The following is a 223,170-nucleotide window of genomic DNA, read 5'->3' on the forward strand; positions in this document are numbered from 1 at the left end:
ATTATTTAATTCCAACATTTTGGAAAGCTTGAATCTTTTCGGAGAACACAGCCAGAGTCGGCGGTTTTGACTGTTGGAATCAGGACAACGTGCTGTTGCTTCCGTACGGGATGCTTATCATCCCGACATCCGCGCCCCGGCCAACCCGCGAACCGACCAACGGATCAACGAACCACCCACTCACTCACTTATTCACCCCCTAGCCAGCCGAATGAACCGAAAAGTACGGATTCCCGTGAGGCGAAATCCATCTTTCTTCTCCGAGGGGAGGACTTGCAACATCGCAGGGAGCCCGATATTTGAAGGCCCGGCGAAGCGCATGGAAGAGAAAGATCCCTTGAGCCCCGAGGCAGTCCGGCTTCTGGCCGCATTGGCCGCGCAGCCGGAAACGGCCTTCCCGGATCGCGTCATGCCCGGCGAGGTGGCGACGCGGCTCGGCTTTGCGCCGGGAAAGGCCTGGCGGCTCTTCCGGGCTCTCTTCGACAAGGGCTATTATCAATACGACATTTCGGCTTACAGCGGCCGGCTGACCGAGGCCGGACGCGCGGCCGCAAAGGACTTGCGCAAGTGAAATTGTACCAGCATTGCTTAAGCGCCGTCCCGCTGGCCGTGGCCGGTTACGCCGCCGCCGGGGGAAGTGTGGCGGCCGGTTTCATGGCCGGTTTCTCCAGCGTTCTCATGGACCTCGACCACGTGGCGGACTACGTGATCCACAATCGTGGCTGGGGCGGGGTGGAGGATTTTTTCAAAAGCTGCGAGGAAGGGCGGCTGACGAAGCTCTATCTCGTGATGCACGGCTTCGAGTGGCTGATTCTCTTGTGGCTTCTCATCGGCACGGGCGCGGCCGCGCCCTGGGGTGTGGGGCTGGCCATCGGCATGTCGGGCCATATGCTGCTCGACTGGCTCGGCAACCGCCACATCGTCAAACCTTCGTTTTACTGGCTCTGGTTCCGGGCCCAGCACAACTTTGATGGCAACGCGCTTTATCGTGTTCCGCCGGGCATGGCCGTCGAGGTCGTTCGCGAAAATCGCGTCTGATGTCGCACCCGTAAAGAGACGTCGGCATTTGTAATGGCCCCGGCTTTTGCCAGGCGGGGGCCATTACAACAAAAAGGGAATCACGGCGCGAACGCGACGCCGGTAGGCCTTGTAAGGCTCTCCGAACTCCTCGATGAGCCACCGTTCCTCCAGCGCCAATTTGCGCCACAGCGCAAGGATGGCGAGCGCCACCGCCGCCACGCCGCGCCACTGGCCAAGCGTCAGGGCGGAACCCGCGAACGCCGTCAGCAGGCCGGTATAGATGGGGTGGCGGACTAGCGCATACGGTCCCGTGCGCACCAACTCGTGACCGGATTGGATCGACACCACACCGCTCCAATTGGCCCCCAGGCAATGCCGTGCCCAGGCGGCGAAAAGCAGGCCCAGCGCGGTCAATCCGATTCCGATCCAGAAAAGCCCTTCTCCAGCCGGCGCGAACCGCGCTCCGAAGCCGGGAAGCATGTCCGACGGCAGCGCCATGAGCGCTCCGGCAAGGATAAGCGTCATCACCTGCGCGCGGTACGAGCCGGCGCTGTCCCTGCGGATCGTGGGCTTGGCGCGTTTTGCCGTCGCCCGCCAATAGAGCAACCAGAGAAGCCATAGTCCGGGAGGTAAAAAGGAGTGAATCATGGTTACGGGTACCTCAATCTGTGTGACAAAATCGTGACAGCGTGGCGGGTGCCGCGGTGGTGCGCCCCCGAAGCGAGGCGTACGAAGCGCTTTTAACGTCTGGCCTGACGCCCGGTGGGGCATTGGGATTTGACCGGGGCGTGCAGGGCGAGGCGCAACTCGGGGTCCAGGGGCGTCTCCACGGCTTCGGTCAGGAAGAAGGCCGGGGAATCGTCGAGCACCTCGAGTTCCTTGGTCCGCACCACGTGGAAAAGTTCCCCCCAACTTGTTGCATAGAGCACATCCGCCGTCACGGAGCGGCGTTCCTCGCGCGGGGTAAGCAGGTTGACCGCGATCAGGGCGGCGGTGATGCGTTCCGGGGCCAGCCCCCAGGACAAGGGCGGGCCGAAGGTCTCCCTGGCCGGAAACGCGCTGTGGATGGCCGCGAGCAGCCCGGTGACATCGGGCAGGGTGAGCGGCGCCGGCAGGGTCGACGCGCCAAGGGGCATGCCCGGCCGATAGAGTTCGTTGGCCACGATCCAGGCGCAAAGGCGCGGCAGGGAGGCGTCCTGGCGCACGGTTTCCCGCGTCCGCGCCCCGCGATCGCCGCCGCTTCGCGGCTCGCCGCGCACCACGAAGCCTTTTTCCCTGGGCGCGATCTCCTCGTAGCCGAATTCCAGGGAATCAAACAGGTCATGCCCCGGCCGCACGAACGGCAGCCGCATGATCTTGCCGACCTTGCGGCCGAAACTGGCGGCGATGCGGCGCGACAGCATGGTCTGGTCGCGTTCGGTCAGCCCGCCGCCGCTGGCCAGTTCCCGGCTGCGTTCCTTGAGCCGTTCATAGGCGCGCAGAAAGTATTGGGTAATGGCGTCGCCCAGGGCCGTTGCCGCGGCGAAGCTCGCCTGTCCGATCTTGGTTTCCCGTTTGGGCGGCGGCGGACACCCCCCGCCGGGCGTCGGGGCATAGGGAAAATAATGGTCGAGCAGGGTATCGCCGTCCCGGCCGATGTATTCCTCGCAGGGATCGAATCCGGTTTTTTGCATGAAGGCCTGGCGCAACAACTCCACCGCGCCGGCCTGTCCGGCACGCTCGTAATGCCGGCTGACTTCGCGGAAGAGCAGGGCGTACGGGTCGCAGTGCCAAAGCCCGCCAAGACTGGCGAAAATCGACTGCTTGAGGGTGTCGCACAGCAGTTCCGGCGTGCCCGGGGCGGCGGCGTATTTTTCCAGTAGCCCGAATTTCATGATGGATTTGAACGGGCTCGTTAAGGATTTGACGATCATCCACAACGAGGCCCCGAAGTATTCGTCTCCGGCGATGGATTGCACGCAGCCGAAATCGAGGCTGTCGGCCGCGATTTCCGGTTCGGAGCGGACAAGGCCGGCCAACGCCTTGGCGTAGGCTTCCGGGGCGATGCGCGGGGCCATGCACCACCATGCCGGTTTCCGGCCGGCGACGACCAGCGCCGTACGGTAGAACTCCTCCTTGAGCAGGCAGCCCTGGGCCGAGCCGTAGCCCTCGTCCTCGGAGTAGCCGAAGACATTGTTGCGCACATCGGCGACGGTCATGCAGAAAAAGTGGATTTCAAGCCCACGGTCGGCCATGGCCTGGCGGCTGATGGTTTCGAGCTTTTCCTGGAAGGCCGCGTAATCCGGGCGGGAAGCCGCTTTTTCGTTCAGGCATATCCAGACGTCGAGATCCGACTCCGCGCCCTGGGCCACGGTGCCCATGCTGCCGATGGTGTAGACCGACTCCACGCCGATGGGGGCCAGGGGACGGCTTGCGCAGTCCGCTATGGTCCGACCGCCGTAGCGCGCGGCATGGCGCACGGCGGGAAGGTCGGGATAATACCCGGCGATGCGCGCCGCCGGGGCTTGCCGCGTGCCCGAGGCGTCGCGCACGAAGGGCGCTTCGATAAGCACGGGCATCATGTCCAGAAAAGCCGCGCCTTCCTCGCCAAGACGTCTTCTGGCCCAGGACAGGCGGCGCTTGTTGTTGGCCAGGAGCGCCCGTCGCCGCCGGGCCAGGTCGCGGGAGAAAAAGGCCGCGTCGCAACAGGCGGCCACAAGGCGCAGCCCCGGCCCCGAGGCAAGCTCCGCGGGCAGGGGGATGTCCAGTTCGGTTTCGGCCAGGGCCTCGGCCTCGTCCTTGGCCATGGCCCCCAGGATATCGGATTCGTCCGTGGCGCCGGAAAAGCGTGATCCGGCGAAATAACAGCCCTTGGTGCGCACGCCGCGCAAATTGGCCCGGGGAAAGGAGGCCATTTCGAACAGGCAGTCGGAAAAAAGCGCGCCCCGGGCCGAGAATTCGTGCAACGCCGCCCGCACGAGGCTGACGCCCCGAAACCGGCAGCGGGAGAGCTTCAGGTTGATGGCGGCGGCTCCATACAGATCGCATTCCCAGGCTTCGACCGCATCGAAGGCCAGGTTGCGGCCTGTAATCGAGGCAAAGGAGCACAGCCGCAGTTCGCAAGCGTCGAAGCGAACGTTTTCGAGAACGCTTTTGCTGAACCGGCAGTCGGCGAAGCGGCAGCCGCGAAACGCCACCTCGGAAAACGAGCTTTCCTCGAAGCCGACGTCCGTGAACTGGCAATTGGTGAAGGTCGTTTTGGCGAACGCGGCATGCCCCAGGCTGGTCGCCCGGAACGTGGCCTTGGAAAGGGCGGCTCCGGTCACCTGCACGCCGTCGAGACGCGCCCAGGACGCCTGGAAGTTGTTGATTTCGCCGCCGGCCGCGAGCGTCCGGAGAAGCCCCTCGGTCTTGCCGTTGAGGGCGTCCGCGTCAGGGCCGCCCACCATGGTTTTGACGCGCCGCCAAAGTCCCTTTTGTTCCTGCTGTCGGTCCGTGGCAGCTCCGGGCATCGTGGGACGGGAGGGAAAAGGACGCGCCGCGGCCCTGGCCCTGGCGGCCATGTCGTCGGTGAGAATCTGCCCCAGGGCGGGGGGGGCGATGCCCGATTTGAGCGCGGCCCGGGCGGCGGTTTCCATGGTCCGGGGCATGGCCGCGGCCAAAATGGCATAGACCGAGGTCAGCGTCCTCTGGCGCGTTGCCGCCGGAAGCGCCCGCAGCAACTGGCCAAAGGCGGTCAGAGGCAGGTTGGTCAGAAATGCGCCCAGTTCGAGCAGCCGCTCCGGCGCATCGGCGATGCACGCGGCGGCGGCGGTTGCGGCCTGGGCGGGATCGCACCGGGCCAAGGCGGCCAGGGCGGCGGCCGCAAGCGAAGGTTCCGGCGCTGCGAACAGGGCTCGAAGGGGTTTTGCCGCCACGGCCGGGTTGACGCCGGGCGTTTCGGCCAGGGCGAGACACACCGTTTCGGCGGACACCTCGTCCATGTCGCCGAGGCGCAGGGCCAGCTTTTCGATCAGCGTGGGTTCGCGCAGGCGGCCGATCACCCGGGCCATATACCGGGTCTGTTCGGCGGAAAGGTCCATCTCCAACAGTCGGTGCAGCCACATGCCGAGCCGTCCCCGCACCAGGGCATTGCGCACGGGCAGGGCCGGATATTCGTGGCGGTTGGCCAGAAGGTCGAGCAGGATGAGCAGCTCGTCGGGCACGCGCTCGACCACGTCGGCGATGATTTCGAGGCAGAACTGGTTCGTTTTGGGACGCGAAGGCCGGGGACGGCGGTAGAAGGCATTGGCGAAAAGGAGCTTTTCCTCGACGCCGAGCGAGCCGAGGATGGAGATGGCCTGGTCTTCGGGCAGTTTTTCCAGGTAAATGACGGCCAGGACCTCGCCTTCGACGCCCAGGCGGAAAAGGAGCCCGAAGGCCTGCCTGGCGAAATGATCATCGCCGGCGGCGAGCAGCGCGGCCAGGAGAAAAGCCAATTCGGATGCTTCGCCGGCCGTGGCCGGGTCGTTGACGGCGCCCCGGTCGATGAAGGCCAGGGCCTGCCGGGCCAGGGGAACCAGGGGGGACAGGTCGGAACCCGGCGGCTGGGACAGGCCGGTGCGCAGGGTCCGCATGATGGTTTGGGCCGGGGAGCCCGGCCGGGTCACGATGTGCCCCGGTGGATGGCGGCGAAGGCCCTATGTGCGGGGTGCGGCGTCCACATAGTAGGAAACCTGTCTGCCGGGATTGAGATAGTGGAGCACGTCCGGGGCCAGTTCCACCGGTTTGAGGGCCTTGATCACGGTCAGTTCCGTCTCGATGACAAGGTCGATGATGAGCGCCTCGCGTTTGGGAATGTCGGGATGGTAGACCTTGATGGAAGGACGCATGGAATCGCGCATGTTGGCGGAGACGACCATGCCCTGCATGCCGTTGGACAGCTCCACCAACGTGCCGGGCGGGTAGACGCCGAGCTTGCGGATAAAAAAGGTGACGGCCTTGGGGTCGTAAAAAGCGCGATGCTTGTAAAGCGCCTTCATGGCCTCATGGGGCGTTACGCCTTCCTCGCCATCCTTGCCGTTGCAGAAGCGGTCGTAGGCATCGGCCACACTGGCTATGCGCGCGCCGAGGCTGATGGCCGAACCCGCGAGGCGGGCGGGGAAGCCCGAGCCGTCGATGTGCTCATGGTGTTGCAGGACCAGGGATTGGGCGGCGGTGGGAAAGCCGGGCACGGCGGCCAGCATTTTCGCCCCGATCTTGGGGTGCTCCATGTAGTATTCTTTGAGCACCTTGTTCATGGTCAGCATACTGCCCTTGCTGAAGCGCTGAATGGGCACCCGGCCCTTGCCCACGTCGTGGAACAGCGCGCCAAGGCCGACCTCCTCGATATCGGTCTTGCCGACGCCCAGTTCCTTGGCCAGCATCATGGACAGCACGGCCACGTTTAAGGCGTGGTAGTGCTTGGCCTCTTCCCGCATCTTGGCGGTCATGACGTTGATGAGGACATCGAGATCGGACAGGAAGACGTCGGCCATGGGGCCGACCACTTCGCCGGCGGCTTCCAGCACCTCGGCGCTGGGGGAGGAAACGCGCTTTATGGCCTCGACAACCTTGTCCATGGCCTTTGCGTAGCGTCGCTCGCAATTGGCGAAGCGTTCGAGCCGCTCCTTGTTGCGCTCGATGGTTTCGCGCTTGAGGCTCGAGAGTTCGGCCGAAACCGGGGTGCGGGCGGCGGTCCAGGGCCCTTTCTGGGGTTTGCCGGACATGCCGTCGACCTCTTCCAGCGAAATGGGCAGGCGGTCGGATTTGTCCGGCACGCAAAAAACATGGGCCAGGCCGAGGGAGAGCACCTTGGCCACGTCGGCCTCGCTTTTGAGCTTGAACCCTTTGGCCGGGAACGGGTGGGTGAGCCCCGGCTCGTCGATGCGGATGAAAAGTCCGGGGCAGAGCTGTTCCACCAGGATGGGGTATTCGTCGATGTGCATGGGACATTTTTCCTGAGTGCGCGGCTCCGGTCACGGCCTGGACGCCATCGTGCCGTCCGACAGCCGAACGCAAGGCATTTCAAGGTATATGCGCCTGGGAAAAAACCTGTCAACTCGCCGGGCGCGGCTTGCCGAAAATACCGGCCACGGCTATGGTAGTCAGGCGCAGCCCTCTTGCCTATGGAAAATTCCGCCCCGCCCCCACGCAAACCCGTCAAGGGCGTTTTTTCCACCGACGCCCAGGAATTTCAGGGAAAAAGACGGATTGGCCACCTGAGCCAGCGAATCTTCGTCTACGCCGTGGAGCAGGACGACGGCCGCGTCCTCATCCAGCGCTTGAGCCGCAATTTCATGCCCGCCGGCGCCAGGCGCTTTATCACCAGGGAGAGCCTCCTGGCCGACTACCTGCCCGAGCCGTCCATCTACATCAACAAACTTGTGCCGGTCATGCGCCGTCTGGAGGAGACCGTGGCCACAGCGGATCGGCATCGGCAGCGGCAGGAACTTTTCACCGCGGAGTTCGAATACAAAAATGTGCTGCGGGTGGACGAGGAACACGTCAAGGCCACGTTCGGGCTGGGGCTTACCTATCTTGAGCGCCAGGAGAAGCAAAACGCGGACATAGTCTTTCAAAAAATCATGCGCATCGAGGCGGCGTTCACCCCGGAGCATAAGCATTTGTTCAACGATTTCGGCATTCAGATGCGCAAGCTCGGCATGTACGACGAGGCCATGCGCTATTACATCCGCGCCTACCATCTGTGCCGCACAGATGAACACCTGCTCTACAACATGGCCAGGACCCTCTATGAGAAGGGACGGCTCAAAAGTTCCCGGATGATGTTGACGCATGCCTTGCGTCTCAATCCGGAATTTCCCGAGGGCAAGGCGTTTATGGCCTACCTCGATTCCAGGCGGCGCGGCGAGATGCCGCCGGAGCCGCCGCTCGAATGATCCGCCGGTTTCGGGCCTGTTGTGCCTGTCGATGATGCTTTCTTTTCCGAATGCCTTCGGTTGTCTTGCTGGTTGTGCTTGTGCGCGTCCTCTCCGCTTCGTGATCGTCCATTGCGCCGGAATATCCCGGTTTCCCTTTCATAATTGACAAAAATGGCATAAACGGAAATACTATTGCGCCTACGTCATGCATCCGGCACGAAGCCGGCGTAGATTTCCCAACCAAGCAGTTACAGGGAGGGACGGCCATGGGGCGGTTCAAGGTCGGGGTCAGGCTTTTTGTTTCCGTGATCGTCACCTCGCTTATCACCGTGGGCATCGCGGTTCTTGGCTATCAGGGGCTGCGCCAGACCGGGGCCGGCGTCTCGGATGTGGCCGGTGAGGCCCTGCCCTGCGTGGAGGGGCTCGGTTTCGTCAAGGAGGGGATTCTCGCCGCCCAGTCGGCCGAGCGCACCATCCTCATTCCCGAACTGGGCAACTCCAAGGAATTCGACCGGCAGCGCGAGAACCTGCAAAAGGGCCTGGACCTGGCCGACCAGGGCAGGGCCATGGTGGAGGGGCTCCTTCGCGGCGACGAGGAGGCGGCCCAGTGGAAGGTCTTCAACGCCGCCCTGGCCGACTGGCGCGCCTCCAGCGCCAAGGTGGTGGACCTCGTCTCCCGCAACAAGCGCAGCAACGCCTTGACCATGTCCATCGGCACCTCCATGATTTCCTTGCGCAAGGCCATGGCCGCGCTCAATTTTCTGCTGGAACGCAGCCGGACCGGGGCCGACGCCATGGCTTTGTCCGTGCAAAAGGAAGCCGGCCGGCGCGGCATGGTTCTGATCGTGGCCGGCGCGGCTTGTCTGCTTCTTTCCATCGCCCTGGGCACCCTTGTCACCCTTTCCATCGTGCGGCCGCTGCGCAAGGGCGTGGCCTTCGCCCGGGCGGTGGCCGACGGGAATCTGGATGCGCGCCTGACCGTCACGGGGCGCGACGAGATCGGCGAGCTGGCCGACGCCTTGCGCCGGATGCTGGCTTCGCTGCGGGAGAGCCTGGAAGCGGCCAGAAAGCGGGGTGAGGAAGCCGCCGCCGAGGCCCAAAAAGCCTGCGACGCCACGGCGGAGGCCGACGCCCACCGTTTGGCCGCCGAAAAGGCGCGCGAGGAGGGCATGCTCGACGCCTCCAGATGTCTGGCCGATGTGGTGGCCGTCCTCACCGACGCGGCGGCCGAACTGGCCGAACGCACGGCGCAGGCCACGCAAGGCGCGGACGAGCAGGCCGGGCGGCTTTCGGAAACCGTCGCCTCCATGGGCCAGATGAGCGCCACCGTGCTCGATGTGGCCCAAAACGCCGCCACCGCTTCGGAGACCGCGTCCGAGGCCCGGGAGCGGGCCATGGCCGGTTCCGAAGTGGTGCGCAAGGCCGTCGACGGCATTACCGCCGCCAGGGACAAGGCGCTTTCCCTGGCCAAGGACATGGCCGAACTGGGCAACCGGGCCGAGGGCATCGGCAATATTCTCGGCGTCATTTCCGATATTGCCGACCAGACCAACCTGCTGGCCTTAAACGCCGCCATCGAGGCGGCCCGGGCCGGCGAGGCCGGGCGCGGCTTCGCCGTGGTCGCCGACGAGGTGCGAAAGCTGGCCGAAAAGACCATGACCGCCACGGCCGAGGTGGGGCAGGCCATCCGCGACGTCCAGGCCGGCACCCGCAAAAGCGCTGACGGCGTGGGCGAGGCCGTGACCGTCATCGAATCGGCCACAGCCCTGGCCGGCGAATCGGGGCAGGCCCTTGACGCCATCGTCTCCCTCGTGGAAACCGCCGCCGACCAGGTTCGTTCCATTGCCGCCGCTTCCCAGGAACAATCCGCCGCCACCGACGCCATCGAGAACTCCATCGCCGACGTCAACCGGGTGTCCGGGGAAACGGCCGAGGCCATGGAACGCGCGGCCCTGACCGTGACGGGCCTTGGCGAGCAGACCAGGATATTGCAGGGGCTCATCGACGAGCTGCGCGGTTCCGGCCAGGCGGCTTTGCCGGCCTGAGACGGCCGACCCTCTTGACCCCCCGGGTGAAAACCCCTAGAATGCCACGTTTACGTTCCAAACGTCACGCAAGCGCGACACAACAGTCGCCGCCGGAATGGTTTCGGCGGCGGACAGACGCAACGGGGGAAGGAAAATGGGGCTTCGTACTGATTTCATCTGGATGGATGGCACGCTTACGCCCTGGGATCAGGCCAACGTGCATGTCCTCACCCACGCCCTGCATTACGGCTACGCCGTGTTCGAGGGTATTCGGGCTTACGAGTGCGTCGACGGTTCCTCGGCTGTATTCCGCCTCAAGGAACACACGGCCCGGCTGTTCGGGTCCGCCAAGATCCTGGGACTGACCATTCCTTTCACCCAAGAACAGGTAGCCGCCGCCTGCGTGGAAACCCTCAAGGCCAACAAGATGGCCGCCGGTTACATCCGGCCGCTGGTGTTCGTCGGTTTCGGCTCCATGGGCGTCAATCCCGCCGACAACCCCATCCGGCTGTCCATTGCCGTGTGGCCGTGGGGGGCCTACCTCGGCGCGGAAGCCTTGGAAAAGGGCATCAGCATCCGCACCTCGAGCTACACCCGCTACCACGTCAACTCCATGATGACCAAGGCCAAGGCCGCCGGCAACTACGTCAACTCGGTGCTGGCCAAGATGGAAGCCCTGGCCGACGGGTTCGACGAGGCCATGATGCTCGACGCCGCCGGCTATGTGGCCGAGGGCTCGGGCGAGAATATCTTCATCGTCAAGGACGGCGTCATCAAAACGCCGCCCCTGACCACGGTCCTGGCCGGCATCACCCGCGACAGCGTCCTTACCGTGGCTCGCGAACTCGGCTACGAGGTGGTGGAGCAGTTCTTCACCCGCGACGAGGTCTACGTGGCCGACGAAGTCTTCTTCACCGGAACGGCCGCCGAACTGACCCCTATCCGGGCCGTCGACCGCCGCGTCATCGGCGAAGGCCATGCCGGTCCGGTGGCCAAGGCGCTCCAGACGGCCTTCTTCAAGGTCGTCAAGGGCGAAAATCCGGCCCATGCCGACTGGCTGTACAAGTACGGTCTGTAGTACTACACCCGGGCGGTCCCCAAAAGCGGGGCCGCCCGGATACCCTTCATGAGCACCACCAGTCTTACCGCCAAATACAGGCCCCAGCGTTTCGCCGACGTCGCCGGCCAGGACGCCATCAAGCGCATCCTGTCCCGGGCCGCGGCCGAGGACAAGATCGCGCCGGCCTACCTTTTCAGCGGCACGCGCGGCGTGGGCAAGACGACGCTCGCCCGCGTGCTGGCCAAGGCGCTCAACTGCGAGAGCGCGCCCACGGCCGAACCCTGCAACGTCTGTTCCCAGTGCCGTCAGATCACGGCCGGCGTTTCCCCGGACGTCATCGAGATCGACGCCGCCACCCACGGCAAGGTGGAGGACGCCCGCAAGCTCAAGGAAGACGTGGGCTACGCGCCGCTCCAGAGCCGCTACAAGGTCTTCATCATCGATGAAGCCCACATGCTGTCCACGGCGGCCTTTAACGCGCTTTTAAAGACCTTGGAGGAGCCGCCCGCCCGGGTCACCTTCATCCTGGCCACCACAGAGGCCCACAAATTTCCGGCCACCATCATCAGCCGTTGCCAGCATTTCCTGTTCAAGCGCCTGGCCCAGCCCGAGCTCGAGGTCCATCTGGCCGGCGTGCTCGACCGCGAGGCCATCCATTACGAATCCACGGCCGTAAGCCTCATCGCCCGGCGCGGCGCGGGCAGCGTACGCGATTCCATGTCGCTTCTGGGGCAGGTGCTGGCCCTTGGCGGGGCGGAACTGACCGAAGCCGATGCCCGAGGGGTGCTGGGGCTGGCCGGTCAGGACATTTTTTTCGGGCTGATCGAAGCCATCCACGCCCAGGACGGCCCGGCCGTGGTGGAGTTGTTGCGCCAAGTGCTGGAGAAGGGCCTGGACATCGGTTTTTTTCTGCGGGAGTTGGCTGGCATGTGGCGCAATCTGTTTTTATTGCGCCAGGCCGGGCAAAAAGGACTGTCCGTGGTCGATCTGCCGGCCGAGGACAGCGGGCTTTGGCTCGATTGGGCCGGCAAATTCGACGCGGCCCACATCCACGCCTGTTGGCAGATGACGCTGGAAGGCCAGCGCCGGGTGCTGACCAGCCTGGAGCCGGCCCTGTCCCTGGAACTGCTGCTGCTCAACATGGCCTATCTGCCGAACCTGCTCCCCCTGCAAAATCTTGCCTCCTGTTCCGTCCCGCCGGAGCGTTCGGCCGGGTCCGCTCCGGGCGGCGCGCCCGCAAGCGGGACTTCCCCCCGGTCTCCGGCCGGGCCGGGGACGCCCTACGGAGCGCAGTCGCATGGGGGCCATCCCCAGGGCTCGTCCCGCCCCGCGCCGCGTCGTTTCGCGCCGTCGCCGTCCACGCCCGCTCCAGGCGCTTCGACCGGAACCGCAGCGCCGCCACCCCACGGGCAGGGAGGTTATGCCGCGAGGCAATCGCCGTCCGCCGCCGGCCATGCCGCCGTGGCCGAACATCCGGCTCCCCCCCAGAGTGCGACCGCTGCCCCGTCCGGGCCCCGAAACTGGGACGGATTCAAGCGTTTTGCCATGAAAAGCGGTGAAATCTCCGGGCTCAAGCAGGCGCGCGGCGAATTTGTCCCGGACCCCGAACCCGGCCAGGTGCGCATCCTCTGCACCAACGCCTTTCATCGCAGCCAGCTCAGCCATCCGGACAAACTGCGCCAGCTCGATGCCCTGGCCGCCCAATATTTCGGCCCCGGCGTCGCCGTGCGCGTGGATACGGCCGAGCCAGACACGGGCCGTATGTCCGGCGAAACGCTCAGCGCCTATATCGACAGCCGGCCCGAAGTGCGTCAGGCTGTTTCCGATTTCGACGCCGAGATCATCGAACGCAAGCCCCGCTGACAGCGGGACACAAGGAAGGTTCACCATGAAGGGAATGAACGAGCTGGTGCGCCAAGCCCAGGTAATGCAAAAGAAAATGGCGAAACTTCAAGAAGAGCTTCAAGAACGCACCATCGAGGGATCGGCCGGCGGCGGCATGGTCACGGCGGTGGTGTCCGGGGCCAATGAGCTCAAGTCCATCGCCATCGACAAGACCGTCGTGGACCCGAATGACGTGGAGATGCTCCAGGACCTGGTGCTCGCCGCCGTCAACGACGGCCTCAAGAAGGCCAAGGCCATGATGGAAGAGGAAATGGGCCAGCTTACCGGCGGCATCAAGATGCCGGGACTTTTCTAGAGGCGCCTCCGGCGGCCAGGGGGAAACTTTTTTCAAAAAGTTTCCCCCTGGCCCCCCTTCAAAAACTTTCAATAGGGGTTGGAAGCGGATTCGGTAAGGGATGAAAGGCTTCTGGCATTTTTTCGGAAATGGTGGAAGATTTTTCTCTCATAAAGACAAAGTGTTGCTGTTGTATGAAGGATATTTCGCCATTGGCGCATATCCCGAACCGAAGCCGGGAATTGCCTTTTGGTATGGGGCGAACGACCAGCCAGCCGCATGAACGAATCCGGACGAACCCCGATGAAATCCAACGAAAACGCGGCGTCGACCTTAACGGAAAACACTGTGCCCCCGACGGTCAACCCGGGACGCTGCCTCACCGAGAGCATCGGATAGAACGCAACAATGGCAGTACAGACGACATTGCCCGCGCCGCTGGTGGAGTTGGTCGAACAGCTCGCCCGCCTGCCTGGGCTCGGCCCCAAGTCGGCACTCAAGGTGGCCATGACCCTGCTCGAATGGCCGCGCGGCCGGGCCGAAACCCTAGGTGAGGGGATTTTGCGCCTGCGGGAGCGGCTTTGCCTGTGCTCACGCTGTTTCGGCCTGTCCGAGACGCCGGTGTGCCCGGTGTGCGCCGATCCTTCCCGCGATTCCCGCCAGCTGTGCATCGTGGCCCAGTGGGATTCCATCATGCTGCTCGAGGAAACGGCCCAGTTCGGCGGGTATTACCTCGTGCTCGGCGGCCTGCTCGACCCCCTCGACGGCGTGACGCCCGGCAACCTGCGTCTGGACGCCTTGCGCGCGCGTCTGCGGGAGGGCGACATCGCCGAGTGCATTCTGGCCCTGGGAGCGACGCTTGCCGCCGAATCCACGGCCTCGCACATAAAAAACCTTCTGGCCCGGGAATTCCCGAACGTGCGTCTGACGCGTCTGGCCCAGGGCATTCCGCTGGGGACCGAGGTCAAATACGTGGATAAGGAAACCCTGTCCCAATCCTTGCGCTACCGTCAGGATCTGTGAGGCAAGCATCCGCCATGGCCGATGCGGCGCCAGCCAACGAATTTTCGGCGGAAGTGCAGTCCGTCACCTTTTTCAGCGAGGAGACGAACTACCTTATCGCCCGGGTCAAATCCAAGGATGAGCCGGGGCCGTTTTCCATTGTCGGCAACATCGGGCCGGTGACCCCCGGCGAGATGCTGCGCGTCACCGGCACCTGGGTCACCCATCCCAAATACGGACGCCAGTTCCAGGTGAGCGTCGCCGCGCGTGAGATGCCCGCCACCATTAACGGCATCCGGCGCTACCTCGCCTCGGGCATGATCAAGGGCGTCGGCGGGGTGCTCGCCACGCGCATGGTCGACGCCTTCGGCGAAAAGGTGCTTGATATCCTCGACACGGAGCCCGAAAAGCTTCTGGCCGTGGAGGGTGTGGGCAAAAGGAAGCTCAAGGAGATCGTGGCGTCCTGGCAGGCGCAGCACGAAGTGCGATCACTCATGCTTTTTCTCCAGACCCACGAGATCGCGACCACCCACGCCGGCAAGATTTTCAAGCTCTACGGCAACGAAGCCGAGGCGCGCATCCGGGCCAACCCTTACGAACTGGCCTACGAGATTCGCGGCATCGCCTTCAAGACCGCCGACAACATGGCCCTGCGCCTGGGCTTTGCCCCGGACAGCCCCGAGCGCATCCAAGCCGCGTTGGTCTACGTTCTTTTTTCCATGGGCGACCAGGGGCATCTGTTCGTCCCGCGCGACCTGCTTTTCGAAAAAACCGCGGCCATGGTCGGCGACGTGTCCCCGGAGCGCCTGGAAGAGGCGCTTGCCTCCCTGGAGGCGCTCAAGCGTATAAAAATCGAGCCCATGCCGGACCGCAACATCGAGGCCGCCGTTTATCTGCGCCATTATTACGCCCTGGAAGTGGAAATCGCCCGGCGTCTCCACGAGCTGGCCACCCATCCCGGTGCGGACTTGCGGGGCAAGGTGGAAAAGATCCTGCCGGCCCTGGAATCCGAAGCGCGGCTCCAGCTTTCCCCGGAGCAACGGCAGGCGACCGTGGACGCCTGCGCTGAAAAGGTCTTCGTCATCACCGGCGGCCCGGGCACGGGCAAGACCACCATCACCCGCATGGTGGTGGCCGCCCTTGACAAGTTGTCTTTAAAAGTCAAACTTGCCGCGCCGACGGGCCGAGCGGCCAAGCGGCTTTCCGAGGCTACCGGCGTGCCGGCCGCGACCCTGCACCGGCTGTTGCAGTCGGCCCCGGACGGCACGTTCGCCTTGTGCGAGGACAACAAGCTCAAAACCGACGTGCTGCTGGTGGACGAGGCCAGCATGCTCGACGCCAGGCTTTGCGCCCATATGCTGCGCGCCTTGCCGTTTACGGCCCGGCTGATCCTGGTCGGCGACGCGGACCAGCTGCCTTCGGTCGGAGCCGGCAACGTGCTCGAGGACATCCTGGCCAGCCAGGCCGTGGGCAGCGCCCGGCTGACCCATATTTTCCGGCAGGCCCAGGAGAGCATGATCGTGGTCAACGCCCACCGGATAAACCAGGGCCAGTTTCCGCAGACCGCGCCCAAGCCGGCCCCGGAGGCGGATTTCTTCTGGGTGGAGATGGACGAGCCGGCCATGGTGCGGGACATGATCGCGACGCTTGTCTGCGAACGCATCCCCTGCGTCTACGGGCTCGACCCCATGCGCGACGTCCAGGTGCTTTCGCCCATGCACAAGGGCGAAGCCGGGACGCAGTCGCTCAACGAGGCCCTGCGCGGCCGGCTCAACCCCAAGGGGCCGGAATTGGTGCGCGGCACGACGCATTACCGTCTGCACGACCGGGTGCTGCAAACCAAGAACGACTACGAAAAGGACGTTTTCAACGGCGATATGGGACACATCGTGGAAGTCGACGCGTCCGAGGGCGAACTGCTGGTGTCCTTTGACGGCCGCAGCGTCGCCTATGACCGCACGGAACTTGACGAGCTGGCCCCGGCCTATGCCATCAGCATCCACAAGTCCCAGGGCAGCGAATATCCGGCCGTGGTCGTGCCGATCCTGACCCAGCACTACGTCATGTTGCGCCGCAACCTCATCTATACCGCCCTGACGCGGGCCAGGCGTCTGGCCGTCATCATCGGCAGCCGGCGCGCGCTCAACCTGGGGCTCAAAAACGCCGGCGGCGACGCCCGGTTCACCCATCTCAACTATCGGCTTCGGGAGCTTTTCAATGCAGCGTGATAGCAGCACGGCCGGCCGCGCGCCGGGCATGGCAGGGAGCGGTCCGCGATGCTCGTGAAAAAGGCCGCCAGCCTGGTCCTCCGGGTCATCCTTGTCGGCGGATGCCTCGTCTACGCCTTCTGGGGCATCGACTTCGCCCAGCTGTGGGCGACGCTCGTCCGTTACGACGACATGGCCCTTCTCTGGACCACGGCATTTTCTTTCGTCGGCTACGGGGTCATGGCCTTGCGTCTCAACTTCCTCTCCGGGTTCAAAGCCGGCAACTGGCTGTGCTTCAAGGCCTTTCTCATGTCCATGGCCGTCAACAACATCGTGCCGGCCAAGTTGGGCGAGCTCGCCAAGGCTTTTTACCTGCGCCGTGAATGCCATTTTTCCCTGTCGCGCAGCATCACCATGGTCTTTTGGGAACGGTTTTTCGACCTTAACGCCATTTTGGCCATGGGCCTGGTCGTGGCGTTTCATTTCAAACTCAGGATGGCCTTCGTGCCCCTGGCGGTGGGGGTCGGCGGCATTTGGGCCGCTTTGTGGGTGGTGCGGACCTTTCCCGATTTCGTGGGCCGCATCATCGACAAGATGCCGTCCAACCGGCTGGCCGAGTTTCTGGCCGAGCTGAAGCTGCAGGTCCTGCACGGCGTCACCCCGGGCTTCATGATGGTGCTTGGCCTGTATACGGCCGTCTGCTGGGCCTTTTACGCCAGCACCACCTTTCTGGTCCTTTTATGGGTGGCCAAGATGCAGCTGTCCTGGGGCCATGCGGCGGCGGTGTTCGTTATTTCCTCGCTCGGCATGGCCATGCCGTCCTCGCCCGGGGCGCTCGGGGTGTTCGAGGCGGCGGTGGTCTTTTCCCTGGGGCTTTTCGGCATGGACCGCTCGCAAGCCCTGGCGGCCGGGCTGGTGCTGCACATGGTGCAGTACATCCCCATCACCGTCACCGGGTTGATGGTCCTGGCCAAGAGCGGCCTGTCCCTGCGCAAGATCCGGGAAAGCGAGGAAGCCCTGGGCGAAGTGGAGGAGGCCTAGCCTATGCGGCCACCGTGCGTATTGACCATCGCCGGCTCGGACAGCGGCGGCGGGGCCGGCATCCAGGCCGACCTCAAGGCCATCATGATGCAGGGGGCCTACGGCCTTTCGGTCATAACCGCCTTGACCGCCCAGAATACGCGCGGGGTTACGGCCATCGAAGCGCCCACCCCCTGTTTCGTTGCCGAGCAGTTGCGCGTGGTCATGGCCGATTTTCCCCTCCGGGCGGCCAAGACGGGCATGCTTTTTTCCGAACCGATCATCGAGGCCGTGGCCCAGGGACTTTCCGGCAAGGACTTTCCGCTGGTGGTCGACCCCGTATGCGTGGCCCAGTCCGGGGCCAGGCTCCTTATGTCCGAGGCCGTCGCCGCGCTTACGGCGCGCATGCTGCCCCTGGCCGACCTGCTTACGCCCAATCGCCACGAGGCGGCGCTTCTGGCAGATATGGACATCGACACCCCGGCGGACGCCCGTGAGGCGGCCGAGCGGTTGCTTGCGAAGGGCGTCAAGGCGGTGCTTGTCAAAGGCGGCCATTTTTCCCCGGCCGGCAAGGACGGGGGGGCGGCGCTGGTGACGGACCTGCTCGTGACCGCCCAGGGCACGGTCCGGGAATATGTCCGGCCCCATGTCGCGACGCGCAATACCCACGGCACGGGCTGCACCCTGTCCGCGGCCATCGCCGCCCAGCTCGCTTTGGGCAAATCCTTGCCCGAGGCCGTGGAAACCGCCCGCGACTATCTCCAACTCACCCTGGAAACGGCCTGGGACCTTGGCGGCGGCGACGGCCCGGTCAATCATCTGGCGCCGTACCAGCGGCTTCTCGACGACTGAGCGCTGTCGTTTTCCGACTGATTTGACCGACGGCAAGCGGCCCCGTGTCCGCTGCTCACGCCGTTTCGTGCATCGAACCGTCCCTTCGGATCAATCCCAAAAGCCGGCCCGGGTAAACCGCAAGGTCTTGTTGCGGCAGCGCGGGCAAAGGTAGCCTCCCTCCAGGAGGCGCGCCACCATGCCGTCCGGCAGACGCCATGCGAGAAGCGCCGGGCCGTGGGACGGGGCGAGATGCGGAGAAGGCGGCCCGTGCGTGGGCCATGCATCATGCCGGAGGCGAATCGCCGGCTTTTCGAAAGGGATGGCCCGGCGTTAGCCCTTGGGCTTGCCGCCGTGCCGGGGCTTCATGGGACCCATCTCGATTTTGAGGCCGTCCGCGCCCAAATTGAGCGACACTCCCTTGCTGGTGGAGCGTAACTTCAAGATGACGCCATTGGTATTTTCCAGCCACTGCACGCCCTTGCCCTCAATGGCCGTGAAGCCGGCGCGCGCTTGGAAAAAGGCTCCGGGAAAGTCTTCCAGCCGCTTGAGGCGGTAGACTTCCCCGACGGCGGTGACCTTCGACACGCCCAGGCCGCCGACGCCCAACCCGCCGACCTTGAAGGGATACGTACGTCCCTTGAAGGTCACTTCGCCCCGGCCGCCCGTGGCGCTCAGGATGAATCCGCCTTGGCCGATCTGCATGGAGACATAGGCGCTGGGCCGACCGAGATCCTCGGCCAGCACGAGGGTGGGAGCCGCGGCACAGGCCAGAAGAAGAAACACGGTCGCCGCGATCAGGCTGTGTCGGAAAAAGGAAAAAAGAGGAAAGCGCATCATACGAAAACCCTTGCTGTTGTCGGGTTGTAACCTGGAGAATCGTATGTGCCGCTATACCTCTTTTCGCGGGAACTAATCAAGGAATTCGGGCAAAGACGGTGAGCCCATCAGGCGGGCGGCCCAACGGGGGGGCCGGTCCCGCGCCGGAAAGGAGCGTTTCCCTATCCGGCGCGTTGGAGCCGCTACAAGGAGGCCGCCAGCGGTCGGACGATATCGGCCTGGGTCGCGTCCTGTTCCCCGACTTCTTGATTCTGGGGCAAAAGCGCGGCCGCTTCGGCCTGGGCATACTGCGCCGTGAGCTCCTCGAACAGTTCGGCCACAGGCATGATGCGATCCACCCGCCAGGCGTTTTGGCCGGCGAAGGCAAAGCCTTGTGTAAGCCGTCCGCGTTGGGCATTGGCCAGGGCCAACGTAATGCAGTAGGGCGCTTTCCCGTGCTCGCAGGAATGGATGCAATGGTACGGACAGGAGGAGGGCGTTTTGTCGCCATTGGCGACGCGCTCCAGGAAGCCGTTGCGGATGGCCCGGCCGGGCATGCCCACCGGACTTTTGATGATGACCAGATCTTGTTCGGTGGCCGCGATGTAAGTTTGCTTGAAGCGTTCGTCGGCGTCGCACTCGTCGGTAGCCACAAAGCGGGTCCCCATCTGTACGCCGGCCGCGCCGAGGGTGATGAAGCGGCGGATGTCGGCCCCGGTGTAAACGCCGCCGGCGGCGATGACCGGGATGGGCAATCCGTTCGGCGCGGTGTAGGGGCCAAGGCCGGCAACGACCTCGGTGACGAGTTTTTCCAGGGCAAAAGCCGGGTCGTCGATCTGCTCGGCCTTGAACCCCAGGTGTCCGCCGGCCATGGGGCCTTCCACCACGAAGGCGTCCGGAGTGCGGCCGAAGCGCGACAGCCATTTTTTGCACAGGATGACGGCGGCCCGGGCCGAGGAAATGATGGGCACGAGCTTGGTCTTGGAGCCTTCGGTCAGGTAGGAGGGCAGATCGAGAGGCAGGCCGGCGCCGGAGAAAATGACGTCGACATTTTCCCTGAGGGCCGTTTTGACCAAGTCGGCGAAGTTGGCCATGGCCACCATGATGTTGACGCCGAGGGCTCCGGCGGTCTTGGCGCGAACGGCCCGGATTTCCCTGGCAAGAGTCCGGTTGTTGGCTTCGATATAATTGGAGGAAAAATCCGGTTCTTTCACGCCGATGCCCGCTGCGGAAATGACGCCGAGGCCGCCGGAGGCGGCCACAGCGGATGCCAGGCCGGAAAGTGAAATGCCGACTCCCATGCCGCCCTGGACGAGGGCCACGGGGAGAAACAGGTCACCGATTGTCAAGGAAGGGAACGACAAGCAAACTCCAGACGGTTAAAAGACGGGCGCAATGTTGCGGCGGTCAGGCGATCCAGCATAGAGATAGGTGCTCGATGAGCGTATCAGGGCGCGGCGAGAGAGGCAACAGGATTCATCGGCCGAAAAGCGCTTTGGGTCCGGGAAGCGGTGCCAACTTCGCTGCGAGGCATGAGAATGTTGTTTGCCTCATTTTGCAACTGTTTTGCCGCACAGGGCGCGGTCAACGGGAAATAGTGTCGCAACCGGCCATGGCGCGCACCTCGGCCGGTGTTTTTCCGGCCTCGCGCAGGGCGCGCAGCGTCAGGGACTTGTCGCGTTTGGCATAGCGGCGGCCCGTCGCATCGCGCAAAAGCGGATGGTGGCGGTAGCGGGGTGTCGGCAGATCCAAAAGAGCCTGCAACAGACGATGGATATCCGTGGCCGCGAACAAGTCCTGGCCTCTGGTGACCAGTGTGACGCCCTGCAAGGCGTCGTCGACCGTGACACTGAGATGGTAGCTTGTCAAAACGTCCTTGCGGGCCAGCACGACATCGCCAAAACGGGCGGGGGCGGCCCGTATTTCCCCCCGCGCTGCATCGTGCCAGGTCAGTTCGCCCGCCTGGGCGCAGGCCCGGGCCATGTCCAGCCGCCAGACGCAGGGGTGCGTTCGGACCCGCGCCGCGCGCTCGGATTCGGACAGGTTGCGGCAGGTGCCCGGATAAATGGGGCCGACGTCGTCGTTTTCCTGGGGCGCGGCGAGTTCCCCGATCTCGCGACGCGTGCAAAAGCAGGGATAAATGAGGCCCCTTGCGCGCAAATGGCCAAGCGCCGCCGCGTATTCCGCCATATGCGCGGACTGGACTCGCACGGGCTCCTCCCAGGTCAGGCCCAGCCAGTGCAAATCTTCCAGCATCTTCTGGGTGTAGGCCGGCTTGCAGCGTACAGGGTCGATGTCCTCGATGCGCAACAAGAAGCGCCCGCCGGCTTCCCGCGCCGCGCAAAAGGCGGTGAGCGCCGAAAAGGCGTGCCCCAGGTGCAAAAAACCGGTGGGGCTCGGCGCGAAGCGGGTGACGGTCATGTTATATGCGCCCGGCGAGACGCGGGACCACGAAGGAACACATCTCGGGAACGGGGCAAGGACGTCGGAATACACCGAGAGTATCCGAACAGTTTGCTTGAAAGAATTGGGGAATCTTCACTTCGATGAGGTGGGGCAAAATTCACTCAATAACGGCGTCGGGCCAGATTTTGCCCCGTTTTTGCCCCAAACGTGTCTCGGCTGTCAATGAAACACAGAGAGCTCATTGGAAGAAATGAGCCAAAAAGACAAGCCCCGAAGGGGTGATGGAATCAGCGGGGCTTGGTTGGAAGCTGATTGGCGGAGAGGGTGGGATTCGAACCCACGTGCCGGTTATTAGCCGACAACCCGATTTCGAGTCGGGCCCGTTACGACCACTTCGGTACCTCTCCGCTCGTCAAAGAAAGACGCGCAACGAATTTGGAAAAATACACCTCTTGGGTGGTCTTGGCAAGCATTTATTCGTTGTCCGTGTCAGCCGGCCGGCTGCGCCGCTCCCGGAAAAAGTCCCGCAACAGCCCGCCGCAGGTTGCTTCAAGCACCCCGGACAGCACATCGAAACGGTGGTTGAAAAAGGGCAGGTCCGGACCGGGCAGCATCGAGGCGATGGCCCCGGTGCGGGGGTCGGACGCCCCGTAGACGAGCAGCCCCACCCGGGCGTGGATCATGGCCCCCAGGCACATGACGCACGGTTCCAGGGTCACGGCCATAATCGAACCCGGCAGACGGTAATTGCCGACGTGGGCCGCGGCCTGGCGCAGGGCCAGAATCTCGGCGTGGGCCGTGGGGTCGTGGCGCGTAATGGGCGCATTGCCGGCCGCGCCGAGCAGTTCGCCCGCCGCCGAGAGCACCACCGCGCCGACAGGCGCTTCGCCCTGGGCGGCCGCTCCCCGGGCTTTTTCCAGGGCCAGCGCCATCACCGCCTCGAAGCTGGCCCAGCCCGGCGGGGAAGGGGGAAAGGGCGTGCCCTCCTCATTTTGTCCGGCGATAAATCGTTTGGCTGGTTGTAGGGCCATACGTGATTCGATTCTTATTTTACTGGTTGACCGGCTGGGGACAGGGCGGCCGCGTGCGGCGCATATTTTGAAGAATACGCCTTCGCGTCCGACCTGCCCCAGCCGGTCCCGGGGACACGTCCCTGGCCGGAAACTCTTGTCCCCCGATAGTGCCAAAGGATCGAGCGTAACATATCCCAATCCGTGTGAAAAATAAGATCCTACCGTACCAATGCGTTCCCTGCTCGCCATTGCCCCGGTGCAGCCTCAAACCCCCTTGAAAAGTTTATGAAGGGGGTTCAGGGGGAAACTTTTTGAAAAAAGTTTCCCCCTGGCCGCCTGAGGCATCTTTATTGAATTCTTCCCTTCCTACGCATGGGCGCGCAGGTGGGCCACGGCGTTTTCGAACAGCACGGTGCCGAGCATGGGGTGTTCGCCCCGGGTGTAGCCCGGATGGTTGGTGGGGTGGTTGAAGGCCTCGGGATGGGGCATGAGTCCCAGAATCCGCCCGGACGGGTCGGTCAGGCCGGCGATGGCGTGGGGCGAACCGTTGGGGTTGGCCGGGTATTCCATGGTGGCCGCGCCCGAGGCCGGGTCGGCGTAGGTCAGGGCCACGGCCCCGGTGCGCACGAGGTCGTCGAGAACGGCCTGGGACATGGGCACGAGCTTGCCTTCGCCGTGGCGCACGGGCAGGTCCAGGCGCACGACGCCCCGGGTGAACACGCAGGGGCTGGCCGGGTTGGCGGCGAGAGTGACCCAGCGGTCTTCGAACCGGGCCGAGTCGTTGTTGGCTAGACTCACCTGCCGGGCGAAATAGTCGCCGCCGAGCGCCGGCAGCAGGCCGAGCTTGACCAGCAGCTGGAAGCCGTTGCAGATGCCGAGGATGAGTCCGCCGGCTTCAAAAAAAGTTTTGAGCTGGGTGAGCAGGGTTTCGCCGTCCGTGGTTTGCGCGTGTTTCCAGCGCACTGCGGCGGCTTGCGCCGCGCCCAGGTCGTCGCCGTCGAGAAATCCGCCTGGGAAAATCAGGAAATTATACGCGTCGATCCGCGTCCGGCCGGCGATGATGTCGGAGAAAAAAACGATGTCCGTGACGTCGGAACCGGCCATGCTCGCGGCATGAGCCGATTCCACTTCACAGTTGGTGCCGTAACCGGTGATCACGAGGGTGCGCACCTGCGCCATAAGGGAATCCTCCCGGAGGTTCCTTGAAAAATTGCGCCCGAAGGCTTACTTTGCGCGGCTGAACATAAGGGGCCGCCCCGACCGCGTCAACCGGGCCCGTTACGTGGGGCCGGATCGTTTCGGCGCGGGCCGCCGGGTACGCCGGCGCGCCCCGAACAGCACACACATCAAGGACGGCATCAGCAATGAAGACCAAATTTATTTTCGTTACGGGGGGGGTGCTGTCCTCCCTGGGCAAGGGGCTGGCCGCCGCCTCCATCGGCGCGCTGCTCCAGGCCCGGGGGCTTAAGGTCACCATCCAAAAGCTCGATCCCTACATCAACGTCGATCCCGGCACCATGAACCCCTTTCAGCACGGCGAGGTGTACGTCACCGACGACGGGGCCGAAACCGACCTCGACCTCGGGCATTATGAGCGTTTTCTCGGCGTGCCCATGAGCCAGGGCAACAACTACACCTCCGGCCGGGTCTATTTCAGCGTCATCCAGAAGGAGCGCCGGGGCGACTACCTGGGCGGCACGGTGCAGGTGATCCCGCACGTGACCGACGAGATCAAGCGGGCCATCCTCGGCGTCGCCGGTGATGAGGACGTGGCCATCATCGAGATCGGCGGCACGGTTGGCGACATCGAGGGCCAGCCGTTTCTGGAGGCCATCCGCCAGTTGCGCATGGACCTCGGCCGGGAAAACGTCCTCTACATCCACCTGACCCTGGTGCCGTATCTGCGCGTGGCCGGCGAGGTGAAGACCAAGCCCACCCAGCACAGCGTCAAGGAGCTGCGCTCCATCGGCATCCAGCCCGACATCATCATCTGCCGCAGCGAGGTGGACCTGACGCGGGACCTCAAGGAAAAGATCGCGCTTTTTTGCGACGTGGACGCCGACGCGGTGTTCACGGCCGTGGACGTCAAGGACATCTACGAGGTGCCGCTCAAGCTCTATGCCGAGGGCGTGGACCAGAAAATCGCCATTTTGTTGCGCCTGCCGGCGAAAAATGCCGATCTGACCGCCTGGCGGGCCATGGTCGACCGGCTGGACAACCCCTCCGGCTCGGTCTCCATCGCCATCGTCGGCAAGTATGTGGACCTCAAGGAGGCCTACAAGAGCCTGCACGAGGCGCTGGTGCACGCGGGCGGCATCGCCGGCGTGTCGATCCGTTTCGTGTACGTCAATTCCGAGGAAGTCACCCGCGAGAACGCGGCCGGGCACTTCGCCGGCATCGACGGCATCCTGGTCCCGGGCGGGTTTGGTTCGCGCGGGGTCGAGGGCAAGATCGCGGCCATCGAATACGCCCGCACCCAGGGCATCCCCTTTTTCGGCATCTGCCTCGGCATGCAGTGCGCGGTCATCGAATACGCCCGCCACGTGCTTGGGCTTTCCGGGGCCAATTCCGAGGAATTCGACCTGACCACCAGCGATCCGGTCATCTACCTCATGCGGGAATGGTTTGATTTCCGCACGAAGAAGATCGAGCGCCGCGACCCTTCCTGCAACAAGGGCGGCACCATGCGCCTGGGCGCTTATCCCTGCGTGGTCAAGCCCGACACCAAGGCCGCCGCGGCCTACGGCGCCGGGGAGATTTCCGAGCGTCACCGCCATCGCTACGAGTTCAACAAGGCCTACGCCGCCGCCTTCGAAGAGGGCGAAATGGTGTTAAGCGGCCTGTCCCCGGACGGGGAACTCGTGGAGATGGTGGAATTGCCCGAGCATCCCTGGTTTCTCGGCTGCCAGTTCCATCCGGAATTTAAAAGCAGCCCCATGAAACCCCATCCGCTCTTCCGGGAGTTCGTCCTGGCGGCCAAGCGCCAACAAGGGGCGTAGGAAGCCGCGCCTCGGCGGCCAGGGGGGCAACTTTTTTCAAAAAGTTGCCCCCCTGGCCGCCTCATCAAAAACTTTCAAAAGGGAATGCGGGGCCAGCGCCGTATCCCGGGTGAAGACGATCGGAAGGGTCGCCTTGTTGTTCTTGCGCGTGGAAGCCTTACCTCTTTGGTGAGGGCGCGCAGCCGGGGCGAGAGCACTTTCGGGCGCGCGGTTGCGCCGGGAAAAAGCAAAGGAGGCGCGCCGTGACGCATGACGCCACGCTTGCCGCGGCCAGGGCCAAGGATATCGCCTTGCTCGTGCTGGATGTGGACGGGGTTTTGACCGACGGCGGCCTGTACGTCGACGGCCGGGGGGAGATCGCCAAGCGGTTTCATGCCCAGGACGGGCTCGGCGTCAAGGCGGCCCAGATCGCCGGCGTCGCCGTGGCGGTCATAAGCGGCCTGGACAGCCCGGCCGTGGCCGCCCGCATCAAGGAACTCGGCATCGCCGAATACCATCCCGGCCATTACCGCAAGGTGCCGATCCTGCGCGCCATCTGGGAACGCACCGGCATAACCCCGCAGCGGACGGCCTATCTCGGCGACGACTGGGTGGACGCCGGCCCCATGGGGATTGTCGGTCTGCCCATGGCCGTGGCCGACGCCCAGCCGGAAATTTTGGACCTGGCCCTTTGGGTGACGAGCCGGGGCGGCGGGCAGGGCGCCGTGCGCGAGGCCATCCGTTTTATCCTGAATGCTTCCGGACACCTCGCGGCCGCGTACGACTGGTTCCTGCGGGAACGGTAAGACGGGCGGATTGCCACGACCCTTCGATTGTGGCATGCTTTTTGTTGGGCGGGGGCCGAACACGCGGCGGCCCCGTCCGACACGAAAACCTTAAAAAGCGCGTACGGCGGTAGACATGGCCCTGGAACTGCGACAGCAGCTCAAATTGTCCCAGCAGCTGGTGATGACCCCCCAACTGCAACAAGCCATCAAGCTCCTGCAGCTGTCCCGGTTGGAGCTCCTGGAGAGCGTGCAGCAGGAACTTCTGGAAAACCCCCTTCTCGAGGAATCCATAGAGGAAGATCGGCAGCCCGAATCCACAATGGCCGAGGACAACCTCGGCCCGAGCGGCGACACCAGCGACGCGGCCATGGAAAAGGAGCTGCTCAAAAACGCCGAGTGGGACGACTACCTCGGTGATTTCGCCAGCACCGGCCGACAGGCCCAGGCGCACGAGTCGGAGATCCCGGAAGAGGGCATGGCCTTCGACGCGAGGCTTGCCTCCAAGCCCTCTCTTGAAGGGCACCTCGGCTGGCAGATGCGTCTGTCCAATTTCACGCCCAAGCAGCTCGAGATCGGCGAGGCCATCGTCGGCAGCCTCAACTCCTCGGGCTATCTGCGCGCTTCCCTCGACGAGCTGGCCCAGATGACGTCCACCAGCGTCGAGGCGGTGGAGGAAGTGCTGCACCGCCTCCAGCGTTTCGACCCTGTGGGCGTGGCCGCCCGCACCCCCAGCGAGTGCCTGCTGACCCAGATCGAGGTCTACGGCTACGACGATCCCATTTTGATCGAGCTTGTGCGCGACCACCTCGAGGACCTGGAGAAAAAGCGCTACAAGCCGCTGGCCAAGAAATTTCGTATCGCCATGGAAAAGCTCAAGGAATACCTGGAGCTGATCCAGACGCTCAATCCCATGCCCGGGGCCAGCTACGGCTCGGGCGATCCCATCTATGTGAGCCCCGACGCCTTCGTCTACAAGTACGGCGACGACTTCGTCATCCTGCTCAACGAAGAGGGCATGCCCCGGCTTAACGTCAATATGACCTACATGGACGGGCTTAACCCGAAGGCGGACAAGGACAAGGATTACCTGCAAGACAAGATGCGCTCGGCCATGTGGCTCATGAAAAGCCTCTACCAGCGCCAGCGCACGCTCTACAAGGTCCTGGAGAGCATCCTCAAGTTCCAGCGGGAGTTTTTTGAGCACGGCGTGACGCGACTGCGGCCGCTGATTTTAAAGGACGTGGCTGACGACATCAGCATGCACGAATCCACGGTCAGCCGCATCACGTCCAACAAATACGTGGCCACGCCCCACGGCATCTTCGAGCTGAAGTTCTTTTTCAACAGTTCCCTGGAACTCGACGACGGCAGCACGGTGGGTTCGGAGTCGGTCAAGGCCATGATCAAGCGGATCATCGCCGGCGAGAACGCCAAGAAACCCATCAGCGACGAGGCCATCGCCGATATGCTCAAGGAAGAGCTGCAAATCAACATCGCCCGCCGTACCGTGGCCAAATACCGCACGGCCATGGGCATCGAATCTTCGTCCAAACGCAAGGAAGTTTTCTGATGCTTCGGGCCGCACATGCGGCCCAACACCATGCCACCCGGAGGGATATATGAACATTACTTTTAATTTCAAGAATTTCGAGCCTTCGGATCATTTGCGCGACTACGCCCGCAAACGTTTCGAGAAGCTCGCCAAGTATACCGTCGCCACCGACGCCTCGGAGTTGCAGGTCAACCTTGCCGTGGAAAAGACCCGCCAGCTGGCCGACGTCATCTTCCTGGCCGACAATATGCACATCTCGGCCCACGAGGCTTCCGAGGACATGTACTCCACCATCGACATGATCCTTGACAAAGTCGAGGCGCAGGCCAAGAAGTTCCGCGAGAAGCAAAAGGACCGCCGCCGCCAGAAAGCCGAGGTCGTCCACACCCAGGTCATCAGCATAAGCGAGGATGCCGACGGCGCGCGTACGCCCACCATCGTCCAGACCGACGATTACGAGCCCAAGCCCATGGCCGTGGAAGAGGCGGCCATGCAGCTCGAAAGCCTCAAGTACGAGTTCATGGTGTTCATCAACTCCGAAACCGACCGGCCCAATGTCATCTACCGTTTGCGCAACGGCGACTTCGGCCTCATTGATCCTGGAACGGGAGCGTAAATGCGTCTTGAGGATTATCTCCAGCCCGATTTCGTGATCGGGGAGCTTGTGTCCGAGTCCAAACCCGACGTGCTGGCCGAACTGATCGCCCCGATGAAGGCCAGATGGCCCGATTTCGACGATGTCCGGGCGCGCCAGGTGCTGCTTGACCGGGAAAACCTCGGCACCACGGGGATCGGCGACGGCGTCGCCATTCCCCACGGCAAGATGGAGAACCTCGAGCAGATCGTCATCGTCGTCGGCCGCAGCTTAAAGGGCGTCAACTTCGATGCGCTGGATTTCAAGCCCTGCCGCATCTTCTTTCTCGTCCTCGCCCCGGAGCACGTGGCGGGCCTGCACCTGCGCATCCTGGCCCACATCTCCCGGCTGCTGTCCGACGAATCCTTCCGGCACGCCTTCATGAGCGCCGAAAACGACGCCGCCTTGTGGCAGGTGCTCACGGCCGCGGCCTGATACAACACGAAACGTCACCTCTCCGTGCGCCGACCGACACGCCGGCGCACGGGGAGTCTGTCATGTCGGGCCCGGGAGGGCGCGCGCCATGGAAGACTCGCCTGCGGCACTGACCATCGTCATTTTGACCGGACTTTCGGGTTCCGGGAAATCCACCGCGCTACGGGTCTTCGAGGACCTGGGCTTTTTTTGCGTGGACGGACTGCCCGTCAGCCTCGTGCCCAAGCTCATCGGCCTGTTCGAGGAGAAGGGCGGCCAGCGCTACAAGGGGCTCGCCCTCGGCATGGACGTGCGCCAGGCCGACATGGACACCGACTGGGGGGCGACGCTGGCCCAGGTCAAGGGCGCTTCGTCATCCCTGCAAATCATCTTCCTCGAAGCCGACACCCAGGAAATCATCCGCCGCTACGCCACCACGCGCCGGCCCCATCCCCTGGAAAGCGAATCGCGGGGCCTGGAGCAGGCCGTGGTCGAGGAGCGCACGCGCATGACGCCGCTTCGGGACGCGGCCGACATGGTGATCGACACCACCGATTTCTCCATCCACGACCTGCGCCGCAAGCTCCAGGAGAAATGGGCCTCCATCCGGGTGTCCACCGGCACCCTCAAGGTCCACGTCATGAGCTTCGGCTTCAAGTACGGACCGCCGTCCGAGGCGGACATGATCTTCGACCTGCGCTTTCTGCCCAACCCTTATTTCGAGAAGGCGTTGCGGGAAAAGACCGGCAAGGACGCGCCCGTGCGCGATTACGTCCTGGCCGCCGACCCGGGCCGGGAGTTTCTGACCAGGCTGACCGATTTCCTGCTCTATCTCCTGCCGCTTTACGCCAGGGAGGGGCGCTACCGCCTGACCATCGCCTTCGGCTGCACCGGGGGGCGGCACCGATCCGTCGCCGTGGCCGAGGCCGTCTTTGACACCTTGTCCAAGGCTGGTTACAATCTTTCCCTTGAGCATCGGCATATCGAACGCGGTTGATCCGGCGCGCGGCGGCATGGCCGCCCGCATTGCCGGCGAATCGTGAGGGTCGATGCGGCAGGCCGCGTTTGCGGCTTTCGTGGCGGCCGGACGGGGGAATGCTCCCGGTTTTGTTGGTGGGGCACTGCGGCAGCAGGACGCGTCGCGGCACAGGGCGGGAATTCCCGGCCAGCCGGCAGGCGCCAGGTTAGGGCCGATAACGGCCCCGGATGCGCGGACATGAATGGGGAAACCCGCTCGGAAACGCCGGTCGGCGTGGTGATCGTCACCCACACCGATTACGGCACATGGCTTTTGAAGGCGGCGGAATGCATCCTGGGCGCCCAGGATCACTGCCGTTGCGTGAGCGTGGACATGGCCACCGAAGTGGACCATATCCTGACGTCGCTCAAGGCCGCCATCAAGGAAACCGATCAGGGCGGCGGCGTGCTTATCCTGACGGACATGTTCGGCGGCACGCCGACCAACCTCAGCCTGTCGCTTTTGGGGTCGGGCCGGCTGGAGGTGCTTACGGGCGTCAATTTGCCCATGCTGATAAAAATTCTCGGCGCGCGGACCAAGCCCCTCGAGGCGCTTGCCGCCGAAGCCAAGCAGGCCGGCTGCCAGGGCATCGTCGTGGCGGGCGAGGTCTTGCGCAAGCGGGTGGCCGAGGGTTAGAAAACATGTCGTTCGTACGGGTTGACAACAGGCTCGTGCACGGCCAGATCATCGAAACCTGGCTGCCTTTCACGCATGCCCGCACGATCCTGGTGGTCAACGACGACCTCTCCACGGATTTTTTGCGCCAGGAGATCATGTCCCTGGCCATACCGGCGGGTGTGCGCATTGAATTTCTGCCGGTCGGCGACTTGTTGGGTTTTTTGTCCAGAAACCCCCTCGACGCCGAGGACGCCTTGATCTTGTTCGCCAGTTGCCGCGACGCCAGAACCGCCTATGAGTGCGGCTTCGGCTTCGGCAATCTCAATCTCGGCAATCTGCATTACGCGCCGGGGAAAAAGCAGGTCTGCCCCCATGTGGCCCTGTCCAAGGATGACGAGTCCTGCCTGGATTTCTTCCGGGACAAGGGGGTGCGGCTCGACTACCGTTGCGTGCCGAGCGATCCGCAGCAGTTGCGTTCCGTGTAGCGGCGCGGTCCTTGCGGGGGCGTCCCCGTATCGGAAAACGGGCGGAGAGTCGTCACGGTATTGCCCGCGAAGTGGCGCAGCATGCGTCGCGGGCGCATAAAGGGCGCGCCCTGGAAACGGGCGCGCTGCCGGCGAAGGCAGGCGGCCGACGGCCGCGACGGCCGCTTTACGGGCCATTCGACATGAACCCGCCCACGGAAATCGCCCAGGCGAGACGACGCGCATGACCCATCAGGCCGATATTTTGCTCCACGTGATAAGCGTCGCTTTTTTTTTGTCTTTTTTTCGTCCTTCCGCTTCTTTTTAAACGTCGCGCTGCTTGAGAGGCCGCTCGTCATCGGTTTTTTCTGGGCCGCCTGTTACGGTGATCTGGACACGACCCTGAAGCTGTGCCTGTTTTACGAGCTTTTCTGGCTCGACGGCATCCCCGCCGGCACCCACATCCCTCCCAACGCCGCCGCGGCGACCCTGGCCGGCCTGTCGCTGATGCACGTCTATCAGCTGTCGACGCCGGCCGAGGCGCTTTTTATCGCCGCGACCACGGCCATCCTGGGGCGGCTTTTCGCCACCCTGGAGGGCGCCCAGCGCATGATGGAGAACATCGTGCTGTCGCGGTACACGGCGGCCCGGGAGCGGTCCAAATCCCATTTCGCGCCCGGCCGGCTGGTGCGTCGGGCCTTGCTCGACATGGCCGCCTTAAACGGCCTGGCCTTCAGTGTGATCCTGGCCGGGCTGATCGCGCTGTACGCCGCGCTGCTGCCCAAGGTCTGGCCGTATCTGGCTTCTTCCGGGGCGACCTGGAGCCAGCTTTGGATACTGGGAAGCCTTGGCGGCGTGCTGTCCCTGCGCTACCGCCCGGCGTACATGCTGCTGGCCGCCGGCATGATCGTGGCTGTGGCCTGGTGCCTGCTGACCTGATGGTCCGGACGTGAAACGCCTCCGTGCCGCAATATTGTGCGAAAGGGAACTTTCGTGATTTTGACGGATAAAGCCATATATCCCGGATGGTAATGGCTCAGCTGCAGTGGGCCGGGGCCGAAAAAAGGCCGGCGGCCCGGGGAATTTGACTTGGCAACTTGCGTATTTTGGGATATTCTTCACAAGTTCTAAGTTGCGGCAGCCAACCCGTCAGGGTTATTGGGAAAACACACCAGGAGGACACTACTATGGCTTTGTATGTCGTTGGTCACAAAAACCCGGACACCGATTCCATCGCCGCCGCCATTTCCGTGGCGGACCTGATGAACAAGGCCAAGGGCCTGGACGCCAAGCCGGCCGCGCAGGGGCCGCTTAACCCCGAAAGCGCTTTCGTGCTCGAAAAGTTCGGTGTGGCCGCTCCGGAGATCGTCACCGACGCCGCCGACAAGCAGATCATCCTGGTCGACCACTCCGATCTGGCCCAGAGCCTGGACAACCTGGACAAGGGCGAGATCATCGGCATCTACGACCACCACAAGCTCGGCGACGTGACCACCCCCAATCCCCTGGAGATCCTGGTCAAGCCCGTGGGCTGCTCTTGCACCGTCGTCAAGATGATGTACGACTGCGCCAAGGTCGAGATCACCAAGCCGATGGCCGGCATCATGATGTGCGCCATCCTGTCCGACACCGTCATGTTCAAGTCCCCGACCTGCACCCCCGAGGACAAGGCCGCCGTCGAGGCCCTGGCCAAGATCGCCGGCGTGTCCGACTACATGTCGCTCGGCGTCGAGATGTTCAAGGTCAAGTCGGCCGTTGGCGGCACCCCGGCCCGCGATCTGGTCTTCCGCGACTACAAGGACTTCGACATGGGCGGTAAGAAGATCGGCATCGGCCAGCTGGAAGTGGTCGACCTGTCCATCCTCGAGCCGGTCAAGGCCGACCTGTTGGCCGAGTGCAAGAAGGTCAAGGCCGAAGGCCGTCACAGCGTGTTCCTGCTCCTGACCGACATCATGAAGGAAGGTTCCGAGATGCTGATCGTCTCCGACGATCCCAGCTACGTGAACAAGGCCTTCGGCGTCGACGTCAAGGGCGATTCCGTGTGGCTCGACGGCGTGCTGTCCCGCAAAAAGCAGGTCGTGCCGCCGCTGCAGAAGGCTTTCGCCTAGTTCCGACTCCGTTTGCCCAAAGGGGAGCGGCTTCCGGGCTGCTCCCTTTTTTTGTTGCGCAAGCCCGGTCAAGCGGGCATAGGGCCGGGGTGGGGGAGGGGAGATTGCCGCCTCCGCGGGTGCTTCGGAGAGGGGGCGCCCGCTCGCGGGGTTTCCGCTCCCCCCGTTTTGACTTGCCCGGCAGGGGCTGTCGGACGGCTCGTTGCGGCCTGGAGGAATTCCTCCAAATGGGCTAGTTCCTTATTGACAAGCCCGGGGGGCACGGATAGTTTACCGCTTCTTCGGGCAATTAGCTCAGCTGGATAGAGCGTTGGCCTCCGGAGCCAAAGGCCGGGCGTTCGAATCGCCCATTGCCCACCAAATGATTACAAGGGGTTACGGTGTTCATCGTAGCCCCTTTTTCGTTCCACGGATAAACGACGGATAAATTCCTTCCTCGAAACCTTCCCCGGGGTTATCCCCCTCATCATGGCCGGGAAGTACATCAAAACGCGATACACAGGCGTCTTCTACCGGGAGAGCCCCACCCGAAAGTGCTCCTACGGAGCGGATCGGTGCTATGTCGTGTGGTACCGGGACAGCGAGGGAAAGGTCCGCTGGCACACCGTCGGTTGGCATTCCGACGGCGTCCGGCCCACCGACGGTGTTGATGCCCGCGCTCGGTTGCTCACGGGCAAGGCAGACGACTCCGTAAGGGCAAACCACGAGGAGGCTCCGGCGGCGTGCATGACCGTCGGTAACATGGTCGCGCGCTATCTCAGCTGGGCCGAAGGGGAAGGCAAGCGCGTGGACCCGGAACGCGCCCGCTATGGCCTGCATCTCGCCTCGAAGTTCGAGGCTGTCCCAATTGATGCCGTCACACTGCAAATGCTCTGGGACGTCAAGGCGGCCCTGCGACGCAAGATGGCGGCGCAAACTGTGCGCCATTGTTTCGGGCTGCTGCGTCGAGCCGTCAACCATGCCATCGAGCTGGAGCTGTGGAAGGGGGAGAATCCTTTCGCCGTGAAACGGCATGGTCCGTTCAAGCTCCCGCGAGCGGACAACCAGGCTACGCGTTACCTGACCAGGCGTGAGGCACGCGACCTGCTCGTCGCGCTTGCCCGGCGATCTCAGCAAGTGCACGACATGGCCTTGCTTTCGCTCAAGACGGGGCTGCGAGCCACGGAAATCTTCGGCATAACCGGCCAGGACCTGGACTGCGCCGGTCGCATCATCCATATCCGGGCCAAGGGCGGCGAACCCCAGTCCGTGCCGGCGCCGGCGGACATCATGCGGATCCTGGCTGGTTATCGGCGGCAACCCCATGAGTACCTGTTCCAGGACGAAAACGGCGGGCAGATCATGTGGGGCATCAGCAGCACATTTGACCGCGTAGTCCGAGAGCTGGGCCTTAACGACGGGGTCACGGACAAACGCCGGCGCGTCCGGTTCCACACCCTGCGTCACACCTTCGCCAGCTGGCTGGCCCAGTCCGGGCAGGTCACGCTGCATGAACTCATGGAGATGATGCGGCACAAACGCATCGAAATGACGTTGCGCTATGCCCACCTCATCCCGGGCGGCGGCCGGTCGAAACTGCAGATCATCGATGACGCGCTGCTCGATCCAGACCATGGCGACTAGCCCCTGCCCGTTGTCGCGACGATGTGCGCGCGCAAGAAATCCTCGAAATCCTCGCGCAGGTAGATCACGCGCTTGCCCGGCTTGAGGTAGGGTGGGCCCTTGCCCGACGCTCGCCAATCCTCCAGAGTCCGGGCCGGGATGCCGTACTCGGCCTCGATATCGTCAGCGTTGAGGGACCGTTTCTGCGGGCGGATGGTGATAGGCTCATCCTGGCCACGCGGGTCCAGGACCTCAATACGGACCTCGATTCCGGAGGCCAATTCGGTGGCCACTGCGGCCAGCAGGTCATGTACGGCCTGCGTACGCCGCCCGGGACGCAGCTCGTACACCATGCGGCGGCCGCCGGCGTCGAGCAACACGCCATTTTGCACGGATTCGATGGTGATCATGCCTGCGCCCCCATCGCCTCGAGACATTGCAAGGCGTGTTGCGCCACCTCCAGGCTGCCGACCAGGCGCAGGCACTCGCGCATCATGGCCTCGGTGGATCCCATCGCGGGACCAGAGGTGACAACCACGCTGGGCAGGCCGGCATCGAGCGCAGCCCGGAGCGAGATCGCATAGTGGTCCGCATCCAGGCAGGCCTGGGCCAGATCAAGGCGCAGCTTAGCGGCCTTGTAGGCAACGGTATTGGTGCTCATGCGGCCTCCTTGGCCTGGGCCCGGTACGGCCCGGGCGTGATCGGAAATTTTGTCGGCGCGCCCCCCGTCCATCAGTCCGCCTCCACCAGCTTGAGCAGGGCCATGATGGCGGCCACGGCTTCGTAGCCTTCGCGTCGGATACGGATGCGCTCGTCCGGCTTGATGGTGTTATCGGCCAGGGCATCGGCGCAGGCCGCGATCAGCTCCCCGAACTCCTTGACCGCCACAAGGCACTGCTGCTGCACCGGGTCGTCGCCGTCCTCGATGCTGGGCAGGCGCACGAACACGCCGCCCATCTCCCTGGCCAGGAAGTGCAGGGGCTCGTCCGAGTCCGTGATGTCCATCACCGGCAACAGCCGGTCCACGCCGCACTTGTGCCCGGGCTGGCCGGACAGCTCGGACATCATGGTCGGGTAATGCCAGCCCAGCATGTTGGCGATGGTTTGCGCGCCGATGCCTGACGGCGCGCGTTTGACGAGCGCGTGCAGGATCGGGGTGAGGGACGGGTACTCGTGGCGTGGCATGCTGATTCTCCTGTCGGTTTTGCGTGGCTTGGGCCGCAAAAACGGGCTAGCCAGGGATGCTGGCCGCCCTACAGGGCCGGGTGGTCGGTTCTGGGTTTGGGGCCGCGTTTTTGGGGCACGGCCGGCTCAGGCAACAGGTCGCCCGGTATCCCCTGGGCGATGAGCCATTCGATATGTTCGCGCTTGGGCCTGCGGCCGGACAAAACATCCCCCATCGCGCCCGGGGACAGGCCGCGTTTTCTCGCCAGTTCCCGGGATTCAATGCCATTTTCGAGCAGGAAGATCCGCAGGCGTACTTGACGGGCCTTGTTATTGTTGCGTACTTTTTCGCTTAATCCGTTCATCGGAAAACCTCTCAACTTGGTGCCCGCAATTTCCGAGGCATCCCCTTGGGTGGCTGCAGGAGAAGCACAGTGAAAAATCTTGGGGTCCATTATGCTTCAAGCATTGGAGTTGCTCCTGGGGAAGACCCGAACTGGACACAGTTCGGCGTAATTGCAGAAGACACTCGGATCGGCTTCTTTCTGCCGACTCTTGAAATCCACGGCGTGTTCATGGCGATCCTCGGCTCTGCCGTTGAAGCAGCAAAGCAACTCCCTTTGGACGAGGTTGTTGAATCGCAAGCGCTATCTATCGAGCGCCAGATGCAGCAACCTGTTGAAATTGTTGGCATCCGTCGTGCAGCTGATGGCGATCTACTTCTATTGAACACCGGCGTCGGCACGCTGGCGTTTCAACTCACGGACTCCGCGAAGGAAGAACTCACGCAACTCTGCAGGGAGATTGGATAAATTGTGTTGGACACCGAACGGGAAAACCCGCAGGCGTGACCAGAACCGTGCCATCTGGCCCGGTTTCTGGGACAGGTTCGGGGAAGAATCCGTTGCCCTCCACGCTGAGGCAACAACGCCATGATGTTCATCTACCGAACCCGATTCGGAACCTTCAGCATCCGGCCCGATGCCGGCCGCTGGGTGCTTTGCATGAACGACGAAGCGCTTGGCTCGTACCATTCGCCGGAGTCGGCGGCGGACGATGTCTTCATGTGTGCAACGACATTCGACGCTTGGGATAGCCAGGGCACGGTGCATGAGCCGGAGTCGCTGGCGGAATGGGAGCGTCGCTAGGGTATCGGCGATGATGCCGTGCAACGCCTGATTTTCGGCTGTGACGGCGCGGAAGAAGGCTTGCTTGGCGCGCTGCCGGTCCCTGGAGAAGACGCCGATGCCGGCAACGTCGAGTTTCATGAGGTTTTCAATGCCGAGGATCTGTTCAGCCAACAGACGGGTGGTGGTCATGGTTGCTCCTCTCCTGCGGGTTGACGCCATCCAGTCGTGGAATAGGGGCGCGTAGTGGTTCGCTTGTTTTTTGGCTTAGAAATTTTACGAGACTCAGTCAACAAAAATCATGGATAGTGTTGACCAAAATTTCCGACAGTCATTGGCTGGGCGATTGAAACAAATTGCTCATCACTTTGGTTTGCAGGAACAAGAGCTCGCCCAACGTCTTGGAATTTCAAAACAAGCTATGTCGAACTATACTCAGGGGAGAAACGAACCCAAGCCCAGCATGCTTGCAAGCTTGGTCCATATTTTTACTATAAATCCCAAATGGATATTAACAGGTGAAGGGGAAATGCTTGGGGTAGGGGAGACAAGACATGGACTCCCTCTGGCGGAAGTTGACGATAACCTCACTCCAGCCCAGCGAGAGATGCTCACGTACAAGCGGACCATGCAGGAGTTGGGCGCGGCACCCGAACGGATCATCGATGGCATCGAAGCCATCGCCATGGGCAAAACCCGCGCCCCAAAAAGTACCTACAAGACCGCCGAGTCTCCGGCCGATCCTGGATATAATAACGTCCATGAGTCCAGGACTGACTTCGGGAAAGACATCTAAAGAGCCGATGCACTGAGACAGGACGACGATGGTGTTGGTTTGAGCCAACAAAGTAATGTGCAACGGACTTTTTAAAGCAACTCGAGCTGCATGGGATATGTATGATAGATAAAATTAAGATTGTCGGCTTTAAATCTTTGTCCGATGTGTCTATTGATCTTGGAAAGGTCAATGTCTTCATCGGTGCCAATGGGAGCGGGAAAAGTAATATACTTGAGGCAATTGGTGTTATGTCAGCCGCTGCCTCAGGCAAAGTCGATGACGAATCGCTCATGCGGCGTGGTGTAAGGCCTGGACTCCCGAGGCTTTATAAATCTTCTTTTAAGAATATTAGAACGCCTCCGCATATATTTTTTTTAGCAAGATCAAAAATGGTATCATATTCTATTGCTCTTAATAACCCATTAACGGATCCTCAATTGGCCTGGAGCTACAAAACAGAGAATTTTTCTCAAAATTCTGAATCTATTATTTCACGCGGTATTAGGGACTCTAAGAAATACAACAAGTACCAAGGTCTCGCTGCATTAAAAATGGTAGAGATGGAAAGTTCAAATTATGATTTTTCCCTGTTAGAAAGTCTTAATGATTATGCCATATATTGTCCAAACACCCCCACATTACGTGGAACAAATCCTGATTTACAACAAAGAGCACCTGTTGGATTGTCAGGCGGTCGACTGGCAGAGGCCTTGAGAGAGCTGCAATCGTATGCAATGAAAAATGATGAGGTTCAAGACTACTTAGACGAAATGCTTTATACTATGGATTGGTTTAGTAACGTTGACACAATGTCGTCTGCTAGCAGTTTACTATCTCCATCAGTTCCTAGGTCGAAATATATTATCAGGTTTACAGATAGATTTATGGATGCAAATAGAAATACATTGACAGCTTATGATGCAAGTGAAGGAGCTTTATATGTTATTTTTTTGGCAGTTCTTGCACTTTCGCAAAATGCTCCATCAATATTTGCCATTGACAATCTAGATCAAGCCTTAAATCCACGTCTAATTAGGGCTGTTGTAAAAACTTTTTGTCAATTAACAATTGATTACTGGGAAGATCAACAGATTCTTTTTACGTCGCATAACCCATTGGTGTTAGATGGCCTTCCTCTGGAGTCAGACGATATCCGTCTATTTGCTGTAAATAGGAATAACTTTGGTCACACACAAGTAAAACGTATAAAGATAACAGATGAGATGTTGAAATTGTGCAATGAAAACAGCTGGCCGTTATCGCGTCTTTGGACAATGGGTCACATTGGAGGTGTGCCCAATGTCTGATAAAGCCATTGGAGTTATTGCTGAAGGAATAACAGATTTCTATATAATAGAAGCTGCATTAAATGCAATTCTAACGGAAAGTTTTACAGTTAACCTCATTCAGCCAGAAGAACCAATGGGGTGTACTGGTGGAGGCTGGCCCGGCGTATATCGATGGTGCCGTCAGGTTTCTGCTGCCGGGGGAGAAACCCTTGCCAGCTCTCCCTTACTTTCAGAGTACGATATCATCATAATCCATCTCGATGCGGATGTCTCAACATCTCAATATAGCGATGGGAATATTACCGACAATCCAAATAACGATTTACCTTGTCAAATAAACTGGCCGCCAATTTGTGATACAATCGACAGACTGGTCGCAGTAGTCGAGGGTTGGTTGTCGCCCCTGGTAATTGATCCGCATAGTGTTTTATGTATTCCAAGCTTTTGCACGGAGAGTTGGGTTGCTGTTGGAGTTTTTGGGAAAAATGACAGAAGTATCCTTAACGATATAGAATTTTATGATAAAATTTATCAATATCTACATGGGATGCCTTCACGCCAACGCCTCGTTGGTACAAAGGATGGAAAGTTTAAAAAGAATACTCAAAAATACAAAGTTAATAGGTCTACTATTACCGAGAATTGGGATTTTATCAAAGAGCATTGTCTTCAGGCGCGAGACTTTAGTAACTCTGTTGAGCTGTCTCTTCTTTGAAATATGTGTGACTGTTTTGCAATCACCAACTTGTTTGGACTGCTTAAATATGAAGGTGTGAATTTTTTCTAAGATATACATCTGAAGAATGTAGGGAAAGGCTTTCAACGTCATCGAATTCAATAGCTGTGATGGTGAGAGGATATGGCTATTACAAAAGTAGTAAAAATTCCTCTAGTGATCGATGAATCTGATGAGATCCTTCGAAAGATCAAGTATCGTGCGTTCGACAAAGTAATGAATGAAGCACGGTATCTTGGGAATCTCGCTATTCGCTATGCCATTGCCTATGGATTGGAAAATATTCCAAATCAAATTGATGCGGAGACTGGAAAGCAGATCGCACTTGATACGACAATTTATCGCCATTTAGCCGAAAAACGAAAATACCTGCCAGCTGGCAACATGGCCACCCTGGAGCGGAACTTCGCAGTCAAAACATATCGGAATACCAACAAGGATGCCTGGGCAGGACGCAAAAGCCTCCCCACGTATCGCTCGCTCTTTGTTCCCTTCCGGCATACCGGCACCAAGATTGCCGTCGTCGAGCGAAACGGTACCAAGCAATTTTGCATCGACCCCCAGGGTTTTGGGGCAAGCTGGCTGAGCGACGAGTTGATTGCCGAGGTGCATGACGGCCCCATCGCGATCGAAAAACAACGTCGCAAGCTGACCCTTGTGTCCTGTTTCTCCTGGCGTGATCAGGGTGCGGTGGAAATCGTGCAGCGTATCGTCAACGGCGAGTACAAACTGTCCGACGGCCAGATCCAAATGGGCAAGAAGGGGCTGGTGGCGCTGCTCCCCTACAGCTTCGATGCCATCCAGCCGGAACTGGATCCCGCGCGCGTTTGCGGTATCGACCTCGGCGCGGTGATCCCGGCGGTATGCGCGGTTAATTTCGGACCGCAGCGCGCCTATCTGGGCGAGGGGAAAGATGTCTGGGCCGCCCGGTCGCGGTTTCGCGCCGAGCGACGTCGCTTGCAATCCCGCGCCGGTCTTTACTCCAAGACGAAAAACTGGCGGCGTTCCGAAAAAGAAGACAACTGGATTCAAACCTACTATCACGCGCTCACACGTAAGGTTATCAAGTTTTGTGTGCAGCATGGCTGCGGCACAATCCACATGGAAGACTTGTCCAGTTTGCGCCAAAGAGATGTCGAAAGCGAATTTCGACGATTGTTGTGGGTGCCGAGCAAGTTTTTCGAGCTTCTTTCTTATAAGGCCAAGGAAATGGGGATAGGGATCGTGAAGATCAATCCTCGAAATACAAGCAAGCGATGCAGTGAATGTGGTCATATCTCCAAAGGCAATAGAAAGTCGCAAGAGAAGTTCGTTTGCGAAAAATGCGGCGAGGGAAAGCGGCCGGTGAATGCCGACTATAATGCCGCTCGTAATATTGCCCTCGCGACTGGGGATGTGCTACTGCACGGATATATCGAGTCTGAACCTGACGCCCTGGGCGAAATGGATCAGCTCTGGGAGGGTGCGCAGGAGGCATAACGCCGTTGACTGCGATCCTGCGGTGGATTTCACCACCGGGGGGCGATAAGCGGAGCCATTGGCATGGCAGACGTCCTGATCGCCCGACTCCTGCCCACGACGCGAGTGGCGACGTTCTTTGACAGGCGCGAACCCCAAGTGGACGCGTTTTTCCCGGGAGGTTCGCGCGGCGGCCAACCTGCTGCCGTTACGGGAGAAGCTCATCTTATACGGCACAATTCGTATGAGGTGATGGCCACAGGAGCCTGGTTCGCGGAAAAGCCTCGACGAAGCGGCTCCGGGGGCCAGGAATCAAGGGGGCAGTCGCAACTCGCGCGTGTGCGGGGGATGAAGGCACAAAGAGTTTAGAGAAGAACAGGCTAGACTTTGTCGCAACTCGCGCGTGTGCGGGGGATGAAGGACCACATAGTCGTCCAGGACCCCCTCCGCAACGGGTCGCAACTCGCGCGTGTGCGGGGGATGAAGGAGCGAAACCCCGCAGGGCCTTATAACTTTCCCCGTCGCAACTCGCGCGTGTGCGGGGGATGAAGGATAGGTTTGAAACAAAAAGAGCCCGTGATAATTCGTCGCAACTCGCGCGTGTGCGGGGGATGAAGGCACCAGATAGAGCCACTGGATGGCGCTCCACTGATGTCGCAACTCGCGCGTGTGCGGGGGATGAAGGACGAATACGCGTTAGGCTTGCGCACAGTCAGGGGTCGCAACTCGCGCGTGTGCGGGGGATGAAGGTACTTATGGGGTTATTATGAACAGGACTTTGCAGTCGCAACTCGCGCGTGTGCGGGGGATGAAGGCATGCCATGGGGATACCTCCTATGCGCTCAAGCTGTCGCAACTCGCGCGTGTGTGGGGGATGAAGGCCGTTCCTGGCCATTTTTCGCCCCTCCTTACTCTGTCGCAACTCGCGCGTGTGCGGGGGATGAAGGCACCTTCTCGCACTTATCGCACTCGGCCTGGACCGTCGCAACTCGCGCGTGTGCGGGGGATGAAGGTCCTCCATCTGGACTTTGTAGAGCGTGGCGTTGTGTCGCAACTCGCGCATGTGTGGGGGATGAAGGTTCCACAGGTCTTCTATGGTGGCGGTCCCGTTGCCGTCGCAACTCGCCCGTGTGCGGGGGATGAAGGGTCGAGGAGATTGGTAAGCTGGAGACCCGCCTCCGTCGCAACTCGCGCGTGCGCGGGGGAGGGCGATCTCGAAGCCCTTAGCATGGACAGAGTGATGATCAGGGCAGATGAGGGTGGGCGTTAATCGAACTCAACGGATGTTTATATTTCTGGACAACGCAGGTCCCTTTTCCCTATGACGGGGCCATGCGCCCGCAACTCCCGCCCATCCCCCTCGAGGCCCGGACCTCGCAGCCTCTGCCGTTCTACCTGACGCCGGTGTCCGCCGGTTTTCCCAGCCCGGCCGAGGATTATCTCGACCAGGCCCTGGACCTCAACGACCTGTGCATCGCCCATCCGGCGGCCACGTTCTATGTCCGCGCCAGCGGGGAATCCATGCGCGGCGCCGGCATCCAATCCGGCGACATCCTGGTGGTGGATCGGGCCGAGGAAGCCCGGCCAGGGCGCATCGTCATCGCGGCCGTGGACGGGGAACTGACGGTCAAGCGCCTGAAGCACATGGACGGGCGTTTGTTCCTGGCCCCGGAAAACGACGCCTACAAGCCCATCGAGATCCGGCCGGAGTCCTCCTTCGAGATCTGGGGCGTGGTCACCTTCGTCATCCACCGGACCTGACGCCACCATGCCGCCCCGCCAGATCCTGGCCCTGGTGGACTGCAACTCCTTTTACGCCTCGTGCGAAAAGGTGTTTGTGCCGTCCCTGGCCAACCGCCCCGTGGTCGTGCTGTCCAACAACGACGGCTGCGTCATCGCCCGGTCGGCCGAGGCCAAGGCCGCCGGCATCCCCATGGGCAAACCAGCCTTCGAGTGCCGGGAGCTGTTCCGCCGGCACAACGCGGCCGTGTTCTCCTCGAACTACACGCTCTACGGCGACATGTCGGCCCGGGTCATGAAAACCCTAGCCCGGTTCAGCCCGAACCTGGAGATCTATTCCATCGACGAGGCGTTCCTGGAGCTGACCGGCATGCCCTACGACGTCGTGGCCTACAGCCGGCATATCCGGGAGACGGTGGGGCGCTGGACCGGCATCCCGGTCTCCATCGGGCTCGGGCCGACCAAGACTCTGGCCAAGGTGGCCAACAAGCTGGCCAAGAAGGACGCCTCCCTCGAGGGCGTGCTGGATTTCGAGGCCTGCGCGGATCCGGATGCCGTACTGGAGAGGGTGCCGGTGGAGGATGTCTGGGGCATCGGCCGGCGCTACGCCGCCATGCTCGAGCGTCTCGGCGTGCGCAATGCCCGGCAGTTTCGGGACCTGCCCCGGGACCTGGTCAAAAAACGGATGACCATCGGCGGGCTGCACACCCAGCTCGAGCTGCGGGGGATTCCGTGCCTCGACCTGGAGACCATCGCGCCGGTCAAGAAGTCGGTGGCCGCCTCACGGTCGTTCAGCAAACCGGTCCTGGCCATCGAGGACATGCGCGAGGCCGTGGCCACCTACGTCACCCGGGCGGCCGAACGCATGCGCGCCGCGCGCCTGCTGGCAAACGGTGTCACGGTATGGGTGCAGACCAATACCTTTATCGAAGGCGAGCCCCAATATGCGAATTCCGCCTATGCCGCCTTGCCCGTGGCCACGGCGCACACCGCCGCGATCATCCGGGCCGCGATCCGGGTGCTGGAACGCATTTTCCGCAAAGGCTACCGCTACAAGAAGGCCGGCATCATGCTGTCCGGCCTGGAGCGCCTGAAAAGCCGGCAGCTTTCGTTGCTGGAACCCGCGCCGGAAGCCGGGGGCAGGGGAGAGCGGCTCATGCGCGTGCTCGATGCGATCAACGACCGCTTCGGCCGGGACACGCTCACGTTCGCCGCCTGCGGCATCGAGCAGGACTGGCGTATGAAGCAGGCCCTGCGCTCGCCGCATTACACGACGAACTGGCGGGATATTCTGGAGGTGAAGGCGATTTGAGTTTTCAAAACCCCGCCACCCGGTTTTTCCCCTCGTCCTCCTCGATCGACCGCCGGCAATGACCGGCGCCGAAGACGCCATCCAGGCAGATTTCCAACGCGCGGCCCAGCCGGCTGCCGGCGGCGGAGGCCTTGCCCACCCGACTGGACACGGTCTCGTCCGGATCGCCGCCGGTCAGGGCGGACAGAAACTGATCCAGGCCCAGGAGCACATTCCAAAGGTATCGCTTCATAGGGTGCTCCTACATCTTGGCCACGCCGGCTTCGATTTCCTGGAGCCGCTCGTCCGTGGGGATATAGTTCTTGGCGCGCAGGATGGCGAGGGAGTTGACGGTCAGGGAATCTTGCATGTCCGCATAGCCGACCGCCCGGATGAAGGCCCACATGCGCTTGACGTCGGCGTCCGTGGCTTCGGCGGCCAGGAGCGCGTCAAACTCCTCCTGGGTGAAAAGGCGCATGAATTCGGCCTGGGAAAATCGGGTTTGCGGCGGCTGTGCCGGATTGTCGATTTCCTCGCGCCATGCCGTGACGGCTTCCAGAGTCGACGGGTTGGGGAACACATGGCGGATACCGCTGGCGTCCTCATAGACCACGGCCGGGTAGCCAGAAAATGCCGGCATCAACGCTACGGCCGTGGCGTGGTCGGTGACGACCTCGCCCGGAGCAGGGTCGGCTGCCTGCCAGAGGGCCAGCAGATCACGGCTGGGCGCGATTAAATCCGAGTGTAAAAGTGTCAATCCTTGTGCCATACATCCTCCCTATGCCCAGCCCATTTCGGCGAGTGTTTTGGCGGTCACAGCGCCGGCACCACCGTGACCGCAATAGGCTCCAGCGGCACCGCCCGTTGCTGCCATGTTGAGAGTGCCAGTTAACGCACCACCATATCCCAGGAAAACGCGACCAGCCCCATGGCCGGCGGCGACCACCCCATCCGTCGTTGCGTTGGCCGACAACAGATGTCCGGCAATAGCCGTCACGCTATTGCGCACCAGGACAATCAGAATGCCCCCAGGCCTGGACGATGCTATAGTGCTGTATGGGTCGCCGTCCCTATCGCCCGTAGATGTTGAGAATGGATAGCTAGAGCCCGTGTAATTTGTATAGACACCTTGCAACCCACGGATGCCGCCGCTCCACGGAAGAGCAGCACTGCCTGTTGTGCCAACCGTGGCGGAGTTGCCGTCTCCTTGCGCGTTGGTTGCCGGCTGTAAGATATTTCCACCTCCACCGCCTCCACCAGGGGCATTCACCCCTGCGTAGCCGGTAGGCCCATTCACGCCAATGGCACTCCCATAACCGTGGCATCCACCATAAACACGGGCGGTAGTGCTGCCGCATCCGGCTGCCGAGACGATGACCGGACCGGATGCTGGCCAATCCTTATAGTTCGCAGTGACATCCCCCGTTCCTGGCAACGGGCAGGCAAAAAGGGACGGATCAAAGATGGCGTAGCAGTTTTCCCGGAGCCAGGCCGCAAAGTCGTCGTATTGCGTACGATGGCCGGATAGCGTGATGGCGCGCGGGATAGCTATGTCTTGGACCGCCCATTTCGGCGATCCAGCCGCCCCTTTGCCAGCCATGTTGGGACGGGCTCCGGCCCCAAGGATCAAATCGTCACACAGCACACACCAGCCACGGTCCCGCTTTTGTTTCGTGAATGGCCCGTTAATTTCCAGCCTGCGATAGCGGGAAATGGTGATGGGGCCGTCCTCTGTGTTGGGGATCGTCAGCCCCGCAGCGGGCACAACCAAGTCGCCCTGACTGGGATAAAAATCGAAAATACGACGGCCAAAAGGTATGGTTTTAGTCCATTCTATTCCGCTTCTGGGCCTGTAATCAGCAAAGCTACGAGCCATGGCGCATCCTCTAGAAGTCCCCAGCCCAGGCGATGACTGTCAGAGTCTTATCGGCCGTGATTGCTGCGGCTGCTGCAACAGTTAAAGCTAGGCCGGCTTCCAGGGTCAGTGGATTGCCGTCATTGAGATAATCGAGCATCTCCACATAGGCCACGCCGGCCCCGCCCGCGCCGGCGGGAATGGGTACCGTCCCCAGGTACTGGTGCACGTCGCCCCTGGTCAGATGCACGTGCAGGTCGGCGGCGGCGGTGTCGTCGGTGGCTACGTGTAGGGAGTCCACCCGGGTGCCATTGGCCCCGGCGGTAAGGAGCGGCTTTTTCGAGGTGCCGTCGGCGCTCGTCAGCGTTACGCCCGGGGTTTTCGGCGTCCCCGCGAAAATGGGTTTGGTGTTCCCGGTGGTAGTTTCAGGCATAGCGGTCTCCTAAAATCCGTTGCAGTTTTGGGAGAGGTACAGATCGGCCCCGGCCGGCGTGTCTGCCTGCTGCGGCGCGTTGTCCGGGCTCTGCCCCAGCCAGACCTCGGATAGGTCTTCCTCCACGGCGATCCCTGTCACCGTGACCACCACGTGGCCGGCATCCGCGTCGTAGGTTGCCCCGGCGACGTAGCCGACGCCGGGAGTCGCCTGCGCAAGTTTGACCGCGCGACCGGGCTTGCAGTTGTCCAGTTGGGCGGCCGGGCCCGCAACGGCGAGCGTGGTTGCCGACAAGCGCGTCACGGCGGCATACGATCCGTCCGGCATTACAGGCCGTAGCCAGGCCCCGGCCTGATTGGCCGCGCCCTGGGCCATGCCCGCGTAGTCCGCACAGCCTTGGCCGATGGCGACGATGTCGGCATTGTAGGGATCGAACAGTTTCCGGTGCCCGCCCTTGCCGAAACCGCCGGGCACGGCTGTCGAATTGGCCGCTGCCCGGTAGAAGTTCTTGAGTCGCTCGATCGCGTCCGTGAACGCGCCCATGGCATCCTCCTAGCCAGTGATTTGCTCGACCTGGAAATTCATGGCCGTGTCCTCGACCCCGGAAAATTCCAACGGCGAGCTGTCGATGTTGCGCAAGATCCCGTAGAGGGACCATTGCTGGCCCAGCAGCTCCTCGTCCGTGTCCAGGCAGACCAGGATATCCCTGTCCAGGCCGCGATCCAGGGCCAGACGCAGGGCCCTGTTAGTGCCCTCGACCTGATCCATGCGCTCGATGCGGAACTGGGCCACGCGGCGCGACTTCCTGCGCCGGGAATAGATCGAGCCGGCCAGGGACCTGACCACCACGGTATCCGTCTCGGCGGCCAGGGTCGGCGTGCGCGTCATTTTCCCGGCCGGCACCCAGCCCGGCCCCATGAACACGCGGCCGATATCCAGATACCCGGCCGGGTTGGTGCGGTTGTCGAATTCCCACTGCCAGTAGCGCAGGAACTGCTGCTCGAGGATACGGACATACGTGCGCACGTCTTCGCCCAGGTCCTCACTGGAGATCCGGCCGGACCACCAGTTCTCGTCCTCCCATTCCAGGTCCGAGGGGGAGAAAAGGGGAGGGTAGAGGTCCAGCCAGCCGGAATCGTAGGCGAGATCGGAAAAATCGGCGTCGTTGTAGCCCGTAAGCCGCACCCTGCCATCGAGGTCGGCGTTGTGGCCGATGACGGCCACGGCCTGGATGGTGCGCTCGACGCCGAAATCCACACGGAAACGGGTGGAGGCCATGTCCAGGTCGCCCGACCGGGAAACCTTGGACAGGCGCATGTCCTGGAGGTTCTCCAGGCCGATGGCCCAATTGCCGCCCGACAGCAGGACCTCCGGGGCATCGAGGCGATTGGGCCAGGCGAGCAGTCTAGCCATACAGTTCCAACTCCGTGACCTCGTTTTGCCGGTCGACGTTCAGGCCGATCACCACAAAGAGCTTTCCGGCCGCCAACCCGAACCGGTCCATCACCAGCTCCACCACGTCCCCGAAATCGAGATCCTCCACCTCGTCCGGGAAAAACGGCACCCGCAGACGGGTCCGCCACACGCCGTGCAGGGCCTGCAAGCGATCGGCTTCGGCCTGGCAGGCGGCCGCAGATCGCAACAGCGAATCCCGCTCCAGCTCCGGGGCCAGGGGATGCACCGTGCGCACGCTCGCATCCTCGGCCGTGACCGTGCGCCATTCCTCGGCCAACCAGGCCCGGGCCTCGTCCGAGACCCCGCCGGCCAGGGAGGAAGCCGATTGCTTGCTCCAATTTTTTTGCCCGTTGAGCTTGGTGCGCCAGTAGGGCACGCCGCCGGCGTCGTCATGGGCGGGCAGCCACTCGATGGAATCCGAGTCCAGGATCTCCACCTCGGACAGACGGCGCTTGGGCGGTCCCACCGGCGCGGCCAGGATGCCAAAACGGATTACATTGTGGCGGTTGGGAACCCACCATGCGCCGATGGAGGTGAGGAGCGTGTCCAGCGCCGCATCGATGTCCAGGGAGTCGCCGGCCCCCACGAACAGGCACACCTCTGCCGCATTGGCGGCGGTCAGGGCGGCCAGATCGGCGGCCGAGAAATCGGCCTCGGTCCAGCCGGCCCGGGTGCGCAGGATACGCTCCACGATGCCGGCGGCATCGGCGACATACACGCCGTCCAAAACGTCGCCGTCGACATCGGCCGTGACGTCGCCGGCCGGCGAGGTCCACAGCCGGATGAGTCCCAGGGCCAGACAGGTGGCGTATTGGCCGGCCGTAAAGGTGGCCGCCTGGAGATCGGCCAGCGTGGCGTAATCCCGGGTGGCGGTCAGGGGCATCCCTTTGTCGCGCACCGCCCGCACGGCCCGGAGCCGGCCGTCATGGGCCTGGAAAATGAGCAGCGACGTGTTGACGCAGGTCAGCGTGATGTTGTCGCACGGTCCAAAGGCCAGGGGCTTTTCCTTGCCCTGCAGGTCGTCGGCCGTGCCCTCGACCCCCTCGGGCCCGGAATTGGTGCCGGCGTACAGGGTGGTCTGGATCGGCGTTTCCAGCTCGGCCTTGCGGGACCGGATATTGACCACCACCGTGTCCCAGCCCAGTTCCAGGCTTTCCACCACCCCGGACATGATGGTGACGGCCGTGTCGAACCGATCCTCGCCGCGCCGCAGCTCGAAGCGCCGGCCGTCCACGGCGTAGCCGGCCAGGACGTCCAGGCCGCCCTCCGGGGATACCATCTCGATCTCCCCGAACCCGCCGTCGGATACGCCGCCCGTCACGCCGTCGGCGAACACCGTGGCGTCATAGGAGCAGGGCACGGACAGGCGGCCGTCGAAATAGGTGTTGGCCGGCGAATCATCGGGCTTGGAGGTCATGCCGGCGTCGGCGAAATACAGGGCCGTCTCGGCCCGGGCCGCCAGGTCGTAGGCGGCGAGCTGCAGGAAATAGCTCACGACGCCAGCCTCCTGGCCAGACGGCTGGTCTGCCGCGCCAGGGCGCCGATGGCCTTGCCCTGTTTGGCGATGACGCCGGTCAACTCGGCGTGCGCGACCTCCTGCTGCCGGCGCTGGGCATCGAGGCGCATTTCGATGCCCGCCGTATCCACCGACGCCGGGGGCATGGAGCCACGGAAGGCCTGGATGGTGTCCATGGCGTTGTACACATGGGCGTCGGCGCCGAAACGCACCAGCTCCGGACCGCGCTCACCGACCATGGCCAGTTCGCCGGCCAGGGGATCGCCGCCGCCTGCGTATCGTTTGATCGACAGGGTGCCGTCGTCGATTTGGCCGGTTGCTTCCGTGGCTGTGGTCCCGAAGAGCGAGGTCCAATCAATGGCGGCATCGGTGGCCGTTTGGGCGCTCGAGGAGCCACCGGACATTGTGGCCAGCAAGGCAGCCGCGGCCGACGCCTGGGCCGCATTGGCCGCGGCGATGGCATCGGCGTAGGAACTCGAGAAGCTCGAATCGTTTATGGCCCCGACAATGGCGTTGACGCCATCGCCCCAGGCCGAGGCCAGGGTGCCCAGATTGGTGTTGACCAGGGTCAGCTGGTCGACCTGGAGGGTGAGGACGGAAATCTCCTGGTTTAGGGCATCGAGCTGGGCCTGGGCCTGATCCACCTGGGCCTGGGAATAGGCCTCGAGGCTGGAAAGGGTGCTGTCGGCGTGGTCGAACTGGTCGTAATACGCCTCGCTGTGGCCGTAATAGTCTTCGGCGGCGTTGAGGTATTCCTTGGTGACGTCGTCCAGATCGGCCTGGGCCTTGGTGTCCCCGGTCCTGGCCTTGGCCGCCGTGGAATCGAACGCGGCCTTTTTGGCCTCGAGCAATTCCTTGGGGGACAGGTCGGTCAGATGCTCGTCCCATTTGATGTCCCGGCGCAGGGCCTGGATGTCGGCCAGGAAACCGTCCCACAGATCGATGGTGTCCTGCAGGGCGTCGGCCTGATCGTTGAGGGCGTCGATCTGGTCATTGAGCCCGTCCACGACCGTCTTGTTGACGTCCTCCCAGGCCGTGCCGGCGCTTTTGAGCGACGAATCCCAGGCCTCGACCCATTGCGCGGCGTCGTCCCAGGCTTTGACCTGGTCGGCGGACAGCGCCGAGTTTTCCATGGCCGCCCGGTACGAGGACCAGAAATTTTCCAGGCTGACGCCGGAATCGTCCAGGGCGGCCAGGGCCTCGCCAGCGCCCTCGGCATAGTATTTCATGAGGCGCGTGGCCTGCTCGGTGGAGCTGTAGGCATTGCTAAAGTAACGGTTGAAGGCGTCGGTGACGGCATCGGTGGAGCCGAATGCGAGGACCAGATCCGAGGCGTAGGCGGCCTGGGCCAGCTGGCGCAGCTGCTCGCTGGTGGCCTGGACACCGTCGCTGGCGGCCCCGGCCTGGTCCTCGAGATCCTGGAGCGAGGCGATGGTTTCGTCATCGAGCACGCCGGACAACGAGTCGAAATCCATGCCGGCCAGGGTGGCCGTGTCACCGGCGGACTGCATCTTGTCCACGAGTCCCGAGATATAATCCTCGCCGGCCAGCCCCTCGAGGGACAGGCCCGCCATGTCCGTGATGCTCTTGACCGAGGCCAGGGCGGTGCCCAGCCGGGTCACGGTGTCGATGGCGTATTCGCCGTCCTGGGCCAGGGCATTGACCGCATCGGCCAGCCCCTGTTGCTGCAACCCGTACAACGTCATGGCGTTGGTGACGTTGTAGTTGAAATCGTCGAGCTGCTCCTCGGTCACGTCCCAGTCCGGGAAGCTGAAGCCGGAGAGGTCGGCATTGATGCCAAGGGAATCGAAGGAGCTGACGAGGCTGTCCGTGTACGCGCCGAAGGCGTCCTCGAGGGCGGCGGTGGTCGAGGCGTCCAGCGGCCCGGTGTTGCGGATCTCGTGGGAGGTGGACGTGCCGCCGAGCATCGAGGAGTCCGTGACCCGGTAGTAGTCCTCGCCCGAGGAGGAGAGGGAGGTGCCGCTGACTCCCAGGCTGTAGCCGCTGCCGGTCTTTTCCTCGGTGTGGGAGGAGGAGAACAGGGAAATGCCCAGGCCGACCAGTCCGACCACGGCGCCGAGACCGGATGCCAGGGAACCGAGCGACCCGATAAGGCCGGATGATCCCGCACCGATGGCGGTGGACACGCCTTCCGTAGCCCCTTCCAGCCCGATGATGCTGGTGTTCAAGGCGGGAACGCTATCACCGACCAAAGACGTCAAGGCGGTTTCCGTGGCCCAGGGAGCCGTCTCGCCAGCCACGGTGATTCCGGCGGACAGGGACTCCGAGGCCAGGGAGGCGGACGACGAACCGAACGAAAACAGATCCGACAACCCGCTGACGTCCTTGGTCCCGCTGACGAGATCCTTGAGCCAGCTCGACCCCGAGCTTTTCGAGCCGGTGATGGAGCTGGTGGCGTCGCTGCCCACGATCTCGGTGAGCACCGGGATGACGATGTAATTTTCCAGGGCGTACTGGGCGAGGCGCTTGAGGGTGTTCTTGAACATATCCTCGAGGTTGCCCATGGTGTCGGACCACTGGTCCGCATAACGGTCCGTGGCAAACAGGAAATCCGTGGTCGCGCCGGCCAGGGCGTCGGACAGCTCGGCTTCGACGTCCTTGATGCCGCTAGCGATATCCTTGGAAAACTCGACCCAGGCCGCCTGCCTGCGCGTCAGGTCGTCCTCCCAGAGGCCGAACTCGTCGGCCAGAACGTCCTTGAGGGTATCGAGGAAGGACTCCTCGAAACCGATACGGGCCTCGATCTCCTTTTTGCGCAGCTCGCTGCGCTTTTTGGATGCGTAGACCCGATAGGCGTACTCGGAGGAGGCGTTCTCTTTGACAGCGGCCAGATGGTTTTCCAGTGCCTGGGCCTCATCCGCCCAATACTGATCCGCAAGTTGACCGCCCTCCTGGAGGCGGTCGCGCTGGGACTTGAGCACGTAGGCCTGATAGGCATCCCACCGCGCCTCGGCCTTGGCGATGGCGTCGGCGTCCTCTTCATCCGTGCCGATCCTGGCCTCGCGCAGGTCCGTGACGTATTTCTTGTAGCCCTCGAGCCAGTCCGAGGCCTCCAATTGCGCCGGATCGGACAGGTACGTGCCCATGTCCCGGGCATACTGGGATGATTTTTCGAGCCCCTTCTCGAAATCCTTGAGCACGGCCGTCATGTGGGCCACGGGCCAGGCTTTTTCCGCCAGCTCCCAGGCCTTGGCGAAACCCTCGGTATCGCCCTTGGCCCCGATGAGCGATTTGCGGATGTCGGCGAAAATTTTCTCGAAGGTCTTGTCGACCTTGAGCGTCTCGCCCTCGAGGCCTCCGGACAGGCTGTCCGTCAGGCCGGCGATGGTAGACTGCACCTGCTCGAAATAGGCGTCCGATCGCTCGGTATAGCGGGCGGCGGCATTGGCCGCGGCGTCCGAAGACTTTTTGGTGCCGTCCAGGGAAACCTTGATGCCGTCCACGGCCTTTTGGGCCTTTTGGGCTTTGGGGACAAAATCGGAAGGGATGGTCGCGGGCAAGGAACCCGCCGCGCTGGTGTCATGGGAGGCGTACAGCTTGTGCGATGCCTGCGCCCTGGCCAACCCCTCGGCCACGGAGCGATCGTTGGCCGCATCGCCGGCAGTGGCCATGCCGTACAGCGCGCCGACGCCCGTGACCCAGGGGTTGCCCTTGGAAAGCAGCGCCCCCGTGCCGCCGCCCACGATCGCGCCCTGGAGCGGAGCAGGGAGCTTGTTCCAGACAGCAATGATGTCATTGAGGCCATTGACCGTGGCGGTCAGGCCGGGGACGACGCTGTGCAACAGATTTTCGCCCAGCGTGACGGCTCCGGTGGCAAGAGAAGTCAATGCGGCCCGGCCATCCGGCCGCGTGATCTCATCCTGGAAATCCTTCATCGCCTGGGTCATCATCGGAGCAAGGACTTCTCCGAAATCGATCGCCACCTCTTTCCATGTGGCGCCAAAGGTATCCCAGGCACCCTGGGAGGTGGACTGAAAACGCTGGAACGCGGCCTCTGTTTCCCCGGTCCCTTTTTCAACTTCCGTCAGGATGTCCGTGTATCGTTGCCAATCCTGGGCACCGAGACCGGCAATGCCGGTCAACGCCTCGGCGCTCTCGAAGAGCTTGCCCAGGGAAAAATGAGACTTGTCAGCTGTGGCCTGGAGCGTTTGCAGCGCCCCGGCAAACCCCTTTTCCTTGACCATGGCCACGCCGGACTCGTAGCCGAGCGCCTTGAGAACCTTCTGCATGTTCTCGGTCGGCTTGTAGAGCCCGATCATGATGGCGCGCCACTTGGTGGCCGCCTCGGCCGTGGAGCCCGAGGTCTGGGTGATGAGTGACAGCCCGGCCGCCATCTCCTGGGAAGAGACGCCGACCAGGTGGGTGGACTCGGCCACGTCGCCAATGACAGGCACCAGCTCGGAAAACGACGTCTGGCCCATTTTCTCGATTTTAAACAGCAGGTCCGAGGCCTCGGCCGCCGTGCGGATCTCGCCATCGAAACCCGCCATGGTCTTGGTCAGGCCCTTGATGGTATCATCCTGGGCCACGTGGGCGGCTTTTGAACCCTTGGCCGCCGTGGTGAGCAGATCCATGGCGCCCGTAGTGTCGGTCACCCCGGCGGAAATGGTCTGATAGTAGCCTTTGACCAGGGACGTCGGATCGCCCAGCTCCCGCGGCATGGCTTTGATGGCTGCGTCGATGTCGGACAAGCTCTGGTCCGTGACCTTGGCCATGTCCGTCAGGGCGCTTTCGTAGTCCCGGAAATCAGCAAATGAGCTGGAAACAACTCCCACCGCAGCCCGGAAGGACAGGTAGGCCGCAGCGGCAAGCGCGGCCTGCTTGGCCAGCGCCGCCATGGAGGAAGTTGATTTATCCGTTTCGCGGGTGGCCACGCCCATCTGCGCAGCCAGCTCCCTGTACTCCCGTGTGGTGAGGCCGGCATAGCGGCGCAGGTTTTCCAGGGCGCGGGAAGCGGCATCAGCGGCCATCCCATCACGCATGCGTTTTTCAAGGGCGGCCATTTCCTGGTCGGTCGCCCCGACAGCCTGTCCAAGGCTTTTAAAGGCACCGCCGGCTCGCTTCATGCGACGATCGACGTTGTCGGAAAATGCTTCGGACAGGCTGTCGGACCGCTTCAGGGTGGTCTCGAAGCTCCTGCCGTCGGCGGTGATATCCACCGCCAGGGTGCCGGCCTTGATCCTCACGCCCTCACCGCCTTGCCCTGTCCTTCTCCGCCTCGCGTTTCCGCTCGGCGTCTTCCCGCTGCGCCCGGAAGATCTCGCCATACAGGAGCTGCACCCGCTCCCAGGTTTCGGCCTGGTCCGGGATGCCCTCCATATCCATAAAGCCTTTCACGGCCATGAAATTCAGGCCGATCTTGTCCCCCATGGGCCCCACGATGAGCTGGTCGGCGCAACGCAGGTACACGGCAAAAGCAGTGGCGTTGTCCGGGAGCAGTTCGGGGCGGCATGTGGCGCATGGGGGTCCGTTTTTCTTGTGTTCGCGTTCGGCCGGGGTGTCCCAGCGTGAGATTTTAAAGGCCTGCCTGCACACGTCGCAGGGCTTGTGGTCAACGCAGGCCATCCACCAGCCTAGCTCCGCAAGTTTTTTCTTGCTTCTTCCCGCTCGGCCACCACGGTCTCGGCCAGCTCGTCACGGAATTGTCCGATAAGCGGGGAGAACGTCTCGTCATCCCGGGCCATGCGGATCTTGTTCTCGTCCGTGCAGGGCATGGGCGTTACACCGTCGGCCTCGAAGAAGTTTTCCCAGTTGGTCACGGCCGCGCACAGATAGGCATAGCGCTTGTGGCCCCTGGCCGGATTGACCTTGATCTCGCGCTGCATCGCGCCGTCGGCATCGGGGCGCAGCATGGTCTCATACAGTTCGATCTGGTCCTCGATGTCGCGCTTCTCGCCCGGCTTGAGGTATTTGATCTCGATGCGCGCCTTGTCCGGATCGTCCGGGATATCTCGCCACACCTTTATTTCGCCGGTCAGTCTCGCCATGGGAGGTCCCCCTTGTCCCCGTGTTGTTTGGGCGGCGTGCGGGCCGGGGGAACCCGCCGGGGCGTGCGCGCCCCTTGCCGCCCAAAAGATCGATGCGCGCGGCTACATCACCCCGGCGTGCAGGGTGACTGCCTCGCCGGCCACGGCATCGGCCACCGTGCCCTTGGAGCTGTCCAGGGTGAGTTCGCCGGCGGCCACGGCCGAGATGAGGAAGTGCTTGAGGTTGTTGGTCCCTGCGCCTTCGACGATCAGCGTCTGGTCGGCCTTGAAACCGGCGGCGGCGGTGATGCCCGCGCCGGTGATCTTGTTGCCCTCGGCCACGCAGGCGATGTCCGTGGCGGTGAGGTGCGTCTGGAAAGAGCAATAGAGCCCCCCCGGGACGATCTCCACGTCGACCGGGAACACGCCGTTCTTGTCCGCGTCGCCGGGCTCGTTCTTGGAAACCTGCCATACGGCCGACGGATCGTTGGCCAGGTCGACCATGACGAAGTCGTCGTAGTTGAGATACAAGCGGGCATCCTGGACGCACTCATTGGCCTTGATGTATTCCCGGAGCCGCTCCTGGCCGTCCGGATCCACCAGCACCATGTTGCCGCTGGCCGTGATGCGCGAGATCTTGCCGGTGGTGGTGAACTCGATGTCGAAACTCCGGCGGAACTCGGAAACGCTGGTCACGTCCCGGGACAGGCCCGGGGGCTTCATCTTGTTGAGCCCCTTGACCACGGCCTGGCGTGCGGTCCCGTAACCGAGCACCAGGGCCGCATCCACGGAAAGCATGTAATTCGGGCGCAGTTCGGACATAGTCGCTCCTTACATGTCGGTTTCAACGAGGCCGGTCAGCTGGATGCCAGCGCCCCAAACCCCGTCCTCGTCCGGCAGGGTGGGCACGTCCTCACCCCGCGAAAATTCGAAATCCTTGAGCCCGTCGCCGGAGATGACCCGGCCCTCGAACAGATCCGAAGCCAGGGACGCCAGTTCCTCGGCCTCCAGGGAGCTGTCCGCGAAAACCATGATCTGCAGCGGCACCGCGTCGATGCGTTCGGTGAGCGTGTCCCTGGGAAATGCCGGCAGGATGGTCAGCACGGCATAGGGGCGTGGCCAGGATTTCGAGGCCCGCACATAGGCCAGCCGCCCGGACACGCCCGTGAAAAAGGCGTGGTCCGCGTGGGCCGCAAACCAGGCGTCCAAGGCACGGCGCAGCTTGGGCCGCACGGATCCGCGCGTGGTCAGGCGGCTCATGCGTCACCCTTGGGCATGCGGTCGGCCACACGCTGCAGATCGAACTTTTCCGCCGACGGCCGCAGGTACGGCTTGGCCGGTTGAAATTGGGTGCCGAACTCGGGGTAGGGGGCATAGGGTTCGCCGGCCTCGACGTAGCCGGTGATGACCGCGCCGTCGCGCTCGGTGCCAACGTCCAGGGACGCCTTGAGTTTGCCGGTCCTGACCGGCACCCGCCGCTGGGCCTCGGGCAGCACTGCTTCTTCCAGCTCTTCGTCCATGGCTCCCTGGACGTCGGACATCACCCGCTCGAACTGATCCGAGAACATGCCCATCACTGGTCCTCCTGCCGCGCTTCGGCCTCGAACACGGTCCAGCCGCGCGCGTGATCGGTGTAGGAGCTGGTCACGTGGAGCGTCTCGTTGGGCGTGGCGATCAGGCAGCCCGGGACCAGATCCGGACAGGCCGGCAGGAAGCCGTTGCGGTAGCCCACGCCGATCTCCCGGCCGGACAGCAGCCGCTCGTGGCCGGACAAGCCGTGTACCGCTGCCTTGCCCGTCCAGATCGTGGTGGGGACGGTCTTGTAGCCCAGGGCCCCGTCGGACACCTCGAGGTCCTTTTTGACCTCCACGTCCACCACGAACACGCCGCGAAACAGCCCGAGCACCAGCATGTCGCCCTCGGGCCAGCTGTCCGACACGGTCCAGGTCCGGCCGTCCTGCTCGAGGGTGTGGCCGAAGACCTGCACGACGGGCAGGTCAGTCGGCCGCACCCAGGCCATGCCGAGTCGCGCCTGACCGTCGTTGTAGGATGTGCGCAGGGAGGCGTTGATGCCGTCCCAGGGCGCGCAGTCCTCGACGATGGCCTGGATGGATGCGCCGGCGTTGCTAGCCGTGTAGGTGGCGTCCGCACCGAAAACGGTGAGGAACACCCCGGGCGCATCGGTCAGCACTGGACGGCCTCCACGGCTTCCTGGCAGGCCACGCACCGACAGGCCGTGGGCAGGATGCGCAGCCGCGCGCCCGGGATGGGCTCGCCGCAGTCGCGGCAGACGATCACCCCGTTTTCCCGGATCTGATCGCCGGCGGCCGCATTGCCTCCGGCCAGGGAAAGGGCAGCAGCGCGGTGCACGGTCTCGGCGTCCTGGGCATGGTCGGCGTAATCCATGAAAGGCTCCTTCAATCCTGTCTGGCTGCGTTAAAGTTTTTGGTCCGAGGCTTTAACCGGCCCGTACAACAGCGGCCGGATCCAGCGGGCAAGGGACGTGGCCCAGCGTTTGGCCCGGGCTTCGGAAACGCCCAGGTCGCACAGGCGACAGTAGAGGTGCCCATCGTTAAAGCAGTGCTGGAGGAAATTGCGCATCACTGTTTCCCGCCGGCGGTTTGGCGCTCGTAGCAATCAAGCGCCGCATCCTGCTGCTCGATCATCCAACACAGCCGGTCGCTACGCGTGAGCAGCCGCTCCAGGTTTTCCGGCGAACAGACATGCTGGCCGGGATCCAGCTCCGGCAGCTCGGGCATGGCCGGTCGGGGGCAGCGGGTGAACTGATGCTGCACCACCACCGGAGCCGGTGTGGCGGCGCAGCCGCTACTCAGCAGGACAGCTATTGAGATGCACAGCAGCTTTGCGGCTCGTCGCATCGTCCACCACCTTTCCCGCCCTGGCGGGCACGGGCTTGGCGTTGCGGATAATGACCGTCCGGTCGGCGGTCCGGGCCTGATCGCTGGCATTGGCCTGCTGGCAGTCCTCGACCTGCCGGGTCAGACCGTCACGGGCGGCCAGCAGCGTCTGTTCGGACGCCTGGAGCTGGGCGATGCTGGCATTGGCCTCGCCCAGCTCCTTGGACATGAAGGCCAGCCTGGTTTGCAGCCGGGCCACCCCCACCGACTGCCAGGCCAGGGCGACCAGGAGCACGGCCACGATCAGGCCGCCGGTCTTGAGCAACACGCCGTTAATCATGGCAAAGGCCTCCCCCGAAGCCGGCCGCGACGTAGCGCGGCGAAAGCAGGCGCAGGATGCGGCGCGGATAGCCCCGGTTCTCGCGCCAGTTGCCCGCGCTGCGGCCGGCGTTGACGGTCTCGATGTTGTCCCACCAGCGGTCCTGGGCGAGTCCCTGTCCGGAGGCCAGACGCGCATCGCGCCGCACCCAGCCGAGGCCGCCGTTGTAGGCCGAAAGGGTCATGGCCATGCGGTCGCAAGGCGTGGCCGCATGGACGCGGTCCCAGAGGTAGCGGTCGTAGGTCACCAGCGCCCGCAGGGCCCAGGACGGATTGAAGGGCTCGTTGGCCGCCAGTTCGGGATAGAGCTTGGCGATCCAGGAAGCCGTGGCCGGCATGAACTGGGCCATGCCTTGCGCGCCCACCGGGCTTTTGACCTCCGGACGCCAGCCGGATTCCTGGTGCACCTGCCCGGCAAAGGTGGCCGTCGGCGCATCCAGGCCCCAGACGGACCGGGCGTTGCGGATCAGCTCGGCGCGGTAGCGCAGGGCGTTTTGTGGAATGCCGCGCACGCTGGCCGGCTTCGTGGGGATGGTGGGCAAGGTGGCCGGCGCGGCCGAACGAGGATGCACAGCCGCCGGGGCGACCGTGGGCGCTTCGGCCTTGTCGCAACCGGACACGAGCCAGGCGGCAAAGACGGCCAGACAGGCGGCCACGCAAAACGCGCCAGCTCCCCGCAACGCCGTCATTACAGCCCCAGCCCCATGGCCAGCATGCAGCCCAGCATCACCAGGGCCCGGCGCAGCATGGCGGCGGCGTAGATCTGCTCGCAGCCGGCGACCACGGGATTGTTGGCCCGTTCGGCGGCCGGCTTGTTCTCGGCGCGCCAGTCGGCCGCGACGAGGAAGGAATCCGGCCGGGCGTAAGGGAAGCACCAGCGGTCGATCCAGTAGCCGAGGTAGCCGGCGATGGCGACCAGGGACAGCTTATAGGCGGCCACGGGCAACTGGGCCGGGGAGAGCACGGCCACGCCCGCCACCAGCAAACAGGCCAGCACCAGACAGGCCAGCATGCGCGGCGAGAGGCGCGAGAGCAGGGGGGCCTTGGCCGTGGCGGTTGCGGTCAGCTCATCAGGGGCGGCATCAGCGCCGACCTTGATCTTGTCCTCGATGATTTCGAGCAGCATCGCCTTGATGCTGGACAAGTCTTCCGGCTGTTGCGCCGGCGTGGCAGTGACGGTTTCTTTGGGATCGGGCATGTTACACGCTCCCGTTTTTGGGGTTGAGTATCTTCGCTTTCGCGGCGTCGGGGATATCCGGACAGTCCGCCACCAACGTCTGGATCACGCGGGCCAGCAGATCGGCCAGGTCCGCAATGCGATCCAGCGGCGTCGCCACCCGGGGCGGGGCAGGCGTGGGAAGGGGTTTTCGGGCGTCCACGGAATCAACGATTTCCTTGAAATCCATGTCATTTCCCTCCCGGGGTTTCGTTGAGGATGTCCGCCTTGACGTCCGGCGACATGTCCTTGTCGTGGACGATCAGCCCACGGACCATCCTAAACAGGGTATTGGTGCGCTCCTTGAGGTCCTGCCGCAGCTCGGCATGGCCGGCCTGGACAGCCTGGAGCGTGGAGCAGACATGGGTCCGCCGCTCCTCGCACTGGCCATGGCTGACGTAATTGCGCTTGGTGAGCGCGTGGACGATGAGCGCGACCATGACGGACATGAACCCCGTGATGCCGGCTGTCTCGAGCGGCGTGAACGTCACTGCGCAAGCTCCTTTCAATTAGGCGTTCGGGATGACGCCGCTCATCAGATAGCCGGCGCCGGTGAACTGGATGCGCTCGTCGGTATGCTGGCGGGCCCGGACGATGTCGCTGCGGGTCTGTTCCTCGCGGTAGACCTCGACCGTCACCGTTTCCGGCGAATCCTCCTCCCAGATGAAGGTGCGGCCCAAAGCGGGCTCGCGCAGATCCTGGCCGCCCGAGGACACCACGCCCAGCATGGCCATGGTCGGGGACCAGATGGGTTCGATCACCTTGGTCTTGGCCTTGGCGGCGGTGTTGTTGACCGCGCCGGCCGGGATGATATGCACGCCGAAATATGCCTCGAGCTGCGGGATGGTCAGGTCGCCACGGATGGCATTGGGGTCGGAGTATTTGACGCGCTCGATGACGCTGGCGCACATGGACACGTGGCGCAGTACGGACTTGTCCAGGATGAGCGCGTTGGGTTCCAACCCGGTGGCCAGCCGCATGGCCTCGAAGCCCTTGATCACATCGGCCCGAGGATCGGCATCGGCGTAGCTGTTCCAGGCTTGGGCCACCGCATGGGCTTCGAACGTGGCCGTGCTGAACACTTTGGAAGCGACGCGTCGTTCGCGGGTGCGCAGGATCATAGCCGTGGCCCGATAAGAGGCGAGGGTCTCGGCGTCGAAGAAATTGCGGAACTGCTTGGCCTCGACGTCGTCTACCGGCTCTTCCCAGCCGTTTTCCGAGCACAGATAGGTGAGGAATTCCCACTGCCAATCGCCGCGCGCATACGCGGAACGTGGGGCTCGGGAGGTGTCCGCTACCTCGAGAAGCGCTTCGGCCAGGATCACCGGATACTGCGCCGTGATGAGCGGCGTGTAGAAGGGCGGCAGCACCAGGTCGGCGATGAAACCCTGGGACGCCGCGCCCAGACTGAATTCGAAAGCCAGTGCCCCCAGATCGGGGCGGGAAATGACGTTGGTGAAAGACATCGCAATCCTCCTTGCGGGCAGCCGGCGTTACGCGGTGTAGGTGTTGCCGTAGCCGTAGGGGATGACCTCGATGACGCCCCCGTCGGCCACGGCGGTCAGGGACCGGCCGATGATGGTGCGCGCGCCGGCGCCCGCATCCGCCTTGACCGTGCCGTCGGCATCGGCCTGGACGTCGCCGCCCACGGCCACCGCGCCGGTGGCCAGGACCTCGATGGTGCCGTCGGTGTTGAGCAGACGCACGCTCACGGGCTGGTCCACCTCCAGGGCGGGATACTCGAGCACCCCGATGGGGCTGCCGTCGGCGGCGTTGGCGGCCAGCTTGCCGTCGGTCAGGCCCACCAGCAGATAGGCGTCGATGGCCCCGCCGGCCTGAAAGGTGCGGCGGGACTGGTTGACGTAGCTCATTTATTTCCCCTCCTTGCTGCGCTTGGACAGCCAGGCGGCGTGGGCTTCGGGATGTTCCTTGATCACCTTGGTCACGGCCTTGCCCCGCGACAGGCCGCCCTTGATTTCGGCCTCGACCAGGGCGTCGAAGTCGGGCGTGGTCGCGCGCGGATCGGCGGCGTTGTCGAGCGGCTTCTGGGTCGCTTCCTTGAGCAGGCCGAGGGCTTCCCGCTGCGCTTCGGATTCCTGTCCCTGTTGTCCGGCGGCGGCCGGGGCCAGGAACGCGCCCATGGCCTTGGCCTGTTCGGCGGAGACGCCCGACGCCACCACGGCCGCGACTTTCGCGCCCAGTTCCTCGCCCACCAGCACGTCCACGATGCCGAGCACCCGGGACTGTTCACTGGCAACGGCGGACTGCCGGTCCGTCTCGGCCTTGGCGGACAGTTCGGTTTCCACCTCGGCGCGATGCGCGGCCGCCGTGTCCGCGTGCTCGGCCTTGAAGGTCTTCAGATCCATGTGCACCTCCTGCACGATGCGGTTGATGAAATCGGCGCGGCTTTCGAGGCGGTCGACCAGCCCCAGCTCCAGGGCCTGCCGGCCGAGAAAGATTTTGCCGTCGGCCATGGCCATGGCCTGCTCGCGTGAAACGCGCCGTCCGGCGGCCACGGCGTCAAGAAAGAGGCCGTACACCTCGTCGAGTTGCTGCTGGAGATAGGCCCGGGCCTCGTCGGAAAGCGGTTCGTCCGGATTGCCCATGGCCTTGAAATGGCCGGCAGTCAGATAGGTGATGTCCACGCCCATCTGCTCGTCCCAGCCGGACCAGTCGGTATGCGTCAGGACCACGCCGATCGAGCCGATTTGCGCCGAGGCCTGGGTTCCGATCTCCTTGGCCTGGGAGCCGATCCAGTAGGCGGCCGAAGCCATGAGGTCCGAGGCGTAGACATACAGCGGCTTCTGGGCGGCCACGATCCGGGCGATCCCGGCCAGCTCCTCGGTGCCGTCCACGGTGCCGCCCGGGGAATCCACGTCCAGGAGGATTGCCTTGACCGACGGGTCAGCCGCGGCCTGGAGCAGCCCGGCCCCTATTTCCCGGGTGGAACCGATGCCCCACCAATAGCTGCCGTCCTTCGAAAGCGGCCCGGACATGTCCACCACGGCCAGGACGCCCTGCCGTTCGTAAAAGCGTTTCTCCCTGTCCTGGCCGGAAGCTGCCATGGCCGCCACGGCGGCGGTGTCGGGCAGGCCCCGGGCCTTCATGTCCCGGAACAGCCCGGCCAGACGCTGGGGCTCCATGGCCCACAGCCGTTGTGACTGGATGCTCACGCCGCGTCCTCCTGGGGCTGCTGCTCGTCGTTTTGCTTGGGGGAGACGTCCTCGGACGGCGAGGTGTTGGCATTCGAGCCCAACGAATTGAAAAACATGGCCAGGATTTCCGGGGGCAAAAGCCTCTTTAACGTCTCCCAGTCCCTGGCGATCTTGCGCCCCATGGTTTCGACGTCGGTGCCCCGTGAGCTGAGAATGTCGGAATGGCAGTCGGTGAAGTTCTTCAGGCCGATCTCTTCGCCCTTGCGCTCCTTGACGATGTCAATCTGCCCGCGCGGCGGACGGGTCCAGTAACTGGAGCACCAAGCGTAACGTCCCTGGTAGAAATCCGGCTTGCCAGAGGGGATTGCCAACATGCCGCGCCAGTACGCCTCCTCGAGCACCATCTCGTAGAGGCACTGGAGATAGCCCCGAACGAACCGGTCCTGCTCCAGGACGTGCAGTTTGCCGGCCTCGAGCAGCTCGGCCCGAGCCGAGGAGTAGTTGGACTGGGAAAAATCCTTGGTGACGATGCCCAGAGATTGCCCCGTGGAGGCCGTCACAAGCTTGGACATGCGCGAGTAGAAAGGGTCGAAGGAGTCGCTCGGGCGAGGATTGGCCAGCAGATGGGGCTTGTCGCCCGGGCGGCCGGTGACAATCGTTCCCGCCTGGACAGCCTTGGGATATCCATTCGCGTCGCCGGCTTTCTTGCTCCCGTCGAGGCCAATGGGCGAAAGCTCCATCGGGCCGAGGTTGGCCGACTCCATGAAAACCGTGAGGTTGGCTGCGATGACCGCGCCCACCAGCTCCGAATCTGCGTAGGCGCTCAGGTCCGCTATCATTTTCATGGCCGGGGCCAGGAGGGAATCGCCGCGCAGGGACTCCGGACCGCCCCAGTTCCGGCGATGGAAACAGCCCCAGCGGTGCGCGACCATGCGCGGCACACGACGGAAATAGGCGCTCGACAGTCCGGCCACGGGCCGGTTGTCCGGCGGCTCGGCCAACCAGTAGGCCACGGGGCGGCCGTAGTCGCCGATTTCGATGCCCCTTCGGATGTGCGGGTCGGCCTGCTTGTCCGAGGGCGTGCGCAACCTGGACGGGTGCACCGTCTGCAGGGCCAGGCCGAAATGCCGGTTTGGGTCGGTGAGCCAGACAGGGATCTGCACGAACTCTCCCAGGCCGAGCTGGGCCTGCATGAGCTGGTGCTGGATGTCGTTGAAATGGTTGTCGCCGGCGGCGTCCGCTTCGCGGCACCAAGTCTTCCAGGCTTTCTCAGCGCTTTCGGCGAATCGGTACGCCGCATCGTCATCGATCCCCAACGCGGCGACATCCGGCGTGGACTGCGGTTGCAAGCCGCTGCCGACGATGTTCAGAGCCAGGGAATTGATGCACGAGGCGGCCAGGCCGTCGCTGGCGACCAGGGCCTCGGCGCGGTCGCGGATGCGGTCGGCGTCGCGCTCGACGGTGTAGCTGTTGAGGCGGAGTGGCTGGAAGTTGGCCAGCGTACCCTCACGGCTGGCGGCGGTACGGCGTACGCCCTGGATCATGCCGCCCAGAGCCTCCATGCCGGCTCTCGCCCGGACCCGGCGCAATCCGCGCTCGGGCGAGATGTACCCGATGACGCGGTCGATCCAGTTGCCGGCGCTCATGAGTACCGTCCCGGGATCAGCTGGTGGAACTGGGGCGAGCCCTGGCCGGCGGCCTGGTCCTCGACGGTCGGCAGGCTATCGAGCCAGTCCAGGTGCGCCTGGATGGCTGGAAGGTCCGCCCGGCGCAAGCGCCGCGTAGCAATGGTGAACTCCTGGCCGTCGGCCACGGCCAGGAGCGCCTCCTTCCATTTGGCGATGTGCTGGGCTTTTTCCGCTCGGGTGAAGATGGCCATGCCAACGGGCTAGCACAGCCGAAGGGGTCAATCGGTGGACGTCAGAGACAATAAGGACAATATGGACGGTTTTTTCAGGTCAAAAATGGGGTGGGTAGAAGAGAGGAAAATCCAATCATATCGAGTAGGTTTTTAGGATGAAGGACCATGCAAAATCAGGTAGCGATTTTGCATGGTCGAAAAAAAGTTTCGGTCCTCGTAAAAAAAAGGCCGGGATGTATGGTTATCGCAATCTCTTTTTCATTGCTTCTACAAACCGTGACACTCCTTCCTGTCGTTTTATTCTTCCTCTTTTGTATAGAAATGTAGCGGCATCATTAGCGTTTTGAGAAAGATTTTGAAAAGAATCACCATCAATTATTTCACTGCCAACAATTAAAAACATATCCGGCAGTTCAAACACATTATCATCCATCGCATCATCTCCCGGTCATCCGCCTGATATACCGCTCCAAGCTCTTTTCCGTAACCCGGATCCCCTTGGCATCTCCCAGGCGCACCACCTTGAATTCCCCGCGCTTGATCAGTTTGTAGGCGAAACTCCTCGAGCAGTCGAGGGTGGCCATCACCCGGGCGACGGTCAGCAGCGGCCCCTCGGCAGTGCGATCATACGGCAAATTCGTTGTGCTCATGGTCCCCTCGTTTAGCGGTTGGCCAGGATGGCGCTGGCCCGGCTGGCGGCTGCGGCCAGGATGGAGCCCCGGTCATCCGCGTCCGGACGCGGCGTTTCGCGGGGCTTGGTCGTTTCCTCGTGCTCTTGTTCCAACAGGTAGGACAGGCTTGGTGTCCAGGAATCGTCCGCGCAGGCATGGGCGATCATAGTGGCGTCCAGCAGGTGGTTGGTATCGCTCAACTGCTCCCAGACGTAGTTGCCGGCCCTGTCCTTGACCAGGCGCTCGGCGGCCAGATGCCGGGCGTAATCCTCCCCGGTTTGGCCATGGAGCAGCATGGGCTGCTTGGCGTCCTGGCGCAGACGCTTATAGAGCAGCCGCTTCAGGCTGTTGACGTCGAGAAGGTAGAGCTGCAGCCCGCCAGGGATGGGCCGGCCGGAGTGGGGCAGCTTGTCGATGGTCGTCCAGCTGACGTTGACGTGGTAGTCCCGGCTGCGTCCCTTGATCGGAAACAGCCGACCGTCACCGCGCGCCCGGCACCAGGAATAGACCTCCTCGGTGCGGGTCAGGATCTCGTGCTTGGTCTTGTTGCCGCCCGAGTCGATGCCGGCGCGCCAGATCCCGAGCGTCGAACCGTCACGGCCGAGGACAGGATAGCGCGTCCCGTGCACGAGCCCCATGACGTCCTCCCAGGTGCGCAGCTGGCCATAGTCCACGAGCCAGCTCTGCATTTCCCGGCCCCAGGCCAGGACGGAAAACCAAAAGCTGTCCATCTGGACATCGATGCCGCAGGTCAGCGCCACGGCTTCGACCGGCACGGTCTTGGCCGGCAGCCACATGGCCCGGCGCGACAGCACCGTTTCTTCCTTGGTGTCCAGCGCAATTGCCTTGAACGGCTTGGCGCAACGGCCATTGGCGTAGTCGCGCTTGACCCGGTCGTCATCGGAGTTTTCAGCGGTCAGCTTGTCCGCGGCAAACTCGGAAAGGGACACGAACGGCGACACCAGTGCCGGCAGATGGAAGCCCACGGCACGCGGCCGAAGCACGGGCTCGTCGGCGATCCATTCACCGCGCGCCACGGCCTGGTTCCGGGCGTGGTCGGTCCAGAGGTATCCGCAGTGCGGGCATTTGTAGCGGCCGAGCTTGCGCCGTTTGATCTCCCGGGGATCCTTGCAGTGCTCCAGGACAACCACGTGGTCCTCGTGCATGATCTGGACGGTGCCGCAGGCCGAGCAGGGCACCTGCCAACGGCGCAGCTCGTCGCAATCGATGGTGACGAAAATCCAGATGGCGCTGGTCTCATCGCCCATGGGTTTGGAGATTTTCAGTATTTTTCGCTTGTGGCCGTAGGAGATGGTGCGTTCCTCGAATTCCGTGATCGGCGCGCCCTGGCCCGCCAGCTGGCGGTAGAGGTCGATTTCGTCCAAGAACTCGTGCATGACCGTCACGGACGCGCGCTGGGCCGGCGACTGGGACGAGGCCAGATAGACCGGTGAGCCGTCGGTCAGCTCGAAAGCACCCTTGGCGTAACGGTAAAAGAGCCGGCGCAGGGTGGCGGAACCCCTGATGCGCGGCAGGAGCTTTTTCTCCACGGCCCGGGTCAGCGTGTCCTCGTCCGGCATGGCCACCAGCTTCGGGCCCGGGAAAAACTCCATGCTGTAAAACAGACTGGCGAACAGCAGCTCGGACTTGCTGATCTGCGGCGAGGCGCAGACGCCGACCTCTTCGACGCCTGGCTGGTACAGCGTGTCGATGATGCCGGGCATGTAGGGCGTGACGTCCATGCGCAGGCGGGAACCCGCGAACGGCCCGTCCTGCACCACGATGTTCTGGGCCGCCCAGACGGACGGCTGCGGCCGCACCCGCTTGCGGAAGATGCGGCGCTCGGCATCGGTGAAACGGAAGCAAACGAACTCGGGGACGGTCACAAGCCAAGCTCCTCCGCGATTTCCTTGCAACGCTGGGCGTACTCTTGCGGATCCAGATTCATTGTTCGCAATTCCGCCTTCCTGTGCTCATATTCTCGCCATTTAGGGCGTTCTTTATGATCCATGCCGTTATCTACCTCGCAATTCGGGGTATGCTGGGTAGGACAAATGTCCTACCCATAAAACGGCGCATTATCGTTCAAGACCCAATACAAGTCTGGCCCACGGCGGACGGCTACGGACACTATTTACACGTTACCTTCCTACCCCCATCAGGTTGGGCCGCGTCTCAGGCGCGGCATAGTCCACCCGGAAAAAGCCGAGCTTCCCTTTGCAAGGCATGAAGGGCAGGGGGGCGGCATCGGCGACGCGCCAGTGCCACTGGCCGGACTCCGCCCAGGGCGAGGCGCTGTGTCCCTGGTCGCAGCCGACCAAGCGGACCAGGCCCACGATACCGCCGGATTGCCGGCCCTCGTCCGGGAATCGCAGCCCTCCCGGCAGGCCGAAGCGGGCGTGGATCTCCTCGAGGATGTCCCGGGCCGTGGACAGGTTGAAGGCCGGACGGGCACTGGCCTGGATCAGGATCCGCCGGCCGACGTAGGCCGAGGGCAGCGGCCACGTGCGGTTTTCCACGCCCTTGAAGCCGTTGACCAGCAGCCAGGCCCAGGGCTGTTGCACGGCGATGGCGATGCGCGGGATGTCCATGATCAGCCCTCCCGCCGAAGGCGCACGCCCTTGTAGTGAAACGCGCCGAAGGCCTGGATTTTCGTAATCCAGGGCAGTTCCTGCAGCCGCAGGCTGAATACCCGGATATTCAGCAAGGCCTTTTCGTCGTCGATGCCCTGCTCTACGCAAAAGGCGAGGAACGCAGTGTAAAGGTCGGACGCCGTCTCATGGCCTTCTAGGTCGCGGTCACAGCGCTCCCGTAAAAAGCGGGCGACGATGTCGGGCTCGTTGGCGTAGGCGACCTCGCTCCCGGCGGCGCACTCGGGGCACAGCACCACGCCCTCGACGTCCACCACGGCCTCATCCTTCCACACGAGCGCGCCGCAGCCGCCGCAGTATTCGATCTCGCCGGCATCGCGCAGCCGGTCCAGGCGTTCGACCTCGGCCAGGAGCATGGTGATGGCGACGATGTATCCCCGACGCACCGGGCGAAGGGGGACCTTGTCGGCGTATTCGTTGACCGCCGGCCACGGTACGGCCGCTGATCCCGGGAACCCAGGCGGCGGCGTCACGGACAGCTCGTCGCTGTGGCGTGTGATCGCCGCCAGGATCTGGGCCGCGGCAGCCTGGGCCAGCTCGCCACGCTGGGCCGCATCGTCGTGTTCGGGAATGAAGCCTATGGCGATCTGCTTGGCGCGTTCGTCCAGGACTTCGGCCAACAGTGGCATTGTCGCTTTGGGGATAGGCATGCTCAACCTCCTTATGCAGGCTTGTATTCCCGGCACCACGAGAACTTGCGCACCGGGCCGTCGTCCTTGGCGCACAGGTAATGGCCGCTGTCGTTGAGGATTTTGAAGAACGTGCACCCATGGCAGCAGACCGGCGTGTCCTTGGAATAGTGGCGCTCCTTGCGCCGGAGGGCTTGTTCCTTCATGACTGCGTCCGCCGAAATTGCAGTTCCACCCAGACGCAAAAACCACGTGCCCTTCCAGGTTTTTCCCTCAAGACCTGCACAAATTCTGTAATCGTGCTGGAAAGAATCACTTCCTCGATGGCAGAAACGAGGTCGTTGCCGTTGCGCGACGTCGCCTGGAAATCGAAATTCGCATTTCTGCCCTTTGGATACCCGTTCGGGCGAACTACAATACTGCTCATGACCGATCCTCCAGAATCGACAACTCGGCAAAGCGCTCCAGGAACATCCGGTGCGCGTCGCGGGGCAGCAGGCCGAACTGGCCGGGATGACGCAGACCGATCTCGCGCAGGTCGTAGGGCTCGACGCCGACCATCCAGGGACGCGGCGCCGGGGCCATGAGGTATTCCGATTCGGTGGCCAGCAGGCGCTGGTCGGCGACGTGGATCTCCTCGGGGATCTCCCTGGGGAGATTCAAGCGGTGGGCGACGACCTCCCAGATCCTGGACTCGACATCCCGGAAATCCGGAAGCAGCGACTTGAGCGGCCGCGTGATATCGTTGGTGTAGGTCTCGGCCGCGTCGTGGAGCAGGGCCAGATACCGCATGGGCTTCGGCACGACGCGGGACACGTAGACGCAATGCTCGGCCACCGAGTAAAACCGTTTGCAGTGACCGTTGAAACGGCACTGGTTCGACAGCGCGTGCGCGATATCCTTGATGTTGACCATGTTCGACAATGGGTCCAACAGATCGAAGGCGAGTCCGCTAAACGTCTGGTTCCAGGGATTACCGCTCATGCCATGCTCCTCCGTTTTACAGGTTCAGGCCTGGCAAGAGGCCGCGTCGTCGGGCGCATCCGGCCCGAGCACGAACTCCCTGTCCGCCGACCAGGCATCCATCCAGTCCGCCGTGGCCTCCTCCCAGAGCAGCAGGAACTCCGGCAGCTTTGCCTCATCCCCGCCAACCGCCTCGATGATGCGCGCGCCGAGGAGCGGCCCGAAGTTTTCGATCTGGCGCTTGAAGAACTGGGCCCTGGCCGCCAGATCCCGCTCGACCTGCGCCCGCTCGACCAGCTTGCCCTCGAGCATCTCGCGTCGTTTCTGGGTTAGCTTGGCCTGCTCGCACTTGTAGTCCGCGTCGGCCGTCAGCCGCCGGCGGGCCTCTTCCGAGAGCTTGCTATCCTCTTCCTTGGCCACGGTGGGGAGGGCGGAGGCGTAGGCCAGCAGCACCGCCTCCTCGAACTGTCCGGCGGCATTGGTCGGCACGAGCCCGGCCTTGCAGTCGGCGTAGAACTTGGTTTTCTGGATCGAAAAACCACGACCCTGCAGATAGGCCAGGGCGGCCGGGCGCTTGGCGAAGAGGCGTCCCTCGCCGCTGACCGCCGTGGCCTTTTCCACCTCGTCGCGCACCTTCTTGAAGGCCTCGATGTTTTCCTTGGTCGGCGTATCGTTCATGCGTCTCTTGGCCCCTTCCTTGGCCCGCAGCAGGGCGGGCAGATCGGTGGCGGCGCTGCGCTCGAGGTAGGGCGTCAGGTCCTCGCTCATGCCGCGCCCTCCCCGACCGGAAAGGGCCGCCCATCCGGACGGGTGGCCACGTGGCCGGTGTGGTCCTGCCAGCGCCGCACGATCACGTCGCAAAAGCGCGGATCCAGTTCGAGGGTGCGGCAGGACCGCCCCAGGCCCTCACAGGCCATGAACGTGGAGCCGGAGCCGCCGAACGGATCGATGACCAGGTCGCCCGGACGGGAGGAGTTGCGGATGAAGCGCTCGAGGAGCGCCACGGGTTTCATGGTGGGGTGCGCGTCGCTGCGGGGCGGCTTGTCCACACTGATGATGGAGCCCGGAGCGATTTCCACGGACAGATCCTGTCCGGACACGAGATAGACGTTATCGCCGGCCGGGATCTGCACGCGGCCGTCATCCAGGAGCACCGCGCCCGGCAGCGCCTCGAGGAGTGTGGTCTGGCGGCGGCCGCCGAACCAGGCGTGACGGCCGGTCGGCTTCCAGCCATAGAGGATGGGTTCGTGCTGCCAGTGATAGTCCGAGCGGCCGAGCACGTGGACGTTTTTGCGCCAGATCAGGCACCCGGCCAGCTTGAAGCCGGCGGCCAAAAAGGACTCACGAAAAGTGAGTCCCTCGGTTTCGGAATGGGCCACGTACACGGCCGCGCCGTCGGCCAGCACCTCGAAAAGCGCGGCAAAGGCTCGGCCCAGGAATTCACGAAAGGCGGTTTCGCCCATGTTGTCGTTGAGGATCTTTCCGGCCTTGCCCTCGACGGCCACGTTGTAGGGCGGATCGGTAACGGCCAGCTCCGGGCGCTCTTCGCCGAGCAGTGCGGCCAAATCGGTCGAACTGGTGGCGTCGCCGCAAAGTAGCCGATGCCGGCCAAGCAGCCAGACGTCGCCTGGCCGTGTCAGCGGCGTCTCGGGCACTGGCGGCACGTCGTCGGGATCCGTGCGGCCGGAAAGCGGCAGCAGGCCGAGCAGTTCATCCAGTTCGGCCACGTCGAAACCGGTGAGCGCGAGATCCACATCCAGCTCCCGCAGCTCACCCAGCTCCACGGCCACCATATCCTCATCCCAGGCCGCCCAGGTGGCCGAGCGGTTGACGAGCAGCCGGAAGGCGCGCACCTGCGCCTCAGTGAGCCCGTCTGCCGGGATCACGGGCACCGTGGCCAGCCCCAGGCGCGCGGCCGCATCCAGGCGCAGGCGGCCGTCGACCACCTCGCCGTCACAGCGCGCCAGCACCGGAACCCGAAACCCGTATTCCCGAATCGCCGCCATCATCCGTTCCACCACATCCTTGCCGTATTTGCGCAGGCCCCGCTCGTAGGGCCGCAGCCGCGCCAGCGGCCATTGTTCGAGTTTGAGCGTTTCCATCCGATCGTCCCCGTGCTACTGCCTCCGGGCCATGCATGGCTGGAGGGCTGGGGTTTCCTGGTCGGATGCTCCTGTCATCCGGCCGCCGGTCGGAGCTGCAACTCCGGCAGGCAGCCCTCCATTTACTTAATTGCGCTCTTCGCCCTAAAAGCTTCGTCTGATTTTTCGCGCCACAACTCTTTTGGGAAAGATGCAGCATAAAGGAATGCCACTACTTCCATGACATGGAAGCCGCCACGACAACCTTTTTCTAAGTCCATCATGGCTTCCTGCGGGCCATACAAGTGGCAATAGACTTCATAAACCTTTTTAATTACGCCTTCAGGCAGAGACCAAGACTTTCTTTCAAGATCACGCGTCTGCACTGGATAGAAATCCATTCTTATCTCCTTTTTTACGCCGCTTCAGGACAGCGCCAGAAGTCCAGTCGGGCCCAGCCGGCAAACGACAGATTTGCCGTCTCGGGATCCGCGCGCCGCACAATGGCCGCGACCTGCCCGTTGCCATCGGAGCGGCCGAACACGCCGCGCATACCCTCGACCGAACGCATGCCCCGGTAATCCGCGAACCACAGCACCGCCTCGAGGCACGCCCCGAAAAACATCCCCGCGATGCGATCGCACTCCGCCGCCGGAACCTCCCGCGACACGCGCAACGCCAGCAGCCGCTCGGCATTGCTGTCCCGGCCGGGCACGAGCACAGGCTCCACACAGTATCGCGCCATGGCCTCGAGCAGCTCGCGGAGCGGCACCAGCTCGAACGCGGTCACGTGGTCTGGATCGAGCCAACGGACGGTTGGAGCGTCCTCCCGGGCCTGGGGCACATCCGGAACGGACGCACGCGCATCTTCTGTCGCCGCCGGCGCATTCTCGACCGCGCCGCCCCGCGCCGCCTCTTCTTCTCCCGCCCCCACGCAACGCGGCTGTCCAGGCGGCAAAAGTCCTGGACGCAACACCGCCGGCAGCCCGGCAAGGATCCAGGCGCGCAGATTCGCACCCTTCTCGAAGGCCTCGCCGGGATCCTTGCCCACTGGGACGGGCCAGCGTTTGGCGCGCGGGAAGCTGGCCATCCACCGGGCGCACCCCTTGGCCCCGGCCCCGTCCTTGCCCTCGGCGTCCAGGGCCACCAGGATGGCCAGGGCGTCGTGCAGGGTTTCGAGCACCCCGGCTTCGATCTTCCTGACACTGGCCGTCATCACCGACACAGCCCCGGCCAGATCGCCGGCCACGTGGTGCAGCATGAGCGCGTCCAGCTCGGACTCGACCACCACAAAGGCGCGCGCGTCGCGGCCAAGGATCATGGCGTCCATGTTCGATCCGGGAATGACGTAGTATTTCGTCTCCGCGCGGAACTCGCGGCGATCGGCCTCGGGCCGGCGGATGCGCAACCGTGCGACGGGGCTGTCCGGGGCAGTGCCGGCGAAATGCGGGATGACCAAGCCGCGGGGGATCCAGAAGGTCTTTTTCAGCGTCGGCTTGCCGCTCTTGTCCGGCTTTCCCTCGACCGGCGGCAGGCCCCATCTGGCGCGGGGGCGGATGAGGCAGGACCGTCCCTTCTCACCCGGGTTCCAGCCCAGGCGGTAACGCTGGACAGCCTCGAGGGGCAGACCGCGCGCGGCGAGCCAGGCAAGCTCTTTAGGACTGGCGAGGAGCTGCTGGTGGGCCCAGGCGGCAAAGTCGGTCGCCTTTTGGGTCCACAGTTCGGCCGGAGGCACGGATGGCGCGGCCTCGAACGTGCCCTGACCGGCGGACGGCTTCGGCGGACGCGGCAGGGAGGATGCCGTGGCCCGGGCCGCCTCGATACCAAGATGGCGACAGGCCTCAACGTAGGACATGCCTTCATAGTCCCGCAGGAACTGGATGGCATCGCCGTAAGCCCCGCACTGACGGCACCAGTAGCCGCCGCGCCCCTCGTGGTCAGCCGGCTTGATCATGCAGCGGTCTTCGCCGCCGCAGGCCGGGCAGGGCGCTGCCCACTCGCCGCCCGTTTTCTTCTTCGGCGCAAGCCCGTGTGCCTCGAACAAACCAAGCAGATCAGCGGCCATGGCGGCAATGTCCTGTCTGCATGGCAAGGTCCTGGCAATATCCTGGCCGTAACCACCTATCTTTCTTTTCTTTTTTAAGAAATAGGATGATAGGATAGGACATGATGGTATGCTCCGAGCCGAGGTTTGAACGTTTAGCCGGCATTACATGCCGGGGTCCTGATGTCCTGGCGCACCCCTCCGTCCAGGAAACGCGCCCCTTTCCGCCACCAGGACAATCCAGCCGGAAGGTCCTGGAGAACGTCCTATGTCCTGGCCTTACTTCGGGCCTTTTCCCCAGAGACTTTTTCCGTAACTACCTTCTTTATCTGCCCTTTTGTCTGGATATGCGTCCTCGGCGACGGGATTGAGCTGCACGCCGTAGTAGTAGACGGTGCCGCCCTTGCGATCCTTGTGGATCTTCCGCCCGAGCTGCTTGCCAAATGCGTTCATGCTGGGGACGTATTTCCCCCGGTTCTTGAAGTACCAGCGGGTGTAGAGGTCGTAGATCGCGGTAGCCGAAACACGGTCCGTGGGATCCGTGGTGAGGAGGCACTCGTCCACGAAATCCTGCACGTGGTCCTCCTCCCGCTGGTATTCCTCGGTGGCCGCCAGCACCGATGCCGGTGGCGCGATGCCGTCGCGCTGCCAAAGAAGACAACCCCGTACCAGCCAGGCCAGGATCCCGGGCAGCTCCTTTTCGAGCCGTTCGGGTATGGTGCGATCGCGTTGCCGCTCATGCTCCCGCGTGGGCTTGTCCACGTAGCGGTAGGGGAAATTGACCAGGCGAAGCCGATCCCAAAAGGCGTATTCGTGGGCCCCGGCGTGCGGCTTGTGGTTGGTGAGAAGGAAAAGCGTGTGCGTCGGGTAGAAGCTGGAAGGATCACGGTCCCACATGTAGCGGCCGGTCAGGCGATCATCGCCCGACAACCACTTGACCCGGGCGATGGAAAACCGACGGTTCTCGTCGGACTCGGTGGCGTAGGCGATGCGCAGGCCGTTGAGCGACATGATGGTGGGCGTGGGCTTGTCCGCGTCCCGGGCCTGCCCCTGATCGAGGAGCAGCTCGGCCGGGATCGGCGCCATGTAATCGCCCAAGACCTTTCCCAAGGTCTCGACCATCACCGTTTTTCCGTTGCGGCCGTCCCCGGCCAGCACCACAAAAAGTGGCTCGCACGACAAGCCGGTGATGGCGTAGCCGAACACACGCTGCAGGAAGGCGGCTACCTCTGGGTCGTCGCCGACGATCTCCTGGACGAAACTGGGCCAAAGCGGAACCGGCGCATCAATGCCCTGCCACTCGACGCCGCAGGTCCTGCGCACACGATCCCCAGGTCGCGCTTTGCGGAACTCCCCGGTGTGCAGATCCACCACGCCGTTGGCCACGCCGAGCAGGTATGGATCCGCGTCGAACTCCTCCATGCGCACCAGCAGCGGATCGTCATTGGACAAAGCGAACCGGAGCGCGGCCGAGACACCGGAACCCTCTCGAAGATCATCGACGTTTTTGCGCAGCCGCTTGGAGAGGCGCTGCAGGCGTTTTTCCGCCTCGTCGTCCCGGGCCTGTTTGACCTCCGAAATCTTGAGTTCCGTTTCGAGGCGCGTCTGTTCGTATTGGGCGACGACGGCCTCGACCAAGGCCTCGGCCCGGTAGACAGTGACCTGTTTCCAGTAAGCGCCCGTCCACTCGAACCACTGGCTTTTGAGTTCCGGCGCGCAAAGGAGGGTCCCCTTGTGCACGGCGGCGTAGAGGATGCCGTCCCCCTTTTGCCCGGCGTAGAGGCAGCGTTTGACGAACTCGTAGTCAATGACCGGCGCGGCGTCCGCGGCCTCAGTCCCTTCCTCTTTCACGCGCTCGGCCACCTGGGCGGCGGCGGCCTCGATTTCTTCCGGCGTCGGATCTTTTCGATCAGGCATGGTCAGGCAGTCCCCACAGGTCTAGCCCCCGGCAAGCCGAGCTGCCGGCGACGGTTTTTTCCGTTTTTCCGCCAGATTTTTTCCGCAAAATTCCGCGACACCCCGCACCCCAACGTGCGCGATGCTAAAAGGCCCCAGGAAGGACCCGCGACCAGGGCCAGGCCGCCAGGACCTCGCTGGACAGTTTTAGAGAGATGAGAGAGGGAGAGGGGGGCGGAAAGAGCCGCCTCGCTGGCGCTCGGCGGGATCGGTAGCGCCTTCAGGCCGTGCCGCGCGGACGAACGTCCTGGAAGCGGCACACACCTGACGGCGGCACGGTCTGAAGGCGCGTCACCATATGCATTCCAGGCGGTGAATGCCTCAAGCGGATAAATCGGGGGATAAATAGCTGTGGGCCGAAACCGTGCTCTACCCAGGCAGCCAACGAGGAAGTGCGGTTGGAAAATGTGGACATTGGGGGCATCCGTGGCTATCACGGGGACCGACCCCGGGCCTCCGGAGCCAAAGGCCGGGCGTTCGAATCGCCCATTGCCCACCATAGATTACAAAGGGTTACGGTTACTGCCGTAGCCCTTTTTGCGTTTCGACAAGTAACGGCGTTGTGGCTGATGATCAGTATTGCCTGTGTGCGGTTGTTCGGCTATTTTTTTATAAAAGTATACTAACGCGCGTATGACCGCGCGGTAGGGCGCCACTGCCAATGCCTTCGATCTTCGTTTCCCACGGCGCGCCAAGGTGGTGCCTGCAAACGCAGTCGACGCGGGATTTTCCGAGGAAACTTGGCGAGGTCCCTGACACCGGGAACCACCCACCCCGGCATGGGGAGACTCCTGAACGACGGCTACACCTTTGGTTTGTTGTCCATGACGGATTGAGCCTGGGAATAAACCCGGGACAGCCAATGCACGGCGCAAGAAACCTACGGAGCGCCCATGGCCGTGACGACCATCGACGATCCCCTGTTCGACCAGGAATGTTATCTGCTCAATACCGGCCAGAACGGCGCGACGCCCGGCATCGACCTCAATGTCGCGCTGGTCTGGCCGGACTACACGGGCCAAGGCGTCACCGTCGGCGTCTTCGATACGGGGGTGGAATACGACCATCCCGATATCAGCGCCAATCTCGACGTCTCCTTGAGCTTTTCCGCCATGGAGAACGGGGCGGATGGGCAGCCCGTCCTGACCGAGGACAACCACGGCATGGCCGTGGCCGGCGAGATTGCCGCCGTGGCCGGCAACGGCATCGGCGGCGTCGGCGTGGCCTATGACGCCGCTTTGGCCTCGATCTACCTCGACTTGTCGGAGCAGGTGGAGGATGGCCAGCTCAAGGCCGCCTTTGCCGATGCGCTGCAACGTACCGTCGGCGTCTGCGATGTGATGAGCAACAGCTGGGGATTTAGCGGCGTCTTCGACAATTTCAACGCCCCCGAGGGGCAGGGCATGGGAGAGGCGTTGTCCCGGGCCGTATCCGAGGGGCGAGGCGGGCTTGGGGCCATCGTCGTCTTCGCCGCCGGCAACGAAAGGGAAGAGGGCTTCGACGCCAACGCCGACAATCTCACCAACTCTCCGTACGTCATTTCCGTGGCGGCTGTGGACAACACCGGCAAGGTGAGCAGCTACAGCACCCCGAGCGCCTCCAATCTGGTGGCCGCGCCGTCCAATTCCCATTACTACACCTGGGAAACCGTCGTCATCCCCGCCGAGGACGAGGACGGCGAGGACGAGGTGATCCAGGAGCTTGTGTCGCATTCCTACGGCGACATCGTGACCACCGACCGGGTGGGGACGCTTGGCTACAATACTGCGGCCTCGCCGGAAGGGGATTACGCCTACGATTTCAGCGGCACCTCGGCCGCCGCGCCCCTGGTCTCCGGCGTCGTGGCCCTCATGCTCGAGGCCGACCCCGTCCTTGGCTACCGCGACGTCCAGGACATCCTGGCCCTGACCGCGCGCAACACGGACGCCGCCGGCGATTGGACCGTAAACGGCGCGACGACCTGGAACGGCGGCGGCATGCATGCCAGCCGCGACGTGGGCTATGGCCTGGTGGACGCCACCGCCGCCGTACGTCTGGCCGAGACCTGGGACACGCAAAGCACGACCGAAAACCTTCTCGTGACGACCGGCGAGGCCGGGGTCGGCGTCACGCTCCCTGACGACGGCACCGGTTCCGTTTCCTCCGGCATCGCCATGGCGGCCGGGGTTGCCGTGGAGCGGGCCGAAATCGTGCTCGACCTGTCCACCGAGGACGTCTCCGGCCTGACCTTCGTCCTGACCTCGCCGGCGGGCACCCAAAGCGTCCTCTTCGACGCGCCGGGCATGGCCGGGGCGTATCCGGCCAATTTCGCCATGACCTCCACCGCCTTTCTGGGCGAATCCTCCCAGGGCGACTGGATGCTGACGGTCAACGACACCAAGGCCGACGGCGCGACCGTGGACCTGGACGGCTGGACGCTCAACCTCTACGGCGCGGCCGCGACCGACGACACGCGCTACGTCTATACCAACGAGTACGGAACCTACGCCGCGCAGGACCCCTCGCGCACGCTGCTTGTCGACCTGACCGGCACGGACACCATAAACGCCTCGCCCGTGACGGCCGGGTCCGCCGTCACCCTGGCGCCGGGGACCGTCAGCCTCATCGACGGGGCGGCCGTTGTCCTGGCGCCGCTGACCACCATCGAGAATCTCGCCACCGGCGACGGCAACGACCTGCTCGTGGACAATGACGCCGACAACAGCCTGTATGGCGGCCGGGGCGACGACGTGCTCATGACCGGCCGGGGCGACGACAGTCTCGACGGCGGCCCGGGCTTCGATGTGGTCGGCTTCCCCAACATTTATGCGGATTATACGATTGGAACGGACACGGGTGTGCTCACGGTGTCGAGCCAGGCCGGGGTCAAGACCATCGCCAACGTCGAGGCCTTGTCCTTTGCCGACCGGGTCGTGCCCGCGACGGATGCGCTGACCAGGACGGACTTGGGCAATACGAACGGCTTGCTGGCAGTCGTGGGGTGAGAAAAGGCACGGGCCATACAATCAAAAAGTTGCCAAAAGGGAGAGCGCGAGAGGGATACCCTATGAAAAGGGTTTCCCTCTCGCATTGCTTTTAGCCTTAGCCGGCTTTCGCTGCCGAGGCGACCGGCTCCGACGCCATGGGCATGGGCCCGAGCGCCGTGCAGACCTGGTTGCGGCCGAGCTTCTTGGCCTGGTACAGGGCCTTGTCCGCCTTTTCCAGCAGTTCCTTGCGCTTGGCCAGCGAACCGGGGACCATCGTGGCCACGCCGATGGAGATGGTGATGGAAAATTCCTGGCCATCGTGGTTGAAACGGGCGTCGCCGATCACGCCGCGCAGCCGCTCGGCCAGCACGCGCGAAGGCTCCTCGGCGGTCTGGGGCAGGATGACCGTGAACTCCTCGCCGCCGTAGCGGGCGGTGAAATCCGTGCTGCGAAGCGTATCCGAAAGGAGGCGTCCCACCTCGCGCAGCACATGGTCGCCGACAAGATGCCCGAACCGGTCGTTGATGCTCTTGAAATGGTCGATGTCGAGCATGAGCAGGCTCATGGGGTGGTGGTACCGCTGGTGGCGCCGCAACTCCTCGACAAGACGCTCGTCAAACGCCCGACGGTTGTGGATGCGGGTGAGCCCGTCGTGATCGGCCCGGATCTTGACCTGGTTGAACAGCGCGGCGTTGCGCAGGGCCAGGGCCAGATGGTTGATGGAGGCGTAAAGCGCCTGCACCTGGTCCTTGCCGAGCGCCTTGCCCTGATCGCGATAGAGGATCAGCGCGCCGAAGGTGTCCCCCCCGACCCGAAGCGGCAAGCGGATGGTTTCCTCGGGAGCTTGCGGGATGGCCAGCGGCTCCCGAGTCACGCCGCCTTCCAGAAAGGTTGTCCGATAGCTCTGCATGGACTTGCCGGAAAGCTTGGTCCCGTGGCGCAGCAGCTCCTCGGTCCAGTACCGTTCGGTGGTATGGTCCATGTCCGGTTCCAGGAACAGTTCCGCTTCCATGGCCCCGGAGCTTCCCGGTTGCCAGATGACGCCCAAAAGCCCGCGCAAGGGTAACAGCAGTTCCAGGTCCTCCCGGGCGTTGTCCAGGATGACGGTGGGGTCGAGGGACTCCGAGGCGCGGGTGAGGATGCGGTTCAAAAAGAGCACGAGGTCGGTCTTGCGGGCGAGCAGTTCCCGTTCCAGCATGATCTCGCGGGTCATGCGGAAAATATCGTCGTAAAGGCTTTTGACTTCCTTGGCCCGGAAGATGACGTCGCGGATCTTCTTGTCGGTCAGGGGCTCGGAGATGGCGGAGAGGAAACCGTCCTCCAGCACTTCGTCGAAATCGGCCACGGACTGGTCGGCGGCAAGCACGAGCACCCGCTGGGGCACTTCCCAGTCCTCCAGGCGTCGGCGGGCGTCGGCGGGCAGGGCGTCCCAGGCCTCCTTGACCACGAAGATGACCAGGGGGGCGGACCGGCCCATGTCGCGTTCCGCCGGGTGGCGGCCGACAGGCCAGTTGCGCAGGGTGTAACCACTGCCGAGGGCGGCAGAAACTGCCGACTCGAGGGCATCCGTGAGGCCAATGCCCCACACTTGTTCCGGGCGCATGCCGCGCGTCATAACCGGCCTCCTTTGGTCCTGGGACCGCCTTGGGGGCGGGCTCCCGATTCGCTAATTGCAAGATAGAGGCCAACGGTCTTTGGGCCGCATCGATTGACAAGACGGCCTGGGTGTGGCTCCGTCCCCCCTATGTCCGCGCCGCGCCTTTTCGCAACCCTCGATCCTTTCGTGGAATCCGGCGCCGTCATGGGCCGAAAAGTGGCCAATGCCGGCTTTCTGGACGCCTTGTTGCGGGCCGATCCCTTCGACGGATACCATTTCTTCATGCCTTCGCCCCGGGAGCGCGACATGCAGGAACGGCTGCTCGCGGCGCGCTACCCGGAAGCGTTCGGACGCGGCGAGTTCAATATTTTGACACGTCGCGACCTGCCGGCCAGCTTGGCCGCGACCTCTTACGCCGTTTTCCACCTCTCGGACTGCATCACTTCCCAGCCGCGTCTGGCCGCCCTGCGCAACGCCACAGCCCGAAATATCTTTCCTATCACCGGAACCACCCATTCCTTAAGTTACGCCGCCTACGGCCGGGAGTTCCTGGCCCACCTGTGGCCGGGAACCACCCGCCGCGACGCGGTTGTGGCCACCTCCACGGCCGGGCAGGACGTGGTGACGCGCATTTTCGAGAGCCTGCGCCGGGGCTACGGCCTTTCCCCGGACACGCATCCCGGGCCGGAGGTGGCGCGCATTCCGCTCGGTGTGGACCTCGACGAGTGGCGGCCCGCCGCGGGCTTCGATCCCGCCGAGGTTAGGGCGTGTCACGGGATCGCCGCCGGGGCGACGGTCATGCTTGTTTTCGGCCGGCTCTCCCACAGCTCCAAGATGGATCTGCTGCCGCTTTTCCGGGCCGTGCAGCGCCTTGCGGGCCAGGGGATCGACCCCGCGTCGCTGTGCCTGGTGGCGGCGGGCTGGACCGACGACGACGCCGGGCCGTTTTTGCAGGTGCTCGTGAATCTGGCCGCCAACATCAACCTGCCTTTCGTTCTGATCAAGCGGCCGAGCGAGCAGGAAAAGCACGCGCTTTTCGCCCTGGCCGATATTTTCGTCTCCCTGGCCGACAATCCCCAGGAGACCTTCGGCCTGACGCTGCTCGAGGCCATGGCCGCCGGGCTTCCCGTGGTCGCCTCGGACTACGACGGCTACCGCGACATCGTGCTTTCCGGCCGCACCGGGTTCCTTGTCCCGACCATGGGCCTGCCGGATACGCGGCAGCGCGACGTCCTGGCTCCGCTTTGCTACGACAATCATACCCATCTCTCCCTGGCCCAGGGACTGGCCGTGGACGTGCCGACGCTGGCGGACGCGCTGGCGAGGCTTGCGGCCGATGCCGGCCTGCGCCGGGAAATGGGCGAGGCCGGGCGTGGCCGGGTTCGTCGGGAATTTACCTGGGATACGGTGATCGAGCGCCATCTCGCCTTGTGGGAAGGTCTGGCCCATGCCCCCGCGCCCGACCGCGAGACGCTTCGGGACCTGCGCCATCCGCAGACTCTGGCTTACGGCGAGGTGTTCGCCGGCTATCCCAGCGAGATCCTTTCCGACGCCGTGCGGCTCACCTGGAGCCGGGCCGGCCGGGCCGTCTACCGGGGACAGGATTTCCCGGTCATCTATGCGGGCATGGCCGGGGACATCTCGCTTGCCGCCCTTCGCACGCTGCTTTTTCTGTCTCGCTCCGGCTGCCCGGGGCTGACCCTTGCCGCCCGGCTGGCCGCGGCCGAACCGGAGCTCGACGCGGCCGCCGCCCGCTACCATGTCGTCTGGGCGTTTAAGCAGGATCTTTTGGAACGGCAGGAGACGGCATGAGTCGCAAGTCCTTTTCGCCCGCGACCGAAGCGCCCACGGCGGACGGGGCGGGGGAGTCCTTCGCCCGGGCCAAGCGCAGCCTGGGGCAGAATTTTTTGAGCGACCCCAACACGGCGGCCAAGATCGTTTCCGCCTGCGGCATTGCCGCCGGAGACACCGTCATCGAGATCGGTCCCGGCCGGGGGGCGCTGACCGGGCTTATCGCCGCCGCCGGCCCAAGCTCTTTTCTGGCCCTGGAAAAGGATCGGGAGCTGGCGGCGCATCTGTCCCGGACCCATCCTTCCCTCGCCGTGGCCCTGACCGACGCCTTGCGACAGGACTGGAGCCGGCTCGACCGCCTTTCCGGGAACGTGCGGATCATCGGCAACCTGCCCTACAACATCGCCTCGCCGCTTCTGTGGGACCTGTGCGCCGGGGCGACACGGTTTACGCGGGCCGCGTTCATGGTGCAGCACGAGGTGGCGCTTCGGCTTTGCGCCGGGCCGGGCGGCCGGGAGTATGGGGCGCTTTCCGCCTGGATTGCCAGCCATGTCCGGGTCGCCTACTGCTTCAAGGTGCCGCCCACGGTGTTCCGGCCCCGCCCCAAGGTGGATTCGGCCGTGGTGGCCATGACGCCGCTGCCGCTTTCGGACCGGCCGGCCGAGCCCCTGGCGCTGGCCAAATTGCTTAAAACTCTTTTCTCCAAGCGTCGCAAGCAGTTGGGAGGAATCCTGAAAGCTTGGCGCGGCCCGGAACTGGACGATTGGCTGGCCGGGCAGGGCATTCGTCTGACGGACAGACCGGAAACCCTGGCCCCGAAGCAGCTCGCCGGACTGGCTGAAATGCTGAAAATGCGCCTGACCTCTTGACTTTGGGACGTAAATCGATTTTCTTTTGCCCACTCGCCCCGCATGCGGGCGGGTTTTTCGGCTATGCGCGACAGAGCCGGGCCGGCCTTCCTCGTCACGGGGAGGCGAGCGAGATGGTGGCCGGTTTTCCACATGCTGTCGCCGCATGGCCAGGGCGATTACGGGAGCTTAACGCCGCCTGCTGGCAGATGGCGTATCAACCGAGGAGGAGAGGACTAATGACCAAGGCTGACCTGGTAGGAAAAATTGCCGAGAAGACCGGCCTGACCAAGGCCAACGCCGAGCGCGCGCTCAACGCCTTTATCGAGGCTATTGAAGCCACGCTGGTCGGCGAGGGAAAGATCACCCTGACCGGATTCGGCACCTTCATGGTGGACGAACGCAAGGCCCGCACCGGACGCAACCCCCGCACCGGCGCCGAAATCAACATTCCGGCGTCGAAGGTTGTCAAATTCCGGCCCGGGAAACTGCTCAAGGACGCCATTCAATAAAACCCTCCCTGGAGAATTTTCATGCTGCACGGCGAAACTGTCCACAGCCCCCTGCCGCAGGACCTGCCCTGGTGGCAACCCGATCACTTCGTGTTTTTTAGCGTGTTGTATCTGGTGCTTTTCATTATTGCCTCCGGCATGGGCTATTGTGTGATCAAGGCCATTATTGACACCCAAAAGGCCAGCGCCCACGGGCAGCAGCACTGATCCAACGCCACGACGCCAGGCTTTCATTTATCCGCCCGGCTTCGGCCGGGCGGATTTTTTTGCTCCGGGATCAAAGCCCTTGACGCAGGGGCGTTCCCGGGATAGTTATCCGTTTTTGCCGTATAGGGATTTCCCAAAGAGGGGGTGAGGTCCGTGCCCGGAGTGTATCTTGACGAGTCCGACAACTTCGATGTGGCGCTTCGCCGCTTCAAGAAGCAGGTCGAAAAATCCGGGATTCTCTCGGAGCTGAAAAAGCGCCAGCACTTTGAGAAACCCAGCGTCATGCGCAAGAAGAAAAAGGCCGCCGCGCGTAAGCGCCTTCTTAAGAAAATGCGCAAAATCAACATGATGTAATGAATCTGACAGCCCGAATCGAATCCGACTATCTGGCCGCCATGCGGGCCAGGAACGAGATCGTCGTCGGCGTGCTGCGTATGCTCAAGGCCGCCGCCAAGTTGCGGCAGGTGGAGCTTATGCGGCCGCTTACCGATGACGAGCTGCTCGATGTCCTGGCCAAGCAGGCCAAACAGCGTCGCGAGTCCATCGAACAGTTCGCCAAGGCGGGCCGGGCTGACCTGGTCGAAAAAGAGGAGCGGGAGTTGGAGGTGCTTGTCGCCTACTTGCCCGCTCCTTTGACCGACGCCGAACTTGGCGACGCCGTTGCCGCCGCTGTGGCCGAACTGGATGCCCACGGCATGAAGGACATGGGCCGGGTGGTGCAGGCGGTGCTCGCCGCTCACAAGGGGCGGGTCGACGGCAAACGGGTCAGCGGGGCCGTCAAGGCGCGCCTGACTTTCTGACAGCGCTTCCCTTTTTTTCTTATGGAATCCAGAACCCTCTCGTTGCTGGAGTTTCCTAAGGTTTTGGAACGGCTGGCCGCGCTGGCCGTTTCCGAACCGGCGGCGGCTGCCTGCCGGGAAATTTCCCCCATTGCCGATCCCAAGGTCCTGGCCGACGAGCAACGAAAGCTCGCCGAAGCGGTCGAGTTGCGCCGCGACGCCGCCTTCACCTTCACCCCTTTTCCCGACATCGAGGCGATTTTCCCCGTCCTCGACAGCGAGCGCCGCACCCTGGATCTCGACGCCCTGGTCGCCCTGGGCCATGTGTTGGGGCAGGTGGCCGCCCTGCGCGAAGCGCTCGGCAAGGGCGAACCCGGAACCTCGCTTTTGCGCGACGTCGTGGCCGGCGCGCCCTGGCCGCAAAAGACCCAGGCCGCCCTGGCCCGCTGCCTTGCCCAGGACGGAAGCCTGCGCGACGAAGCCTCGCCCGAGCTTTTTTCCGTGCGTCAGGAAATCCGCGCCATCCATCAGACCATCATGACACGGGTGAAGGAATTCGTGGGCGAAAAGGAGATGGGCCCTTTTTTACAGGACGACTACGTCACTATCTCCTCGGACCGCTACGTCCTGCCGCTCAAGGCCAACTTCAAGGGCCGCGTCCAGGGCATCATCCATGACTATTCCCAGACCGGCGAGACCGTCTACATCGAGCCCTTTTTCCTGGTCGAGACCAACAACCGTCTTCAGGAACTGAAAAACGAGGAGCGCGAGGCCGAAGCCCGCGTCATGGCCTTTTTGACCGGCCTGGCCCGGGACGAGCGACGCGAGGTGGCCGCCGCCTACCGGCTGCTCGTTTCCTGCGACGTGCTGTGGGCCAAGGCCGCCCTGGCCGACCGCCTCGGCGGCGCGCTGCCCGAGGTGGGACAGGGACTGCCCGTGCATCTGCTTGCCGCGCGCCATCCGCTGCTGGTCCTGGCCGCCGGGGGCTCGGCCGAGCCGCGCGTCATGCCCCAGGACCTGGTCTTGGCCGAGGAGCAGCGGGGGCTTATCGTCACCGGGGCCAACGCCGGCGGCAAGACGGTTTGCCTCAAGACATTGGGGCTGCTTGCGATCATGGCCTTGTCCGCGCTGCCCGTTTCGGCCGGGGAGGGCAGCCGGCTGCCGTATTTCCGCAAGGTGTTCGTCTTTCTCGGCGACGAGCAAAGCCTCGAGGATCATCTTTCCACCTTCACGGCCCAGATCCGCCACCTTTCCCGCGTCTGGCCGGACATCGACGCGGACACCCTGGTGCTGCTCGACGAATTCGGCGCGGGCACGGACCCCTCGCAAGGCGCGGCCCTGGCCCAGTCCGTGGTCGACGGGCTGCTCGACAAGGGCGCCTATCTGGCCGCGGCCACGCACTTTCCGGCGCTCAAGGCCTACGGCCTGTCCCGGCCCGGCGTGCGCGCCGCCTGCATGCTGTTCGATCCGGCCACCAAGAAGCCCGTCTACCGCCTGGCCTACGATCAGGTCGGCGCGTCCATCGCCCTGGACGTGGCCCGGGAACACGGCTTGCCCGAGGAGCTTCTGGAGCGGGCCGGCCGGTATCTGCTCCTGGATGGCGGTGACGCCGGGCAGGTGTTCGACCGGCTCAACGACTTGGCCCTGCGCCGCGAGCGGGAACTCGAGGCCATCGCGGCCAAGCGCCGCGAGGAAGAAGGGCGGGTGGCGAAGCTCAAGGAGAACTTGAGGAAAGCCCAGGATACCCTGGTCGAGGAGATTCGCGACCTCTCCCGCGAGATCGCCCGACGCCACGAAGCCGGTCGCCTCGGCCGCAAGGAAGCCCAGAAAGCCCTTGCCGATGCGAGAAAAAGACTTATTGAACAAGGCAGTGCCATAACCGGCTTGCAGGAGCGCGAAGAAGCCCCGGCCAAGGCGCTCGATCTGGACGCCCTTGCGCCCGGGGATTCCGTGCGCATTATCAGTTGGGGCAAAACCGCCGTGGTCCGGGAAAAGGATATGCGTCGCCAGGCGGCCAAGGTCGAGGTGGGCGGCGTGAGCCTGTGGGTGCCGGCGGCGGATATGGCCCCGGCAAATGCCCCGGCCGCCAAAGCGGGAGGCGTGACGGTCGCCAGGGCTCCGCGCGAAACCGCCCCGGCTTCCGGGCTGGGACTCGTGCTCGACCTGCGCGGCATGCGCGCCGACGCGGCCGAAATCGAATTGGCCGCTTTCCTCGACGCGGCGCTTTTGCGCGGGCACGGCGAGTTGGAGATCATCCACGGCAAGGGAACCGGTGCCCTGCGGCGCGAAGTGCACAGGTTATTGAAAGAACATCCCCAGGTCGCCTCGTTCGCCCTGGCCCCCGAGGACCGCGGCGGCGACGGCATGACCATGGTGACATTGAAATAGGCGGGCAGAGAGCCTCCGGCGGCCAGGGGGAAACTTTTTGAAAAAAGTTTCCCCCTGGACCCCTTTCAAAAACTTTTTCCCAGGGAGCATGTCTCTCCTGAGGTATGAAAGGGGAACAAATTTTTATTTTTACACTGCTGGAAGCGTGTTGGCGGCTTGTTTGGGACATGGCGTCGCAACCGAAGGTCGAAATGACCAACCTTTCGTCCCCCCTTGTACTCCCGGTCAAGGTTTCTTCGGGAAGGGGGCGCGGGGAAAGCCCTTTTTTTTCAAAAAAGGGCTTTCCCCCACACGCGTCTCGCCCGTGAAACATGACGCAAGCGTGGTAACGGCGGTCAAGGCCAGGGCCAATATTGCCGAGGTGGTCGGGCGCTATGTGACGTTGCGTCCGGTGGGCAACCGGCTGGTCGGGGCGTGTCCGTTTCATCAGGAGACCAAGGGCTCGTTCAACGTGCACCCGGACAAGGGTTTTTTCCATTGTTTCGGCTGCCAGGCCTCGGGTGACGTCATTGATTTTTACTGCCGCATAAACGGCCTGGAGTTCCGCGAGGGACTGGAGCGGCTGGCGGCGGAAGTGGGCGTGGATATCGGCCGGGTCAAAAGCGACCCGCGCGCCGCCAAGCGCAAGCAGGAACGCGACGCCTGCCTGGCCATGCACGAGCTGGCCGACCGCTACTTCCGGCATGTGTTGGAACGGCCCGAGGGCGCGACCGCCCGGGAATACCTGGCCAGGCGGCAGGTGAGCCCGGAGATGATCGAGCGCTTCGCCTTGGGCGTAAGCCCGGCCGGCTGGCAGGGACTTTGCGACGTGCTGCGCCGACGCGGCTTTTCCGAGGATGCGGGCGTATTGGCCGGGCTTTTGAGCACGGGCAAGAACGGCCGCGTCTGGGACAGGTTTCGCGACCGGCTCATGTTTCCCATCCGCGATGGCGGCGGGCGGGTGATCGCCTTCGGCGGGCGCATCATGGGCGACGGCGAGCCCAAGTATTTAAACAGCGCCGAAACGCCGATCTACACCAAGGGGCAGCACCTTTACGGATTGTTCGAAGCCCGGCCGCATATGACCAAGTCACGGCGGGCGCTTTTGACCGAAGGCTACCTGGACGTGATCACGCTGCACCAGTTCGGCTACGGCGAGGCCTGCGGGGTGCTCGGCACGGCGCTGACCACGGAGCAGACCAAGCGGCTGTCCGGGTTCGCCAAGCAGGTGGATCTCGTTTTTGACGGCGATCCGCCGGGACGCAAGGCGGCGCTTCGGGCGGCGCAGATGTTTTTGACCCTGGGCGGAGCCTGCCGGGTGGTCCCGCTGCCCGACGGCGAGGATGTGGACAGCCTGCTCCACGCCAGAGGGCGCGACGGGTTCGAGGAGTGTCTGGCCCGGGCCGAGGACGGGCTGACGTTTTGTTTGCGCGTGGTGCGCGAGACCTATTCGCCCAAGGACATGGCGGCCTGGGCGGTGGAATTTCTGGCGAGCCTTGGCGACGAGGCGCTGCGGGCGGTTTTCATCCCCCGGGTGTCGGCGGGGCTGGGGCTGGCTGAAATCGAATTGCGCCGGTTTCTGGGCGAGGCCGTTTCCCGGCCGGGGCGCCAGCCGGCTTTAGTGGCGGTCAAGCGGCGGCGGGCCTTGGAGATGTCCCCGCGCGACGCCCAGTTGTTGTCGTTTGCCGTGCGCCGTCCCGATTACCTGGAAACGCTTTCCGGGGCGGGAATGGCCGAGGGACTGTCCACGGAGGCGGCCCGGGATTTTTTCGCCAGACTGCTCGGGGGCGGCTCCGACGAGCTGGCCACGCGGCTCGATGCGGCCCAGACGGCCTTTTGGACCAAGGCCCAGTTGGAGCCGGCCGTAGGCGATGAAGAGGCCGCGGCGATTTACGAGGATATTTGCGTTTTTCTCCACAAGTGCAGTGAGCGCGACCAGCGGCGCGTGCTTATGGACGCGTTGCGCCGGGCGCAGGAACAGGGAGCGCACGCCGAAGCCTTGCGGCTTTTGGGGGAACTACAGGCCCTTTCCGGGAGGGGAGATGAGTAATCTCAAGGAAATCCAGCAGATCAAAAGCCTTATCGTCAAAGGCAAGCAGAAAGGCTTTCTCACCTTTGACGAGGTCAACAAGGCCCTGCCGTCCGAGGTGATAAGCCCCGAGCAGCTCGAAGAGGTCATCGCCATCTTCGACCAGCTCGACATCAACCTCGTGGACACCGACAAGGACGGCCGTAAGGTCGAGGCGTCCAGCGCCGAGCCGGATGATGCCCCGGACGCCGATCTGGAACTGACCGAAAGCGAGGACACCCTCGATTATTCCTCGCGCAGCACCGACCCCGTGCGCATGTACCTGCGCGAGATGGGGGCCGTGCCGCTGCTCGACCGCGAGGGCGAGGTGGTCATCGCCAAGAAGATCGAAAACGGCGAAATGGACGTGCTCTACGCCCTGGTCGAAGTGCCGGTGGCCGTGGAAGAGCTTATCCAGGTGGGCGAGGACCTGAAAATCGGCCGCATCAAGCTGAAAGACGTGGTCAAGACCATCGAGGAGGACGATCCGTCCGAGGACGAGATGAACCAGCGCCAGCGGGTCATCTTCCTGCTCGACGAGGTCAAGGTCTCCTTCCGCAAGAAGCGCAAGATCTACAGCAAGCTCGACCAGTGCGCCTGTCTGGATCGCCGCGTGGCCGGCATCCAGAAGGAGATCATGGTCTTCAAGGAAGAGATCGTGGTGCGGCTTCGCGACATCAAGCTCGAAAAGACGCTGATCGACCGCATCATTGAGATTGTCGAGGACTATGTGCGCCAGATGCACAACTGCCAGCGCGACCTGTCGGCCTACATCCTGTCCGTCGGCAAGTCCCAGTCGGAAATCCAGGAGCTCTTCGCCCAGCTCGACGCCCGGGAGGTCAACCCGATGGTCGCGGCCGAGTCGCTGGGGCTCACGGTGGAGGAGCTTTTCTCCTTTAAGGAAATGCTTACGGCCAAGATGGAGATTCTCGACCGCTTGCAGGAAAAGTGCTGCCACCACGTCCACGACCTGGAAGAGGTGTTGTGGCGCATCAAGCGGGGCAACACCGCCGCCCAGCGGGCCAAGCAGGAGCTCATCCGGGCCAACCTGCGCCTGGTCGTCTCCATCGCCAAGAAGTACACCAACCGCGGCCTGCAATTCCTCGACCTGATCCAGGAAGGCAACATCGGCCTCATGAAGGCCGTGGACAAGTTCGAGTACCAGCGCGGCTACAAGTTCTCGACCTACGCCACCTGGTGGATCCGGCAGGCCATCACCCGCGCCATCGCGGATCAGGCCCGCACCATCCGCATCCCGGTGCACATGATCGAGACCATCAACAAGCTCATCCGCACCTCGCGCTACCTTGTCCAGGAGCTCGGCCGCGATCCGACCCCGGAAGAGATCGCCGAGCGCATGGACTATCCGTTGGAGAAGGTCAAAAAGGTGCTCAAGATCGCCAAGGAGCCGATTTCCCTGGAGACGCCCATCGGCGACGAAGAGGATTCGAGCCTGGGCGATTTCATCGAGGACAAAAAGGCCCTGGCCCCGGCCGAGGAAGTGGTCAACACCAAGCTCGGCGAGCAGATCGGCAAGGTGCTTTCCGACCTGACCCCGCGCGAGGAGCAGGTGCTCAGAAAGCGCTTCGGGCTCGGTGAGAAGTCCGACCACACCCTCGAGGAAGTGGGCAAGCTTTTCAACGTCACCCGCGAGCGTATCCGGCAAATCGAGGCCAAGGCCCTGCGCAAACTGCGCCATCCGGTGCGCAGCCAGCATCTTCGGTCGTACTACGAAGGCTAAGGCCGCATCTTTTACGCCACAAGCGGGCAGGTTCTTCGGAACCTGCCCTTTTTTTGCGCGATAGGCGGGGGAGACGCCGGCCTTTGAGGCGGTGCGAGGGAAATATTGACACGAACGGGGCGCTGGAGAAAAGTGACCGGACATTTTCGAGAAGAAAGAAGGGGCAGTACATGAAAACTATCGGCCTTATCGGCGGAACGAGCTGGCTGTCCACAGTCGACTATTACCGCTTTATCAACGAGGAGACGGCGCGCCGCCTGGGCGGACTGCACTCGGCCAGGCTCGTTTTGGCCAGTATCGATTTCGCCGAGCTGGCGGCGGCGATGCAGGCCGGCGACTGGGACGCCGCCGGAGACATTCTGGGCCGGGCGGCGGAGAGCCTGCACCGCGCCGGCGTTGACGGCATCATGCTGTGCTCGAACCTTATCCACAAGGTCCACGATGTCGTCGCCGCCCGCGTTCCCGAGCCGTTTCTGCATATCGGCGACGCCCTGGCCGCCGCGATCACGGCCGGAGGCTATTCCGTCGTGGCGCTTCTCGGCACGCGGCCGATCATGGAGGAGGGCTTCTACCGCGAACGCATCGAGGCGAAGTCCGGGGCGCGCATCATCGTGCCCGAGGAGAAGGATCGCGCCTATATCAACACTGCCGTTTTCGAGCGGATGTGCCGCAATCAATTCACCGACGAGGATCGGGCCGAGCACAACCGGATCATCGGGGAGCTTGGCCGGCGCGGGGCCCAATGCGTCATCCTCGGCTGCACCGAGCTTCCCGTGCTGTTGTCGACTTCGTCCCTGCCGCTTTTGAGCAGCAGCCTCGTGCATAGCCTTTATGCCGTGGATTGGTCCCTGGGCACGAAGGGAGAGTAGTACCCGAGTACGCCTGCTCGGGGCCAATGGCCTGGTCACGCAAAAACGGCCGAGGGTCGCCCCCCGGCCGTTTGCCTGTCCAATATTTCGGCGGATGCCTATGCGTCGGCGGTATCCGCGAATCCTTCGATCTCTTTGTGCTTCTTCCAGGAAATTTCCAGGGAGAACTTCTCCTTGTCCTTTTTCTGGGAAGCCTTCATCTCCACGTTGACCAGCACCGACGGTGCAAGCGTCAGGCTTTCGTCCCCGGCGGCCAGGGTCACCTTGCCGCACTGCATGTCCGCGACCAGCTTCTCCAGGTTGGCGATGACCTCGGTCAGCTGCATCACCCCTTCGATCTTGAGCTTGTTTTTCTCTTTTTCCATGACGCGCTCCTTGGCTTGCGGCTCTAGCCGATGATTTCGAATTCGACGCCCTTGCCCTGTTTCAGAAGAATCGAACCGTTGCGTTTGATGACGAACAGCAGAAGCGGGCGCAGGGCTTCCATATCCAGGGATACATCCGGGAGATAGCGCCCGAAAAACAGGCCGTTGTCGTAGATGCGCAGGCTGTGGCGGTTTTGCCCGATGGTGCGCAGCCGCACGGACAGGGCCGGTACCGGGCCGCGTTTGTCGCCCGGCTTGCGTCCGGGCTCGGCCGGCCGCTCCAGGGGACTGACGAGCAGTTGGAGAACGTGGCTGAAATAGAAGAGTTTCTCCACCGGCAAGGCGGAGGTGTCCGGGTCCACCTCCACATCGGTTACGAGGCCTCCGGCCGGGGCCAAGCCCTCGACCACCCCGCGCAAAAAGACTTCGGCCGGAGGCGGCCCGTCGGTCGGGAGCGGTGGGCATGCCGGTTCGGCCATCAGAGCGGCTTGGGAGGTCGACTCGGCCATTGGCATGCTTTGCGGGATCGGCTGGATCGCCTCGGCCGGCGGGACGGCCGAGGCGGCTGTTTTCACCGCGAGAGTGTCCGCCATATCCAGCGAAGCTTCGTTCATCGTCGGCTCGACCGGAGCAACGGTTTCCGTCGCTCGCGGTTCCGGTATTTCCCCGGCTGTGGCGGGATCGATCTTCGGTGCGATCACCGGGCTGCTTTGGGGAACGGGCTGGATTTCCGTATCGGCTCGCGAACCGGCGGCGACCACGGTTTCCGGCGGTGCATCGGGCGTGAGCACGCTTTCGGAGATGGGACGCGGTTCGACGGGGCTTTTTTCCGGCGCGGATTGCGCTACGGGCGTCGGCTGTTGCTTTGCCGGGGCGGTCTTTTTCGCCGTAGTGCCGACCTTGGCCGGCTTGGGCTTGGCGGTCTTTTGGGGCGCGGCCTTTTTCGCCGTGCTTTTCGTCGTGGCTTTGGTCGTTTTCTTGGCTTCGGGCTGGGTTACGCCGCTTAAAGGATCGCGGCCGAGTCGGGAGCGGGCGGTCATTTTGCACCTCGTTTCGCCGTGTTGGCCGGTTCGCCCGCGCGCCGGGCGAGTTCCCGGCAAACGGCGGCGAAATCCTGGGCACCGGCGCTGGTTGGCGCGTAGCGGAAGATATCCTGGCCATGGCTTGGCGCCTCGGCCAGGGACACGTTTTCACGAATGGGCGTTTCGAAGGGGAGGTCCGGAAAATGCCCGGCCACGGCGCGCCTGACCTCGCGGTGCAGGCGTTTTCGCGCCGAGAAGCGGTTGAGCACGATGCCGAGCACCGAGGGGCCGGCATGTTCGTTTCCCGTCAGTTCGGACAGCGTGCCCATAAGCCAGGCCAGGCTTTGCATGGACAGATAGTCGGGCGTCATGGGCACGATCACCCGCGTGGCCGCGCCGAGCACCTGCCGTGTCAACGGCCCGAGATGCGGCGGACAATCGAAAAGCACGACGTCGCAGTCGGACAGATCCGCCAAGGCCGCGGCCAGGAGGGTCTCCGGCGCTTCGCGCCTGGAGAGTTCGGTCTCCACCGTGGCCAGCCGGGCGGCGGCCGGCAGGACGCGCAGGCCGTCGGCCTCGATCAGGTGCCGGGAGACCGGGACGTCGCCCCCGAGCACGGCGGCAAGCCCTTCTTCCCCGGGATCGCGCAGGCCCAACGATGCTGTCAGGTGCGCCTGGGGATCGGCGTCCACCACCACGACACGCCAGCCCGCGCGACAAAGCCCGGCCGCCAGATTCACGGCGCAGGTCGTCTTGCCCACGCCGCCTTTGTGGTTGCAGCAGGCGATGCGCAACACGCCGGGTTCTTGGACGTCCATCCGCCAACTATGCCTTTGTTGTGTTACGATTTGAAGACAGCGGTTGTGGAATGCGCCACGTTTTCCAGACGATCCTCTGTCGCCGGATCGTCATTCTTCCGTAAAGAAGGCGGTTCAAGCCGCCGGCTATGGAGCCGTGTCGCCGGTTGTTGCAGTACATATGCCGCCCAGGCCGGCCGACAAAAGGAGAATCATGCCCATACTGCGCGTCTTGCGATGGCGGGGAAGGCCGCGACAGGTCGTCATGCAGATCACGAACCGGTGCAACGCGCGTTGCGCCCAATGCGGCATGCGCGTGACGGCCGGCGGCGAACGCGGCGACATGGACCTGGATACGGCCAAACGCATCATCGACCGTTGCGCCGCCTTGGGCGTGGCCGCTCTGTCCTTTACCGGCGGCGAGCCCTTTCTGACCGGATCGACGCTTTTTACGCTCCTCGACTACGCCGGCCGGGCCGGCATCACCTACCTGCGAACCGGCACCAACGGTTATCAGTTCGCAACTCCCCAGGCACCCGACTTCACCGACCGGGTCACGCGTCTGGCTGAAAACTTGGCCAGGACCCCGGTGCGCAATTTCTGGATCAGCCTCGATTCCGCCGATTCCGCCACCCATGAGGCCAACCGGGGGCACCCCGGCATGGTGGAAGGGGTTTCCAAAGCGCTTCCCATCTTCCATGCCCACGGTCTTTTTCCCACGGCCAACGTGGCGCTCAACCGCTTCATGGGCGGCCCGCGGCCCCTTCGCGGCGAAGGCGAGGCGCTTTACCGCGCCGCCTGCGCGCAGATCGGCCATTTTTTCGAAAAAGCGGCCGCCCTTGGCTTCACCATGGCCAATTGCTGCTACCCCATGAGCGATACGGATCGGGAAAAGGGCGCCACGGCCGTGTACGCGGCCACGGCCTCCGATGCGCGGGTGACGTTTTCCAACACCGAAAAGTACGAGCTTTTCCGGGCGCTGCGCGACACCGTGCCGCGCCACCGAAGCGACTTGCGGATTTTCACGCCGCTATGCGCGGTCCACGCCCTGGTCCGGCAATACGGCCAACCATCCAAGCCGCCCCGTCCCTGTCTCGGCGGGGTGAGCTTTTTCTATGTGGACCGGCATGGCGACTGCTTCCCCTGCGGCTACCGGGCTGGGGAAAACATGGGACCGTTCTGGAAGCTCTCCGAAGAAAATCTCGGCGGCGAGCCGCATTGCCGGGCCTGCGACTGGGAATGCTTCCGCGACCCGAGCGAACTGCTCGGACCGCTCGGCGATCTGACATCCATCCCCTCGGGCTGGACGCGCCTCCTCAATGCCGACCGCCGCCAACTCCTGCTCTGGCTTAAGGACCTGCGCTACTTCGCCGCTTGCGGTCAATTTGATGGGAGAAGAGAGTGGAAGAGGGGGGAGTGAGAATGCGAGAGGGGAAACCCTTTAAAGGGTTATCCCCTCTCGCGCTCTCCCCTTCCCCAAGTTTTCAATAGGCGCAAGCGCGACCATTACTATCCGAATTCTATTGAAAGTCTTGGGAAAGGGGGCCTGGGGGAAAACCTTTCTTCAGAAAGGTTTTCCCCCAGAGAGGTCCGGGAGAGGCTCCGCCCTTCCTTAAAACTCCACCACAACCTTCAGCGCGCCCGGGCGGGCGGCGGCGGCCATGGCCTGGGGAAATTCCGTGAAGGGATAGGCTGCTTCGATCAGCGGCGAGACGTCCACCAGCCTGTCGCGCAGAAAGGCCGTGGCCAGTTTGAAATTGCCGCACCGCGAGCCGACGAGGGTGATTTCGTCCACCACCACCCGGGCCATGTTGACCGGGGTCGGGGCGAAGGTGGTGGTCTTGAGCACGATGGTCCCTTCCGGGCGCGTCAGGTCCAGGGCATGGGCGAGGCCTTCGGGCCGGCCCGTGGCCTCGATGACCACATCGAAGCGGCCGAATTCCTCGAGTAAAGCGGCGGCGAGGCCGTCATGGCTGTCGTGGCGGCGTGTGGCCACACCCTGGGCGGCGGCGATGGCCAGCTTGCGGGCGTGCCGGCCGGCCAGGACGATGTCCGGGCACTGGTGGCGCAGGGCGCAGGCGGACAGGATGCCGAGCTTGCCGTCGCCAAGCGCCAGCACGGACATGTCGGCGGTGAGATGGAGTTGTTGCCCGGGTTCCAGGGCGGCGGCCAGGGGCTCGATGAAAACCGCTTCGCTGTCCGGTATGTTGTCCGGGATTTCGTGGAGCAGCGAAACCGGCATGGTGACGTAACGGGCAAAGGCGCCGTCCTTGCCGGCGATGCCGAGGGTCGTGCGGTTGGGACAGTGGCGCGGCCCGGCGGTCAGGCAGGTCGGGCAATGGCCGCAGCCCAGGTTGATTTCCGCCGTCACCCGCTTCCCGACCAGTTCCGGATGGTCCGGGGCCTCGGCCACGACGGCCGCGAATTCGTGGCCCGGGATGCCGGAAAAGCCCATGTAGCCCTTGAGCAGCTCCAGATCGGTGTTGCAGATGCCGGCCATGCGGACCTCGAGCAGCGCTTCGCCGGAACGCGGCCGGGGATCGGGCCGCTCCACCATGGATACGCTTCCGTTTTCAAAGACGACAGCCTGCATGGGCGGCTCCTTTTTGTCTGGCGCAATCGGGGAAAACAACCTAACCCTTTCATACGGTTTGCTCAATTGGCCTTGCGCCGAGGCGCGGGGCCGGTAACGGACGTTTTTCGAGGCGACGTAGGCGTGATGCGACAAGATATGGTATGCGAGGCGGTTTTCGATCCGGCGACGGACGGCGGGCGGGGCACGCGGCTGGATGTGTTTTGGACCGCCCGGCTGGCGGGGGAGGATGTCACCCGGGCGCGGGTCCGGGCGGCCATCGAGGAGGGGCGGGCGACCGTGGACGGCGCGGTCTGCCGTAAACCCGGGACCAAGCTTCGCGGCGGCGAGGCGCTGGGCCTGCGCTTGCCGGCGCTTTCCAGCGAGACGGAGGCCGAGGCCGGGGCGCTGAAACTCCTCCATGCGGACACGGACGTGATCGTGCTCGACAAGCCGGCCGGGCTCACCGTGCATCCGGCCCCCGGACTGCCCGAGGGCACCCTGGTCAATCGGCTCTTGTACCGTTTCCCGCAGCTTCGCGACATGGCCGGCGAGCGTCCGGGCATCGTCCACCGCCTGGACAAGGATACGAGCGGGCTTTTGCTCGTGGCCCTGACCGAATCCGCCAGGCAGGCCCTCGCCGCCGATTTCGCGGCGCGCAGGGTGCGAAAGACCTATCTGGCCCTGGTCCATGGGCGGCCGGAGCGGGACGGCGGGGATATCCGCTTGCCCATCGGCCGCGATCCCAAACATCGGGCCAAAATGGCCGTTGTGGCCAAGGGCGGGCGCGAAGCCAGAAGCCGGTGGCGGCTGGTCTGGAGCGCGCCGGACGCAGCGGCGAGCCTGCTTGAAGTGGACATCTTCACCGGCCGCACCCATCAGATCCGGGTGCATCTGGCGGCCATCGGCCATCCCATTGTTGGTGACGCGGTTTACGGCGCGTCGCGGCAGAACGACTGGAAGCGCCGGCCCGGCGTTTTGTCCGGGCTGGCCACGCGCCAGATGCTCCATGCCTGGAAGCTGTCCTTCACCCATCCGGGCACCGGGGAGACATGCGCTTACCGCTGCCCGCCGCCTCCGGATTTCTGGCGGCTGGTGCTGCTTCTCGGCCGGCGCTGCCAGCGGGTGGGCCTGGTCGGCATGCCGGGTTGCGGCAAGTCGGCCTTGCTCAGGGTCTTCGAGGCTGCCGGCTATCCGGTTTTTTCCGCCGACGCGGCCGTGGGGCGGCTCTACGCTCCCGAGGGGGGCGGAGCGCATATGCTGGCCGGGCGTTTCGGCGAGGCGGCGCTGGCCCCGGACGGTTCCGTCGATAAACGCTGGTTGCTTGGGCGCATGCTCGAAAGCGAACCGTTTCGGCGCGAGGTCATGGAGCTGGTGCATCCGCTGGTCCGGGCCGAGCTGGATGCGTTTCTGGAGGCAAATGCCACTGTCCGGGCGGCCTTTGCCGAGGTGCCGCTGCTGTTCGAATCGGGCTGGCCATGGCGGGAGGTGGCGGACCTTGTTGTCGGGGTTCGTTGTTCCTTGGGGACGCGCCGGGAGCGTCTGACCGGGGGACGCGGCTGGGATGGGGATCTCGCCGACCGCATGGACGGCTGGCAGTGGCCTGAGGAGGCCAAGCTCGCCAAATGCCGGTTCGTGGTGGACAATGACGGGGACCGGGACGCCCTGGCGCGTCAGGGGCGTGAGGTCCTGGCCGGACTGGCCGCGCTTCGTCGCGGGGACGCCTGGGATCGCCTGCGGTGGCTGCGGGAACGGGGATATGCCCCGGGGCCCGGGAGCGTTCCCTGGGACGCGGCATGATCCCGCTTCGCGACAATGTGCCGAGTTCCCGACGGCCGCTCGTGACCTGGACGATCATCGCCCTGTGCGCGCTGCTTTTTCTTTTCGAGCAGCTGTTGCCGAACCGCACGCTTTTCGAATTCCTGCATATCTACGGCGTGGTCCCGGCCCGCTACACCGACCCGGCCTATGCCGCCATTATGGGCTACCCCAAGGGCGGCTACGAATCCATGGTCACCTACATGTTTTTGCACGGCGGCTGGCTGCACTTTCTGCTCAACATGTGGGTGCTGTGGATTTTCGCCGACAATGTGGAAGAGGCGCTGGGACCGTTGCGGTTCGCCCTGTTCTACCTGGCCTGCGGCCTGATCGCCGTATGGACCCATATCCTTTTCAACTGGAACGCCACCATGCCGGTGATCGGGGCCTCGGGGGCCATCGCCGGGGTGATGGGGGCCTATTTTCGCTTGTTTCCCCGGGCCAGGGTGGTGACGCTCATCCCGATATTCATCTTTCCCTGGATCATCGAACTGCCGGCCGTGGTTTTTCTGGGCATCTGGTTTGTCATCCAGCTTCTTTCCGGGCTCAGCGGCGCGGTCGGCGGCAGCGGGGCGGACAGCGTGGCGTTTTGGGCCCACGCCGGCGGTTTCGTCGCCGGACTTGGGCTGGTGCGCTGGATTTTGCCGCGCGGCTGCGCCTTCTGCTTCGATCCCCGCAACAGGCGGTACGACCGGGAAGGGTAGGGACGCTCCCCGGCCTTCTTCTTACAACGTCTGCGCCACCCAGACGACACGGCCCACGATGCGGGCATGCCCCGCGATGTCCCCGGTCACGACATCCTCGACGGCCAGGCTGTCGTCTTTCCCCGCGATCTTCCGGTCCGCCCCTTGCCCGTAGGGCAGCATGCGCACCACCAACCCTTTGCCCTGAATGTCCATGGCAAAGGGTACGGTTTCTTCCCTGGTTGGCAGGGCGGCATCCGTCCCGTCCACGGCATCCCGGCGGGTGTCCACCACGAGGTAGGCACCTTTGCGGATGCGGGGTTCCAGGGCCGGGCTGTCCATGCGAATGACGAACCGGCTCGGTCCGACGATGCGCGGCGCCAGGGCGATGCGTTCGATCTCGCGCAACAGCCAGCGTCCGGTGCGGGGATGTGTGGAACTCATGGCGAAAACAGGCGTCATGGCCACCGGGCAATCGGGAGGGGCATCCCGGCCCTTCCCGTCGAAAACCCAATCCGGATCGAGGTCGTATTCGCGGCAATAGCGCATGACCCAAGCGTAAAAGGCGGCGGCGTCCATTTCGGTCGTCAGGGCGCATGTAATCAGGTCCAGGCGGTCGACGGCGTCTTTCGCACCTCTGGTGCGAAGGGCGGTCTTCAATCGGGCGAGAATGGAATCACGTGCTTCTTGTCCCATGTAACCCCTCGAGTTTTTCACAAGATAAGCACGAATGATTTATATGTAAATATATTTACTCATATTAATTCATAAATAATCCTTTTAATAAAAATGTAAACCTTTTCTAATTGAAAACAAAAATGCCGTCTCCGTTCGGGAGGCGGTCAAGCAGGGGCCTGCAAAAGAGGAAAGGGCGGTCAGATTTCCTGGATCACCCAAACGGCCTTGCCGATGGGGGTGATTCCCGGGGTCTCCAGGGGAAGATGCTGCGCGGGGTGGGAAGGGTTATCGGGGAGCAGGGAGAGGCGCTTGGCTTCAAGGTCGCGCACGACGCGCTTGATGACGAGCCCTTCGCCGGGAAAGTCGAGGGCATAGATTTCGCCGGTGCGTAGGCGGACGTCGTCGCAATCGATGCCGACATAGGCCCCGTGGCGGATGACCGGCTCCATGCCGGCATTGTCCATTTTGACCACCAGCAGGTGCGGTCGCGACAGCGATTCGATAAGCGGGATGCTCTCCAGGCTTTCCCGTATCCAGGAGCCGCTTTCGGAATTGGTGCGGGCCATGGCGTACACAGTCGCGCGCATGGGCGCGGCCGCATATTCGTTGGCGGTTTCGCGCACCCCGGCCACGCCGTCGGCCAAGTTGAAGCCAGCCCGCCTGGACGCGGGTTCCTGGCCATACAGGATCCAGTCGGGTTCCAGCCCGCAGGCCCGGTACAACGTGATGAGCCAACCGTCGGGAATGGTGTTTTTCTTTTTGGCGTCGGAAATGCTGGATTGCTTGATGCCGAGCAGGTTTGCGATCTCAGTCTGGGTCCGGGTTTTTGTGGCCGCCTGGATCCTGGCATAAGCGTCTTCGAAGGTGTCGGGCTTCACGCAGCCTCCTGCATGGCGGTGTTATGCATGGCAGGTTTCATATGGGGATTATGGCAACACTTGATTTTCTATTGTAATAGTCATGATTGATACGCGATTTTCCTGAAAGCGTCAACGCGCCGGCATTTCTGCATCGCCAACACTCCGACAAAGAAAAGAAAAGGCGGTTTGGTGAAGGAGCAACATCCCAGCGGACGAGCCGGGAACAGGCGAAGCCTTGTGCTGTTCCCGGCGCTGCCGTGGGACGTGGCGGCGTCTTGGGTGTGAAACTACAGTTCCTGGAAAACCCACGTGACGCGGCCGACAACGCGATCGGCCGCACCGTCGGCGGGAATGGTCTGATCGGCATAGGTCTGGTTTTCGGAGCGCAAGATGAGCCGGCTGTTTTCGGCGTCATGCACGACACGTTTGATGATCAGGCCTTCCATGGGCATATCGAGGGCGTACAAGCCGCCGGAGCGAATGGTTCTGCGGTCCTTGTCGATGCCGACATAGGCCCCGCGGTGGATGACCGGTTCCATGTCGCTCTCGTCCATGCGCACGATGACGAGGGACGGCTTGTGGAACTGTTCCGGAACGGCCAGTGTTTCGGCGATGGTGACGGTTTCGTCTTGCTGTTCCGGTTCCGGCGCGGACATGGGAGCCACAGGCATCTGGTAATACTTGGGCTTGCGGCCATAGCCGTCGCCGGATTCCCGGACATGCAGGGCGCCGCCACGCTTCTCGCCGAGAAACTGCGGCTGTTCGCCGTCGATAATCCAGTTGGGATTGAGGTTGTATATCTGGTACAGTTTGATCAGCCAGCTGTCCGGAATGGATTGGCGGCGCTTGGCATCGGAAATGCTGGACTGCCGAATATCGAGCAGCTTGGCGATTTCCACTTGCGTGCGCATGCCGGTCGCTTGCTTGATCCGGTCGAATGCCTCATCAAAGCGATTGATGGTTTCCTGAGGGATCCCTTCGTTCATAATGCCTCCGAGCACATCGTTTATTGCCTGATATTCGCGGGAAGATGGCGCTTACGCGCGCTTTTCTTGTGGCGAATATTGCATTTACGTCAGTTGTTCCGCATTGCCTCTGCCACACATCCGTTATCCGGCGGCATCGACCGGCAACGGCTGCCCAAAAAACAATTCATCTTTATTGGGGGTAATTTTTTCGTCATTTTGAGGTGGCATAGGAGTCGATACATGTCAGGATAGACACAAGTACAATATTATGGATGCTGATAAAGTATAAGTCAAGAATACATGCGGCACAGGGAAAACCAACCGGCTTTGAGGCGAATTAGACTGATGCGAATCCGGGGCAGTGTTGGCTTGTTAGCGGCAGGTCGTGGCATACACAACGCTCCGGCGGTCCTTTTCCTTGTAGGATGCGCCTGAAAACGGGGACTCTCCTTTGCCTTGGCAACTGTGGTGCCGTGTATATCTTTCCATCGCGCTTTCGGGCTTGACGGCACGTCTGCCCCAGGGGGGAAGACGTGTAAAAGGCGGCTGGCCCGATTGCGCTTCGCGCGGGGCCGGCTTGAGGCGGAGAAGTTCATGTTTGTCGGGTGCGCAGGGATGCCGGCCGGTTTTTGCCTCGTGCCCTTGCCTTCCAGAGGTCTTTGGAGAGAATCCTCATTTTTCCGAAGGGAACCGCTTCACCTGGCAACGAAATTTTCCTTTAAAAAATAGCGTATTATCCGATGACCATGCCATGGGTCATCATCGTATCGACAAGGGGGCGGACTATCGGGCCCGCGAATGCCTACGATGCTTCAATCGGGCTGTCAATAATTTTCTACTAATTGGATAGATAATAACAATCGATACTTGTGTAAAAAATGTATAAAAAGTCACCGTTGAGTCACGGAAATTCCATAAAAAGATTGTCCCAGGCTGATGCCGCCGTCGTTGGCCGGCACCTTCTCATGGCTAAGCGGTACAAGGCCCCGGGCATGCAGGGCTGAAGGCAGGAGTGTCGCGATCGTCCGATTTTGCAGCACGCCGCCGGAAAGGGCGACCTTGTCGATGCCCGTGCGGGACGCCGCTTCCCCGGCCAGGGCGGCCAGGCCAGCGACCAGCCCCAGATGGAACCGGCGGGCGATACGGCCCACTGGTTCTCCCCGGGCCGCGTCGCCCGCCGCCTGTCGAAAAAGTTCCAACGTCTCCAGTCGCGCCGGGGTGCCGGAAGTTACAGGGCAGTCGTATCGACGTGTTTCCGTCATATCCTGGACACGCTCCAGCAGGATGGCCGCCTGGCCTTCGTACTCGATGGCCCGGCACACGCCGATGGCCGCCGCCACCGCGTCGAAGAGCCGGCCGCAGCTTGTGGTCACCGGACAATTGAGTCCCTTTTCCAGCATGGTCCCGACAAGCCGCGTGGCGCTTTCCCGGCCCGTGATCCAGGGCCACGGCAGGCCGTCGCCCGGCGCCTTGTGGCCCAAAAGAAAATGGCAGGCCTGGGCGATGCGCCAGGGTTCGCGTACGGCCGCGTCCCCGCCGGGCAGGCGCATGGGCGCGAAATGTCCCAGCCGTTCGTGGGTTCCCGCGCCCGGATCGACGAGCAGGCATTCCCCGCCCCAAAGCGTGCCGTCCTCGCCAAGGCCCGTGCCGTCCAGGGCCAGCCCCAAGACCGGCTCCATGAGGCCATGTTCGGCTAGGACGGCGTATATGTGGGCGACATGGTGCTGCAGGCGCAGCACCGGCACGGCGTTTTGTTCCAGGGCGAAGCGGGTGGAGGGGTAATCCGGGTGCAGATCGGCCACCAGCGCCTCGGGCCGCACCTTGAGCACCCCTTGCAGATGGTCCAGGATCTCCTCGTAGAACCCGAAGGCTTCCAGGGATTCCAGGTCGCCGATGTGCTGGCTGACAAAGGCCTGGTTGCCCTTGGTCAGGCACAGCGTGGCCTTGAGCATGGGCCCCAGCCCGGCGACCGGCGGCCCGGACACGGGCAGAATGACGGGACTGGGCACGTAGCCCCTGGCCCGGCGCAAAAACATGTGTCGCGGCGTATGCCCGCCGTCCGGGGCGACATCGGCTTCCAGGGGCCGGACCACGGAATCGTCGGTGCGGATCAGGATGTCCCGGTTATGCAGGAGAAAGATGTCGGCGATGGCGGCAAGTCGGGACAGCGCCTCGCGGTTGCCCAGGCTTATGGGCTCGCCGCCGGCATTGCCCGAAGTCGCAACCAGCGCCGCCGGCCGCTCCGGCCCGATGGCCGCGGCATAGTCGCCAAGCAGGATGTGGTGCAGGGGCGTGTAGGGGAGCATGATGCCGATTTCGGCCGTATCCGGCGCGATGGCCGGGGACAGGCCGCTCTCCGGGCGCACGGGCACGAGGGTGATGGGCCGTGCCGTGCCGGTGAGCAGCTTTTCGGCGCGCGGCCCCACCGCGCCGATACACTTGGCCGCGTCGAGGTGCGGCACCATGATCGCCAGGGCCTTGGACGGCCGGTGCTTGCGTCGGCGCAGTTCCCGCACGGTCGCGTCGTTGGTCGCGTCGCACAGCAGATGGAAGCCGCCGAGCCCCTTGACCGCCGCGATGGCTCCGTCCGCCAGGGCCCGGGCAAGACGCTTGATGGCCGCATCGCCCTCGGCCAGGCGCGACCCCGAGGCGTCCGTCAGCCAGACCTCGGGCCCGCACACCGGGCAGGCATTGGGCTGGGCATGGAACCGGCGGTCGGCCGGATCGGCGTATTCGGCGGCGCAGTCCGGGCACAACGGGAAACAGGCCATGGAGGTGGTTTCCCGGTCGTAGGGCACGCTGCGGGTGATGGTGTAGCGTGGCCCGCAGTTGGTGCAGTTGGTGAAGGGATAGCGGAAACGCCTATTGGCCGGATCGGTCATGTCGGCCAGGCAGTCGGGGCAGGTGGCCACATCCGGGCTGATAAGCACCTCATGGCCGCTGCCGGGAGCGCTTTTGTCGATGCGAAACGTTGTCTCGCCGCTTGGTTCGGCCGGGGCTTGGTCGTGATGGAGAATGCGGGCCAGGGGCGGAATTTCCGCCAGCAGGCGGCGGCCGAACGCGGCGACCGCCTCCGGGAGCCCCTCGACCTCGATGACCACGCCCTCGGGCGTGTTCTGGACGAATCCCCCGAGCTCAAGCTCCCGGGCCAGCCTGTAGACGAATGGGCGGAATCCCACTCCCTGGACCTGGCCGGCCACAAGGTGGCGGCAGCGTTCGCGTATTGGCATGGGGGGAAGGTAGCCGTCTTTGACCGCGTGTCAACGGGACTTGGGGGGACGGCCAAAAGTGAGCATGAGGCTGCGCAGCCGGCCCGTAATAAAACGTTTGGGCTCGAAGCAAAGCGGCGCGAGCCTGGCGGGGAGCTCGAATCCGGCGATATCGAAGGCCTCCGGCCGCTCCATGGGGAAGACGAGGTCCTCTGCCTTGGCTCCCGGAATGCCCAGGTCCCAGGCTTGTCCCCAGAGCGGAACGTCCCGGGGCGCAAGCCCAAACCGGGTGTAGATCGCCGTATCCAGGGCCACGGGATTGGCCGCCGCCGCCAGCATCCCCAAGGGAAACGCCTCGCCGTAGGCCGGGCCGTGTTTGTGCATGGCCGTGATGCCGTCCAACAGCGAGGTCGTTGGCGGCAAGGCGGCCAGAACGTCCAGGATCATCCGGGAGAATCGGCCCCGGTCCTTGCCCAGGCGCTGGTGGGCCATCGATTTTCGAAACCCGCAGACGCAGCCGAAGAAATTCTTGACCGCCAGCGTCATCCCCATCTGATCGTGGCATTTGAACCGGGCAACGCTGACAATGTGGTCCGCTTCCAGGGCCAGTCGGGAAATGCCGATGCGCCCCCCATGCGCCAACCGCACTTGGCGCGGCCCGTTCAGGCTGGTCACTGTCACCGGCAGGCCGGCGAGCGCCTCGGTCAGCCCCGACAGCCTGGCCATGATGCGCCCGGTGCCAAACGCCGGGGAATCGGCCACGGTCACGACCGCCCCCCGCGCCAGCAGATGCCGGCAGACCGCCCGCACCACGCGCGGCTCGGAACAGGACAAGGCCATATTGCGGGGCGCCACGAGGTTGGGCTTGACCAGCACCGTGTCGCCGCGCCCGACCGGGCATCCGGCGGACGTCAGCAGTTCGGCCACGACAGCGTCCAGTTCCGGCGCGTCGTAGCCGGCGAAACGGCGTAGGAAAACGGCATGCGGCATTGCGGGGAGTCCCTCCATGTATTGGCGGCGGCGGGGGCCCGCCCCCGCACCCCGGCCAGGGCGCTGCCTTGGACCCGCCGGGAGGCCACGGGCCCCCCGGACCCCCCTTCCGGTGTGCTTTGGCCGGGCGGGAGCTTGGCTGGCTTGCGGTCAGGCGGAGAGTGGAAGATGGCGGCGGAATTTTTCGGGACGGTGCATGTCGCTTCGCGACAAGCTCGTCCCAGGCAAATTCCGCCGCCACCACGCCGTCGCCCCTTCGGGGCGAAAGGGGATCAAGTTGAAAAATATTTTTCTAACTTGCCCCTTTTAAAAGTTTTTGGGGAGGGTGGGGGCATCGGGGGGGAGGGAACCCCTTTTTTCAAAAAGGGGTTCCCTCCCCCCCGATGCCTCTTCCCCTCTTCCCTCCTACCCAACCTTGCGCATGACTTCGCGCATGAAGTCGGGCAGGTCGCCGGGTTCGCGGGAGGTGACGAGGGAGCCGTCGACCACCACGGATTTGTCTTCATAGAGCGCTCCGGCTTCCTTGAGTTCGTCGGCGACGGTCTTGTAGCAGGTGGCATGGCGGCCGCGCAACAGGCGGGCGGTGACCAGGATTTGCGGGCCGTGGCAGATGGCGGCGATGGGGATGCCGGAGGAGGCAAAGTCGGTGGCGATGTCGATGACCTTGGGGATCTTTCGCAAGGTTGCCGGGGCCTTGCCGCCGGGCAGCACGAGCAGGCTGTAGCCGCACGAACCGGCTGATTCCATGGCGGCGACACCGAGGTTGGCCTTGACCTTGTAGCCGTGCTTGCCGGTGATCTCCCCGGCCTCGGGCGCGGCCAGATCGACGTGGAAGCCGGCTTCCTGGAGACGGTAGAGCGGGTAAAGCAGTTCGGTGTCTTCGAAATTGTCGGCCGATATGATGAGGGCTTTTTTGGCGTTCATGGCGTCGCTCCCGTTGTTTCGGGGTTGGCGGAACTGTCAACTCCAACCTCCAGTATATGCGACAGGCGAAGCGGCTTGGCAACAGGGGGGGACGGGCCATGAAAAAACGCCCCGGCCGGAGGGAACGCCGGAGCCGGGGCGTTGCGTACACGGGATGGCTACATGCAGAGGTCGTCCGGACACAGGGGGAAGATGCGTATGTTCGGGTAGACACCCTTGAAGCCGCCTTCCACGTAGGGCTGGATGAGGTTGTAGGTGATGTTCTTGGTTTTTTGGGCGTGGCCGAGGTTGTCCTTGCCGTCGTAGTAGGCGCCGTTATCGTGGAGGATGTGGTGGATGCGGTGCTGGAAGGCGCGGATGAAGCGTTCGCCGTTGCCAGAAAACGTCATGGCCCCGATGGTGACCTCGCCGTCAACTTTGGCGAAATCCTCGATGGACACGGCCTGGGTGGCGAGGTCGGCCTGTTTGGTCACGTAGCCCCACACGACGTATCCGGCCGGAATGGTGACGGGTTCGACCAGGTCGATGATGGTATGGGGCACGATGACCGCGCCTTCGCCCACGGTGAGCGGGGCTTCGGGCGTGCCGCGCAGGAAGGAATTGAAGCCGACGAAGACGTTGGTGCCGAGCCGGCTGCCGATGATCTTGGCTCCGTGGGCCGTGACGTCGTAGCCCTCGAGGTACGAATCGATCACGTAGCTGTTTTCCTGGGCATTGGCCCCCTTGCCCAGATGGGCGTTCTCCAGGTAGGCGCGCTGGGCCACCAGGACATTCTCGCCGATGCTGGTTTCGCCCTTGACCACGGCATAACGGGAGACGAAGGAGCCGGGGGCGTAGGATTCGGGGCGCGAGGCGTAGAGGAAGCCGAAGACCCGCTCGAAATCGCGCTTGTGGCTGTCCACGAAGTCCATGAACAGGCCCTTGGCGCGTTCGTTCGGGGCGACGGAGATGTATTTGGAGACGATTTCCGGGGCGTAATCATAAATGAATTCGTCGCCGGATTTGTTGCGGATCCAGATATGCCCGGGGTCGATCACCGAGGGCTGCAGGTCGGCGACCTGGACGTAGGCGTAGGCGCCGATGCAGCTGTTTTGCACGGTGCACAGGTCGATGGTGCAAAAAGGCCCCAGGAAGGAGCCCATGACCGGGGAACCGTGGATATTGGCGTAGGACAGGGCCACGGTGTTTTTGATGAGGAATTCCTCGGGGAATTCCGGGTCGTGGCTGAAGCTGTGGATAAGGGTCTTGTTGAGGAAGCTGTCGACGATCCTTATGACCTCGTCGCTGTGCAGTCGGACGTTGGTGCCGTCCACGTTGAATCCCTTGGCCAGGGATTTGAGCTCGTCGCCCCGGACGTCGCATTTGTACATCACGGAGTGCTGCACGTCGCATTTGCCGAAGAAGTAGGAGCCGGCCAGGGAGGAACACTGGAAGTTGAAGAACAGGGGGTGTTCGGTAGAGACGGCGTAAAACGCGTAGAACTGCGCGTACTTCTCCTGGGGAACCGCGCCGCTGACATACGGGCCGACGTCGATGGAACTGCGCCGCAGGTTGATGTTGGTACGGTTGATGACGTTATTGAGAATTCGCTGCAGCTGCTTCATCCCCTGGTCTCCGCCGGATCGGCCGCGTCGGAGCCGTTGTCGGCAAAACGCGGGTTGCTGGCCGCCCGGGACAACGCTTTTTGCACCACCTCGTAGAGGTGGTGGATGTCGCAGGGCTTGCTTAAGTATTCCACGGCCCCCAGGCGCATGCCTTCCAGCGCGTATTCCACGGTGGGGTAGCCGGTGACGATGATCGATTCCAGCTCGGGGCGCAGGGCCTTGAGTGCCGAGAGCGTTTCGATGCCGTTTAAGCCCGGCATGTTGACGTCGAGCACGGCCACGGCCACGGCCGGGTCGCCTCGTACGATGTCGATGGCTTCCTCGCCGGAGGCGGCGGTCAGCACCGAGAGCCCCTGCTTGGTCAGCCAGCTCGAAAGCGCGAATCGGAGGTTTTCCTCGTCATCGACCAGCAAAACGGTTTTCATGGTCATGGCCTTTCCCTTTTACCGGGTGTCGGCGCGGGCCAGCGCCTCCATCACCCGCGCGTACAGTTCTTCCGTGTCACAGGGCTTGGACAGAAATTCGTAAGCTCCCAGGCGCATGCCTTCCAGGGCGCTTTCGACCGAAGGATAGCCGGTGAGGATGATCGCCTCCACTTCGGGGCGCAGGGACTTGAGGGCTTTGAGGGTTTCCAGACCGTCGAGGCCCGGCATGTTGATGTCGAGCACGGTCAGGGCGATGTCCTTGTCGTCTCTCAGGATGGACAGGCCTTCCTCGCCCGAGCCGGCCGTTTTCACGGTCAGGCCCCGGGCCGTCAGGCGCTTGGCCAGAACAGCCGTCAATCCCGCCTCGTCGTCTACCAGAAGCACCGTTTTTTCCGTCATGGATCGCTTGCTCCCGATTTCACAATGAGATTGGATTCCATACCGTAGGACGGGAAAAGCTTCAAGGAGAAACGGTTTCCGACGCGAATGCCCGTCGCGGTCCCAACGGTTGCAAAACCGTCTTTCCCTGTTACAACGCCCCAGGGAGGACGACATGTCGCGCAAAGCCAACCGCCTGATCAACGAAAAGAGTCCCTATCTGCAACAGCACGCCCACAACCCCGTGGACTGGTATCCCTGGGGCGAGGAGGCGTTTGCCCTGGCCAAGGCCGAGGACAAGCCCATTTTCCTGTCCATCGGCTATTCCACCTGCCACTGGTGCCATGTGATGGAGCGCGAAAGCTTCGAGGACGAGGACATTGCGGCGCTGATGCGGGCCATTGTGGTGGCGATCAAGGTCGACCGGGAAGAGCGGCCGGACCTGGACACGCTTTACATGACGTTTTGCCAGGCGCTGACCGGCCGGGGGGGCTGGCCGCTCAATGTGTTTTTGACCCCGGACGGCGAACCCTTTTTCGCCGGCACCTATTTCCCCAAGGAATCGGGGTTCGGCCGCACCGGCATGCGTGAGCTGCTCCAGCGGGTCCACATGGCCTGGAAAAGCAACCGGCAGGCGGTGATCGGCAACGCGGCCCAGCTCCTCGGCGCGGTGCGCGACCAGATCACGGCCCGGGACGGGACAGGCGCGGCCGAACCCGGAACGGTCGAGCTTGAGGCCGCGACCGGGGAACTCGCCGCCAGCTTCGACGTGGAAAACGGCGGTTTCGGCAGCGCACCCAAATTTCCCGCACCCCACAACCTGTTGCTTTTGCTGCGCGAATACCGCCGGACCGGCAATAAGGACCTCCTCGCCATGGTCACTGCGACGCTTTCCGCCATGCGGCGCGGCGGCGTGTACGACCATGTCGGGTTCGGCTTTCACCGCTACAGCACCGACGCGGGCTGGCTGGTGCCCCATTTCGAAAAGATGCTCTACGACCAGGCGCTATGCGTCATGGCCTGCGTCGAGGCCTGGCAAGCGACGGGCGAGGTTTGGCTCAAGGATACGGCGCTCGAAGCCCTGGAGTATGTCCGGCGTGACCTGACGAGTCCCGACGGGGTGTTTTACAGCGCCGAGGACGCGGACAGCGAAGGCGTCGAAGGCAAATTCTACGTCTGGACCGAAGCGGAAATCCGTGAGGCGCTCCCGCCGGAGGATGCCCAGCTTGTCGTCGATGTCTACGGCGTCGAGGCGACCGGCAATTTCCGTGACGAAGCCACGGGCGTGGCCACCGGGACCAACATTTTGCATCTGCCCCGGTCGCTTGAGGATGCGGCGGCGGGGAGGGGCACAAGCGTTGCCGCGCTGGCCGCGCGCTTGGAGACGTGCCGTGCCGCGCTTCTGGCCGTTCGGGAAAAGCGGGCGCGCCCTCTTTGCGACGACAAGGTGCTGACGGACAACAACGGGCTCATGCTGGCCGCGCTGGCCAAAGCGGCCCGGGCGTTCAATGACGAGGCTCTTGCCGCGCGGGCCGTGGCGGCGGCGGATTTCCTCCTGGAAAAGATGGCCTTGCCCGAGGACCGGCTGTTGCATCGGCTGCGTCAGGGCGAGGCTGCCGTGGCGGGCATGCTCGACGACTACGCGTTTTTTGCCTGGGGCCTTGTGGAACTCTACCAGACCGTTTTCGCGCCGCGTTATCTTGAGCGGGCCGCGGCCCTGGCCAAGGCCATGATCGCCCATTTCGGCGACGGGGCCGGCGGTTTTTTTCTGTCCCCGGACGACGGCGAATCGCTTCTTTTGCGCCAGAAGACCTTTTACGACGCGGCCGTGCCCTCGGGCAACAGCGTGGCCTTTTTCGTCCTGACCACGCTTTTTCGCCTGACCGGCGAAAAGTCGTTTCGGGAAGAGGCGGCAAAACTCGCCAAGGCGGCGGGGGGGCGCGTGGCCGAGCATCCCTCGGGCTATGCCTTTTTCCTGTGCAGCCTGTCCCAGATGCTGGCCCCGGCGGCCGAGGTGACCCTGGCCGGCGATCCCGACGCGGCCGACACCCAGGTCCTGGCCCGGACAATCTTCGACCGCTACCTGCCCGAAGTGGCGGTGGTGCTGCGCCCGGCCGGAGAGGATGACCCGGAGATCGCGGCCATCGCGCCCTTTACCCGCTTCCAGCTGCCCCTTGACGGGGCGGCGGCGGCCCATGTCTGCCGGGCCGGCTCATGCCAGCCGCCCACGGCCGACGCGGCGACTTTGCTTGAACTTATTGGCGCGCACGGCGGTGGCCGGTGAGGCGGTTAAACAACCCTGGCGGGGGCGGTATGCGGCTTGAGGCGCGCTACGGGATCGCCTTTCTCCTGGTGCTCTCCGTCGGGCTGTTGGCGGTCATGGTCCCGGGCGGTCCGGTGGAGACGCGCGGCTTTTCCGTGTTGCCCCCTGTGGCGGTGCTCACGTTCAACACGTTTCTCACCACCCTTGGCGTGTGCAGCCTTGTCGTGGCCTATTGGGCACTTCGCGGACAGCGGGCGGCTTTCGTGGAAGCGGCGCTTTGCGGCGTCCTTTTCGCGCTTGTGTATCTGCTCGATCTGGCCGGGATTTTCCCGGTTTCGGCCGATCCCATGCCGCCTCTCTTGACGGTGCTGGAAACCTGTGGCCTGCTCGTCGCGATCCCGCTGGTCGTCCTGTCCCTCAGGCGCGCCAGAGCCATGGACCAGGGCACTTCCACCCGGCGTTTCGGATCGACCCGGCAAGTCGTCTTTGTCCTGGCGCTGGTTCTTCTCGGGGCGGGCGGCATCATTTATTTCGCCACCAAGGCCGCCCTGCGCTGACCTTGGCTCGCCTAATCGCAAGCACGAGCCCCCGGTCGCAATCACGGCCGGGGGCTTTATTATGCGTCAAGGTGTGTCGGTTGGATCGAACAACCAGAAATCATCTCATATCGCACTCTAACTTTTAAAAGGTTTAGGAAGGGGAGAGCGCGAGAGGGGACAACCCTTTTCAAAGGGTTTCCCCTCTCGCATTCTCTTCCCTCTTCTCACTCCTTATGCCAAAGCGCGGCGGCGGCCGGCGTGGGGCAGGGATTTTTGGCCTGTGGCCGCGCCGCCCGATCCCTGCATCTCCTGGACCATGGTGTTGAGTTCCTGGGCCTGCTAGGCCAGTTCGCCCACGGCCTGGGAGGACTGGCGCAGGGCATCCATGGTTTCCGAGGCGATGCGGTTGACCTCCTCCACCGAGCGGTTGATCTCCTCGCTGGCCGAGGATTGCTGCTCGGAGGCCGTGGCGATGGAGCGCACCTGATCGGCGCTGGCGTCGACGAGGCTGACGATCTCGCGCAGCATCTCCCCGGACTTGCCGGCCAGGGTTGTGGCTTCGCCGACGGCATCGACGGCCTGGGCCACGTTGTCGTAGTTCTTGCGGGTGCCGGATTGTATGCCGCGAATCGAGTCGCCGACTTCCTTGGTGGCGGTCATGGTTTTTTCCGCCAGTTTCCGGACCTCATCCGCGACCACGGCGAAGCCGCGTCCGGCCTCGCCGGCCCGGGCGGCCTCGATGGCGGCATTGAGCGCCAGCAGGTTGGTCTGGTCGGCGATGTCGGAGATGACGTTTAAGATCTGGCCGATGTTTTCCGCCTGCTTGCCCAGGGTGCCCATGTCGTCGAGGGACTCCCGGGCATTGGCGTTGATCTGCTCCATGAAGGCGACCATTTGGCTTACGGCGTTTGAGCCGTCCTCGGCCTTGCCCCGGGCCTGGGCCGAGGTCTCCGCCGCCTGGGAGGCGTTTTTGGCCACTTCCAGCACCGTGGCGTTCATTTCCTCCATGGCCGTGGCCGTTTCGCCCAACCTCCGCGACTGGTCTTCCGCGCCCTGGCTGGACTGCTCGACCTGGGCCGAAAGCTGCTGCGAGGCGGAGGACAGGATATCGACCACGGAGGATAGTCGCTGGGCTGCCTGCAACATGCCTTCGGCCTTGGCGTTTTCGGCTTCGAGACGGGCTTTGTCGGCGGCTTCGGTGGCTTGATGAGCCTTTTTCGCTTCCTCGGCCGCTTCGGCCGTCTTTCCGTCCGCTTCCGCGATTTTCAGCTTCAGGTTCTCCACCATCTGCTTGAGCACGGCGAAGACCCCGCCGTCACCCGTGTGGTCGTTGAAGCGGATATCCATTTCACCGGCGGCTATGCGGCTGGCTACTTCCTGGAGATAGGCCGGGTCCTCGCCGAGCTGGCGCGAAACGCCGCGTATGATCACGACGCACACGGCCAGGCCGATCAGCGTGGAGGCGATCGCAAGTATGATGAGCATGGTGCGGCCCTGGTTGTAAGCCGTGTTGCCGGCGATGGCCGAAACCTTGGCGCCTTCCTTGTTGATGTTGACGAGCTTGCCCATCTCCTCGGTCACTTTGGCAAAAAGCTCTTGGGATTCTCCTTCGGCCAGTGCTTTGGCTTTTTCATTTTCATTTTGGCGCGAAAGGTCGAGGAGACGTGTGGCTACTGTTTTATACTGGGAGAAATCCCTTTGAAATTGGTTGAAGATGTTGCGCTCGTTGTCTGAACTGATGAGTTTTTCGTAGGTTGCAATGTATGTGCTTGTTTCTTTATCAATAGAAACGATCATTGTATCGTACTTTTCTATGCTGGTCTTGTCGGTGGAAAGGATATGCATCAATTCCGTCCGATACAAAGTGTCAATTGAATTCTGGATATTCGAGATAGCATCCACACTTGGAAGCCAATTTTGTGAGAGGTCTATGATTTTTGAATTCGTGTTCGATAGGAGAAATATGGCCGTGACGTTGCTAAAAATGAGCAATAGTATCAGTAGTCCGAAAGAAATGACGAGCTTCGTCGAAAGGCGTATTTTTGAGCGCATGGTTTCTCCTGGCGTTGTCAAGTGGCATTGCGCGGGTGCGCCAAACAATCTGCGACTTCCGTAGGTATGGCAGGCCTGTTCACAGTGGAATTCCTGCGAAAACAAAGCCGCTCTGGCAAAACAACATCCAGGCGGAAGAGATAATTCCACATCACATGTTAGAAGCAAATAATTGCGAAAGCAAGGGGGGCCTTGCCAGAGATGGTCGCAATGACACTATGCTGCTGGCTTTTGCCCGATCAGGTCTTGAGGTTGCGGCCTCGCTGGGCTACATCCGGTCGAATTCATTAGGGGAGGAGAGTTTGGGCAAGATCAATGTGGAAAAGCTCGATCCCAATCCGGAATTCGATCTTTACCTGTATCTCAAGGTGTCCGGGGCGGCCAAGGTGGAGCAGGCGCAGTGCAATCTGTGTCTGCAGCACTGGGACGCCTTCAAGGAATATCTCAAAGGCTACCGGTTCTCGGCTCCCGGGGCGCGCCGGGGCGTGGTGCTTTTTTTCCTGGAGCCCGTGGTCGAGGGCATGGTCGAGGAAGCCTGGGCGCGTTCGCCGTCGGAAGGCTTTGCCCTGCACAATCTGGCCGTGTCCATGGTCATGGGCGCGGCGGCGCAATGCGTGCCGGAAATCGAGGCCGGGGCCTGCGCCCCGCTGCCCACGCCCGACCGCGACCTCAAGCGACGCCTGGAACGGTTGGGGCTGGTCTGGAACGATGCCGGCAGCGTCAGCGTCCAATACGCCGTCATGACCCATGATCCCTACGCCGGGGGCTGCGCCATGTGCCACCTGCGCGCTTCCTGCCCCAAAAGCGAAGTTTGAGGGGAAACTTTTCCCAAGACTTTTGCTATGAGAAAGGTTGGATATCGAGAGCCAACTTGAACAGGGAGAAGTTTTTGGGAAGGGAGAGCGCGAGAGGGGAACCCTTTTTTCAAAAAGGGTTCCCCTCTCGCATCCTTTTTCCCCTTCCCCTTACTCTCCCCAGCGCGCTAACGCGTGGCGGTGAATTCGCCCTGTCCCACCAGGGTTTCCAGGGTGGCCAGGTCGGACAGGGTTTTGGCTGTCAGCAGGCGTTTGCGGCCCACGGTCAGGGACTGCGCCTGAATGTTGGTGTTGAGCCGCGAGAGGCGGATCACTTCCTGGGTGGCGCGCCAGAAATCGCCGTAAGCGGCCTTGGACTGGGGCAGGATTTCCTGCTGGGTGTCCGGCGGCAGCAGGCCGGCGAGATGGTCGAAGCCGGCCCGGGCTTTGGCGTCCTGACGGTTCATGGCCGCTTCCAGGGCGTCCATGCCGGCGGCGGTCGCTTCGTCGATGTGTTGGGCATGCAGCGACAGGATGGACAGGGCGGCGGTCACGATGCGCAGGGCCTCCCGGCTGGCCGGACAGAAGGGCGCATCGATCACCGGGGTCAGGGCATGTTGCAGGCGGCTGACGGCCAGGGCCGCCTCGGTGCGCGAGAGCATGGCCGCCCGGAGATTCGTGTTGCGCCCGATAAGGCCGCCCAAGGTCTCGTCGATGCGGGCCATTTCCGCGAAATCGGCGTCAATTGCGGCAAAGGCGGCTTTTTCCTTGGCGTTGCCGTCCTTGTCGATCAATCCCGCCAACGTCTCCATTTCCTTGCCCAGGTTTTCCATGCCCTGGCGGGCCGTGGCCAGATCGGCCTTGGCGTCGGCCTGGGTCGGGGAAAGCAGGGCGCTTTTTTCGGCGTTGACGGCCAGGAGCAGATCGGTGCGGACCGCTTCGATCCGCTGCCGTTTTTCCTGCAGGATGCGCAGCCTGTCGTGCAGATTGTTCCCGGAGCAGCCGGAAAGGACCAGGGCCGCAAGCAGCGCGGCGACCAGGGCCAGACAGGCGGCAATAGGCAGGGGGCGACGGCGCGACAGGCAAAGGGTAGTCGGCATGGGCCCTCCTTGCGATGGCTTTTGCGGCGTTGTACCGCCGCCTCGGCGGGGCGACAAGCGACGGCACGTCGTCGGACATGAAAAAAAGGAAAGGCCGCGACAGGTGCCGCGGCCTTTCCGGGATGTCTTCGTGGGCGGGGCCTTATTTGCGCTTCAGGCGCTCGGCCAGGTATTCGGCCACATGGCGCACCTCGAAGGTCGTGCCGTCGTGCTCGAAACCGCCGCGAATCTGCATGATGCAGCCCGGGCAGTCGGTGGCCATGGCTCTGGCGCCGGTGGCCTTGAGGTTGTCGATCTTCTTGCGCAAAAGCTCCTTGGACAGCTCCGGGAACTTGACCGAGAAGCTGCCGCCGAAACCGCAGCACACGTCCTCTTCGGCCGCCGGAATATAGTTGAGGCCGGCGTCGCGCAGGAGCTCGCGCGGGGCCTCGGTCACGCCAAGCCCCCGGCACAGATGGCAGGGCGCGTGGTAGGTGACGTCCTTGGACGGGCCGGCGAAGGACTCGTCCGCCATGCCGAGCACATCGTGGACGAAGGAGCTGAAGTCCATGACCCGGTCCGTGAACTGGGCGGCCTTGAAGGCCATTGCCGGATCGTCCTTGAACAGGCGCTTGTAGCCGTGCTTGAGGTAGGAGGCGCACGAAGCGCAAAGGGTGACGATGTAGTCGAACCCCTGGGCGTCGATGGCGTTCATGTTGTGGGCGGCCAGTTCCTTGGCCGCCTTTTTTTCGCCGAGCATCATCAGCGGCAGGCCGCAGCAGGACTGGCCCATGGGGTAGTCCATGGCCACGCCGGGACGGCTGGCGATGACGGCCACGGCCGCCTCCATCTGCTCTGGATAAACGAAATCCTGCACGCAGCCCGAGAAAAGCGCCACTTTGACGTCCGCCTTATCCACCCGGGGCCGGATTTTTTCCCAACGCTCGCGAAAGGCGGTGTCCGCGATGGCCGGAAGCGCCCGGAAGTCGTGGTCCTTGAAGAGGAACATGGGCAGATGGCGCAGGAACGGCGTGCCGCCGGTCACGGGCTTTTGGGCCAGGCGGGCCGATTTGAGCATGGTGTGGAAGAGCGTGCGGTTTTTGAGCACCTGCCCCACGGCGCGGGAATAGAGCGGATGGCCTTCCTCGTCCTGGATGCGGGCGTGGATTTCCTTGATCAGGGTCGGCAGGTCGATGCCGGCGGCGCACACGGCCTTGCACGCGCCGCAGTTGAGGCAGTTTTGCACCAGGTTCTTGGCCTTGTCCCGGCCGTGGAAGAAGTAGGTGGCCACAAGTCCTATGGCCCCGATGTAGACGTGGCCGTATTTGTGGCCGCCGACGAGGCGGTAGATGGGGCAGACGTTGGCGCAGGCCCCGCAGCGGATGCAGCGCAGCACCTGCTTGAATTCCGGGTCCCGGGCCATGGCCATGCGGCCGTTGTCCAGGAAAACCACATGGTGGACTTTTTTGCCGTCCGTGGCGCTCGCCGCCGGCACCGCGCCCGTGATCCAGGTGACGTAGGAAGTGATCGCCTGGCCGGTGGCGTTTTTGGGCAGGCACTTGATGATGCGAAGCGCCTCGTGGAGCGTCGGCGCCAGCTTGTCGATGCCGGCCAGGGCCACGTGGACCCGGGGCAGGGTGGTGGTCAGCCGGGCGTTGCCCTCGTTGGTGATGATGCCGATGGAGCCTGTGGCGGCGATGGCGAAGTTGGCCCCGGAAATGCCCATGTCAGCCTGGCAGTATTTGGGCCGCAGCTCGCGCCGGGCCACCTTGACCAGCTTTTGGATGTCCACGTCCTGCTGCTTGTGGGTGACCTCGGTGAAAAGGTCGGCCACCTGGTAGCGGGAAAGGTGGATGGCGGGCATGACCATGTGGGAAGGGCCTTCGTGGCGCAGCTGGATGATCCACTCGCCGAGGTCCGTTTCCGTGACCTCCAGCCCTTGCCCTTCCAGATGGTCGTTTAAGTGGATTTCCTCGGCCGTCATGGACTTGGATTTGACCACGGTGCGCACGCCGTTATCCTTGGCGATGGCGGCGATGATCTCGTTGGCCTCGTGGGCTGTGGCGGCCCAGTGGACCTTGGTTCCGGCCGCTTCGGCGTGGCGCTTGAACTCCTCGAAGAGTTCGGGGAGATGGTCCACGGCGGCGTCCTTGGCCGCGGCGATCTCCGCGATCAGTTCCGGGGCGTCGATGCCGGCGAAGGCGTTGGAGCGCGAGGTGCGGTAGGCCACGGCGAACTTGTCCAGGGCCTGGCGCTGAAATTCGTTGTCCAGGGCTTCGCGCAACTGCTTGCGGTAGGCCTTGAGATTGGCGGCGTCTTGCATCTACTTGCCCTCCAGGATGAGGATGTGCAGTTCCAGGGGGCCGTGCACGCCAAGGGCCAGCACCCGTTCGATGTCGGCGGTGCGGCTGGGGCCGGTGATAAAGGCCGTGTAGTCCGGACCGGCCATCCAGGCGGCCATCTGTTCCTCGAGGTCGTAGGAATCGGCCACGATGGCGTCGGCGGGGAGCACGGCGATGTGGGTTTCGGCCACCATGGTGGCCAGCCGGACCTCCTCGTCGGTGGAACGCACGACAATGGTGCCGGTTTCGGCGATGCCTGCGGCGGCCGTGGTCAGGGCGATGTCGATGCCGCCGAGACGCTGCCGCATGCCCTTGGTGGTGACGGCGATGCCGCGATCCGCGCACAGGGCGGCAAGGGCGGTCACGACGTCTTCCGGCATGTCCGGGGCGCAGATGATTTTTTCCCGCTTGCTGCGGCAAAGGTCTTCGCCCGTCTCGGAAAGCGGCTCGGCGCAGCCCGAGGCCAGGATCTGGCAGGCTTCCTTATTTGCGCACACGTCGGCCACGTAGGCGATGGCCTCGTCCATGGAGGCGACTTTGGAAACGACGGCAGCCGCCAGGGCGGCCTTTTCCTGCATACGGTCGACGAGGGAAGGGGAAGTCGACATGGGAACCTCTCTTGGCTGACGGAAACGTCCCGGCCGGAGGCGAGGGCATCGCGGCCGGGACGTGGGAAGCTTACGCGACGGCTAGGGCAGCATCCACTTCAGGGCATAGGCCTGAAGGAGCGTCAGCACGCACACGAACAGGGTCATGGCCACGGAATGGCCCAGGGTGAAGCGGAAGATGTTGCCTTCCTGCCCGACCATGTCCGTGGCGGCGGTGGCCACGGCAATGGACTGGGGCGAGATCATCTTGCCGGTGACGCCGCCCGAGGAGTTGGCGGCCACGCACAGGTGCGGGTCCACGCCGATCTGCTGGGCGGTGGTCTTTTGCAGGGCGCCGAAAAGCGCGTTGGACGAGGTGTCGGAACCGGTCAGGAAGACGCCGAGCCAGCCGAGGATCGGGGAGAAGAACGGGAACAGCGCGCCAGTGGCGGTAAAGGCCAACCCCATGGACGAGCTCATGCCCGAGTAGTTCATGATGTAGGCCAGGCCCAGGATCAGGGCGATGGTCAGGATGGGGTAGCGCAGTTGCTTGATGGTGCGGAAAAAGCAGGCGATGGCCTTGCCGTAACCGTAGTTGGGCATGAAAAGGACCGCGATCAGGCCGGCGATGAGGATGGCCGTGCCGGCGGCGGAGCCGATGTTGACGTTGAACACCGCGCCGTAGGGGGTGTTGGCGGCCACGATGGGCGCGGTCTTGATGACGACGTTGTGCAGGCCCGGCCACTGGAAGGCGAAGCCGAAGGGTTTGAGCAGCACCTTGACCGGATTAAGGCCCCACAGGAAAACCATGACGGCCAGGATGATATAGGGCATCCAGGCGCGCAGGATCTCGCCGCCGGAGTATTCCGAGGCGACCTTGCGGTCGGCCGCGGGCGGCTCGTCCGGGAAATGCCACACGTTTTTCGGCTTCCAGACCTTGAGGAACAGGCCCAGGCCGAGGATGGTGATGATGGCCGAAATGATGTCGGGCAGGTACGGGCCGACAAAGTTGGAGACCAGGAACTGGGATCCGGCGAAGCACACGCCGGCCACGATGATGGCGGGCAGGACTTCCATGGAGCGTTTGAAGCCGCACATGGTGACCGACAGCCACAACGGAATGATCACGGACAGGAACGGCAACTGGCGGCCGATGATCTGGCTGATCTTCATCATGTCGAGGTCGGTGACCTTGGCCGCGACCACGACGGGGATGCCGATGGCGCCGAAGGCCACCGGGGCGGTGTTGGCGATCAGGCAGATGCCGGCGGCGTAGAGCGGGTTGAACCCGAGGCCCACCAGCATGGCGGCGGTGATGGCGACGGGCGTGCCGAAACCGGCCGTGCCCTCAATAAACGAGCCGAAGGCGAAGGCGATGAAGATGGCCTGGAGCCGGCGGTCGTCGGTGATCTGGGCCAGGGAGTTCTTGATGATGTTGAATTCGCCCGATTCGACCGTCATGTTGTAGACCCAGATGGCCGTGACCACGATCCACACGATGGGAAAAAGACCGAAGGCCGCGCCGTACACGGTGGCGTCAATGGCCAGGCCGACCGGCATGCCCCAGGCCACGATGGCCAGGATGACGGCCAGGGCCGTGGCCACGAAGGCGGCCTTGTGGCCGGCTTTGCGTTTGACGGCCAGCATGTAGAACAAAATGTAGAGGGGAATGCCTGCCACCAGCGCGGACAGGCCCACACTTCCAAGCGGTTGGTACTGTTGGACCCACGTCATTTCTTCGCTCCTTTGGTTTGGATATGAGACCAGCCGCTCCCGTTCCCGTCGCCGAGGGCGGGTGCGGGCCGTTACCGCCCTTTACGGTAGGCTAGGCGTTTCCAGCCCGAAGCGCGCCGGCGACGGACGCGCTTCAGGCATGGAAGACGCTAGATTCCCAGATTCTTTTTGAGCACAGGCATGTTGACCGCCTGCAGAACGAGCTTGGAGCCGTGTTCGATGCGGGATTTGTCGCGCAGTTTTTCGCGCGTCAGGATGAGTTCCATTTTTTTGGCCACAGTGAAGGTATCGTCGCGCACCACGATGACCGGCACGCCCTTGTCCTCGGCCTTGGCCAGGATGATGTCGTTGGGGTAGAGGTTGCCGGTCAGGATCAGCGCCGCGCAGCCGCCTTCCAGGGCCACGAGTTGCAGGTCGGCCCGGTCGCCGCCGCACAGGATGGCCACGTCCTTATGACGCTTGAAGAAGGTGATGAAGTTCTCCACCTGCATGGTGCCGATCAGGAAGTTGACCACCAGATTGTCGGTGCGGCCACCGGTGGTGATCATGCGTCCGCCCAGGCCATGAGCCAAGTCGCCCGCGCGCACGGCGAACATGATGGGGTCGTGGGGCACGATGCCGAGCACGTCCACGCCGCGCCGCTTGAGGAAGGGCACGATCAGCGTCTCGGCTTCCTCGCGGAAGTGTTCGGGCACGTCGTTTAGGATGACGCCGACCAGGTCTTCGCCCAGGGCTTCCTTGGCCGCGGCCAGGTAGTCGTAGTTGTATTCCTGGATATAGCGGTCGACGAGCAGGACCTTAGCCCCGATGGCGCCGGCAACGGACACGCCGTCCACGCCGCAGTACTTGCCGGAGTACAGGAAGCTGCCCGAGCCGCCGACCAGCATGAGGTCCTTGCCGGCGGAGAGCTTTTTATAGCTGTCGACGATGCCCGGCATCAGGTTGGCGCAATCCTCCAGGAAGGCGCGCATATGGAAATCCCGGGTGATGACCACGGGAGTGACCAGCGAGGGGGATTCCGACAGGCCCAGGGCCTGCTGCATGAAATGGGCGTCCTCGTCGCCGATCTGGTTGTTGATCTTGTGGGGCACGGCGCCGACGGGCTTCATGTAGCCGAGCGTCTTGCCTTCGCGCTGAAACTGCTGCCCCAAAGCCAGAGTGACGAGGTTTTTGCCCGAATATCCCTGCGTGGACCCGATATAGAGACCGATCATAGGATTGTTCCTCCTGGATTCTGCTTACTTTGCGCTCAGGGTGATCCGCACGTCTGCGACCACGGCCTTTTCCGCGTTGACCAGCACCGGGTTGAACTCGGCTTCCTGGATTTCCGGGAAATCCAGGGCCAGTTCCGACATGGTGAGCAGGATGTCCTCGATGGCCTGGAAGTTTACCGGCGGCTCGCCGCGCACGCCCTTGAGGAGCATGTACGACTTGATTTCGCGGATGATTCCCTTGGCGTCGTCGCGCCCGAGCGGGGCCAGGCGGAAGGCGATGTCCTTGAGGACTTCCACGTAGATGCCGCCGAGGCCGAACATCAGAAGCGGACCGAACTGCTCGTCGCGCTTGAACCCGATGATGATCTCTTTGCAGCCCTTGGGGGCCATTTCCTGGACCAGACAACCGGCGATATACGCCTCGGGGCGCATACGCTGGGCGCGAGCCGTGATGTCGAAGAAGGCGTTTTTCACGGCCTCGGCATCGGCGAGGTTCACCTTGACGCCGCCCACATCGGATTTGTGGGAGATCTGCGGCGAGGCGATCTTGAGAACGACCGGGTAGCCGATCTTTTCCGCGCCGGCCACGGCCTCGTCGGACGAGCGGGCCAGCACCGTGTTGGGGGTGGGCAGGTTATAGGCGCGCAGCACTTCCTGGGCCTGGAACTCGACCACTTCGGTCGCGCCCTTGGACCGGGCCTCGTTGATGACCAGGCGCGCCTTCTGGCGGTTGCGCCGGATCTCCGGATATTCCTGGGCCGGGGTCTGCCGCCAGAGGTAGTACTTGTACATGGTCTCGATGCTGGCAATGAGCGGCTCGGGGTAGACCGAGCAGGGGATGCTGGCGTCGTTTAGCATGCGCACGCCGGGTTTGGTGCGCATGCCACCCATGTAGTTGACGAAGATGGGTTTTTTCGTGGTCTTGGAGACATCGATGATGGCCTGGGCCGTCTCGACGATCTGGGCCGAGGCCGTGGGGGTCAGAAGGACCAGGATGGAGTGCACCTGCGGGTCCTCGACCACCACCTCGAGTGACTTGCGGTAGCGCTCGGCCGGGGCGTCGCCCACGAGGTCGACCGGGTTGTAGAGCGCGGCGTAAGGGGGCAGGAACTCCTTGAACCGCTCGATGGTGTTGCTCGACAGGCGGGCCATGTTGAGCAGCGACGATTTTTCGATGGCGTCGGCGGCCAGGATGCCGGGACCGCCGGCGTTGGTGACCACGCACACTCCGGGCCCTTCGGGCAGGGGCTGGGTGGAGAAGGCCATGGCCAGATCGAAGAGCGTGCCCATGTCGCCCGCGCGGATGACGCCGGTCTTGCGGAAGGCGGCGGTGTAGGCCGCGTCCGAGCCGGCGATGGCCCCGGTGTGGGAGGAGGCCGCCTTGGCGCCGGCGGTGGTGGTGCCGGACTTGATCATGATGACGGGCTTTTCCCGGCAGACCTTGGCCGCCTGCTCGATGAAGTCCGCGCCATTGGAGACGTTTTCGATATAGCCCAGGATGACCTTGGTGTTCGGGTCGGTGCGCAGGTATTCCAGCATGTTGGCTTCGTTGACCACGGCCATGTTGCCCATGGACACGAACTTGGAAAACCCGACTTCCTCGCCGAGCGCCCAGTCGAGGATGGCGGTGCACAGCGCGCCGGACTGGGAGAAGAAGGCGATGGAGCCTTTCTTCGGATAGCCGGCGGCAAAGGAGGCGTTGTTGTCGTCATGGGTGCTGAGGAGCCCCAGGCAGTTGGGGCCGACCATGGCGATGTCATTTTTCGTACAAATTTCAATAAGTTGCTGCTCGAGGACAGCGCCTTCGCGGCCGACTTCCTTGAATCCCGCCGTGATGATGATGACGGAACGGACCTTGCGGGCGGCCAGCGCCTCCATGGAAGGCACAACGGCCTTCACGGGGACGACGATGACGGCCAGGTCAAGGCCCTCGGGAAGGTCCTCGATGTTTTTGGTGACGGGAAGGCCCAGGATTGTATCGGATTTGGGATTGACGGGAATCAATGTTCCCTTGAATTCCGCATCCAGCATGTTTTGCACCACCGTATGGCCGACTTTTCCTGGCTTATCGGACGCGCCGATGACGGCTACGGTTTTGGGCGCAAAAAGCGCGTGGATATTCTCTTTAAAACTCATTCGGCTACCTCGCTCGCCTGTTTGCGACCGGAACGCCTTTACCGTCCGGCCAGGGTCTCCGCGTAGATTTCCACCGGATGCCGTATGGCCAGACTGTCGCCGGCCTGGGACAGCATGTCCCCTATTTGCAACATGCAGGCCGGGCAACTCGTGGCGACGACGGATGCGCCTGTGGCCACGATATTGTCCCGCTTGCGCTTGCCGATGCGTTTGGACAGGTCGTAGTGCTGCAGGGTGAAGCTGCCGCCGGATCCGCAGCAAGAATCCGCCCCTTCCATCTCGATGAGTCGATAGTGCGGGTTGGCCGCTATAAGGGCCCTGGGCTCAGCGGAAATGCCCAAGGATTTCTTCAAATGGCAGGGATCGTGATAGGTGATCGTCACCTCCTTGCCGATGGTTGCGCCGACGGGGGGCGTCACCCCCACGTCCTGGATGAGGAAGGCGCTTATGTCCTTAACTTTGGCCGAGAGTTCCCGAATCTTGATCCGCGTGGACTCGGGCAGGCCGGTGGCCATAAGCGGCCAGATCTTCTTTATGGTGGAAGTGCAGGTGGCGCAGGGCGTCACCAGCACGTCGAAGTCATGGTCCCCAAAAAGGGCCATATTGTGGGCCACGAGGGCCTCGAAGGTCTTGCTGTCACCCGAGGACAGGGCAGGGATGCCGCAGCAGGCCTGACGGTGGGGCATGTAGACCCCAACCCCGTGGTGATCGCAGACCTGAAGAACCGCCTCGCCGATGCGCGGGAACATCTTGTCCACCACGCAGCCGTAGAAAAACGCCGCCTTGAGCCCGGAAGGGCCCCGGGGGGCGTCGCGTTCGGCCTGGCTCGCGTGCAGCGGGGCGCTTGCCAGGGGGGCGAAATGCCGTCCCTCGAGCAGTTTGGAAAAGACCCTGGCGCACGAAGAGCCGATGGCGTCGTTGACGGGGCGGGTGAAGATGCCCTGGAACTTGGCCGCGATGGCCATGACCGAGTCGAACAGCCGGGGATTTTTTAAAAGCCCCCGGAAGATGACCCGCTTGACCGGCGGCAGGCCGTAGTAGCCCGTCAGAAAGGCCCGGGCCTTGAGGAAGATGTCCAGGGCCTTGACGCCGCTTGGACAGTTGGCCTGGCACGAGCCGCACAGCAGACAGGCGTCCAGGCGTTCCTTGACCCCGGCCGGGTCTTTTATGACCTCGTCGGCCAGGCATTCGAGCAGGGCGATCTTGCCCCGGGCCACGTGGGCCTCGAGGCCGGTTTCCGCGTAGAGCGGACACACAGCCTGGCACATGCCGCAGCGCATGCAGACGACCAGCTGGTCGTCGATTTGCTTGAGCAGCCCGACCAGTTCGCGCATCTCGCTCATATCATTCCCCCGTGATCTTGCCAGGATTGAGAATCCCCTTGGGATCCAGGGCCGCTTTGAGTTTTTTGGCGTAGAGGATGGAGCCCTTGCCGACTTCCTTGACCATGTACTTCGACTTGGCCGTGCCGATGCCGTGCTCGCCCGAGAGCGTGCCGCCAAGGGACAGGGCCACGTCGAAGATCTCGTCTATGGCCGCCTCGACCCGCTTCCACTCCTCGTGATCGCGCTTGTCGGTCAGGATGGTGGGGTGCAGGTTGCCGTCGCCGGCATGGCCGAAGGTGCCGATGGTAAGCCGGTACTTGGCCGCGATGGTCTCCAGCGCGCCGACCATGGCCGGGATTTGCGAGCGGGGGACGGTGGCGTCCTCGAGCACTGTGGTCGGGCGGACCCGGGCCAGGGCGGACAGTGCCGCCCGGCGGGCCTCCCAGACCTTGTTGCGCTCGGCCGCGTCCTTGGCCACGTGGATGCGGGTTGCCCCGCTACGCTGGCAGATGCTCTCGACCTCGGCCGCTTCTTCCTCGACCTGGGCCGGATGGCCGTCGACTTCGATCAGAAGAAGCGCCTTGGCGTCGGTTGGAAGCCCGGCGTGGGCGAAGTCCTCCACGGTTTTGATGGTGAAGTCATCCATGTATTCCAGGGTCGCCGGCACGATCTTGGCCGCGATGATGGCGGCCACGGCCTCCGACGCCTTTCCCAGGTCGTCGAAGATGGCCATCATGGCCTTGCTGGCCTTGGGCGGCGGCACGAGCTTCAGGATGATCTCGTTAAAGACCCCCAGCGTGCCTTCGGAGCCGACCATAAGGCCGTGCAGGTTCATGCCGGTGACGCACTTGACGGTGCGCGAGCCGGTTTTGACCAGCTCGCCGTCCACGTCATAGAGGCTAAGCCCCATGACGTAGTCCTTGGTGACGCCATATTTCAGGCCGCGAAGCCCGCCGGCGTTTTCGGCCACGTTGCCGCCGATGGTGGATACGGCCTGGCTGCCCGGATCGGGCGGATAGAACAGACCGCGCTTGGCCACTTCGGCCGCGAACTTGGCCGTGACCACGCCGGTCTGGACCACGGCGTACATGTCGGCTTCGTTGATCTCGATGATCTTGTTCAGCGCTCCGGTTAAGGCCACCACCCCTCCGACGGACGGGATGGTGCCGCCGGAGAGGTTGGTGCCCGAGCCGCGTATGGTCAGCGGCAAACCGAGTTCATTGCAGGTGGCGACCACCCGTCCCAGGGCTTCGGGCGTCTCCGGCCGCACAGCCAAGGCCGGGAGCTTCGGGGGGAGGACCGCGGCGTCATAGGAATACGCATGGCGATCCACTTCGCTGGCCAGGACGTTTTCCTTGCCGACGATTTCCGCGAACTTCTGGGACAGATGGTTGTCCATGTGGTTGCTCTCGCTTGTTGCTTATTTTCCGGAGCGGCCTTCGTCGCAGGGCTCGCCGGCCGCCGGACGGGCATGTTCGGCCACGGGAGCGGCCTCGCAAAACGCGGAGTCGGCGTCGCCGGAGCCCGTTTTGGGAGCGGCGGGGGCGTCGAAGACCGGCATGGAGGCCAGGTATTCCAGTTCCTTATAGCGCTTCTTGTAGGCCGCCTCCATGGTGGTGCGGTAGCGCAGGGACATATCGGGGTGCATCTTTTCCAGGGCCGCGTAGCGGACTTCGCCGCCGAGGAAGCCCTGGAAGTCGCCGGCCGGGGCCTTGGAATCGATGGTCAGCGGGTTCTTGCCCTCGGCCGCAAGCTCCGGATTGAAGCGGTACAGCGGCCAGTAGCCGGTTTCCACGGCCAGCTTGGCTTCCTCCATGGACTTGCCCATACCTTTGCGGATGCCCTGGTTGATGCAGGGGGCGTAGGCGATGACGATGGAGGGACCCTTGTGGGCCTCGGCCTCGAGCAAGGCTTTGAGGGCCTGGTTCTTGTCCGCGCCCATGGCGATGGAGGCCACGTAGACGTAGCCGTAGGTCATGGCCATGCGGCCCAGGTCCTTTTTGCCCGTGACCTTGCCGGCGGAGGCGAACTTGGCGATGGCGCCGAGCGGGGTGGCCTTGGAGGCCTGGCCGCCGGTGTTGGAGTAGACTTCGGTGTCCATGACCAGGATGTTGACGTCCTCGCCCGAGGCGATGACGTGGTCGAGGCCGCCGTAGCCGATATCGTAGGCCCAACCGTCGCCGCCGAAGATCCACACGGATTTCTTGGTGAAGATGTCGGCGTCGGCCAGGATGGCCGCCTGGGCCGGGTCGTTTTTGTCGAGCAGGGACTTCATCTGGTCGCCGTAGAGGCGCGAGGCGGCCGGATCGTCCTTTTTCTCCTGCCAGCCGGCCAGGGCGGCGCGCAGGTCGTCGGAAAGCGAGCCTTCCAGCGCGGCGGCGACGTTGTCGGCGAGTTTTTCCCGACGCTGCTTGAGGGCCATGTTGTAGCCGAAGCCGAATTCGGCCGCGTCTTCAAAGAGCGAGTTGTTCCAGGCCGGGCCGAAGCCTTCGGCGTTGACGGCGTAGGGCGAGGTCGGCGCGGAGCCGCCCCAAATCGAGGAGCAACCCGTGGCGTTGGCGACCATCATGCGTTCGCCGAAGAGCTGGGTGAGAAGCTTGACGTACGGAGTCTCGCCGCAACCGGCGCAAGCGCCCGAGAACTCGAGCAGCGGCTGGTAGAACTGGCTGCCCTTGAGATTCTCGCGCTTGACCAGGTTGCCCTTGTTTTTCAGCGACATGGCGAAGGCGTGGTTTTCCACCTGGGCCGCCATTTCCTCATCGAGGGGCTTCATGACCAGCGCCTTCTGCTTGGCCGGGCAGGTGTTGGCGCAAGAGCCGCAGCCCATGCAGTCCATGGGGAAGACCTGCATGCGGTAGGAAAGGCCCTTGAGCTCCTTGCCGGTGGCCGGCAGGGTATCATAGGAGGCCGGCGCCCCGGCCATTTCGGCTTCGTCGGCCAGGAAGGGCCGGATGGTGGCGTGGGGGCACACGAACGAGCACTGGTTGCATTGGATGCAGTTTTCCTTGATCCAGTGGGGGACGTTTATGGCCACGCCGCGCTTTTCATACTGGGAGGTGGCGGCGGGGAAGGAGCCGTTCTCGGCAAAGGCGGAAACCGGCACCTCGTCGCCCTTCTGGGCCAGGATGGGCCGGATGACCTTGTTGAAGTACTCGGGCTCGTCGGGGGCGGCGGCCTTGGCGTCCGGGGCGGAGGCCCAGGAAGCCGGGACCGCGATCTCGACCACGCCGTCCAGGGCCATGTCCACGGCGGCGATGTTCATGTTGACGATCTTGTCGCCCTTCTTGCCGTAGGTCTTCTTGATGGAGTCCTTGAGCAGGCTGATGGCCTGCTCAATGGGCAGCACGCCGGCCAGCTTGAAAAAGGCCGTCTGCATGATCATGTTGATGCGCGCGCCAAGGCCGGTCTTTTCGCCGATGGCCACGGCGTCGATGTTGTAGACCTTGAGCTTCTTGTCGGCGATCACGCGCAGCATGTGCCCCGGCAGGTTCTTTTCGAGCTCTTCCGGGGTGTTCCAGGGAGAGTTCAGCACGAAGGTGCCGCCTTCCTTCACGCCTTCGAGGATGTCGTAGACGTGCACGTAGCTCGGCTTGTGGCAGGCGATGTAGTCCGCCGAGTCGACCAGGTAGGTGGACTGGATGGGCTTTTTGCCGAAGCGCAGGTGGGAGACGGTGATGCCGCCGGATTTCTTCGAGTCGTAGGCGAAATAGCCCTGGGCGTAGAGGTCGGTGTTGTCGCCGATGATCTTGATGGCCGACTTGTTGGCGCCGACGGTGCCGTCGGAACCGAATCCCCAGAACTTGCACTGCACGGTGCCTTCGGGGACCGTGGGCAGCGGGCCGCCCATGGGCAGCGAATTGCCGGAGACGTCGTCCACGATGCCGACCACGAAGTGGCGCTTGGGCGCGGCGGCGGCCATGTTGTCGAAGATGGACTTGGCCATGCCGGGGCGGAATTCCTTGGAGCCCAGGCCGTAGCGGCCGCTCATGAGCTTGGGAATGGAGCCGCCGCGCTCGACGAAGGCCGCGCAGACGTCTTCGTAGAGCGGATCGCCGAGGCTGCCCGGCTCCTTGGTGCGGTCAAGGACGGTGACCACCTCGGCCGAGGCGGGCAGGACCTTGAACAGCGCGTCCGGGGAGAAGGGACGGAACAGACGGACCTTGACCAGGCCGACCTTCTCGCCCTTGGCATTCAAGTAATTGACCACTTCCTCGATGGTCTCGCACGAGGAGCCCATGGACACGACCACGCGGTCGGCGTCGGGCGCGCCCACGTAGTCGAAAAGCTTGTAGGGACGGCCGGTCAGGGCCCCGACCTTGTCCATCATGGCCGAGACGATGCCGGGCAGAAGCTGGTAGTAGGGATTGGAGCGTTCGCGGCCCTGGAAAAAGATGTCGGGGTTCTGGGCGGTGCCGCGCAGGTCCGGGTGCTCGGGGTTCATGGCCCGGGCGCGGAAGGCGGCAACCTTCTCCATGTTCACGAGCCCCTTCATGTCCTCATAGTCGATGACCTCGATTTTCTGGATCTCGTGGGAGGTCCGGAAGCCGTCGAAGAGGTGGACGAAGGGCACGCTGCCCTCGATGGCGGACAGGTGGGCGACCAGGGCCATGTCCATGCATTCCTGGACCGAGGCCGAGGCGATCTGGGCGAAGCCGGTGGAGCGGGCGGCCATGACGTCGGAGTGGTCGCCGAAGATCGACAGGGCATGGGTGGCCACGGCCCGGGCCGACACGTGGAAGACGGCCGGCAGCAGTTCGCCGGCGATCTTGAACATGTTGGGGATCATGAGCAGCAGGCCCTGGGAGGCGGTGAAGGTGGTGGTCAGGGCTCCGGCCGCAAGCGAGCCGTGTACCGCGCCGGCGGCGCCGGCCTCGGACTGCATCTCCCGGATGGTCACAGTCTGGCCGAAGATGTTTTTGAGTCCCTTGGCCGCCCATTCATCCGCGATCTCGCCCATGGTGGACGAGGGCGTGATGGGATAAATGGCCGCCGTGTCGCTTAGAGCGTACGCGACGTGCGTGGTGGCGGTATTGCCGTCCATGCTTTTCATCTTCTTGGCCATGCTCAAGTCTCCTTGAAAATGTTGTCGTTCGACCGAACAAAAGGAGGTCGGCGTCGACGCTTCCCTCCAGGCAAACCCCGTGCCAATTGTTAAAAGACATTTAGACTTCGATGAGTTGTCGATTCGATGAACCCACTCCAGGCTCTGATGCGCGAGGGGTATCCGATTTTTCGGATACCGCTACGCAGCCTAATACCGCGAAATGTATGGTTTCGTAAAGCGGGACCCATGAATGGGCGTTGTCCGGAATTCCAGACGGGCGGCATTCGTCTGAAAAATCAGACACCAATAGCCTCCTTGTCCGCAGGGAAAGGGATTCCCGCTGATTGATGCCACAAACGCCATCGGATGGCACGGGAAAAAGCCGGAAAAGGGATTTGTTACAAAAATCGCAATTGGTGTCCGGGAAAGACGTGTTTTGCGTCCTGTCGCATGGGAAGGGACTTTTTTTGCTGGCGGGCATCCGGTGACGGTCCAGCCAGGCCCTGGCCACAGTGGTGAAACCGTACCCGGTCGGGCCAGGCAGGGAAGGGTCAGTCTGGAATGGCCAGATTGTTTTTCTTGAGCAGGGCGTAGAAGTGGGACCGGGAAAGCCCGGAAACCGCGATCATGGCGGCCACGTCGCGGCCGTGTTCCCGCAGCAGTCCTTCCAGGTATCGCCGTTCCATGGCCTCCTTGAAGTCCTTGAGCGACTGACGGGGAGCGGGGAACGCGGCGGAGGGCCCGACGGCGGGTTCGGGCCGGGGCTGCCCCCCCGCCTGCCGACCCTTTTCCAGGCTGGACTTCGTCACCTTGATGCGCAGGTCCCGGGGCAGGTGCATGCTGTAGAGCGTTTTTTCCCGGCCCGAGGCCAGAAAGGCCCGCTCCAGGACGTTTCGCAGTTCGCGCACATTGCCCGGCCAGTCGTAGGCCTCGAGCATGGCCAGAAATTCCGCGTCAAAGCCCTTGGGCGGCAGGTTGTACTCGACGCAAAGCCCGTCCACGAAGGTGAGGGTCAGGGGTTTTATGTCCTCCGGGCGCTCGCGAAGCGGCGGCAGGGCGAGCCCGATGGTCTTGAGCCGGAAATAGAGGTCGCGGCGAAACTGCCCCGCCTCGACCATAGCCTCCAGGTTGCGGTTGGTGGCGGCGATGAGGCGGAAATCGCTCTTGCTTTCGGCGACCGCCCCCACGGAGCGAAAGGTCTTTTCGTGGAGCACCCGCAAAAAGGTCTTTTGCAGGGAAAGGGGCATCTCCCCCACCTCGTCCAGAAACAGCGTGCCGGCGTTGGCCAGCTGCACCAGACCCACCCGGTCGGCGTCGGCCCCGGTGAAGGCGCCTTTTTTGTGGCCGAACAGCGTGCTCTCGACGAGGGTTTCGGTCAGGGCCGCGCAGTCCACGGTGACGAAGGCTCCCTGTGCCCGGGAACTGTTGGCGTGGATGAGCCGGGCGAAAAGCTCCTTGCCGGTGCCGGTTTCGCCGGTGATGAGCACGGCCGCGTTCGACCCGGCCGCATGGGCCACCTGGTCGAGGCAGGGTTGCATGCGGGGGCTTGCCGCGACACACCCGGAAAGGGTGAGGGACACGGGCGGTCGGTCGCAATGCCGTTCCTCGCGGTAGCGCAGGGCGCGCTTGAGCGTCAGCATGATCTGTTTTATCGGCGAGGGTTTGACCAGATAATCCCAGACTCCCTCCTGGATGGCCAATTCCGCCCCGTCCGGGTCGCCGATGCCGGTGAGGATGATGACCTCGGGCGCGTCCGGCAGGCGTTTGATCTCGGGCAAGGCGGCCAGGCCATTGCCGTCGGGCAGGCGCACGTCCAGAAACAGCACGTCGAAATTGTCGCTGGCGAGCAGGTCCAGACCGGCGGCGAGGGTGCCGGCGGATTCGCTGGTCAGGCGCATCTTGCGGGTGAGGCTGGCGATGGTGTCGCGGACTTCGGGGTCGTCGTCGATGATGCAGACGGATTTCATGCGGCTTTGGTTTGCGGTTTGGCGTCGAGCACTTCGCGTATGGCCGCGGAGATGATCGCCTGGTTGTAGGGTTTGAGCACGATTTTTTTGATGTTGCCGGCGACTTCCCGCTGCTCGATGTCGCCCAGGCGGCCGGAAACGAGGATCACGGGCAGGTCGGGCCGGATGGCGGCGATTTTGCTGGCCAGCTCCAGGCCGTTTATGTCCGGCATGTCGTAGTCTGTAATGCACACGTCGAAGGCCTGCGGGTCAAGGGCGAGCTTGGCCAGGGCCGAGGCGCCGCCGCCGTGGGCCGAGACTTCGTGGCCGAGTTGGGCCAGGACGCGGGGAATGGTGATACGCTGGTCCTCGTCGTCCTCGACGAAAAGAATGCGGTCACGGCCCTTGTTGGGAGGGTCGATCTGGGGCGGCGGCACGGCGTCGGCCTCGGCCGGCAGTGGCAGATAGACGTCGAAGTCCGTGCGCGTGCCGGGCTGGCTCACCACCCGCACCGCGCCGCGATGGCTTTTGACAATGCCGCGAACCACGGCGAGCCCCAACCCCGTGCCTTCGCCCTTCTGCTTGGTGGTGAAAAACGGGTCGAAAATCTTGTCCAGGATTTCCGGCGGGATGCCTGGGCCGGTATCCACGATGGAGAGTTTCGCATAGCGGCCGGCCCGCGCGCCGACATGGCCGGCCTGCGTCTCGTCGAGGGCTTCCTCGGCCAGGGACACGGTCAGCAGGCCGCCGGTCTCGCGCATGGCCTGAAAGGCGTTGGTGCACAGGTTCATGACGATCTGGTGGAGCTGGGTGGGGTCGGCCCGGCAGGTCACGGCCCGCTCCGGCACATCGAGCACGATCTTGATGTTGCGGGGCACGGACGCCTTGATGAGCCCCGCCGCCTCTCCCACGACATCGGCCACGTTTATGGCCGCGAATCCGGCCTGGGACGGCCGGGTGAAGGACAGGATCTGCTTGACCAGCCGGCTGCCGCGATGGCCGGCCTTGAGCACCCGGCGCATATCGTCCCCGATGGGCTCGTCTTCGGGCAGGTCGAGCAGGGCCAGTTCGGCCGAGTTGATGATGGAAGTGAGAATGTTGTTGAAATCGTGGGCGATGCCGCCGGCCAGGGTGCCGATGGCCTCCATCTTCTGGGACTGGAGCAGTTGGCGCTCCAGACTCACTTTCTGGGTCACGTCCTCGGACGTGGACAGCACACCCACCACCGCCCCCCGATCGTCGTGGAGCGGCACCTTCTTGATCTCGAGCAGCACGTCGGCCCCGCGCACGTTGCGGGCGGCCAGCTCCCCGGCCACGGTGCGGTTGTTGCGCATGACGTCGATGTCCGTGGCCCGCACGGCGTCCATGTCCTCCCGGCTCAGGGGCAGGGCATAGTCGTCACGGCCCTTGAGCTCGTCCAGGTCGGCAAAACCGAAAAATTCGATAAAGGCCCGGTTGGCCCCGATATAACGCAGGGATTTGTCCTTCCAGGAAACGAGCTGGGGAATGTTGTCGAGGACAATGCGCAGCATTTCCTGGGATTCCCGAAGCGCCCGCTCGGCCTCGTGGCGCTTGGTCACGTCCTCCACCACGCCTTCGACATAGGCCAGGTAGCCTTCGCGGTCGGCCACCAGACGCAGGTTGACGTTGGCCGTGATGATGCCGGCATCGGGCCGGGCGAACCATGTCTCGAAGGTGGCTGTGGCCTGTTCGTCGAGCGCTGAGCTGATGTGCTCCTCGAAGCGCTGCTGGCCGGAAAAAAGGACCTCGACCAGATTGCCCCGGCGTCTGGTCAGTTCGTCCAGGCTTTTTACGCCGAGCATGGCCAGCAGGGCCGGGTTGACGTCCACGGCCTGGCCGTCCGGGGTCATGCGGAAAATGCCGAGGGCCAAGTTCTCGAAGATGCCCCGGTATTTTTCCTCGGCCAACCGCAGTTTTTCCGAGGCCTTCTTCAGCTCTGACACGTCGTAGAGCACGCCGACCAGGCCGGCGATTTCGGTCTTGGCGCTGGCGTAGACCGCCCGGTGCAGAATGACCGAATGGGGCAGGCCCTGGGCGTCGAGGAGTTCGGCTTCGCCGACGCGCACGCCGGGCTCGCGCAGAAGGGATGCGTCGTCGCGGTCCAGGAAGCGGGAAAGGGGGGCATCAGGCACTTCGGAGAAGGCGCGCGACGTCGTCTCGGCCTCCCCGGGTAGGCCGCACCAGTGGCGAAAGGCCGGGTTGCAGCCCCGGTAGGCTCCGGCGGCATCCTTGAAATAGAGCGGAATGGGAATGGTGTTGACGAGCGTTTCCATGAAGGAAAGCTGGTCCTTGATCTTTTCCTCCACCGAGCGTCGGCGCAGGATGTTGGTCACGAGCAGGACCATGACGTAGCACAGGATGAGAAAGCTTATGATGATGGTCCAGAAGACGGCGATGTTGATGTGGTAGAACGGGTAGGGCTCGTTTATGAGCGTGTAGCCCGGCGGCAGCTTATCCGTGGTGATGCCGAGGCGCAGCATCTCCTTGTAGTCGAAAATGTAGCTGTCCGCGGTTTTGGTGACGATGGGCAGGGAGGCGACGGTTGCGCCGTGGAGGAGTTTTTCCGCCATGTCCGCCACCAGCCGGCCTTCCTCGAAGCCGCTGTGCAGCTTGCCGCCGACAATGCCGTGGCCGAGCATGAACCGCCAGGCGCTGTAGATGGGCACGTCGGAATTGGCTCGGATGGCGGCCAGGACCTCGGTGACCGAATAGACGTCCTTTTGCGTATCCTTATAAAAAGGGATGAGGAAGATCATGGCGTCGCCGGGCAGTTTGCGCACGGTGTCGAGGATTTGCGGCAGGGTCAGGTTGTCCTGGAACTCAAAGCGCAGCCGGCCGGCGAAATCCGGTTCCACGGCCTTGATCTGGTTGCCGATGGCCACGCCGGTTACGGAAGTGTCGCCGAAAATAATGAGCCGGCGGCGGTTGGGATGAAAGCGCAGGGCCAATTCCAGGGTTTCACGGATGTCGGGCTCCTCGAGCACGCCCGTGAAATTGGGATGGCCGGTGAGCCAGTCGGGATGAAAATCGTTGACGCCGCAAAATACGACCGGCGTGCCGGGGAAAAGCTCGTTTTGATATTGCCGCAGGAAGTTGAAGGCGAAATTGTCCGAGGCCAGGATGACCTCGAAATGGGTGTTGCGGTATTTGAGCTTGTAAAAGTCGTGGAGCATTTTGCGCAACACGGGATCGGTGTACTTCTTCGAGTCCATGTACTCGATTTGCAGATCCACGTTGTATTCGGAATGCGCGAATCCGGCCCGGATGCCGGAGAGTATCTCGTCGGACCACTGGTAGCCGTTCTGGTAGGAATTGAAGTAGAGGACGTTTTTGCGGATTTTTTCGGCCGCAACCGAGCCCGGCCAGAATGAGGCCGCCAAAAGCAGGCAGAAAATGAGCCGTCGGGCCATGGGTGCTCGCGGGATGGGGGGCGTTGGCGCAGGCTGGACCATGCGTCCGAATATTCTTGCCTTGGCCGCCCGGGAAGTCAAGGGAGCGGGCTTCGCATCGGTCTTTGGGCGGGACCCGCGCCGCGCACTTTTTATCACGTTTTTTTATATTTTTAATGTTAACTTTTTCGGTGTGTTGACAAAAGCATGGCAATTTCGGGCTTGTACGGGTTTTCAATATAGGATAAATTATGTTTTATTAATCTTATATCGGAGCCCGGTCGATCAACCGAGCGACCGGCGACACAGGAGGTATGTCATAACGTTGCTCGCATGGAATGACCGCCTTTCAGTGAATATCGCGGAAATCGATTCGCAACACAAAAAGCTGGTGGACATGGTCAATGAGCTTCATGACGCCATGAAGGCGGGGAAAGCCGAAACCGTGATGGTGCATATCGTCAAGGAAATGAAGCAATACGCGGCGTCGCACTTCGGCTTGGAGGAGCGGTACATGAAATCGAACAATTATCCGGATTACAAGCCGCATAAAACAGAGCATGACAAGTTCGTCGCCAAGGTTGTCCAAGTGGAGCAGGACTGTAAGGCGGGGAAGTGCGCCATGTCCATGGACATTCTCAATTTTCTTTCCAACTGGCTGGTGAACCACATCAAGGGAACGGACAAGAAGTATGCGCCGTTTTTAAACAACTGCGGCATACACTGAGGCGCCAATGCATCTGGCATCACCTGCAACCTCATTTGCGCCCCTTGCCCTGGGTCTTGCCGTGGCGGCAGGGGGCGTTTTGGCTTGGGATGAGCGGTGGCGGCCAGGAGTGATTGTCCTTCTGGGGGTATGCGCCGTGGTTCAATTGGCAGCTCTTTTCACCGCGCGCCGGGAAAAAAGGAACTTGGTAAACGACCTCAACACGCTGCTTCCACGGGGGCTGGGGACGGATGGGATAGGCGACCCCGACCGCCTGATCGCGGCGCTGCGCAGCCACATGCTGGCTGTCGGCGAGGAGCTGGGCAGGATTCTCGACCTGCTCGCCCATCCGCCCTTTCCCTGCATGACGGTCATCTGTTCGGGGGAAGTGAGCTGGCAAAACGATTCCATGGAACGCTTCCTTCAGGGACTGGGGCTGACCGGCGCGGCCGATCCGGTGGCGGCCTTTTGCGCCAGGACCAGCGCCGGGAGCTGGGAAAACCTTCGCAGCGGCGAGTGGACCGGGGAAGGCCTGCGTCTGGACGGCCCCCAGGGAGAACGCCTGTTGCAAGCCGACGTGGTCCCGTTGGAAAAGGACGGCGGCTGTTATCTCTGTGTCTTGCAGGACGTGACGAAGCGGCAGCGCGAGGCCGAGTGCTTGAAAACCCGGCATGCCGCCCTAAGCGACGCCAATGCCCGGGTCGGCGCGCAGGCTGCCGCCTTGGAGGCGCTGGCCCGGGACATCGGGAAATCCCTGGAGGGGCTGGTCGCGACGATGGATATGTCCAAGGAACAGTCCGGCCAGGTGGCGCAGACCATCCAGGAAATGACCGACAACGTGCGCGTGATGGCCCCCAGGCGGCGGAAACGGCCCAGGCCGCGACAACGGCCGGCGACCGCGCCCGCGAGGGCCTCGAGACGGCCGATCGGACCGCGGCGGTATCCCGCACGTTGGTCACGTCGTATGACCAGCTGCAAAAGATCCTGTCCCAGCTCGTGCGACAGGTCGAAAGCATCAGCACCGTGGCCGGCCTTATCTCGGATGTTGCCGACCAGACCAATCTGCTGGCGCTCAATGCCGCCATCGAGGCGGCCCGGGCCGGAGAGGCCGGACGCGGTTTCGCTGTCGTGGCCGACGAGGTGCGAAAGCTGGCCGAAAAAACCCTGACCGCCACCCGGGAAGTGCATGCGACCATCCAGGCCATCAGCTTTTGCTCCAAGCAGGCGGTCGCGTCCATGGCCAGCACCCGCCGGGAACTGGACACGTCGTTTGATCTGGTCCAGTCGGTGGAGAGCAAGTTCAAGGCCATCGCCGGGGCCATGGTGACCGCGTCGCGGGCTATCAAGGACATTGCCCAGCGGGCCGAAAAACACTGCGCCACCGGTTTTGAACTCAATATGTGCGCCATCAACGTGACGGACAACACAGAGGACATGTGCGAACAAGTCCATGACGCCAGTCGGGAGCTGCATCGACTCGTCGGCGAAGCCGGCAAGGCGCGCCTCCTCGCTGCCGCGTCCGAAGCGACGGAGCCTGTCGCCCTGGCCGAAGCGAAATGACGGCGTCACCCGGCGGCCTTCGGTACCTTGCCGGACGGGAAGATTGTGAGAAAGGGCCGTGGCGGATGTCTGCAACCTGCCGCGGCCCTTTTGGGGGCCTGGGCCTTCCAGCATGTTGGATGAAGGGTTTCGGGCTGGTTGCCTCGCTCGCCACGGGTTGATCGAAATCCGGGAACCGGCTATCCTAGACAACTTACGGAAGCGTTTCGTCACCGGTGTGGCGCCTGGACTTCAAATCCAGTGGGACGTCGCGAGGCGTCCGGTAGGTTCGACTCCTATACGCTTCCGCCATCATTAGATTTTTGTTTTTCTGGCCGCTACTCTTCTTCATCCTGGACCGCTCCTGGTCCCACTCCGGTCCCACTGGGTGCAGTTTTATCCCCCCGCGCCCCCCATCAAAGTTACCCGCCGTCCAGATGTCGCTATAATCCTTCTGAGGCGCCGAACGGCTGCGGGTCCTCCCTAAGTGCCGAACGTCAGGGGTCCTTCACGCCCCGGCACGTGGCACTCAGGGATGGAACAAATCCCGTGGAAAAATGGAATTTTCTCGCGGGTGTCATTCCTCGGCTGACGCGTAACACGGTGTGTCGCCATGGGCGGTGACGATAAGTCGCTCACCGATCCCGCCGCCATCCGCGAACAGGTCCGTGCGGCAGTGTCCGTCGAGGCTTCCTACCGTCCGGTAGATCCCATTCTATCGGAGGTCGCCCCAGACGAAACCGAGATCGCTCCGGGCATCACCGTCTCCGATGTCGAGGATGCGTTTCGCTGGAAGAACGTCGGTGATGCAGCCATCGCCATCAAGCTCCTGCGCGGCAAGATTTGCTACGACGCCGTGGCGGACAAGCCCTACCGTTTCAACTGCACGCACTGGCTGCGCGACAAAAACGCCAATTGGCGCAAGGCCTTGTTCGGCGTCGCCGACATCTACGCCATCCGGGCCAGGCATTATCTGGAGCAGGCCAAAACCGTCGAGGAAGAGTGCAATGCCGCGCCCAAGGACGAGCAAAAGTCGCTCAAGCCGTTGGTGAAAAAGGCCCAGAAGATCGCCGAGGCCTGGATCAAGCGCGTCAATTCCTGCCGCGACACGTCCTACGTCCGCAAGATCTGGGAGGCCGCCACTTCCGGAGACGGTTCCCTGGCCATATCCGGCGACGAATGGAACCAACGCCCGACGCTTCTTCCTTGCAAAAACTGTGTGGTAGACCTGGAAAAGGGCAAGCCCCTCGACCCGGACCCGTTCCAGTATTTCAACAAGGCGGCTATCGCGCCGTTCGTCGACCTCCACGCCGAAGCGCCGTTTTTCCTGGACACCATCTCCAAGGCGCTGTGCCGCGACAAGCAACTCATCGACTACTTCGACTACATGGTCGGTTTCGCGGCCACAGGCCTTCAGACGAAGGACTTTTTCTGCGCCTACGGCCCCAAGGGCGACAACGCGAAATCCGTCGTCTTCGAGTGGCTGCGCAAGGTGCTGGGGGACTTCGCCGGCACGATCAAGGTCGAAACGATCCTCGACGAGAAGTTCATGCGATCGGCCGACGGCCCTTCGCCTTCCATGCTCAAGCTGCGCGGCCTGCGCATGGCCGTGACCTCGGAGGCGGACAAGAAGCACCAGTTCGCCATGGCCAAGATCAAGTCCATCTGCTCCGGTGGCGACCGCCTCGAGGCTCGCGGCATCAACGCCGTAGACATCATCGAGTTCAATCCCGAGCTGACCCTCATCATGCACAGCAACCATATCCCCAAGGCGTCGGGCAACGATGATGCGTTTTACAAGCGCATCAAGGTCATTCCCTTCCGGGCCAAGTTCATCGCGGAAAAGGACGGTCCCGAGGACCCGGATCACCACATCTACCACGCCAAGTCCCGGTCCCGCATCGTCGACCCGACGCTGACCAGGGAGATGCCCGGCATCATGGCCTACATCGTGCGCTGCGCCGTCAAAGCGCTCAAGGCCGGCGACATGCCGCCGGCCCCTCCGGCCGTGCTCATTGAGACGGACCAGTACCGCACCGACCAGGACATTGTCGGCCAGTTCCTGCGCGAATGCACGGACCCTGATTCCAACAACCAGGAGCAAATGAAGGACATCTACTTCGCCTTCCGCAAGTGGTGCGCCGAGGAGCAGATGATGCCGCCAAAAGCCATCTGGTCCCAGAACGCCCTTGGGAAGGATCTCAAGCAGCGTAATGAACTGGAACGCATCCCGAGTAATGTCACGTATTACAAGGGACTACGGATCAAGCCGCAATGGCGGAAGCAGGAAGGCGACATCAATGACCAGGAGGCGCATGACTCGGGTTCATTTAGGCCTTTTTAGCCCTTTTTAGACCTTGCACCATGGAAGGGCTAAATCGATTTTAACCAATAAAACAAACAAATTATAATGTATATTTTATACTTATTTAGGCCTTTAGGCCTTTTTAAAGCGCAAGCGCATGGAACGAAAAAAGGTGGCTTTGAAGGATCAGAAAAAAATTCCCATAGGGGGGAATAGCCTGGAAAAGGGCTAAAAGGGCTAACGACAGCTGTAACTTTTTATAAAAACTTAACATTTTCACTCAAAAAGGGCTAATTGTAAAGTCTAAAAAGGCCTAAAAAGGGCTAAGGGAGTCGGTTTTCATGGGTGTGGCGATCGAATGGTTCAGCGAGGACGATCGAAGGAGCATCGCCAAGGCTCTGTTGACGGATGTCGACGAACGCAATGGCAAGGTCTGGGCGGCCTGTCCGTTCCATGCCGAGCAGTCCGTCGGCGGCGCGTTCCGCTACGACCCGGAAAAGGATCGCGGCACCTGCTATTCGTGTCGCGCTTCCGAGGACCTTGTCGGCATCTTCTGCGCCGTCTCCGGTTTCCCCCAGAACGACCCCGAGGGGTTCCAGGCCTTCCGGGACAGGTTCGCCCCCGGCCGGGAGCTGCATCATGGGAACCGCCCCGCGCCCTCGGACTCGGAAACGAAACCGGCCCCGCGCGTCTGGATTCCGAGCGCCGTGGATCTTCCGGACGCGCTGTGGTCCGAGAAAGCAAACGCCTTTGTGCGCCAGTGCGCCGAGCGTTTGATGTCCAGCCCGTCCCGTCTCGAACGGCTCGCCGCCTGGGGCATCGACCGGGACACGGCCGCCAAGTGCCGGATGGGCTGGAACGACAAGGACCGATACCCGCTTCGCACGTCCTGGGGGCTTCCCTTCGAGCGCAACAAGCGCGGCAAGGAAAAACCGCTCTGGCTCCCCGAGGGGCTGGTGCTCCCTTTCTACGCCGAGGGCCGCGCCGCGCGCCTCAAGATCCGGCGACCGCATCCCGAGCGTGGCCCGGAGGCCTGCCGCAAGATCAAGTATTACAAAGTGCCGGGCGGCTGCGAACGCATGTTCGTCTACGGCCGGACCACCTGCCGGGCCTGGGTCGTGGTCGAAGCCGAACGTGACGCGGCCATGATCTGGGGCAAGGTCCGCGACCTCGGCGTTGGCGCCATCGGCACCGGATCGGCTTCCAATCGCCCCGACGCTGCGACGGATGCCATCCTGACCCGGGCCGACATCATCCTGGTCGCCCTTGATTTCGACCATGCCGGCGCGGCCGCCTGGGACTGGCGGTTGTTCGTGCCGAAAAATCCCGGCGACCATCCACGTCAGGCCTGGTGCTGGTCCGAAGCCTACCCGCTGGCCGTGCGCTGGCCGGCCCCGCCCGAAGCCGGCAAGGACGTCGGCGACGCGGTAGGCCCCGGCCTCGACGTCCGGGCCTGGGTGGTGGCCGGACTGCCCCAGCACGTACGCCAAAGCATTTGCGACGCTTCGCGCCGTCGCCTGCGGCAAGCCGTTGCCGATGCCCGCGACCAGTCCGAAACCATCTCCGCCCCCGAGCCGGTCCCCGAGCAGACCGTGGCCGGGGAGCCGCTCCCGGTGGCCACGTCGGAACCATTTCCCGACATTCCTGGTCTGGATTTCCGCGACCCGGACCTTGCCGACCTGTGGAATCTGCTGCCGCCTGATTACCCCGGGAAACGCGCCTACTTTAGCCTTTTAGGCATGTTTTCTCTTTATCCGGCACGGGGGGGGCGCGTGAGAAATAGGGGCGATGGGCCGGAGCTGGATGGTGCGGCACTGTGGATCGACGAGTCGTGGCGGCGCTCGAACCCCGACCTCGCGCGGAAAATTTCGCAATTGTTTTGGGGTGAGGCGTGGTCGTGCTGGCGGGATTGGAGTTGGAACGACGCCCCGGTCGAAATCAGGGACGAAGAGCAAAAGGTACGCGCCTGTGGCGCGGCGTAATAAAGGAGGCAAAAGCATCATGAACACGGAACAACAGGAAGGTCAGTCCCTCGACGCCCTGGCCAGGGAGCTTTTCGGCGATGCCGCCACCTTCCGGGTGGCGGACCCATCCACGATCCGGCTGCGCAAGGAGAACGCCCGCTATTTCAAGAAGGACGTGTTCAAGCAACTCGTGGACAACGTCAAAGCCGACGGCATGCTGTCGTCCATGCCACTGTGCTACGAGCCGGAGCCGGGCGTGCTCGAAGTCCTGTCCGGCAACCATCGGGTGAAAGCCTCGGTAGCCGCCGGCATCCCGCGCATCCTGGTCATGGTGCTGCTTGGGGAGTTGGACGAATCCCGCCTGACTTCCATCCAGTTGTCCCACAACGCCCTGGTCGGCCTGGATGATCCGCAAGTCCTGGCCTCACTGTGGGCAAAAATCCGGGAAACCCAGGACAGGCTTTACGCCGGCCTTTCGAGCGATGCCCTCGGCGAGATGGAAAAGGTCAAGCTGGTCACCTTCACGACGCCGAGCCTGGCGACGCGCACCATGACCTTCGCCTTCGTGGACACGGACGCCGCCCGTGTGGCCGAAGTCCTTGACGCCCTCGCGTCGCTGCCGAAATCGGCCACGGTCCACGCCGCGCCCCTGGAAATGTTCGACACGTTTTTCGCCTCGCTGCAACAGGCCAAGGTCAAGGCGGACGTCAAAAACTCGGCCCTGGCCATGTCCCGCCTCATCGAATTCGCGGCCAGAGCCATGGAGGATGCGGCATGAGCTTCATCGGTGCCGTCGCCTCCCCTGTGAGACAGGTCCTGGCCGGCTATGCCCGCGAGGTAGAAGCGCCCGTGCGCATCGTCGGGGCTGGGAATTTCACGGTTCCGTCCGCACTCCGGGCCGGTGGGTATGCCGGGGAAATCCACGCCTGCGACGTCACGCTTTATTCCTGCGCCCTTGGGGCCTACCTCGCCGGCTGGCCGCTCAAGGCGCGGGAGCGCGACGATTGTCCCGATCAGCTCAGGGGATTCCTGCGCCCGGATTCGCCCATGGACCTCGCGGCTTCCGTGGCCTTGCTCCTCGACCTGCGGCAGGTCTGGAAAGCCCACAATCCCTATCAACTGGCGATCCTCGAACATTACCGCCAGCGGTGGGACATCCTCCTGTCCGGGGTACGGCAGCGTTTGGCCGCGTTCCGGGAACAGGTTTCGTCCGTAGTCTTCGAGGCCCGGGACGGCTTCGCCGTCCTGGAGGATGCGCCTCGGGAAAGCACGGTGTTCGCCTTCCCTCCCACCTACAAACGCGGCTACGAAAGTCTGGAAAAGCTCCTGACCGCCGCTGTCGTCTGGGACCGTCCCGCCTACCGGGAAATGACGGACAAGACCCTGGAGCTCTACGAACGCATTGCCCGCTTTGACGGCTATTTTGTGGTGTTGGAAAAAGACCTCCCCGAGGTCCGGGCAATCCTGGGCCGTCCGGTGGCGGTGCTCCCCAGAGGGAGAGGCAAGACCACGACCATTCTGGCGAAAAAGGCTTCCCGAAAGGTCGTCATCCGCCACGTCATCAAGTCCGCCGATATCGGTCCCGTCTGGTCCCCAGGCGAAAAGGTCCCCGTCGACGCGCGTCTGACCCTTGGCGTCCTGTCCCCGCGACAGACAATCCGCTTCAACGAGCTCTTTCTTTCCTCCCGAATCGACTACTTCGAGGGCGGCGTGGCCTTGTCCCTGGTGTTCCTCGTCAACGGCCGGGCCATCGGCAAGGCCGACTTCTGCAAATCCAGCCAGCAATGGAAGCTCCCCGGCCCCGGGGCCATGATCTACCTCATGTCAGACCTGGCCGTCCCAAGCGCGGAACCGCGTCTGGCCAAGCTGGTTTTGCTGTCCATCCTCTCCAGGGAGGTCCGGGATTTGGTCGACCGGAAGTTGCTGGGACGGCACAGCTTCGTCGGTACGACCGCCTTCGCCCAAAAGCCGGTGTCCATGAAGTATCGGGGCGTTTTCAAGCTCCATTCCAGAAAGGAGAAAGAAGAGGGCTTCGCTCTCAACTATCTGGGGACCTTCGCCGGGTACGACCTCTCCGGGGCGCTGGACGTGTGGCGAAAAAAATACGTCAACATGCCGAAATAGTTGATTTAATTGTTTACAACACAGGTAAAAATGCTAGTCTTTTCGCATGGTTATCAACAAACAACGCCAAAAAGAAGGAGAAAACACCATGTGGGAAGGCGCGGCAATCATCGATGCGTACACCCGGGCCCAGGCGATCGAGGACGGTGTGCTGGTGGACATGAATCAGGATTTTTTCGGGGAGTTGGCCAAGGAAGCCGGTTTTCAGTTCCCCATAGCCATGACCGAAACGGCATTCGCCAAGTACGTGGCTTTGACCCCGGCGGCCATTCGGGCCGGCAACGACATGCACGGTCGATGGTGGGACATTTTGTGGATGCTGAAGCGGGAGATCAAGGCAGCTCGGGGCGGCACTTCGGAACTGCTGTTCCACTTCCATTGTGTGGTGGATCGGGTCCGGCCGACGCCGAGCGTGCTCAAGTCTGTGTGTGGGCCTGGCGACAACGGAGAGCCGGTCATCACCATCATGCTCCCCGAGGAGGATTAGCCATGGCGGTGCGAATTCCGAAGGATCTCATCGCGGATTGCGCGGCCGTGGCCAAGGAATGGGGTATCCGCGACATGCCCGGCCTGGAGTCCAGGATGGGGGACATCCTCCAGGAAGCGGTGAAAAGACGGGCACGGTTTATTCAAGAGGTCATCGATGCAACGCCCAAAGGAAAATTGATTTTGAAAGCTGCTGCGAGAGGCGTTTGGGTGGGCTGCAAGACCCGTGAGGCGATGGACTTCTGTCCTGACCAGACAGCTTAAAAAAGGGCCTCTTTCGAGGCCCGGAAAACATGGAGGGGCTAGCCCCCGAACGTGAGAATTCAAGGCTAGCCTCTCCCCAAACCAAACGCAAGGGAGAAACGAGATGATCACCGTGTCCTACTTCGCCAGCAAAGCCCCCTCCGATCGGAAAATCTGCATCGCCAAGGGGCGTCCGCGCTATTTCAAGGGGCTTTCCTTCAGGGATTTCGCGCCGCTCAACCCCCACGACCTCAACGACTGGCAGAACCGCTACCGCCGGGAACTGGAAGCCCGCTATCCCGACGCGCTCTCTCTCCAGGCCGCCCTAGGCCGTATCGAGGACCGTGTTCCGAACCCCATCCTCTGTTGTTACGAAAAAGACCCGGCCGAATGCCATCGCACCATTCTGGCCCAATTCATCCAGGAGCGCCTGGGGCTTGAAGTCCCCGAGTGGGCTCCCGGCATGTAGGAGCCGCGCATGGACAATGCGGAGCTTGTCGACATCCTGACCCAGACCGAGCGCAATTCCCTGGCCATCCTGACCCAGGCTGTCAACGACTGCCAGGCCGATGTCCTGGCCCACAAGCCGGGAGCGGGCTCACGGCTCATCAAGGCTACGGAAACCCTTGAGAAGTTCAAGGTCAGGTTTGCGTCGTCCGCAACGTCCGCCGCGCCCCTCGAAATCATCGGCAAGATCCCGGCGGTGGAGAAGTACCTTATCGCCGCCGGGTGGAAAGTCGCCAAGTCGAAGCTCTACCAGGATAAACGAAAAGGCCTGTTAAAACTTCAGCCGGACGGCAAGGTCTCCAAGGCGGATGCCGACGCCTATGCGGAGGAGCGCCTTGTCTCTGCCGACGCAGCCCCGGATGCGGAACCGGACGAAGTTCTGGGTATGCGTCGGGACCTTCTCAAAGCGGAATTGGACGTCAAGCAGCAACTCGCCGAGCGGAACCGGATGCGCCTTGAAAAGGAGCGGGGGGAACTCGTTTCGCGCGGCGAGTTCGACGGCATGATGGTCGCCGCCGTATCCGTGCTGCGCTCCAGCATGCGCCAGTGGTTTTACGTCAAGATGCCCGAACTGGTGGAACTCGTGGCGGGCGACCCCACAAAAGTCGAGGAGGGCATCCACTTTTTCATGAACGAGAGCAACGTGTTCTTCAACGGCTTTTCCCGGGTCCGGCTGTTCGATGTCCAGGACGATGATTTGGAGGAATCGGAGGGAGAGGAGGGGGCCTTTTCATGAGCGCCGCGCCCTGCCTCGTCGCGCCTTCCGCGCCTTCCGACAAGGTCGAGGTCGTCGAGGTCGACCGCGCTCTTGTCCATGCTCTCGGCTTGCCTGTCCCTGAACTGGACCAGGACAGGAAGAACTTCTTTCTGCGGTTCTCCTTCTCGTCCACCGTGCGCGCCGCCTTTCGGGCTCCGGTCGGCATGCGCCCGGCGGCCTGGGCGGAAAAGTATTTCATCGTCACCGAGGGGTCGCGCCCCGGTCCCTGGCGCAACGAAAACGCTCCCTACCTCGCCGGCATCATGGACGCATGGGCCGAGCCCTACGTGCGCGACGTCACGTTCATGGCCCCGCCTCAGGTCGGCAAGTCCAAGATCGGCGAAATCCTCGTCGGCTACATCTCCGACCGGGACCCGAGTCTGACTCAGTACGTGGTGCCGGACGAAACGTCCGCCGCTGAGCTGGTGGACGAACGGCTTCGTCCCATGTTCGAGGACAGTCCGCGGCTTTCAAAACTCCTGACCGGCGCGCCCAAGGACCTGACCGCCAAGCGCTTCAAGCTGCGTACCATGCGCCTCATGCTGGTCTGGGCCGGTTCCGTGGCCCGCCTCGCGGCCAAAGCGGCAAAATACCAAATCCGCGACGAGGTCGACAAATACCCGGAAGCGCCTTCGAAAAAGGAAACCAGCACCGAGGCGCTGCTCGACAAGCGGCAACGCACCTTCCGCTGGGACCGCAAGATCTACCGCGACTCCTCCCCGACCAAGGAATCCGGTCCGATTTATCTGGCCTTCAGCGCGGCGTCTGCGCGGTTTTATTTCCACGTGCGCTGCCCCCTCTGCGGTCACATGCAGCGCATGTATTTCACCGATCCCGACGGCCGCCCGTGCGTGTGCTGGCCCAAGGAAGAGGCGGAAGCGGATCGGATCGAGGACGGCCTCCTGGCCTGGTATGAATGTTCCCGTTGCGCCGGCCATTGGGATGACGCCAAGCGCGACCGGGCGGTCTCGCGTGGCGAATGGCGCGAGGAAAAAACCGGCATGGAGTTGTTCGCCTACCTGCGACTCCACAAGCCTCGCCGCATCGCTTTCCACATTTCCGCGCTCTATTCCATGTTCGTCAGCCTGTCCGAAACGGCCGCCGCGTTCCTGCGCTCCAAGGGGAACAAGCTGGCCCTGCGCGACTTCTGCAACGGCTATCTTGCCGAGCCCTGGAAGGACTACGCCGTCGAACGCCAGGAACAGGCCATCCTTGCCTTGCGCGACGACCGTCCGCGCGGCCTGGTCCCCGGCGGCGGCGTGGTGTCGTGCCTGTTGGCCAGCGTCGATACGCAACAGGACCACTTCATTTACCGCATCCGCGCCTTCGGCTGGGGCGGCGACTCCACGACTTGGGGTATCCGCGAGGGCCGCGTGGAAACCTTCGAGGATGTCGAGCGTGTGCTCTGGCAGGACGAGTACAAGGACCCGGACGGCAAGGCCTACCCGGTGCGCCTCACCATCATGGACTCTCAGGGTACCCGCACCGCCGAGGTCTACGAGTTTTGCCGCAAACACGTGGGCAAGATTTTCGCCTTCAAGGGCGAGCAACAAATGGCCGTGCCCCACACCTTCACGGTGATCGACCATTTTCCCAACTCGCCGCGCAAGATCCCGGGCGGCTTGAAGCTCCTTCGCGGCAACGTGACCTACTTTAAGAGCCTGCTCTCGGGGAAATTGTCGATCAACCCGGCCGACCCCGGCGCGTTCCTGCTCCACGCCGAAACCACGGAAGACTACGCCCGCCAGATGTGCGCCGAATACTACGACGACGCGGACGGCGTCTGGCTGTGCCCGGACCACAAAGCCAACCATTTTTGGGACTGCGAAGTCTATTGCCTTATCGCCGCCGACCTGCTCGGCGTGCGCCACTGGAAGAAACCGGAAGACAAACCGGCCGCAGCGGCCGTTCACCATTCGCCATCAACGTCGCGCGGTTCCCGGTCGGGCTCTCGTCCGGTCCCATCCGCCATAGCCAGGAGGAGAGGATAGCCATGCCGAACGATAGCCTGCTCAATGTCGAACAAGTCCGTGTACTCCTCGGCGGCGAGAGTAAGCCCGTGTCCAAGATGTGGGCCTATAAGCTCATCAAGGAGGGGAAGCTCAAGGCCATCCGCTATGGCACCGTCAAGGGTATTCGGGTCTACCGCTCGTCCGTGGAACGCTATCTTCGGGATCGCGGCCGGGATATGTCCTCGTGAGCCTCCCCGACCCCGAAGATGGTGCCGGCGTTGGACGGGGTACACGATAGGGCCGCTCGGGATGGATGCTTTTTTTGCTAGCATTTATTGCTTGCATTGGTAGCAAAAAATGCTATCTTTATTCTTATGAATAGCGCGCACAAAAAGACCTTGGCCGCCGTGTTTGCGCGGCAGACCCCGAGGAATTTGGAGTGGGCCAAGGTCGAGGCATTGCTGGCCGCGTGCGGGTGCGATATTTTTGAGGGGCGAGGATCGCGGGTGACGTTTTCCAAGGGACCGCATTCCCTGGACGCGCATCGGCCGCATCCCGGAAAAGAGGCCAAGCCCTACCAAGTGCGCGATGCCAGGGCGTTTCTTGAAAAGATCGGGATAACCCCGGAAGAGGAGGGGATATGACCCCTATGACCTACAAGGGCTACGCGGCCCGGATCGAATACAGCGACGAAGACGAATGCTTTGTCGGGCACATCGCCGGGATAAGCGACATTGTCGGGTTTCACGGCGATTCCGTGGAAGAAATCCGCGCTGCTTTTCATGAGGCTGTTGATCATTATCTGGAGGCTTGCGCGGCCAGAAACGTGCCGCCCAACAAGCCCTATTCCGGCAAGATCATGGTTCGCGTCAGCCCGGAACTGCATGCCCGCGTGGCCATGATTGCCTCGGCAAGAGGCGTGAGTCTCAACGCCCTGGCAACGGAAGCCCTGGAGCACACCGCGCAGAGCTAGCCACAAGAAAACGAAACCAACGGGGTCGGCGGAAGTCGGCCCCGCTAAACATCTTTTCCCCACCATTGACCTGATTTTTCTCTGTTTTTCGTCGTATTATGGCGTCCCTGCCGCCTCGGCCTCAAGCCGTCATTTGAGATTTTTGAGCCGCAATCTCGCCGTTCTGGCGGCTCTATGTCTAACATATTTTAATCGTTAGCGATTAATATCCCTGCATCTTGAAAAAACCGTTTGCCACGTTCGTGACGTTCGCATGGTAAACTGACATGCCCCCATGATTGCCCTACGGGGCAAGCATGCCGAACCTCTTCTCCCTGTACGACGACGCCGAGCTGGAAACGCTCATCAGCCAGATCAAGGCCGCCATTCCCAAGGTCTTGGCCGGCCAGCGTGTGAAGATCGACGACACCGAGTACGACTACAACACCCTCGACGCCCTTGAGTCCTTCGGGACAGGGTTGGCCAGGGAGAAGGCGGCGCGTTCGGGGACCTCTTCCCGCGTCACGGTTTTGCGCCCCCGTCGTCCTGACGCCTGGAGGCGCTGGTAGTGGCTGCCTCCGCGCTGGTCGACCGCTTTGGTCGTCCCTTGGCGGCTCCGGCCTTGGGCCGAGTGGGCGGCGTGACCCGGATTGCCGGCAGCCATCGCGGCACCCTGGCCGGCTGGTGGCCGCGCCGCAACACCGATTCCTCGGCCTCGCGGGAGCGCGACGTCATCGCCCGCCGGGCCGAGGACCTTGCCGCCAACGACGCCCATGCCGCCGGCCTCATCGGCGGTCTGGCCACGAACGTGGTCGGCACGGGCATCAAGCCGCAATCCCAGGTCGAAGCCGCCGCCTTGGCCCTCACCGATGAAGACGCTGTTTCCGAGCTGCGCGACCAGATCGAGGCGGCGTTTTCCCTTTGGGCCATGCGCGCCGACGCCGGGGGCCGCATGACTTTCGACATGCTCCAGGCCCTCAACATCCGCACCACGCTCATTCAAGGCGAGTTCTGCAACCTGTGCGTCAACATGGCCGACGCGCGCGGCGGCCTTCCCCCGGGACGGCACTTTTCCATGGCCCTGCAATCCATCTCGCCGCAGCGCATCCAAAGTCCGTTCGGCCAGTGGTATTCCCCGGATGTTCATGACGGCGTCAAGCTCGGCGTTTTCGGCGAACCGACCGGCTACTGGATTGCCCAGCCGGACATGACCGGCAACATTCCGTTCGGGCAGGCGCTCAACGCCCGCTACTATCCGGCCAATATCGCCCACCGCCCGGTGGTGCTCCACGCCTTTCCCCAGACGGACCCCGAACAGTTCCGAGGCCGTTCGATCCTGGCCCCGGCCATGAAGTTCTTCCGCGACCTCAACGACTGCCTCGACTACGAGCTGGTCGGCCAGCTCGTCGCCGCCGCCTTCCCGATCGCCATCACCTCCGACATGTCGGGCCTGCTGCAGGGGTTCGGGAACGAGTTCAAGGACCAGGTGCGATTCCGCCCCTATGAGGAACGCGTCGCCGACGTGCAGCCGGGTTCCGTGCTCGAACTCTACCAGGGCGAGGACATCAAGGCCCTGGAAAGCAAGCGGCCGGGCAACAACTTCGACCCCTTCGTCACGCGCATCCTTCGCGCCGCCGGCGCGGCGGCCGGCATCCCCTACGAAGTGGTGGTCAAGGATTTTTCCAAAACCAACTATTCGTCGGCTCGGGCCGCGCTCCTCGAGGCCCAGCGCGTGTTTCGCTGCTACCAGCAATGGCTGATCGTTTCCTTTTGCCAGCGTGTCTGGCGGGCCGTCGTCGAAGAGGCTTTCGTGCGGGACATGGTCAAGATCCCGCAGGGCGCGCCGGATTTCTACGAGGCCATGGACGCCTATCTTGCCGTGTCCTGGATTCCTCCGCGCCCCGGCCATGTGGACCCGACCAAGGAGACGGCGGCCGAAATCGCCGCCATCGAAGCCGGCATCGCCACTTACGCCGACGTCATCGCCGCGCGCGGCGGCGACTACGAAAACACCTTCCGTCAGCGCAAGCGCGAGCAGGACCTCGCCCGCAAGCTGGGGCTTTCTTCCGCTTCGGCGTCGACCGCCGCACGCCCGTCAGCCCGGGAAGAGGAGCCCGAAGGGGAAGCATTCCCTCGGGATGCCGCCCCGGAGGACCAACAGGCCGCGTTCGGTTCGGCCGCGCGGTTGTCCGCTCTGGAACGGCTGCGGCCATACCTTGCGTCCGACGAAATCCACGAGGAACACGCATGACCATGGAAAGCTCCCATCCGGCCCCACGCGTGCTTTCGGCCATCATGGCCGAGCCGTGGGCCATCCTGCCCGGCTCCCTGGAACTGATTCTGGAAATCGCGGCCCGGCGCGGCGACCCGGAGGCCCTGGCCGTCAGGCGCGGCACGGCCCTGGAAGGTTCGCGCACCGTCGAGATGCGCGGCAACGTGGCCATCATCCCGGTCATGGGCCCCATCTTCCCCCGGGCCAGCATGTTCGAGTCCATCTCGCAAGCCGCAGTGTCCGTGGAAACCCTGGCCAGGGACCTGCAAGCGGCTCTGGACGACCCGGCCGTCGCATCCATCGTGCTCAACATCGACAGCCCCGGCGGCCAGGTCTCGGGCATCCATGAATTCGCCTCCCAGGTGTTTTACGCCGGGAGCGTCAAGCCCGTCGTGGCCTACATCCAGGGCACCGGCGCTTCGGCCGCCTACTGGATCGCCTCGGCCACGTCCCGGATTTTCGCCGATGCCGCCGCTGTTGTCGGCAGCATCGGCATTGTGGCCACCATCCCCAAAAACGACGGCAAGACACTCTCCATCGTTTCCAGCCGGGCCCCGAAAAAGCGTGTCGACCCCGAGACCGAGGAAGGCCGGGCCGAGGTCGTGCGCACCCTGGACGACCTGCACGCCGTGTTTGTGGGCGACGTGGCCGCCTTTCGCGGCTTCACCCGGGAAGAAGTCGAACAGAATTTCGGCCAGGGCGGCGTCCTGGTCGGCGCGCGGGCCGTCGCCGCCGGTATGGCCGACGCCCTGGGCAGCCTCGAAGGCGTGATCGCGGAATTGTCCGCACCCCGGCCCCTCGCCGGAAACCTCAACGCGAAGGAGGCAATCATGCCCGACGCGAACAAGCCGGATGCCGGCGGGGGACCGACCGCCTCGCTGCGCGACCCGGCCCAAAGCCAGGCAGCCATATTGGAGGCCGTGAAAAATTCCGGGGCGCTCATCGCGCAAACCAACGACGAAAAGCCTTACCTCATCCTCCCCGGTCCCACGGCCGACGACGTGCTGGCCATGGTCACGGCCATGCACGGCCCGGAAGCAGCCCACGCCATCACCGCCGCCCTGGCCGAGGCCGCCGCCTTGAACGTGGAGCCCAAGGCCTACGCGACCCTCTTCGCCAGGTTCGGCGCGAAACAGCCCGAGGCTCAGACTCCCGAGAAGTCCGAACAGCCCGCCGCCCCGTCCCCGCTGGCCACGCTCCAGGCGGCTCTGGCCGCTCCGGCCGCACCGGGCACGGTGCCGGACCAGGAAACAGGTCAGGCCGAGCGGGTGCGCGCCGCGATGAAGACCGGCGGCGAACGCCGCTACGCGGGAAGGAGGTAACAAATGGCAACGCAAGGATATTCCATTCTCGCCGAACACGTTCCGGACAAGCTCATCGCCGGCGACGCCAAGATCGTGACCGCCGCCGGCACCATTGCCTCCGGCGCCGGGGCGCTGGTGCGTGGCACCGTGCTCGGCAAGATCACTGCCAGCGGCAAATACCAGAAGGCCGTCGGCACGGCCGAGGACGGCAGTCAGACCCCGGACGCGATCCTGGCCGAGGACACGGACGCCACCAGCGCGGATGCGCTGTCCGTGGTCTACCTGTCCGGCCAGTTCGCCGAATCGGCCCTGACCCTGGACGCGTCCCTGACCCTGGACGGCATCCGGGACGGCCTGCGCGACAAGAACATCTACCTGACCAAAACCGAGGGGTAAGCCATGGGCTACGATATGTTCGACTACCGGGAAATGACCGGCGTGCTGTCCACCATGTTCTCCCCGCGCATGTTTCTCCTTGAGACGTTCTTCGGCGGCACGGAGGTCAAGACCCACGACACCAAGCACGTGGACATCGACATCGTGCGGCGCGGCCGCAAGATGGCCGCTTTTGTCTCTCCCCGGCGCGAAGGCCGGGTGGTGGACCGCGAGGGCTACCGCACGGCCACGTTCACGCCGCCCTACATCAAGGAGAAGAAGGTCACCACGGCCGAGCATGTGCTCACGCGCCGTCCGGGGGAGACCATCTACGCCAAGCCCATGACCCCGGACCAGCGGGCCGGCGAGATCCTGGGCGAGGACATGACCGAACTGCGCGACCGTATCCTGCGGCGCGAGGCCTGGATGGCCGCGCAGCTCCTCAAAACCGGGGTGGTCGTCTGCCAGGGAGACGGCATCGACGTGACCATCGATTTCGGCATGCCGTCGGACCACAAGATCATTCTGTCCGAGGTCGACAAGTGGACCGCCGACACGTCCGACCCGTCGGGCAACCTTGTGACTTGGCGGGAATTGATCGCCCGTGATTCCGGTCTGGTTCCCAACGTGGCCGTGCTCGGGTCCGACGTGGCCGCAGCCGTGCGTCGCAACGAGCTGCTTATGAAGCAGCTCGACAGCCGGCGGGTGACACTGGGCCAGATTGATCCGCAGCAACTCCCCGACGGGGTCATCTATCTGGGGCAACTCGAAGCCACCGATCTGTATTCGTTCAGCGATTACTACGAGGACGACGACGGCGACCTCCAACCCATGGTCCCCGAGGATTACATCTTCCTGGGGTCCACCCAATCCGCCAACCGTCGTCATGCCGGCCTCATCGAGGACCTGGACCTCAACGCCGAGGCCGAGGTGCAGTACTTCGCCAAATCCTGGAAGAACCCGGATCCCAGCGCCCGTTTTGTCATGGTCCAGTCCGCGCCGCTTCCGGCCATGCACCAGCCTGACGCCTTCGCGGCCATCAAGGCCGTTTAGAGGAGGGACGCCATGAAAATCGCCCTGACCAGCGCCTTTGTGCTGCGCGGCAAGCACTACAAAGCCGGCGACTGCCTGGAGGTGGAGGAGTCCATCGGCGCGGCCGCCATCAATGACGGCGCGGCCGAACAGGTCTTCGACCTGGCCGCTTCCGCGTCCGGGGACACCAACCCCAAGACGGATGGCGGCAACCCCGACCCTAAGACGCCGACCGACGACGGCGCCAATGCCGGCCCCGGAAAGTCCGTCAAGGCCAAGTCCTGACCGTCCTCCAAACCGTCCGGGCGGCGCTGCCACGCTGCCCGGACACAAAGCAAGGAGTCTGGCCGTGACGTTTACGCCTCTCGAAGCCCTGTCCCTGACGGCGTTTGTGACCGTGGTGACGGGACTCGTGGTGCATGCGCTCACCAAGCGCAACTACGTCAGTCATACGGAATGCGAGGAGAGGCGCGTGCATGTCTGCTCGACGCTCAAGGCCGTTCAGGACGATCACGCCGAACTGCGCCAGGACATCAAGGACCGCACCAACATCCTGTTCCGCATGGTGCGGGCACTGATCGCCCACGACAAGGACATGCCCGACGGCATCAAGGCCGAGATCCTGAACGAAACCCCGGGAGGGAAATGACATGCCCGAAAGCAATGCTCCGTCGCCTGAAAACGGACAGCCCATCGTCACCCCGGCCGCGCCGGGAAAATCCGACGACGTTTTGGCCCGGCTCGATACCCTGGCCGGCAGGTTCGAGTCGTTCCTCAAAACCGTCGCCCCAGGCACGCTGAAATCGACCGGGACCGGTGCCGATGGCGCCGACGCCGCGTCGACGTCCCTGGCTTCCCGCCTCACGCCGCGCATGCTGGCCTGCCTGTTCCTGGCCGGCGTCCTTGTGGCCGGGCTGGCCATCGTATCCCCGCAGCAGCTTCCCGTGGCCGGGTATAAGCTGTGCCTGGTCGTGCTGGCCGGGCTGCTCGGCTACTGGCTGGACCGTTGGCTTTTCCCTTACGCCCGACCGGACGGCTACCTGGCCCGGGAATGGCGGGCCCATGGCCGCGACTATCCGGACTCCGAGGCGGATTACGCGGTGGTCCCGGGCTACGAAACCGTGTTCGCCGCCGCGCTGCTGCGCCGCGCCCTGGTGGTCCTGGGGGCCATGCTGGGGCTCGGGCTGGGGCTGTAATGGATACGCTGCGGGGCGTTGGCGCGTTTTTCCTGGCCGTCTGTCTGGCTGTCGCGGCTGCCTGGATGGTTACCGGCTGCAAGCAGGCCGAACGGCCCGAGCCCGATCCGGCCGCCGCGCCTGCGGCTCCGGCGTCCCCGACGTCCGCCCCCGACGCATCCCCGGCCGTGCCCGCTCCCGGCGTGCCGCAGCGCGCCATGCGCTACCGCTCCGAGCTGATCCGCAACGCCCGCGTGGCCTGGGGCCTTTCCGCTCCGGTCGCCACCTTCGCGGCCCAGGTGCACCAGGAATCCGGCTGGCGTCCGGACGCGAAATCCCCGGTCGGCGCGGTCGGCATGGCCCAATTCATGCCTGCGACCGGTCGGTGGATTTCCCGGCTGTTCCCGGAGCTGTCCGCCAACGAACCTTACAATCCGTCCTGGGCGCTGCGGGCGCTGGTCACCTACGACAAATGGCTCTGGGACAGGGTTTCCGGCCGCGACGCCTGCCAGCGCATGGCCATGGCCCTGTCCGCCTACAACGGCGGCCTGGGCTGGGTGCAGCGCGACAAGTCCCTGACCGAAGGGCAGGGCGGCGATGCCTTGGTCTGGTTCGGCCAGGTGGAGACGCGCAACGCCGGACGGTCCGCAGCCGCCTTCCGCGAGAACCGCGGCTATCCGCGCCGCATTCTGGGCAGGCTCGAACCGCTCTACATCCGGTCCGGATTCGGACAGGGGGTGGCCTGTGCTCAATAAGCTCTGCATCGGTCTGGTCGTCCTCGGCATCGCCAGCGCCCTGGCCTTTGGCGCGGGCTACTCCCTCGGCTTCGAGCGGGCGGACAACGCGCGCCGGGCCGAAGTGGCCGCGCTCAATGCCCAGGCCGCGACCTGGAAGGCCGAGCAGGCCCAGGCCCTGGCCGAGGCCGAATGCAAGGCCCGGGAAGCCCTCGAGGACGCCCAGGGCAAAGTCAACGCCCTGGCCACCCGGCTCGAGGCGGCGCGCCGCCAAAGCGCGGCCAGAATCACGGACATCACCAGGAGGATCAAGCATGCCACGGCTGGCCTGGATTGTGTTTTCGGCCCTGATTTTGTGCGGCTGTACAACGAGGCCATCGGCGCCGCCGCCGATCGTGCCGGTGGTGGTGCCGTGTCCCAAACCGCAAATCCCGGCGCAGCTTCTGGAGCGTCCGGAGCCGCCCCGGCCGCTGACTCCCGACTACGACCGGCCCGGGCCGTGACCCCGGCCGACATCCTGGCCAACATCCGCGATTTCGGCGCGCGCTCCCAGGCCATGGAAGCGCAACTCGGCGCGCTCATCGACCTGACCGAACAGGGAGGAAAGTGATGCGTCATTTTCTGCAACGGTTTTTCAACGGCGTGAATGTCTACTGTCGGTTGTGCGACCTGGGCTTTTCCGTGTCCCGGGCCAAGCGGTGGGGTCTCGTTGTCTCCAAGTGGGTGCATCCCGTGCTCTACGGGAAAAGGAGCTGAGGTCATGCCGGATATCGCCGATAGGGCGCAACTGGACGAACAGGCCCATATCCTCGACGCGCTCTCCCGCCGTGACGACAGGGACGACGCCGGGCAGACCCGTGAAAACGGCGTGGTCGTCTGTTGCGACTGCGGCGAACCGATTCCCGGCGCGCGGCTGCGCATCCTGCCAACGGCCTGCCGGTGTGTGGAGTGCCAGGACAAGGCGGAGGGCAAGGCATGGTGACCGCCCGCGAACAGTTCGCGGCCGACATCCTGGCCGCCTTGCCGCACCTCTCCGGTTTCCAGCCGGCCGAATACCGACCCAAGGAAGGCGACCCGGTGGAGACCTACGCCATGGTGACGGACGCGGCGCTGGAAAACGACGGCCGTGTGTACGGCGAGTATGCCGCCATCCGCGTGCCCATGGCCCATGTCCCGGCCCCGTCGGCGGATGACTGTATCGCCATCGGTGGCGAGGTCTGGGAGTTTCGTGTCAACCAGGGCGCGAAATTGCGGCGGGAGCGCCGGTTCCCGTTCTGGGTTCTCCAGTGCCGCTTGAAGGGTTCCGTCGGCGTCGGGGGGCGGTCGTGAGCAAGGCGTTCCTGCTCCAGGAGTCCAAGGGCTTCAAGGGGGGGCTGGGCTTCGCCTATTCCTTGTCCGAAAGCCCCTATCTCGCCGACATCCTGTCCAGCTCCGATCCGGCTGTGCGGCGTGTGGCGCTCAAGGCGCTCAAATCCACGGGCTGGATGGTGCAACAGAATTGGCGGCTGTGGTTCAACGCGCCTGGGTGGGCCGCGAATTCCCCGTTGACCAAGGCGCTCGGCGGAAAGCGGACCGGGCTCAAGTTTCTGCGCCAGTTCGTGCGCTACAAGGCTTTCAGCGACCAGATGGCCGTGGCCATCGGCTTCGGCAAGGGACGCAGCCGCGCCAAGAAGTTGTCCGACGGCTACACCGGCGTGGGCATCACCGGCCTGGTGGCCGACAGCCTGCTCGGGGCCGATCCTGTCGTCACCTACATCGCGTCCAAGGCCGAATACGGCTGGCACGGGCAGGTAACGGACAAAATGCGCCGCTTCGTGGCTTCCAAGACGCGCGCCCGCTCCAAGGCCAAAAAGCCCAAGGTCGGCCGCAACTTCTACGCCCTGTCCAAGGACAAGGCCGTCATCGACGTCCCGAAGCGCCCTGTGGCCGCGCCCTATTTCGCGCGCATCACGCCGAAGATCCCGGCCTATTTTCTCATAAAATTCAACAAGAACTGGCGCGAGCTCATGGGGGCAACAGCATGACCACGTCGCAACTCATGGCCGAGCTGCGGTCTCGCCTTTCGAACAGCGCAGCCATCGGGGCCTTTTGTCAGGAGTATTTCGGGAAGAGTCTCACCGTGCTGCGTCGGTACGACGACAACGCTCCTCCGAAACCGTCGGACCACCCGTGGATATCGCTGGAGCTTTTGGGCGACCAGAAAAGCAACAAGACGCAGATCGTTGTCCGCACGGTCTTTATGGTGTGCTCGGTGTGGCGCGATCCGGACGGCACTGCCGATGACGGCGAGGACCGGGCTTCCGATCTGCGGGAATTGGCGGAAAAGGCGCTCATGTCCCCGGGCCTGGGCAAGGTTGAGGCCGGCGACGATGTTTTCGCCAATGCCGAAGACGGCTGTTTCGACAGCGCAACCACCATCATCATCACCAACAAATAAGAAAACGGGAGGCAGACATGGCGGGCATTCTCGGATCGGGCGACCTTTATTTCGATCGCCAGGACGACAACGGCAACAGCACGGGGCTGCTGCACATCGGCAACACCACGTCGTTTATGATCACCGAGTCCTCGACGCTCAAGGAGCGCACGAGCAAAATGAAAAAGACCTACGGCCAGACCCTGGATTCCGTGGCCATCCACGGCGCGCCCAAGGTCTCGTTCACCCTCAACGACCTGATCCGCTCGAACCTGGCCCTCATCCACATGGGCGACGACGCCGACGCGACCCAGGCGCTCGCGGCCGAGGCGACCAAGATCTTCGCCGTGGAGGATGTCAAGGCCGGCGTCTTTTACGAGCTGGGCGCGGCCGGCGTTTCCATCACCAGCGTCAAGGACGCCTCGAACGCCGATTTCACCACCTATGAAATGGACGAGGACGGCGGCCTGTTCAAGTTCACAGAGGCCCCAACCGAGCCCGTCACCGTCACCTATTCCGTCCCGAAGATGTCCGGCTACACCATCACCGGTTCCACCCGCTCTACCATCAAGGGCCGGCTGCTTTTCATCGGCAAGAACCTCGCGGACCAGACCAATATGCGCGTGGATTGCAAGGAATCGCAGCTCACGCCGAAAAACGGCCTGGACTATCTGTCCGACGACTTCGCCGATGCGCAATACGAGGGCACACTCAACACGCCGTCCGGCGAAACCTCCCCGTACAGCGTTCGTATGCTGTCCGCCGCCTAACCGGAGCACGCCATGCGGAAATCCAACTCTCTGAAGATCGAGCATCCGAACGGCGAAAAGTCCGTGGCCGTCCTGGAAATGACCGTGGCCGACATGCTCGCCGCCCCGTCCATCCTGGGGCTGGTGTGCACCGGCGATGTCGACATGCTGGTGCTGTCCCTGGCCATGGGGCAGGCCGGCGAGGAAGGCCGGAACCTTCTGCCGAAAATCAGCGACCTGGGCGAATCCATTTCCGAGGTCGGCGGTTCGTCGCTGCTGCGCATCCTGCGCAAATGGGCCGAGGTGAACACGGATTTTTTCGGCAATCTCCGGACGCTGTGGGAAGCCGTCAACGCCGCGCCGGCAGAAAAAACACCCAAGGAACAGGCCGCCTAGATTCGCTCGATATTCTGGCCCGGGCCGTGGACCGCCTTGTGCGGCGCGGACACGGCCCGGCCGTGTACGGCTACGGATTGTCCTGGTTCATGCGTTGCCTGCGGGCGGCGGAGGCGGCCGATGCGACGGCGCGCAAGGACAAGCTCCTGGAGCGGGCCGGCCGGGCCGTGGACATGCGGCTGGCCGCCCACGGCAAGGCGGAAACCTTCAAGGATCACGTGAACGATTTACTGCGGGAGGTTGGCTAGATGGCGGGCGGTTCCCTGGATATCCTCATTCAGGCCAAGGACGAGGCTTCGGCGGTTCTGGAGTCCATCCAGTCGCGCATGTCCGGGCTGGGGAGCCAGGGAGCTTCCTCCTTTTCCAAAATCGACTCCGCCGCGTCCGCCGTCACCACGCGCCTCAACGGGCTCTATGCCGCCGCCGTGGCCGTGTCGGCGGCCTTGACCGCCGGCAAGTTCGTCCAGGTCCCGGCCCAGTTCGAGAGCCTTGCCAAACAACTCGAGACGGTCACCAAGTCGTCGAAGACCGCCCAGGAAGGCATGGCCTGGGTGCAGGACTTCGCCCAGCGCACGCCTTACGAACTGTCCCAGGTCACGGACGCCTTCGTCAAGCTGACCTCCTACGGTTTCGATCCCAAGCAGCTTCTTGAACCCATCGGCAACGCCGCGTCCGGCATGCAAAAGGAGCTGGACCAGGCGGTGGAGGCTTTCGCCGATGCCACGCGCGGCGAGTTCGAGCGTTTGAAGGAATTCGGGCTCAACGCGTCCACGGTCGGCAACCAGGTGACGTTTTCCTGGATGGAAAACGGCCAGCAGATGGAGAAGACCGTCACCAAGAGCGCCGAAAAGATCGGCGAGGCGCTTTCCGGCATATGGGAGGGCATGTTTTCAGGCGGCATGGAAAGCCAGATGTCGACCTTCGAGGGTCGGCTTTCCAACCTCATGGATGCCGCCACCCGCGACATCCAGCAGTTCATGTCCGCCGGATTGTTTGAGTCGATCAAGGCCAAGTTGGCCGAGCTTACCGAGGCGCTTGCCGAATTGGAAAAGTCCGGCAAGCTGGAGGAGTGGGGCCGGATCGCGGCCGAACAGTTCGACAAGATTTGGGAAATCCTCAAGACCGTGGGCAAGGAGGCCAAGGATTTCATTTCGCAGTGGGGCAAGCTGCTGGTCGCCCTGGCCACGGTGGCGGCGATCACCAAGGCGGCGGGGGCCCTCAGGCAACTCACGTCGATCTTGATGAAATCCAAGCTCGGCATCGCCGGCCTTGTCCTGGCCGCGCCGGAGCTCATCGACCTGACCACGTCCCTGGCCGTCAAGTTCGACGCGCTCTACAACCCCATTTCCAAAACGAACCGGCTGCTCAAGGACGCGGCGTATTATCAAAAGCGGGCGGCCGAACAGAATCAGATAGCCGTGGACATGCTCAACCAGCTGATTGCCGCGCAAGGGCAGTCGGTTTCGAGCATGGACGAGTTCCGCCGCAAGGTCGCCGCCGGCACCATCGTCCTGAAGGACAACGCCGGGCAGATTGGCTTGACCGCCGACCAGTACAAGGCGTTGTCCAAGGAGATCAAGGACGCCGGCACGGCCGGTTACGCCTACCTGTCCCAGGTGGCCGACCGCTACGACATGGCCGGCAAGGAAGCCAAGGCCCTGGCCACCACCGAGGGAGCGGCGGCCGCCGCCGGCCTGGCCGCGCAAAAGGACAAGTACGAGGCCGTGCTCGCCGTGGCCAAGTCCGTGGCCGCTGCCCAGGAAAAGCTGGTCAACGAATCCGCCGCCAATGAAACGCAAAAGGCGGCGCTCCGCAAGCAGGTCGAACAGGACCTCATGAAGGCCAAGAAGGACGCGCTCACCGACTGGCTGTCGGCGCTGAAATCCGGCCTGGACGAGGCGCTTGCCCAGGAAAAGCGCTACGCCGAGGAGTCCCGTGAGGCCGGCAAGACCACGGAAGAGAAGCTGCGCGACCTCAAACGGCAGACCATGACGCAGTCCGCGGCCTACTACGACGAGCTCAAGGTGGCGGCGGAAAAGCTGGCCCAGGCCGAGCAGGAAGCGTCCAAGGGCACGGCCGAGGGCTACGACAACGCCATGAAGCTGGCCAAGGAGGCGCAAAACGCCTACGCGGCATCGGCTTCGAGCGGCAAGGACGTGGTCGGCCAGGCCCAGGCCGTGCAGACGGCCATGAAGGGCGTGGCCGACGCCGGCCAGGTCTGGAAGGACGCGGCGGACAAGGGCAAGGACGCCTGGGCCGAAGCGGCCAAGTCCATGAAGGACCAGATTGCCGAGGTCAAGGCCGAGCTGGCCGACATGCAGAAGTCGCCGCTGTCGCTCAAGGTCGACGTGGACACCGAGGCCGTGGACAAGGCGTTGGATGCGCTCAACGGCAAAAAGACCGAGTCCGAGCACACCGTTGAACCGGATACAACGGCGGCGCAAAAAGCCATCGCCGAGCTAGAAAAGGATACGTACAGCACCCATTACGTCTACGAAAAGAAGGTCGAAGCCTACGCCACGGGCGGCCCGGCGCGTAGCGTCCCGGCCATGGTCATGCCCGGGGAAGTGGTCATCGATAAGGACGCGGCCAGGGAAAACGCGCCGTTGCTCCACGCCATCAATTCCATGCGGCTTGCCCGCGAGGCCGTGGCCCATTTCGCGGCCGGCGGCGGCGTGTTCCGGCCGTTTCGGCGAGGACTGGTGCCCGGCGTCGGGAACGAGGATTCCGAACCGGTCATGCTGGATGAGGGCGCGTTCGTGGTGCGCAAGGCGGCCGTGGCCAAGTACGGCCGGGGCGTGCTGGACGCCATCCAGTCCGGCCGGATGGCCGGGGTGCAGGCCTTTGCCACGGGAGGATTCGTCTGGCCCGACTGGATGCGCAAGATTCAGGCGGCCACGGCGGCGGCCCCGGAAACGCCCACCCCCATGACGCCGCAACGTCCGACGCCGCTTTCCGTGGCCGTGTCCGTGCCGGCGGCTTTTCGCGGCGCGACCACGCCCCTTGCCGCCGCGCCCGGCATGTCCGCCCACGGCGCGGCCGCCGTCTCGCGCCTGGACGGCATCCGCCACGCGGCGGCCGTCAGCTTTGCCAAAGGCGGCAACCTGGACGAGCAACTCGCGGACATCGCCCTGGAACGCAAGCGCACCCGAGAGGATTACGACGAGGCCGTGTCCGACGCCAAGGGCGACCATGACGACCAGCTCGCCGACCTGCTGACCCAAGAACAGGCGGACCTGGACGACATTGCCCAGACCCTGGCCGACACCCTGGCCGATCTGCAAGCCGCCTGGGAGGAGGCCCAGGCCGCCTACCAGGAAGCGATCGAGGAAGCCCAGGCGGAAAGCGACGAAGCCCTGGCCGACGCGCAATCCGACTACCAGGATGCCATGGACGACGCCCGATCCGAGTACGAGGAGCAGAAGCAGGAACTCCAGGACGCCGTGGACGAGGCTTATGCCGCCTGGCAGGAGAAGAAAAAGGAAGACAAGATCGAGCACGGCTACACCAAGACCACCATCGGCGCGAACACCATGGGCGGCAAGCCCACCACCCATTACTGGGTTTCGGACCAGGACGCCCTGGACGATTGGGAAGCGGAGGTCGAGGAGCTGAAGCAGGCCTACGTTTCCGCGTTGCGCGACCAGAACGCCCTGGGCGGGTTCCGGATTCCGACCGATGCCGTGGCCACCCTTGGCGAGGCCAAGGCGGAGGCCAAAACAACCCTGGACGAGGCCACCGGCCAGGCCCTGGCCGACCTTGGCGACGCGCAAAACACCTTTACCGCCGGCACGGACGAGGCCAAGGCCCAGGCCGCCGACGACACCCAGGCGACCAAGGACCAGGCCGAGGCCGACAAGGCCGATCTGGCCGCCGATCTGGCCGACACCCTGGACGACCTGAAAAAGGATTTCGACCGGGCCATGGAGGATCTGGATATCGAGGAGGCCCGGGCCCGGGCCGATGCGGACGAGGAAAAGGGCTATTCCATTTCCGGGTTTTCGCAGTGGCTTTCCTCGGGCGGTCCGGTGGCGGTGCTGGACCGCATCCGCAAATACGCCGCCGGCGGCTGGGCGGCGCTTTCGGAAAAGCTGCCGCGCTTCGCGGACGGCGGGGAGGTCCCCATGCTCCCGGGCGCGGTGGCCGGCCAGGACAGCGTGCTGGCCAGGGTTATGCCCGGCGAAGGCATGGTCAACGTCCAGGCCATGCGCTCCATCCTGTCCAAGCGGGCGCTGGACGCCCTCAACAGCCTGGACCTCGAGGGGTTCCTCGGCGCGCTGCCGCGTTTCGCCGACGGCGGCGTGGTCCCGGGCGGCTCGCTCGCTGCCGCAGCCGCCGCCGTCCCTGACGGTGCGTCCTCCGGCTCCGGTTACACCGCCACCCTCAACCTGTCCCTCGGCGGCAAGACCTTCGAGACCCGCGCCACCGAGGCCACGGCCATGGCGTTGGCCCGGCAGTTGCGGCGCCTGGGCGGGAGCATGAAATGAGCATCACCCTGGACACGCTGCCCCTGCCGGACGACTGCCTGTGGCAAAACGAATTCGACGCGCTGCCCATGGCCGTGGCCACGGCGCGGACCCTGTCCGGCCGGCTGGTCGTGTCCGAGACGGCGCTCGCCGCCGGCCGGCCCATTGACCTGGGCGGCGACGACGCCTGGATCGTCCGGTCCGATCTGCTCACGCTCCATGGCTGGGCATCCACTCCCGGTTGGTCCGGCACGCTGAGGCTCCATGACGGCCGCGCGTTTTCGGTCCGCTTCCGCACCCAGGAAGAAAAGGCCGTCGAAACGGCGCAGGTGCGCGACACGGCCGATCCGGCCGGCGACGACCGCTACCAGCTCGTGACGTTGCGCCTGGAGACCTGTTGATGGGCGCGGCCAAACAAACCATGCTGGTGCGTGTCGGCAAGGACACGGACTGCCCGACGTCGCTCCTGGAATTCCCCAAGCAGGACGTGGACCCGGGCGAGGCCGTGACCATCCGCGTCTGGGCTCCCGATCCGGCGCTTTTGACCGGCCTGCGCCTGGACGCCGGGCTGACCTCCCTCGGCACGGGGAGCCCCAACGTCTGGCCCGGGCAGACCACCTGCAAGTATTTCGACTTTGAGGGCGACAATGAGGCCCAGCGGTTCGACTACCCCGTCACCGGCGTCTCGCGCGTCATCGCCTTCTCGCCGCTCTACGGCATTTCGGATGCCGGCGGCATCACCACACTGGCCCCGGCCGGGGCGGACATCACCGGGCTTTTCCACCGACGCGGCTATGCCTGTCTGGTCCCGGCCGCCGGCCTGCCCAAACTCTACGGCACGGTGCATGCCGTGGGCGTTCGCGCGCCGTACTGCCGGGAATGGGCCTGGACCTCGCCGGCCGATCCGCGCGGCGCGCAGTGGTTCTTTCTCTGGGAGGACGGCGAGCTTACGCACCGCTTTTCCCTGACCCTGTCCGAGGACCCCGACGACACGTCCATCTGTTTCACGGACATCAAGATCCGGGTCATCGACCGCCGCACGGCCGGGGCCGTGCTCGGCGCGAATGTGGTGCTGGGCGGCGTCAGCGTCGGCCAGACCGACCAGCGCTACGGCTTCGTCAAGGTGTTCCGCCATCTCTCCGGAACGTTTCCCATCGTGGTGACCAAGGCCGGCTACACGGCGTCCAACGCGGACAGCTACACTGACAACGACCGCATCACCATCCCGCCGGCCGGCGGGGAAGTGCGCGTGAAAATCGGGGGCTACGCATGAGCGCGGTGCAAACCATGCTGGTCCCGTTCTCCTCCTCCGGCCAGGAAAACGGCGGCGTCAAAATCGAGGTGACGGCGCAAACCGTGGACCCGGGCGAGGCGGTGCGGCTCTACCTCTGGGGCGCGTCCCCCGACGCTCTGGCCGGCTACTCCCTGACCCAGGGCGCGGACGGGCTCGGCGCCGGAACGCTGCGCCAATACCCGGGCCAGACCGAGGCGCGCCTGTTCGACCTGGACGGCACGGACGGCCTGAAATCCTTCGACTGGCCGGTGGTGCGGCTCCTGACCGTGGTCGCGGCGGGGCACTGTTTCGTCGTGGACGGCAATGATGTGAGTGTCGTCGCCCTGCCCGGAGAGGATGTGACGCGGTTCTTCCGGCTTTCGGGCAATGCCCTGGCCCCGGCGGAAAACGCGCCGAAGCTGGCGGGGTCGGTCCTGGCCACGGCCGCGCGTTCGGCCTGGTGCCGGGAATGGCGCTGGACCACCCCGGCCAAGCCGGCGGCCGGGTTCCCGGCCGGCACCTGCACCGACGACGAGGACGACCGCGACGACACGGCCTACTGGTTTTTCCTGCTGCGCTGGGGCGTGTTGCGGGAAGAATTTTCCATGGAGCTTGCCTGGAACGATACATACCGGGATGAAACAAGCGAAGAAGAAGGAGAAGATGAAGACACTTACGCTGTCGTTTTCTGTATAGACACGACGGGGTCGATGTCTGGAGCCATTGAGTCCGTTGTCGAAGCCCTTGGAGCTTTTTTGAACGAAGCGTCAAGCATGTACCTTAACATAGGTGTTGTGACGTTTGGAGATGAAGTTCCGTATCGACGGAAATTGGATATTACCAACAATATCGATATTGTATCAACGTTTTTATCGAGTCTCGAAGGGTTCGGTGGCGCGGACGGCAAGGAAAACCAGCTGGACGCTATCCGGACAGCATGCGGAATGTTCGCAGGATACAACAAGAGAGCAATTTGCCTCATAACGGACATTGATTACCACATTGCTGGGGACGGTGGGGATTCGGAAACGGAAGCCACTCCTGATATCGTCAATGCAAAATTGGCGGAATACAATGCGAATCTTTTTATAGCTTGTTATGATACCTACGTGACTGGAGAGGGTACAAGCGAAACCATACACCCCTATAATCTCCTTACCATGACGTGGATAGGCGACCTAGAAGATATTATGACGGTATTGACGAACAACCTTGTCCGAGAATTGGAGAAAATGTGATGCTTGTATCCTCCGAAATCATCATCCGCAAAAGCGCGGTCGTCACCGACACCGCGTCGAACGGCGGCCGCATGAGCAAGCACGCCGTCACGTCGGGCGCGAACCGCAATTTCCTGCGCGACTGGACCCTGGCCGAGGCGCAAAACGGCGGCACGATGTATCGCAAGTTCTTCCTGCACGCGGCCAATGCCGACGGCCTGACCTATTCGCAAGCCGGCCTGCACCTGCTCGCGCCCTCGGCTGCGGACGAACGGGTGGCGCTTTTCGCGGGCATGGCCACGGACACCCAGGCCGACCTTTCCGTCAGCCCGACGACCTACGGCGCGGGGACGTTGCAGGCGGCCGTGGCCGCCGGGGCCACGACTTTCGCCGTGGCGCTCAAGGACACGGACCTCCTCTATTTTCACGACGGCGACACGGTGTGTCTCTACCAGGCCGGCGCGGCCACGGACGGCAGCGAAGACGTCTACGAATACCATGACAATATCACCGTTTCCCATGCGGCCGGCGTGGACACCATCACCCTGGCCGACGGCGACATGGCGGCCAATGCCTACGCCGCCGGGGACGGCTGCGCCTCGGTGCTGCAATGCGGCGATATCGCTCCGACCGTGGCCATGACGGCAATGACGTCGGCCGCCGGCATTGTGGACGTGTCCGGCATCACGCCCGACGCCATCGCCGGGATCGACCACACGGTCACGATCACCTTCACCTCGGCCACGGCTTTCTCGGCCGTCTCGGACGTGCTCGGCGCGTTGGGGGCCGGGACCATTGGCAATGCCTTCGCGCCGACCAACGCCGATTTCACGCGGCCCTATTTCACCATCGCGGCCAGCGTCTGGAGCGGCACGTTCGCGGCCGGGGACATCGTAACGCTCGGCCAGACGGCGGCGGCCGCCGCGTTCTGGATGCGGTCCGTGCTGCCGGCCGGGGCGGCCCCGTTTTCCGGCGACGCCTTCGGCCTGCGCGCCATCGGCGGCAGCAACTAGGAGGATGCGGGCATGGCCATCACCGTCGCGCCCTATGCCGGGGCACTGAAACATTTGCTCTCCGGCGTGAGCTGGGAAACGGACACCGTCAAACTGGCGCTGCTGGGTTCCGGCTACACCTTTGACGTCGCCCATGCCGTTTTCGCCGACGTGTCGGCAAGCGAGATCGCGGGCACCAACTACAGCCCCGGCGGCCAGGCGCTTTCCGGCAAGGCGGCGACCCCGGATGGCGCGGGCGGCGTGACGCTCACGGCCGACAATGTGGTGTTCGCCGCGCTGACGGCCAGCGACATGGGCCATGCCGTGCTCTACATCGCCGGCACGGTGGGTGTCCTGACTGATCCGCTCCTGGCCCATATCGGCTTCGGCACAAATCCGGTCGACGTCTCGGCCGAGGATTTTCCCGTCAACTGGCGCAGCGCGGTATTCGTCATCGCCGCGTCGTAGGAGACACCCATGGCAGTCACCAAAACCGCACGCACGCTTCAGGCCCCGGCGACCAATGCGGCCGGGGCCAGCACGACCGGCTCCGCGATCGATCTGACCACAGCGCTCGGACTCTCGGGCACGCTGCAAATCACCAACGGGAGCACGGCCCCGACGGTCGCGTGTACGGCCTACATCGACGTCAGCAACGACGCCGGCACGACCTGGCGGCAATGGCTGGCCATCACGGCCGGGCTGACGGCTTCGACGGCGTACACCTATCCTTTTTCGCTGCCGGCCGAGATCCTGTACGCTCGGGCGCGATTTGGCGGCAATACGGGCCAGGGCGTGACCGTGGAATGTCTGGGCCACGAGCTGACGAGCGTGTAGTCCATGTCCGGCGTCTGGCAATGCCGTCCCCCGCTAGGGACGCCCATAGACTGGAGCAATCCGCTCACGCGGGGGCTGGCGACGTTCATCGACGCGGCCGGAGACCGCGTGAACGGCGCGCCGCTCACGCTCATGGGCGCGGCCGTCAAGCGCGAGGACGGCGCCATCTATTCCCCCGGCGGATCGAGCGATGGGGCATACGTTCCGTTCGCCCCGGGTTTGCTCAATGTCGGCCTCGACGCGACGATCATTCTTTTTGCCAGGGTAACGGCGCTGGTGAACACGTCCGCCCTGGTTTCCGTCCCGCACAACGCGAGTTGGTCCAGTCCCTGGGGCGCTTTAACCTTGCAGCGCAACGGCACAAACTCGGCCTTGCGATTCACTGTGGGCGACACTTCCTACGGCGGCGTGGATTCGGTCAGCGGCTTTTTCTATGTAGAAGACGACGTGAGTTGCTATGCCGTTTCGAGGGAAAACAGCGATGTTTTCTTTTATAAAAACGGGATAGGGTACGCCGCCGGCACTACCGAAGGCGTCGGCTTGAGCAATCGTTCGCCCAATTTTGCGAACAGGCAACGCATCACGATTGCGAATCGTTGCAGCACCGCTCCCGGGGAAGCCGCCGGGGGCATTTTTCTGCCGGCCCTCATCTACCCAAACAGGGCCTTATCGATCGAAGAACTCAACGCGATCCGAGCCAACCCCTGGCAGTTGTACGCGCCACGCCGCACGGTATTCTTCTTTTCGGAATCCTCTCCGGAGGTCGCGGCCGGTCCGGCGACATTGTCCTTCTTGCTACCTACGCCTCTGGTCCCGGTGGCCACGCGCGGCACGTCCCGCCGATGGTCGGTCAAGCGGCTGATCCCGGTCGGCCGGGACCTCGCCGTGCGTCATCTGGCCCCGGGCGTGGTGGCCGATTACGCGGCCGCGCACAGCGTGGCCGGATGGGTACGGCGGTCCTTCGCCGCCGCCCATGCCGTGCCGTCCATGGTGGCCGGGGTGTTTCGCGCGCGCCATGCCGTGCTCGAGGTCAACCCGGCCAGCCGCCAGTGGACGTCGCGCCACGGCATCCCGGCCGACACGGCCATCTTTCGGCCGGCGTCCTGGTCGGCCGTGTTCGACGACGACGGCTCGTCCCTGGACCTCTCCGGCGCAAACATCACCGGGGACCGCGAATCCTATGCCTGGAGCGTGGACCTGACCTTGCCCGACGCCGAGGCCTGGGCCGACTGCACGCCCGGACGCCGGCTGACGCTGACCGTCTCGGGCCAACCCTTCGCCCTGGTCCTCGAGGGCCGGACCCGGGACCGCGCCGCGACCTCCGCCGAATGGACGGCCACGGCCCGTACCGTCTCGTGCCTGCTGGGCGAACCCTACGCCGCCGCATTGTCGCAGTCCTGGCCGGAGACGACCGCCAGCCGGGCCGCGTCCGAGTTGGCCGGGCTGGCCGGGCTGTCCTGCTCATGGGAGGTTTGCGACTGGACGTTGCCCGCCGGCAGGCTGACGGCGGACGCCGAGACGCCGGCCTCGGTGCTGTCCCGGTTGGCGCAAAGCTGCGGCGGTATGCTGCAACCCGATCCGGCCGGCGGCGTGACGGTGCGCTACCGCTACCCGGTCGGCGTGACCGAATACGCGGACGCCGCGCCCCGGGCCGTGCTCACCGCCGCCGACGCCGTGTTGACGCTCTCCGAAACATTCAGCGCCCAGCCCGGCTACGACGCGGTCACGGTGGTGGACAACCGGGCGGCGGCGGACGGCTGCCTGACCTGGGAGCTGGACGACGACCGCAACGCCGGCCGCGACACGTTCCCGCCCGGGAGCCCTTGCTATTTCCGCGTGTACCACGAGGTGGACTACGCCGTGCGCGCCACCTCTGGCACACTGGAACGGATTGCCGTGGACGAGATGGAGCGCCTGACCGAGACGGTCGGTTTCGACGACGAGGACACGGCGGACCTGGACAAGCTGGTGGCGGCCGTGGATGCGGTCGTGTGGTGGGGGACGGACCTTGGAGCCGTCGCGCCCAACGGCGGCGCGAACGTGCTGCTGTCCGGCGGCGCGGGGTTTTCCGTGGCCGAGATCACCTACCGGACGCGCTACGACGTGTGGAAGCTGGTCCCGGCGGCGCTCGGCGAGGCGTTCCCGGTCATGCTCGAACTGGCGGAGGTAAGCGCATGAGACTCACGGTGACGCGCGGCGACGGGGTATCCCCCGCGCCGGACGAATTGACGGCGGAGCTGGCCTGCTCCGAAGCCCCGGCCACCCAGGCCGGGCGCAATTACCTGGACGAGTACGGCCAGGACGCGGCCGAGGTCGACGTCACGTGCATGCCCGAGTCGTCCGTGGGCGTGCTCCTGCCCGGTGAACTGGTGGAGATCGACGACGGCCCGGCGGCGGAAACCTGGCGGGCCACGGTGACCGGCATCGAAATCACCCTTGCCGTGGCCGATTCCGGCGCGGCAACGCTGACGCAAACCCTGACCGTGGAGCGTCCCCTTGAGTAACGCCCTGGCCCAACTGCGCCGCGTGGTCGCGCCGGCCCCTCGCCGTCGCGCCGCCACCATTGTCCGCATCCTGGCCGGCGGCCGGGTGGAGCTGGCCGTGGCGGCCGACACGTCCGGCACGGCGTCCACGGCCGGGGCGACCGCCGCCCGACCGGAGGTCTACTGCGGCGTGACCGTATCGGTCGGCGACCGGGTGCTTGTCGAGGGCGACCGGGTGATCAGCCGGCTGGCCCGGGAGGCGGGGAGGGCGGTAAGGATCAAATAGCCCCTTCACTGGCCGTTCCCCATCAAAGGGCGCGGACATCCCCTCGAGCAATGGCGGAATCCGGCTCCTGTTCGGGAACCACATGCTTCGGGAAGCGGTGCTACGAATACACCGCACAATTTGGCGCGTTGCCAGACTCCAGTTCGATGTTTCATCGGGGGTGCGGCCGCGCGCGATCGTGCAACTGGTGAGCGTGCCGTGTGCTGTGGCGCAACGGCCGGTTCGTGCTGCCATGAGTCTGCCTGGGGGCCAGCCTCTGCCGACGGACCAGTCGATGCCGGCCCACATGAAGGACGGGCAATCTCGTTCAGCGTTGGAGCAAACACTAATAAAACAACACTTGAACATCCTGAGATAATTTTTCTTTGGGAGAGGCGTCTGTGACTACACGATCCGGAAACATTTTAGACAACTCACCCTGGATGCTTTTGACAATATTTTCCCCTCGTTTATCATATATTATACGGATTGTGTTTTTGGCCATTTTGTCTCCTGACTCTTCAAGGGAGGAAAGGATATTCGAAGACTGAAACCCCTGCTTTGTCAATAAAGATGTGGCAGACTGTGAGTCTGTTAATTGTCCATCAACATGATATACAAAGACTTTGTAGTTCGAATTGCTTGCAATTTCATTAAGTTGGGCTACAGCGGTCTGTATTTTTTTATCTGTGCCGGACTGTTCAAGGCCTTGCGCTGTTGACTTTGTTAAACTAGAGGTGACGTCCAGTTGACGCTTGGCACTACTAATCTTGCCATCAATATTCTGAAGGGATTCTTCTATTTCTTTTGTTTTTTTGTTTAAGGTCATAGACAACTTGCCTATAGTCGATTTTGTTTCATCGTCAAATGCCTCTATCGAACTCCTTATTTTCTCCATTCTTTTATGGGCATCTTCTGCGGCTATTTCAGCTTTAAGAGCGGCATTTGATGCTTGTAGTGTTGCAGTTTCAATCCCAGACATTCTTTCTTTCATCATGCTTGTGAAGATTTCTTTCACCATGAATGTCAATCCAAATAAAGAAATGATCGTAACAACAATACCCCATAATTTGAATTTTTTAAACGCCCAATTTTCTATGTCATATTTGATTTCCTCCAGTATTTTAACTCTAAGGACACGTTCATATTCATCGAGTGACATTCCAATTCTTTTTTCTTGATCGTTAGCCTCGGACATGGTGATCTTCCTTTGTTAAGTTTTGTTTCTTAAATAAACTCTGATAATAAGTTAGTTGTGGTGGTGCTGGTGTATGAGCCTCCACGAGGAGGATACCACTGTCGGATATTATATCAACTATAAAATATAAAAATACAATAAAAAAATCAGCAAACGATTACAAATAGATATCAAAACGAGACAAGGGCGTGTGGGAAGGTTGGCTTATTGACCGATGGTCCGCTGGATGCGGATGACGACACCATCAAAATCCTGACGCAACTCATGTTCCCAGATACGTAGCACCTGCCAGCCGGCCGCTGCCAGTTGTGCAGTGACCTCGGCATCACGGGAGACGTTGCGGGAAATCTTTCTTTCCCAGAAATCATGATTTGTTTTCGGCATCCGGAAATGTTCCGGACAGCGATGCCAGAAGCAGCCATCGACAAAGATGGCAAGCCGGCGTGAGACGAAAACGATGTCGGGCCTTCCGGGCAGATTGTGCCCGATGCGGTAACGGAGGCCGAGGCTCCAAAGCTTTTTCCGGAGCAGTAATTCGGGCTTTGTGTTCCTGCCCTTGTTGGCGGCCATGCAACGCCGGCGCTGTTCCTCTGTGAGGACATCGGTCCGTTCGTCGCTTTCGGCCACGGTCATTCCTCGTCATCATCGGACAGACTGATCGGAATTTCATCACCGAAGGGCAGGGACTCCGGAGCGATGGACACGCCGTCCGGGGTGACACCGGCCGGCAGATCTCCGAACACCCGGATCAAAGAGGTCGCGAAACCCGACAGGTCTCCGGCGATGCGGAGTCTGGCAGTCCCTTCTTCCAGGCCGTAAATCCGGTAGAGGTCATAACGCCGGCCCTCGTCGGCCATTTCCAGAAGCTCGGCCATGGAAACGTGCAGGGGGCGCTCGAACGGCCCGGTGGTGGATTTGACATCCAGACGGATTTCATTGCCGGCTGCATCCACGAGGGTGAAGTCGTAGGGTGCGACAGCGTTGGCATCGGAAATCCAGGTATATTCCCTGACCAGGCCGGCCCGCTTCTGCTGTCCGAGCCAGGCGTCAATGAGCGCCTCCCCGTCACGGCCGAGCGTCTCGGCATTCTGTCGGGCACGCTGCAATGTCTCCCGGGTCATCATGGTGCCGGAACGACGGCGGAACAGCCGTTCCGTACCTTCAACCCCTCCCAGGGCGGCGTCCTCGATCGCCCCTCCCAGGGTGAACTCCTGGGCCGGGTGATCATCCGGCAGCGCGGCCATGTCGATCAGGGTTTCCAGTTCAGGGGCCGTGAAAGGAACCATCCGTTTGGGGCCGAGACGATTTTCCAGGAGGGCATGAAGCGGGGCATCTGCCGCAATCGCGGCAGCGACAAAGAGAAGACGGGCGGAAGTGGGGATGATGTCGCCTGAGAAGTCAAAGATGACAAAATCGCCCTGGGCAAGAGGGTCGAATCGGTCCGCCGTGACAGCCGTCGGGATGATCTCGCCGTTGAGCCGCCAGTTTTTGTAGCTGCCGCCCTTGATGATCTTGCGCTGCAGCCGCAAAGCCCCATGAAGTCCCGGACCAAGAAGCAGGAGATCCAGGCCGAGATAGCCGGCCTTTCCCTCCTCGGTCTCGGGCAGCGCGGGGAACAGCTGCTTGACGAAGACATCGGCATTCAGATTGATGGATTTCTGCTTTCCCGCGTGTTGGAAGGCCAAATGGTGCTGAAAGATCGTCAGGTCCGAACGGGTCAGGCGTTTCAGGGCGATTTTACCGGACACTTCAGCCTCGCAGGGTTTTGAGCATGATTTCCGCCAAGGCCTTGGCCATAAGCGGGGGGACGGCGTTGCCGATCTGGCGGAAGCCGGGGTTCATCGGGCCGACGAACACGAATCCGTCCGGGAAGGACTGGAGCCTTGCGGCCTCGCGTACGGATATGGTCCTGGCCTGCCGGCTGTCGTAATGGATATGGGAATAGCTGTCCTTCCCCAGGTGGGCCATCAGGGTCCGGGCGGGGCAGTCCGCCTCCATCTTGCGCCATTTGTTGGGGAACTTGTCGGGGTCGTAAGGAGGAACGGTACCCTTCCAGAGTTGCATGTATTCTTTTGAATTCTTGGTGGGAGCAAGCCCTTTGGCCTGGAGAGCGGCAAGCTTTTCGTTGAACAGCGCAATCGCGTGCCGGTGGGCCTCCGGGTACTGGTCGCCGGGCCGCATCCTGGCGAAGATGGCGTAGTCGCGCGGCAGGAAGCGTATGACGTGGTCGGAGATTCCAACGCTGCTTTCAAAGCCCGGCCAGGAGCGCATGAGTCTCCCGTAATCCGTTATGGGGCGGGATTCATCATAGGGCAACAGGCTGTCGAAGCGGCGGGGACCCTTTTTCAGCTTTCCGTTCAGGTGGCCGGTGATGGGCGGCAGGTCCTGCAGCGCCTCCCTGGCCGTAACCGCGGGTGGCAGATGGGGACCTCGTTCGGGCGTTGGCAGGAAGCGCGATTTGTTGTCCAGGAGGCTTAATACGCCGTTGCCGTTATCGGGCAGATACTTGAGCGCGACCTGTCTGGAGCCCTCGTAGCCCCTGGGGAGTTCATGCCGGCGGGTCGGTTCGGGAAAACGAATCCGCTCCGCAATGCCGGCGGCATAGCCGATAAGAAAGGCCCGTTCGCGCATCTCGGGAACGCCGTAATGCACGGAATTGAGCAAGGTGTAGCCGCAGGTGTAGCCCAGTTCCTCCAGGACCTCGCAAATTTCCTCGTAGATGTTGTGGCCACCGTGGTTGAGGACGTCAGGTACGTTTTCCACGAGAAGGGCCACAGGTTTGAGCTGTTTGATGAACTCCAGGTAGCGCAGGTAGAGGTTGCTGCGGGGGTCCTTAATGAAGGCGTGGGGATGTTCGGCCACTTCCCGCAGCTTGGCCCGGCCGACGCGGGCGAAGGCTTGGCAGGGGGGGCCGCCGACGACGACGTCGATGGCCTCTTCCGGTTCCGGACAGCCCATTTCAAGCATGAAGGAATGGGGTTCGGTCTTGACGATGTCCCGGCTTTGGGCGTGGCGTTTTTTGTCCTCACCTTCCAGGTCCGGGTAGAAGTTCAGGGCATGGGATGCGGCGGCAACAGGGTCCATTTCAATGGCGGCGCGCAGCTCATAGCCGGCGGTCCTGAATCCCAGGGAGATGCCGCCGCAGCCGGCAAAGAGATCCAGGACACGGGGAGAAGCGCCGGCGCGAAGGCGATCAATTTTTTGTTGGATAATCGGGTACATCCAGGAGTCTCCGGGGACACAGCCGGGGGCGGAATGGCTGGTCCTGATCCGGAAGTCGGATAGCATCGGGGAAGGCCGGAGTCAAAACGTGGCGCAGGGGACCGGCAGGCCACAGGGACGGATGATCTGATCAGCCACGCTTTGACTCGTCAGCCTGTGCCCGGGTACCAGGATAGCCAGGCCGCAGCCGAGGGGAAAAACTTCCAACAGTGGGCATATCCGATGCGATTCGACGAATTGGTGGACTTTCTCGAACACAGGATGACGATGCAGCATATCTACCAGCCGCTGCTGATTCGTTCGCTGGTGGATGCCGGGGGATCGGCGACCATCCGGCAACTGGCGCTGGCCTTTCTGGGGCAGGACGAGAGCCAGATTGTTTTTTATGAGCGGAAGATCAAGGAGATGCCGCTCAAGGTGCTGCGGCGGCACGGGGTGGTGGCGTCGCACGGCGAACTGGTGGAGCTGACGGCGGGGCGGCTTTCCTTTGAGGAGAAGACCCAGATCCGCATGCTCTGCGACCGTAAGCTTCAGGAGTACATGCTCAAGCGGGGCCTGGGTATCTGGGAATATCGGATGCTGGAGACCGAGCCCGTGCCCGGGAGTCTGCGCAATCGGGTCCTGGCGGAATCAGGCGGCCGGTGCGCGCTGTGCGGGGCCACGAACAAGGACCGCCCCCTGGACGTGGACCATATCAAGCCCCGGTCCAAGGGCGGCAAGAACGAATACGCCAACCTGCAGGTGCTTTGCTCCCGCTGCAACAGGGCCAAAGGGAACAAGGAGGACACGGACTATCGCCCCCTTGTGCGTGAGGAGGCGGTTCCTGGTTGCCCGTTCTGCTTTGAGGCCATCGAAAGCCGGATCGTAGAGGCGTATGATTCCGTGGTGGCCATTCCGGACGGCTTTCCGGTGACCGCCGGACACCTGCTCGTCATCACAAAGCGCCATACGCCGGACTGGTTTTCCATGTCCCAGGCAGAGCGCAACGACGCCGACAGTCTGCTGCGGATACTCAGGAACCGGCTAAGCGAGGACGACCGCAGCATCACCGGCTTCAACATCGGCATGAACGCCGGCGCATCTGCCGGGCAGACCGTGTTTCATGTGCATATCCATCTCATCCCGAGACGGGACGGAGATACGGAGCATCCACGCGGCGGGGTAAGAGGGGTGATTCCGGGGAAGATGGGCTATTAGCAGAAAAAAGTATGCCGGTTCTGTGTTACGCTAGACAGTAGTTCAGAAAAGAAAGCAATTCGCAGTTGGCAATTTCTACTCTGGGGTCCCTCAACTAAAAATACCGCAGGACCATGTTGATTGGAAAGGGGGGGGCGATGGCATGCAACAGTCCCGTTGCTATTCGTGACAGCTTAATGCTTTATTGGTTTTAAAATGGACAGCCAATCAAAAGTTTTTAAAAATTTGTATGAATTGTTTTTAGACTGACTCTTCGTCAAGAAAAAGGCCTATGGTTTTATTTTTTCGAATTTTTTCTTTTAAGGTATTTCTTGCTGATAGAGGGAAAGATGAAAGCTTAGAATCTATATGGACAAAAGCATCGCTAATAGTTGTTTTTTTGGCAATTAATTGGGATTGAGCACTTATCAAGAAAAAATAAAACTGAGATTTTTCGTTAATATATTTTCCCAGCTGAGTTAATGTTTCTTCCATACACAAAATATCGTCAAAAAAGTTGCAAATTCTGAATTTGTTAATTAGTGGATAAGTTGATTCTGGATGTTGTGATATTGTATCATTAATTATGTCGAGCGAAGCTGCTTTGTCTTTTAAATAAAAAGCTTGATATAAAGCATGCATTGAAGCATTCATTTCCTTGGCTTTCTCTAGTGCAACATTGTCCATGGCTTTAAATAATTCTTGTATTTCAGCATCGATGGCGTCGGCTCTGTCTTGGTGAACTAAACAATTGAAATAAGCTTGTATGTAGAAAGGATTTGTTTTTTCGGCTTGGTAAACCTGGGTTGCAAGAATAAGTGCTTGGTCAAATTCCTCAAGAGATATAAGCGCGCCAACAAGTTCATTTTTTGCAGGCAAAAATCTACTGTTTATTTCTAAAACTTTTTCAAAACAACTTATTGCATCGGCATATCTTCGCATGTGTCTATAGTAGAATCCCTTAATAAAACTATGTTCCGGTTCAGATAGTTTCTGGACTTCTGAAAGGCATTTAGTGTTTCGAGTGCGCGCCAAAGAAAGGCATAAGTAATAGCGAATTTTGTCAACAATATTTTTTTCAATTTGTTGTGGTCCTCTTAGTACTTTATTTGCCAGGGTTATGACATCGTTATATCTTTTCCCTCTGTCGTAAAGATCTTTGATTACACGTATAAAATGTGAAGGTATCAAGAATTTTGATTGAAAATTTATATCGTCTTTTAGCTTTTCTTTTAATGAAAAAAAATAGTCGGCCAAGTCGAAATTTTCTTCTTTGATAGTGTCTATGAATTCATCGACATGTTTCTTTATGCGTTCATGAAATTCGTGTGGCACGTCAATCCTATGCCGTAATACATAGTCACGAATTATATCACTGACTTTGATATATTCTTTGTTCGCACCTATGTGTTCGCACACTGAGTCGTTAAAAAAGTCAGACAATGCCTGCTTATAATCACTTTTCCCATCGACCAATACATCTAGAAGATTGTAGTCAATGAAATCAAACTTTGATAAAACAGCAAGCAGATCAAAATGCCTTGTAGTATAGTGTTGGAAAAGTAAAAAAGCTTTTTCTCTGCTGAAATTCACTATTTGGTAGGATTGTTGTTTTGCCTTTATTATGCCTTCTTTATTTATCAAGTCTACAGTGAAATATACTTGGCCTGGATATCCAAATTGAAGGTCTAAAAAGTGCTTAAACTCTTCTTTGGGGAGCTCCAGGTGGGTAAATCGAGCGTATTTTCCTAATAATTTTTTCCTGTCGTCGTATGACAACTCGGGAATATGGATATGAAACAAGTGGTCTAGGTTCCGATATGTTGAATAACTGATTTTATATGAAGAAAGAATGCATATCACAATCGAGTCGATTGATTTTATATTATTGAGTAATTTTAAGAACCAGTCGGTAATGGTATTGTTTCTTGATACTATTGCCAAGTGATCTGATATGAAAAGTATTTCCCGGCATTTTTTAATATCAACGAGTAGCCTTGATAAAAGGTCAATTTTCTCTTCTTTGGCCATCGATGAAAGATTCCCGATGCTGTTAGTATCAGAAAATCCCAGGTTTTCAATTTTCAAGATCAGGTCGTCGATGCTGTCAAGTTCGCCCATGTCGATGAGGGGGGGCAGGTAAGAGTGTTTGATAAGATCAAGCTTTCGTATACAATGTTTTAAAAAAGATGATCTCCCGATTTCTTTCCAGCCCGATGCTATGATACAGACTGGCTTTGTTCTGTCGTAATCATATATACGCTGCTCAAATTCTTCAATCGATTCGTTTCTTCCGACAAAAAATTGCTCTCTGTCTTTTTGCATGGGGTTGTCTTCCCAAAGTAATTCTCTAATCTTTTGTTCAATTCTGCGTGCAGCTAGCTTGGGCCGTAAGATGGGCTTGATATTGTATTCTGCACGCATCCAGTTCGGTATTCTGGCGTCAGTGTAGTCAATATCTTTGTCGATAATTATAGGAAAAATTTTCCTCAAAGTCCCCTTGGAAAGGTTGTCTTTTGCTAATTGCAATTCAGTTTTTACCCAATTAGAGTTAAGCGCTGAATTTGATAAAAAAATAACAAAAATTTGTGAGCTTTCTAGTGTTGAAATGATTTCATCAAGTGACTTCATCCCCTCTTCAAATGTGTATTCATCATAGACACAGTAATCGTGACCAAGATTGTCCGCAACGATCTTAACGTATCGAATTTTGTCCGAACTGCTGTGTGATAAGAAACACTTTATCATTGGAAAAACCTTGTACTTTGCTGATGTTTGCTAGGTATGATTTGGAAATATTTGCCTAGTGCTATTCAATATTTTCCTTTACGGAAAGTTTATTGAATTTCATAGAGAAATACAGTGATAAATTCATTATAACCTTTCCCAAAAACTGCCCCATCTTTCAGAGCCTTGTCCGGATCCTTCGCATGCAGGCCGCAGCTCTTGGTACACAATATAACAATTTAATTGTTTCGCATTTCTTCGTGGAGGTGCTGGTGTATTTAGCTACAGGTTTTTGTGTCTAGTTTATATGGTCATACACCAAAGGTGGCTTTTATTCGTTTTGATTTATTTAGATATAGCAGCCAGGCAATGCCAAATGAAAGAGATAGTATGAATTGAACTCCAGATGTATTTATGAAGAAATCAATTCCAAGGTTTAGGGCCTTATACATGAGGATTGGGTAGATACAGTTGATAATTATCGTGGCGACAATATATGCTTTTGCGTAGGCTATTCCTTTTTTGTTTCTTCTATAAATATAAATAACGGCTGTAATCCCTGTAAATAGCAAGGCGTAGGAAAAATAAAAGAGTGTTGTGATTATGTATTTTGCTTTGATAAGTGCTAAAGTTGTCGTCTGTATTTTGAAAAAACTCGGGTGATCTGGAGAAACACTTTGCGATAATTGTTTGTACTTTATTAGTAACTCGTTGAATTTGCCGCTGGCTTCTCCAAATTTCCCAAGAGTAAGGAGTGGCGACAAAACCAGAACGACACAAAGAAACGCTAGCCAGCCTTTGATGCCGTAATATTTTGATGAATAATCTGGATGTGAAAAGACAGTTCCATTTACTTTATGGGAATCATTTTCGCCTAATGGTGTTGTTAAAAATTCTTTTGCATACGTGTTGCCAAATTTAGCAGCAGTTCGAATATCAGCAACTCCATTTTCTTTTTTGTTTGTTTTTAAATAGCAAACTCCACGTCCGAACAATGCTTCGTTGTTGGTGCTGTCTGTCTGGAGGACTTTGTTGAAACAACTAAAGGCATTGGTGAAATCATTGAGTTCACAATAATCTGTTCCTGCAGATATTAATGAGTCTATTGTAGGCTTGTCCACGATATCCTCAGTGAAATACAATTAGCTGAATAGGTTTATACGTTATGTCCTCTCCCCAAATTTCGCCCCATATTCCTGCACCTTGCTGGGAATCTTCGCTTGCAGGCCGCGATCCTTGGCCACCCCGTATCCCTTCGTCTTCCTCTCGCCAGCACACATTTCATCACGATAGCATAAACGCCGTCAACAAGCTGCCTTACTCCGCCTTACCGTTGGCCGGGGTTTCGTAGCTCTTAAATGTCGCCATGATGCGATCCGCGTACTTGAAAATGTCGTTCAGACTTTCCAGGGCAACGCGTTCTTCCTTTTTGGCTGCATCGAACAAGCCGAGGTATTTCGTTGAACCGTTCAAGTGGAGCCGGCAAATCGGCTTCCGGTTCGTGTCGTCCAGCAGCACGCCCATGTAGCCTTGCGTATCACGCGCCGCGATGCGGGCAGGGTCGCAGCATTCCCGGAGGATCGCCTTGACGGTCAGATAGCCTTCGATTTCTTCCTGCGTCGTTTCGATCTTCGACTTGGCAGGCTGCTCCGGCACCGCTTCTGTGGGGGGCTCGGCAGCCGGGGTGGTCACGGTCATCGCGCCCTTCAGGCGCTCGTTGATGCGTTCGTCGATGAGCTTGGCGAACGCGCGCTTGATGATCGGTGTGAACTGCTCCTTTACGGCGGCAGTCATGCGGCCCGTATAGACCCGGCCAATGAAGAAACGGGCGAAATCCTCGGATGGGGTATCGAGCTCACTGGTCAGCAGCTTCTTGATCTCCCGTGTGTACTTGAGTTCCATGGCACAGGAGAGGGTCTGCTCCAGGTCGAACTGGGCCTTGGTCATCTTCTTGAGCTCGGGGACCAGGGACAGGTCGAGGTCTTCCAGGTCGACGATCATGAACGGCCTGTCGTCCATCTTATTGGGTTCGTCCAGGTCGGTGAAAAAGTGGAATCGCGCGCCGTCAGTAAGCAACGCCACGCGGCAGGCGGTCACGGAAAAATAGCGGTAGAGCTGACCAGAAGCCTGGGACAGGTCGGCTCCATATTGTTTGACTTCGATTATGAAGATCGGCTGTTCATTGAGGCAGATGGCATAGTCGACTTTCTCGCCTTTCTTGATGCCGTGGTCAGCGGTAAACTCCGGGACCACTTCCTTTGGGTTGAACACGTCATAGCCGAGCGTCTGTAAGAACGGCATGACAAGGGCTGTCTTGGTCGCCTCCTCGTTGCCGAGGTGGTCTTTGAGCTTGCCAGTACGGTTCACAAGTTCCTGGATTTGGTCAATGAAGTCCACGCCATTCTCCTTGCTACTGAATAGTCCCCTTAGGTGTCTTTCCCGAAGTCAGACCCGGGCTCATGGACGTTATTATATCCAGGATCGGCCGGAGGTTCGGCCGTCGCGTAGCTACTTTTCGGGGCGCGGGTTTTGCCCATGGCGATGGCTTCGATGCCATCGATGATCCGTTCGGGCACCGCGCCCAACTCCTGCATGGTCCGCTTATAGGTCAGCATCTCCCGCTGGGCGGGGGTCAACTTCTCGCTGAGTTCTTCCAATGGGATGGCCGGCGTTTCGGTCTTCCCCTGGTCACCGAGCATTTCACCTTCGCCGGTCAAGAGCCATGTCCCGTTCACATGAAAAGCGTTTACCCAGTTCGCGAGTGTACTTCTGCCGGGCTCTCTTTTGCCTGTTAAGTAGCCGCTCAGGGTTTGTTTGGTCACGCCACCTGAGAGCGCGAACTCAACATCCTTAATCTTAAGAGCCTGAATTAGCTCTCTTAAGCGTGATGCGAACTCGATTGTGTCGTCAGACTTCATCTTTTTTCCATGAAAAACGTTGACAAGAGTTCACGTTTTTAATTAGCCCCATAATTAAGCGACACGCAACGCGTCCGCTCATACCGCATCCCTGGAAGGGGAGGGCGCAAACGACAAGGAGACAACCATGCCGCAAGCAACCATGAACACCACCTCGCTGCCTTCCCCGGGGTTCAGCTTAGTAGGGAATCCCTCCGCATACATGGACATCCTCATCTGGCTATTGGCCGGTCTGCGCCAGTTTTGTGCCACCCCCGTGCACCAGAACCAACCAGGGGTAGATCCTGCGCAAATTCCGGAAAGGATGGCCTTGCACGGCTACCGGTGGATCGGGTCAGACCCGGTTTTGCGCCACCACCACGAAGGAGCCTAGCATGCCGCAAGCAACCCAAGAACTTCCGTCCGTGGACGACCTTCTTGCCGGGAAATGCCCGGAGTTCCTCAACGCCCCCCACGCTTGGCCCGTTTGGGAGCGTTTTCTCTTTGGAACGCGCGGGCTCTGCTCCGAATCAACTCCTCATTCCCAGTCATCAGGCGCACGTACCAAGCCAGTATTCCGGAAGCCTCATCGGCGAAGGCTGCTTCCAGCACGGCCTGTTCCTCCGAGGAAATCTCTTCATCCATGTTCTCCCGGCCGGATTCGGTTGCCACGACGTAATCAAGCACGTCTTCCAGGTGGGAACGAGGCTGCCCGGTCGCTTGCAGGAGCGCGCGCAGCATCAATTCGCGACGAGTCATAGCGGCATCCCCTTGGGTAGGCGGCAACCAACTGAGAGGTTATCTGATGAACGATTTTAGCGAACAAATACGCAACAAAACAAGTAGGCGTCAAGTGCGCCTGAAAGTTTTCCTTTTGGAAAACGGCATCGAAGTGAAGGGGTTGGCGGAAAAACGCGGCATCTCCCGGGGGGCGATGGGCGATGTGCTGTCCGGGCGGCGGCCGAAACGTGAACATATCGAATGGCTTGTAACGCAGGGAATCCCGGCGGACCTGCTGCCGCTCCCGGCTGTGCCCAAAAAGCGCGGCCCCAAACCGAAGCAACCGGCGATCATGTCCCCTGTCCCCGACGCGGAGGCGGCATGACCAGCGATCCCACACGCCATGGCGTGAACCGGTCACAGGCGGGGTCCGTCTCCCGGCACTCCTTTCGGGCGCGCATGCATGTCTTGATCCAGCCGGTAGGCGAAAAACGGCCGGTCAGGGTGCACACCCATTCCTCGCAGTCGGCGCATCCGGGCCCCCGGGCTGGCGGTTCCATGCCGCCACGCTGCCAGGAAGATTCCTGGCCGGCCACGAGATAGAAAGAGGCGAATCTATGGCACGCAAATTCGATTCCCTGGTCGAGGTGCTTCACGAAGACGTCCTTGACGCACCCTCCGGACTGACGCCGGGCGAAATCGGGGAGGAGCTTGGTTTCTCCCGCTACAACACGTTCATGAACCAGATTTCGCAGCAGGACGGTTTCAAGCTCGACGCCAACATGGTGTTGCCGCTGATGCGCAAGACCGGCTCGAAACGACCGCTGCACTATCTTGCGTCGCGCATGGACTGCGTGGTCATCGACCGGCCGCGCGCGGCGGCGGGGACGGACACCCTGGCCCGGCAGGCCATCAAGGCCGTGGAAGAGGTCGGGGACGTGATGCGGGTTTTTCTCGAGACGTCCGGTGACGGGGACATCAGCGCCCGGGACAAGCGCGATGTGCACAAGGAAATCTACGAAGCCGTGCAAGCCTTGATCGCTTTCGACAAGGCCCTGGAGATCGCCTGACCATGGCCGCCACGTCGACCTCTCGCCAGGGAGTGGCCGCCTCCGGGCCGCGCGAACATCCTCCGCGCGCGGCCTCGGCCGTTGGCCGGGGAGCGCTTTCCTCCCCGGCCTCTGGCGAGGCGTCGACCCGAAACGGCGTCACGGCGGACGCGTTCCCCCTCCGCGCGTTTGGCCCGGCGCGGCCGACAGTTCCCCCGTCGGCCGCGCCAGCCCCGCCAGCGCAAGCCCTTCGCATCCACGACATGCGCCAGCAAGGCGGCGCGCGGCGCATGTCGCTTTTCGACCTGCCCGAACCCGATTCGCGCCAGGGCCTCAAGCTGACGCTCACGGTCAAACAGTGGCGCGTGTTCCTGGACCCGGACAACTGGCCCCGGCCGCGTTTGGCCGTGCTCAACCTGTTCGAGGAGTACGGCCGTTTCGTGGGGCGTCCGGCCTGCGAAGTCGTTCCGGCCGCCGGGCAGGGCTGGTTCGGCCCCGGCCAGGAGCCGTGGCATCGGGCCATGGCGGCGATCCTCGCCTTCGCCCGGGAACGCACGGGGTTCGACTACAAGTACCAGGAAGGCATGAGCTACGACACGACCGCCTACTACGACGAGGAGCGGCCGTTTCTCGATTTCCCGGAAGAACCGCTGTTCATGAGCCACCAGGATTTCCCGGAGCACCTGGCCCACATGCGCTGGGACCGGACGTATTCCCTGCCCGAGCGGTTTCGGAAAGGAGCGGTGGCATGAGTGTTTCCGGCCGCGATCCGCTGCCCGGCGTGTTGCCCTTTGCGCCCGGGGACCGGGTGGGGATGCCCCAGCGGTGGCGCTCCGGTCGCTGCGCCACCTGGATCATGGCCATTGTCTGGACGGGCGAGGAATGGGCGGCGCGCTGCGCCGGCGAACGCAAACCGGTGCCGCTCGGGCTGCTGGAGCGGCGAGGAGGCGGGAAATGAGCGTCTACGAATGCCCCTACTGCGAAGCGGAATTGTCCGTTTGGGACCTTGGCACGACGGATGGCTTCATGGGGGGAGAGGACACCCAGGAACACACGATCATCTGTCCCAAGTGCCGGCGCGAAATCATCGTCGAGGTCGAGATAGAGGCGGATTATTCTCTCCGGCCGGCCAAGACCGTTTCTATGGACGGCGAAGAGGTCCCAGACATGGAATACGACATGGCCGACGTCATGCGCCACTTCGCCAAGCGCCCGGACCAGCTCTACGTGGCTCCTCATGAAATTTCCTGCGAGGTCTGCCGCCGCTCGGGCGACACGGATTGCCGCACGGCGGCGGACTACATCAAGGCCGGCTGGCGCGTGGTGGCCGAATACCCGGGCGTGCGCGCCACGTGCCCGGCCTGTCGCGGAGGCGTCCATGCGCACGCAGCTTGACCGCAAGTTTTCCGAGGCCGAGACGGCCGTGGCCGCTTTGGCCGCTGATCCGTTTTTGACCATGTCGCAACGCCATGCCCTGCGCGGCGCGCTCGGCACCATCCAGGGCGTGGCGCTCGTACGGCGTCATGCGCTGCTGCGGCTGGTCCCGTGCGGCATGATTCCCCCTGTCGATTGCCGCGAACGCCAGCTCCCGGCCGGCGACAGGGACGGAGGGCGCGACGATGCCGCGTAACCCCATGCGTCAGGAAATGAAGTTCGTCCGGACCCATACGATCATCCTCTACACCAATGCAGCCAAAACCCCGATGACCACCACGGACAGCTTTTTCCAGCGGCTCCGGGTCATCCCCCTGGCCATGGCCGAAGACCACGCCGCGCAACCGGACGAAAAGCGGGAGGGCGATCATGCAGCCTGACGCCATCGCCCTCGCCATCTTGTGGATCGTCTGGGGTTTGGCCGTGCTGGCCATCGGCGCGGCGCTCTGGATTGGCCGGCATGAGCGCGTCGTCGGCCGCCGCATCGACATCGCCCCGGAAACCGCCGCCCGGTTTGAGCGGTAAGGAGAAGACCGTGCCCGGCATGCTCGCATCATGTGTGGATTTGACCGAGATCCCGGAGGAAGGGCCCGACATGGAAGGAATCCGCGCCCTCAAGCTCCACCTGGACGCGGCCGAGGCCATGGCCGACGCCGCCCAGGCGGAAACTAGGCTGCGCCATCTGCTTGGGCGTCATGCCCTGGTGCTCCATCCCGACGCCCAGCAAGCCGCCCGCGACTGCCTGGACGCCCTGGACCGCCTGGACAACCTCGGCCGCAAGGCCCGGGCGCTGGGGGTGTAGCCATGCGCGATGCCACCCTCTCCATTCTCCGCGACGACCTGCTGGCGGCCGTCTCCCGGGCCGCATCCGCCGTAGCGGCGTCGGCCAGGAAAAACACCATAAACGGTAACGTCTGGTTCGACGCGTCCGCCAGCACGCACGGGCGGATCACCCTCACGGCCACGGACGGCACCCTGGACGTCCATTGTCGGCTGACGGCCGCTCCGGGATTCGATCCATTCCGCTGCGGCCTCCCGGCCAGGAAATCCCTGGATCTGGTTTCCCGCCTGCCGGCCGCCCCAATTATTCTTTCCCCGGACCCGGACGCCGGTATGCTGCGCCTGCGCTGTGGCCGGACCCGGGCCAGCCTGCCCATGACCGACTGGCGCTACGCGCCGACGTTGGAGCCGCTGCCGGAAACGACCCATCCCCTCGATCCGGCGCCGCTGGCCGCTGCCATTGCCGCTGCCGCGCCCTCGGCCGGTGACGAAGAGGAAGGCCTCGACCAGGTGCGCTTCACGCCTTTTGGCGAAGCCGGGGCGCTTCGGGTCGAGGCACTGGACGGGCACCAGTTCGTGCGCGTGGACGTCCCAGGGCAGGGCGGCCAACAAGGCTGGTGGCGGGCCGTGCCCGACGCCTTCGGCGTGGAGGCGCGGCGCATGGGCCCCGGCGCAAAATGGATCGAAACGGCCCGGGCCATGGCCGTCTCCGACAAGCGCCTGTTCTTCGTCGACGCCGTGGGTTGGTGGAGCCTGCCCGTGCGGCGCGGCGTCTGGGTCGAAACGGACCGGCTCATGGCCAAGGTCGAGGACGTCTACGCCGTGGATATCCGCGCCCAGGTTTTCGCCGATGCGGCCGAACGGCTGGCCATCTACCTGCCCGAGGGGAGCAAGAATATGTGCCTCACCCTCGGCCAGGGCGACGCGTCCCTCTGCCTCCCGGCCGTGCGCGGCTTCGAGCCGTTGGAAACGCTGGCCGGTTCGGTTCCGCAAACCCTCCGCGTTATCGTTCCCGGCGTGGAGTTCGGACGGTTCCTGCGCCGCGCGCCGTCGGAAACGGTCCGGCTCTGCTGCGGCGGCCCGGTCCACCCCATCGGTGTTTTTCCGCTCCACGACGGCGGGAAGATCAGGGAAGGCTGGACCGGGATTTTCATCGGCTGCGAGGATGACGTCGCGGCCTACACCAGCGAGGAGGCGGCGGCATGAAAGCCGTCGCCCAGGCCCGGGCCGAACGCCGCTACGTCAGGAAGCGTTGGCGGCGCTGCGCCCGGTGCGTCTATTTCCGCTCGCTCAATGGCCATGGGAACAACGTTTGTTCCCTGGACGGCGCGCCAACGCCGAAGACGGCGTATTGCAAAGAATTCACACCGACAAGGAGGCCGGAATGCAACCCCGTGAACTGACCCAGGAAGAGCGTGATTGGATCGACGATTGGCTGCCGCGCCTCCCCATGCGGGTGGCCAGGGAAGCGGTCTACGAGGTCACCGCAGGCCTCATAAAACCGGCGACGTTGAGCAATGCCGACGCGGCCGGTACGGGGCCGGCCAAACGCTACAGTTTCGGACGCAAGAAGGTCGTTTACGACATGCGCGACGTACTGGAATGGTTTGTGCGTAAGCACGGCCTCAATCTGCAACGTGATCTGGCCGGGATGGTGGCTTGCAAAGAACCTCGACGTCGGAGGCCAGCCAGGAAGGGCGAAGATGCGCGTACCGCTGTACCATCGCCGGAGTCTTATGCCGCATGAGCTTTTGGATGCGGTAGAGTTCCACGTCGGCCAAAGCCAACCAAGAACCAAAAGTGTGGCGCAGACTATGAAACGTCAATTGCTGTCTTCTGTCCGTGACGCCGTCGTTCAGCCCGAGTGCGCGGGCCAGCCGGGTGAAGCGTCTGGACATCTCCCGGTCTCCATCGCGCGTCGTGCGGAAGATATGCTGCCCCGGCGCTATTGTCAGAAGCCGCTTCTGCAACATTGCGCGCACGCGGCTGTTGAGCGGCACCACGCCTCCGGGCTTTCCGTCAGCCTCGCGCACAGTCAGAAAACCAAGCTCAAGGTTGACGTCCGCCGGCATAAGCCTGTTGAGCTCTCCCAGGCGCAAACCGGTGTCAACGGCCAGGATGCAGGCATCGTGCAGGTCGGGGTTGCCCAGCTTACCCGCTGCGGCCAGGAACCGGTCGAATTCGTCGTGTGTGAAAAACCGTTCACAGGCGTTGTCGAGCCGGGGCAGCTTCACCAGGGCTACCGGGTTTCGCAGGGTGTGCAGCCCGAGACGTCCAAGATGGTTGAACGTCTTGCGCACGAGAGCCAGCACCTGCAAGGCTGTCGCCCGGCAATGGGAGGCGACCATCTTGTCACGCAACGCCTCGAGGACCTGTGGCGTCACCTCGTCGAGCGTAAGCGCGCCGATGACGGGGAAGATGTGCAGCTTCAGCCGCGTCTTGTCCGCCGCTGCCGACTTCTTCTCCCTCTCGGCCCAGGGGATGTAGTGAGCCTCGACCAACTCTTTGTAGGTCGCTCCGGCCGCGTTGCGCTGCTTCTCGGCCTGCTCCTGCTCCCGCGCCGCGATCCTGGCGGACTCGCGCTTTCCGGCCAAGGTAGCCGGTCCGTCTCCGGTCGTGTGGGCCCGTTGCAGCTCCGCCCGCATCTCGGAAGCCTTCTTGGCGTTCCAGCCCTCGGAAGCCCAGCCCAGCCCCTCCTCGTGCAGTATGCCGTCGCGTCGGTAGCGGATAGCGAAATACCGATCTGTAGAATTCCCGTCCTTCCTATATCGCACCCCGACGTATGCTGTTTTAATCCATTGTCTAGCCATTGCTGGTCCCACTCCGGTCCCACTTTTTCCATGTACATAGGGGACCATAGAGATGCACGTAAAGTGTCGAAGCATGGAATTCAAGTATTTTCAACGCATATAGATACACAGGGACGTCCGTCCAACGTCGAGCACAGGACTTCAAATCCAGTGGGACGTCGCGAGGCGTCCGGTAGGTTCGACTCCTATACGCTTCCGCCATCATTGAATAATTTCCGATTCGTCGGTGCATCCTAGCCCTCCATCTCCCCCCATATTGATTTTTTGCTCCAATTTTGCTCCACTTGCTCCAACAGAGAGGTGGAGCAAATGGCTACATTTCGCAAACGCGGAAACCTCCAGTGGGAGGCCCGGATTCGCAAGCGCGGCTACCCCACGACGTGCAAGACCTTTGACACCAAGGCCGAGGCCGAGCAGTGGGCAAAAGGCGTTGAGACCGAAATGTCCAAGGGGCAATTCGTCTCGACCAAAGAGGCCGAGGGCTACACCCTTGGCGAATGTCTCGACCGCTACAAAGAAGAGTATCTGCCACGGCTCAAAAACCCGCAAAGCGAGATATACCGGGCTGACCGCCTCAAAAAACGTGCCTTGGGCCTTCGGATCATGGCGACGATCCGCTCTAAAGATATTGCGGATTATCGTCGCGAACGGGAAAAAGAAGGTGTCTCGGCCAACACGATTCGCTTGGAGCTGGCGCTACTCTCGCGTCTTTTCAACTTCGCCAAAAGCGATTGGGGCATGGAAAGTCTGACCAATCCGGTGCAACTTGCTGCCAAGCCAAAATTGCCGCCTGGGCGAGAAAGACGACTTGAACAGGGGGAAGAAGAGAAACTTTTTGAAGCTATTGGCAATGACTTTGAATTTTCTGCAATAATAAAAATCGCTTTAGAAACGGCCATGCGTCGAGGTGAAATCCTCAAACTTACTTGGAAAGATGTTGACTTACGTAATAAGGCCGTATTTTTGCAAGACACAAAGAATGGAACATGCCGCACAGTCCCCTTGTCAAAAAAAGCCATTGAGGTGTTTCAAGGGCTCCATCGCCATATCTCAGGAAAGGTTTTTCCTAGTTGTACTGTCCCGCAGTCACTATCAAAAAAGATGGCAAAAGCCTGTCAAAGGGCCGGGCTGGCGGACTTGCGGTTCCATGATCTACGCCATGAAGCCACCAGCCGTTTTTTTGAGCATACGGACCTGGACGTGATGGAAATCAAGGCTATTACTGGACATAAGTCATTGCAAATGCTTGCACGATATACGCATTTACGGACGGCAAACCTCGCAGCGAGACTGGATGGCGCGAAGCGTGGGGAAGTCAGGCATATTTAATTTTTTCCGAAATCAGCGATCAGGATGTGGCCTTGACTTTTAAATAGCTGCTAGGGAGCCTGCATGGAGCCACGACAAATCAAAGGCGTCCTCTTCGATGCCTTCGGCACCTTGTGCCGCACCGAATCCCTCCGGCTTCCTTATCGTTCGATCATGAGGCGATGGGAGAAAGGGGCGGCTGATTGCTACCAAGCCATCATGACGCGGGATGCGACCCTGGCGGAGTTCGCCAGTGAAGCTGGGCTACCCCAGGAAGAAAAGACTCTCCTCGAAACGCATGTGGCAGAGGAAGTACGCTCCATGCGCCTCTTCCCCGAGGTTTCGCAAACGCTGCAAGCGCTCCGTGGACATGGCCTCAAGATCGCGGTGGTCTCCAATCTCGCCAAGCCCTACGGCGCGCCATTTCTTGAGCTCCTGCCCTTTGCGCCGGATGCTCGTGCCTTTTCCTATGAAGTCGGCGCACGCAAGCCCGAGGCGCCAATCTACCGGTATGCCTGGGAAGGGCTCGGCTGTGTCCCAGACGAGCTCCTCATGGTTGGCGATTCGCTGCAAAACGACTATCAGGCCCCCCAAGCTCTTGGGCTTCATGCCTTATGGCTTGATCGAAAGGCCGGCTCGCTCCAGAGCGAGAATGGGCATATTGTCCATTCCCTCCAGAGCGTCCTTGGCTACCTGGGGATCGTTAGTTGAAATGCAGCTTTCTGATGAGGTAGCATGGGGGTCATTCGCAAAAGCGGGCTGAAACAGTGGGAAGGCCAAATTTGCAAGCTTTTCTAATTGGTTGTGCCTGTCTTAGCTATAATGATGTAATTGATCCTACTCCAGTAGGAATATGTTTAAAGAATATTTTTTGGTGATTGTATGCACATTAAAGAACATGAGGAACACTGTTTGAAGGTGCTGGGAAGTTCATTCACAGAGATTCATGAGTGGATGGATCAATATTATGAAGTCATAGATAATGTAGCACATCGCGTCGTCTTGCATCATCAATACGGTATTGAGCTGGGCGTCTCTTTGTTCGGTGAGCCAGCCAGGAAGGCGCTTGAGTTACACGTTGTAGATGATTTTGAGTTTATCCCTGACACACCGGAAGATGTTGCCCAGATGATGCGAGATCAAGATTTTTTGACTCCAAGTGAAACCGATATCTTGATAAAAATAATAGGAACGAACTGGCCAGACATGCTCGATCAGTGGAATGGCTTGTAGATATAAATGTGATCGAATGATGATAGGCACCATAGTATTATAAGTAGAGAAGTTGTCATGTCTACTACTATGAATTCATGCCTGTAACGACCTAGGAAAAATCGGTTAAACTCATGACTGACATCTCTAGATCGTGTCATGGACTGGATGGAAATTTTTCAGTTCCTATCATTTCGTCGAAAGAGGATTTTCAGTTTAGCCGTTTACAAAGTCTTACTCACTCACATGGGGACGGCTGACCCGATCTTCATCAGGTTTGCACTTTGATATTTTGACGTCATCTTGCCCTTTAACTTATAGAAATTTTTCTCAGAATAGTTCATGACACGCTCTTGTTTCTAACAACCAAGAACAGCGAGGCCAGAAAAGTCCCCCTTGCTGAAGGGGCGTTGACTGTCCTGCGCGAGCTGCCCCGAAGCTTGGACCAAGGGCCTGTATTTGGCCTTTTGCCGGATCAAATTACGGCGTCAATGAAGTATGCGTGCAAAAAGGCAAAGCTTGAAAACCTTCGCTTCCATGACCTCCGGCACGAGGCGACCAGCCGTCTCTTTGAGCTTACCGACTTGGGTGTCATGGAAATCAAGGCGATAACCGGTCATAAGACGCTGCAGATGCTGGCGCGGTACACGCATTTGAGGACAGCGCGGCTTGCGGACAGATTGGCAGGGATGAAGAGGGGGATGTCGACCTTGTAAACCTAAGGTTTGATATTTTATACCCTCTGTCAGGACGTGTTTTGTGTGGCCATCTTGTCTTTAGCTTTCTAGCATGGCAATTGTCAGAAAGCGTTTAGAAAATTTGTATATGTCATACTGATTGAGTTTCGAGACGGCTTTTAATTGTTTTGTCGTCGGTTCGATTATTTGAACGTTGAGATGCTTGTCTAGAACGGCTGCCATGAAGGAATGAATGAACTCACTCTTTTGACTTGAATCTTTGTCGTGTCGGTTTGGCTCATGGTAAACACGAAGTTTAATCAAGATAATGAGATTTTTGTCTAGTTGTGTTAGTAGTTTAGAAAGAAATCTGCGGTCGCAATAAAGTGCTTTCCCCTCTTGCCGATTTTCACTGTCACCATATCCTTGCCAGCCGCCCCATCCATTGTATCTGAATACTGTTGAACCGCCTTTCTCCATCCATTTGTGCGACCAGGGCTTGGTTGCAACGAGTTTAAATCTGGCGATGATGTTCCTTGCTGGTCGATAAATCGACAGCGCCGACGAGGCTCCGAATGGGTCTTGAGCATCAAGAGCCTCCGACTGCTCGGTATGCGTAATCCACGGATCGCAAGGCTCCATACCATCGCTACGGAAACGCGGACTCTCGTCATCATCGAATTCATGAAATGGCAAGTACATATGGAAATGTGGAGACGTAATTATAGCCAAAGCCGCCAACTTCGCATGCGCAGGATCAACAAGAGACGACATGATGCCACAGTTAACATTATCTGGAGAGGACCACCATGCCTGCACGATAATCCCTTCAGGCGTTGAATCTTCGAGTCCAGCTAGCGATGTTAGGAATTGTTTGTCATTGATTGGCTGTTCGCGCTTGGTGTCTGAACTGCTGCTTGCTCTTAAATCGTTCAGCGCAACCAGCGGGTACCCGTCGGTCCCGTCAGAAATCCAGTGACCGTCATCTCGTGTGATGCTGTACTCCGCCAGCCAGTTCTTCCACGGATCGTCCAGAAAACTCTCGTCGGTAACAGGACGCTCTGACAACAGCCGTCCACTAACCACTGCAAGTGCATGCCATGCGAGATAGGCTCCGTGTGATTGATAGGACTCCTCTGTCGGCCGATAGTATCCGTGCCGACTGTATGGGCGTGGTTTGCCAGAAAAATCGTTCATTGAAGTCACCTCCGGCGCCCATATCCGAATCCAATCTCGGCAAAGGTCTTTTATCCGCCATTTAGGAAGTCCAAATACTCTGGCTAGTGCATCTATATTGTATTTTTCAAAATCGTAATCGAAATAGAAAGTTGGCTCTGGTCTAGGAATATCCTTGGGTCGCTCCCAGGGAAATTCACGTACGGCTTTTTCGCGAGTTTTGGCTAGTGGGAACATCGACACATTTGCTTTTGCAATTCTCGAGAGTAACTTTTGTGTGTCCGCTCCACACTTCCCAGCGGCACAATGCCGCAACGCCTCACATGCAGCTTGACGTATCCCGACGTGAGGGAACGCGTCTTGGAAGGCGATGGTTTCCATCTTAGGACGAAACCGCGCCGCGATATCGTCTGGAAAATCCATTGCGATACGAGCAATCGCTATAAGGAACCAAAGCTGAGCATTATATTTGAAGAACGGGAGCGCTCTGTCCTGAAATGCGCCTGCATCAGTCTCATCAAAGAAGCCAAACATTCGTTCAATAACGCTCCATTGTCCAAATCTTGCCGCCGACCGAACGGCATGCGCAGCCCGCCAACGTTCTTTTGCTTTAGGCGATCCGAGGCAGAACCATATCAAGCCAGCGGCGATCTCATCGGAATCCGTGCCAGGGTTTAGTTCATCGCGCCATGCCCCATCGCCGATTTCGTCGACCAACCTTGCCGCTCCGCTATCAAGCAGACGCTCAAGGGCGTTAAGAGGAATTTCAGCTTCAGCTCGTTTTGAAATAATGGTGGCGATACTCAGCCACGTCATGGCAGAGGCGTCCAGTTGGCGAGTTGTGGCCGACTCAACCAAGACTATTGCGAGTTGATCAATTGGAGTACTTGTCACCTCCGATAGTTTGGAGATATCGGTCACTGTCCCCCATGTCTTGCCAAGCAACTCCTCTGCATGTTCTTTAACTAGCGGCAATCCGCAAGCGGAAAGGCATGAGAGCTGTGTTGGCGAGTCTTCTGTCCACTCGTCCTTTATCGCTTGTAAAAGATCGTTCTTTTCTGACAGACTTAGATTCCGTGCAGCTACGATTGTCTCAAGATGTTTGGCGCGATCAGCATAGGCGACTCGAGCGCGTACTTTTTTGAAGGCTTGGGATTTGTCGAAATTCCAACCTGAGCATGCCTTTAATTCTTCAGCAAAGCTTTCGAATGACGCGGTATCTATTGGGTCCAACTTGGCCAGAGCCTTGGCCACGTTAGCCTGACGCTCTTTTTCTTGCTTACGAATGAGTTTGCGATCCCTGGGAGGGGGAGGCGGAGAGTGACTATCCTTTTCGACTATTCTTGATTTGGTGTTTCGCTGCTCCAACAACGTGATGCGCTCGGAAATTGTCGCAGCGAGAGCCGGATCGGACTCCAATACCTCGCGAAGTTCGCAGAGATAGCGGTTAGCTGAACGCCCAGGAAATGAATGCTCATACTGATCGAGTACTTCATGTAACATTGACTCGGTGGTGTTTTGCTCGGCCAAGGCATTCAATAAATCATTCCATCCCCAACTCCAAAGGGGTTCCGGGCTAACCAGCCAGAGAAGTGAAACAGCATGGATAGGGCGCAGAGCACCTTCTTTCACCATATACGTTAGAGCTGACGGAAGTGTTAGACTCAGTTTAACGATGTCGCGGTCATGCCATCGAGCAATTTGCGCTAAATATGGAGCGCCCACTGCACGTGCAAACGCCTTGGCTGTCAGCGGCCAATGCCACTTGTCAGAGTCATAAACGTTGATCTCGCATATCTTGGCAAGCCGGAGCGCTAGATTTGGTTGTAGATGACCACCTCGCAGCGTAATGGCAAACTGCAAAAGCTCATGGGCAAATTCGTAGTCTCCCGAGCCTATGGCGTCGAGTTCCTGTAGTCCGCGCTTGAAAAGGTCAGTAGACTCAGAACGGTTTGCTTGCAGCAGTGCACGCGACAAGCTTGCGAACAATCTGCTGCGACATTGAATATCTCTATCACGTTCAATATGCTTAACTGCCAATACCGCCATTTTCCCAGCCTGCTTATGGCAGTTCAGCCGTCCTGCCAAGAGCCTGACAAAATAAATTATGGTTTCTGGCGCGAGTGTTGAAGCGCTCTGCAGGCAAGAAGCTAACTTTTGAGCGGCGCAAGGTGTTAACAAGTCGAGCGCCATGAAAATCTCGGATGCGCACCCGGTGTACAGGGCGTCCACAAAGCGTAATTGTTCTTGTGGAATATAGACTCGGTTCCGGGTTGTGCCAGCCTGAGAGGCCTGCCATGCTTCAAAAAATGCTAGCGTGGCAGCCTTCGCTTGGATAGGCTTTGCCGCCGCAATCATAGTCGTAAGCAGCTTTACCAATGCCAGCAAAGGCATCACGCCATAAGAAATTCTGTCAGCGGCATGAGAGAGTTCCGAAGACGACAGCCCACTATTCTCTAGTCGTTCCTGGATTTCCGGCGGTGTCTCATTATGGGGCGTCCTTAATTCCTTCAAACGTTCGTCAAGCAATGCCCGCTGGGCCTCGTCGGTCGATGGCCGGGAAGCGTCCTTGACCAATGCCCAGAATTCCTTCGGCAGGCAGTCAAAAAGGTCCGCTACTCGGGATTCGCTTGCACAACGGCTCGCCACACTCAACGCGAAAGAAACAAGTTTTTCTACATCCAAATCGCCATGAAGCGACCACATCCGATAACGCTGAGGCACGGCGACAGCAAACGTCCGGTCCATTTCTTTTACCATGTTAAGATTAGCCATCCGGATAGCGCATCGGATCAGCGCCTTACGATAGCTATTCTTGTGACTGCTCCCGGCAAATTCTTCTGAGAATTCTTCATTCGATTTCAGCGTTGCCGCAAGCTTCTTCAATAAAGCCTTCGTTCTGGTGCGGGATACAAAGCCAGGGAAGAAGTTGAGCGCAGCCACAACCAGCGCCGGGGGTGCTTTAGGCAAAGAAAGTACTTCGTTCAGAGTTTTCGCGAAATTAGGCAGGTTGCCAAACGATTCTGTCGCGAGACAATATTCAAATAAACGACATGCGATGCAATAACCATAAAATGGCTTCCATTGGGCTATGTATCCCGCAACGTGATTGCCTCGTTCTTTGGAGAAGAGATAAAACGCAATCGATGCATAATCGCCATGATCGAATTTGTTTGTCCTGTGTACTTTTTCGTCTTGATTGTGTTGCCACTGGTGCCAATCATCCGCTTTTTTTGCGTACCCATACGCTTCAGCGGTATCACCATCGGCCACATAGGCTGTTGCCAAACGGGCGTGACGTGTGCCCGGCCAGCCGCTACGCGCCTCGAATAAGCGTCGGAGGGCTTCCGGGTCGCCTAGGCCGACTACTAGGTCAGGCTGTTCGAGCAGATAGTCTTCTCCGCGTTCATCGACGATGACCATCGAAGCCAACTCAACCAGCAAGTCAACGGAGGCGCTGAAGTCTCGATCTTTGGCTGCTGCTCCGACTGCCGTACGGAGCCTATTAAGGCGAATAGCCCGCTTCGCGATATCACTGTCAAGTTCAGGAGGAAACCGCGTATCGAATGCCAGCGAACGCAGTTTCTCAGTTTCTCCCATTGCGAAGAGCAAGCTGGGAAGCGATCGAGCTGCATACACAGATGAGGACTGAGCTTTGCTTAAGCGGGACACTACATCGTTAAGAAGTGTTAGCTGTTGTCCATATGACTCGCGTATCAACGTTTCTGTTGGTTCGTCACGAAATATAAGCCCATGCCGGGTGTGTTCCAGCAAAGGAGCGAGGTCAGCGGCAAAACTTTCGACTTCAGAGGTTGTGATCCCGAATGCGGCGGCTATCTCAGCAACAGGAACAGGTGGAGGAAGGACGGACAAGGCGCAAAGAAACCCGGAAATTTCGTCGCGATCACAACCTTTATCGTCAGCTAAGCGTATCGCTCCCTCAAGTCGTTGGCGGATGAGATCGTTCACGTCAATATTGGTAGAAACAGTATCGATCTCGGCAAGTGGTCGATCAGGCTCAATCAGGTTGGCTATTACTCGGGGATTGCCATTTGACCGATGGTGGATGGCTTCGATTTGGGCAGAAGTCGCTTCTGGACGACGTTGTTTAATAAAAGATTGACTCTCGTCGGCAGAGAATGCCCTGAGTTCGAAGTCCTTGCACTGGCTTCGACCAATAGCCAGATCACGGCGCTGGGAACGGGCGGTGGCGACACACACAAGACCGTCGATGGAATGCGATGGTTGTGAGAGACTTTCCAGCAGCATCTGCGGAAAAGAAACTTGTTGTTTGTCCCGTGCCTCCATCGCGGCGTTGTCAACCGCGTCGATGATGAGAACCAATCGCGCCTTAGGCCGGGTCCGACGGATCGTCGCAATTGCTTGCGAGAATCGCTGGATACTCCTTCGGGCGACTTCAGCCGGATCTGATGAACCGGGTAAGATCGGATCACATAATCCACGGCAGGCGAGATCATTGACAATGTGCATCAGCCCTCGCTCAGGGCGATGCCTCATATCAAGTGGCGAACGGTAAGCGCCTCCGCCAAAACAATCAAAAATTACTACTTCATCAGTTGCGATTAGGCGAGATGCTACGCTCTGGGCAAAAACTGTTTTTCCAACGCCCCCTGCAGCGTGAATTATCCAAAGGTCAGATTCTTCCATGTTGTCGATGAAAGTCTGAATTTGTTCGCGTTCAACGATCGGTCCGGGTTCGACAAATACATCCGGCGTTGGAAGAAGGTCAATCTCCTCTGCGATATCCAGAGCTGCCAACACATCGATGTTGGTGATGACGTTATTCTGTTGACCCTTATGACCGGCCTTGTCACGTACTAGTTGCCTGAGATCTCCCAATCTGGCGCGCGCCTTAGCGTCATTTGATGCGGACCAATCAGCTATAATCCTAGCATTTCCCTTCTCGATGGTTTGTAGATCGCCGCCTTGGCCCACGAGAAAGACTTTTGCGGCGAACTTCTTAAGATGGTCGCCGTTCAAGGGGATTATGGACAGGAGTTGGTGATACTGAGCGCGACTGTTTTTCTTCGAGGGGAGATCGCCCTTTGCCAAAGCAGATAGCGCTTCGGTCAATTCTGAGCCAATTGGTCGGTTTGTATATATGGTGTAAGAAATTTTATTCGCCACCTTCTGTTGAGCTGGCTTTGACAAGAACTTGCTTTCAGATTTTGCAAACTTTTGAAGGGTCTTTGCTGCATCTGAGGCAAGAAATTTGGTGCCTTGTCGAGCGATGGAATATTTAAATTGTGCTATTTCGACGCGCGTTGAATCTCGAAAAGTAGGAGCCGCACCAAAATAGAATGTTGCATCTGCTATCTCAACCGTGGCTGTGCTTGTGCCTGTCTGGTCTTCTGGAGTTAGCCCCTCCACGGCGATGCCGCAAAGTTCATCGCGCGGTAGTAGCAAGCCCAATGCGCGCCTTGCCAACCACGCTTCATGGAATTGATGCCCATCTCGGGAGGCACGGACTTTGTCGACTGTAATGTCTGCCATGCTTCGTCCACTGTAGAGTGTTCTATTGCCGTTTGGATGGCGTCCAAATGAGTTTAGTGCTAAAAATGGTTATGAGCAACCCGGAATTAATCTGGACAGAATCAGTATGGGTTGGATAAAAGTGGAAAATACCCTTTGGCTATCCCGTTCTAAAAAGCGCCGGGATCAAAATTCAGCGGCGTGACAGCATTATCTCCGTAATTTCAATTTTTCCATTTTGAACTAAGTATATTTGCTGCACTGTTCCAGATCGATGCAAGCTGTGTCTACAGTGTTTCTTTTGAGTATACAATCAGCTGCCAGAGATGGTAAAAATTACTCAACTCCCGGACAAGATTTGTGCCATACGAATGTTCTTGGTAGTGCTGGGGGCAAGGAGAAATAGTCTGTCCAACCTGTCCCGGTCTCTATCTTTATAGTTAGCCATTATTTTCTCCTGCTGTCGCTGATTATAAACTAAATTCATCACGAGATACCGTTATTTTTTTGGAACGCTGTTCCATACGTGCTGTAAGGTACTGTTCAACCGATGTAGTAGCGGCTCTAATTCTTTGAATAACTCTTTTAGTTGATTCAAGTCGTTCTCCTGCTCTGTCTGGCGTACTTCCAAATCGTTTAGATGTTTGTCCTGTTCTTTCTGGGACGAATAGAACTCTTGTTGAAGACCCTCCAGGCAGTTGAAGAGGTGGTGTTCCAGTTCGGTCATGCTCATTGTTTACTCCAATTTTATTGCTTGCTGTTTGCCAACCGTCCAGCCTGTCTGGGCCGAAGTCTTCGGCGGCAGGATGATGAATCGTCCCTCCTGGTTCTCCAGGAGCCTCAATCCCCATGTCTGTTTTTCCAATTGCCCGGTGATGCTCTCCAGTTCGGCTTTGCTCGCATCGAGGCTTTGAATCTCGTCCTGTAAGGCAATGATCCTGTGTGCGAACAGGGTCAGCACGCCCCAGCACCCCAAGGCGGTTCCCATCAGGAGTGCCAGGCTCAAGAGCAGGGCTTGCAGCCATTTCCTGCCAAAGGCCCAGCTCAAGGTTTGGCAGCGTGAGGCGATGTTCTCTTCCAACGTCCCAAGCTTTTCCTGGATAGCGGCCTCGGTTGTACGCAGCGCGGCGGTCGATGACTGCCGCAAGCTCTCGCTCAAGGCGTTGAATTGTTGCCGGGTCAGGGCTTCGAGTTCCTGCCGGTCCTGTTCGGTCTTGGCTCGCATGCGCTCGGCCAGGGAGGGCAACGAGTTGCCAGTGTTCGGCATATATTCCTCCCTTGAGACGAAGCTTTTCGCCGCTGGCTGGGTCTTTGACGGTGATATAGTCCTTGCCCGCCCGGTTGATCTCCAGGTCAGCCTCCCGCAACGCCGCAAGGAGCCCTGAACGGTTGGTGACCTGCCCCTCTTCGATCTTCATGAGCAGGAAGGCGTGAACGGCGTCCTTGGCCTCCGCGCGCTCATCCTTGCCGGGCGTTGCCCCCCACCGAATCAGACGGGCTTTGTGCAGGTCCGCGTGTTCCGGCGTGCGCAGGCGGGCTCGGGCCGGATCGTCCGGCCTGGCCCAACCTTCGCGGTGATTGTGCAGGTCCCGGAACACGTCGAAGTGCTTTTGCCAGCCAGGCGGGCAGGGATTGAAGGCCTTGCCGCTTGAGAGCTCCACGCGTGGGATGACGAAATGGATCTCGTGATGCCCGGCATGATGGTGCCTCACCCAAAGGATATTGCGCTGGTCCGGCTCCAGGCCGGCAAATGCCACGGCCTCGAAGTCGTCCATGACGTGCGCTTCCTGCTCGGGCGTCACGAGTTCGTCCGGATACCAGGAAAGGACTCCGGCCGTGAACTTCCATTTGGTGTCCAGGGTGTCGATCAACTCCCGCGTCAGCTCCGGATCGCCGCGCAGCACTTCGGGCGGATGTTTGTCCCGGCCCGGGTAGTCCGGCCGCACCAGATAGCGCGTCGGCCCATCCCCGGAGCCCTGGCCGTGCGGAAAGACCTTCATGTACATGGCGTCTCCACGGAGGTTTTTGACTCCAGGGGGAGAGAGGAATCTTGCCGGTCGCTGTCGGCTGGGGCAGCGTCCCGCTTGAGTGCCCTTTCGAAGCTTAAAAGGGCTGCCAATACGCGTATGGCCTCCGCTCGGCTCTTGTACGTGTTGGCCCACCGGGCCAGTTGATTCAGGTTCGCGCCCACTCGGGCGACCAAGCGGACGTGCTCCTTCTCCAAGGGCGTTTTGCGCAGGCGATAGTCCAGGGCGCGTTGACGGATGAAATCCGTCACGGTCTGCCCCTGGGCGTTCGCCTTGGCCGTGATCGCTTCCTTCTCAGACGGGGTGACGCGAAGCTTGATCCAGGCTGTGCGGCTCTCTGAATTCTTCCCCATGGCGTCAACCGGCTTTCTGCCTTTTGTCTTTGGCGGGGTTCGAAGGGCGGCACGCCCTCGCCAGCCCCGGCAGGGGGCACCGCGTCAGCGCGTGCCCACAACGGGTAGGCTGGCTCTGCGGAATGCCACCAATGGGCGCGGATTCTCCTGAGCAACATACCTCTGGCGAAAAAAGCGAAATAAGCGAAACTAGCGAAATAAGGTTCATGCGAGAGTCCGCCTATTTTCGCTTAATTCGCTTAATTCGCTTTTTTCGCTTAATTCGCGCAGGGACAAGATGATCTTGGGACGGCCCACGTTCTTCAGTTTGGTAATGGTAATGCGCTGTTGTGCTTCGAGTTGCTGCAGCAGGGGTTTGAGGCGGTCGCGGGGGACATGCCTGCTCAGGACGCTGCTCAGTTCGGTGGCCGTGAGCGGGCCGGTCCTGAGCGCTTCCAGAATTTTATCTTCCAGCGGGTCTGTCGCCCGGTCTCCGAAGATGTAGCGCGCCGAATCCTGCGCATAGCGCCACATGGCAAGGGCCGCTTGCAGGTGGGGTTCCTTGATTTCCCCCTGAGCGTCCAAGAGCGAGTAGAGGAGCGCCAGACGGAGGGTCTGAGCCTCTGCCCTGTTGATCATGCTTCCGGCCAAGCCTGTGTGCTCCTGGGAGAGCTCTGGGTAGACGTGTCTCCATAGCTCCAAGGCATTCGCCGTCATGGTCATGACCCCACGTTGCTGCGCTTGCCCCACGCGCTGCCAAAGCTCACGCTGCAAGGGCGCAAGCTCTGCGTCCGGCATCCGTGAAGGCAGGGCAACCAGTTTCGAGCGCCGGGCGCATATCCAAAGGAATCGGTTGCCGAAGCCATTCACGGCCTGCACCTCTCCCAAACACACGGCGAGCTCCTGCATGGTGATGTGGGTGATGATGCTGATGTGCGCGCCGCGAACCAGGACGGGGTTGTTTTTGGTCAGGGGGGCATAGTCGCCGGAATCCCAGAAGCAGCGGATGCCCATGGAGAGCGTGTTGCCTTCCCGTTTGGTGCAGGCAAGGGCGCTGGCAAACTCCTCGTCCATGATGACGAGCCTTTTGTCTCCCTTTTCGCGGACCGGTTCGGCAGGGTTCTGACGCTGTCGCCGTTCCCGCTCCTCATCGCTTTCGTCGCGCACATGATGGGCCAGACCTTCTCCCGTGGAAAGCGGGCCGCCACTCTCCCTGGCGGGCAAAGGGACGCCCCAGGCCCTCAAGTCGGCGGGCAGGCAGTGCTCCCGGCCAAAGAGCTTCGCCACGGGATGTCGGGAGGTGCCTTTGCGGGCCTTGCTGGTGCTGCCGCAGATGACGGCAAAAAGGCGCGGCGAGTGGACGGTTTCGCCCACATAGAGGTGCGGGCCTTTATCGGGCGCATAGCCATAGACCTCCGCCCCGAAGCGCACCAACGCGGTGATGCAGACCGCCGCCGGGTCGGCTTCGCTGTCGCGCGTTGCCAACCGCACAAATTCGCCCAGGATGCCCGGACAAGCGTCAAACGAGAATTGGGGCCACTCCTTGAGATTGAGGCCGTCGAGATCCTCCGGCGGGACCTCTTGGTGCGCACAGGGCAGCGGGGAGACCGAGGGCCTGCCGCTCATTTCCCACCTCTGTCCCTCTGTTCCGCCTTTGTTGGCCTGCCGCGTCGCCTGACAGGAGGCAGCTCATGGCCGAGGCTGTCTTTGGCCCTGATTTCGGCCTGGGCGGCTTTGTCGTCGATCCATGCGTCAACGGACTCCACCTGCCAGGCCAGGCGGCGACCCAGCTTTATAGGCGGCGGAACGGCGTCAAACTGCTTACGTGCGAGATGGCCGTGAATGGATGCGATGCTTTTCCCAAGAATGATGGACAATTCCTCGATGTTGTAGAACGTTTTGTGACCATGAGTACTCCTTGTCAGCTGTGAAAGCTGTGAATGGCTGTGTATAAGCATGAGTCGATGAATGGTGTCAACACACGCAAGATTTGCGTACCCCTTATACTGCTTATGCCAGTTATGTCAGTGTAAGGTGTATTTGTGTCATTAAGTGTCACTGTATGGCATTGAGGAAGGGCCTCATCGAGCAGGGTGCTTGTCAGCGGGAAGGGGGAGGGAGGTTTTGAAGCTGTAAGGGCAGTCCCCGCGCGAATGCCCGGCGTGCGCCTTTGAAGGCTCCAGTTTGGCGAGGTGCCTGGAACGGCTCCACGCGCCAAAGTCGGGGGCATTGGGTGCGGGCGGGAAGTCGGACCGGAAAAGCGCTGCCTGAGGCCTGAGCGCATGGTCTTGACAAAAAGTACCTTTATGGTAATTTTTCTTCATGGAAAAGAGAAAACCGACATACGACCTGGCCTCTTTCCGGGATGCGGCGAGAAGAGGCGATGTCTCCGTGACGAAAACCGCCGCCCAGGCAGCCCACCACCTCGGGTTCGATTACGAGGGCATGATGTCGGTTGTTGAGAGCATGGAACGCAGGCACTTTTACAAGTCCATGACCGCCTATGCGGATAGCACGGCGTGGCAGGACGTATATCATGTGCCTTCAGTCGCTGGGATTTTGTATGTAAAATTTATGGCTGGACGGATTTCGGCCTTTGATCTTCTCTCTTTCAAGGAGAAATAAAATGGAACTCAATCCAGTGTGCCACGAGGACGGAACCGAAATGGTTCGTGACGTGAGGCCCGTGGAATTCTCCTACAAGGGGCAGACCATGACTGTTGATATGCCCGGATGGTATTGTCCGAAATGTGGGGAAGGTCTCTATACTCGTGCGGACATGAAGGTTTCCGATCGGGCACTAAACGCCATGAAGGCGAAGTGTGAAGGCCTGTTGGATGGCCCGCAGATAAAGCGCATCCGGAAGAAACTCGGGCTGACCCAGGCGGCGGCAGGGGACCTTATCGGCGGTGGACCGAAAGCGTTTACCAAGTACGAGAAGGGGGACGCCCTGACCAGTCGGGCCGTGACCAATCTTTTGAAGGTGCTTGACGCCTTGCCTGATGCTTTAACCATCCTTCGGGCAAATCAGGACCGTCCTTCCTGCTGATGACCGCACAGTCCCGGGGTGAACTGGTCATCCGGCCCCGAGTTCACCCCGAGGCTGGATAATCATTCCGCCAAGCTCGGAAAAAAAGCACATTTCCCGTCGGTGGAGCAAAAAAAAGTTGCTCCAATTTGCTCCAATTTTGCTCCACTCGGTCTGGAAAAACGTGGATGTTCAAGAAAATTTGTGAGCATTCATCTATTTGGTTTTATTTGAATATTTTTGGTAAGTCCTGGCAATATTTGACTGAAAAATGCGACTTCAAATCCAGTGGGACGTCGAGAGGCGTCCGGTAGGTTCGACTCCTATACGCTTCCGCCATTTTTTTGCCCATCCACCCCTTTTGTGGATATCACTTCCAACCCGCCCTTGGCCCCACATGGGGCCCGGATCGATTTTGCCGCCATATTTCCCTCTGCCCCATTGAATACCTCCTCTGCTTCGTGTCACAATTTTCTTGGAATAGCGGCCGGCGCGCCCTCGGCTATGCGCGTTTCGAACCTGCGCGCCATGCCGGTCTGAAGTCCGGGGAATGAGAAATGTGCGCCGCTATCGATTCTGTTTCTGGGCAAAACCATTTTTTCCTGATAAGGGAATAACGCAACCTTCCGCCTGAACGCTTAACTGCACGGATACGCCATGTCCTTTGCCAATACCGTCCGCAAGGCCCTTGTCATCGGCATCGACGGCCTTGATCCGAACCTGTGCCGCGCCCTGGCCGGCCAGGGAAAGTTGCCCCATCTGTCCCGTCTGGCCGCAGGAGGGACCTTCGCCGACCTGGCAACCGTCAACCCGGCCCAGAGCCCGGTGGCCTGGACCTGTCTAGCCACGGGAACCAATCCCGGTGTCCACGGCGTCTACGATTTCATCGTGCGCGATCCGGCCACCTATCTGCCGCGCCTGTCTCTGACCAAACCGGGATCGGGGGGCACGCCGGCTCCCGCCTACGACACCCCGACTTTTTTCGACGTGGCGGCACAGACCGGATTGCCGGTTACGGCCGTGCGCTGGCCTGTGACCTATCCGCCGGCTTTTGCCGGGGCGAAGGTGCTCTCCGGGCTCGGCGCGCCCGACGTCAAAGGGCGGCTTGGCAACTACGTCCAATACGTGGAGGTCCTTCCCGCCGGCGGCGGGGGCGGACGTGGCCGGGTGGAGCGGGTGCCCTTTGGCGACGGCCGGGCACGCATCGCCATCGAGGGACCGGTGGCGCTGGTGGCCGGCAAACGGAGCCCGGTCCGCACGGAGATGGAGCTTACCCGGCACGACGGCAGACTCCATTACGCCGTTGGCGGGCAGCACGGGGAGCTTGCCCCCGGGGAGTGGTCGCCCTATCTCACACTTTCTTTTCCCATGGCCGAGGGCCGGCTCGTGACCGGGGTGACGCGGCTTTTCTGCGGTCGCCTTGAACCCTTGGAGCTTTACTGCGGGCCGGTGCAGGTCGACCCCCGCGCGCCGAACCTGCCCGTGGCCGCGCCCGAGGGCTATGCGGCCGAATTGGCGGCGGCCCTCGGCGGCCCGTATTCCACCCTGGGCATGCCCGAGGAGACCAAGGGGCTTACCGACGGCGTGGTGACGGACGAGGCCTTTCTCGCCTTTTGCGACGATGTGACCCGTGAACGCGAAGCCATGCTGGAACACGAACTCGGCCGTTTCGCCGAAGGCCTGCTGTCCGTCGTCTTCGATACTTCGGACCGTATCCAGCACTGTTTCTGGCGCTACCACGATCCGTCCCATCCGCTTTACGATCCAGTGGCGGCGGCCCGGCTCGGGCCGGTCATCGAAACCCACCTGGCCCGTATGGACGCCATGGTCGGCCGGGTCGTGGAAGCCGCCGGCGACGACACGGCCCTTTTCGTCTGCTCGGACCACGGCTTTTGCTCCTACGCCCGGTCCTTCGACGCCAATGCTTGGCTGGCCCGGGCCGGCTACCTGAAGCTCAAGCCTCACGATCCTGCCGACAACGGCGAGCTTTTCAAGCATGTGGACTGGTCGGGTACCCGGGCCTACGCCCTGGGCTTCGGCTCCATCTACTGCAACCTGGCCGGCCGGGAGCGGAGCGGCATCGTGGCTCCGGGGCAGCCGGCCCGGGAATTGGCCGACGAGATCGCGGCGCGTCTTTCGCAGCTCGACGATGCCGGTACGCCGGCTGTTGCCGCCGTGCACCGCAAGGAGGATATCTACGGCGGCGCAAAGGCTTCGGACGCGCCGGATCTGGTGGTCGGGTTGCGACCGCCGTACCGTATGGCCTGGACGGCGGCCATCGGCGGCGCATCGGCGGAAGTATTCGCGGACAACAGGCAGAAGTGGTCCGGGGACCATTGCGTGGACGCCTCGTTCGTTCCGGGTGTGCTTTTCTCTAACCTGCCCCTGCCGGGCGCGGCCGGCGGCGCGGTCTCCCAGACGCGTCTTGCGGCTACGGTCTGCCGTGTTCTGGGGCTTGCGCCGGCGGCGGGCATGGAGCCCGACCTGTTCGACGGGAGGGACGCTCTTGACGATCGGGCTTCGCGGAATTATTAATTTCAAAAATTAATTATTAGAAGGACGTAACCATGTCCGACGATCTCAATGCCTGCGCCCGCGAACTCCTGGAAGTCATGCCGCTTGTCATGCAGGACCTGCGCCAGACCATGCGCAGCCACAGCGCCCCGGATCTCCGCGTTCCGGAACTGCGCAGCATGGCTTTTTTGCGGCATTTCCCCGGGTCCAACCTGACCGATCTGGCCGAATACATCGGCGTATCCCTGCCATCCATGTCCAAGCTGGTGGATGCCTTGGCCTATCGCGGTTTTGTCGAGCGCAAACCCGATCCCTCGGACCGACGACGGGTGCGCCTGAGCCTGACCGAGGAGGGGGCAAACGTGCTGTCCAAGGCCCGGGAGGCGGTCAAGGCCAAGTTTGCCACGCGGTTGGCTCGCCTGACGGCCACGGACATCACCCTGGTGACCACGGGCATGGCGCTGTTGCGGGAACTCTTCACCAATACGGGCGCCGCGCCGGGAGCAGGCGAAATCAACCAGCCCGCGTCCGAAAACGCCGAAAGCATCCAGGCGTGACGCGCCCGTCCGGCCGCAAGGCGCAACCGCCTAAGGGCGGGGCGTCATCGAGAGAACGGGCGTAAGCGGCCCGATCGGGAAGACTCCTCGTTCGGGTGCGCAATCGGTCGGAGTCGGCCCTTCGAAAAAACAGGAATCGTTCTTCATGGATCACGTCGTCAGCGGGAAGAACGGTGGGGGGCTGCGCCTGCGTTCGCGGCAGTCTCTGGACCGTTTGTCCCGATCGTTTCGCCATCGCAATTTCCGGCTTTTTTTCGCCGGCCAATTCATCTCCCTCGTCGGCACCTGGATGCAGTCCGTGGCCGTCTCCTGGCTGGTCTACCGGCTCACGGGATCGAGCCTGGCCCTGGGGCTGGTCGGCTTCGTGGGCTACCTGCCCGTGTTCGTGCTCGGGCTTTGGGGCGGCTATCTGGCCGACCGCGGCAACAAGCGTTCCTTGCTCCTCGTCACCCAAACTGCGGCCATGTTTCAGGCTCTGGCCCTGGCCTTTCTCACCCTAAGCGGCACGGCCACGGTGTGGCTGGTCGGGGCGCTGGCCATGGTGCTCGGCACGATAAACGCCGTGGATATGCCGACGCGCCAGGCCTTCGTGGTGGACATGGTGGGCAAGGAGGATCTGCACAACGCCATTGCGCTCAATTCCTCCATGTTCAACAGCGCCCGTGTGCTCGGTCCGGCCGTGGCCGGGATACTGGTGGCGACAGTGGGGGAGGGCTGGTGCTTTTGCATCAACGGCATAAGCTACATTGCCGTCATCGCCGGGCTTCTCATGATGCGTCTGCCGCCGTCACCGCCGCGCCCGAAAACGGTTTCCATGGCGGACCATATGCGCGCGGGCATCCGCTACGCCCTAAACGACCGGCCCATGCGGGCCATTTTGACCGGGCTTTGCCTGGTCAGCCTTTTCGGCGCCTCCTACATGGTGCTCATGCCGGTTTTCGTGGACACGATCCTGGCCCATGGCGCGTCGGGGCTCGGCTTTCTCATGGCCGCCACGGGAGTCGGCAGCGTGATCGCGGCGCTGACCCTGGCCGTGCGCAAGGAAAGCGCCGGGCTTGACCGGGTGCGGATCTTCGCCGGCCTGGGGTTCGGCGTGGCCCTTATCATCTTTGCCCTGTCCCGATCATTTTGGCTGTCCCTGGTGCTGGCCTCGGTGCTCGGGTATTGCCTGATCCTCTTTTTCGCCGCCGCCAATACCCTGCTTCAATTGCGCAGTCCCGACGCCATGCGGGGTCGGGTCATGGCGCTTTATTCCATCACCCTCGTCGGCATGGCCCCGTTTGGCTCGCTTTTCGCCGGGACCTCGGCCAGCCTGATCGGCGCGCCGGCCACGGTGCTCCTTTCCGGCGTCATCTGTGCCGTCGGCATCGGCTGGCTGGCGCGCAGAAAGCCCCATGCCGATGGCTCGAGCGATACGGGCTCGGCCCGAACGTCCTCATAAATCGTGATGGGGGATGCGTACGGCCGTCATCCGGCCGTGCGTGGGACCGGGGTAGCGTACCTCCGGCGGGGCCGTGAGGAGGGGGCGCAGGCAATAAAAAACCCCGCCTGCGCGGGGCCATAGCCGAGAGCTGTTGTCTTATGTGCTTTGAAAGGGCCTCGACGCCGTCACACACATACGACTGGTGGCGTGGCCCATAAAAAAAGCGCGAGTCTCCTCGCGCTTTTAAGGGAAGCCGGACACCCGGCAACAACCGTTACCGCTGCTTCCTTTCGGACCTGACGGGGTTGGCGGCGTGACCGCCGCCCGGCTTCCCCAAAATATGTGGCGGAGAGGGAGGGATTTGAACCCTCGGTACCCGTTAAGGTACATACGATTTCCAATCGTACTCCTTCGGCCGCTCGGACACCTCTCCGCAAGAGCAAAGTTGTATAGCCGCCCCTCCTGATTCTGGCAAGCAAAAAAAGCGGGTTAGGCCAATTTTTTCCCGGTCAGCACCGCATAGGCCGTCAGGTACTTCTCCCGGGTCCTGGCCACCACGTCCTCGGGCAGGCGCGGCGCGGGCGGCTTTTTGTCGAAGCCGATCGAGGTCAGCCAGTCGCGCAGATACTGCTTGTCGTAGCTCGGCTGGGAGTTGCCCGGCTTGTAGCCTTCCGCCGGCCAGAACCGCGAGGAATCCGGGGTCAGGACCTCGTCGATGAGGATGAGCCCGTCATCGGTTTGGCCGAACTCGAACTTGGTGTCCGCGATGATGATGCCGCGCCCACGGGCGTAGTCCCGGGCCTTGGCGTACATGGCGAGGCTCAGTTCCTCCACCTTGGCGCACAGCTCGACGCCGATCATGTCCTTGGCCTTGGCGAGCGTGATGTTCTCGTCGTGGGCGCCGAGGTCGGCCTTGGTCGAGGGCGTGAAAAGGGGCTCGGGCAGTATGTCCGATTCGACCAGCCCGGCCGGGAGCGCGTGGCCGCAGACCGTGCCCGTGGCCTTGTAGTCCTTGAGCCCAGAGCCGGTGATGAACCCGCGCACGATGCACTCGATGGGCAGGGGCTTGGCCTTCCTGGCCACCACCGACCGGCCGGCGAGCTGTTCGGCGTAGGGCGCGCAGGCGGCCGGAAAATTCGCCACCTCCGTGGCCAGCAAATGGTTGGGAACCATATCCCTAAACATGTCCATCCAAAACAGCGTGATCTGGTTGAGAATGACGCCCTTTTGCGGGATGGGGTCGGGCATGATCACGTCATAGGCGGAGATGCGGTCCGTGGTGACGATTAAAAGGCTCTCCGGGGAGAGGTCGTAAATGTCGCGGACCTTGCCCCGCGAACGCAGGGTCAGGGCCGGGATATCGGTCTGGGCGACGGCATCCATGGCGGGTTCCTTATTTGTCGTTGAAGCGGCATTCCACGCTGCGGGCGTGGGCTTCCAGATTTTCAAGCCGTGCCAGCCGGGCGATTTTCGCGCCATTGGCGGCGACATAGCCCGGAGCGGCGGCGATCAGGCTCGTCTTCTTGGTGAAGGTGGCCACCGACAAAGCCGAGGAGAACCGCGCCGTGCCCATGGTCGGCAACACGTGGTTGGGCCCGGCGAAATAATCGCCTACCGGCTCGGGGCAGTGGTTGCCCATGAAAACCGCGCCGGCATGGCGCACTTGGCCCACGAGCGCCCAGGGATCGGCCACGCACAGCTCGAAGTGTTCCGGGGCCACGGCGTTTATCAGCTCCATGCCGACGGAAATGTCCGGCACGACGGCCAGTGCCCCGTAATGGGCCAGCGAGGCTGCGGCGATGTCGTTTCGCGGCAGGTCGGCCAGCCGTTTGACCAGTGCCTCGCACGTGGCGTCAAGGAGCTTTTCGTCCGGGGAGACGCAGACCGCCGCGGCCATGGGGTCGTGTTCGGCCTGGGACAGCATGTCCGCCGCCAGCCAGTCCGGATTGGCCGAGGAATCGGCCAGGATGGCGATCTCGCTCGGCCCGGCGATCATGTCGATGCCGATGGTGCCGATAAGCATCCGCTTGGCCGTGGTCACGTAGATGTTGCCCGGTCCGGCCACCACGTCCACCGGGGCGATGGTGGCCGTGCCGTAGGCCAGGGCGGCGATGGCCCAGGCGCTGCCGACGCGATAGATCTCCTCGATGCCGAGGATGCTGGCGGCGGCCAGTATATACGGATTGAGCGATCCGTCCTGGCGGGGGGGCGAGACGACCACGATGCGTGGCACGCCGGCCACCTGCGCCGGTATGGCGTTCATGAGCAGGCTGGAAATAAGCGGCGTTTCGCCGCCGCGTCCGCCCGGCACGTAGCAGCCGGCCGCGTCCACCGGGGTGACGATCTGGCCGAGCATGGTGCCGTCGGCCGAGGGCATCCACCAGGACTTTTCCTTCTGCGCGGCATGGAAGGCGCGGATGTTGTCCGCCGCCTCCGCGATGATGGCCCGATCGGCAGCCGGCACGGCCGCAAGGCCGGCGGCGATGTCGTCGGCGCTGACGCGCAGACAGGAGGCGTCGAAGGTCTTGCAGTCGAAACGGCTGGTCAGCTCGATCAAAGATTCGTCGCCGCGCTTGGCCACGTCGTCCAGGATGTGGCGGACTTTCTCTTCGGCATCCGAGGCGGCCGCCGTGCGTCCGGCCAGCATTCGCCGCAGCGCCCCGAAATCGTCGGGGCCGGAAATGGTAAATCGTGGGCAGGGCATAGGGATATCCTTGGAAAGAAGGCATTGCGGGACCTGCGCTTGTCGCAAGCCCCAAGGCATGTAAGCGCATCCCCGTCAAATGTCGAGATAGGCATGGTGGCGGGGAAGGGAAGAGGAGGAGTGGGGGGGGCCTCCGGCGGCCAGGGGGAAACTTTTTGAAAAAAGTTTCCCCCTGGACCCCCTTTAAAAACTTTCAATAGGGGGATTGGAGCATCACCAAGACATGCAATGCGTGTCCATTTTTGGGGGAATGACAGGGGTTTTTCTATAGCTAAAAGCACGAAGTTGTAGTGGGCGCAGAGAGATGAGGCACCCCGCCGGTCAGCCAACGGCATTCCTCCATCAATAGCGCCGAAAAAGCCGGAAGCGGAAATACCGGCGCCCGCGGGTGTATTGTAGATGATGTTTAATGTATTACTTTAAGTATTTTTTATCTGTATCCACAGCTGGTTGCGCTGCATCGTCCTGGTCGGCTTCCGGCTTGCCCGCGGCCTCCGGCAGGGAACAATGCGCCCCGGATGTTCGCCTGGCCAAGAGCGACTCGATGGATTCGCCGACGGCCAGCCGGCGCGCCATTTCCAGCTGTTCGGCCCGGCAGGGGGCATGGCCGTCGATGACCGAGCCCCGGACCCGGCGCAGGATCGACGTATAGTCGGGGCCGGGCGCGATGCCGATCCCTTTGAGGTCGTTGCCGGTGATCTCCAGTCTCTTGCCGCGAAGGGTGGTCAGGTACAGGGACACGTATTTCTGGAGCGGCTCGCGCGGATTTCGGGCCATGAGAAAAAGCGCCCCCTCGACCGGCAGCGGCTCCATGAGGAAATACAGCTCGGAAAGGGGCCCCTTGTGGTACTCCCAGTTGAAAAGCCCCTGGGCGGTTTCGCGAATCCGCATGCGCAGCGTGGCGATGTCGCCGGCCGTGCGTTTGGAGAAGTTGAGGCGCTTGCCGACCACCGCGAACTGTTCCGCGTCCATGCCCGAGCATAGGGCCAGGAAGTAGACCAGCCAGGCCTGCGGCTGGGGCTCGATGTAGAGCAGCCGGTACCAGTTGATGACGTTTTCCACCTCCATGAGCACCGTTTCCCGGGGCGGGGTGAGGGCGAGCAGGGGGTGGATGGCGGCCAGAAGCTTGTAGTCGTGCATGCGGCGCAGGCAGGCCAGGGGCGTTTTTTCCTCCAGGATCAACTGCAACTCGTGGAAAACCCGGGAGCCGGACAAACGGTGGAAGAAACTGTGGCGTACGGCGTTCTTGATGAGCCGGTCCGTCTGGCCGCCGATGCGGAAACCGAAACGTTCGCTGAAGCGGATGGCCCGTACGATGCGGGTCGGGTCCTCGACGAAGCTTAAGGAGTGCAGGACCCGCAGCACCCGGTCCTTGATGTCGCGCTGGGCCCCGAAAAAATCCACCAGTTCGCCGTACCGGTCCGGGGAGAGGTGCACGGCCAGGGCGTTGACCGTGAAGTCGCGGCGGTAGAGGTCCATCTTGATGGAGGAAAGCTCCACGGTCGGCAACGCGGCCGGATATTCGTAGTATTCGAGTCTGGCCGTGGCCACGTCCACCCGCTGGCCGCTCGGCAGCACGACCACGGCGGTCTTGAATTTGGGGTGGGCCTTGTACCGGCCGCCCATCTCCCGGGTCATGGCCGCGGCAAAGGCGATGCCGTCGCCCTCGACGACGAGGTCCACGTCCGTGTTGGGGTGCTTGAGGAGCACGTCGCGCACGAAACCGCCCACGACATAAACGGCGTAGCCCAGCTTCTGGCCGAGCTTGCCGGCGTTTTTCAGCAGCGCCAGGATGTCCTTGGGCAGGCGCTCGCGCAAAAGGCCCGAGATGTTGCGTTCGCGCTTGCGCTCGGGGAGCAGCGACTCCGGAATGCGCGAGGGCTCCTTGACCAGCGTGTTGACGATGTCCGTGCGCGTGACCACGCCCACGAGCTTGCCGGCCTCGACCACCGGGGCCAGCCGTTGGCGCCGGCCGAGGATGATCTCCATGACCGGGTACAGGTCGGTGTCGGGCGTGACCACGGCCGGTTCGCGGATCATGTATTCTGACACCGGCACGTCGCCGAGGCCGTGGTTGATGGCCTTGTCCATGATGTCGTGCTCGATGACCCCCACGCAGCGCTTGCCCTTTTTGCTCACCACCGGCAGAGCCTTCAAGCCGTAACGGGTCATGATCTCCTCGGCCCGGCGCATGGTGGCCCATTCCTCGATGGAGACGGCCGGCTTGCTCATGAGCTGGCGCACCAGGATTTGCGGATTGACCTGCGAGTAGAGCAGGCCGAAGAGCTCCTCGCGCACTTGCGTCAGGGTGCGGTTCTTGATGGAGGCCGAGGCCGCGTAGGGATGGCCGCCGCCGCCAAGCGAGGCGCAGATTTTGCCCACGTCCACGTCCGGGCTGCGCGAGCGGGCGACGAGGTGCACCCGGTCGTTCATGAGGCCGATGGCGAACAGCACGCGCAGGTTCTCCATATCCAGAAATTTGTGCACGAGCAGGGCGAAGTCGCCGACGTACTGGTCGGAGGTGGCTTCGGCGATGACCACTTCCACGCCGTTGATGTCGTGGGTCTGGGCCGACTCGATGAGCTGGCTCATGATGGTGATCTGCTCCGAGGAGAGTTCACGCGTCATGAGGTCGGCGATGACCCCCACATCCATGCCGCGTGAGCGCAGCCAGGCGGCGGCGGCCAAGTCGTGCTCGGTGGTGGAGGCGAAGGTGAAGGAACCCGTGTCCTCGTAGATGCCGAGCCCGAGGATGGTGGCCTCGTCGTTGGAAAGGGGCAGGTCCTCGGCCATTATGCGTTCCATGAGAATGGCCGTGGTCGAGCCCCAGGGCTTCACCACGGACAGGGCGGCCGGGACGTCCTCCTCGGTGTCGGGATGGTGGTCGTAGCAGTGAACGGTGAGCCCCGGGTTGGCGAATACCGCCTCGATATGGGGCACGCGCGAGCGTTGGCGGGTATCGACAAGCACGAGGGTCTTGACGCTGGTCGGTTCGATTTCCTTGAAATTTTTGAAATTGAACAGATAGGTGGCGCTTTGGATGAAGAAGTGCCGGAGGTTTTTTTCCTGGCTGCCGGGAAAGATCAGGGTCGCGCCGGGATAGAGTTTGCCGGCGGCGATGATGGCGGCCAGGCAGTCGAAATCCGCGTTGGCGTGGCCGGTGATGATGGTCGGCGCCTCGTTGAGCGGCGGCTTGGGGGGAAAACTCATAGGTAAAGTTCTACTTGCACTTTAATGTTGGGCGCGGGACCGGGGATGGTGGGCGCGGTGCACGGCCAGCAGGCGTTCGGCCTGGACGTGGGTGTAGATTTCCGTGGCGCTGATGTCCGCGTGGCCGAGCAGGGTTTGCACCGTGCGCAGGTCGGCCCCGCCGTCGAGCAGGTGGGTGGCGAAGGAGTGCCGCAGGCTGTGCGGCGAAATATGCAGGGAGATGCCGGCGACCAGGGCGTGTCGTTTGATGCCCTTCCACACGGCCTGCCGCGAAAGCCCCCGGCCGGAGCGATTGAGGAAAACGAACTGCTCCTTGGGGTGGAACGCGCCCCGGATCGTCTGGATATAAGTCGATAAAAATTCCTGGGCCAGGGCGTGGATAGGGATGAGCCGTTCCTTGGAACCCTTGCCGAAAACCCGCAACAGCCCGGCCTGGGCGTCGAAGTCCGTGAGCGCAAGCCCGATGAGCTCCGACACGCGAAGCCCGGCGGCATAGAGCAGCTCCAGCATGGTCCGGTCGCGATACCCAAGCGGCGTGGCCGTGTCCGGGGCGTCGAGGAGTCTTGCCACATCGTCGCGGGAGAGCACGTCCGGGAGCAGGCGCGGCAGCTTGGGGTTTTCGATCAGGGCTGCCGGGGATTCGGGCAGCCAGCCTTCGCCGGCGGCATAGGCGAAAAAGCCGCGCAGAGCCGAAAGATGCCGGGCCAGGGAACGGCTGGCCAGCCCCCGTGAACGCAAATGCATGAGGTAGAGAAAGAGCGTGTCGTCTGTAACGGTCTCGAGACTGCCGGCATGGTCGTTTAAGAAAATTAAAAAGTCAGTAATATCGGTTGAATATGCTTTGATAGAGTGCTCGGCCAGCCCCTTGGCCACGATGAGGTGCTCCAGGTAGTTTTCCACCCAGGGATGGGACGGGATGGCGGGAGAAGTGTTTTCTGTGGTCATGGCGGACACGCCAGAATCTCGTGACACGATTTGGCCCGGGGTTCAATGCCTGATCCGGCCGGGGAGATGTCGCCGCTTCGGGCTTGCAAGTTTGGGCCGGGCGTGGGACAGGGTTAACATCCATAACCGCCGGAGGTCGCCCATGGGTCGCTTCTTTTTCTTTCGTTCATTGACGCCGGTCTGGATTATGCTTTTGGCGCTGCTTGTTTGCGGATGCCAGAAAACGGTCCGGGGACTGGGCGTCGGGAATGTCGCTTACACCAAGCGCCAGACCTTCGTCCTGGCCGCGCCGGACCCGAACGCATCCGTCGTGGCCTCGCTTGGGGCCAATGTTTCCGTGACGGTTTCCTCGAGCAAGAACGCTTTTCGCCGGGTTGATTTCGACAACGGCCGGGTGGTCGGCTGGGTCCGCGAGGACGCGTTGTCGTCCAGCACGGTCAAGGAGACCGCCCCCGCCGCGCAACCGGCCAGACGCGCGCCGACGAAGCGCGTTCCGGCCGCATCCGCCAAAGCGGCCAAGGATGAGGGCGCCGTCGCAAAGGACGCAACAAGCGCCCCTCCGGTGGACACGCCGCAAGCCGTGGAGACGCCTCCGGCCGCTCCAGCCTCCACAGCGCCGGCCGCCGCCCAGGCTCCCACTGCGCCCGAGGCCGCGCCTCCGGCAGCCAAGGGCGGTTCGGGCGGCATCCTCTCGCCCAAGGACGCCCAGGCCGCGCCGCCGCCGCGCGCCCCCGCCACTGGGAAGCAGGCCAATCCCGAAGCTTTCGACCCGTTCTAACCGATAATATTCCTAACGTAACAACTTCAAAAAGTTTAGGAAAGGGAGAGCGCGAGAGGGGAGAACCCTTTTTAAAGGGTTTCCCCTTTCGCCTTTTCTTCTCCTCACTCCTTAACGGGCTGGCGTCGCCTTTTCGTTTTGTCCGCTCGTGACCACGGTCGGCGCGGCTTCTTCCGCGGCGGACAGGCGCTGGCTCGTGTAGTCGTCGAGGGAGGTGTAGCGCGCGTCGGTGACCATGAGCTCCACCTTGGACCAGGCGGCCAGATGCACCGGCGCGCCGGCCATGGCGGTAACGCGCGTTTCGATGTCCCGGATTTCCTTGGGCGTAAGCAGGCGGGGCCCGACGACTTCCGCCCGGGCGGCGTATCCGTCGTCTTTGCGGACCACGTCAAGGCTCGTCACGAACATATTGGGCAGCGCCTGCACATCCTGGCGCAAGGCGGCGGCGACCTTGTCCGCTTCGGGGGTCGGCGGGCCGAAATGGGCCCGGCCGAAAAGGATACGTCCGGTTGCGGTCACATCGACCGGCACCTGGCAGCGGGCCAGCAGGCGGATACGGGGATCGCCCAGCCGGTCGCGGATCGCCTGCTCGAAGGCCTGGGCCTCCTTGGCGACCAGGGGGCGGGGGCTTTGCAGGGTGGCCAGGATGACGGGATCGCCGGCGATATGGACGAGGTCCACGTCGAGCAGCAGCAGTTGCGGCCGGGTGGAAAACAGTTCGCGCAGGGTCTGTTCGGCCAGTTGCAGCCGCTTGACGTCCGTTGGGACCTTGTCGGTGATAAAGCTGCCGTCCAGGGAGGGAACGGTCACCACGGCGGCCCCGCCGGGCGGAAAAATGTCCTTGGTCAGCAGACAGCGCGTCACCAGCCGCACATCCTCGCCCAGCTCCTGCTCCAGGGCTTTTTCCATGGCGGCCACCCGTTGGGGCGTAAAGGGCTTGGGGGTGCGGATGGAGGCCAGGACGTCGAGGCCGTTCTGGTGGTTTTTGCGATGCGTCAGGACCAGGGAGGCGTTGGGGTCCTGGCCCAGGATACGTTCCAGGGTGGCCTTGACCGCGCTGTCCTGGTTGCGGTCGCGGACGATGCCGGACAGGGTGTGGGTGAGGTAGGCCGAAACCAGCAGAAAGCACAGGATGGCGATGGCCAGATTGCCGGCCACGCCGCGCCGTTTGGCGGCTTGGGGAAGGCTTCGGGCCAGTCCGGCGGCCAGGAAGGTCAGGGCCGACACCAGCAGGATGGCCACGAAGTTGGCGAAAAAAAGCAGGAAGGCGCCGCTTGCCCCCTGGGGGGAGTTGGCGGCCAGGCACAGGCCGCAGGTGGTCAGCGGCGGCACGATGGCCGTGGCGATGGCGACGCCGGGCAGGGCCGGGCTGATGCGGGTATCGACCATGGCCAGGGTACCGGCGAAGCCGGCGAAAACCGCCACCAGCAGGTCGAGCAGGGTGGGCTCGGTGCGGGCCAGCATTTCCGGCGTGACCTCCGTCATGACCGGCAGCAGCCCGAAAAGCGCCCCGAAGGCCACAGCCAGCACCATGCCGGAAATTTCGGCCCGGAGCGATTTTCCGAGCAACGCCGCGTCGCCCCGGATCATGCCCAGGGAAATGCCGAAGATCGGGGACATGAGCGGCGAGACGAGCATGGCCCCGATGATGACCGCCGGGCTGTTGGCCACAAGCCCCAGGCTGGCGATCAGGGAAGCCGCGGCGATCAGGGCGTAAAATCCCGCCCCGGGCGTCGAGCCCCGGGTGATCTCCTCGGTGATGTCCTCGCAGCGTTTGTCGCTTATATGGCAACGGGCCAGAATGGTCCTCAACCGGTCGTTCATGGGCGACCTCCCGGATTGCGTCCGCTCGGGACGGGTTCTCGCGGCGGACCTCGCAAGTCCTTTGGGGCTCAAAGACAAGTTAGCGCAACATGGGCCATGGGAAAAGTCGAAACCGGCTTCATTGTCGCGCGACCGTCTTGACACGGCCTCGGCGACTTTTTTACCTCTGGCTGCCGCAAAAAAGGAGGCGCCGTTACGGACCGCCATGTCGCCACCACCGCCTACGTCGGCCTGGGCTCCAATCTGGGGGACCGGGCGGCGACGTTGGAGAAAGCCCGCGAACGCCTGGCCGCGCTTCCCGGGGCGTGTCTTGCGGCCGCAAGCCCGGTGTACGAGACCGAACCCTGGGGCGATGCCGACCAGCCGTTTTTCCTCAATCAGGTCGTGGCGCTGACGCTTGCCGCCGACTGGACGGCCGAAAGACTCCTTACCGCGCTTCTGGACATCGAAACCACCCTTGGGCGCGTGCGCGGGGAGCGCCGGTACGGGCCGCGCACCCTGGACCTCGATCTGCTGCTTTTCGGCCAGGCGGCCATCGACGCGCCGGACCTGTTCGTGCCGCATCCGAGGCTGCGGCAGCGCGCCTTTGTCCTGGTGCCCCTGGCGGATATCGCCCCGGAGGCGATCATCCCGGACGGGGAGGGCGGGAACGTTGCGGCGGCGCTTGCGAAAATTCCTTTCAAAATCGTTGGAAATACCATAAGAGCGTGACATTGACGGGGTCCGCAAAGGACCTGTAAGGAGCGTTATGACCCGTTGGCTTATACTGATCGTGGCCGCCTTTATTCTTTATAAGCTTTTCACCGGCGACCGTGGCCGCAAAAAGACCCAGGAAGCCGAAACGAAAAAGCACATGGCCGCCACCGGCGAGATGGTCAAGGACCCGGTTTGCGGCACCTATGTCCCGGCCGACGCCGACATCCGCGTCCGTGACGGCAACAAGGTCTATGCCTTTTGCAGCTACGAATGCCGCGACGCCTTCGTCAAGCGCCTGGAAGCCAGCCGCACCGAGTCCGTCGAGCATGCCAAGGAAGCCGAACATGCCGAAGAGGGCCGGGGGTAACCGCCTACGAATCCTCCGGCTGGCGCGCGCCGTCGTTTCCCATGGTGACGAGCCCGTCCGGATGCGGCCAGTTTCTGACGTTTCCCCTTCGGTTTGCGGTCTCTTGTGATGGAGGTCGCGGCCCTTCGCCTTGTGCAGCATGCAGCAGACGTTTCATAACACCAAAGGCGCTTCCGATGGCTGGACTTGGCGGCTGACCTTCGCCGCCGTCCTGGCTGTCGCCGCCTGCCTGCGCCTGTATCATCTGGAAACGCCGACCATGTGGTGGGACGAAATCATCGTCCCGCTCACGGCGCGTTTCCCTGTTTCCTACATTCTTGATTTCTCGCGCCACTGCGAGATGCATCCGCCTTTATATCACCTTTTCATCAAGGCGGTGGAGTGGGCGGGTGTCTCCGATTTCGCCTTGCGCCTGCCCTCGGTCCTGTGCGGGCTGGCCGCGATCTACGCCGCCTGGCGGTATTTCGGCCGGCTCTACGACCGGTCGGTCGGCCTTGTCGCGGCGGCGTTTCTCGCCGGCAGCGCCATGCAGGTCTGGCATGTGCGGCAGGTGCGGCCGTACGCCATCCTGACCTTGCTGTTCGTCTTTTCCCTTTATTTCTGCCTGCGGCTGATCCGGGAGCGGCAAAACCGCGATCTCTACGCCTTGCTTGGGGTCAATGCGGTCCTTTTGTGCCTGCATTACTTCATGTTTCAGATCGTCTTCGCCGAGGGCGTCGTGCTTTTGGCCAACTGGCGGCCGCGCGGGCAGGGGATTTCCTTGCGGCAGCTTGTTGTTTTCTGTTGTGGGACGGCCATCGTGGCCTTGCCTGTCCTGTTAGTCTTTTTTCTGCCCAGCCAGACCACGTTGTCGATCTTCGCGGACAAGGCCACCTTTGCCGCCATAGGCCGGCTTATCGTCGCCTACGCCGCCGACGTGTTGTGGAGCCACGACGATACGGCCATGCGGCTGGTCATCGGCGCGATCGTTGCCGTCGGAGCCTTGGCCATGGTCAGGCGCGCTCCCCGGGAACTGGCCGCCTGTCTCATGCTCGTGGCCATCCCGGCCCTGATTCTTTTCCTGATGCGCAAGACCGCCTATTTTTCCCCACGCCATTTCCTCTACATGACCGTGGTGGCGGCCCTTTTCGCCGGCCAGGCGACGCGTTTCCTGCCCCGTCCCGGCCTGTTCGTCCCGCCGGTGGCCTTGCTGCTCGCCATCCTCCCGGCGGCCAACATCTTTTTCGTCCATCCGGGCGCCTACTTCGGCCCCACGAGCTACCACCATCCGGTCTTTGTCACGGACTTCAAGCCCATGGCCCGGGAACTCGCCTGGAGGCTCACGCCCGGAGAGGTGATCGCCGCCTCGGACCCGGGCACGGTCAATGCCGTGTCCTGGTACCTGGACCGGTTCGTGGCTGACAATCCCTTTCGCGACCAGAAGCTCGACGCGGCAAGCCCCGACTTTACCCTGCGGTTTTTCGCGCCGTTTCACAATTGGGGACATCTGGGCAAAACAGAGCGGGCCTTCGCCGCCGCCGTCGGCTCCATCAGCCGGACCGAGCAGGTCTTAAACGCCAAGATCTACGACCTGCCTATTCACCGGGAGCCGGCCCCGTCCATCGCCGCCATGCCGTACCACCTGCGACGGCGCGCCGCTTTTCCGGATTTTTACCGGCAGGTGACGGCCTTTTCGGACATGACCGTCAATCCCTATTGGGGCGGTGAGGCCATCCCCACCCGCAACAGCCGGCCGGCCGTTCTGGAATACCGGATCGACAACGCGTCCGGCGACGCGCCCCAGCAACTCCAGTGGATCATTGAGTATAAAAACGAAGGGAAGGGCAGCACCATGGCCTTTTCGGCCCGGTTCGACGACGAGCCGCCGGTACCGCTTTTCACCTCCGCTGGCCCGGACGGACGGGGCCTCCGCATGGTGTCGCTCGTGCGCGAGAAGCCCTACAAAGCCCTGACCTTGCGCCTGGAGACGGTCTGCGCGCCCTATACCGCCCGATATCCCGGCGGCAATCTGGAGACCACCGCCTTTCGGGACTTCGACCTGGAAATCGTGCCGCTCGGACATTTCGATTCCCCGGTGCCGTTCGCCGTGCGCGAGAGCGGGGGGCTCGGCAAGATCGAGCACAGCGACGTCAACCTCTGGCGCTGGGGGCTCGGCCCCCAGAGCGAACTGGCCTTCGATCTGCCCGAAGCCGGCGACTACGCCCTCGATCTCGACTTCGCCAACGTCATTCCCGGCCAGACCGTAACCATCGCCGTCAATGGGGCGGTGGTCGAAACTTTCGCCAACCTGCCGGCCGACGCCCGCGTTTCCCGCCGCATCCCCGTGGCCGGACGCCAGGGGCACAACACGATCGTCATCGCCTACGGCGACTGGAACCACGGTAAGACCACCTTCGCCGCCACGGACGTGCGCCCCATGGCTCTTTTCATCCGCAAACTGCGCTTGCTGCCCGGCTCCTGATTTTGGCTGACGCGTCCGGTTGCCGGTTTGACGGACCCTGGGCTACAAGGACAACAATCGCTTCCGCAACCACCATCCCGCAAGGCCCGCCGCCATGAACACCCGCATTGTCGACGTGGCCATAAACGTCTTCGGCAAACCAGCCCAAACCGCGCTGGCCCTCTTGTCGCTGCTCGAGCATTCGGGCCGCTGGATCGACAAGATCTACTTCATCGAGGAAAACGCCGCAGTCAACGAAGCCTTCGTTCATGGGGACATCCGGGCCGCGCTTGGCGACCGGCTCGTCTTCTTTCGCCCGCAATGCATGAACTGGCGCTATGCCGTGGATCCGTCACGCCTGGGCGACACGGGCTACCGCCACAGCCTGCGCTACCAGTACGCCTTCGAACACACGGACAAGCGCTATCTGCTTTTTATCCACAACGATTGCGAGTTCATCGGCGACGCGGTCGGGCTCTTGCTCGGGCATATGGGCAAAAATATCGGCGTGGGGGAAGTGGGGCAGTGCTGGTTGTGCCCGGCCAAGCGCCTCGGCCATTGCGGCCCTGGCCGCTACCTGGAATACCGGCCCGACTTTGCCGAACTCCGCGCCCTTTACGACGCCCTGCCGGCCGAGGTCTACCGCCGGCTGTATACCCAGGAGCCGACCGAGGAACTCATGCGCCATCCCTGGCCGCTGCCGGAATGCCGGCTCAACGAATATTGCTGTCTGATCAATATGGAGATGGCCCGGCCGGCCACCTGCCCGCAAGGGCAGGCCCGACCGTTCGGGGCTTATGTCGATGTGGGCAATCCCGAGACCGGCAATGGCATTCTGGACATCGGCGTGGCCTGGTTCGGAGATATGGTCCGCCTGGGCCATACCTTCGGCCATGTCCCCTTGGCCTCGGTGCTGCGCCACACCGTCGGCGGGCACCAGGCCCTTTTTGCGCCGGAATTATACGTGGAGCAGGAAGAAAAAGCCCTGGCTATCCTGCAGACCCGCTTTGGCGGCCATAGAAACGACAACACGGAGACGAAGTAATATGCTCCTTTTTACCATTGGCGAAGAATGCTCGGGCTGCGGCTTGTGCGTGGCGGCCTGCCCGGCCAGTCTGGTGCGGCAGAGCGAGGAAGGGCAGCCGCCCCACGCCCTGGCCGGCCGCGAAGAGCACTGCATCCGCTGCGGCCATTGCGTCATTTCCTGCCCGACCGGGGCCTTTCACCACGCGCTTTTGCCCGAGGAGCGGTTTTCGCCGCTCAAACGCCGGGAACTGCCGGACCTGGCCAGCCTGCGCCGGCTGCTCATGTCCCGCCGCTCCTGCCGTAACTTCAAGCCCGAGACGCTTTCCCACGAGGAAATCCTGACGCTTCTCGAGGCCGTGCGCCATGCGCCCACAGGGCATAACGCCCGGCAGGTGGGCTATGTGGTGGTGGACGGCCCGGAGCGCATGGACGTAGCGCGCACGGGCGTGCTCGAGTGGATCAC

216 protein-coding genes, 5 tRNA genes, 1 other RNA gene, 2 pseudogenes and 1 CRISPR repeat array (1 of these 225 only partly in view) are annotated in these 223,170 nt (G+C 62.3%); of the genes and pseudogenes, 123 read left to right on the plus strand and 101 right to left on the minus strand.

Translation table 11 applies throughout. The annotated features are described in order from the left end of the window. The first annotated feature begins 319 nt into the window (after positions 1-319). Positions 320-571: a helix-turn-helix domain-containing protein gene (locus tag DESFRDRAFT_RS00005; RefSeq protein ID WP_005989886.1), complete on the plus strand. Its 252-nt coding sequence runs from the start codon at positions 320-322 to the stop codon at positions 569-571. Continuing rightward, positions 568-1,038, plus strand: a complete 471-nt coding sequence (locus tag DESFRDRAFT_RS00010) for a hypothetical protein (RefSeq protein ID WP_005989888.1) — start codon at positions 568-570, stop codon at positions 1,036-1,038. Before DESFRDRAFT_RS00005 ends, DESFRDRAFT_RS00010 begins: the two co-directional genes overlap by 4 nt. Positions 1,039-1,101: 63 nt before the next feature. Here DESFRDRAFT_RS00010 and DESFRDRAFT_RS00015 read toward each other — a convergent pair whose 3' ends face one another. The 3 genes from DESFRDRAFT_RS00015 to DESFRDRAFT_RS00025 all read right to left on the minus strand — a co-directional run bounded on the left by DESFRDRAFT_RS00015 (position 1,102) and on the right by DESFRDRAFT_RS00025 (position 6,965). Then, a complete protein-coding gene (locus DESFRDRAFT_RS00015; RefSeq protein ID WP_233489525.1) occupies positions 1,102-1,545 on the minus strand; it encodes a methyltransferase family protein in 444 nt (147 codons plus the stop codon). Positions 1,546-1,760: 215 nt separating this feature from the next. After that, positions 1,761-5,648 (minus strand): class I adenylate cyclase, encoded by a 3,888-nt coding sequence (locus DESFRDRAFT_RS00020; RefSeq protein ID WP_005989892.1) that lies wholly within the window; start codon positions 5,646-5,648, stop codon positions 1,761-1,763. Positions 5,649-5,678: 30 nt separating this feature from the next. Continuing rightward, positions 5,679-6,965, minus strand: a complete 1,287-nt coding sequence (locus tag DESFRDRAFT_RS00025; RefSeq protein WP_005989894.1) for an HD-GYP domain-containing protein — start codon at positions 6,963-6,965, stop codon at positions 5,679-5,681. A 180-nt stretch (positions 6,966-7,145) separates the two neighbouring features. Here DESFRDRAFT_RS00025 and DESFRDRAFT_RS00030 point away from each other — a divergent pair, with 180 nt between their 5' ends. From DESFRDRAFT_RS00030 to thiD, 10 genes are all read left to right on the plus strand, one after another. Then, complete coding sequence (locus DESFRDRAFT_RS00030; RefSeq protein WP_005989896.1) at positions 7,146-7,919, plus strand: tetratricopeptide repeat protein; 774 nt, start codon at positions 7,146-7,148, stop codon at positions 7,917-7,919. 248 nt (positions 7,920-8,167) lie between these two features. Next, complete coding sequence (locus DESFRDRAFT_RS00035) at positions 8,168-9,946, plus strand: methyl-accepting chemotaxis protein (RefSeq protein WP_005989899.1); 1,779 nt, start codon at positions 8,168-8,170, stop codon at positions 9,944-9,946. Positions 9,947-10,082: 136 nt separating this feature from the next. Beyond that, the gene (locus DESFRDRAFT_RS00040) at positions 10,083-11,006 is read left to right on the plus strand and encodes a branched-chain amino acid transaminase (RefSeq protein WP_005989901.1); all 924 of its coding nucleotides are present in this window, start codon (positions 10,083-10,085) and stop codon (positions 11,004-11,006) included. Positions 11,007-11,054: 48 nt separating this feature from the next. Further along, entirely contained in the window at positions 11,055-12,851 is a 1,797-nt protein-coding gene (gene dnaX, locus DESFRDRAFT_RS00045; protein ID WP_005989904.1) for a DNA polymerase III subunit gamma/tau, read from the plus strand. 25 nt (positions 12,852-12,876) lie between these two features. Then, complete coding sequence (locus DESFRDRAFT_RS00050; protein ID WP_005989906.1) at positions 12,877-13,188, plus strand: YbaB/EbfC family nucleoid-associated protein; 312 nt, start codon at positions 12,877-12,879, stop codon at positions 13,186-13,188. A 100-nt stretch (positions 13,189-13,288) separates the two neighbouring features. Beyond that, positions 13,289-13,450 (plus strand): hypothetical protein, encoded by a 162-nt coding sequence (locus DESFRDRAFT_RS22440; protein ID WP_158306953.1) that lies wholly within the window; start codon positions 13,289-13,291, stop codon positions 13,448-13,450. Positions 13,451-13,575: 125 nt separating this feature from the next. Then, entirely contained in the window at positions 13,576-14,190 is a 615-nt protein-coding gene (gene recR, locus DESFRDRAFT_RS00055; RefSeq protein ID WP_005989909.1) for a recombination mediator RecR, read from the plus strand. A 14-nt stretch (positions 14,191-14,204) separates the two neighbouring features. Next, positions 14,205-16,397, plus strand: a complete 2,193-nt coding sequence (gene recD2 / locus DESFRDRAFT_RS00060) for an SF1B family DNA helicase RecD2 (RefSeq protein ID WP_005989911.1) — start codon at positions 14,205-14,207, stop codon at positions 16,395-16,397. A gap of 48 nt (positions 16,398-16,445) precedes the next feature. Continuing rightward, the gene (locus tag DESFRDRAFT_RS00065; protein ID WP_005989913.1) at positions 16,446-17,417 is read left to right on the plus strand and encodes a lysylphosphatidylglycerol synthase transmembrane domain-containing protein; all 972 of its coding nucleotides are present in this window, start codon (positions 16,446-16,448) and stop codon (positions 17,415-17,417) included. A 3-nt stretch (positions 17,418-17,420) separates the two neighbouring features. Then, positions 17,421-18,248: a bifunctional hydroxymethylpyrimidine kinase/phosphomethylpyrimidine kinase gene (thiD, locus tag DESFRDRAFT_RS00070; protein WP_005989914.1), complete on the plus strand. Its 828-nt coding sequence runs from the start codon at positions 17,421-17,423 to the stop codon at positions 18,246-18,248. 312 nt (positions 18,249-18,560) lie between these two features. Here thiD and DESFRDRAFT_RS00075 read toward each other — a convergent pair whose 3' ends face one another. The 6 genes from DESFRDRAFT_RS00075 to DESFRDRAFT_RS00100 form a co-directional block, all read right to left on the minus strand. Continuing rightward, entirely contained in the window at positions 18,561-19,067 is a 507-nt protein-coding gene (locus DESFRDRAFT_RS00075) for a hypothetical protein (protein WP_005989916.1), read from the minus strand. A gap of 182 nt (positions 19,068-19,249) precedes the next feature. Further along, on the minus strand, positions 19,250-20,410 hold the full coding sequence (locus DESFRDRAFT_RS00080) for an NAD(P)H-dependent flavin oxidoreductase (protein WP_005989918.1): 1,161 nt from the start codon (positions 20,408-20,410) through the stop codon (positions 19,250-19,252). Positions 20,411-20,630: 220 nt separating this feature from the next. Beyond that, positions 20,631-21,467, minus strand: a complete 837-nt coding sequence (gene gluQRS, locus DESFRDRAFT_RS00085) for a tRNA glutamyl-Q(34) synthetase GluQRS (RefSeq protein WP_005989920.1) — start codon at positions 21,465-21,467, stop codon at positions 20,631-20,633. Positions 21,468-21,765: 298 nt separating this feature from the next. Next, positions 21,766-21,859: transfer RNA gene (locus DESFRDRAFT_RS00090), tRNA-Ser, on the minus strand. A 66-nt stretch (positions 21,860-21,925) separates the two neighbouring features. Then, complete coding sequence (gene tadA / locus DESFRDRAFT_RS00095) at positions 21,926-22,483, minus strand: tRNA adenosine(34) deaminase TadA (RefSeq protein WP_081458380.1); 558 nt, start codon at positions 22,481-22,483, stop codon at positions 21,926-21,928. 348 nt (positions 22,484-22,831) lie between these two features. Next, positions 22,832-23,644 carry a phosphoribosylformylglycinamidine synthase subunit PurQ gene (locus DESFRDRAFT_RS00100; RefSeq protein WP_005989923.1) on the minus strand — a complete coding sequence of 271 codons (813 nt, stop codon included), beginning with the start codon at positions 23,642-23,644 and terminating at the stop codon, positions 22,832-22,834. A 185-nt stretch (positions 23,645-23,829) separates the two neighbouring features. On the opposite strand from DESFRDRAFT_RS00100, the gene DESFRDRAFT_RS00105 reads away from it, so the two are divergent. The 12 genes and pseudogenes from DESFRDRAFT_RS00105 to DESFRDRAFT_RS00160 all read left to right on the plus strand — a co-directional run bounded on the left by DESFRDRAFT_RS00105 (position 23,830) and on the right by DESFRDRAFT_RS00160 (position 34,662). Continuing rightward, complete coding sequence (locus DESFRDRAFT_RS00105) at positions 23,830-25,464, plus strand: CTP synthase (protein WP_005989925.1); 1,635 nt, start codon at positions 23,830-23,832, stop codon at positions 25,462-25,464. A 242-nt stretch (positions 25,465-25,706) separates the two neighbouring features. Beyond that, positions 25,707-26,249 (plus strand): KdsC family phosphatase, encoded by a 543-nt coding sequence (locus DESFRDRAFT_RS00110; protein ID WP_005989927.1) that lies wholly within the window; start codon positions 25,707-25,709, stop codon positions 26,247-26,249. A 115-nt stretch (positions 26,250-26,364) separates the two neighbouring features. Beyond that, a complete protein-coding gene (gene rpoN / locus DESFRDRAFT_RS00115; RefSeq protein WP_005989929.1) occupies positions 26,365-27,801 on the plus strand; it encodes an RNA polymerase factor sigma-54 in 1,437 nt (478 codons plus the stop codon). Positions 27,802-27,850: 49 nt separating this feature from the next. Further along, a complete protein-coding gene (gene hpf / locus DESFRDRAFT_RS00120) occupies positions 27,851-28,399 on the plus strand; it encodes a ribosome hibernation-promoting factor, HPF/YfiA family (RefSeq protein WP_005989932.1) in 549 nt (182 codons plus the stop codon). After that, complete coding sequence (locus DESFRDRAFT_RS00125) at positions 28,400-28,852, plus strand: PTS sugar transporter subunit IIA (protein WP_005989935.1); 453 nt, start codon at positions 28,400-28,402, stop codon at positions 28,850-28,852. A gap of 88 nt (positions 28,853-28,940) precedes the next feature. Beyond that, entirely contained in the window at positions 28,941-29,828 is an 888-nt protein-coding gene (gene rapZ, locus DESFRDRAFT_RS00130; protein ID WP_005989937.1) for an RNase adapter RapZ, read from the plus strand. 219 nt (positions 29,829-30,047) lie between these two features. Further along, positions 30,048-30,485: a PTS sugar transporter subunit IIA gene (locus DESFRDRAFT_RS00135; protein ID WP_005989939.1), complete on the plus strand. Its 438-nt coding sequence runs from the start codon at positions 30,048-30,050 to the stop codon at positions 30,483-30,485. Positions 30,486-30,490: 5 nt separating this feature from the next. Then, positions 30,491-30,952: a PTS sugar transporter subunit IIB gene (locus DESFRDRAFT_RS00140; protein WP_005989941.1), complete on the plus strand. Its 462-nt coding sequence runs from the start codon at positions 30,491-30,493 to the stop codon at positions 30,950-30,952. Between the two features lie 282 nt (positions 30,953-31,234). Further along, positions 31,235-31,870 (plus strand): annotated as a pseudogene (locus DESFRDRAFT_RS00145) (PTS sugar transporter subunit IIC); the annotation flags it as partial. A 248-nt stretch (positions 31,871-32,118) separates the two neighbouring features. After that, entirely contained in the window at positions 32,119-33,039 is a 921-nt protein-coding gene (locus DESFRDRAFT_RS00150; RefSeq protein ID WP_005989945.1) for a manganese-dependent inorganic pyrophosphatase, read from the plus strand. Between the two features lie 283 nt (positions 33,040-33,322). Then, a tRNA-Arg gene (locus DESFRDRAFT_RS00155) sits at positions 33,323-33,399 on the plus strand. A gap of 366 nt (positions 33,400-33,765) precedes the next feature. Continuing rightward, the gene (locus tag DESFRDRAFT_RS00160; RefSeq protein ID WP_052303422.1) at positions 33,766-34,662 is read left to right on the plus strand and encodes a tyrosine-type recombinase/integrase; all 897 of its coding nucleotides are present in this window, start codon (positions 33,766-33,768) and stop codon (positions 34,660-34,662) included. Here the strand turns inward: DESFRDRAFT_RS00160 and DESFRDRAFT_RS20545 are convergent. From DESFRDRAFT_RS20545 to DESFRDRAFT_RS20930, 4 genes are all read right to left on the minus strand, one after another. Further along, complete coding sequence (locus tag DESFRDRAFT_RS20545; RefSeq protein ID WP_005989949.1) at positions 34,659-35,051, minus strand: helix-turn-helix domain-containing protein; 393 nt, start codon at positions 35,049-35,051, stop codon at positions 34,659-34,661. The genes DESFRDRAFT_RS00160 and DESFRDRAFT_RS20545 overlap by 4 nt on opposite strands. Then, positions 35,048-35,302, minus strand: coding sequence for a hypothetical protein (locus tag DESFRDRAFT_RS00170; protein ID WP_005989951.1), 255 nt, complete (start codon positions 35,300-35,302; stop codon positions 35,048-35,050). The genes DESFRDRAFT_RS20545 and DESFRDRAFT_RS00170 overlap by 4 nt, the downstream gene beginning before the upstream one ends. Positions 35,303-35,373: 71 nt before the next feature. Next, positions 35,374-35,826, minus strand: a complete 453-nt coding sequence (locus DESFRDRAFT_RS00175) for a phage regulatory CII family protein (RefSeq protein ID WP_005989953.1) — start codon at positions 35,824-35,826, stop codon at positions 35,374-35,376. A 68-nt stretch (positions 35,827-35,894) separates the two neighbouring features. Continuing rightward, positions 35,895-36,260 carry a hypothetical protein gene (locus DESFRDRAFT_RS20930; RefSeq protein WP_233489526.1) on the minus strand — a complete coding sequence of 122 codons (366 nt, stop codon included), beginning with the start codon at positions 36,258-36,260 and terminating at the stop codon, positions 35,895-35,897. Here DESFRDRAFT_RS20930 and DESFRDRAFT_RS00185 point away from each other — a divergent pair. From DESFRDRAFT_RS00185 to DESFRDRAFT_RS00210, 9 genes are all read left to right on the plus strand, one after another. Further along, on the plus strand, positions 36,240-36,617 hold the full coding sequence (locus DESFRDRAFT_RS00185) for a hypothetical protein (protein WP_043793491.1): 378 nt from the start codon (positions 36,240-36,242) through the stop codon (positions 36,615-36,617). The genes DESFRDRAFT_RS20930 and DESFRDRAFT_RS00185 overlap by 21 nt on opposite strands. A gap of 120 nt (positions 36,618-36,737) precedes the next feature. Further along, positions 36,738-36,953, plus strand: coding sequence for a hypothetical protein (locus DESFRDRAFT_RS00190; RefSeq protein WP_043793493.1), 216 nt, complete (start codon positions 36,738-36,740; stop codon positions 36,951-36,953). An 18-nt stretch (positions 36,954-36,971) separates the two neighbouring features. Continuing rightward, on the plus strand, positions 36,972-37,148 hold the full coding sequence (locus DESFRDRAFT_RS22445; protein WP_158306954.1) for a hypothetical protein: 177 nt from the start codon (positions 36,972-36,974) through the stop codon (positions 37,146-37,148). A gap of 85 nt (positions 37,149-37,233) precedes the next feature. Further along, on the plus strand, positions 37,234-37,728 hold the full coding sequence (locus DESFRDRAFT_RS00195; protein ID WP_052303423.1) for a helix-turn-helix domain-containing protein: 495 nt from the start codon (positions 37,234-37,236) through the stop codon (positions 37,726-37,728). A 101-nt stretch (positions 37,729-37,829) separates the two neighbouring features. Next, on the plus strand, positions 37,830-39,017 hold the full coding sequence (locus DESFRDRAFT_RS20935) for an AAA family ATPase (protein ID WP_005989958.1): 1,188 nt from the start codon (positions 37,830-37,832) through the stop codon (positions 39,015-39,017). Further along, positions 39,010-39,714, plus strand: coding sequence for a hypothetical protein (locus DESFRDRAFT_RS21670; RefSeq protein ID WP_005989960.1), 705 nt, complete (start codon positions 39,010-39,012; stop codon positions 39,712-39,714). The genes DESFRDRAFT_RS20935 and DESFRDRAFT_RS21670 overlap by 8 nt, the downstream gene beginning before the upstream one ends. Positions 39,715-39,858: 144 nt before the next feature. Continuing rightward, positions 39,859-41,214, plus strand: a complete 1,356-nt coding sequence (locus DESFRDRAFT_RS00200) for an RNA-guided endonuclease TnpB family protein (protein WP_081458382.1) — start codon at positions 39,859-39,861, stop codon at positions 41,212-41,214. 302 nt (positions 41,215-41,516) lie between these two features. After that, positions 41,517-42,405: direct repeats of the CRISPR family, unit length 32 nt; unit sequence GTCGCAACTCGCGCGTGTGCGGGGGATGAAGG. Between the two features lie 120 nt (positions 42,406-42,525). Beyond that, positions 42,526-42,954, plus strand: a complete 429-nt coding sequence (locus DESFRDRAFT_RS00205; RefSeq protein WP_005989964.1) for a LexA family protein — start codon at positions 42,526-42,528, stop codon at positions 42,952-42,954. Between the two features lie 7 nt (positions 42,955-42,961). Next, positions 42,962-44,245: a Y-family DNA polymerase gene (locus DESFRDRAFT_RS00210; RefSeq protein WP_005989966.1), complete on the plus strand. Its 1,284-nt coding sequence runs from the start codon at positions 42,962-42,964 to the stop codon at positions 44,243-44,245. Between the two features lie 4 nt (positions 44,246-44,249). Here DESFRDRAFT_RS00210 and DESFRDRAFT_RS00215 read toward each other — a convergent pair whose 3' ends face one another. The 40 genes from DESFRDRAFT_RS00215 to DESFRDRAFT_RS00385 form a co-directional block, all read right to left on the minus strand. After that, positions 44,250-44,477, minus strand: coding sequence for a hypothetical protein (locus tag DESFRDRAFT_RS00215; protein ID WP_005989967.1), 228 nt, complete (start codon positions 44,475-44,477; stop codon positions 44,250-44,252). Positions 44,478-44,486: 9 nt separating this feature from the next. Next, a complete protein-coding gene (locus DESFRDRAFT_RS00220; RefSeq protein WP_005989969.1) occupies positions 44,487-44,993 on the minus strand; it encodes a hypothetical protein in 507 nt (168 codons plus the stop codon). A 9-nt stretch (positions 44,994-45,002) separates the two neighbouring features. Then, positions 45,003-46,100: a hypothetical protein gene (locus DESFRDRAFT_RS21675; RefSeq protein WP_005989971.1), complete on the minus strand. Its 1,098-nt coding sequence runs from the start codon at positions 46,098-46,100 to the stop codon at positions 45,003-45,005. Positions 46,101-46,110: 10 nt separating this feature from the next. Further along, positions 46,111-46,512, minus strand: coding sequence for a hypothetical protein (locus tag DESFRDRAFT_RS00225; protein WP_005989973.1), 402 nt, complete (start codon positions 46,510-46,512; stop codon positions 46,111-46,113). Positions 46,513-46,521: 9 nt separating this feature from the next. Further along, entirely contained in the window at positions 46,522-47,055 is a 534-nt protein-coding gene (locus tag DESFRDRAFT_RS00230; RefSeq protein ID WP_005989976.1) for a hypothetical protein, read from the minus strand. A 9-nt stretch (positions 47,056-47,064) separates the two neighbouring features. Continuing rightward, positions 47,065-47,925 (minus strand): hypothetical protein, encoded by an 861-nt coding sequence (locus tag DESFRDRAFT_RS00235; RefSeq protein ID WP_005989978.1) that lies wholly within the window; start codon positions 47,923-47,925, stop codon positions 47,065-47,067. Then, on the minus strand, positions 47,918-49,462 hold the full coding sequence (locus DESFRDRAFT_RS00240; RefSeq protein ID WP_005989979.1) for a hypothetical protein: 1,545 nt from the start codon (positions 49,460-49,462) through the stop codon (positions 47,918-47,920). The genes DESFRDRAFT_RS00235 and DESFRDRAFT_RS00240 overlap by 8 nt, the downstream gene beginning before the upstream one ends. Further along, positions 49,459-54,690: a phage tail tape measure protein gene (locus tag DESFRDRAFT_RS00245; RefSeq protein ID WP_005989981.1), complete on the minus strand. Its 5,232-nt coding sequence runs from the start codon at positions 54,688-54,690 to the stop codon at positions 49,459-49,461. The genes DESFRDRAFT_RS00240 and DESFRDRAFT_RS00245 overlap by 4 nt, the downstream gene beginning before the upstream one ends. A 4-nt stretch (positions 54,691-54,694) precedes the next feature. Next, complete coding sequence (locus DESFRDRAFT_RS00250; RefSeq protein ID WP_005989982.1) at positions 54,695-55,069, minus strand: DUF1799 domain-containing protein; 375 nt, start codon at positions 55,067-55,069, stop codon at positions 54,695-54,697. 8 nt (positions 55,070-55,077) lie between these two features. Next, positions 55,078-55,491, minus strand: coding sequence for a hypothetical protein (locus tag DESFRDRAFT_RS00255; RefSeq protein WP_005989984.1), 414 nt, complete (start codon positions 55,489-55,491; stop codon positions 55,078-55,080). A 102-nt stretch (positions 55,492-55,593) separates the two neighbouring features. Next, a complete protein-coding gene (locus DESFRDRAFT_RS00260) occupies positions 55,594-56,292 on the minus strand; it encodes a hypothetical protein (RefSeq protein ID WP_005989986.1) in 699 nt (232 codons plus the stop codon). Positions 56,293-56,301: 9 nt separating this feature from the next. Beyond that, positions 56,302-56,730 (minus strand): hypothetical protein, encoded by a 429-nt coding sequence (locus DESFRDRAFT_RS00265; RefSeq protein ID WP_005989988.1) that lies wholly within the window; start codon positions 56,728-56,730, stop codon positions 56,302-56,304. Continuing rightward, on the minus strand, positions 56,727-57,044 hold the full coding sequence (locus DESFRDRAFT_RS00270) for an HK97-gp10 family putative phage morphogenesis protein (RefSeq protein WP_005989990.1): 318 nt from the start codon (positions 57,042-57,044) through the stop codon (positions 56,727-56,729). The genes DESFRDRAFT_RS00265 and DESFRDRAFT_RS00270 overlap by 4 nt, the downstream gene beginning before the upstream one ends. Then, complete coding sequence (locus DESFRDRAFT_RS00275) at positions 57,044-57,661, minus strand: head-tail joining protein (protein ID WP_005989992.1); 618 nt, start codon at positions 57,659-57,661, stop codon at positions 57,044-57,046. Before DESFRDRAFT_RS00275 ends, DESFRDRAFT_RS00270 begins: the two co-directional genes overlap by 1 nt. Next, the gene (locus tag DESFRDRAFT_RS00280) at positions 57,655-57,876 is read right to left on the minus strand and encodes a TraR/DksA C4-type zinc finger protein (protein ID WP_005989994.1); all 222 of its coding nucleotides are present in this window, start codon (positions 57,874-57,876) and stop codon (positions 57,655-57,657) included. Before DESFRDRAFT_RS00280 ends, DESFRDRAFT_RS00275 begins: the two co-directional genes overlap by 7 nt. A gap of 30 nt (positions 57,877-57,906) precedes the next feature. Further along, on the minus strand, positions 57,907-58,071 hold the full coding sequence (locus DESFRDRAFT_RS22605) for a hypothetical protein (protein ID WP_005989996.1): 165 nt from the start codon (positions 58,069-58,071) through the stop codon (positions 57,907-57,909). Beyond that, positions 58,071-58,349, minus strand: a complete 279-nt coding sequence (locus DESFRDRAFT_RS00285; protein WP_005989998.1) for a hypothetical protein — start codon at positions 58,347-58,349, stop codon at positions 58,071-58,073. Before DESFRDRAFT_RS00285 ends, DESFRDRAFT_RS22605 begins: the two co-directional genes overlap by 1 nt. After that, positions 58,297-58,668 carry a hypothetical protein gene (locus tag DESFRDRAFT_RS00290; RefSeq protein ID WP_005990000.1) on the minus strand — a complete coding sequence of 124 codons (372 nt, stop codon included), beginning with the start codon at positions 58,666-58,668 and terminating at the stop codon, positions 58,297-58,299. The genes DESFRDRAFT_RS00285 and DESFRDRAFT_RS00290 overlap by 53 nt, the downstream gene beginning before the upstream one ends. Beyond that, positions 58,661-59,395 carry a transglycosylase SLT domain-containing protein gene (locus tag DESFRDRAFT_RS00295; RefSeq protein ID WP_005990001.1) on the minus strand — a complete coding sequence of 245 codons (735 nt, stop codon included), beginning with the start codon at positions 59,393-59,395 and terminating at the stop codon, positions 58,661-58,663. Before DESFRDRAFT_RS00295 ends, DESFRDRAFT_RS00290 begins: the two co-directional genes overlap by 8 nt. Next, positions 59,395-59,904: a putative holin gene (locus DESFRDRAFT_RS20940; protein ID WP_005990003.1), complete on the minus strand. Its 510-nt coding sequence runs from the start codon at positions 59,902-59,904 to the stop codon at positions 59,395-59,397. Before DESFRDRAFT_RS20940 ends, DESFRDRAFT_RS00295 begins: the two co-directional genes overlap by 1 nt. Position 59,905: 1 nt before the next feature. Next, positions 59,906-60,112 carry a hypothetical protein gene (locus tag DESFRDRAFT_RS00305; RefSeq protein WP_005990005.1) on the minus strand — a complete coding sequence of 69 codons (207 nt, stop codon included), beginning with the start codon at positions 60,110-60,112 and terminating at the stop codon, positions 59,906-59,908. Between the two features lies 1 nt (position 60,113). Then, positions 60,114-60,413: a hypothetical protein gene (locus tag DESFRDRAFT_RS00310; protein ID WP_005990006.1), complete on the minus strand. Its 300-nt coding sequence runs from the start codon at positions 60,411-60,413 to the stop codon at positions 60,114-60,116. 18 nt (positions 60,414-60,431) lie between these two features. Next, positions 60,432-61,388 (minus strand): hypothetical protein, encoded by a 957-nt coding sequence (locus DESFRDRAFT_RS00315; protein ID WP_005990009.1) that lies wholly within the window; start codon positions 61,386-61,388, stop codon positions 60,432-60,434. Positions 61,389-61,415: 27 nt separating this feature from the next. Beyond that, positions 61,416-61,793 (minus strand): DUF2190 family protein, encoded by a 378-nt coding sequence (locus tag DESFRDRAFT_RS00320; RefSeq protein ID WP_005990011.1) that lies wholly within the window; start codon positions 61,791-61,793, stop codon positions 61,416-61,418. Then, positions 61,794-63,095, minus strand: a complete 1,302-nt coding sequence (gene sppA / locus DESFRDRAFT_RS00325; protein WP_005990012.1) for a signal peptide peptidase SppA — start codon at positions 63,093-63,095, stop codon at positions 61,794-61,796. Beyond that, complete coding sequence (locus tag DESFRDRAFT_RS00330; protein WP_005990013.1) at positions 63,092-64,723, minus strand: phage portal protein; 1,632 nt, start codon at positions 64,721-64,723, stop codon at positions 63,092-63,094. The genes sppA and DESFRDRAFT_RS00330 overlap by 4 nt, the downstream gene beginning before the upstream one ends. Beyond that, positions 64,720-64,956, minus strand: a complete 237-nt coding sequence (locus DESFRDRAFT_RS00335; protein WP_005990014.1) for a DUF6148 family protein — start codon at positions 64,954-64,956, stop codon at positions 64,720-64,722. Before DESFRDRAFT_RS00335 ends, DESFRDRAFT_RS00330 begins: the two co-directional genes overlap by 4 nt. A 223-nt stretch (positions 64,957-65,179) precedes the next feature. Beyond that, positions 65,180-65,371, minus strand: coding sequence for a hypothetical protein (locus tag DESFRDRAFT_RS21680; RefSeq protein ID WP_144004871.1), 192 nt, complete (start codon positions 65,369-65,371; stop codon positions 65,180-65,182). 4 nt (positions 65,372-65,375) lie between these two features. Continuing rightward, a complete protein-coding gene (locus DESFRDRAFT_RS00340) occupies positions 65,376-65,588 on the minus strand; it encodes a helix-turn-helix domain-containing protein (protein ID WP_005990015.1) in 213 nt (70 codons plus the stop codon). An 11-nt stretch (positions 65,589-65,599) separates the two neighbouring features. Next, positions 65,600-67,495 carry a terminase gpA endonuclease subunit gene (locus DESFRDRAFT_RS00345; protein WP_005990016.1) on the minus strand — a complete coding sequence of 632 codons (1,896 nt, stop codon included), beginning with the start codon at positions 67,493-67,495 and terminating at the stop codon, positions 65,600-65,602. 255 nt (positions 67,496-67,750) lie between these two features. Further along, entirely contained in the window at positions 67,751-68,200 is a 450-nt protein-coding gene (locus tag DESFRDRAFT_RS00350) for an ASCH domain-containing protein (RefSeq protein WP_005990017.1), read from the minus strand. A 2-nt stretch (positions 68,201-68,202) separates the two neighbouring features. Then, on the minus strand, positions 68,203-68,910 hold the full coding sequence (locus DESFRDRAFT_RS00355; RefSeq protein WP_005990018.1) for a hypothetical protein: 708 nt from the start codon (positions 68,908-68,910) through the stop codon (positions 68,203-68,205). Positions 68,911-68,921: 11 nt separating this feature from the next. Beyond that, entirely contained in the window at positions 68,922-69,095 is a 174-nt protein-coding gene (locus DESFRDRAFT_RS22450; protein ID WP_005990019.1) for a hypothetical protein, read from the minus strand. After that, complete coding sequence (locus tag DESFRDRAFT_RS21685; protein ID WP_005990020.1) at positions 69,092-69,316, minus strand: hypothetical protein; 225 nt, start codon at positions 69,314-69,316, stop codon at positions 69,092-69,094. Before DESFRDRAFT_RS21685 ends, DESFRDRAFT_RS22450 begins: the two co-directional genes overlap by 4 nt. Then, entirely contained in the window at positions 69,313-69,873 is a 561-nt protein-coding gene (locus DESFRDRAFT_RS00360) for an HD domain-containing protein (protein WP_005990021.1), read from the minus strand. The genes DESFRDRAFT_RS21685 and DESFRDRAFT_RS00360 overlap by 4 nt, the downstream gene beginning before the upstream one ends. 24 nt (positions 69,874-69,897) lie before the next feature. Continuing rightward, on the minus strand, positions 69,898-70,620 hold the full coding sequence (locus DESFRDRAFT_RS00365) for a hypothetical protein (RefSeq protein ID WP_005990022.1): 723 nt from the start codon (positions 70,618-70,620) through the stop codon (positions 69,898-69,900). Further along, positions 70,617-71,954: a site-specific DNA-methyltransferase gene (locus tag DESFRDRAFT_RS00370; protein ID WP_005990023.1), complete on the minus strand. Its 1,338-nt coding sequence runs from the start codon at positions 71,952-71,954 to the stop codon at positions 70,617-70,619. The genes DESFRDRAFT_RS00365 and DESFRDRAFT_RS00370 overlap by 4 nt, the downstream gene beginning before the upstream one ends. A 122-nt stretch (positions 71,955-72,076) precedes the next feature. After that, a complete protein-coding gene (locus DESFRDRAFT_RS00375; protein WP_043793497.1) occupies positions 72,077-72,334 on the minus strand; it encodes a hypothetical protein in 258 nt (85 codons plus the stop codon). Positions 72,335-72,348: 14 nt separating this feature from the next. Continuing rightward, on the minus strand, positions 72,349-74,025 hold the full coding sequence (locus DESFRDRAFT_RS00380) for a CHC2 zinc finger domain-containing protein (RefSeq protein ID WP_233489527.1): 1,677 nt from the start codon (positions 74,023-74,025) through the stop codon (positions 72,349-72,351). Between the two features lie 231 nt (positions 74,026-74,256). Next, the gene (locus DESFRDRAFT_RS00385; RefSeq protein ID WP_005990025.1) at positions 74,257-75,894 is read right to left on the minus strand and encodes a DNA primase family protein; all 1,638 of its coding nucleotides are present in this window, start codon (positions 75,892-75,894) and stop codon (positions 74,257-74,259) included. Between the two features lie 932 nt (positions 75,895-76,826). Here DESFRDRAFT_RS00385 and DESFRDRAFT_RS00390 point away from each other — a divergent pair. Beyond that, positions 76,827-78,917: a S8 family serine peptidase gene (locus DESFRDRAFT_RS00390; protein WP_005990026.1), complete on the plus strand. Its 2,091-nt coding sequence runs from the start codon at positions 76,827-76,829 to the stop codon at positions 78,915-78,917. Between the two features lie 97 nt (positions 78,918-79,014). Here the strand turns inward: DESFRDRAFT_RS00390 and DESFRDRAFT_RS00395 are convergent, their stop codons facing one another. Continuing rightward, on the minus strand, positions 79,015-80,514 hold the full coding sequence (locus tag DESFRDRAFT_RS00395; protein WP_005990028.1) for a GGDEF domain-containing protein: 1,500 nt from the start codon (positions 80,512-80,514) through the stop codon (positions 79,015-79,017). A gap of 129 nt (positions 80,515-80,643) precedes the next feature. Between DESFRDRAFT_RS00395 and DESFRDRAFT_RS00400 the strand changes: the two genes are divergently transcribed. The 10 genes from DESFRDRAFT_RS00400 (at position 80,644) to DESFRDRAFT_RS00445 (ending at position 91,678) form a co-directional block, all read left to right on the plus strand. Continuing rightward, positions 80,644-82,308: a glycosyltransferase family 4 protein gene (locus DESFRDRAFT_RS00400; protein WP_005990031.1), complete on the plus strand. Its 1,665-nt coding sequence runs from the start codon at positions 80,644-80,646 to the stop codon at positions 82,306-82,308. Further along, the gene (gene rsmA / locus DESFRDRAFT_RS00405; RefSeq protein ID WP_005990033.1) at positions 82,305-83,156 is read left to right on the plus strand and encodes a 16S rRNA (adenine(1518)-N(6)/adenine(1519)-N(6))-dimethyltransferase RsmA; all 852 of its coding nucleotides are present in this window, start codon (positions 82,305-82,307) and stop codon (positions 83,154-83,156) included. Before DESFRDRAFT_RS00400 ends, rsmA begins: the two co-directional genes overlap by 4 nt. 188 nt (positions 83,157-83,344) lie before the next feature. Continuing rightward, positions 83,345-83,647 (plus strand): HU family DNA-binding protein, encoded by a 303-nt coding sequence (locus DESFRDRAFT_RS00410; protein ID WP_272913114.1) that lies wholly within the window; start codon positions 83,345-83,347, stop codon positions 83,645-83,647. Between the two features lie 21 nt (positions 83,648-83,668). After that, on the plus strand, positions 83,669-83,854 hold the full coding sequence (locus DESFRDRAFT_RS00415; RefSeq protein ID WP_005990038.1) for a hypothetical protein: 186 nt from the start codon (positions 83,669-83,671) through the stop codon (positions 83,852-83,854). Positions 83,855-84,007: 153 nt separating this feature from the next. Next, the gene (gene rpsU / locus DESFRDRAFT_RS00420; RefSeq protein ID WP_005990045.1) at positions 84,008-84,208 is read left to right on the plus strand and encodes a 30S ribosomal protein S21; all 201 of its coding nucleotides are present in this window, start codon (positions 84,008-84,010) and stop codon (positions 84,206-84,208) included. Then, on the plus strand, positions 84,208-84,654 hold the full coding sequence (locus tag DESFRDRAFT_RS00425; RefSeq protein ID WP_005990046.1) for a GatB/YqeY domain-containing protein: 447 nt from the start codon (positions 84,208-84,210) through the stop codon (positions 84,652-84,654). The genes rpsU and DESFRDRAFT_RS00425 overlap by 1 nt, the downstream gene beginning before the upstream one ends. A 21-nt stretch (positions 84,655-84,675) precedes the next feature. Further along, complete coding sequence (locus tag DESFRDRAFT_RS00430; RefSeq protein WP_005990047.1) at positions 84,676-87,021, plus strand: endonuclease MutS2; 2,346 nt, start codon at positions 84,676-84,678, stop codon at positions 87,019-87,021. A 304-nt stretch (positions 87,022-87,325) separates the two neighbouring features. Continuing rightward, positions 87,326-89,050, plus strand: coding sequence for a DNA primase (gene dnaG, locus DESFRDRAFT_RS00435; RefSeq protein ID WP_005990048.1), 1,725 nt, complete (start codon positions 87,326-87,328; stop codon positions 89,048-89,050). Then, positions 89,043-90,809 (plus strand): RNA polymerase sigma factor RpoD, encoded by a 1,767-nt coding sequence (rpoD, locus tag DESFRDRAFT_RS00440; RefSeq protein ID WP_005990049.1) that lies wholly within the window; start codon positions 89,043-89,045, stop codon positions 90,807-90,809. Before dnaG ends, rpoD begins: the two co-directional genes overlap by 8 nt. Positions 90,810-90,979: 170 nt before the next feature. Further along, the gene (locus DESFRDRAFT_RS00445; RefSeq protein WP_005990050.1) at positions 90,980-91,678 is read left to right on the plus strand and encodes an aspartate/glutamate racemase family protein; all 699 of its coding nucleotides are present in this window, start codon (positions 90,980-90,982) and stop codon (positions 91,676-91,678) included. Positions 91,679-91,776: 98 nt separating this feature from the next. Here the strand turns inward: DESFRDRAFT_RS00445 and DESFRDRAFT_RS00450 are convergent, their stop codons facing one another. The 3 genes from DESFRDRAFT_RS00450 to DESFRDRAFT_RS00460 are packed head-to-tail and all read right to left on the minus strand — an operon-like array spanning position 91,777 to position 93,883. Next, positions 91,777-92,043 carry an amphi-Trp domain-containing protein gene (locus tag DESFRDRAFT_RS00450; RefSeq protein ID WP_005990051.1) on the minus strand — a complete coding sequence of 89 codons (267 nt, stop codon included), beginning with the start codon at positions 92,041-92,043 and terminating at the stop codon, positions 91,777-91,779. Between the two features lie 23 nt (positions 92,044-92,066). Continuing rightward, positions 92,067-93,083 carry a hypothetical protein gene (locus DESFRDRAFT_RS00455; RefSeq protein ID WP_005990052.1) on the minus strand — a complete coding sequence of 339 codons (1,017 nt, stop codon included), beginning with the start codon at positions 93,081-93,083 and terminating at the stop codon, positions 92,067-92,069. After that, positions 93,080-93,883, minus strand: coding sequence for a ParA family protein (locus tag DESFRDRAFT_RS00460; protein WP_005990053.1), 804 nt, complete (start codon positions 93,881-93,883; stop codon positions 93,080-93,082). Before DESFRDRAFT_RS00460 ends, DESFRDRAFT_RS00455 begins: the two co-directional genes overlap by 4 nt. A 193-nt stretch (positions 93,884-94,076) precedes the next feature. On the opposite strand from DESFRDRAFT_RS00460, the gene DESFRDRAFT_RS00465 reads away from it, so the two are divergent. Continuing rightward, entirely contained in the window at positions 94,077-95,282 is a 1,206-nt protein-coding gene (locus DESFRDRAFT_RS00465; RefSeq protein WP_005990054.1) for a radical SAM protein, read from the plus strand. Between the two features lie 192 nt (positions 95,283-95,474). On the opposite strand, the gene DESFRDRAFT_RS00470 is transcribed toward DESFRDRAFT_RS00465, so the two are convergent. Further along, complete coding sequence (locus DESFRDRAFT_RS00470) at positions 95,475-96,455, minus strand: MDR/zinc-dependent alcohol dehydrogenase-like family protein (RefSeq protein WP_005990056.1); 981 nt, start codon at positions 96,453-96,455, stop codon at positions 95,475-95,477. Positions 96,456-96,581: 126 nt separating this feature from the next. Between DESFRDRAFT_RS00470 and coaE the strand changes: the two genes are divergently transcribed. Both coaE and DESFRDRAFT_RS00480 read left to right on the plus strand, forming a co-directional pair. Next, positions 96,582-98,234: a dephospho-CoA kinase gene (coaE, locus tag DESFRDRAFT_RS00475; protein ID WP_043793499.1), complete on the plus strand. Its 1,653-nt coding sequence runs from the start codon at positions 96,582-96,584 to the stop codon at positions 98,232-98,234. Further along, the gene (locus tag DESFRDRAFT_RS00480; protein WP_005990060.1) at positions 98,231-98,956 is read left to right on the plus strand and encodes a rhomboid family intramembrane serine protease; all 726 of its coding nucleotides are present in this window, start codon (positions 98,231-98,233) and stop codon (positions 98,954-98,956) included. The genes coaE and DESFRDRAFT_RS00480 overlap by 4 nt, the downstream gene beginning before the upstream one ends. A gap of 21 nt (positions 98,957-98,977) precedes the next feature. Here the strand turns inward: DESFRDRAFT_RS00480 and DESFRDRAFT_RS00485 are convergent, their stop codons facing one another. The 9 genes from DESFRDRAFT_RS00485 to DESFRDRAFT_RS00525 all read right to left on the minus strand — a co-directional run bounded on the left by DESFRDRAFT_RS00485 (position 98,978) and on the right by DESFRDRAFT_RS00525 (position 108,992). Then, positions 98,978-99,631 carry a hypothetical protein gene (locus DESFRDRAFT_RS00485; protein ID WP_005990062.1) on the minus strand — a complete coding sequence of 218 codons (654 nt, stop codon included), beginning with the start codon at positions 99,629-99,631 and terminating at the stop codon, positions 98,978-98,980. Positions 99,632-99,810: 179 nt separating this feature from the next. Further along, complete coding sequence (locus DESFRDRAFT_RS00490; RefSeq protein WP_005990064.1) at positions 99,811-100,491, minus strand: LexA family transcriptional regulator; 681 nt, start codon at positions 100,489-100,491, stop codon at positions 99,811-99,813. A gap of 269 nt (positions 100,492-100,760) precedes the next feature. Beyond that, complete coding sequence (locus DESFRDRAFT_RS00495) at positions 100,761-101,459, minus strand: LexA family transcriptional regulator (protein ID WP_005990066.1); 699 nt, start codon at positions 101,457-101,459, stop codon at positions 100,761-100,763. An 872-nt stretch (positions 101,460-102,331) separates the two neighbouring features. Continuing rightward, positions 102,332-104,671, minus strand: coding sequence for a carbamoyltransferase HypF (hypF, locus tag DESFRDRAFT_RS00500; RefSeq protein WP_005990068.1), 2,340 nt, complete (start codon positions 104,669-104,671; stop codon positions 102,332-102,334). A gap of 30 nt (positions 104,672-104,701) precedes the next feature. After that, on the minus strand, positions 104,702-105,640 hold the full coding sequence (locus DESFRDRAFT_RS00505) for a DUF362 domain-containing protein (RefSeq protein WP_005990070.1): 939 nt from the start codon (positions 105,638-105,640) through the stop codon (positions 104,702-104,704). 405 nt (positions 105,641-106,045) lie between these two features. Next, positions 106,046-106,564 (minus strand): type 1 glutamine amidotransferase domain-containing protein, encoded by a 519-nt coding sequence (locus DESFRDRAFT_RS00510; RefSeq protein ID WP_005990072.1) that lies wholly within the window; start codon positions 106,562-106,564, stop codon positions 106,046-106,048. A 158-nt stretch (positions 106,565-106,722) separates the two neighbouring features. Beyond that, on the minus strand, positions 106,723-108,168 hold the full coding sequence (locus DESFRDRAFT_RS00515; RefSeq protein WP_005990075.1) for an LbetaH domain-containing protein: 1,446 nt from the start codon (positions 108,166-108,168) through the stop codon (positions 106,723-106,725). Next, positions 108,165-108,599 carry a response regulator gene (locus DESFRDRAFT_RS00520; protein WP_005990077.1) on the minus strand — a complete coding sequence of 145 codons (435 nt, stop codon included), beginning with the start codon at positions 108,597-108,599 and terminating at the stop codon, positions 108,165-108,167. The genes DESFRDRAFT_RS00515 and DESFRDRAFT_RS00520 overlap by 4 nt, the downstream gene beginning before the upstream one ends. A gap of 12 nt (positions 108,600-108,611) precedes the next feature. Then, complete coding sequence (locus DESFRDRAFT_RS00525) at positions 108,612-108,992, minus strand: response regulator (protein ID WP_005990079.1); 381 nt, start codon at positions 108,990-108,992, stop codon at positions 108,612-108,614. 154 nt (positions 108,993-109,146) lie between these two features. Here DESFRDRAFT_RS00525 and DESFRDRAFT_RS00530 point away from each other — a divergent pair, with 154 nt between their 5' ends. Both DESFRDRAFT_RS00530 and DESFRDRAFT_RS00535 read left to right on the plus strand, forming a co-directional pair. Next, a complete protein-coding gene (locus DESFRDRAFT_RS00530) occupies positions 109,147-111,255 on the plus strand; it encodes a thioredoxin domain-containing protein (RefSeq protein ID WP_005990081.1) in 2,109 nt (702 codons plus the stop codon). 29 nt (positions 111,256-111,284) lie between these two features. Next, complete coding sequence (locus tag DESFRDRAFT_RS00535; protein ID WP_005990083.1) at positions 111,285-111,791, plus strand: hypothetical protein; 507 nt, start codon at positions 111,285-111,287, stop codon at positions 111,789-111,791. Positions 111,792-112,112: 321 nt separating this feature from the next. Here the strand turns inward: DESFRDRAFT_RS00535 and DESFRDRAFT_RS00540 are convergent, their stop codons facing one another. Further along, entirely contained in the window at positions 112,113-113,825 is a 1,713-nt protein-coding gene (locus DESFRDRAFT_RS00540) for a methyl-accepting chemotaxis protein (RefSeq protein ID WP_005990085.1), read from the minus strand. A 302-nt stretch (positions 113,826-114,127) separates the two neighbouring features. Between DESFRDRAFT_RS00540 and DESFRDRAFT_RS00545 the strand changes: the two genes are divergently transcribed. Beyond that, positions 114,128-114,640: a hypothetical protein gene (locus DESFRDRAFT_RS00545; protein ID WP_005990087.1), complete on the plus strand. Its 513-nt coding sequence runs from the start codon at positions 114,128-114,130 to the stop codon at positions 114,638-114,640. 167 nt (positions 114,641-114,807) lie between these two features. Here the strand turns inward: DESFRDRAFT_RS00545 and DESFRDRAFT_RS00550 are convergent, their stop codons facing one another. The 11 genes from DESFRDRAFT_RS00550 to DESFRDRAFT_RS00600 form a co-directional block, all read right to left on the minus strand. Continuing rightward, complete coding sequence (locus DESFRDRAFT_RS00550) at positions 114,808-115,719, minus strand: hypothetical protein (protein ID WP_005990090.1); 912 nt, start codon at positions 115,717-115,719, stop codon at positions 114,808-114,810. A 142-nt stretch (positions 115,720-115,861) separates the two neighbouring features. Next, positions 115,862-118,021 (minus strand): L-lactate dehydrogenase (quinone) large subunit LdhH, encoded by a 2,160-nt coding sequence (gene ldhH, locus DESFRDRAFT_RS00555; RefSeq protein ID WP_005990092.1) that lies wholly within the window; start codon positions 118,019-118,021, stop codon positions 115,862-115,864. Next, positions 118,022-118,648 carry a LutC/YkgG family protein gene (locus DESFRDRAFT_RS00560; protein WP_005990094.1) on the minus strand — a complete coding sequence of 209 codons (627 nt, stop codon included), beginning with the start codon at positions 118,646-118,648 and terminating at the stop codon, positions 118,022-118,024. Between the two features lie 81 nt (positions 118,649-118,729). Then, positions 118,730-120,361 carry an L-lactate permease gene (locus DESFRDRAFT_RS00565; RefSeq protein WP_005990096.1) on the minus strand — a complete coding sequence of 544 codons (1,632 nt, stop codon included), beginning with the start codon at positions 120,359-120,361 and terminating at the stop codon, positions 118,730-118,732. 149 nt (positions 120,362-120,510) lie between these two features. Further along, complete coding sequence (locus tag DESFRDRAFT_RS00570) at positions 120,511-121,575, minus strand: phosphotransacetylase family protein (RefSeq protein WP_005990097.1); 1,065 nt, start codon at positions 121,573-121,575, stop codon at positions 120,511-120,513. 24 nt (positions 121,576-121,599) lie between these two features. Next, positions 121,600-123,711, minus strand: a complete 2,112-nt coding sequence (locus DESFRDRAFT_RS00575) for an acetate--CoA ligase family protein (RefSeq protein WP_005990099.1) — start codon at positions 123,709-123,711, stop codon at positions 121,600-121,602. A 38-nt stretch (positions 123,712-123,749) separates the two neighbouring features. Then, positions 123,750-125,054 carry a (Fe-S)-binding protein gene (locus tag DESFRDRAFT_RS00580; protein ID WP_005990101.1) on the minus strand — a complete coding sequence of 435 codons (1,305 nt, stop codon included), beginning with the start codon at positions 125,052-125,054 and terminating at the stop codon, positions 123,750-123,752. 1 nt (position 125,055) lies between these two features. Next, positions 125,056-126,435 (minus strand): FAD-binding oxidoreductase, encoded by a 1,380-nt coding sequence (locus DESFRDRAFT_RS00585; RefSeq protein WP_005990103.1) that lies wholly within the window; start codon positions 126,433-126,435, stop codon positions 125,056-125,058. Positions 126,436-126,456: 21 nt separating this feature from the next. Next, positions 126,457-130,098, minus strand: a complete 3,642-nt coding sequence (gene nifJ / locus DESFRDRAFT_RS00590; protein WP_005990105.1) for a pyruvate:ferredoxin (flavodoxin) oxidoreductase — start codon at positions 130,096-130,098, stop codon at positions 126,457-126,459. Positions 130,099-130,631: 533 nt separating this feature from the next. Further along, on the minus strand, positions 130,632-132,047 hold the full coding sequence (locus tag DESFRDRAFT_RS00595) for a sigma-54-dependent transcriptional regulator (RefSeq protein ID WP_005990107.1): 1,416 nt from the start codon (positions 132,045-132,047) through the stop codon (positions 130,632-130,634). Next, the gene (locus DESFRDRAFT_RS00600; protein ID WP_005990108.1) at positions 132,044-135,457 is read right to left on the minus strand and encodes a PAS domain S-box protein; all 3,414 of its coding nucleotides are present in this window, start codon (positions 135,455-135,457) and stop codon (positions 132,044-132,046) included. Before DESFRDRAFT_RS00600 ends, DESFRDRAFT_RS00595 begins: the two co-directional genes overlap by 4 nt. On the opposite strand from DESFRDRAFT_RS00600, the gene DESFRDRAFT_RS22610 reads away from it, so the two are divergent. Further along, complete coding sequence (locus DESFRDRAFT_RS22610; RefSeq protein WP_199533099.1) at positions 135,441-136,163, plus strand: bacteriohemerythrin; 723 nt, start codon at positions 135,441-135,443, stop codon at positions 136,161-136,163. The genes DESFRDRAFT_RS00600 and DESFRDRAFT_RS22610 overlap by 17 nt on opposite strands. Before the next feature lie 31 nt (positions 136,164-136,194). Here DESFRDRAFT_RS22610 and DESFRDRAFT_RS22615 read toward each other — a convergent pair whose 3' ends face one another. Continuing rightward, a complete protein-coding gene (locus tag DESFRDRAFT_RS22615; RefSeq protein ID WP_199533100.1) occupies positions 136,195-136,491 on the minus strand; it encodes a hypothetical protein in 297 nt (98 codons plus the stop codon). Between the two features lie 647 nt (positions 136,492-137,138). On the opposite strand from DESFRDRAFT_RS22615, the gene DESFRDRAFT_RS22620 reads away from it, so the two are divergent. From DESFRDRAFT_RS22620 to DESFRDRAFT_RS00815, 42 genes are all read left to right on the plus strand, one after another. Continuing rightward, the gene (locus DESFRDRAFT_RS22620; protein ID WP_407918611.1) at positions 137,139-137,702 is read left to right on the plus strand and encodes a methyl-accepting chemotaxis protein; all 564 of its coding nucleotides are present in this window, start codon (positions 137,139-137,141) and stop codon (positions 137,700-137,702) included. Between the two features lie 197 nt (positions 137,703-137,899). Continuing rightward, positions 137,900-137,993: transfer RNA gene (locus DESFRDRAFT_RS00620), tRNA-Sec, on the plus strand. 301 nt (positions 137,994-138,294) lie between these two features. Further along, positions 138,295-140,025 (plus strand): DNA primase family protein, encoded by a 1,731-nt coding sequence (locus DESFRDRAFT_RS00625; protein ID WP_005990114.1) that lies wholly within the window; start codon positions 138,295-138,297, stop codon positions 140,023-140,025. Positions 140,026-140,327: 302 nt separating this feature from the next. After that, positions 140,328-141,968, plus strand: a complete 1,641-nt coding sequence (locus DESFRDRAFT_RS20550; RefSeq protein WP_005990116.1) for a hypothetical protein — start codon at positions 140,328-140,330, stop codon at positions 141,966-141,968. Positions 141,969-141,987: 19 nt separating this feature from the next. Continuing rightward, on the plus strand, positions 141,988-142,728 hold the full coding sequence (locus DESFRDRAFT_RS00635) for a ParB N-terminal domain-containing protein (RefSeq protein ID WP_005990118.1): 741 nt from the start codon (positions 141,988-141,990) through the stop codon (positions 142,726-142,728). Continuing rightward, positions 142,725-144,074, plus strand: coding sequence for a putative antirestriction adenine methyltransferase (locus DESFRDRAFT_RS00640; RefSeq protein WP_005990121.1), 1,350 nt, complete (start codon positions 142,725-142,727; stop codon positions 144,072-144,074). Before DESFRDRAFT_RS00635 ends, DESFRDRAFT_RS00640 begins: the two co-directional genes overlap by 4 nt. A gap of 46 nt (positions 144,075-144,120) precedes the next feature. Beyond that, complete coding sequence (locus DESFRDRAFT_RS00645) at positions 144,121-144,561, plus strand: DUF6573 family protein (protein WP_199533101.1); 441 nt, start codon at positions 144,121-144,123, stop codon at positions 144,559-144,561. 2 nt (positions 144,562-144,563) lie between these two features. Continuing rightward, a complete protein-coding gene (locus DESFRDRAFT_RS00650; protein ID WP_005990125.1) occupies positions 144,564-144,824 on the plus strand; it encodes a hypothetical protein in 261 nt (86 codons plus the stop codon). A gap of 103 nt (positions 144,825-144,927) precedes the next feature. After that, the gene (locus DESFRDRAFT_RS00655) at positions 144,928-145,272 is read left to right on the plus strand and encodes a DUF488 family protein, N3 subclade (RefSeq protein WP_005990127.1); all 345 of its coding nucleotides are present in this window, start codon (positions 144,928-144,930) and stop codon (positions 145,270-145,272) included. Positions 145,273-145,281: 9 nt separating this feature from the next. Next, complete coding sequence (locus DESFRDRAFT_RS00660) at positions 145,282-146,046, plus strand: hypothetical protein (RefSeq protein WP_005990129.1); 765 nt, start codon at positions 145,282-145,284, stop codon at positions 146,044-146,046. Continuing rightward, on the plus strand, positions 146,043-148,058 hold the full coding sequence (locus tag DESFRDRAFT_RS00665) for a terminase gpA endonuclease subunit (RefSeq protein ID WP_005990130.1): 2,016 nt from the start codon (positions 146,043-146,045) through the stop codon (positions 148,056-148,058). The genes DESFRDRAFT_RS00660 and DESFRDRAFT_RS00665 overlap by 4 nt, the downstream gene beginning before the upstream one ends. A gap of 2 nt (positions 148,059-148,060) precedes the next feature. Beyond that, on the plus strand, positions 148,061-148,267 hold the full coding sequence (locus tag DESFRDRAFT_RS00670; protein ID WP_005990132.1) for a helix-turn-helix domain-containing protein: 207 nt from the start codon (positions 148,061-148,063) through the stop codon (positions 148,265-148,267). Between the two features lie 159 nt (positions 148,268-148,426). After that, on the plus strand, positions 148,427-148,663 hold the full coding sequence (locus DESFRDRAFT_RS00675; protein WP_233489536.1) for a type II toxin-antitoxin system HicA family toxin: 237 nt from the start codon (positions 148,427-148,429) through the stop codon (positions 148,661-148,663). Next, the gene (locus tag DESFRDRAFT_RS00680) at positions 148,660-148,992 is read left to right on the plus strand and encodes a type II toxin-antitoxin system HicB family antitoxin (RefSeq protein ID WP_005990137.1); all 333 of its coding nucleotides are present in this window, start codon (positions 148,660-148,662) and stop codon (positions 148,990-148,992) included. The genes DESFRDRAFT_RS00675 and DESFRDRAFT_RS00680 overlap by 4 nt, the downstream gene beginning before the upstream one ends. A gap of 296 nt (positions 148,993-149,288) precedes the next feature. Next, the gene (locus tag DESFRDRAFT_RS00685; RefSeq protein ID WP_005990138.1) at positions 149,289-149,540 is read left to right on the plus strand and encodes a hypothetical protein; all 252 of its coding nucleotides are present in this window, start codon (positions 149,289-149,291) and stop codon (positions 149,538-149,540) included. After that, positions 149,540-151,222, plus strand: a complete 1,683-nt coding sequence (locus tag DESFRDRAFT_RS00690) for a phage portal protein (RefSeq protein ID WP_005990140.1) — start codon at positions 149,540-149,542, stop codon at positions 151,220-151,222. The genes DESFRDRAFT_RS00685 and DESFRDRAFT_RS00690 overlap by 1 nt, the downstream gene beginning before the upstream one ends. Beyond that, the gene (locus DESFRDRAFT_RS20555) at positions 151,219-152,565 is read left to right on the plus strand and encodes a S49 family peptidase (RefSeq protein WP_005990141.1); all 1,347 of its coding nucleotides are present in this window, start codon (positions 151,219-151,221) and stop codon (positions 152,563-152,565) included. Before DESFRDRAFT_RS00690 ends, DESFRDRAFT_RS20555 begins: the two co-directional genes overlap by 4 nt. Positions 152,566-152,568: 3 nt before the next feature. After that, positions 152,569-152,943 carry a head decoration protein gene (locus tag DESFRDRAFT_RS00700; RefSeq protein WP_005990143.1) on the plus strand — a complete coding sequence of 125 codons (375 nt, stop codon included), beginning with the start codon at positions 152,569-152,571 and terminating at the stop codon, positions 152,941-152,943. 3 nt (positions 152,944-152,946) lie between these two features. Continuing rightward, entirely contained in the window at positions 152,947-153,975 is a 1,029-nt protein-coding gene (locus tag DESFRDRAFT_RS00705) for a major capsid protein (RefSeq protein WP_005990145.1), read from the plus strand. A gap of 12 nt (positions 153,976-153,987) precedes the next feature. Next, positions 153,988-154,239, plus strand: a complete 252-nt coding sequence (locus tag DESFRDRAFT_RS00710; RefSeq protein ID WP_005990147.1) for a hypothetical protein — start codon at positions 153,988-153,990, stop codon at positions 154,237-154,239. A gap of 64 nt (positions 154,240-154,303) precedes the next feature. Further along, positions 154,304-154,603, plus strand: a complete 300-nt coding sequence (locus DESFRDRAFT_RS00715; protein WP_005990149.1) for a hypothetical protein — start codon at positions 154,304-154,306, stop codon at positions 154,601-154,603. Position 154,604: 1 nt separating this feature from the next. Beyond that, entirely contained in the window at positions 154,605-155,150 is a 546-nt protein-coding gene (locus DESFRDRAFT_RS22795; protein ID WP_005990151.1) for a putative holin, read from the plus strand. Then, positions 155,150-155,884, plus strand: coding sequence for a transglycosylase SLT domain-containing protein (locus tag DESFRDRAFT_RS00725; protein ID WP_005990153.1), 735 nt, complete (start codon positions 155,150-155,152; stop codon positions 155,882-155,884). Before DESFRDRAFT_RS22795 ends, DESFRDRAFT_RS00725 begins: the two co-directional genes overlap by 1 nt. Further along, positions 155,874-156,473 (plus strand): hypothetical protein, encoded by a 600-nt coding sequence (locus DESFRDRAFT_RS00730; RefSeq protein WP_005990154.1) that lies wholly within the window; start codon positions 155,874-155,876, stop codon positions 156,471-156,473. The genes DESFRDRAFT_RS00725 and DESFRDRAFT_RS00730 overlap by 11 nt, the downstream gene beginning before the upstream one ends. Next, positions 156,473-156,619, plus strand: a complete 147-nt coding sequence (locus tag DESFRDRAFT_RS22625; RefSeq protein ID WP_005990156.1) for a hypothetical protein — start codon at positions 156,473-156,475, stop codon at positions 156,617-156,619. Before DESFRDRAFT_RS00730 ends, DESFRDRAFT_RS22625 begins: the two co-directional genes overlap by 1 nt. Before the next feature lie 4 nt (positions 156,620-156,623). Then, positions 156,624-156,845: a TraR/DksA C4-type zinc finger protein gene (locus DESFRDRAFT_RS00735; protein ID WP_005990158.1), complete on the plus strand. Its 222-nt coding sequence runs from the start codon at positions 156,624-156,626 to the stop codon at positions 156,843-156,845. Continuing rightward, positions 156,839-157,192, plus strand: coding sequence for a head-tail joining protein (locus DESFRDRAFT_RS00740; RefSeq protein WP_005990160.1), 354 nt, complete (start codon positions 156,839-156,841; stop codon positions 157,190-157,192). The genes DESFRDRAFT_RS00735 and DESFRDRAFT_RS00740 overlap by 7 nt, the downstream gene beginning before the upstream one ends. Then, positions 157,189-157,887, plus strand: coding sequence for a hypothetical protein (locus DESFRDRAFT_RS00745; RefSeq protein ID WP_005990162.1), 699 nt, complete (start codon positions 157,189-157,191; stop codon positions 157,885-157,887). The genes DESFRDRAFT_RS00740 and DESFRDRAFT_RS00745 overlap by 4 nt, the downstream gene beginning before the upstream one ends. Further along, positions 157,884-158,300: a hypothetical protein gene (locus DESFRDRAFT_RS00750; protein ID WP_005990164.1), complete on the plus strand. Its 417-nt coding sequence runs from the start codon at positions 157,884-157,886 to the stop codon at positions 158,298-158,300. The genes DESFRDRAFT_RS00745 and DESFRDRAFT_RS00750 overlap by 4 nt, the downstream gene beginning before the upstream one ends. A 17-nt stretch (positions 158,301-158,317) precedes the next feature. Beyond that, positions 158,318-159,049 carry a phage tail tube protein gene (locus DESFRDRAFT_RS00755; RefSeq protein ID WP_005990166.1) on the plus strand — a complete coding sequence of 244 codons (732 nt, stop codon included), beginning with the start codon at positions 158,318-158,320 and terminating at the stop codon, positions 159,047-159,049. Positions 159,050-159,061: 12 nt separating this feature from the next. Further along, a complete protein-coding gene (locus tag DESFRDRAFT_RS00760) occupies positions 159,062-159,424 on the plus strand; it encodes a hypothetical protein (RefSeq protein WP_005990168.1) in 363 nt (120 codons plus the stop codon). A gap of 26 nt (positions 159,425-159,450) precedes the next feature. Then, positions 159,451-159,672, plus strand: a complete 222-nt coding sequence (locus tag DESFRDRAFT_RS22455) for a hypothetical protein (protein ID WP_043793503.1) — start codon at positions 159,451-159,453, stop codon at positions 159,670-159,672. After that, the gene (locus DESFRDRAFT_RS20565; protein ID WP_005990171.1) at positions 159,673-163,911 is read left to right on the plus strand and encodes a tape measure protein; all 4,239 of its coding nucleotides are present in this window, start codon (positions 159,673-159,675) and stop codon (positions 163,909-163,911) included. Continuing rightward, a complete protein-coding gene (locus tag DESFRDRAFT_RS00775) occupies positions 163,908-164,291 on the plus strand; it encodes a hypothetical protein (protein WP_005990173.1) in 384 nt (127 codons plus the stop codon). The genes DESFRDRAFT_RS20565 and DESFRDRAFT_RS00775 overlap by 4 nt, the downstream gene beginning before the upstream one ends. Continuing rightward, a complete protein-coding gene (locus tag DESFRDRAFT_RS00780; RefSeq protein ID WP_005990175.1) occupies positions 164,291-165,163 on the plus strand; it encodes a hypothetical protein in 873 nt (290 codons plus the stop codon). The genes DESFRDRAFT_RS00775 and DESFRDRAFT_RS00780 overlap by 1 nt, the downstream gene beginning before the upstream one ends. Continuing rightward, positions 165,160-166,401 carry a vWA domain-containing protein gene (locus DESFRDRAFT_RS00785; protein WP_005990177.1) on the plus strand — a complete coding sequence of 414 codons (1,242 nt, stop codon included), beginning with the start codon at positions 165,160-165,162 and terminating at the stop codon, positions 166,399-166,401. Before DESFRDRAFT_RS00780 ends, DESFRDRAFT_RS00785 begins: the two co-directional genes overlap by 4 nt. Continuing rightward, on the plus strand, positions 166,398-167,393 hold the full coding sequence (locus DESFRDRAFT_RS00790) for a hypothetical protein (protein ID WP_144004872.1): 996 nt from the start codon (positions 166,398-166,400) through the stop codon (positions 167,391-167,393). The genes DESFRDRAFT_RS00785 and DESFRDRAFT_RS00790 overlap by 4 nt, the downstream gene beginning before the upstream one ends. A 12-nt stretch (positions 167,394-167,405) precedes the next feature. Beyond that, positions 167,406-167,840 carry a hypothetical protein gene (locus tag DESFRDRAFT_RS00795; protein ID WP_005990181.1) on the plus strand — a complete coding sequence of 145 codons (435 nt, stop codon included), beginning with the start codon at positions 167,406-167,408 and terminating at the stop codon, positions 167,838-167,840. Between the two features lie 9 nt (positions 167,841-167,849). Then, positions 167,850-168,209, plus strand: coding sequence for a hypothetical protein (locus tag DESFRDRAFT_RS00800; RefSeq protein WP_005990184.1), 360 nt, complete (start codon positions 167,850-167,852; stop codon positions 168,207-168,209). Positions 168,210-168,212: 3 nt separating this feature from the next. Beyond that, the gene (locus tag DESFRDRAFT_RS00805; protein ID WP_005990185.1) at positions 168,213-170,387 is read left to right on the plus strand and encodes a hypothetical protein; all 2,175 of its coding nucleotides are present in this window, start codon (positions 168,213-168,215) and stop codon (positions 170,385-170,387) included. Then, a complete protein-coding gene (locus DESFRDRAFT_RS00810) occupies positions 170,384-170,713 on the plus strand; it encodes a hypothetical protein (protein WP_005990187.1) in 330 nt (109 codons plus the stop codon). Before DESFRDRAFT_RS00805 ends, DESFRDRAFT_RS00810 begins: the two co-directional genes overlap by 4 nt. Beyond that, complete coding sequence (locus DESFRDRAFT_RS00815; protein WP_005990189.1) at positions 170,706-170,978, plus strand: hypothetical protein; 273 nt, start codon at positions 170,706-170,708, stop codon at positions 170,976-170,978. Before DESFRDRAFT_RS00810 ends, DESFRDRAFT_RS00815 begins: the two co-directional genes overlap by 8 nt. Before the next feature lie 325 nt (positions 170,979-171,303). Here the strand turns inward: DESFRDRAFT_RS00815 and DESFRDRAFT_RS21705 are convergent, their stop codons facing one another. The 4 genes from DESFRDRAFT_RS21705 to DESFRDRAFT_RS00830 form a co-directional block, all read right to left on the minus strand. Beyond that, positions 171,304-172,155 (minus strand): ATP synthase subunit B family protein, encoded by an 852-nt coding sequence (locus DESFRDRAFT_RS21705; protein ID WP_005990191.1) that lies wholly within the window; start codon positions 172,153-172,155, stop codon positions 171,304-171,306. Between the two features lie 204 nt (positions 172,156-172,359). Further along, positions 172,360-172,788 (minus strand): very short patch repair endonuclease, encoded by a 429-nt coding sequence (locus DESFRDRAFT_RS00820; RefSeq protein WP_005990193.1) that lies wholly within the window; start codon positions 172,786-172,788, stop codon positions 172,360-172,362. Beyond that, positions 172,785-173,903, minus strand: a complete 1,119-nt coding sequence (locus DESFRDRAFT_RS00825; RefSeq protein ID WP_005990195.1) for a protein NO VEIN domain-containing protein — start codon at positions 173,901-173,903, stop codon at positions 172,785-172,787. Before DESFRDRAFT_RS00825 ends, DESFRDRAFT_RS00820 begins: the two co-directional genes overlap by 4 nt. A 1-nt stretch (position 173,904) precedes the next feature. Next, the gene (locus tag DESFRDRAFT_RS00830) at positions 173,905-175,377 is read right to left on the minus strand and encodes a DNA cytosine methyltransferase (protein ID WP_005990197.1); all 1,473 of its coding nucleotides are present in this window, start codon (positions 175,375-175,377) and stop codon (positions 173,905-173,907) included. Positions 175,378-175,644: 267 nt separating this feature from the next. Here DESFRDRAFT_RS00830 and DESFRDRAFT_RS00835 point away from each other — a divergent pair, with 267 nt between their 5' ends. Beyond that, the gene (locus DESFRDRAFT_RS00835) at positions 175,645-176,574 is read left to right on the plus strand and encodes an HIT family protein (protein WP_005990198.1); all 930 of its coding nucleotides are present in this window, start codon (positions 175,645-175,647) and stop codon (positions 176,572-176,574) included. 240 nt (positions 176,575-176,814) lie between these two features. Here the strand turns inward: DESFRDRAFT_RS00835 and DESFRDRAFT_RS20955 are convergent, their stop codons facing one another. From DESFRDRAFT_RS20955 to DESFRDRAFT_RS00845, 4 genes are all read right to left on the minus strand, one after another. Further along, positions 176,815-179,301 carry a toll/interleukin-1 receptor domain-containing protein gene (locus DESFRDRAFT_RS20955; protein WP_005990200.1) on the minus strand — a complete coding sequence of 829 codons (2,487 nt, stop codon included), beginning with the start codon at positions 179,299-179,301 and terminating at the stop codon, positions 176,815-176,817. 290 nt (positions 179,302-179,591) lie between these two features. Beyond that, the gene (locus DESFRDRAFT_RS20960; RefSeq protein ID WP_005990201.1) at positions 179,592-180,401 is read right to left on the minus strand and encodes a DUF2569 family protein; all 810 of its coding nucleotides are present in this window, start codon (positions 180,399-180,401) and stop codon (positions 179,592-179,594) included. 196 nt (positions 180,402-180,597) lie between these two features. Then, positions 180,598-181,677: a type I restriction endonuclease gene (locus DESFRDRAFT_RS00840; RefSeq protein WP_005990202.1), complete on the minus strand. Its 1,080-nt coding sequence runs from the start codon at positions 181,675-181,677 to the stop codon at positions 180,598-180,600. 29 nt (positions 181,678-181,706) lie between these two features. Continuing rightward, the gene (locus DESFRDRAFT_RS00845) at positions 181,707-182,198 is read right to left on the minus strand and encodes a helix-turn-helix domain-containing protein (protein ID WP_005990203.1); all 492 of its coding nucleotides are present in this window, start codon (positions 182,196-182,198) and stop codon (positions 181,707-181,709) included. Between the two features lie 127 nt (positions 182,199-182,325). On the opposite strand from DESFRDRAFT_RS00845, the gene DESFRDRAFT_RS00850 reads away from it, so the two are divergent. Beyond that, a complete protein-coding gene (locus DESFRDRAFT_RS00850) occupies positions 182,326-182,571 on the plus strand; it encodes a hypothetical protein (RefSeq protein WP_005990204.1) in 246 nt (81 codons plus the stop codon). Between the two features lie 68 nt (positions 182,572-182,639). Here DESFRDRAFT_RS00850 and DESFRDRAFT_RS00855 read toward each other — a convergent pair whose 3' ends face one another. Then, complete coding sequence (locus tag DESFRDRAFT_RS00855; RefSeq protein ID WP_005990205.1) at positions 182,640-182,936, minus strand: hypothetical protein; 297 nt, start codon at positions 182,934-182,936, stop codon at positions 182,640-182,642. A 46-nt stretch (positions 182,937-182,982) separates the two neighbouring features. Here DESFRDRAFT_RS00855 and DESFRDRAFT_RS00860 point away from each other — a divergent pair, with 46 nt between their 5' ends. From DESFRDRAFT_RS00860 to DESFRDRAFT_RS00905, 11 genes are all read left to right on the plus strand, one after another. Further along, positions 182,983-183,282, plus strand: coding sequence for a hypothetical protein (locus tag DESFRDRAFT_RS00860; RefSeq protein ID WP_005990207.1), 300 nt, complete (start codon positions 182,983-182,985; stop codon positions 183,280-183,282). 232 nt (positions 183,283-183,514) lie between these two features. Further along, entirely contained in the window at positions 183,515-183,967 is a 453-nt protein-coding gene (locus tag DESFRDRAFT_RS00865) for a phage regulatory CII family protein (protein ID WP_005990208.1), read from the plus strand. Between the two features lie 2 nt (positions 183,968-183,969). Further along, entirely contained in the window at positions 183,970-184,698 is a 729-nt protein-coding gene (locus tag DESFRDRAFT_RS21710; protein ID WP_144004873.1) for a hypothetical protein, read from the plus strand. Continuing rightward, positions 184,695-184,904 carry a hypothetical protein gene (locus tag DESFRDRAFT_RS00875; protein WP_005990210.1) on the plus strand — a complete coding sequence of 70 codons (210 nt, stop codon included), beginning with the start codon at positions 184,695-184,697 and terminating at the stop codon, positions 184,902-184,904. The genes DESFRDRAFT_RS21710 and DESFRDRAFT_RS00875 overlap by 4 nt, the downstream gene beginning before the upstream one ends. Next, a complete protein-coding gene (locus DESFRDRAFT_RS00880) occupies positions 184,901-185,341 on the plus strand; it encodes a hypothetical protein (RefSeq protein WP_005990211.1) in 441 nt (146 codons plus the stop codon). Before DESFRDRAFT_RS00875 ends, DESFRDRAFT_RS00880 begins: the two co-directional genes overlap by 4 nt. Continuing rightward, positions 185,325-185,576, plus strand: coding sequence for a hypothetical protein (locus DESFRDRAFT_RS00885; RefSeq protein ID WP_005990212.1), 252 nt, complete (start codon positions 185,325-185,327; stop codon positions 185,574-185,576). Before DESFRDRAFT_RS00880 ends, DESFRDRAFT_RS00885 begins: the two co-directional genes overlap by 17 nt. Continuing rightward, positions 185,566-185,760 (plus strand): hypothetical protein, encoded by a 195-nt coding sequence (locus DESFRDRAFT_RS00890; RefSeq protein ID WP_005990213.1) that lies wholly within the window; start codon positions 185,566-185,568, stop codon positions 185,758-185,760. The genes DESFRDRAFT_RS00885 and DESFRDRAFT_RS00890 overlap by 11 nt, the downstream gene beginning before the upstream one ends. Next, the gene (locus DESFRDRAFT_RS22460; RefSeq protein WP_005990214.1) at positions 185,750-185,905 is read left to right on the plus strand and encodes a hypothetical protein; all 156 of its coding nucleotides are present in this window, start codon (positions 185,750-185,752) and stop codon (positions 185,903-185,905) included. The genes DESFRDRAFT_RS00890 and DESFRDRAFT_RS22460 overlap by 11 nt, the downstream gene beginning before the upstream one ends. Before the next feature lie 19 nt (positions 185,906-185,924). Further along, a complete protein-coding gene (locus tag DESFRDRAFT_RS22465; RefSeq protein WP_158306955.1) occupies positions 185,925-186,182 on the plus strand; it encodes a hypothetical protein in 258 nt (85 codons plus the stop codon). A gap of 2 nt (positions 186,183-186,184) precedes the next feature. Next, complete coding sequence (locus tag DESFRDRAFT_RS00900) at positions 186,185-187,366, plus strand: beta clamp domain-containing protein (RefSeq protein WP_005990216.1); 1,182 nt, start codon at positions 186,185-186,187, stop codon at positions 187,364-187,366. Continuing rightward, on the plus strand, positions 187,363-187,563 hold the full coding sequence (locus DESFRDRAFT_RS00905; RefSeq protein WP_005990217.1) for a hypothetical protein: 201 nt from the start codon (positions 187,363-187,365) through the stop codon (positions 187,561-187,563). The genes DESFRDRAFT_RS00900 and DESFRDRAFT_RS00905 overlap by 4 nt, the downstream gene beginning before the upstream one ends. Before the next feature lie 222 nt (positions 187,564-187,785). On the opposite strand, the gene DESFRDRAFT_RS00910 is transcribed toward DESFRDRAFT_RS00905, so the two are convergent. Beyond that, positions 187,786-188,754 (minus strand): tyrosine-type recombinase/integrase, encoded by a 969-nt coding sequence (locus DESFRDRAFT_RS00910; protein WP_158306956.1) that lies wholly within the window; start codon positions 188,752-188,754, stop codon positions 187,786-187,788. A gap of 327 nt (positions 188,755-189,081) precedes the next feature. Here DESFRDRAFT_RS00910 and DESFRDRAFT_RS22435 point away from each other — a divergent pair. The 5 genes and pseudogenes from DESFRDRAFT_RS22435 to DESFRDRAFT_RS00930 form a co-directional block, all read left to right on the plus strand. Beyond that, positions 189,082-189,171 (plus strand) — tRNA-Sec (locus DESFRDRAFT_RS22435). A gap of 108 nt (positions 189,172-189,279) precedes the next feature. Beyond that, the gene (locus DESFRDRAFT_RS00915) at positions 189,280-190,299 is read left to right on the plus strand and encodes a tyrosine-type recombinase/integrase (RefSeq protein ID WP_005990220.1); all 1,020 of its coding nucleotides are present in this window, start codon (positions 189,280-189,282) and stop codon (positions 190,297-190,299) included. Positions 190,300-190,362: 63 nt separating this feature from the next. After that, positions 190,363-190,989: an HAD family hydrolase gene (locus DESFRDRAFT_RS00920; protein ID WP_005990222.1), complete on the plus strand. Its 627-nt coding sequence runs from the start codon at positions 190,363-190,365 to the stop codon at positions 190,987-190,989. Positions 190,990-191,160: 171 nt separating this feature from the next. Continuing rightward, complete coding sequence (locus DESFRDRAFT_RS00925) at positions 191,161-191,511, plus strand: DUF6915 family protein (protein ID WP_144004875.1); 351 nt, start codon at positions 191,161-191,163, stop codon at positions 191,509-191,511. A 329-nt stretch (positions 191,512-191,840) separates the two neighbouring features. Continuing rightward, a pseudogene (locus DESFRDRAFT_RS00930) lies at positions 191,841-192,206 on the plus strand (site-specific integrase); the annotation flags it as partial. 60 nt (positions 192,207-192,266) lie between these two features. Here the strand turns inward: DESFRDRAFT_RS00930 and DESFRDRAFT_RS21715 are convergent. The 4 genes from DESFRDRAFT_RS21715 to DESFRDRAFT_RS00955 form a co-directional block, all read right to left on the minus strand. Continuing rightward, positions 192,267-198,857, minus strand: coding sequence for a P-loop domain-containing protein (locus tag DESFRDRAFT_RS21715; RefSeq protein WP_005990224.1), 6,591 nt, complete (start codon positions 198,855-198,857; stop codon positions 192,267-192,269). A 449-nt stretch (positions 198,858-199,306) separates the two neighbouring features. After that, complete coding sequence (locus DESFRDRAFT_RS23305; protein ID WP_456242864.1) at positions 199,307-200,842, minus strand: relaxase/mobilization nuclease domain-containing protein; 1,536 nt, start codon at positions 200,840-200,842, stop codon at positions 199,307-199,309. After that, the gene (locus DESFRDRAFT_RS00950) at positions 200,833-201,216 is read right to left on the minus strand and encodes a plasmid mobilization protein (protein ID WP_005990231.1); all 384 of its coding nucleotides are present in this window, start codon (positions 201,214-201,216) and stop codon (positions 200,833-200,835) included. The genes DESFRDRAFT_RS23305 and DESFRDRAFT_RS00950 overlap by 10 nt, the downstream gene beginning before the upstream one ends. 204 nt (positions 201,217-201,420) lie before the next feature. Beyond that, entirely contained in the window at positions 201,421-202,821 is a 1,401-nt protein-coding gene (locus DESFRDRAFT_RS00955) for a DUF3987 domain-containing protein (protein WP_005990233.1), read from the minus strand. 65 nt (positions 202,822-202,886) lie between these two features. Between DESFRDRAFT_RS00955 and DESFRDRAFT_RS22470 the strand changes: the two genes are divergently transcribed. From DESFRDRAFT_RS22470 to DESFRDRAFT_RS00985, 6 genes are all read left to right on the plus strand, one after another. Then, the gene (locus tag DESFRDRAFT_RS22470) at positions 202,887-203,126 is read left to right on the plus strand and encodes a hypothetical protein (protein ID WP_005990235.1); all 240 of its coding nucleotides are present in this window, start codon (positions 202,887-202,889) and stop codon (positions 203,124-203,126) included. Positions 203,127-203,517: 391 nt separating this feature from the next. Then, positions 203,518-203,820 carry a type II toxin-antitoxin system MqsR family toxin gene (locus DESFRDRAFT_RS00965; RefSeq protein WP_043793513.1) on the plus strand — a complete coding sequence of 101 codons (303 nt, stop codon included), beginning with the start codon at positions 203,518-203,520 and terminating at the stop codon, positions 203,818-203,820. Between the two features lies 1 nt (position 203,821). Beyond that, positions 203,822-204,244 (plus strand): type II toxin-antitoxin system MqsA family antitoxin, encoded by a 423-nt coding sequence (locus DESFRDRAFT_RS00970; RefSeq protein ID WP_005990237.1) that lies wholly within the window; start codon positions 203,822-203,824, stop codon positions 204,242-204,244. A gap of 636 nt (positions 204,245-204,880) precedes the next feature. Next, on the plus strand, positions 204,881-206,758 hold the full coding sequence (locus DESFRDRAFT_RS00975) for an alkaline phosphatase family protein (RefSeq protein WP_005990239.1): 1,878 nt from the start codon (positions 204,881-204,883) through the stop codon (positions 206,756-206,758). Between the two features lie 32 nt (positions 206,759-206,790). Beyond that, the gene (locus DESFRDRAFT_RS00980) at positions 206,791-207,294 is read left to right on the plus strand and encodes a MarR family winged helix-turn-helix transcriptional regulator (RefSeq protein ID WP_005990241.1); all 504 of its coding nucleotides are present in this window, start codon (positions 206,791-206,793) and stop codon (positions 207,292-207,294) included. A gap of 145 nt (positions 207,295-207,439) precedes the next feature. After that, positions 207,440-208,735, plus strand: a complete 1,296-nt coding sequence (locus tag DESFRDRAFT_RS00985; RefSeq protein ID WP_005990243.1) for an MFS transporter — start codon at positions 207,440-207,442, stop codon at positions 208,733-208,735. Positions 208,736-208,958: 223 nt separating this feature from the next. Here DESFRDRAFT_RS00985 and ffs read toward each other — a convergent pair. The 6 genes from ffs to xerD all read right to left on the minus strand — a co-directional run bounded on the left by ffs (position 208,959) and on the right by xerD (position 215,576). Continuing rightward, positions 208,959-209,054, minus strand: an RNA gene (gene ffs, locus DESFRDRAFT_RS20975) — signal recognition particle sRNA small type. 6 nt (positions 209,055-209,060) lie between these two features. Next, positions 209,061-209,150: transfer RNA gene (locus DESFRDRAFT_RS00990), tRNA-Ser, on the minus strand. 56 nt (positions 209,151-209,206) lie between these two features. Beyond that, positions 209,207-210,100 (minus strand): phosphoribosylaminoimidazolesuccinocarboxamide synthase, encoded by an 894-nt coding sequence (locus DESFRDRAFT_RS00995; protein WP_005990245.1) that lies wholly within the window; start codon positions 210,098-210,100, stop codon positions 209,207-209,209. Positions 210,101-210,110: 10 nt separating this feature from the next. Next, positions 210,111-211,421, minus strand: coding sequence for a histidinol dehydrogenase (hisD, locus tag DESFRDRAFT_RS01000; protein ID WP_005990246.1), 1,311 nt, complete (start codon positions 211,419-211,421; stop codon positions 210,111-210,113). Positions 211,422-211,835: 414 nt separating this feature from the next. After that, positions 211,836-214,631 carry a CBS domain-containing protein gene (locus DESFRDRAFT_RS01005; RefSeq protein WP_005990247.1) on the minus strand — a complete coding sequence of 932 codons (2,796 nt, stop codon included), beginning with the start codon at positions 214,629-214,631 and terminating at the stop codon, positions 211,836-211,838. 21 nt (positions 214,632-214,652) lie between these two features. Beyond that, positions 214,653-215,576 (minus strand): site-specific tyrosine recombinase XerD, encoded by a 924-nt coding sequence (xerD, locus tag DESFRDRAFT_RS01010; protein WP_005990248.1) that lies wholly within the window; start codon positions 215,574-215,576, stop codon positions 214,653-214,655. 142 nt (positions 215,577-215,718) lie between these two features. On the opposite strand from xerD, the gene DESFRDRAFT_RS20570 reads away from it, so the two are divergent. Further along, positions 215,719-216,354 (plus strand): SH3 domain-containing protein, encoded by a 636-nt coding sequence (locus DESFRDRAFT_RS20570; protein WP_005990249.1) that lies wholly within the window; start codon positions 215,719-215,721, stop codon positions 216,352-216,354. A gap of 111 nt (positions 216,355-216,465) precedes the next feature. Here the strand turns inward: DESFRDRAFT_RS20570 and DESFRDRAFT_RS01020 are convergent, their stop codons facing one another. Next, entirely contained in the window at positions 216,466-218,178 is a 1,713-nt protein-coding gene (locus DESFRDRAFT_RS01020) for a DUF389 domain-containing protein (protein WP_005990250.1), read from the minus strand. A 231-nt stretch (positions 218,179-218,409) separates the two neighbouring features. Between DESFRDRAFT_RS01020 and folK the strand changes: the two genes are divergently transcribed. The 5 genes from folK to DESFRDRAFT_RS01045 all read left to right on the plus strand — a co-directional run. Then, complete coding sequence (gene folK, locus DESFRDRAFT_RS01025; RefSeq protein ID WP_081458390.1) at positions 218,410-218,889, plus strand: 2-amino-4-hydroxy-6-hydroxymethyldihydropteridine diphosphokinase; 480 nt, start codon at positions 218,410-218,412, stop codon at positions 218,887-218,889. Between the two features lie 37 nt (positions 218,890-218,926). Continuing rightward, a complete protein-coding gene (locus DESFRDRAFT_RS01030; RefSeq protein ID WP_005990252.1) occupies positions 218,927-219,241 on the plus strand; it encodes a YHS domain-containing protein in 315 nt (104 codons plus the stop codon). A gap of 139 nt (positions 219,242-219,380) precedes the next feature. After that, positions 219,381-221,702 carry a glycosyltransferase family 39 protein gene (locus tag DESFRDRAFT_RS01035; protein ID WP_005990253.1) on the plus strand — a complete coding sequence of 774 codons (2,322 nt, stop codon included), beginning with the start codon at positions 219,381-219,383 and terminating at the stop codon, positions 221,700-221,702. Between the two features lie 94 nt (positions 221,703-221,796). Further along, on the plus strand, positions 221,797-222,726 hold the full coding sequence (locus tag DESFRDRAFT_RS01040) for a hypothetical protein (RefSeq protein ID WP_005990254.1): 930 nt from the start codon (positions 221,797-221,799) through the stop codon (positions 222,724-222,726). 1 nt (position 222,727) lies between these two features. Then, on the plus strand, positions 222,728-223,170 hold the 5' portion of the coding sequence (locus DESFRDRAFT_RS01045) for a nitroreductase family protein (RefSeq protein WP_005990255.1). Its footprint extends 379 nt past the window's final position; the window shows 443 of its 822 coding nt (coding positions 1-443); the start codon lies at positions 222,728-222,730; its stop codon lies beyond the right edge, outside the window.

The organism is Solidesulfovibrio fructosivorans JJ] (genome assembly GCF_000179555.1).
In the GTDB taxonomy this organism is placed as follows: domain Bacteria; phylum Desulfobacterota; class Desulfovibrionia; order Desulfovibrionales; family Desulfovibrionaceae; genus Solidesulfovibrio; species Solidesulfovibrio fructosivorans.

What these genes read in the sequence shown, in the direction of transcription:
- DESFRDRAFT_RS00005 (WP_005989886.1), top strand. Translation starts at nt 320, where the DNA reads ATGGAAGAGAAAGATCCCTTGAGCCCCGAGGCAGTCCGGCTTCTGGCC.
- DESFRDRAFT_RS00015 (WP_233489525.1), bottom strand. Translation starts at nt 1,545, where the DNA reads ATGACGCTTATCCTTGCCGGAGCGCTCATGGCGCTGCCGTCGGACATG.
- DESFRDRAFT_RS00025 (WP_005989894.1), bottom strand. Translation starts at nt 6,965, where the DNA reads ATGCACATCGACGAATACCCCATCCTGGTGGAACAGCTCTGCCCCGGA.
- DESFRDRAFT_RS00030 (WP_005989896.1), top strand. Translation starts at nt 7,146, where the DNA reads ATGGAAAATTCCGCCCCGCCCCCACGCAAACCCGTCAAGGGCGTTTTT.
- DESFRDRAFT_RS00035 (WP_005989899.1), top strand. Translation starts at nt 8,168, where the DNA reads ATGGGGCGGTTCAAGGTCGGGGTCAGGCTTTTTGTTTCCGTGATCGTC.
- DESFRDRAFT_RS00040 (WP_005989901.1), top strand. Translation starts at nt 10,083, where the DNA reads ATGGGGCTTCGTACTGATTTCATCTGGATGGATGGCACGCTTACGCCC.
- dnaX (WP_005989904.1), top strand. Translation starts at nt 11,055, where the DNA reads ATGAGCACCACCAGTCTTACCGCCAAATACAGGCCCCAGCGTTTCGCC.
- DESFRDRAFT_RS00050 (WP_005989906.1), top strand. Translation starts at nt 12,877, where the DNA reads ATGAAGGGAATGAACGAGCTGGTGCGCCAAGCCCAGGTAATGCAAAAG.
- DESFRDRAFT_RS22440 (WP_158306953.1), top strand. Translation starts at nt 13,289, where the DNA reads ATGAAAGGCTTCTGGCATTTTTTCGGAAATGGTGGAAGATTTTTCTCT.
- recR (WP_005989909.1), top strand. Translation starts at nt 13,576, where the DNA reads ATGGCAGTACAGACGACATTGCCCGCGCCGCTGGTGGAGTTGGTCGAA.
- recD2 (WP_005989911.1), top strand. Translation starts at nt 14,205, where the DNA reads ATGGCCGATGCGGCGCCAGCCAACGAATTTTCGGCGGAAGTGCAGTCC.
- DESFRDRAFT_RS00065 (WP_005989913.1), top strand. Translation starts at nt 16,446, where the DNA reads ATGCTCGTGAAAAAGGCCGCCAGCCTGGTCCTCCGGGTCATCCTTGTC.
- thiD (WP_005989914.1), top strand. Translation starts at nt 17,421, where the DNA reads ATGCGGCCACCGTGCGTATTGACCATCGCCGGCTCGGACAGCGGCGGC.
- DESFRDRAFT_RS00075 (WP_005989916.1), bottom strand. Translation starts at nt 19,067, where the DNA reads ATGATGCGCTTTCCTCTTTTTTCCTTTTTCCGACACAGCCTGATCGCG.
- gluQRS (WP_005989920.1), bottom strand. Translation starts at nt 21,467, where the DNA reads ATGACCGTCACCCGCTTCGCGCCGAGCCCCACCGGTTTTTTGCACCTG.
- tadA (WP_081458380.1), bottom strand. Translation starts at nt 22,483, where the DNA reads ATGGCCCTACAACCAGCCAAACGATTTATCGCCGGACAAAATGAGGAG.
- DESFRDRAFT_RS00100 (WP_005989923.1), bottom strand. Translation starts at nt 23,644, where the DNA reads ATGGCGCAGGTGCGCACCCTCGTGATCACCGGTTACGGCACCAACTGT.
- DESFRDRAFT_RS00105 (WP_005989925.1), top strand. Translation starts at nt 23,830, where the DNA reads ATGAAGACCAAATTTATTTTCGTTACGGGGGGGGTGCTGTCCTCCCTG.
- rpoN (WP_005989929.1), top strand. Translation starts at nt 26,365, where the DNA reads ATGGCCCTGGAACTGCGACAGCAGCTCAAATTGTCCCAGCAGCTGGTG.
- hpf (WP_005989932.1), top strand. Translation starts at nt 27,851, where the DNA reads ATGAACATTACTTTTAATTTCAAGAATTTCGAGCCTTCGGATCATTTG.
- DESFRDRAFT_RS00125 (WP_005989935.1), top strand. Translation starts at nt 28,400, where the DNA reads ATGCGTCTTGAGGATTATCTCCAGCCCGATTTCGTGATCGGGGAGCTT.
- rapZ (WP_005989937.1), top strand. Translation starts at nt 28,941, where the DNA reads ATGGAAGACTCGCCTGCGGCACTGACCATCGTCATTTTGACCGGACTT.
- DESFRDRAFT_RS00135 (WP_005989939.1), top strand. Translation starts at nt 30,048, where the DNA reads ATGAATGGGGAAACCCGCTCGGAAACGCCGGTCGGCGTGGTGATCGTC.
- DESFRDRAFT_RS00140 (WP_005989941.1), top strand. Translation starts at nt 30,491, where the DNA reads ATGTCGTTCGTACGGGTTGACAACAGGCTCGTGCACGGCCAGATCATC.
- DESFRDRAFT_RS00150 (WP_005989945.1), top strand. Translation starts at nt 32,119, where the DNA reads ATGGCTTTGTATGTCGTTGGTCACAAAAACCCGGACACCGATTCCATC.
- DESFRDRAFT_RS00160 (WP_052303422.1), top strand. Translation starts at nt 33,766, where the DNA reads ATGACCGTCGGTAACATGGTCGCGCGCTATCTCAGCTGGGCCGAAGGG.
- DESFRDRAFT_RS20545 (WP_005989949.1), bottom strand. Translation starts at nt 35,051, where the DNA reads ATGATCACCATCGAATCCGTGCAAAATGGCGTGTTGCTCGACGCCGGC.
- DESFRDRAFT_RS00170 (WP_005989951.1), bottom strand. Translation starts at nt 35,302, where the DNA reads ATGAGCACCAATACCGTTGCCTACAAGGCCGCTAAGCTGCGCCTTGAT.
- DESFRDRAFT_RS00175 (WP_005989953.1), bottom strand. Translation starts at nt 35,826, where the DNA reads ATGCCACGCCACGAGTACCCGTCCCTCACCCCGATCCTGCACGCGCTC.
- DESFRDRAFT_RS20930 (WP_233489526.1), bottom strand. Translation starts at nt 36,260, where the DNA reads ATGGACCCCAAGATTTTTCACTGTGCTTCTCCTGCAGCCACCCAAGGG.
- DESFRDRAFT_RS00190 (WP_043793493.1), top strand. Translation starts at nt 36,738, where the DNA reads ATGATGTTCATCTACCGAACCCGATTCGGAACCTTCAGCATCCGGCCC.
- DESFRDRAFT_RS00195 (WP_052303423.1), top strand. Translation starts at nt 37,234, where the DNA reads ATGGATAGTGTTGACCAAAATTTCCGACAGTCATTGGCTGGGCGATTG.
- DESFRDRAFT_RS20935 (WP_005989958.1), top strand. Translation starts at nt 37,830, where the DNA reads ATGATAGATAAAATTAAGATTGTCGGCTTTAAATCTTTGTCCGATGTG.
- DESFRDRAFT_RS21670 (WP_005989960.1), top strand. Translation starts at nt 39,010, where the DNA reads ATGTCTGATAAAGCCATTGGAGTTATTGCTGAAGGAATAACAGATTTC.
- DESFRDRAFT_RS00200 (WP_081458382.1), top strand. Translation starts at nt 39,859, where the DNA reads ATGGCTATTACAAAAGTAGTAAAAATTCCTCTAGTGATCGATGAATCT.
- DESFRDRAFT_RS00205 (WP_005989964.1), top strand. Translation starts at nt 42,526, where the DNA reads ATGCGCCCGCAACTCCCGCCCATCCCCCTCGAGGCCCGGACCTCGCAG.
- DESFRDRAFT_RS00210 (WP_005989966.1), top strand. Translation starts at nt 42,962, where the DNA reads ATGCCGCCCCGCCAGATCCTGGCCCTGGTGGACTGCAACTCCTTTTAC.
- DESFRDRAFT_RS00215 (WP_005989967.1), bottom strand. Translation starts at nt 44,477, where the DNA reads ATGAAGCGATACCTTTGGAATGTGCTCCTGGGCCTGGATCAGTTTCTG.
- DESFRDRAFT_RS00220 (WP_005989969.1), bottom strand. Translation starts at nt 44,993, where the DNA reads ATGGCACAAGGATTGACACTTTTACACTCGGATTTAATCGCGCCCAGC.
- DESFRDRAFT_RS21675 (WP_005989971.1), bottom strand. Translation starts at nt 46,100, where the DNA reads ATGGCTCGTAGCTTTGCTGATTACAGGCCCAGAAGCGGAATAGAATGG.
- DESFRDRAFT_RS00225 (WP_005989973.1), bottom strand. Translation starts at nt 46,512, where the DNA reads ATGCCTGAAACTACCACCGGGAACACCAAACCCATTTTCGCGGGGACG.
- DESFRDRAFT_RS00230 (WP_005989976.1), bottom strand. Translation starts at nt 47,055, where the DNA reads ATGGGCGCGTTCACGGACGCGATCGAGCGACTCAAGAACTTCTACCGG.
- DESFRDRAFT_RS00235 (WP_005989978.1), bottom strand. Translation starts at nt 47,925, where the DNA reads ATGGCTAGACTGCTCGCCTGGCCCAATCGCCTCGATGCCCCGGAGGTC.
- DESFRDRAFT_RS00250 (WP_005989982.1), bottom strand. Translation starts at nt 55,069, where the DNA reads ATGGCCTGCGTTGACCACAAGCCCTGCGACGTGTGCAGGCAGGCCTTT.
- DESFRDRAFT_RS00255 (WP_005989984.1), bottom strand. Translation starts at nt 55,491, where the DNA reads ATGGCGAGACTGACCGGCGAAATAAAGGTGTGGCGAGATATCCCGGAC.
- DESFRDRAFT_RS00260 (WP_005989986.1), bottom strand. Translation starts at nt 56,292, where the DNA reads ATGTCCGAACTGCGCCCGAATTACATGCTTTCCGTGGATGCGGCCCTG.
- DESFRDRAFT_RS00265 (WP_005989988.1), bottom strand. Translation starts at nt 56,730, where the DNA reads ATGAGCCGCCTGACCACGCGCGGATCCGTGCGGCCCAAGCTGCGCCGT.
- DESFRDRAFT_RS00270 (WP_005989990.1), bottom strand. Translation starts at nt 57,044, where the DNA reads ATGGGCATGTTCTCGGATCAGTTCGAGCGGGTGATGTCCGACGTCCAG.
- DESFRDRAFT_RS00280 (WP_005989994.1), bottom strand. Translation starts at nt 57,876, where the DNA reads ATGGATTACGCCGACCATGCCCAGGACGCCGAGACCGTGCACCGCGCT.
- DESFRDRAFT_RS22605 (WP_005989996.1), bottom strand. Translation starts at nt 58,071, where the DNA reads ATGCGCAATTTCCTCCAGCACTGCTTTAACGATGGGCACCTCTACTGT.
- DESFRDRAFT_RS00285 (WP_005989998.1), bottom strand. Translation starts at nt 58,349, where the DNA reads ATGCGACGAGCCGCAAAGCTGCTGTGCATCTCAATAGCTGTCCTGCTG.
- DESFRDRAFT_RS00290 (WP_005990000.1), bottom strand. Translation starts at nt 58,668, where the DNA reads ATGATTAACGGCGTGTTGCTCAAGACCGGCGGCCTGATCGTGGCCGTG.
- DESFRDRAFT_RS00295 (WP_005990001.1), bottom strand. Translation starts at nt 59,395, where the DNA reads ATGACGGCGTTGCGGGGAGCTGGCGCGTTTTGCGTGGCCGCCTGTCTG.
- DESFRDRAFT_RS20940 (WP_005990003.1), bottom strand. Translation starts at nt 59,904, where the DNA reads ATGCCCGATCCCAAAGAAACCGTCACTGCCACGCCGGCGCAACAGCCG.
- DESFRDRAFT_RS00305 (WP_005990005.1), bottom strand. Translation starts at nt 60,112, where the DNA reads ATGGATTTCAAGGAAATCGTTGATTCCGTGGACGCCCGAAAACCCCTT.
- DESFRDRAFT_RS00315 (WP_005990009.1), bottom strand. Translation starts at nt 61,388, where the DNA reads ATGTCTTTCACCAACGTCATTTCCCGCCCCGATCTGGGGGCACTGGCT.
- DESFRDRAFT_RS00320 (WP_005990011.1), bottom strand. Translation starts at nt 61,793, where the DNA reads ATGAGCTACGTCAACCAGTCCCGCCGCACCTTTCAGGCCGGCGGGGCC.
- DESFRDRAFT_RS00330 (WP_005990013.1), bottom strand. Translation starts at nt 64,723, where the DNA reads ATGAGCGCCGGCAACTGGATCGACCGCGTCATCGGGTACATCTCGCCC.
- DESFRDRAFT_RS00335 (WP_005990014.1), bottom strand. Translation starts at nt 64,956, where the DNA reads ATGGCCATCTTCACCCGAGCGGAAAAAGCCCAGCACATCGCCAAATGG.
- DESFRDRAFT_RS21680 (WP_144004871.1), bottom strand. Translation starts at nt 65,371, where the DNA reads ATGGATGATAATGTGTTTGAACTGCCGGATATGTTTTTAATTGTTGGC.
- DESFRDRAFT_RS00340 (WP_005990015.1), bottom strand. Translation starts at nt 65,588, where the DNA reads ATGAGCACAACGAATTTGCCGTATGATCGCACTGCCGAGGGGCCGCTG.
- DESFRDRAFT_RS00350 (WP_005990017.1), bottom strand. Translation starts at nt 68,200, where the DNA reads ATGGACATCCCGCGCATCGCCATCGCCGTGCAACAGCCCTGGGCCTGG.
- DESFRDRAFT_RS00355 (WP_005990018.1), bottom strand. Translation starts at nt 68,910, where the DNA reads ATGCCTATCCCCAAAGCGACAATGCCACTGTTGGCCGAAGTCCTGGAC.
- DESFRDRAFT_RS22450 (WP_005990019.1), bottom strand. Translation starts at nt 69,095, where the DNA reads ATGAAGGAACAAGCCCTCCGGCGCAAGGAGCGCCACTATTCCAAGGAC.
- DESFRDRAFT_RS21685 (WP_005990020.1), bottom strand. Translation starts at nt 69,316, where the DNA reads ATGAGCAGTATTGTAGTTCGCCCGAACGGGTATCCAAAGGGCAGAAAT.
- DESFRDRAFT_RS00360 (WP_005990021.1), bottom strand. Translation starts at nt 69,873, where the DNA reads ATGAGCGGTAATCCCTGGAACCAGACGTTTAGCGGACTCGCCTTCGAT.
- DESFRDRAFT_RS00365 (WP_005990022.1), bottom strand. Translation starts at nt 70,620, where the DNA reads ATGAGCGAGGACCTGACGCCCTACCTCGAGCGCAGCGCCGCCACCGAT.
- DESFRDRAFT_RS00370 (WP_005990023.1), bottom strand. Translation starts at nt 71,954, where the DNA reads ATGGAAACGCTCAAACTCGAACAATGGCCGCTGGCGCGGCTGCGGCCC.
- DESFRDRAFT_RS00375 (WP_043793497.1), bottom strand. Translation starts at nt 72,334, where the DNA reads ATGGATTTCTATCCAGTGCAGACGCGTGATCTTGAAAGAAAGTCTTGG.
- DESFRDRAFT_RS00385 (WP_005990025.1), bottom strand. Translation starts at nt 75,894, where the DNA reads ATGCCTGATCGAAAAGATCCGACGCCGGAAGAAATCGAGGCCGCCGCC.
- DESFRDRAFT_RS00390 (WP_005990026.1), top strand. Translation starts at nt 76,827, where the DNA reads ATGGCCGTGACGACCATCGACGATCCCCTGTTCGACCAGGAATGTTAT.
- DESFRDRAFT_RS00395 (WP_005990028.1), bottom strand. Translation starts at nt 80,514, where the DNA reads ATGACGCGCGGCATGCGCCCGGAACAAGTGTGGGGCATTGGCCTCACG.
- DESFRDRAFT_RS00400 (WP_005990031.1), top strand. Translation starts at nt 80,644, where the DNA reads ATGTCCGCGCCGCGCCTTTTCGCAACCCTCGATCCTTTCGTGGAATCC.
- rsmA (WP_005990033.1), top strand. Translation starts at nt 82,305, where the DNA reads ATGAGTCGCAAGTCCTTTTCGCCCGCGACCGAAGCGCCCACGGCGGAC.
- DESFRDRAFT_RS00410 (WP_272913114.1), top strand. Translation starts at nt 83,345, where the DNA reads ATGGCGTATCAACCGAGGAGGAGAGGACTAATGACCAAGGCTGACCTG.
- DESFRDRAFT_RS00415 (WP_005990038.1), top strand. Translation starts at nt 83,669, where the DNA reads ATGCTGCACGGCGAAACTGTCCACAGCCCCCTGCCGCAGGACCTGCCC.
- DESFRDRAFT_RS00425 (WP_005990046.1), top strand. Translation starts at nt 84,208, where the DNA reads ATGAATCTGACAGCCCGAATCGAATCCGACTATCTGGCCGCCATGCGG.
- DESFRDRAFT_RS00430 (WP_005990047.1), top strand. Translation starts at nt 84,676, where the DNA reads ATGGAATCCAGAACCCTCTCGTTGCTGGAGTTTCCTAAGGTTTTGGAA.
- rpoD (WP_005990049.1), top strand. Translation starts at nt 89,043, where the DNA reads ATGAGTAATCTCAAGGAAATCCAGCAGATCAAAAGCCTTATCGTCAAA.
- DESFRDRAFT_RS00445 (WP_005990050.1), top strand. Translation starts at nt 90,980, where the DNA reads ATGAAAACTATCGGCCTTATCGGCGGAACGAGCTGGCTGTCCACAGTC.
- DESFRDRAFT_RS00450 (WP_005990051.1), bottom strand. Translation starts at nt 92,043, where the DNA reads ATGGAAAAAGAGAAAAACAAGCTCAAGATCGAAGGGGTGATGCAGCTG.
- DESFRDRAFT_RS00455 (WP_005990052.1), bottom strand. Translation starts at nt 93,083, where the DNA reads ATGACCGCCCGCTCCCGACTCGGCCGCGATCCTTTAAGCGGCGTAACC.
- DESFRDRAFT_RS00460 (WP_005990053.1), bottom strand. Translation starts at nt 93,883, where the DNA reads ATGGACGTCCAAGAACCCGGCGTGTTGCGCATCGCCTGCTGCAACCAC.
- DESFRDRAFT_RS00465 (WP_005990054.1), top strand. Translation starts at nt 94,077, where the DNA reads ATGCCCATACTGCGCGTCTTGCGATGGCGGGGAAGGCCGCGACAGGTC.
- DESFRDRAFT_RS00470 (WP_005990056.1), bottom strand. Translation starts at nt 96,455, where the DNA reads ATGCAGGCTGTCGTCTTTGAAAACGGAAGCGTATCCATGGTGGAGCGG.
- coaE (WP_043793499.1), top strand. Translation starts at nt 96,582, where the DNA reads ATGCGACAAGATATGGTATGCGAGGCGGTTTTCGATCCGGCGACGGAC.
- DESFRDRAFT_RS00480 (WP_005990060.1), top strand. Translation starts at nt 98,231, where the DNA reads ATGATCCCGCTTCGCGACAATGTGCCGAGTTCCCGACGGCCGCTCGTG.
- DESFRDRAFT_RS00485 (WP_005990062.1), bottom strand. Translation starts at nt 99,631, where the DNA reads ATGGGACAAGAAGCACGTGATTCCATTCTCGCCCGATTGAAGACCGCC.
- DESFRDRAFT_RS00495 (WP_005990066.1), bottom strand. Translation starts at nt 101,459, where the DNA reads ATGAACGAAGGGATCCCTCAGGAAACCATCAATCGCTTTGATGAGGCA.
- hypF (WP_005990068.1), bottom strand. Translation starts at nt 104,671, where the DNA reads ATGCCAATACGCGAACGCTGCCGCCACCTTGTGGCCGGCCAGGTCCAG.
- DESFRDRAFT_RS00505 (WP_005990070.1), bottom strand. Translation starts at nt 105,640, where the DNA reads ATGCCGCATGCCGTTTTCCTACGCCGTTTCGCCGGCTACGACGCGCCG.
- DESFRDRAFT_RS00510 (WP_005990072.1), bottom strand. Translation starts at nt 106,564, where the DNA reads ATGAACGCCAAAAAAGCCCTCATCATATCGGCCGACAATTTCGAAGAC.
- DESFRDRAFT_RS00515 (WP_005990075.1), bottom strand. Translation starts at nt 108,168, where the DNA reads ATGAAGCAGCTGCAGCGAATTCTCAATAACGTCATCAACCGTACCAAC.
- DESFRDRAFT_RS00520 (WP_005990077.1), bottom strand. Translation starts at nt 108,599, where the DNA reads ATGACCATGAAAACCGTTTTGCTGGTCGATGACGAGGAAAACCTCCGA.
- DESFRDRAFT_RS00525 (WP_005990079.1), bottom strand. Translation starts at nt 108,992, where the DNA reads ATGACGGAAAAAACGGTGCTTCTGGTAGACGACGAGGCGGGATTGACG.
- DESFRDRAFT_RS00530 (WP_005990081.1), top strand. Translation starts at nt 109,147, where the DNA reads ATGTCGCGCAAAGCCAACCGCCTGATCAACGAAAAGAGTCCCTATCTG.
- DESFRDRAFT_RS00535 (WP_005990083.1), top strand. Translation starts at nt 111,285, where the DNA reads ATGCGGCTTGAGGCGCGCTACGGGATCGCCTTTCTCCTGGTGCTCTCC.
- DESFRDRAFT_RS00540 (WP_005990085.1), bottom strand. Translation starts at nt 113,825, where the DNA reads ATGCGCTCAAAAATACGCCTTTCGACGAAGCTCGTCATTTCTTTCGGA.
- DESFRDRAFT_RS00550 (WP_005990090.1), bottom strand. Translation starts at nt 115,719, where the DNA reads ATGCCGACTACCCTTTGCCTGTCGCGCCGTCGCCCCCTGCCTATTGCC.
- ldhH (WP_005990092.1), bottom strand. Translation starts at nt 118,021, where the DNA reads ATGCAAGACGCCGCCAATCTCAAGGCCTACCGCAAGCAGTTGCGCGAA.
- DESFRDRAFT_RS00560 (WP_005990094.1), bottom strand. Translation starts at nt 118,648, where the DNA reads ATGTCGACTTCCCCTTCCCTCGTCGACCGTATGCAGGAAAAGGCCGCC.
- DESFRDRAFT_RS00565 (WP_005990096.1), bottom strand. Translation starts at nt 120,361, where the DNA reads ATGACGTGGGTCCAACAGTACCAACCGCTTGGAAGTGTGGGCCTGTCC.
- DESFRDRAFT_RS00570 (WP_005990097.1), bottom strand. Translation starts at nt 121,575, where the DNA reads ATGATCGGTCTCTATATCGGGTCCACGCAGGGATATTCGGGCAAAAAC.
- DESFRDRAFT_RS00575 (WP_005990099.1), bottom strand. Translation starts at nt 123,711, where the DNA reads ATGAGTTTTAAAGAGAATATCCACGCGCTTTTTGCGCCCAAAACCGTA.
- DESFRDRAFT_RS00580 (WP_005990101.1), bottom strand. Translation starts at nt 125,054, where the DNA reads ATGAGCGAGATGCGCGAACTGGTCGGGCTGCTCAAGCAAATCGACGAC.
- DESFRDRAFT_RS00585 (WP_005990103.1), bottom strand. Translation starts at nt 126,435, where the DNA reads ATGGACAACCATCTGTCCCAGAAGTTCGCGGAAATCGTCGGCAAGGAA.
- nifJ (WP_005990105.1), bottom strand. Translation starts at nt 130,098, where the DNA reads ATGGCCAAGAAGATGAAAAGCATGGACGGCAATACCGCCACCACGCAC.
- DESFRDRAFT_RS00595 (WP_005990107.1), bottom strand. Translation starts at nt 132,047, where the DNA reads ATGAAATCCGTCTGCATCATCGACGACGACCCCGAAGTCCGCGACACC.
- DESFRDRAFT_RS22610 (WP_199533099.1), top strand. Translation starts at nt 135,441, where the DNA reads ATGAGCCGTCGGGCCATGGGTGCTCGCGGGATGGGGGGCGTTGGCGCA.
- DESFRDRAFT_RS00600 (WP_005990108.1), bottom strand. Translation starts at nt 135,457, where the DNA reads ATGGCCCGACGGCTCATTTTCTGCCTGCTTTTGGCGGCCTCATTCTGG.
- DESFRDRAFT_RS22615 (WP_199533100.1), bottom strand. Translation starts at nt 136,491, where the DNA reads ATGGGCGAGCAGGTCGAGAATCCTGCCCAGCTCCTCGCCGACAGCCAG.
- DESFRDRAFT_RS00625 (WP_005990114.1), top strand. Translation starts at nt 138,295, where the DNA reads ATGGGCGGTGACGATAAGTCGCTCACCGATCCCGCCGCCATCCGCGAA.
- DESFRDRAFT_RS20550 (WP_005990116.1), top strand. Translation starts at nt 140,328, where the DNA reads ATGGGTGTGGCGATCGAATGGTTCAGCGAGGACGATCGAAGGAGCATC.
- DESFRDRAFT_RS00635 (WP_005990118.1), top strand. Translation starts at nt 141,988, where the DNA reads ATGAACACGGAACAACAGGAAGGTCAGTCCCTCGACGCCCTGGCCAGG.
- DESFRDRAFT_RS00640 (WP_005990121.1), top strand. Translation starts at nt 142,725, where the DNA reads ATGAGCTTCATCGGTGCCGTCGCCTCCCCTGTGAGACAGGTCCTGGCC.
- DESFRDRAFT_RS00645 (WP_199533101.1), top strand. Translation starts at nt 144,121, where the DNA reads ATGGTTATCAACAAACAACGCCAAAAAGAAGGAGAAAACACCATGTGG.
- DESFRDRAFT_RS00650 (WP_005990125.1), top strand. Translation starts at nt 144,564, where the DNA reads ATGGCGGTGCGAATTCCGAAGGATCTCATCGCGGATTGCGCGGCCGTG.
- DESFRDRAFT_RS00655 (WP_005990127.1), top strand. Translation starts at nt 144,928, where the DNA reads ATGATCACCGTGTCCTACTTCGCCAGCAAAGCCCCCTCCGATCGGAAA.
- DESFRDRAFT_RS00660 (WP_005990129.1), top strand. Translation starts at nt 145,282, where the DNA reads ATGGACAATGCGGAGCTTGTCGACATCCTGACCCAGACCGAGCGCAAT.
- DESFRDRAFT_RS00665 (WP_005990130.1), top strand. Translation starts at nt 146,043, where the DNA reads ATGAGCGCCGCGCCCTGCCTCGTCGCGCCTTCCGCGCCTTCCGACAAG.
- DESFRDRAFT_RS00670 (WP_005990132.1), top strand. Translation starts at nt 148,061, where the DNA reads ATGCCGAACGATAGCCTGCTCAATGTCGAACAAGTCCGTGTACTCCTC.
- DESFRDRAFT_RS00680 (WP_005990137.1), top strand. Translation starts at nt 148,660, where the DNA reads ATGACCCCTATGACCTACAAGGGCTACGCGGCCCGGATCGAATACAGC.
- DESFRDRAFT_RS00685 (WP_005990138.1), top strand. Translation starts at nt 149,289, where the DNA reads ATGCCGAACCTCTTCTCCCTGTACGACGACGCCGAGCTGGAAACGCTC.
- DESFRDRAFT_RS20555 (WP_005990141.1), top strand. Translation starts at nt 151,219, where the DNA reads ATGACCATGGAAAGCTCCCATCCGGCCCCACGCGTGCTTTCGGCCATC.
- DESFRDRAFT_RS00700 (WP_005990143.1), top strand. Translation starts at nt 152,569, where the DNA reads ATGGCAACGCAAGGATATTCCATTCTCGCCGAACACGTTCCGGACAAG.
- DESFRDRAFT_RS00705 (WP_005990145.1), top strand. Translation starts at nt 152,947, where the DNA reads ATGGGCTACGATATGTTCGACTACCGGGAAATGACCGGCGTGCTGTCC.
- DESFRDRAFT_RS00710 (WP_005990147.1), top strand. Translation starts at nt 153,988, where the DNA reads ATGAAAATCGCCCTGACCAGCGCCTTTGTGCTGCGCGGCAAGCACTAC.
- DESFRDRAFT_RS22795 (WP_005990151.1), top strand. Translation starts at nt 154,605, where the DNA reads ATGCCCGAAAGCAATGCTCCGTCGCCTGAAAACGGACAGCCCATCGTC.
- DESFRDRAFT_RS00725 (WP_005990153.1), top strand. Translation starts at nt 155,150, where the DNA reads ATGGATACGCTGCGGGGCGTTGGCGCGTTTTTCCTGGCCGTCTGTCTG.
- DESFRDRAFT_RS22625 (WP_005990156.1), top strand. Translation starts at nt 156,473, where the DNA reads ATGCGTCATTTTCTGCAACGGTTTTTCAACGGCGTGAATGTCTACTGT.
- DESFRDRAFT_RS00735 (WP_005990158.1), top strand. Translation starts at nt 156,624, where the DNA reads ATGCCGGATATCGCCGATAGGGCGCAACTGGACGAACAGGCCCATATC.
- DESFRDRAFT_RS00740 (WP_005990160.1), top strand. Translation starts at nt 156,839, where the DNA reads ATGGTGACCGCCCGCGAACAGTTCGCGGCCGACATCCTGGCCGCCTTG.
- DESFRDRAFT_RS00750 (WP_005990164.1), top strand. Translation starts at nt 157,884, where the DNA reads ATGACCACGTCGCAACTCATGGCCGAGCTGCGGTCTCGCCTTTCGAAC.
- DESFRDRAFT_RS00755 (WP_005990166.1), top strand. Translation starts at nt 158,318, where the DNA reads ATGGCGGGCATTCTCGGATCGGGCGACCTTTATTTCGATCGCCAGGAC.
- DESFRDRAFT_RS00760 (WP_005990168.1), top strand. Translation starts at nt 159,062, where the DNA reads ATGCGGAAATCCAACTCTCTGAAGATCGAGCATCCGAACGGCGAAAAG.
- DESFRDRAFT_RS20565 (WP_005990171.1), top strand. Translation starts at nt 159,673, where the DNA reads ATGGCGGGCGGTTCCCTGGATATCCTCATTCAGGCCAAGGACGAGGCT.
- DESFRDRAFT_RS00775 (WP_005990173.1), top strand. Translation starts at nt 163,908, where the DNA reads ATGAGCATCACCCTGGACACGCTGCCCCTGCCGGACGACTGCCTGTGG.
- DESFRDRAFT_RS00780 (WP_005990175.1), top strand. Translation starts at nt 164,291, where the DNA reads ATGGGCGCGGCCAAACAAACCATGCTGGTGCGTGTCGGCAAGGACACG.
- DESFRDRAFT_RS00785 (WP_005990177.1), top strand. Translation starts at nt 165,160, where the DNA reads ATGAGCGCGGTGCAAACCATGCTGGTCCCGTTCTCCTCCTCCGGCCAG.
- DESFRDRAFT_RS00795 (WP_005990181.1), top strand. Translation starts at nt 167,406, where the DNA reads ATGGCCATCACCGTCGCGCCCTATGCCGGGGCACTGAAACATTTGCTC.
- DESFRDRAFT_RS00800 (WP_005990184.1), top strand. Translation starts at nt 167,850, where the DNA reads ATGGCAGTCACCAAAACCGCACGCACGCTTCAGGCCCCGGCGACCAAT.
- DESFRDRAFT_RS00805 (WP_005990185.1), top strand. Translation starts at nt 168,213, where the DNA reads ATGTCCGGCGTCTGGCAATGCCGTCCCCCGCTAGGGACGCCCATAGAC.
- DESFRDRAFT_RS00810 (WP_005990187.1), top strand. Translation starts at nt 170,384, where the DNA reads ATGAGACTCACGGTGACGCGCGGCGACGGGGTATCCCCCGCGCCGGAC.
- DESFRDRAFT_RS21705 (WP_005990191.1), bottom strand. Translation starts at nt 172,155, where the DNA reads ATGTCCGAGGCTAACGATCAAGAAAAAAGAATTGGAATGTCACTCGAT.
- DESFRDRAFT_RS00820 (WP_005990193.1), bottom strand. Translation starts at nt 172,788, where the DNA reads ATGACCGTGGCCGAAAGCGACGAACGGACCGATGTCCTCACAGAGGAA.
- DESFRDRAFT_RS00830 (WP_005990197.1), bottom strand. Translation starts at nt 175,377, where the DNA reads ATGTACCCGATTATCCAACAAAAAATTGATCGCCTTCGCGCCGGCGCT.
- DESFRDRAFT_RS00835 (WP_005990198.1), top strand. Translation starts at nt 175,645, where the DNA reads ATGCAGCATATCTACCAGCCGCTGCTGATTCGTTCGCTGGTGGATGCC.
- DESFRDRAFT_RS20955 (WP_005990200.1), bottom strand. Translation starts at nt 179,301, where the DNA reads ATGATAAAGTGTTTCTTATCACACAGCAGTTCGGACAAAATTCGATAC.
- DESFRDRAFT_RS00845 (WP_005990203.1), bottom strand. Translation starts at nt 182,198, where the DNA reads ATGAAGTCTGACGACACAATCGAGTTCGCATCACGCTTAAGAGAGCTA.
- DESFRDRAFT_RS00850 (WP_005990204.1), top strand. Translation starts at nt 182,326, where the DNA reads ATGCCGCAAGCAACCATGAACACCACCTCGCTGCCTTCCCCGGGGTTC.
- DESFRDRAFT_RS00855 (WP_005990205.1), bottom strand. Translation starts at nt 182,936, where the DNA reads ATGACTCGTCGCGAATTGATGCTGCGCGCGCTCCTGCAAGCGACCGGG.
- DESFRDRAFT_RS00860 (WP_005990207.1), top strand. Translation starts at nt 182,983, where the DNA reads ATGAACGATTTTAGCGAACAAATACGCAACAAAACAAGTAGGCGTCAA.
- DESFRDRAFT_RS00865 (WP_005990208.1), top strand. Translation starts at nt 183,515, where the DNA reads ATGGCACGCAAATTCGATTCCCTGGTCGAGGTGCTTCACGAAGACGTC.
- DESFRDRAFT_RS21710 (WP_144004873.1), top strand. Translation starts at nt 183,970, where the DNA reads ATGGCCGCCACGTCGACCTCTCGCCAGGGAGTGGCCGCCTCCGGGCCG.
- DESFRDRAFT_RS00875 (WP_005990210.1), top strand. Translation starts at nt 184,695, where the DNA reads ATGAGTGTTTCCGGCCGCGATCCGCTGCCCGGCGTGTTGCCCTTTGCG.
- DESFRDRAFT_RS00880 (WP_005990211.1), top strand. Translation starts at nt 184,901, where the DNA reads ATGAGCGTCTACGAATGCCCCTACTGCGAAGCGGAATTGTCCGTTTGG.
- DESFRDRAFT_RS00885 (WP_005990212.1), top strand. Translation starts at nt 185,325, where the DNA reads ATGCGCACGCAGCTTGACCGCAAGTTTTCCGAGGCCGAGACGGCCGTG.
- DESFRDRAFT_RS00890 (WP_005990213.1), top strand. Translation starts at nt 185,566, where the DNA reads ATGCCGCGTAACCCCATGCGTCAGGAAATGAAGTTCGTCCGGACCCAT.
- DESFRDRAFT_RS22460 (WP_005990214.1), top strand. Translation starts at nt 185,750, where the DNA reads ATGCAGCCTGACGCCATCGCCCTCGCCATCTTGTGGATCGTCTGGGGT.
- DESFRDRAFT_RS22465 (WP_158306955.1), top strand. Translation starts at nt 185,925, where the DNA reads ATGCTCGCATCATGTGTGGATTTGACCGAGATCCCGGAGGAAGGGCCC.
- DESFRDRAFT_RS00900 (WP_005990216.1), top strand. Translation starts at nt 186,185, where the DNA reads ATGCGCGATGCCACCCTCTCCATTCTCCGCGACGACCTGCTGGCGGCC.
- DESFRDRAFT_RS00905 (WP_005990217.1), top strand. Translation starts at nt 187,363, where the DNA reads ATGAAAGCCGTCGCCCAGGCCCGGGCCGAACGCCGCTACGTCAGGAAG.
- DESFRDRAFT_RS00915 (WP_005990220.1), top strand. Translation starts at nt 189,280, where the DNA reads ATGGCTACATTTCGCAAACGCGGAAACCTCCAGTGGGAGGCCCGGATT.
- DESFRDRAFT_RS00920 (WP_005990222.1), top strand. Translation starts at nt 190,363, where the DNA reads ATGGAGCCACGACAAATCAAAGGCGTCCTCTTCGATGCCTTCGGCACC.
- DESFRDRAFT_RS00925 (WP_144004875.1), top strand. Translation starts at nt 191,161, where the DNA reads ATGCACATTAAAGAACATGAGGAACACTGTTTGAAGGTGCTGGGAAGT.
- DESFRDRAFT_RS21715 (WP_005990224.1), bottom strand. Translation starts at nt 198,857, where the DNA reads ATGGCAGACATTACAGTCGACAAAGTCCGTGCCTCCCGAGATGGGCAT.
- DESFRDRAFT_RS23305 (WP_456242864.1), bottom strand. Translation starts at nt 200,842, where the DNA reads ATGTACATGAAGGTCTTTCCGCACGGCCAGGGCTCCGGGGATGGGCCG.
- DESFRDRAFT_RS00950 (WP_005990231.1), bottom strand. Translation starts at nt 201,216, where the DNA reads ATGGGGAAGAATTCAGAGAGCCGCACAGCCTGGATCAAGCTTCGCGTC.
- DESFRDRAFT_RS00955 (WP_005990233.1), bottom strand. Translation starts at nt 202,821, where the DNA reads ATGAGCGGCAGGCCCTCGGTCTCCCCGCTGCCCTGTGCGCACCAAGAG.
- DESFRDRAFT_RS22470 (WP_005990235.1), top strand. Translation starts at nt 202,887, where the DNA reads ATGGCCGAGGCTGTCTTTGGCCCTGATTTCGGCCTGGGCGGCTTTGTC.
- DESFRDRAFT_RS00965 (WP_043793513.1), top strand. Translation starts at nt 203,518, where the DNA reads ATGGAAAAGAGAAAACCGACATACGACCTGGCCTCTTTCCGGGATGCG.
- DESFRDRAFT_RS00970 (WP_005990237.1), top strand. Translation starts at nt 203,822, where the DNA reads ATGGAACTCAATCCAGTGTGCCACGAGGACGGAACCGAAATGGTTCGT.
- DESFRDRAFT_RS00975 (WP_005990239.1), top strand. Translation starts at nt 204,881, where the DNA reads ATGTCCTTTGCCAATACCGTCCGCAAGGCCCTTGTCATCGGCATCGAC.
- DESFRDRAFT_RS00980 (WP_005990241.1), top strand. Translation starts at nt 206,791, where the DNA reads ATGTCCGACGATCTCAATGCCTGCGCCCGCGAACTCCTGGAAGTCATG.
- DESFRDRAFT_RS00985 (WP_005990243.1), top strand. Translation starts at nt 207,440, where the DNA reads ATGGATCACGTCGTCAGCGGGAAGAACGGTGGGGGGCTGCGCCTGCGT.
- DESFRDRAFT_RS00995 (WP_005990245.1), bottom strand. Translation starts at nt 210,100, where the DNA reads ATGGATGCCGTCGCCCAGACCGATATCCCGGCCCTGACCCTGCGTTCG.
- hisD (WP_005990246.1), bottom strand. Translation starts at nt 211,421, where the DNA reads ATGCCCTGCCCACGATTTACCATTTCCGGCCCCGACGATTTCGGGGCG.
- DESFRDRAFT_RS01005 (WP_005990247.1), bottom strand. Translation starts at nt 214,631, where the DNA reads ATGAGTTTTCCCCCCAAGCCGCCGCTCAACGAGGCGCCGACCATCATC.
- xerD (WP_005990248.1), bottom strand. Translation starts at nt 215,576, where the DNA reads ATGACCACAGAAAACACTTCTCCCGCCATCCCGTCCCATCCCTGGGTG.
- DESFRDRAFT_RS20570 (WP_005990249.1), top strand. Translation starts at nt 215,719, where the DNA reads ATGGGTCGCTTCTTTTTCTTTCGTTCATTGACGCCGGTCTGGATTATG.
- DESFRDRAFT_RS01020 (WP_005990250.1), bottom strand. Translation starts at nt 218,178, where the DNA reads ATGAACGACCGGTTGAGGACCATTCTGGCCCGTTGCCATATAAGCGAC.
- DESFRDRAFT_RS01030 (WP_005990252.1), top strand. Translation starts at nt 218,927, where the DNA reads ATGACCCGTTGGCTTATACTGATCGTGGCCGCCTTTATTCTTTATAAG.
- DESFRDRAFT_RS01035 (WP_005990253.1), top strand. Translation starts at nt 219,381, where the DNA reads ATGCAGCAGACGTTTCATAACACCAAAGGCGCTTCCGATGGCTGGACT.
- DESFRDRAFT_RS01040 (WP_005990254.1), top strand. Translation starts at nt 221,797, where the DNA reads ATGAACACCCGCATTGTCGACGTGGCCATAAACGTCTTCGGCAAACCA.